Here is a 225,865-nt window from a genome sequence, read left to right as displayed (position 1 = left end):
CCAGACGCGACATGCCCAAGATAAAGCATAAATATGATTTTACAACTTATTTAGCCTGGACGGCGGCGCCCCCGGCGATCAGCGCCGCGATGCGATCCGCATCGAAACCTGCCTCAGCCAGGATTTCCTCGGTATGCTGGCCAAGAGCGGGGGGCGGGGTTTTCACTCTCGGATTGCCGTCGGACATCAGGAAGGGCGCCACGGGCACGCGATACTCGCCCGGGCGGCCCAGCGGTTGAGGCAGGGATTGCAGCACGCCGCGATGGTCCAGTTGCGGATCGGCCAGGGCTTCGTCCATCGAACGCACCTTGCCCGCGGGGACGCCGTGCTCGCGCAGAAACGCTTCCCAATCGGAGGCTGTGCGGGTCAACATCATGTCGCGCAGCACGGCGGCCTCGGCGGCATGGGCTTCGATGCGGTCGGCATGGGCCGTCTTGACCATGTCGGGGCGGTCAAGCGCCAGCCAAAGACGTTTCTGCTGGCGCATGTTCGCGGCCCCCAGCATCAGCAATCCATCGGCGGTGTCATAGGCGCCCACGCCTGCGACGTTGAAGCGGTTGCCTTCGGGGTGAGGCGATTTTCCCGCCGCTGTCAGCGCGGTGATATGGGTGCTCATCAGCATCAGCGTGGCATCGAACATGGCAAGATCGATATGCTGACCGCGTCCCGTGCGTTCGCGGTGATAGAGTGCAGCGGTGATGGCAAAGGCGGTCATGTAGCCGGTGGCGTAATCGACCACGGGCGCGCCGGTCTTCAGCGGCCCCGTCTCCCCGGTTCCGGTCAAGGCCATCAGTCCGGCGACAGCCTGAAAGACGAAATCATAGCCGGTTTCCGGCCCGCGCGGCCCGGTCTGTCCGAAGGCCGAGACGGAGCAATAAACGAGGCGCGGATTGATCCGCGCGATCTCCTCATAGCCGAGGCCAAGGGAGGCCAGCGCCCCGGGACGATAATTCTCGATGAAGACATCGGCATCCTTCAGCAGCGCCTTGAGCGCCTCCTGACCGCCATCCGTCTTCAGGTCCAGCGCGGCGGATCGCTTGTTGGCGCCCTGGGCCAGATAGGTCGTGCCCATTTCGGCCGCGCTCAATTCCCTGTCAGGGCCTTGCAGGCGAACCTGATCGGGGTCGCCTGGCCGGTCGATCTTGATGACGTCGGCTCCCATGACGGCCATCTGATAGGCCGCGAAGGGGCCGGCCAGCACATGGGTGGCGTCGATCACGCGCAGTTTCTCGAACGGGCTCATCCGGTTTCCTCCTGTTTGCGGACACAGCTTGCTTCACTGATTAGAACTATACAACTAGTTTAATGTAATTTAGGGTCCGCTGCGATGAAACAGCGGTGGTGAGCAGAGGAGGATCGCATGCTGATAGATCAGCAGGACAAGTCGCGGATCGACGCGGAGATACGGATGATGGATGGCGTCGCCGTTCTGACAATCCGCAATCCGCCGGTCAATGCGGGGTCTCACGCCGTGCGCAAGGGCCTGGCGGACGGTCTTGCCGCAGCGGTGCGAAACGGCGCAAGCGGCGCGGTGATCGTTGGCGACGGGCGCTGCTTCATGGCCGGCTCAGACCTGAAGGAATTCGGCAAGAAGCTGGAATGGCCTGAACTGCCCGACGTGATCCGGCTGGTCGAGGATGCGCCCTTTCCCGTCGTGGCGGCCATGCATGGCGTCGCCCTGGGCGGGGGGCTGGAACTGGCCCTGGGCTGTGATTACCGGCTCGCCGCGCCCGGCACGATGGTGGGGCTGCCCGAGGTCAGCCTCGGTTTCGTGCCCGGGGCGGGCGGCACGCAGCGCTTGCCGCGTCTGACGGGACTGGTGCACGGGATAGACCTGATCTGCGCCGCCCGCCGCATCCCGGCGGATCAGGCCGCGACCATCGGTCTGGTTGACCGCGTGGTTGAGGGGGATCTTCTGGCGGGCGCGCTGGCTTTTCTGGCCGGGGCCGCCCGGCCCAAGCGCCTCACGATGGCGCTGACGCCTCCGGCGGACGATCCGGTCGCTATTGACGCGGCGGCGGACAAGGCCCTGCATCGCGGCAAGGGCCGCCCCAACGTGGCTGAGGCGATCCGGCTGATACGCCGCGCCGCCGAGGGTGACGGCGCCGATGCCCTGGCGGACGAGCGCGCGGTCTTCCAGCGTCTGCGGGTGGGCGAGGATGCGACCGCACTGCGCCATCTGTTCTTTTCGGAGCGCCGCGCGGCGGCTGTGGACGGGCTGGACATGGGGCTTGCGCGCGCGGTCGGTTCGGTCGGCGTGATCGGCGGCGGCACGATGGGGCAGGGGATTGTTCGCTGCTTCCTCGCGGCCGGGCTGCCGGTCACGCTGGTCGAGCGCGATCGGGATGCTCTGGCCAGGGCGATGTCCGGGGTCCGGGGCAGCCTCGATGCGGCGCTCGAAAAGGGCCGGTTGACGCCTGATGAGGCCGCGCGCCGCAAGGCCGCCGTTACCGGCGCAACAGGTTACGATGCGCTGTCGGGTTGCGATCTCGCCATCGAGGCGGTGTTCGAGGACATGCAGGTCAAGCGTGATGTTCTTGGACGGCTTGAGCGCGTGCTGGCCCCTGACGCGATCCTTGCCACCAACACCTCCTATCTGGACATCGACGCGATGGCAGAGGGGCTGGCGCATCGGGGCCGCGTGGTCGGGTTGCACTTCTTCAGCCCGGCCGATGTGATGCCCCTGCTCGAGGTGGTGCGCACAGATATGACCGACAACGCCACGCTTGCGACCGCGCTGAAGCTGGCGCGAAAGCTCGGCAAGCAGCCGGTGGTCGCGCGCGTGGCGGAAGGTTTCATCGGCAATCGTATTTACGCAGCCTATCGCCGCCGGGCGGAACTGCTGGTGCTGGACGGCGCGAACCCTGAGCAAGTGGATCGGGCCGCCACCGCGTTCGGCTTCGCCATGGGGCCGTTTGCCGTAGCCGATATGTCGGGCCTTGATATTGCCTGGGCCATGCGCAAGCGGCAGGCGCCGACGCGCGATCCGCGGGCGCGCTATGTCACGATCCCGGATACGTTGTGCGAGATCGGGCGTCTGGGCCGAAAGACCGGCGGCGGCTGGTATGATTACCCTCAAGGCAAGCCCGTCCCCTCAGAACAGGTCGCGGCCGTGATCGCAAAAGCGCGGCAGGCGGCGGGCGTGGTGCCTGTCGGGATCGATGACGACGCCATCCAGCGCCAGCTTCTGGCCGCCATCGTCAACGAGGCCGCGCTGCTGCTGGAGCAGGGCGTGGCGCAGCGTCCCTCGGATGTGGATGTGACGCTTTGCAACGGCTATGGTTTTCCGCGCTGGCGGGGCGGACCGCTCTGGTGGGCGGCCCACCAGGACCGCGCCGCGATCCGTGACGATCAGGCGCGGCTGGCCGACGCCATCGGTTACGGCTTCGTCGCCGGCCCCGTCGATCGGATGCTGGACAGCATCGTAAGCGAACACAAAGGCTGACGACATGCAGCATGTTTTCATATGTGATGATATCCGCATGCCTTTCGGCGGCGATACAGACAGGGAGGCCGTTCTATGATGAAATTGCACTGGTCGCCGCGCTCGCCCTTCGTGCGCAAGGTGATGATCGTTCTCAACGAAACCGGACAGCTGGATCAGGTCACGCAGGTCCGCTCGGTGGTCGCCATGCATATGCCGCCGAATGCCGCGGTGATGGCCGACAACCCGTTGGGCAAGATCCCGACGCTGGTGATCGAAGACGGCACGGCGCTGTTCGACAGCCGCGTGATCTGCGAGTATCTGGACCATCGGGCGGGCGGCGGCCTGCTGGGGGAAAAACGTTTCGAGCAGTTGCGCTGGCAGGCTCTGGGCGATGGTCTGATCGACCTGCTGCTGCTGTGGCGGACCGAACTGACCCGCCCGGGCGGCCCGTGGGATGCGGTGACCCAAGGCTGGCTGTCCAAGGCCCGCGCCGTCATGGCCACGCTGGAGGCGGAAGCTCCCGCGCTGGCGTCGGCGCCCTTCGGTCTCGGCCATGTCGCGATCGTCTGCGCTCTGGGGCAGATGGATTTCCGCTGGAGCGATTCGAACTGGCGCGATCATTTCCCGCGGCTTGCCGCGCTGGAGGCGGATTGGGCCGCGCGCCCCTCGGTCTCGAGCACGGCGATTGTGGATGATGCGCCGGATGGGGGCGACGTGACTGCCGGGCATCTGCGCTTCGAGGGCTGAGGACCAAAGCTTGTATCAAAAGCCTAGCTTAGCCCTTTATGGTTCTGCGGCGGGCAGCTAAGGTGGTTTGCGCAAAAGGATAAGGTGCATGACATGACATCGGTGATGAACGCGACGGCAAGGGCGCTGCAGAAGAGCAACGTATCGCGCTATATCCAACTGGCCGGTCTGTTCCGTCAGCGGATCGAAACGGGCGAATGGGACATCGGCGCCAAGATCCCGACCGTGAAGGAACTCGCCGAACAATGTGGCGTTGCGACCATGACCATAAGGCAGGCGCTGGATATCATCGAGGGCGAGGGCCTGATCGAGCGTTATCGCGCCAAGGGCACCTTCGTCGTCGAGCGCCCTAACCGCGATCTGTGGTGTGAGGTCAAGACCGACTGGTCAGGCCTGCTGATCGCGCGCGACAATGCCACGATCGACATTCTGGGTGACGAGCGCGGCGTCAAGCTGCCACGGCGTGAAAGCGAAATCGGTAGGCCGGCGCCGTCTTACCGGCATCTGAAACGTCGCCACAGCCGCGCGGGTGCGCCATTCATGATCGGCGATGTCTATGTCGATGAACGCATCGTGCCGCTGATCCCGGATGAGGCCTATTCCCGCATCACCGCGATGCGGATCGCCCACGACCTTCCGGGCCACACGATCGAGGACGCCGTCCAGATCGTCACCATCGGCTCCGCCGATCTGGAGACGGCGACCGAACTGAATGTCTCGATCGGCGATCCGGTGGCCAGAGTTCAACGCATCACCGTCGACCAGCACGGGGACATCGTCCTGCTGGCCAACGGCATCTATCGCGGCGATATGATGAAGATCGAGGTCAAGCTGCGCTGATCAGCCCTTGAATGCCGGCGGGCGCTTTTCGCGGAAGGCGGCCATCGCCTCGGCCGTGTCGTCCGAGGTCGACAGAGCCTTTGTCTGGGACTGCTCGAACCGGTAGGCATCGTAGATCGACATGCCCTCGGTCACCTGAAACGATCGTTTCGCCGCGCGCACGGCAGAGGGGCTCGCCTTGGCGATATCGGCGGCGATGCTGATCGCGGTCGGCATCAGATCCTCGGGCGCGGTGCATGCCGAGGCGACGTTCATGCGCAACAGTTCGGGCCCATGGATGCGCCGTGCCGTCATGATCAGCAGTCGCGCGTCGCTCTCGCCGAAATGACGGCGCACATGGGCAACCCCGCCGGCAAGGCCGACATTGACCTCGGTCATCTGCAGGAAGCCCTTTTCCGAGGTCACGATGATATCGCAGCAGAGCGCGGTCACGCAGCCCGCGCCGATGGCCGCGCCGTTCACGGCGGCGATGATCGGCTTGGGGCATTCCAGCAGGCAGTCGAAGCTGGCCCGGACGCGGCGGTTGTGGGCGGTGTAGTGGCCCGGCTCCTGGGTCGGACGCTCGGTGAGGTCGGCGCCGGCGGAAAATGCCTTGCCTTCGCCTGTGAGGATGATGACGCGCACATCGGACCGGTCGCCGAGGCTGTCCACCACCTCGGCCAGTTCCTCGCGAAAGCGGTTGTTCTGCGCATTCACGGGCGGGCGGGCGATGGTGATGGTGGCGATGTGGTCCGCCACCGTCAGCGTCAGGGTTTCGTGGCTCATGGCGTAACCTTTCCGTCCGGGCCCATAACAGGGCGCATCATGGTGAAGGACCGGGGCGGGACCGTGTATTCCATATATCCCATCCGGCCCAACGGCTGCAGCAGCTCGACATCGACAATCCCGTCATCCTGCAGGACGCTTTCGTCGATATGGATGCCGACCACCTCGCCGATGATGACGCGGTTCGTGCATTCGGCGCCGGTCGAGGGCTTCAGCGTCAAAATCTGCGAAACGATACATTCCACGGCCACGGGCGATTCCGCCACGCGCGGGCAGGGGATGTTCTCGCAAGGCACGGCGCTCAGCCCGGCTTCGGCGAATTCGTCCACGCCCTCGGGCCAGGTCGCGGAGCTGAGGTTCATCGCCTCGCGCAGGGCATAGGTCGCGATATTGACGCAGAAATAGCCCGTCGCCTCGGCATTGGCGTAGCTGTGCTTGGGGCTGTCGGAGGAGAACATCACGAAGGGCGGCTTGCCCGAGATCGCGTTGAAGCAGCTATAGGGTGCGAGGTTGGCCACGCCCGATGCCGACAGGGTCGAGATCCAGCCGATGGGTCGGGGCACGATCAGGGCCAGCCACGGATTGTGCGGCAGGCCATGATGCTGATGGCGGGGATCGTAGAACATCAGGCCTCCTTCGCCGGAGGCATGGTGAAGAGCTGGTCGCGCGGTCCGAGCAGGGTCGCGGCCACGCCGACGGGCAGGGGGACGCGGTGGGCGTTGAGCGTCATCGCGACCATCGAGTAATAGCCGATCACCGCCGTCAGTTCGACCGCGCCCAACTCGCCCCAGCGGGCAAGGATGGCGTCGTAGCCTGCATCCTCGACATTGCCGGTCTGCAGCATCTGGCGGGCGAATTCATAGACCTCGCGCGCCGGGGCATCCGGGCCGAAATCGGGGGCGCGGCCGTCATAGATCGCCTGGATATAGGCCTTGGGCAGGCCCGCGCGTTCGGCGTCGCCGGCGTGAATAACCCATTCCAGATCGCTGTTCCAGCGCCGCGCCGTCACGAGGATCGCCAGTTCGTTGAGATGCATGGGAAGCGACGTCTCGAACCGGAGCACCTGTCCCAGACGTTGCCAGCGGTCGGCCAGCGCCGGGTTGTGCAGCGCCGCGCGCAACGGACCGACCAGTACGCCACGGGGGCCGGACACGATCTGCTCATAGACCGCGCGCTGTTCGGCTGTCATCGTGTCGGGCGTGGGGAAGCTGATGCGGCCTTCATTGGGCTGGGGGTACGTCGTTCGGTTATTCATGCTGTTGTCTCCAGTCCGAGCGCGCGCAGAACTTCGTCCGTATGTTCGCCAAGGAGCGGCGGGGCCTTTTCGAACGACAGAGGCGCGTTACGGAAATTCAAGGGGCTGACGACCTGCTTCAGGTCTCCGCTCAACGGGTGCGGGATTTCGTGCAACATCTTGCGGTGCCGGACCTGCGGCTCGTCGAAGACGCGATCCACGGTGTTGATCGGCCCTGAGGGTACGCCGGCCCTGGCGAAGGTCGCGACCCAGTGATCGACGCCGCCCCTGGCCAGCGCTTCGATCAGGATTTCTTCCAGCGCGGGCAGATTTTCGACCCGGGCGGGGTTGGTGGCGAAATCGGGATTGTCGGCCAGTTCCGGCAGTCCGATCACCTCGGCGAACTTGCGGAACTGCCCGTCATTGCCGACGGCAAGCACGATATGGCCGTCCGCCACAGGGTAGACGTTCTGCGGCTGGATGTTGGGGTGCCGGTTGCCGCGCCTGACGGGCGGAACGCCCGAGACAAGGTAGTTCATCGCCTGATTGGCGAGCATGGCGACCGAGACGTCCAGCATCGCAAGATCGATATGGTCGCCCTTGCCGGTTTTCTCGCGATTGGCCAGCGCCGCCAGCACCCCGATGCTGGCATACATGCCGGTCATGATGTCGACGATGGGAACCCCCACTTTCTGCGGGCCGCCTCCCGGCACGTCGTCGGGCGCGCCGGTCACGCTCATCAGCCCGCCCATGGCCTGGATCATGAAGTCATAGGCCGCGTCGTCCTTCATCGGCCCCGAAAGGCCGAAGCCGGTGATCGAGCAGTAGATGAGGCGCGGGTTCACCTGCCGCAGATCCTCGTATCCAAGCCCCATCCGCTCCAGCGTGCCGGCCTTGAAATTCTCCAGCACGATATCGGATCTGGCGGCCAGCGCACGCACGGCGGCGCGACCCTCATCCGATTTCAGATCCAGCGCGACCGAGCGCTTGCCGCGATTGACCGACAGGTAATAGCCCGATTCCTTCGTCGGCTTTCCGTCCTTGTCCTTCAGGAACGGAGGCCCCCAGCGACGGGTATCGTCGCCTTCGCCCGCGCGCTCGACCTTGATGACGTCGGCCCCCAGATCGGCGAGGGTCTGGCCGCACCACGGCCCGGCCATGATGCGGCTGAGGTCGAGGACGCGGATATGTGACAATGGTCCTGGCATCAGGTTTGCTCCTTGGTCGTCGGGAAGTTCTGGTCGAGAAAGGCCAGCAGGGCGTCGTTGAACGCCTTTGGGCTCTGGAAATTGGGCAGATGGCCCGCGCCGGGAATGATCGCGGTACGCGCGCCGGCAAGGCCGCCGAACTGTTTCGCCACCGCGTCGGGCATGGCGCCATCATCGGCGCCGGCGATGCCCAGCACCGGACAGGCGATCCCGGTGGTCTGATCGTAGTCCGAAAGCGCATATGTCGCGGCGGCAAAGCCCTTCACGCTGGTTCCCGCGATCATCGCGCGCAGGCGGATGCTGAGCGCGCTGTCCTCGGGCTCGCCGGGCAGCCAGCGCGGAGCGGTGGCGGCGGCGATCGCCTCCATGCCGTCGCGAAGGGCGGTTTCGCGCCGCTCGGACCAGAACGCCGCGCGTCCGGGCGCGCTGCGCATCACGCCATCCACGGCGACGAAGGCTGCGAACCGGTCAGGTGCGACGGCAAGGGCTGCGAGCGCCGTGGGGCAGCCCATCGACAAGCACACCACGGCGCAGCGGTCCACGCCCGCCGCGTCCATGACCGCCAGCAGATCGGCGCCATATCGGGCGAAGTCCATGGGGCCTTCGCTCGCGTTTGATGCGCCATGTCCGCGCTGGTCATAGCGCAGCACGCGATAGCGATCCGCCAGCGCGTCGGTCTGCGCGTCCCAGACCGACAGATCGGTCAGGACCGAGTTCACGAAGACGACGGAGGGCGCGCCTTCGGGGCCGTCAACGCGGGCATGCAGCGTGATGCCGTCGGGCAGGGGAACGGACAGGGTGGTCATGCGGCAACCTCTTTCTTGCGGGTGATGAGGCCATGGCCCATGACCAGCGCCAGCGCGCCAAATCCGATCAGGTCGGACATGCGCTCGGGCACCAGCAGGCACAGCCCGCCGATCAGCAGGACCACCGCCTCCCACCCCCTGGCGGAACGATTGAGGATATAGATCCAGCGTTCCGACGCGGCGGAGAGCATCAGGATCGAGACGATGGCCGTGCCGACCGCCATCGCGACATGCAGCGCATCGCCTTGGAGGATCAGGCTCGGGTTCAGCACGAACAGGAAGGGCAGCACGAACAGGAGCGCTCCCAGTCGCATTGCCGTCAAACCGGTCTGCATCGCCGGCGCCTTGGCGATCGACGCGGCAGCCACGGCGGCCATCGCCACGGGGGGCGTGATGTAGGACAGCATCGCCCAATAGAGGATGAAGAGATGAGCGGCCATCTGGCTGAAGCCCGCCTCCGTCAGTGCCGGCGCCAGAACGACAGCCAGGAAGATATAACACGCCGAGACCGTCATCCCCATTCCAAGGATGAAGCTGGTGATCGCGCCGAAGACCAGCAGCAGATAGGGGTTGCCGCCCGCATATTGCAGCAGCTCGCGGCTGAAGGCATTGCCGACGCCGGTGATCGCCAGCGATCCGACGACCATGCCGACGCCCGCCAGCACGCCGACCAGCATCCCGATGGTTGTTCCGACCTCGAGGATCATGGTGACGATCGGCTTGCCCATGCCGCTTTTGCGGGCGCGCCACAGCGCGGTCAGGACCAGAAGGACAGTGATGTAGAAAGGAGCCTTCGCCTCTGCATTCGTGGCCAGCAGCATCCAGACCAGCGCGACGAGCGAAACGAGGTAGATCCAGCCCGAACGCAGCACCAGCCAGAGCTTCGGCAACTGATCGCGCGGCAGGCCCTTCAGCCCGTTGCGTGCGGCATAGCAATCCGTCTGGATCAGCAGCACCAGATAGAACAGTAGGGCGGGCACGGTTGCCGCGACCATGATATCGGCATAGGGCACGTTCATGAAGGACGCCATGACGAAGGCGACCGAGCCCATCACCGGCGGCATCAGCGCTCCGCCCGTCGAGGCGCAGGATTCCACCGCTCCCGCATAGGTCGCCGGATAGCCGCATTTCTTCATGGTCGGGATGGTCATTGAGCCGGTCGAGATCACGTTGGATATGACGCTGCCGGACAGTGAGCCGAAAAAGCCCGAGGACAGGATCGCGACCTTCGCCGGCCCGCCGCGCGCGTGACCCATGAGCGCGCTCGCGAGGTCCATGAAAAAGGCGCCGCCGCCCGAAACGGTGAGCGCCACGCCGAACAGGATGAAGCCGATCAGCAGGTCGGCGATGACGCGGAGCGGAATGCCGATAATGCTTTCGACGCCCAGCGAATGGCTGAGCATGGTTTCGCTGAAATTCATCTGCGCGCCCCACAGAAAGCCCGGCATGTATCCGGTATAGAGGGGAAATGTCGCGAAGATCGCGCAGATGATGAACAGCGGCAGGCCCGCGCAGCGGCGCACCGCTTCCAGCGCCAGAAGCACAAGACAGGTGGCCATCACGATCACATAGGTCGGGGCCTCGAATTCCCAGCCCTGATAGAGGATGGCGTCGGTCCGGGTCGAGAAGAAGATGCAAATGCCGAAGGCGGCGGCCGCCAGGACCCAGTCGTACCAGCGTACGCGGGTTGCATCGGCCTGCCGCGCCGGCGTGCCGAGAAACGCCACCGGCATGAACAGGCCCAGCACGATATAGTAATAGGCCGTGCTGATCGGACGCCAGCCCAGAACCTGCAGGTTGAAGATCTGGTTGACGATGATGACGATGCCCACGCTGGACAGCGCCATCACCGCGAACCACGCAGCGCCCGAGAGGCGCTGGGCCTCCTGCTGCCAGAACCTGGCCGCGCCGGGAGCGTTCGGTATGATCTGAGAAGACATGGGTCTTATCCTGTCGGCAGGGGCGATGCGAGATGAGGGCGCGGCGCAAATGGCCGCGCCCGTAAAGGATTACTGGGCGTTCCGGGTGCGATACTGTTCCCAGAATGCGACCCAGTCGGCGGGGGCGACGCCCTGATCCTTGGCGGCTGCGGTCGCGGCCGCCCACATCTCCTTGGTCTCTTCGATCTCGGCGATACGCTGGTCGTTCCAGGCCTGGTCGGCATCCGTCCAGAGGCCACGCTCGCGCAGGTATTTGACCGCGCCGGGGTGGAAGGGGGCGCCCGCCGGGGTGCGGCCGGATTTCTCGAGATTCCAGTTGGGCATCACGGCATTGGTGTTCTGATAGTCCGGGAAAACCTGATCCAGCGCCTTCAGCAGGTTGTAGACCTCATCCTCGTCCGTGCTCGCCAGGGTGGTCAATTGCGGATAGCTGTAGCCCAGCAGTTCGGCCGGGTTTTCCTCGGAAATGCCTGCGCCCGTCGTCATGGTGATCGGCTGGAAGAGGCTCGCCCGTTTGGTTACGCGATCCCAGCCCTCGGCGTTGTCCGCGGACATGTCCAGCCAGTGGAACCCGCGACCGCCTTCGGCCTCGCGCAGGGCGGCAACGGTGGTGGTGACGGGAACGACATCGACCTCTCCGGCGACGAAGGCCGACATCATGGCGCCGTAACCGGGATACATCACCTTGTTCACATCGTCCGGCGTCAGGCCCGCGAAGGCCAGCGCGGCTTCGGTGTTCATGGTGGTCGAGGGGCTGGCCTCGACGAAGCCGACATTGGCGCCCTTCAGGTCGTCCATCGTTTCGACATCGGTGTCGTTGCCGGCGACAAGGCCGACGGCGGCGGGACGGCCCATCAGTACCCGCAGGTCCTGCGGACCCCAGTCGGCGGCAGCGAATTCATAGGTCGCATCCGAAGCGAACAGGATTTCGTTGCCCATGAAGCCGAAATTGGCGCGTCCGCGCACCAGCGGCAGCAATCGCCCGATGGCGGTTCCCGAGGGCGTCAGGCGCACGGCGATGTCGAATTTCTTGTCCAGCGCGTCGGCCATGGCCGAGGCTTCGACATAGCCGGTCGAGCCGAGATCGTAGGATGTCCAGATCATCGAACGCGGCAGCGTTACGTCGTCCTGGGCAAAGGCCGCCGAAGCGGTCAGCATGGCAACGGCCACAACCGTGCCCTTCATGAGGTTAGAATGAAACAAAAGAAATCCTCCCTTGGTATCCGCTTTGCGGAAAAATAACCGCGGCCTCCACGCCCCGATAATCGCCACCATGGCTCGCATGATCTTAAAAGTCAATTCTATGATTTAATGATATTTCATCGACCTCAATTCGGCAGACCCAGCACGGCTTTCGACAGCACGTTGCGCATGATTTCGGTCGAACCTCCGAAGATCGTGATCGGTCGCGCGGACAGATAGGTTGCCGCGGCATGCAGCCGCCGGTCGCCTTCCGGCGGGTGCGACAGGCCTGCCTCGGGGCCTGCGACCTCCATGATCAGTTCGGATATGCGCTGATACAGTTCGGACTGAAATATCTTCAGCATGGCGACGTCCGCGCCGATCTCCTGTCCCTCTTTCAGGCGGTCCAGATAGGTCTGGAACAGGTCGCCCAGATCGCGCATATCGCATTCGAGCGCGACGTAGCGGTCGCGGAATACCGGATCGTCCCATATGCCGTTGCGCCGCGCCAGATGCGCGAGCCGCGCCAGCGCGCTTGCCGACAGGCGGGGCGCGCCGATGAAGACGCGCTCATGTCCGAGAAGGGCCTTTGCGGCGGTCCATCCTTCGTTGACGCCGCCGACGATGTGATCCAGCGGCACGCGGACATCGTCGAAGAACACTTCGCAGAACTCGGCCTCTCCGGCGAGGTTCTCGATATTGCGGGTGGTGACGCCGGGCGCGTCCATCGGCGCCAGAAGGAAGCTGATCCCGGCCTGTTTCTTCACGGTCTTGTCGGTGCGGGCGAGGATGAAGATCCAGTTCGCATCCATGCCGAGCGTGGTCCAGGTCTTCTGTCCGTTGATGACCCATTCCTCGCCGTCGCGCGCCGCCTCGCAACGCACGGCGGCAAGATCCGAACCCGCGCCGGGTTCGGAATAGCCCTGCGCCCAGATGTCCTGTCCTGACAGGATGCGCGGCAGGTAATGCGCCTTCTGCGTCTCGGTTCCGTATTTCAGCAGGAGCGGGCCCAGCATGACCGGGCCGATATCGTGGACGCGGGCCGCGCCGTAGCGCTCGAGTTCCTCGACCATGATCAGGTGCTTGCCCGCGGCGAGGCCCATGCCGCCATGTTCAACAGGCCATGTCGGGCACAGGAAGCCGCGCCGTGACAGGGCCATGTACCACGGTTTCACCGCATCCCAGTGCAGGCGTTCCAGCGGAAAGCGGGGAATGTCGGGATATTCGGTCTCGACGAAATCGCGGATCATGGCGCGGAAATCGCCGTCTGACATGGCGTTGTAATCGGTGCTCATACGGCGTCCTCCAGAGTGCGGGCCAGTCGGGCGCGCACCGCCATCGGCGCGCCGAAAAGATTGGCGTCGGTCATTGCCCGGCGGACGAACAATCCGATATCGGCCTCGTCGGTGATTCCCATCGCGCCGTGCATCTGCACGGCCTCACGCGCGACCAGCATCGCGGTCTCGGCCGCGCGCAGCTTGCAGCGGTCGGTATCGCGGGCCCGGGCGGCGGCATCCGCGCCGGTGTCGAAGCGCGCGGCTGTCGCCATGATGGCGGCGCGCAACAGTTCGATCCGGATCTTGATCTCGGTCGCGCGATGCTGCAGGGCCTGGAAGCTGCCGATGGGGCGCCCGAACTGTTCGCGCACCTTCAGATAGTCAAGCGTAATGCGGAAAGCCCGGTCCGACAGGCCGAGCAGATAGGCCGAATGGGCCAGCACCATGTCCTGAACGACGGATGCCGCCTGCGGACAGGGGAGCAGATCGGCAGTGACGTTATGCAGATGCAGCGTCGCGATCCGGCCGCCATCCAGCGTATCGGCCTCTGCGATCGTAACGCCCGGCGCATCGCGCGGCACGACAGCGACGCCGGCCTCGGTCAGGATTGCGAAGAGATCCGCATCGCCCGGCACGGCGATTTTTGTGCCGTTCAGCCGTCCGCCCACCGCGCCGCCTTCGAACTGCAGCGAGGCCGCGTCGTCCTGCCACGCCGTCACCATCACCAGCGCGCCGCTTGCGGCCTCTTCGGGGAAGGCCTCGCCCAGAAGCGCTGCCGCCATGATAGTCGATCCGATGGGTTCGGGCGCGAGCCCGCCGCCCAGCGCCTGCATCAACGCGCAGGTCTCGCGCATTCCCAGCGCGAGGCCGCCGGCTTCTTCCGGCACGCGCATGAGGAACAGGCCCAGTTCGCCCGCCTGCGCGACCATGGCGCGGTCGATGCCCTTGCCGCGCGCGGCGCGGATACGGCCCAGATCGCCGTCGGCAGGCACGATGGCGCGGGCGCTGTCCACGATCATGCGGGCGTTTTCCATCCAGTCTTCCATTGTCAAACTCCCCTTACGCAATCGCGCCCATGTCGCGCAGTTCGGCGATGCGCTCCCCGGTCAATCCGATCTCTAGCAGCACTTCGTCGGTGTGTTCGGCCAGCAGCGGCGGATGCCGGGCGGCGTCTCCCTGACTGCCTGAAAAACGCACCGGGTTGGCGATGTAGCTGATGCGGCCCGCCCTTGGATGGTCGAGTTGCTGCACCAGTCCGCGCGCCTTGACCTGCGGCATCTGCAGCGTGTCCTCGAAGCTGTTGAGCGGGCCCGCCGGGATGCCGATCGTCTCCAGCTCGGCATAGGCGGTATCGGCGTCCCGGGTGGCCAGCTTTTCCGCGATCAGCGGGATCAGCGTGTCCGCGTTCTGCACCCGGGCAAGGTTGGTGGCGTAGCGTTCGTCGTCGGCCACGCCCGCAAGCCCCAGATAATCCGCGAAGCGACGGAACTGCGGATCGTTGCCGATGGCGATCATGATCGGGCGGTCGGCGCAATCGAACGCCTGCCACGGGCAGGTGATCTGCGAGGCGGTACCGTTCCTGCGCGGCAGTTTCCCCGAGGACAGGTAATTCATCGCCATATGTGAAGCCGCGTGGATCTGCGTGTCCAGAAGCGCAATATCGATGAACTGCCCCTGGCCCGACACCGCATCGCGATGGTTCAGCGCCGCAAGGATCGCGGCCACCGCATATTGCCCGGCCGTGATGTCCGAGATCGAATAGCCGACCAGCGCCGGTTCGTCCTCAGACGAGCCGGTCACCGACAAAAGCCCGCTCATAGCCTGAAAGATCGGATCATAGCCCGGCAGATGCGCCATCGGTCCTGTCTGCCCGAAGCCGGTGATCGAGCAATAGACGAGGCGAGGGTTCAGCGTGGCAACAGCCTCATAGTCCAGCCCCATCCGGGCCAGCGTGCCGGTCTTGAAGTTCTCGATCAGCACATCGGCGTTCTCGATCAGCTTTCGGGCGATCTGCCGCCCCTCGGACGATTTCAGGTCCAGGGCGACCGAGCGTTTCCCCCGGTTCATCGCGAGAAAGCTCGAGGTTTCGCCCGTTGGCTCGCCGTCGGCGTTCAGGTGGCTCACGCCCATGCGGCGCACGTCGTCGCCGCCCTTGACATGCTCGACCTTGATCACGTCGGCCCCGAAATCGGCCAGCATCTGCGCGGCCCAGGGTCCGGCGAAGACGCGGCTCAGGTCGAGCACCTTGATATGGTCCAGACATCCGGCCATGCTGTATCCTCCCTTGTCAATCGGAGGGGAAAATGCCAGCGGCTCGCCCATAGCGCAACAGAAAAATCGTAAATATGATTTTTCAATCTTTATAGGGGTTAAAAGTCACGGAGGTTCGCGCGATCATCGTCGAAACACCCAGCGTCAGGCTGCCGCAGGGCGGCGGGGAAGGGGGGTATCGGCTGGTTCGAAGTAACCCGGGGCTCATCCTTCGCGGAACTGACGCCGCGGTGAATTCCGGGCGGCTTGCCAATTGATATGCCACGGGCGATAAAATCCGCGACTGTAACCGGGACACTGAATCCATCTGGAGTAAAACATGAAAATCGCGGTTGCCGGTATCGGCTATGTCGGGCTCTCGAATGCGGTGCTTCTGGCGCAGAACAATGATGTGGTCGCCATCGATATCGACCCGGAGCGGGTTGAGGCTCTGAATGCCGGCAGGAGCCCGATCGTCGATGACGAGATCGAGCGCTATCTGGCGGGGAAGACCCTGCGGCTTCGCGCAACCACCGAGGCGGCCCCCGCCTATCGCGAAGCCGATTTCGTGATTGTCGCCACGCCGACCAATTACGATCCCGAGACAAATGATTTCGACACGTCCTCTGTGACCAGGGTTATCGGCGATGTGATCGCCTCCGGCAGCGCGGCCACGATCATCATCAAGTCGACCGTTCCCGTGGGCTTTACCGAACGCACGTGCTGTGCCTTTCAAAGCGACCGCATCATCTTTTCACCGGAATTCCTGCGTGAGGGGCGGGCGCTTTACGACAACCTCAACCCCTCTCGCATCGTTGTCGGCGAGCGTTCCGCCCGGGCCGAGACCTTTGTCGGCCTGCTCGTCGAGGGGGCCCTCAAGAAGGATGTGCCGGTTCTCTACACCGGCGCCTCGGAGGCCGAGGCGATCAAGCTTTTCGCCAACACATACCTTGCCATGCGCGTCGCCTATTTCAACGAACTTGACAGCTATGCCGTCACCCACGGGATGGATTCACGGCAGATGATCGAGGGCATCGGCCTCGATCCGCGTATCGGCGACTATTACAACAATCCCTCCTTCGGTTATGGCGGATATTGCCTTCCGAAGGATACAAGGCAGCTTCTGGCAAATTATTCGGAGGTGCCGCAAAACCTGATTCGCGCGATCGTCGACGCCAACACCACCCGCAAGGACTTCATCGCCGAGCGCATTATCGCGCTGAAGCCCAAGTCTGTCGGCATCTACCGGCTGGTGATGAAGGCGGGATCGGACAATTTCCGGCAGTCTTCTGTTCAGGGCATCATGAAGCGGATCAAGGCCAAGGGCATTCCGGTGACCGTCTACGAACCGGCGCTGAAGGACGAGGCTTTTTTCAACTCGCCGGTGCTCCGGGATCTGGACGCTTTCAAGAGGGAGGCCGACCTGATCGTTGCGAACAGAATGACCGACGAGATTCGCGATGTCGCCGAAAAGGTCTTCACCCGCGACCTTTTCGGCGCCGACTGAGCGGCTGGAGGATAGCCAATCCTGACGGGCGTCGCCGGTTTGTCGCGGGGCGCCCGTCATGTTTTTCGGATTCCGTTCGCCCGGTTATCCAATCATCGGCACTGATTTTCTGCTGTTGCCCCGCCGATTTCGGCCGAGTGGTGGTCCGCTCATTTCCTGCTTTTTGCGTTTTCTGATTTTCCGCCGGAAGCATGTTGACGCGTTTATTACTAACTGGTAGGTAACGAGCAAGTTCAGGGAGGAATTCTATGGCTGATACCAATCGTATCGGGATCATCATGCACGGCGTCACCGGCCGCATGGGAATGAACCAGCATCTTATCCGTTCGGTACTCGCGATCCGCGACCAGGGTGGCTTGCGCTTGAGTGACGGCTCGCGCGTAATGCCGGATCCGATCATCGTCGGCCGCAATGCTGCCAGGATCGAGGAACTGGCGAAGCGTCATGGCGTCGAGCGCGTGACCACCGATCTCGATGCGGCCCTTGCCGATCCCTACAACATCATCTTCTTCGACGCCGCCTCCACCAAGCTGCGCCCGACGCTGCTGAAAAAGGCGATCGACGCCGGCAAGCATGTCTATTCCGAAAAGCCGGTTTCCGAGGGCCTTGAAGAAGCCGTCGAGATCGCCCGCTATGCCAGGGCCAAGGGCGTCAAGAACGGCATCGTTCACGACAAGCTCGACCTGCCCGGCCTCGTCAAGCTGAAGCGGCTGCGCGATAACGGCTTCTTCGGCAAGATCCTGTCGGTGAAGGGCGAGTTCGGCTACTGGGTGTTCACCGGCGAGGATCAGCCGGCCCAGCGCCCGAGCTGGAACTACCGCGCCGAGGATGGCGGCGGCATGGTCTCCGATATGCTCTGCCACTGGCGCTACGTGCTCGACAATGTCGTTGCCCCGGTGAAATCGGTCTCCTGCACCACCGCCACCCACATTCCGACCCGCATCGATGAGAACGGCAAGGAATACAACGCCACGGCCGACGACGCGGCTTATGCGACCTTCCTGCTGGAAGGCGATATCGTCGCCCATATCAATTCGAGCTGGTGCACCCGCGTTCGTCGCGACGATCTCGTGACCTTCCAGATCGACGGCACCCATGGTTCGGCGGTCGCCGGCCTGCACAAATGCGTGAGCCAGCACCGCGCCAACACGCCGAAGCCGGTGTGGAACCCGGACGAGCCGCAGAAGATGGACTTCTTCGACGATTGGCAGGAAGTGCCGGACAACGCCGTCTTCGACAACGGCTTCAAGGTGCAGTGGGAACAGTTCCTGCGTCACGTGCTGGAGGATGGCCCCTGGGCCTACACGCTGACGGAGGGCGCCAAGGGCGTGCAACTTGCCGAAGCCGGGTACAAGAGCGCGCGCGAGCGCCGCTGGGTCGACCTGGAGGATCTGGGCATATGAGCACCGTTACACTGCCGAAAGCTTCCGGCGGCATTGAAAGCTTCGCCTTTTCCGGCACAAGCGTGTCGCCCGACAAGGGCGACTGGAACCGCAAGGTGTTTGCGGCCGCCCACGTCGTGGTCGACCCCTTCGCCGACAACAATCCATGGTCCGATTGCGCGGTCGATTGGGGCAGGACGCTCGCCTTCCGCCATCATCTCTGGTCGCTGGGTTTCGGCGTGGCGGAAGCCATGGATACCGCCCAGCGTGGCATGGGCATGGATTGGCCGACCTCGCTCGAACTGATCCAGCGCTCGGTGAGGGAGGCGAAGGCTGGCGGCCACTCGATCGCCTGCGGCGCCGGAACCGATCATCTCGATCCGGCCGACGCGAAGACCATCGACGATGTTATCGCGGCCTATGAAATGCAGTGCGAGGCGGTGGAGGCGACAGGTGGTCAGGTGATCCTGATGGCGTCGCGCGCGCTCTGCAAGGTTGCCAAGAACGCCGATGACTATGCCCGCGTCTATGGCCGCATTCTTTCCGGCCTGCAGCAACCGGCCGTGTTGCACTGGCTCGGCGAGATGTTCGACCCGGCGCTTGAGGGCTATTGGGCGAGCGCCGATCATATGGTGGCGATGGATACCTGCCTGAAGGTGATCGAGGCCAATGCCGCCAAGGTCGACGGCATCAAGATCTCGCTGCTTTCGGCGGAAAAGGAAATCGCCATGCGCCGCCGTCTGCCGGCCGGCGTGAAGATGTATACCGGCGACGACTTCAACTATCCGGAACTGATCGCCGGCGACGATCAGGGCTACAGCCACGCCCTGCTTGGCATTTTCGATCCGATCGCGCCCGTCGCCGCCACCGGGCTTGCGGCCCTTGCGAAGGGCGACATGCAGCGCTGGGGTGCGGTCATGGAGCCGACCGTGCCGCTGTCGCGCCACATCTTCAAGGCGCCGACCCGCTACTACAAGACCGGCGTCGTGTTCCTTGCCTATCTGATGGGCCATCAGGACCATTTCACCATGCTCGGCGGACAGGAGAGCGCCCGCTCGGCGCAGCATCTGGCCGAGATCGTGCGCCTTGCCGATGCGGCGGGGCTGATTTCCGACACCGAGATGGCCGCCGCCCGCACCGCGCGGGTGATGGCGACCCACGGCATCGAGGTCTGACGGCATGGCGGTGATCACACCCGAGCGGCTCTCGCTCAACACCGCGACCACGCGGGCACAGTGGAAGCTCGATCAGGCGATCGAAGGCTGCGCGCGTCACGGCTTTGGCGGCTTGTCGCCATGGCGCGACCAGTTGCAAGCGCTGGGCGCGGAAAAGGCAGCCCGCCAGATTCGCGACGCCGGGCTTGCCGTCTCCGGCCTCTGCCGCGGCGGCTGGTATACGGCGGACGGCGCGTTGACCGATGCCGTTCTGGACGACAACCGCCGCGCCGTCGACGAGGCCGCGACCATCGGCGCTGCATGCCTCGTCATGGTGGTCGGCGGCCTGGCGAAGGGAAGCCGCGATATCGATGGCGCCCGCGCCATGATCGAGGAAGGTCTTGCAAAGACGCTCGAATATGCGCGCACCGTGAACGTCAAGATCGCCATCGAGCCGCTGCATCCGATGTATGCGGCCGACCGCGCGGCGGTGAACACGCTTTCGCAGGCGCTCGACATTTGCGACCGGCTTGGCGACGGCATCGGCGTTGCCGCCGACGTCTACCACATCTGGTGGGACCCGGAGGTGAAGGCACAGATCTCGCGCGCCGGCAAAGACCGGCTGATGGCCTTTCACCTCTGCGACTGGCTGGTGCCGACCACCGACATGCTCAACGATCGCGGCATGATGGGCGATGGCGTCATCGACATTGCCGGCCTTCGCGCTGCGGTGGAAGCAGAGGGCTTCAACGGCCTCAATGAAGTTGAGATTTTCTCGGCGGAAAACTGGTGGAAACGCGATCCCGACATGGTGATGGAGACTATCATCGAGCGGGCCGCCGGTTGTTGCTGAGTTGAATGACCTGTTTGCGCAGGCAGGTGGCCGTCAGGCCAAGGGGAGGGCAAGAGGAGCGCTCCATTGGCGGATCGGCTGGAGACTGCGCAGCCCGGGATACTTGACACGACGTCAGGTGCCCGTAACCTACTGTTCAGTAGCCAAGGGAGGAGACTATCATGTCCATGCTTTCGAAACTGGCTGTTTCCGCAGCCGCAATCGCCCTTTTCGCCGCGGGTTCCGCCTCGGCGCAAACCTGGCAACCCGACCGGCCCATCAACATCATCGTTCCGTGGTCGGCGGGCGGTTCCACCGATCAGGTGACCCGCGTCGTCGCTCCCATCCTGGCCGAGGCGCTCGGTACCGAAGTGGTCGTCGTCAACCAGCCGGGCGCGTCCGGCTCGATCGGCACCAAGGCGGCGATGGATGCCCCGCATGACGGCTATACCTGGACGGCGAACGCGATCGCCAACAACGCCACCTATGCCGTTTCCGGCCTGCTGGAAGTGTCCAACATCGACGACTACCGGATCTACCTGCATGTCGCCAACGCGCCGCTGATCTCGGTCAACGCCGATGCGCCCTACAAGGATTTCGGCGAGTTGCTGGAAGCCATGAAGACCGGCGATGTCACCGTCGGCACGGCCGGCGTCACCTCGTCCGGCGGCACCGCCCTTGCCACGCTCAACGATGCCGCCGGCGGCAACATGACGGCACGCATGGTCGCCTATGACGGCGGCAACCCGGCCGTGATCGCCGCGGCTTCCGGCGAGGTCGACATGACCACCCAGCTTGCCGTGGAACAGACGGAAATGATCAAGGCCGGCCGGCTGCGTCCGCTCGCCGTGCTGTCCGACACGCCGCTCGAAATCGAGGGCATCGACCCGATCCCGCCGATCACCGAATGGCTCGATATCGACGTAGCACCCGATTATTTCGGCGTCTTCATCCCGAAGGGCGCGCCGCAGGAAGTCTATGACACGGTCGACCAGATCTGGGCCGACAAGGTCATGAATTCGGAAGAGCTGAAGCACTATGCCAACCAGCGCGGCGCAAGCTTCGCGCCGAGCTATGGCGACGAGGCCCGCGCCCGCGCCATTCCGGTGGCGACCAACGAAGCCTGCGCCATGAAGGCGCGCGGCGAGGCGGTGAAGGATCCGTCGGAAGTCGGCCTGACCTGCCCGGAATAAGGCTGGCTGACGCGGTTGCCCCGGAAAGGAGCACACGCCCCCTTCAAAGGGCGGTGGTATATGGCCGTGCGGCTTGCTCCCAGTATTCTCTCCCGCCTGCGGGAGAGATGCCCCGACAGGGGCAGTGAGGGTGATGCAGCTTGTCCGATTGCGAGGGCGTTCGAGGGGTTAGACTCCCCCCTCACTGTCGCTGTCGCGACATCTCTCCCCTCCGGGGCGAGAAGATTGGGGGGTATGCGGCACGGTAATACCCTTTCCGAAGGGAAGGTCGATGACGGAACGACGTTTTGAAAACGCCAGAACTCGATGTGCTGCGATGCCGCTCCGGCCAATCCGGGGTCGCGATACAAAACACCAAACCGATTCGGCGGCTTTGTCGCCGTTTCATCCACTATCCCCGGAGGCTTCATGCTGAAAATCCGCTCCGTCGACATTGCCGTATCGACCATCCTGCTTGCGATCGGGATTGCACAGTTGATCGGCGGCTACACCATGGACAGGCTGGAAGTCCGGCACATCCCGCCGGCAAGCTTTCCCGGCCTGCTGCCGATCGTGCTCGGCATCGCCATGACCATCGTCGCCGGCCTTCAGCTTGTCGGCATCCTGCGCAGCCGGGATGGCGATGACGAGCGCCGGGCCAGCGGCATGGTGACGCGCGAGGAACTGCTGCGGCTTTCCGGACTGATCGGCCTTTGCGGGCTTTATGCGATCGTGCTGGTCGGGCGCGTTCATTTCTGGGTGGCGAGCAGCCTTTTCGTCGCCGCCTTCATGTTGATTTTCGAGCTTTCGCCCGGCATGCCGCGCCGCGCCATGATCGTCACCATCGCCCGCGCGCTGGTGATTGCCGTGGTCTTCGGCGGTGCGGTGTCGTTCCTCTTTGAAGATCTGTTTCTGGTGCGCCTGCCATGACCCTCGTATTCGACGCGCTGGCCAGCGCCTTTGCCGAACTGACGACGCCGATGATGATCTTCAACGTCGCCTGGGCGACGCTGCTTGGCATCTTTGTCGGTGCGCTGCCGGGCCTGACGGCGACGATGGGTGTAGCGCTGCTGACGACGCTGACCTATTCGCTCGACCGCAACACCGCCATCATGGTGCTGATCTGCATGTATGTCGGCGCGATCTATGGCGGTTCGCGCAGCGCCATTCTGCTCAATATTCCCGGAACGCCGGCAAGCGCGGCCACCGCGCTTGACGGCTTTCCGCTGGTGCGCAAGGGCAAGGGCAGCCTTGCCATGGCGATCGCTACGCTCGGCTCGATGCTCGGCACGCTGGTCGGCATCGCCATGCTGGTGCTGATCGCCCCGCCGCTGGCCGAGGCCGCCTTCGGTTTCGGCTCCTATGAATTCTTCTGGCTGGCGCTGTTCGGCATCGTCATTTCCGGCCAGCTGACCCATTCCGGCGAACCGCTGAAGGGCTACATGGCCGGGCTGATCGGGCTTTCGGTGGCGATGATCGGCTCGGAAGGCATTCATTCCTATGTCCGCTTCAATTTCGGCATCCAGCAGATGAATGGCGGCATCGAGCTGATCCCGGCCATGGTCGGCGCCTTCGGGTTCGCCGAAGTGCTGTTCGCGATGACGCTGCCGGCGGCCGAACTGGCGAAGAGCAAGTCCGTTCCCGCTCCTTTGAAGGAGCTTTTTTCGAGCGTCTGGCGCTATAAGCGCACCGTGCTCGAATCCGGCATCATCGGCACGCTGGTCGGCATTATTCCGGGCGTCGGCGAGGATATCGGCGCCTGGGGCTCCTATGCCGCCGCCAAGCGCCACTCGAAGGAACGCGCCGAGTTCGGCAAGGGTAGCCAGGAAGGGCTGATCGCGGCGGAGACCGGCAACTCGGCCGTCGTTCCCGGCTCGCTGATCCCGACGCTGACGCTCGGCATTCCCGGCTCGGCCTCGGCCGCCGTGCTGATTGCCGCGCTGTTCCTGCATGGTGTCCGCCCCGGTCCCATGATCATGTTTGACCAGCCGGAGATGATCTACCTGATCGCGGTGATGCTGATCTTCGCAACCATCGCCATGGGCCTGTTCGGCATGGCGTTGACCCCGCTTTTCGTCAAGGTCCTTCAGGTGCCGCGCACAATGCTGATGCCGATGGTGTTCACGCTCTGCGTCATCGGGCCTTATGCGCTTTCCCAGCGGATTTTCGATATCTGGGTGATGTTCGCCTTCGGCGTCGGCGGTTATGTCCTGCGCCGCCTCAACTATCCGATGGCGCCGCTGGTGCTCGGCATCATCCTCGGCAGCCTGCTCGACAAGAGCCTCCGGCGCGGTCTGATTCTTTCCAATGGCGATATCACCGCCTTCTTCACCCGGCCCGTTTCGGCAGGCTTCGCGGTGCTGATCGCGCTCACCATCCTGTTCTCGATTCCCGCCGTCCGCCGGTTTGCAAGCTTCAAACGCTGGCGCGGCGATGATAACGGGAAAGACGTGAATGCAGGATAAGGAGAAACGGGCGTGGCGAGGCGGACAGCGGTAAAGACAAGACGGACGACGCGCGACGCGGAGGCATCGCGCGCGGCCATCCTCCAGGCAGCCCTCGATGAATTCTCGTCGGTCGGCTATGACGGCGCCCGCGTCGACCGCATTGCCGAGCAGGCCGGCCTGTCGAAGCCGCTGCTCTACGATTATTTCGGCGACAAGGACGAGCTATACAAGGCGGCGCTGCGCGAAGCCTATGTGCAGATCCGCGCCGGCGAGGAAAAGCTGGCGCTTGAGGCGCTATCGCCCGAAGATGCCGTCGCCGCACTCGTGATGTTCACCATGACCCATTTTCGCACCCGGCCCTGGTTCATCACCATGCTGAATACCGAAAACCTGCGGCACGGATCGTCCGTCGGCAAGATCGGCGACCGGCGCGAAATCCAGTCCAAATTGCTGATCAAGCTTGAGGAAGTTCTCAAGCGCGGCTGGAAGGACGGCGTTTTCCTGAGGAAGGCCGAGCCGGTCGAGGTCTATCTGCTGATTGCCTCGCTTTGCTATTTTCCGGTTTCAAACCGGTTCACGCTGGCCGAGGTCTTCGGCTTTGACGCCAGCGAAGAGGGCCTCAACGCCCATGCCCGCCGCGCGACGGAGGCGGTCGTCGGCTGGCTGAAACAGAAAGACGCCTGCTGATGCCCCGACTTGTCTGCTGCAACGAACTGCTGAGCCGGCAGGGCCTCGATCTAAAGGCCCAGTGCCGGTTTGCGAAAGCCATCGGCTATGACGCGCTGGAGCTTGCGGTTGAAAGTTTCCCCGCCGACCCGCGCGACCTTTCAGCGGGCGAGGTCGAGGCGATGCGGCAGACGGCGGCCGATGAAGGCATCGGGATTGCCGGGCTGCACTGGCTGCTGTCATCGGCGCCGGATCTGTCGATCACCGACCCCGCCGCGACGAGGGCAACAACGGACTACCTGCTGAAACTCGTCGAAATCTGTGCCGGGCTGGGCGGGCATGTGCTCATCCATGGATCGCCTCACCAGCGCCGCCCGCTATCCGGCACCCCGGATGCGGCGACCTATGAACATGTGGCGAAACTTATCGCGCCCGTCGCCCGCGCCTGTCTCGATGCCGGCATGACCTATTGCATCGAGCCGCTGTCGCGCGACCAGACGCCGTTCATCAACACGCTGGAGGAAGCGAGCCGGCTTGTCGACATGGTCGGGTCTCCGGCCTTCAAGACCATGCTCGACTGTTCCTCGGCAGCCCTTGCCGAAGATGAAAGCGTGCCCGCGCTGATTGCAAAATGGATGCCGACCGGGCTGATTGCCCATGTGCATCTCAACGACAGCAATCGCGGCGCGCCGGGCACAGGAACCGATGATTTTTCGGCCATCATCGCGGCCATCATTCAAAGCGGATATAGCGGCGACCTTTCGGTCGAGCCGTTCACCACCTGCGTCAACGCGGAGGTCACGCTTGCGATCGCATCCGCCACCACGCGGGCCCATCTGCAGACTTATGGGAGGACAATGCGATGAGCGCCGCACGGATCTCGCTGAAGGCGATCTCGTTCGATGCCCGGCCGGTCAAATTCCGTCTGCCGTTTCATTTCGGCAACACCGTGGTGACGGAAACCGACCAGGGCTTCGTTTCGCTCACCCTGGAGGTCGATGGTCGCGTGGCTGAGGGGCATGCAGCCCAGCTTATGGTGCCGCGCTGGTTCGACAAACGCGAGAGCCGAACCAATGACGATACCGTCGCCGATCTGAAACGCTCGTTCGAACTGGCCTGCAAATCGGCGCAGGACATCGCGGCTGAAACCATCGCCGCCGCCACGACCCGCATGCGCCGTGAGGTCGAGGCCGCAATGCCGGAAGGCACGCCAAGGCTTGCCGCCCATTTCGGTCCGGCCCTTGTCGAAATGGCGTTGATCGACGCGCTCTGCCTTGCGCGCGGCGTCAATTTCCCCGAGGCCGCCAGAGCCGATCTTTTCGGCGTCGGCGCCCTCGGCGCGCGCGATATTTCCGCGGCCGCCATCACCGGGGCGCTTGCCGGCATCGCGCCGCTGACGGCCATCGCGCCGCGCCAGACCGTCGGCTTCGACGCCCCGATATTCCAGGCGGAGACGGGACGCGCCGATGACGGTCTGCCGGTCAGCCTGGAGGCGATCATCCGCGCGACCGGCATCCACGCCTTCAAGATCAAGCTCAAGGGCGACCCGCAAGCCGATATCGACCGGCTTTCGCGCATCGCCTCCCTTATCGACGGGATCGGCAGTTACCGCGTCACGCTCGATGCCAACGAGCAGTATCAGCCCGATCGTTTTGCCGCGTTTCTCGAGCGCCTTCAAGGCGATGCGGCGCTTTCGCGATTGCGGTCCTCGATCGCCTTCATCGAACAGCCTTTCGCCCGCGAGACCGCGCTGACGCTCGACATCACGGTCGAACTCTCCGCTTTCCCGCTGATCATCGATGAGAGCGACGACCATGACGATGCCTTCGCTACCGCCATCGCCCATGGCTGGTCGGGCGCCTCGATCAAGAGCTGCAAGGGCGTGCTGCGCGCGCTTCTGAACTATGCCCGGGTGGCTGACGGCCGTGCCCGCGGCGAGCGCCTGTTCATTTCGGCCGAAGACCTGACCTGCCAGCCCGGCCTTTGCTGGCAGCAGGATACGCTGGTTGCGGCAACGCTCGGCTGCCGCGATGTGGAACGCAACGGCCACCATTTCGGCGGCGGCCTGCAGGGCTATGATGAACCGGAAAAGGCGCGCCTCGTCGCCGCCCATCCCGATCTCTACCGCGAGAATGACGGCCGTATCGAACTGCGCATCGAGGATGGCGCGGTTTCGATAGGCTCGCTGTTCCAGCCGGGTTTCGGGCGGTAGCCGCATACATCGCGTCGCCCGGAGGTCGTCTCGCGGCTCTGCGTTTCTCCGCTTGTCAGGCAGTCCTCATATCCAAGCGCTATGCCATCCCTGCGGTGATCGGAGGCGCCCCACAGGATGCCGCGGGTGTGGTCGTATAGCATGCCGGCGGGGCCAATGACGGCCACCGTCAACAGTCTCGAAGCCCGTGCCTATTGTCCAGACTCTATCATCGCGCGGATTTTGATCGCTTTCTCGAAGTGATCCAGACCGTGGGTTTTGATCCACCACTCGGCCGCTTCCATAAGGAGCTCGGTGTCGTCGTTTCTGTTTGCAAAGAATGCGTAGAATGACAGGCCGACACCTTCGCCCTTTTTTTCGATCTTGTCGTTGCAAACTGAAATTGCCTTTGCCCGCAGGGTCGGTCTCATGGTGTGCCTTCTTTTCATAGCCATTCGGCTGCAGCGTAGATTGGCGGTTTTGAACGCCGATGGGGCAGACCTACAACGGCTTCGCTGTGAAGCAAATCCATCAATCGTCCGTTCGGTTGTGCGACACGAGGATGTTTTCTCCGTGGGAAAGGGAGGTGACTCAATTAGTGAAATAAATTTCATCAATGGTTTTTATTGCATTTCTGTTGACAGCGCCGCATGCCGGAGGTAATCGGGTTCCTGCAAGTTTTTTTGATGCGTGAAATAACTTGCGAATTTGTCCTTGTGCTGCAATTCTCGGCAGTGCTGGATCAGGCCTTGGAGGAGGCCGCTCACGACCTTGGAGGAGGAAATCCATGAGAAATCTTCTAATGAGCACTGCCTTTTCGGCAGTCGCGATCACGGCAGCCATTACATCGGCCGCACCGGCTTCGGCGCAAGATACGCTCGCCTGCGAACCCGGCGAGACCTATGTCATGAACGTCATGGTCTCCAGCCACGCCTATTGGGTTCCGGTCTATCAGGGCTTCAAGCAGGCGGCGGAGGCATTTGGCTGCGAAACGATCTTTTCGGGTACGCCGGACTACGACATCACCAAGCAGATCGCGTCCTTCGAACAGGACCTGGTGAAGTCGCCGGCGGGCATCCTGCTGCATCCCATGCAGTCCGATCCGTTCATCGAGCCCATCAATCGCGCCATCGCCGATGGCGTTTCCGTCGTTACCTTCGCGGCCGACTCGCCGAAGTCGAACCGGAGCGCCTACATCACGTCGGACAATCGCGCGGAGGCGAAATTTGCCGCCGAGGAAATCGTTTCCCAGCTTGGCGAGAACGGCAAATACGCCGTGCTCGAAAATCCGGGCCAGAGCAATCATGACCTGCGGGTAACTGCCCTGATCGACTATATGGGAGCAAATTATCCGGGCATGGAACTCGTCGGCCGTCAGGCGACCAATCAGGACAGCAATGCGGCCTACCGGGCGACGGCATCGATCCTGCAGGCCAATCCCGAGCTTGATGCGCTCTGGATCCCCGAGGCCGGTTCCGCCGAGGGCGCCGTGGCGGCCGTGCTTGAGGCCGATGCCGATGTGCTGATCATGCATGCCGACATCACGCCGACCACGCTTGAGCACATCAAGGCGGGCAACATCCACATGGCGCTCAACCCCAATCAGGGGATACAGGGCTTCACCGGCTTTCTGGCGACGTTCCTGGCGGCCCGTCCGGAAGCGATCGACCCTTTCAACGACTACAAGGTCTCCGGCGCCAACCCGATGCAGATCCCGTTCATCGACAACGGTTTCGCTGTCATCACGCAGGAAAACGCCGACTCCTTCGATCTCAACACCTACATGGAAGGCCGCGATCCCAGCTGATCGATCACGATGCGTCGTCCGGGCCGTTTCATCGGTCCGGACGGGTATGACACAGATGCGGGTTCGGCGAGATCATGGAACAAGACAGCATTCTCAGCATATCCGGGATTTCCAAATCCTTCGGCGCGGTCCGTGCGCTCAAGGGTATAGACTTTGAGCTGAGGCGGGGTGAAATCCACGCCATCGCGGGCGAGAACGGCGCTGGCAAGTCAACGCTGATGAATGTCATCGACGGCATTCTTCAACCTGACAGCGGCGAGATCCGGCTTGACGGGCGCAAGGTGGAAATTGCCTCGCCCGCCATGGCGCAGAAGCTCGGGATCGGCTTCGTGCACCAGGAAATTGCGCTCTGCCCTGACATTTCGGTTGCCGAAAACATCTTCATGGCGACGACGAACACCTCGAAATCGTTGCTGATGAATTATCGCGACCTGACGGCGCGCGCGCGAAAGGTCTTGTCGACCCTCAGCGATATCGAGCCGTCACGGCTCGTCCGCGACCTCTCGATCTCCGAGCAGCAACTCGTCGAGATCGCCAAGGCGCTGACGCTCGACTGCCGCGTCCTCATCCTTGACGAGCCGACGGCGGCGCTAACCGAAAAGGAAGCGCAGATCCTGTTTTCGATCATGCGCCGCCTGGTCGATAGCGGCATTTCGATCATCTACATCTCCCATCGCATGGTCGAGATTTTCAATGCATGCGACCGCGTCTCGGTTTTTCGCGACGGCGCGCACATCGTCACCCGCGCCATCGGTGATATCACGCCGCAAGGCGTGGTCGACGCCATGGTCGGCCGGGTCATCGATACGCTTTACCCGGAAAAGCGGCCTGAAGATCAAACGCCTGAAAACCTTATTCTCGAGGTGATCGATTTCAGCGAGGCCCGCCGCTTCCGCAATGTTTCCTTCAGCCTGAGGCGCGGCGAGATCCTCGGATTTGCCGGGTTGATCGGGGCAGGGCGCAGCGAGATCGCCAGGGGCATCTGCCGGCTTGAGGGCAGTGTTTCCGGAACGGTGATCCTGAACGGCAAGACGCTCGATATCGCCAGCTATCGCGAGAGCATCGACAACGGCATGGTCTATCTTTCCGAGGACCGCAAGGGCGACGGGCTGTTTCTCGACATGTCGATTGCCGCCAATATTTCGGCCCTTTCGGTCAGACAGGTCTCGTCCGGCGCCGGCTTCATCGATGATCGCCGCGAGGTCGAGCAGGCGGAACGGCTCTGCAGACAGCTGAACATCAAATGCGATCACGTCGGCCAGCGGGCCAGCGCGCTTTCAGGCGGCAACCAGCAAAAGGTTGCAATTGCCAAGATGCTGTCGGTTGGACCGCGGGTGATCTTTCTCGACGAGCCGACGCGCGGCGTCGATGTCGGGGCGAAATCCGAAATTCACCGCATCCTGCGCGATCTGGCGAATGACGGCGTCGGCATCCTGGTGATCTCCTCCGAACTGCCCGAACTGATCGGGCTTTGCGACCGCGTGCTTGTGGTGCGCGAAGGCGAGATCGCCGGCGAGGTCAGCGGGGCCGACATGACGGAGGAGAATATCATGTATCTGGCGTCTCTGGAGCAGGCAGAGAGGGCATGAGGGAAGAGAAATGAGTGTTGAAAACGTAATGAACGCCAACGAAAAGCGCGCGCAGCGCAGCCAGATGTCACGAATCCTCAGGCATATCCTGGGCATGCGCGAGACCGGGCTCATCGCCATCATTCTCGTCCTGTTCATCGTCATGTCGTTTGCCTCGCCGTATTTCCTGACCTGGGTCAACATTCGCGCCATGACCATGGCCTTTGCGGTCGAGGGCATCGTCGTCGTCGGCATGACGATCCTGCTGATTTCCGGCGGTATCGACCTCTCTGTCGGGTCGGTCACGGCGCTGGCGATGGTGATCGCGGGGCTTTTGTTTCTCGCCGGCGTCGATCCCTGGACGGCATCGGCGATATCGATCCTCGCCTGCACCGGCATTGGCGCCGTGATGGGCATATTCGTCACCAGGGTGGGGCTTCACCACTTCATCGTGTCGCTCGCGGTGATGGTGATCGCCCGCGGCGCATGCCTTCTGGGCACTGGCGGCCGGCCGATCGGGCTTTACACCCTGCCGCCGGAATTCAAGTTCATCGGTCAGGGCACGATCGGCGTCGTTCCCGTGGTCATCGTGATCTTTCTGGTCATCGTGATCGCGTTCGATTTCATGCTTCGCCGCACCACCATGTTCCGCAAGGTGTTTTATACCGGCAGCAACGAGAAGGCCGCCGCCTATTCCGGCATCCGCACCAAGAGGGTTGTTTTCCTGACCACCACATTGTGTTCCGCCTTGTGCGGCGTTGCCGGCGTCATCTACATGGCGCGTTTCGGCTCGGCCCAGCCGACATTCGGCATCGGCATGGAACTGAACGTCATCGCCGCCGCCGTCATCGGCGGGGCGAGCCTTTCGGGCGGCTCGGGGACGATCTTCGGGGCGATCCTCGGCGCGGTGCTGCTGTCGGTGGTGTCGTCGTCGCTGGCTTTGCTGGATGTCTCGGTCTACTGGCAGGACATTATCAGGGGCTCCATCCTGCTGTCCGCGGTGTCCATCGATCACTATTTCAACAAGCGGCGCGGCTGAACCGCAATTGCATTCAATCACGGGTACGAACATGGCTGGAAAAAAAGACGATTTTGACGTGATCCGGCAGATCCACACGGTTCTGGTCCTGCATTTCCTGGAAGGCAGGAAGCAGTCGGAGATCGCCGAGATGCTCAACCTGTCGACATCGAAGGTGAACCGGCTGATCAGCCAGGGACGTCTCACCGGCATGGTGAAGATCGCCATCGAGAGCCCCTATCAGGGCCTGGTCGACCTCGAGAAGGCGCTGGTTTCGGCGACGGGTCTGGGCTCTGCGGTTGTTGCGCCGGCGATTGTCGGCAATCCCGATACGACGCTGCAGCAGGTCGGCCGCGCTGCCGCCAGCCACCTGCTGGAGACCATTCGCGACGGCGACGTGATCGCGGTGACCGGCGGCAAGGCCGTCAGCGCCGTTGCCGAGAACCTGTCGCCCGACCGCCGTTTCGACGTCACCGTGGTGCCGCTGACCGGCGGCGTTCAGGGCAAATACTACACCGACGTCAACCATCTGGCGACGCAGATCGCCGAGCGGCTCGGCGGGCGCGCGATGCTGTTGCATGCGCCGCTTTTCGCCGAAAGCCGCGCCCAGCGCGACATGCTGATGGAAATGGGATCGATCAAGGAAGTCTTCGACCTCGCCCGCCGGGCAAGCGTCGCGATCGTCGGCGTCGGATCGATCACCACGCCGGGCTCGAGCTACTATGATTTCCATCCGGCGCCCAATCCGGACAGGGAACAGATCATTCGCAGCGGCGTCGTGGCCGAGTTCCTTGCCCATCTCGTCAAGCGCGGGGGGACGCTTGCCGACTATCCGCTGCACGAACGGCTGGTCGCGCTCGCTCCGGACGAGCTTTCACGCTGCCCGCATGTCATCGGCGTCGCTTCGGGCGCGGAGAAGATCGAACCCATTCAGGCCGTGCTGAACGGTCGCCGGCTCAATTCGCTCATCGTCGATGAGCAGACCGCTTCGGTGGTTCTCAACACTCTGGAAAGGTCACAACATGTCGCATGAAACGCTGGTTCGCCCGATTGGCAATTCGGGCATATCCGCATCGGCTGTCGGACTTGGAACCTGGGCCATCGGCGGCTGGATGTGGGGCGGCACCGACGAGGCGCAATCGGTGGCGGCGATCCGCGCCTCGCTGGACGAGGGCATATCGCTGATCGACACGGCCCCCGCCTATGGCCAGGGCCTGTCGGAGGAAATCGTCGGCAAGGCGATTGCCGGGCGTCGCGACGAGGTCGTGCTCGCCACCAAATGCGGTCTGGTCTGGCATACGGACAAGGGGCGCCACTTCTTCGATGTCGACGGCAAGCCGGTCCACCGCTATCTCGGCAGGGACAGCATTGTCTACGAGGTCGAGCAGAGCCTGAAGCGGCTCGGAACCGATCATATCGACCTCTACATCACCCATTGGCAGGACCCGACGACGCCGATCGAGGAAACGGTCGCGGCCCTCGAACAGCTCAGGAAGGACGGCAAGATCCGGGCCATCGGCGCGAGCAATGTCTCGGCGGTCGAACTCGATGCCTATCTGGCGACCGGCAAGCTTGATGCCATTCAGGAAGAATATTCCATGGTGGCGCGCGGCATCGAGACGACGCTGCTGCCGAAGACCCGCGAAAACAACATCGCAACGCTCAGCTATTCATCGCTGGCGCTTGGTCTGCTTACCGGAAAGATGGGGCCGGAGCGCCGCTTTTCCGGCGACGACCAGCGCAAGGACAATCCGCGCTTTTCGAAGGCAAACCGCGAGAAAGTGGCCCGGCTGATGGCGGATATCGCCCCGATTGCCGATGCCCACGACGCAACGCTTGCGCAGATCGTGATTGCCTGGACGCTTCGCCAGCCCGGCATCACCTTTGCTCTCTGCGGTGCGCGCAATGCGGAGCAGGCGCGGGAAAACGCAAGGGCCGGGCGTATTCAACTCGGCGAAAGCGAGGTTTCGCTGATCACCGCAGCCGCTGAAACGCATCTGGCAAAACTGGACGCCTGAGGCGTTCGAAACCAACCTCCTGTTCGACAACGGACACCGCACACGCTGACGGTGAGCAGACCCGCTATGACTGATGAAAGAGAAAAACGCATCGAGGAGGTCCGGCGCATCGGTCGCTTCGATGCGATCATTGTCGGTGGCGGCATCAACGGCATCGGTGTTTTCCGGGAGCTTGCGCTTCAGGGGCTGAAGGTGCTGCTGGTCGAACGCGGCGATTTCTGTTCGGGCTGTTCGGCCGCCCCTTCGCGAATGATCCATGGCGGGCTGCGATACCTCGAAAACGGCGAATTCTCGCTGGTCCGGGAATCGCTTCTCGAACGCGACGCCCTGCTTGCCAACGCCCCCCACATGGTGCGCCCGCTGGCGACGACGATACCGATCACCTCCGTCTTTTCCGGTCTGATGAACGCCGCGGCCGGGTTTTTCGCGGGCAGGGGCAAGCCGGCGCGGCGCGGCGCGCTGCCGGTGAAACTCGGCCTTTCGCTCTATGACTGGGTGACCCGGAAAAACAGGGTTCTGCCGACGCACAGGTTTCGAAATGCCGCCGAAACGTTCAGAATCTGGCCGGAACTCACGCGCGAGTTGCGTTACAGCGCGAGCTACCACGATGCCTGGATCAGCTATCCCGAACGCCTCGGCATCGAACTGATCCTTGATGCCCGAAACCCCGCCGCCATCGCGCTCAATTACGCCGAAATCGCGCCAACCGGCGACACATTCACGATCACCGATACCTTGACGCAGTCGACGGCCGAGATTTCCGCCCGCCTCGTCATCAACGCCACGGGGGCATGGCTCGATGAAACGGCGCGCCTGCTTTCAAGCGGTTCCGAAAGCCGCGAAAGGCTGGTCTCCGGCACCAAGGGATCACACCTGATCATCGATAGTCCGCCGCTGTTCAAGGCGCTCGGCGGCCATATGATGTTCTTCGAAAACACCGACGGACGCGTCTGCATCGTCTTTCCCTATCTCGGCAAGGTGCTGGCGGGCTCCACCGACATCCGGATCGAAAAGCCGGAGCGTGTGCGCTGCGAGGATGCGGAGCGGGACTATATTATCGGCGCGCTCAAACTGCTGTTTCCCAGGATCGCGATTACGCCTGACGATGTGGTTTTCAGCTATTCCGGTATCCGTCCGCTGCCGGAGAGCGACCAGGCGTTTACCGGCCGCATTTCGCGGGGACATTCGACGGTCAGGCTCGAAGGCGCGCCTCCTCAATTGTGCATGGTCGGCGGCAAGTGGACGACGTTTCGCGCCTTCGCCGAACAGACGGCGGACATGGCGCTTGAAGAACTCGGCGTAACACGCTCTCGCGAAACCCGTTTCCTTGCGATTGGCGGCGGCGCCGGCATGCCCGCCGAGCCCGAAACGCTGGAGGCGGAACTCGTTGAACGGTTCGGGATCGACCGGTCGCGCGCCCGCCATCTCGTTGATCTTTACGGCACGCGGTCGCGCGCCGTCATGAAATTCTGCAGCGCCCGCGCCGACGACATCGCGCTTGATGACACAACCATGATCACGGAAGCGGAGATCGCTTTTCTGATCCGGCATGAATTCGCGGCGCGGCTTTCCGATCTCGTGCTGCGGCGCACGCCGCTCGCCATCACCGGCGTGCTGAACGACGATCATATCGAAAAAATCACCGCGCGCGCGGCAGCGGAACTGGGATGGAGCGACCAGCGCCGCGGCGGCGAGGTGCGGGACCTTCTCGATGAACTTGAAGCCTATTACGGTGTGACCCGCACGATGCTGGAGCGCCGGACCCAACGAAGGAGGAACCAATGAAGATAAGCACCAAGGCCCGGATGAACCGGATGTTCAACAATGGTGGCTGCCTGGATGTCGCCATCGATCATGGCGTCTGCAACGAGCCGTCATTTCTGGTCGGTCTCGAAGATATGGAAAGGGTGGTCGATACGCTGGTGGCAGCACGGCCCGACGCCATCCAGATGGCCTATGGACCCTCGGACCTGTTGCAGAGCCGGCCGGAACGCCAAAAGCCCGCGCTCGTGATGCGCATCGACATGGGCAACCCCTATAACGACAAACGGCATGACGTGATGTGGTCGATGCTGCAGAATGCCGACGAGCCGATCATCGGCGCGCTGGAGATGGATGCCGCCTGCGTCGTCGTCAACCTGTTCATGCTGCCGGACGAGCCGGAGCTTTTCCGCCAGTGCGTCGGCAATATCAGCAAGGTCCGCGCTGCCTGCCACAGCTACGGCATGCCGCTGATGATCGAACCGCTGGTCATGCTCCCCAACGATGTTCGCGGCGGCTATCAGGTGGATGGCGATGCCGACAAGATCGTCACCCTGGTGCGGCTGGCAAGCGAGATGGGCGCCGATATCATCAAGGCCGATCCGACGGATGACCCCGAGGACTTCCACCGGGTGGTGGAAGCCGCGCGCGTGCCGGTTCTGGTGCGCGGCGGCGGCAGGGAGAATCTCAGGAATGTGCTGGCGAAATCCGCGGCGTTGATGGGACAGGGCGCGAAGGGGATGGTTTATGGCCGCAACATCTACCAGCATGATAATCCGAAGGCGGTCGTCAACGCGCTGATGGGCATTATTCACCACGGTGCTGGCGGCGACGAGGCCTGGGACGTCTACAATCGCGGGTGAAAGCATGACCTATCTTCTGGGACTCGACGCCGGCAACACGGTCATCAAGGCCGTTCTGTTCGACGCAAACGGCCGCCAATGCGCGATGCACGCGCTTGACGGCCGCTCTGAAACGCCTCGGCCCGGCTATGTCGAGCGCAATCTCGATGAATTGTGGTCGAACGCCGGGGAAGCGATCCGGATATGTATCGGGAAGGCCGGCATCGACCCGTCCAAAATTGCGGGCATCGGCTGTGCCGGACACGGAAACGGGCTTTACATGACCGACCGCGACGGCGCGCCGCTGCTTGGCATCCAGTCGCTGGACAACCGCGCGGCCGGGCATGCCCGCATCATGGCCGAGCGCGACGGCGACAGGTTCTACGCACTTTGCCGCCAGATGCCGTGGCCATCCCAGACGCCGTCGCTGATGGGCTGGATCAAGGCCAACGTCCCGGATATCTACGCGCGCGCCGGGACCGCGATGCTCTGCAAGGATTTCATCACCTTCCGGCTGACCGGCGAACGCGTCAGCGATATCTCGGACATGTCCGGCTGCGGCCTGCTGCGTTTGCCGGAGGGGGATTACGACGACGAATTGCTGGGCCTTTATGGCCTCGAAGACGCCCGCCGGATGTTGCCGCGTCTTTGCGATCCGAGCGAGGTTGTCGGCGGCGTATGCGATGAGGCTGCAAGAGCCACCGGCCTCGTTCCCGGAACGCCCGTCATCGCCGGCTATTTCGATGTCATCGCCAGCGCCATGGGCTCCGGCGTGGTGCGGGCGGGCGAGGCGTCGATCATTGCCGGCACATGGTCGATCAATCAGGTTTTCTCGCACGAGCCTGTGAACGATCCGGACGTCTTCATGGTCTCCGCCTTCGGCCCCGGCCGTTTCGTCAACATCGAAAGCAGCGCCACCTCCGCGGCCAATCTGGAATGGTATGTGCGCGAATTCGTCGAGCGCGGCGCTGCTCACGGTGCCCCCTTCGAGCACTGCAACGAGGCTGTCGGCGCGGTTCGTCCCGCTGCCGACGATCCGATCTTCCACCCTTTTCTCTATGGTTCGCGCACGGCAATGCACGCCCGCGCCGGTCTTTACGGCGTTGCGGGATGGCATACCGAAGGCCATGTCCTCAGATCGTTGTTCGAAGGCGTGATGTTTGAACACCGCCGCCATGTGAACGTGCTTGCCAATGCGGGCCTTGCCATCGAAAGCGCCGTCCTTTCCGGCGGCGGTTCCCGCAGCGATCACTGGCCGCAAATCTTTGCCGATGGGCTTGGCATACCGGTCACGACCGCCGAGGCCCGTGAAACCGGGGCGCTGGGCGCTGCGATCGGAGCGGGGGTCGCGACGGGACTGTTTGGCAGCTACGAGACCGCGATTGCCGCCATGACGCGTCCCCGCGGCCGTTTCGAGCCGGACCCGGCCATGCGCGGCCATTATGATCGCCGCTACGCGATCTACCAGCGGCTGAACGAGGCGATGGGCGAGATCTGGTCGGCGTTCGGCAAAAGCGCCTGAAGGATGAGGGCAATGGAACAGACTGAGCGCCTTGAAGGCGACTACGACTATATCATCATCGGCGGCGGCACGGCCGGTTGCGTTCTCGCCAACAGGCTGAGCGAGGATCCGGCGACGCGCGTTCTTCTGCTGGAAGCAGGCGGCAGCGACAATTATCACTGGGTGCACGTCCCCGTCGGCTATCTCTATTGCATCGGTAATCCGCGCACCGACTGGATGATGCAGACGGCGCGGGAGCCCGGCCTCAACGGCCGCTCGCTCTCCTATCCGCGCGGCAAGCTGCTTGGCGGCTGCACCTCCATCAACGGCATGATCTACATGCGCGGACAGGCCGCGGATTATGACGGGTGGCGGCAGATGGGCAATGCCGGCTGGGCCTGGGACGATGTGTTGCCGTATTTTCTGAAATCCGAGGATCATTACGGAGGCGACAGCGAATGGCATCGCGGCGGCGGCGAATGGAAGGTCTCGCGCCAGCGGCTGACCTGGCCGATTCTGGCGGCGGTCCAGCGCGGCGCGGCGGAGTTCGGCATCATGCCGCGACCGGATTTCAACGATGGCGACAATGAGGGCACCGGTTTCTTCGAGGTGAACCAGAAAAAGGGCGTGCGCTGGAACGCGGCCAAGGCGTTTCTCCGTCCTGCCCGCAAGCGCGCCAATCTGCGGGTCATCACCCATGCCCTTGCCGAGCGTCTGGTGCTGGAGGGAAAGCGGGTGAGGGGCCTCGTCTTCAGTCATGCCGGCCGGCGGATGGAAGCGCGTGCGCGAAGCGAAGTCCTGCTTGCCGCCGGCGCGATCAATTCGCCGAAACTGCTGGAGCTTTCCGGCATTGGCCGACCCGAGATCATCGCCGCGCTCGGTCTGCCGATTTCTCATGAAAACAATAGCGTGGGCGAAAACCTTCAGGATCATCTTCAGATCCGAACGGTCTACCGGGTGGAGGGGGCGAAGACGCTGAACGCGGCGGTCAACTCCGTCTCGGGCAGGGTGAAGATGGGGCTTGAATATGCGCTGTTCCGCTCAGGCCCGCTTTCCATGGCGCCCAGCCAGTTCGGCATGTTCACGAAATCCGATCCCGCGCTTGCGACGCCGGATCTGGAATATCATGTGCAGCCGCTTTCCACGGACAAGCTCGGCGATCCGCTGCACGGTTTTCCGGCGATCACGGTATCTGTGTGTCATCTGCGCCCGCAAAGCCGCGGCGCCAGCCATGCGATATCGCCGGAGCCGACCGAACAGCCGGAGATCCGCCTGAACTACCTCTCGGCCGAAGCCGATCGAAGCGTCGCGCTGCGCGCCGTGCGTCAGGCCCGCAAGATCATGACGGCGAAGGCGCTTGCGCCCTTCCGGCCGCGCGAAATCCTGCCCGGTCCGGCCGTCGCGTCGGATGAGGAGCTGCAAGAGGCTGTCGGCAATATCGCCACAACCATCTTCCATCCCGTGGGAACATGCCGGATGGGAACGGATGACGAGGCGGTGGTCACGCCCGACCTGCGTTTTCGCGGGCTCGACGGTCTCCGCATCATTGACGCCTCGATCATGCCGACAATCGTTTCCGGCAACACCGCCTCGCCTGTGGTGATGATCGCGGAAAAGGCTGCCGACATGATCAGACGCGGCGACTGATTGCGCAAAGCCTTGTCCGAAAAGCCGACCGAACGATAGCTGGTTGCGGACAGCGGTCGCCGCGCGCCTTCCTGCCGGCTGCGCGCCTGATACTAATCCTTTTTGCAATAGGCGTCGTGGAGCGCATTGATCACGGTCAATACCTCCGGCCGGGTGATGGCGTAGAATACCGTCGTGCCCTCCCGACGCGCCTCGACAAGGCCGCTGGCTCTCAGGCGCATGAGTTGCTGCGACATCGGCACCTGCTCAATGCCGAGTTCCCGGCGCAGTTCGGCAACCGACTTCTCGCCGTCCACCAGAGCGCAAAGCACCAGCAGGCGCTGTGGATGGGAGAGGTTGCTCATCAGTTCGGCGGCCGACTTCGCGGCGGGGATCATATCTGTGACATTCATGTTCTTGAATTTAATATTTTTGAATGTTATATGCAAGCAATCAATTTAGACCCTTGAGCGATCGCGGTTGATCGCGCACCGGATTGTGACAACAGAAGGAATGTTCAAATGACGCTCGATCGTGCTGTAATGATGTTCGCGGGGTTCATGGTTCTTCTCTCGCTGGCGCTGGGATTTTATGTTTCGCCTTGGTGGTTCCTGTTGAATGCCTTCGTCGGGCTTAACCTGATCCAGGCATCGCTCACCGGTTTCTGCCCAGCAGCAATTGTGCTCCGAAAGCTCGGAGTCAAGTCGGGCTGCGCGTTCGAATAATCGAAGTCGCCGCCCTTATCGCACATTCATCCCGGGCGCAGCGCTCATGCGTTGTCGCCTGAAGGAGCCTTGGTCCCATGCTTCAAGCCGTTTTCAGATTTACAGCAGCCCTTGTCCTGGCGACGCCGCTTGTCGCCTCGACAGCTGCGGCCGCCGAGTTTCCTGTCGAACCCGTGACGGTGACCGAGATGAAAGCGGTTTTCGGCCGGGTTGAAAGCCGGATCGTGGTGCCGGCGCGCGCCAGGATCGGCGGCGTCGTGGAGGATGTCCGGGTCAGCGAGGGCGACAATGTCGCCAAGGGCGATACCATCGCGGTGATCGTCGACGACAAGCTCGCCCTCGAACTGAAGGCTGCCGACGCCCGGCTTGAAGCGCTGAATTCTCAACTTTCGAACGCGCGCACCGAACTCGACCGCGCCGAGCAGTTGCGCACCTCCGGGTCCGGCACCCAGGCCCGCCTCGACCAGGCCAGAACCCAGTTCGATGTCGTCACCAATCAGGTCGCCGCCGCCGTTGCCGAAAAGGCCGTGGTCGAGCAGCGCGCGAAGGAGGGTGAGGTTCTTGCGCCGGCAACGGGCCGGGTGCTGACCGTGCCGGTAACACTGGGCTCGGTCGTCATGGCGGGCGAGAACGTCGCCCGCATCGCGCCGGGGCCGTATTATCTGCGCCTGTCGCTGCCGGAGCGGCATGCCGCCGAGATCGTCGAAGGCGCCGAGGTGCTTGTTGGCGAGCGCGGCCTTGTCCGCGGCGCAGGCGAGCTTCCGGCCGTCAGTTCCGGACGAATCAGCAAGGTCTATCCGGAAATCGCCGATGGACGCGTGATCGCCGATGTCGAGGTCGACAGTGTCGGCGATTATTTCGTGAACGAGCGCACGCTGGTATCGATCCCGGTCGGCAAGCGGGCAGCGCTCGTCGTGCCGCCTGAAGCAGTCAGCACGTTGCACGGCGTCGACTATGTGCGTATCGCGACCGCCGACGGCGGGATGGATGTCGCGGTTATCCTTGGCGAGATCATCCGCGACAATGACGAACAGCGGATCGAGGTTCTGTCCGGCCTGCGCGCCGGGGATCGGGTCGTGCTGCCATGAAGCTCGGAATTGCAGGCAATCTCACCCGCACCTTCATCGTCTCGCCGCTCACGCCGCTCCTGCTGCTGGCCGCGATTGCGCTTGGCCTGATTGCGCTCGTCTCGCTGCCGCGCGAGGAAGAGCCGCAGATTTCGGTGCCGATGGTCGACATTCATGTCAATGCCAATGGCCTGAGGGCCGAGGACGCCGTCAAGCTCGTCACCGAGCCGCTGGAAACCATCGTCAAGAGCATTGACGGCGTCGAGCACGTCTATTCGCAGACGGATGACGACGGCGTGCTCGTCACCGCCCGTTTCGAGGTCGGCACCAATTCCGATACCGCCATATTGCGGGTCCATGAGAAGATCCGCGCCAATATGGACCGCATCCCGGTGGGCGTCCCGGAGCCGCTGATCGTCGGTCGCGGCATCGATGACGTGGCCGCGGTTGTCGTCACCCTGAGGCCGACGGAGGAGGCCGCGGGGCGCTGGACGGCAAACGACCTGACCCGGCTTGCCCGCGAACTTCAGGTGGAAGTCTCGAAGCTGCCCGATATTGGGCTCACCTATATCGTCGGCGAACAGCCCGAACAGTTCCGCGTCGAACCGGATCCCGAGCGGCTTTCGCTGTTCGGCATCACATTGCAGCAACTCGCCGCCAAGGTCGAAGGGGCCAACCGTTCGTTCCGCGTCGGCACCATCCGCGAGGACGGTAGCCAGCTTCCCGTCATCGCCGGCCAGACGCTTCAGTCATTGCCCGAGATCGGCAATCTTCTGCTGACCGCGCGCGACGGCCGTCCGGTCTATGTCCGCGACGTTGCCGACGTGGTTCTGGCGACCGCGCCCGCCGAAAGCCGCGTCACCGACATCCGCCGCACGGATGCCGGGCTGGACCGCGCCGCCGCCGTCTCATTGGCGATCGCCAAGCGTCCCGGCACCAATGCGGTGGTGATCGCCGAGGAGATCGTGCACAGGCTGGAGCAGGTGCGCGGCCAGATTTTCCCCTCCGACGTGGAAATGACGGTCACGCGCAACTATGGCGAGACCGCCAATGAGAAAGCCAACGAGCTGCTGTTCCATCTGGCGCTTGCGACCGTCTCGATCGTCGTTCTGGTGGGCATCGCCATTGGCTGGCGCGAGGCTCTGGTGGTTGCCGTCGTCATTCCGACGACCATCCTTCTGACTTTCTTCGCCTCATGGATCATGGGCTACACGATCAACCGCGTCTCGTTGTTCGCCCTGATCTTCTCGATCGGCATCCTGGTCGACGACGCCATCGTCGTGATCGAGAACATTGCCCGCCACTGGGCGATGCAGGATGACCGCTCGCGCGTTCAGTCGGCGATAGACGCCGTTGCCGAGGTCGGCAACCCCACCATCGTCGCCACGCTGACGGTGATCGCCGCGCTGCTGCCGATGATGTTCGTCTCGGGCATGATGGGCCCCTATATGAGCCCGATCCCCGCCAATGCCTCGGCGGCCATGCTGTTCTCGTTCTTCGTCGCCGTCATCCTGACGCCGTGGCTGATGATCAGGATCGGCGGCAAGGCGGCCGGCCATGCCCACGGGCACGGCGGTTCCGCGGCGGCCCACGGGGCTGCGGGCGGCGGACGGCTCGGACGGCTCTATGTCGCGGTCGCGCGGCCCGTCCTGAAAAGCCGCGCGCGCGCATGGACCTTCATCATCGTCGTGGCTGTCGCGACCTTCGCCTCGCTCGGGCTGTTCTACACCAAGCACGTCACGGTCAAGCTGCTGCCGTTCGACAACAAGTCCGATCTCCAGGTCGTGCTCGACCTGCCGAAAGGATCGTCGGTGGAGGATACCGACCGGGCGCTGCAATCGGTTGTCGACAGGCTTGCCGGGGTTCCGGAAATCCTCTCCTTCCAGACCTATGCCGGCACGGCCGCGCCGTTCGATTTCAACGGGCTGGTGCGTCACTATTACCTCAGGGCCAACCCCGAACAGGGGCAGGTCGCCGTCAACCTCTCGCCGAAGGGCGATCGCGACCGGGCAAGCCACGCCATCGCGCTCGACATGCGCGAACGGCTCGATGGTCTCGATCTGCCGCAGGACGCCGTGGTGAAGGTGGTGGAGCCGCCGCCCGGTCCGCCGGTCATGGGCACGCTGCTTGCCGAGATCTATGGTCCCGACCCTGAAACGCGGCGCGCCGTCGCGGGCAAGGTGCGGGAGGCTTTCGAGAGCGTGCCGTTCGTCGTCGATCTTGACGACAGCTACCACAACCGACCTGAACGGATGCGTATCGCCATCAATCAGGACAATCTCGAATATTACCGGGTCGAACAATCGGATGTCTTCGACGCGCTCAGCTATCTCTATGGCGGGACAACCGTCGGCTATTCGCATCGCGGCGGCGGGCGTCAGCCGATCCCGATCCGGCTTGCGCTGCCGAAGGAACACAACACGATCGATGAACGCGCGCTCTCAACTCCGGTTCCGGCCAATGCGCTGCCGGGCGGGCGCGACGTGGTCGAACTCGGCGATGTCGTCACCGTTACGCAGGAGCCGGCGTCCTATCCGATCTTCCGGCATAATGGCCGCGCCGCCGAAATGGTGATGGCGGAGCTTGCCGGCGCCTACGAAGCGCCGATCTACGGCATGCTGGCCGTTCAGGACGCGATCGACGCGATGGACTGGGGCGACCTGCCCAAGCCGGCGATCGTCCTCCATGGCCAGCCCGACGACGAAACCACTCCGACGCTGCTGTGGGACGGCGAATGGGAGGTGACGTGGGTTACGTTCCGCGACATGGGGGCCGCCTTCATGGTGGCGCTTATCGGTATCTATATCCTTGTCGTCGCCCAGTTCGGCTCGTTCAAGCTGCCGCTCGTCATCCTGACGCCGATCCCGCTGACCTTCATCGGCATTCTCGGCGGACACTGGCTGTTCGGCGCGCCGTTTACCGCGACCTCGATGATCGGCTTCATCGCCCTCGCCGGCATCATCGTGCGCAATTCGATCCTGCTGGTCGATTTCATACGCCATGCGCGACGGCCCGGCCGGCCGCTCATCGACGTGCTTCTCGAAGCCGGCGCGATCCGTTTCAAGCCGATCCTGCTGACCGCGCTTGCCGCCATGATCGGCGCCGCCGTGATCCTCACCGACCCGATCTTCCAGGGGCTGGCGATCTCGCTGCTGTTCGGGCTCGCCTCGTCCACGGCGCTGACCGTGCTGATCATTCCCGCGATCTATGTCGTGTTGCGGGGAGACAGGCAGGACCCCGGCCCGGATGCTGCCGTGACGGGACCCGACGAGACGGACCCCGACGAGGCGGGCAATGCCGGTTCCGCATCGGCGTAGGGGATGGCCGGACCGGCGAGGGTTACTTCGTCGGTCCGGAAGTTTGCCCGAAGAGCTCGACGAGACGGGCTCTGATCGTATCCATCGGGATTTCCGGCGCGTCCCGGGCGGGGATCATGCTGGCGGTGAACCCGTCCGCCTCGAAGCGTCCGATCAGTGCGGCATCCCTGCTGACGACATGCACCGGCACGGCGCGCGAGGCATCGGGACCGGTGATGATCGGCGCCGGCTGGTGGTCGCCGAGGACGATGAAAACGGCGTCGTCTCCAAAGCGGGTGATGTAGTCGCCGAGCGTCTGCAGCGAATAATCGATCGTGCGGATATAATGATCGCGGATATCGTCGCGGTTCGACCATACCGTTTGCGGCGTCTCGCCGCTTTCCGCCTGGCTGTTGAACACCGTGCCGTCGCCGACATCGTTCCAGCTGATCAGCCTTGGCACCGGCGTCCATGGCGCATGGCTCGAAATCAGCGCGATTTCGGCCATCAGCGGCGTGCCCGATGCGCGGGCAGGCTGGCGCGCCAGCCGTTCGAATGCCGACAATGTGTATTGGTCAGGCATCGTGATCCAGTTGAAGGGCTTTCCCCGATAGCCCAGATCGCTTGCCGCAAACACCTGATCGTAACCGAAATACGAGGCCTCCGGCCAGTCCATGGTGATCGCCGGCATGACGGCGGCCGTACGCCATCCAGCCTGCCGGAACAGCCGGTTCAGGCTCTGCCGGTTGCTGATCATCAGCCTGTCGTAGCGGGCCTGGCTGTCGGTCCACAGACCGGATAGAAACGTGCCGTGGGCAAGCCAGCTCAACCCGCCCATGGTGGGGGAGACGAGCCAGCCGGATGCTGCGGCAAAACCGGCACCGGCGAGCGCGCTTTCGACATTTTCGAGCCTTGGCACCGTCACCGGACTGTAAAGCGGATCCTCGACGGCGCTGCGCCCGTAGGATTCCACGAAGACGAGAATGACGTCGCGCCCCCTGATCCCGGCAAACAGATCGTCGCCGGAACCGGCGTCATCTCGCGCCACGAGGTCACGTTCGAACTGCCGCATATCCGTGATCGAGCGCTCTATCAGCGCAAGCCGGTTGCCGAGATAGGGAAGGGCTTTCATCTCGGCCCGCATCGGGGTTTCGGCGAAGTGGAGCGCTACTCCGATCCCGAGCAAAGCGAGCGTTGCGATCACCGTTCCACGCTTTTGCGTGGTGGTGAGCTTTATCAGCCGCAGTTCGGCGCGGAAATACAGCACGAGAACGCCGGCAAAACCCGCGACGACCATGCCGAGGGCAAGGCCCGCCTGCCATGGTCCGAGGGTTCCGGAGAAAACATTCCAGCCGTCGGCCAACATCTTCATGTCGAGATAGGGGTTGAAGCGCCGCTGGAACGCGGATTGCACGCCGATATCGGCGATCTTCAGGAACAGCAGGGTGAAGACGGCAAGGGCAAACAGAACCGACAGCACGGCCGCCATCCGTCGCGGCAGCACCAGCAGCGCCAGCGCCATGAGAGGGATTTCCAGCGGGAACCGCAGGAAGGCCGCGCTCGAAAACGCTCCCGGATGATCCGGCAGCGTCAGGGCGGCAAAGCTGACGGCGATGAAAAACACGAAGGCAAGCCACAGCGCGCGCGATGATGTGGTTCGCCCCTTGTCAGGCCTGTCGCTTCTTGTCATCAAAACATCACCGGGCACCATGCGTTTAAACGGAAGATGACGCGTACAGGTTCGGGCCGCAATTCACGAGGGCCAAAGCGTGCATAAATTTGCCGTCATTCCGATTGCCGCATGTCTCGCGCTGCTTGCGGGACTGATCGTCGTCACCGGCCCGGAGCGTCTGGCCGCGACCTTCAGCGATGTGCCGCCGGTGCTCGTGGTCATGGGGCTTGCGCTTGTGCAGGTGCAGATCATTGCGTCCGCCTGGCGCTGGCGTTTCACCGCCAAGCGGCTTGGACAGGGTATCGGTCTCGGTCTTGCCATTCGGGAATATTACATCGGCAGCGCGCTCAATCTGGTCCTGCCGGGCGGCATGGCGGGAGATGCCCTGCGCGCCTATCGCAGCCGAATGGAAGGAACGGGCGGCTGGAAACGTCCGGCAGCGGCGGTGTTTCTGGAACGATTGTCGGGTCAACTCGCCTTTTTCGGATTGTGCTTTATCGGCCTCCTGGCCTGGCCGGTCTTTCTGAGCGAACGGCTGCCCGGTCAGGCGGATGTTCTGATCTGGGGGGCAAGCGCCGTGCTGCTGGTCTGCATTGCCGGCGCCATAGCGATCCGGACCGCGTGGCTGCCGCAGCGCCTGCGGGGGCTTGGCCCGGATATCGCCGCCGTATTCTGGAGAGACCGGGCATGGCTGGTGCAGGGCGGCCTCAGCGTGTTCATCGTATCCGGCTATATCGCGGTCTTTCTGATCGCTTCCAGCGCGGTCGGCGCGCCCTTGCCGGCGATCGCCGCCTTCACCGCCATTCCGCTCTGTCTGATGACGATGCTGATACCCGCCGGTATCGGCGGCTGGGGCACGCGGGAGGCCGCCGCCGCCGCGCTGTGGCCGCTCTTCGGCTACACCAGCGCCGAGGGCGTGGCGGCAAGCCTGCTTTACGGTTTGCTGTCGCTGGCGGGAGCCGCCGTACCCGGGGGCGTTTCGGTCGCCATATCGCTCGTCAGAGGCCGGATCGCGAAATCCTGAAACCGCAATGCCCGGAGGCCGAACCGGAAAGGGCGAGGGCCTTGCGCGTTTCGGCGTCATTGCCGCCCCTTGCGCAGCAGAAAGATGATGTCGACCGCAAACGAATAGCTCAGCAGGCCCAGCGCGATCAGCGCCGCGACGGTCGAGACCGGGGGGATGACGGCCGGCACGAGAATGACGCAGAGCGTTGCGACCTGAACCACGCAGATCAGCTTCCTGCGAAATGACGGCGGCAGGGGCAGGCAAAGCGCGGGCACGAAAAATTGCGCGCCGACGAAGATATAGCGCATCAATCCGATCGCCAGAACCCACCATCCGGCCTTGCCCAGCATCAGCGCCGCCTCCGACAGAACCAGAATGAGAAGCGCATCGATTTCCATGTCGAACCGCGCGCCAAGCGCCGATTCCCGACCGAGGTTGCGGGCGAGATAGCCATCGAAACCGTCGAGCGCGAGCGCGGTCAGCACCAGCGCGATCAGGATCCAGACCGCCGATTGTCCGCTGGCCATGTCGGCGGCAAAGAATACCGCCGCGGTGACGAGACTGACGATCGCCGTTCGGATCGCGGTGATGGCGTTGGCCGCGCCGAACGAGTTGTGAGGATGATGGGGCAGGGCGCGCACGACGACCGTAAAAATCATGAGCAGCAGGAAGCCGGCGAACGCCACCGCCCATCGCCCGAGCGTCAGATGCGGGCCGACAAGCTGATAGAAAACGAGCGCGGCGGCAAAAACGACGCCCAGAATGACAAGCGCGCTGGTCTTGAGGCTTGGCGGCAATGCTGGGCTTGGCTTGTGATCCATGGGGGCCTCTGGTCTATTTCGCTGTCACCAGGGTTTCCGGATCGATTATGTGATCGGCCCTCAGTGCTTTCGTGCGGAGATAGTTCAGGTTCTCCTCCGTGATCTTGCCGTGCGTCGGCACGCGCCCCGCCACCGTAATGCCCGCGGCGTTGATCGCGGCGATCTTTGTCGGGTTGTTGGTGTGCAGAACGACGCTTGAGATGCCGAGCAGGCGCAATATCGCGACCGCCGCCTCATAGCGGCGATGGTCGGGCTCAAGCCCCAGTTCGGCATCGGCGTCGATGGTATCGAGGCCCTGATGCTGATAGCCATAGGCTCGCATCTTCGAACCGATGCCGGTGCCGCGTCCCTCCTGATCGAGATAGATCAGCACGCCGCCTCCAGCCGCCCTGAGATTGGCAAGGCCATTGCGAAGCTGATCCCCGCAATCGCATTTCAGCGAGCCGCAAAGGTCGCCGGTCAGGCAGGAGGAATGGATGCGGACGGAAACCGGCCGGCTGAGATCCGGCTCGCCGACGATGATCGCGATCTGGTCCTTTTGCGCAAGCCCGCCGCGAAACACCGCGAATTGCGCGTCGCCGAGTTCTTTCAGGGGGACCCGTGTACGCACGACTTCCGCGAATTCCTGCCGCGCGCTTGCGCTTCCTGCAAGATGGCCGCAATCAAGCCTTTGACAGGCGGCGAAGCGTTCCTCGATGCCGTCGATTTCGGCGCAGACCATGGCAGGCAGCAGCAGTGACATGCGCGCCAATTCCGCGGCCGCTTCCATCGCCGGATCGGCCTCGCGCCATTGCGCCGGCGCCCGAGCATCCAGCGCGTAGGAAAGCCGGGACGCGGCATCGAACGACAGGCCGGCGGCGGGCGCCGCGATACCGATGCCGGACGATATGCCCATACAATGCGCCCGGCGCGCGGTCAGGAAAAGCGCATGGCGATCATCACACGCCACCGCGAACGCATCATATGTGGCAGGAGAGGCACAATCGAGCGCCAGAACGGCGAGCTTTTGTGCGTCATGCCGCAGGATGACCGGTCGCCCGAAGCGCAATTCGGCGACGGCCCGTTCGACTTCCATTGCCGGTGTGCAAACTCGAAAACTGAACCTATCCATCTGTTCCTGCGTTGATCTGATATGTTGCACGCGTATGATGAGACCACCGGCTGAAAACTATACAACTCGCCGAAGTCCTTGTAACCGAATACGTAATTAGAGCGTAAGCGGATCAGTTCCAGTTGCAAGCAGCAACCGGGCCTTAACAAAAAAGTGTTCGCCGAGGGGAGTATCGAAATTGAACGGATCTTTTGGCGGCAGCGAGAGAGCGTCCGGCACGGCGCGGGCGCTCTGGTTTCCGGCGGCGCGGACATGCGCTCTGCACGACGAAAAGCTCGGCCCGGTCGAACCGGGCTCGGTGCTCGTTCGAACGCTTTTCAGCGGCATCAGTCGGGGCACCGAGTCGCTGGTTTTCAACGGGCTGGTGCCGGAAGGCGAGCGGGAGCGCATGCGCGGTCCCCACATGGCGGGCGATTTCCCTTTTCCGGTGAAATACGGCTATGCGCTGGTGGGCCGCGTGGAGAACGGACCCGAACATCTGGCCGGCCGAACCGTGTTCTGTCTGCATCCGCATCAAGACGCGACCATCGTGGCCGAAGACATGGTCACGCCGCTGCCGGAAAATGTGCCGCCGGAGCGCGCCATCCTGGCCGCCAATATGGAGACGGCGCTCAACATTGTCTGGGATGCGCAGATCATGCCCGGCGACCGGGTGGCGGTTTTCGGCGCCGGCGTTGTCGGCGCGCTCACCGCTTTCATCGCCACGGCGATCATCGGCACGGATGTCGTTCTGGTCGACCGCAATCCGGCAAGACGGGCGCTTGCCGGAAAACTCGGCATCGGCTTTGCCGAAAGCGGCGCGCTCGACGGCGATTTCGATTTGCTGATCAACGCGTCAGCATCCGGCGAAGCTCTGACGGAGGCGCTGGACCATGCCGGGTTCGAGGCCCGCATTGTCGAGGCGAGCTGGTACGGCGACAAGCCGCTGACCCTGCCGCTCGGCGGGCCGTTCCATTCGCAGAGGCTTTCGCTCGTCAGTTCCCAGGTCGGCGCGCTGCCGCCGGCACGGCGTGCGCGCTGGACGTTCGCGCGCCGCCTTGCCAAAGCGCTGGAGCTGCTTGGTGACGACCGACTCGAGGCGCTGATATCCGGCGAGACCGCGTTTGAGGAGCTCGCCGCCGCCTATCCCGCAATCCTTGATGATCCAGCGACGCTCTGCCATCGTATCCGGTATTAAAGAGAGAAAAGCCATGTTTGCCGTTGAAGTCCGCGATCACATCATGATCGCCCACAGCCTTCCCCGACCCGTTTTCGGCCCTGCGCAGGGCATGCACGGCGCCACCTTCGTGATCGATGCCGCCTTCTTCACCGACGATGTCGACGATGATGGCCTCGCCGTCGATATCGGCGCTGCGACCGAAACCCTCGGCGCGGTGCTGAAGCCGCTCAACTACCAGAACCTGGACGAGGTCGCAGCCTTCAGCGGCAGGATCACGACGACCGAGGTGATCGCGAAATATATCTTCGACCGGCTCGCTGACGCCGTCGGGGAGAAAAAGCTCGGGCCGGGCAGCCAGCGGATTGTCAGGATCCGCGTGACCCTTCATGAATCCCATGCGGCCCGCGGCTGGTATGAGGGCGCGCTTTGACTGGCAGGCTGTTCTTTGCCTATCCCGGCGACCTTGCTCTTAGAACCGGCGGCTACGGCTATGACCGGAAGGTGATTGCCGGGCTGGAAGCGCTTGGATGGGACGTGGAACTGGTGGCGCTCGGCGACGGTTTTCCCGAGCCGGAACCGGCGGTGAAGCAGCGGGCGGCGCGCCTGCTCTCGGCGCTGCCGGACGGAGCGCTGGCGATGATCGACGGGCTTGCCTTCGGCGTCCTGGACGACTGGGCCGCCCGCGAGGCCGCGCGGCTGACCCTTGTCGCGCTCGTCCACCATCCGCTGGCGCTTGAAACCGGGCTCGATGCCAGCCAGCAGGCCGCTTTTCACGAAAGCGAGCGCAAGGCGCTTTCCTTCGCCCGCCATATCGTGGTGACGTCAGCGGAGACGGGAAGGGAGCTTGTCAGCCGGTTCGTCGTACCGGATGGGAAGATCACCGTGGCGCTGCCCGGCACGGAGCCTGCGCCCGTTTCGGCCTGCGATGGCGATCCGCCGCATATCGTTTCCATCGGTTCGCTGATCCCGCGCAAGGCGCATCATGTGCTGGTCGACGCCCTGAAGCGGATCGAACGCCTCGCCTGGAAGGCCACCATTGTCGGCAGCCGTGAGATGCACCCGCAAACCGCGGAAGCGCTCGAACGGCAGATCGCGACGCTCGGTCTCGGCGGCAGAATTCTGCTCGCAGGCGACTGTGACGATACAAGCGCGCTGCTTGCGAAAGCCGACATCTTCGCGCTTGCCAGCCGTTACGAAGGCTATGGCATGGTGTTCGCCGAAGCGCTTTCGCAGGGTGTGCCCGTGATTGCCTGCCATGCGGGCGCCATTGCCGACGTGGTGCCGACGGAGGCCGGCATTCTCGTCCCCGTCGATGACAGCGCGGCCTTTGCAGACGCGCTCGCAAGGTTGATATCCGACAAGGCGCTTCACATGAACATGGCGGCCGCGGCCAGACGCGCGGGTGAAAAACTGCCGGGCTGGGACGTCACCGCGCGCACCATCTCGTGCTCTCTGGAAGCCCTGTCATGAGCGGCTTCGACACCGACTGGCTGTCGCTGCGCGAACCGGCGGACAAGGCCGCCCGCGCGCCGGCGCTGGTCGAGTTGCTTACGCGCTATCTGCAAACCCCTGGCGCTCCGACCATTCTCGACATCGGTTGCGGCACGGGCTCGACGTGGCGTGCTCTCGAACGTCACGTCCCCGAGGACACGAACTGGCTGCTTCTCGACCACGATCCGCTACTGCTCGAAGAAGCGGAGCGCAGCATCGGCGGCGATCGCGGCGTGGCTTTCCGCCAGTTCAACCTCAACGATCTTGAGGATCTGCCGCTGGAGGGCGTTTCCGTGGTGACGGCCTCTGCGCTTTTCGATCTCGTTTCGGAAGATTTCTGTGCGGCGTTCTGCGACAGAATAGCCTCGCAGGGCTGCGGCTTTTATGCCGCCCTGAATTATGACGGCGTCATACGCTGGTCGCACCGCCACCCGCTCGATGACGACATGGTCGATGCCTTCAACCGCCACCAGCAGACCGACAAGGGCTTCGGGAGCGCGCTCGGCCCCGGGGCCGGTGACTGTCTCGAAAGGCTTCTGGAAACGGCAGGGTATCGGGTCCGCAGGATGCCGAGCCCCTGGCGGATGGACGGCAACGCCGCAGCCCTGCAACAGGCTTTCCTGTCGGGCTTCCGCCAGCCTTTGCGGGAAATGTCGAAGCATTCAATGGCCGAGATCGAGGCCTGGCTTTCCTTCCGCCTGTCCGCCATAGCCGCGCCGGAAAGCCTCTGCGAGGTCGGTCACACCGACATCATCGCCCTGCCGGCCTGAGAAGGCAATCGAACAGGATATCGCTGCCGAGGCTGTAGATCCGCGCGTCCGGCCGGAGCGCGCCGGAGAGGCGCTCGACCGGGGGCAGGCTGATGCCGCTGGGGCCCGAGCCGATGATGATCGGTGAAACGGCGACATGAAGCCGGTCGATCGCTCCGGCATCGATGAAGCGGGCAATCGTTCGCGCGCCGCCCTCGACAAGAACGCGGCAAAGTCCGAGCCCCGAAAGCGCCGCCAGCATCTCGCCCGGCCCGAGGCCGTTTCCGGTTGGGGCAAGGCGAATGACTTCAGCATTCGGCAGCAGGTTCCGGCGGGCCTCGGCGCTCTGGAAAACGATCACCTGAGCGCCGCCGTCATGGAACAGGCTTTCGGAACCGGAAAGCCGCGCATGGCAATCGATGACCACGCGCACCGGGTCGGGCCCGTCGACGAGGCGCACGGAAAGGCGCGGGTTATCGCAGCTTACCGTGTTTTCGCCAACAATGACGGCGTCGACCAGGGCGCGACATCGATGCAGATGCGCCAATCCGTCCGCCCCGGAAATATCGCGCGCGTCGCCCGATGGCGTCGCCACCCTTCCGTCGAGCGATTGGCCGACCTGAGCCAGGACGAACTGGCCGGCAGCGCCGGCAATCGGTCCGTAAAGCTCACCGGCGGCGCCTTGCGGCGGCGCGGCATCGGCAATGCCCCGCCGCAGGCCAAGGAGTTGCCTCCATAACTCATCGCTCATGCTGATCGCGTGTACTGTCACGGTAATTCCGCCAGGCCCTTCGGGGCGCAATGTCGCTTCAGGCCGGGATAACCCCTGAAAGGGCGACATCCCGCATGGTCGCATGATGCATCAACACCGCAGCGATTTGTAAGGGGTCAAAAGTGAAATTACCTCCCTATGCCTCCCAGCGTTTGCCGCCGCCCAGCACATAACGCGAAAAGGCCAGAGCCTCGCGGGCGTTCCGATCCATCACCACCGCGCCCTTGTAGTCGATCTCGCTGAGGGCGGCTCCGATCTCGTGCCAGGGAAGGCGGCCTTTTCCCGGCACCCGCCGGTTGTTCTCGCCGGAGCGAACCGCCGCGCTGATCATGGGGGTCCTGAAGAACGGCCTCAACCTTCTGGCCGTCCAGAGCGACTACCGGCAGATGGCCATCGGCAGCGTTCTGATCATTGCCGTGTTCATCGACCAGCGGCAGCATCGTGGGGCTCGAACGATCCGCCAATGTCAGTTCGCAAACAGCGCCCTGATGCCGCGCATCGGCTGCACGCCTTCGCGCATGGCCAACTGGCGCAGCGGCGGCACGGCGGAGAGCACGTAGAGCCCGGCCGAGCGCGCAAGCTGCGCCGGCAGGAAATCGGCCAGCAGCGATCGGTTCAGGAGGTCCACGCTTGCCGTGCGGCTCCAGACGTCGGATTTGCGCAGGAAATCGTAGCGCTCGCCGGTGCGCGATGAGATATCGGAGCCGTCGATACCGTCCAGCATGCGGGCAAGCCGCATGATATCGCGTAGGCTGAGGTTCAGACCCTGCGCGCCGATCGGCGGAAAGGCATGCGCGGCCTCGCCGACCAGCGCCATCCGGCCCTTGCCGAAACGATTGGCGACGAGCGAGGACAATGGCCATTTCTGCACGGGGCCGTCGATTTTCACCGCGCCCAGCAAAGATTGCATCCGCTCCTCGATCGCCGCGGCGATTTCCTCCGGCGTTTTTGCGACCATGGCTTCCGCCTCGCCAGAAGTCATGACCCAGACGAGGCTGGAGTGATTGGCATCGGGCAGCGGCACTTGCGTAAAGGGACCGCCACGGGTGTGGAATTCGGTCGAGATATCGCCATGCGGCAGGCTGTGTTCGAAATTCAGGACGACGGCGGATTGTTTGTAGGTCCACTGGCGGGTGCCGATGCCGGCGCTCTCGCGCACCTTGGATTTGCGGCCATCGGCGCCGACGACAAGCTCGGATTCAAAGCTTTCGCCCGAGGCGAGCGTGATCGTGACCGCGTCCTTGCCGATGTCGATATCGCTCGCGGTCTCCCGGAACCGGGTGATGTTGGCTTCGCTTTCAACGGCTTCAGAAAGCTTGGCCACCAGCACGCTGTTGGGGATATTGTAGCCGAAGGCTTCGAGATCGATCTCGGCGGAGCGGAAGCTTACGGTTGGCGCGCGCAGCAGGCGGCCGGTGCCATCGATGATCCGCATAGTTTTCAACGGGGCCGCTTCCGCCTTGATGTCCTGCCAGAGGCCAAGTCGGCCGATAAAGGAGATGGAGTGGTCCATGAGCGCGGTGGTGCGGTGGTCGCCGCCGCTCTGGACCGGCGCCACCAACGCCACCCTGCGGCCGGCCCGCGCCAGTGCCAGCGCCGTGATCATGCCGGCAGGTCCGCCGCCGATCACCGAAATTTCGTGCTCCGCCATAGTCGCGCCTCGTCATTTGTTCCGATACCGATATAATGCGGCAAGCCCGTTTCTGCCGCGAAAAATTCTGGAAAGCCAAGATTTTTTTCGCGGATCGCATCCATCTGGTGCATTCTGGGGCGAAATTCGGTAGGCATGCCGGAATCGTCCGGCAGCAAATGACCGGCAACGCATGATGCAGCGAACGGATAGCGAATGGGATTGTTCAGTCAGCGAAAAGTGCCATATGCGGAAATCCGGGCGTTCTCCGTCCACATACTGACTGCGTCCGGCTCGTTCCTGGCGTTTCTCGGTGTCGTGGCCGCCGCCGAGGGACGATTCGTCTCGATGTTCTGGTGGCTCGGTCTGGCGCTGCTGGTCGACGGCATCGACGGACCGATCGCGCGGCGTCTGAGGGTCAGTGAGGTGCTGCCGAGCTGGTCCGGCGTGATGCTCGACAACATCATCGACTATGTCACCTACGTCCTGCTTCCGGCGTTCGCGCTTTACCAGTCGCACATGATCGGCGAGCCGCTGTCCTTCGTCGCCGCCGCGCTGATCGTGGTCTCCAGCGCGATCTATTATGCCGACAGCGGCATGAAGACCGCCGAGAACTTCTTTTCGGGCTTTCCGGTGGTCTGGAACATGGTGGTGTTCTCCTTTTTCGTGATCCAGCCCTCCTCGCTGGTGGCGATGGCGATCGTTCTTGTCTCGGTTGGGCTTACCTTCGCGCCGATCCAGTTCCTGCATCCCGTCCGCGTCAAGCGCCTCAGGCCGCTCAACCTGACGGTCTTCGGGATCTGGTGCGCGACCGGGTTTTACGCGCTGATCGCCTCCTTCGATGCGCCGAAAGTGATCGAAGGACTGTTCCTTGCCAGCGGCATCTATCTCTATGTCATCGGCGCGGTGTTGCAGTTCCTTCCCAAGCTGGGCGCGAGAGCCGCGGAAACGCGCGCCGAATTCTGATCGAATAATCTGTTTGTAGAACCGGCAAAACCGTTGCGCATCCACAAGGGTTTGTGCTTCATTTGTACGCAGGACAGGGGAAGTCCCAATTTTTAGTCAATCCATGGCGGGCAGGGCGCGCAGGCGTCCGGGTGCAGTGCCGGCGGCCGGAGGGCGGTTTGGACGAAATAGAGCAACCGGCGGGTCACCCGCTGCTGGCGGTTTCCGGTCTGACGAAGTATTTCGGCACGTTCGCCGCTTGCAACGGCATCGACCTCGAAATCGCCAAGGGTGAAATCCATGCGCTGCTGGGTGAAAACGGCGCGGGCAAATCCACACTGGTGAAAATGCTGTTCGGCGTGCTGGAACCATCGGCGGGCCAGATCGTCTGGCAGGGCGAGCCGGTGCGCATCGAAGCGCCGGCGCATGCCCGCAAGCTCGGCATCGGCATGGTTTTCCAGCATTTCTCGCTGTTCGAGGCGCTGACGGTGGCGGAAAACATCGCGCTGTCGCTCGATCCCGGCATTTCGCTTGCGCAGATTTCCGAGGAATCGCGCCGGCTTTCGGTGGAATACGGCCTGCCGCTCGATCCGCGCGCCCATGTCGCCGATCTGTCCGTCGGCGAGCGCCAGCGCATCGAGATCGTGCGGGCGCTGCTGCAGAACCCCAGCCTTATCATTCTGGACGAGCCGACCTCGGTGCTGACGCCGCAGGAGGCCGACCGGCTGTTCGAGACGCTGAACAAGCTCAGAGCCGAAGGCCGCTCGGTGCTCTACATCTCCCACCGGCTGGAAGAGGTGCAGAGGATCTGCGACAAGGCCACCGTGCTGCGCCACGGCAAGGTTACCGGCGCTTGCAAGCCGAGCGAGGAAACCGCGGCATCGCTGGCGCGCATGATGGTTGGCGGCGATGTTTCCGAAATAAAACGGCCCGAGGCGATGACCACGGGCAGGGTGCTGCTTGAAGCCAAGGGGCTGAACGCGCCGTCCCGCACGCCATTCGCCACCGCGCTGAAGGATATCTATCTCGCGGTCAAGGCCGGCGAGGTGCTGGCGATCGCGGGCGTTGCCGGCAACGGCCAGTCCGAATTGTTCGATGCGCTGTCGGGCGAATACCCGGTGACCGACGGCCAGAGCGTTCTGATCGACGGCAAGCCGGTCGGCTCGAAGGGCATCAATTTCCGCCGGGCGCTGGGCGCCGCCTTCGTGCCGGAGGAGCGCCACGGCCATGCCGCCGTCACCAGCATGCCGCTTTCCGAAAACCTCGTGCTCGCCCGCAATGAGGCGGAGGCCGGCACGTTTCTGGCGGGCGGTCCGCTGAAAATGATCCGCCGCGCCGTGGCGCGCGCCCGCACCGGCGACATTTCAAAGTTCATGGATGTCCGCAAGAGCGGCGAGGACCCGGTAGCCGGCTCGCTTTCGGGCGGCAATCTGCAGAAATTCATTGTCGGCCGCGAGCTGGACCGCAAGCCCAAGGTCATCATCGTGAACCAGCCGACCTGGGGCGTGGATGCGGGTGCCGCCGCCCATATCCGCCAGGCCCTGGTCGATCTCGCCCGCGCGGGCTCGGCGGTTCTGGTGATCTCGCAGGATCTCGACGAGATCTTCGAGATCGCAACCCGGATCGCCGTGATTTCCGAGGGCAGGCTTTCCGACAGCTATCCGTCCGAAACCATGACGCTGGAGCGGATCGGCCTGCTCATGGGCGGGGTTCACGGCGAGGAGACCGCAGATGCGCATTGAGCTTGAAAAGCGACCGGGCATGTCGCGGCTGTTTTCGCTGCTCTCGCCGGTCATCGCCTTCGCGCTTACCGTGGTCTTCGGCGCGATCCTGTTTCTGGCGCTCGGCAAGGACCCGCTGGAGGCGCTCTACCAGTTCTTCATCTGGCCGCTGTTCGATGTCTGGTCGCTGCATGAGCTGATGATCAAGGCGGCGCCCCTGATCATGATCGCGGTCGGCCTGTCGGTCTGCTACCGCTCCAACATCTGGAATATCGGCGCCGAGGGCCAGTTCACAATGGGCGCGATCGTCGGCTCGATCGTGCCGGTCTATTTCTATCAGTGGTCATCGCCGCTGCTGTTGCCGGTCATGCTGCTGATGGGCATTGTCGGCGGCGCGCTCTATGCCGGTATTCCAGCCCTTTTGAAGACCTATTTCAACACCAATGAAATCCTGACCTCGCTGATGCTGGTCTATGTCGCCCAGCTTTTCCTGGACTGGCTGGTGCGCGGATCGTGGCGCAATCCCGAAGGCTACAACTTTCCGCAGACCCGCGACTTTGTCGACGCGGCGATGCTGCCGGAAATGGTGTCTTCCGGCCGCGCCCATTACGGCTTTGCGCTGGCCATTCTGGCAGCGCTTGCAGTGTGGTTCATGATGCGTTTCACGCTCAAGGGTTTCGAGGTCAACGTGATCGGTCAATCGCAGCGGGCAGGCCGGTTTGCGGGCTTTTCCTCCCGGCGCATGGTGTGGTTCTGTTTCCTGCTGTCTGGCGGGCTTGCAGGCCTTGCGGGCATCAGCGAGGTTTCCGGCGCGCTCGGCTATCTGCAGCCGCAGATATCGCCGGGCTACGGGTTCACCGCGATCATTGTCGCCTTTCTGGGCAGGCTCAATCCGCTGGGCGCCATCGTTTCGGGCCTCGTCCTGGCGCTGACCTATATCGGCGGCGAGGGCGTGCAGTTCACGCTCGGCGTCTCCGACAAGGTCACGCGCGTGTTTCAGGGCATGCTGCTGTTCTTCGTGCTCTCCTGCGACACGTTGATCCTTTACAAGGTGCGGGTGATTTTCACCGGAAAACCGGCTGAAGCGCCGCCCGGGCAGCCTGTTGAGGAGAAAGCGTCATGATTGTCGAGGCCATTCTGCTCACCATCATCACCGCATCGACGCCGCTGGTCCTGGCGGCGATCGGCGAACTCGTCTGCGAGCGATCCGGCGTGCTCAATCTCGGCGTCGAGGGCATGATGGTGATGGGCGCGGTCGGCGCCTTCACCGCGGCGCATGTCACCGGCTCGCCCTATATCGGCATGGTGGCGGGGCTGGTCACCGGCGCGGTGTTCTCGCTGCTCTTCGGCTTCCTGACGCTGACGCTGGTGGCCAATCAGGTGGCGACAGGCCTCGCGCTGACGATCCTGGGGCAGGGGCTTTCAGCGATGATCGGCGAGGGTCTGGTCGGCAAGCCCGGCGTCAAGATGCCTTCGCTCGATATTCCGGTTCTGTCCGACATTCCCGTCATCGGACCGCTGCTTTTCGATCAGGATATTTTCTTTTATCTCTCGATCGCGATCGTTGCCGGAACCGCGTGGTTCCTGTTCAAAACCCGGCGGGGACTGGTGTTGCGCTCGGTCGGCGACAACCATGCCTCCGCCCATGCGCTCGGCATCAATGTCATCGGCATCCGCTATCTCGCGGTCATGTTCGGCGGCGCCTGCGCCGGGCTTGCCGGCGCGCAGCTTTCGCTGGTCTATACCCCGCAATGGTCGGAAAACATGGCGGCCGGACGCGGCTGGATCGCGCTCGCGCTTGTCGTGTTCGCCTCGTGGCGGCCGTGGGGCGTACTGGTCGGCGGCTACCTGTTCGGCGCGGTCACGATCGGCCAGTTGCATGCCCAGGCTTTCGGCATCGCCGTCCCGTCGCAATTCCTGTCGGCGCTGCCCTATGTGGTCACCGTGCTGGTCCTCGTCATCATTTCCCGGAACCGGAGGATGACGCTTATCAATACCCCTGCCGCGCTTGGGAAACCCTTTGTCCCGGATCGCTAGGCGGATTAGACTGAACCCTTCAAACCAAAAGAGGTGAACGATGAAAACGTTGAAACTCGCACTGGCCGCCTCGGCGGCGATGATCGCCGGCCTTTCGGCAACCGGCGCCAGCGCCCAGGAAGACGTCAAGGCCTGCTTCGTCTATGTCGGCTCCGCGACCGATGGCGGCTGGACCCAGGCCCATGACTTGGCGCGTCAGGAACTCGAAAAGACCCTCGACGTCGAGACCGCCTATATCGAAAACGTGCCGGAAGGCCCGGATGCCGAACGCGCCATCGAGCGCATGGCGCGGTCGGGCTGCACCATCGTGTTCACCACCTCCTTCGGCTTCATGGAGCCGACGCTGAAGGTTGCCGCGAAATATCCGGATGTGAAGTTCGAGCATGCCACCGGCTTCAAGACCGCCGACAACGTTGCCACCTATAATTCGCGCTTCTATGAAGGCCGTTATATTTCGGGCGTGATCGCCGGTTCGATATCCGAATCCGGCATTGGCGGCTATATCGGCTCGTTCCCGATCCCGGAAGTCGTCATGGGCATTGATGCCTTCACGCTCGGCGCGCAATCGGTCAACCCCGAGTTCAAGACCAAGATCGTCTGGGCCAATACCTGGTTCGATCCGGGCCGCGAGGCAGACGCCGCCAAGGCGCTGATCGACCAGGGCGTCGACGTTCTGGCCCAGCATACCGACACGACAGCGCCGATGCAGATCGCGGCCGAGCGCGGCATCAAGGCATTTGGCCAGGCCTCCGACATGATCGAGGCCGGCCCGGAAACCCAGCTTACCGCCATCATCGACACCTGGGCGCCTTATTACATCAAGCGCGTCAAGGCGGTCGAGGACGGAACCTGGGAGCCGGTGCAGAGCTGGGACGGTCTGGCCGACGGCATCCTGACGATGGCGCCCTATACCAACATGCCGGACGACGTTAAGAAACTCGCCGAAGAGACTGAAGCCAAAATCATATCCGGCGAGCTGAAACCCTTCACCGGCCCCGTCACCCTGCAGGACGGGACGCCGTGGCTCGCCGAAGGCGAAGAGGCCGATGACGGCACTTTGCTTGGCCTCAACGTTCTGGTCGAGGGCGTCGAAGGCTCGCTGCCCAAGTCGGAATAATGGTGCGACCGCTGAAGCGGTTGGTCACAGGGCCTGGCGTTTCGTCGCCGGGCCCGGTTTGTTGACAAGGCCCTTCCCAAGCTCATCCGTCATGCCGGGCTTGACCCGGCATCCAGGGCCGCTTGCGGTGAATTTCAGAAAAGGGCCTTTGCGCGCAAAGACTCGGCACTTGCTGGACCCCGGCTCAAGGCCGGGGTGACGGCCGAGAGGGAGGCATCGCCGCGATTGCGCAAGAAGTTTGTCATCTGTCTGGGCCTTTTCGTCGTCGTTCTCAAGGCCCGCTGCGCCTCCAACCTTCTTGCCGCATTCTCATGCGCAAATCGCGATGTCCGCGCTTCCAAATCGCCCGGATGCACCTTAGCCTGCCCGGGTGGAGACGTTTGATTTGCGCGGTGCTCCCTCCCAACCCGCTGGCATGATGTTCAGGTACCCGATGCAGACTTTCAATTCCCTTATCCCTGAGGACTGGCCGGTGGAGGGGTGCGCCTTTCCGGTTCGTGCGGTCGACATCCGGGTGGAAGACGGCGACAAGGCCGGAATTTCGCGTTTCGACAGGCAGGTGCGCGAAAACTGGGAGCGCGAGATCGCGGCCAATCCGCATCTGTTCAACGGCCGGTTGATCACCCTGAACGATGTGCGCCTTGAAGAAGGCCGCGTGATCGCTACCGGCCAGATCGTTCCTTATGCCTATCATCTCTGGTGGCGGCGGCAGGCGCCGCGTCCGCCGACATTCCATTCCTTCGCCATGCCGGTGATCGTCTCGGCCGATGGCGCGATCATCGCGATCCGGATGAGCCGGATCACGGCCAATGCCGGCAAGGTCTATTGCGCCTCGGGTTCGCTGGAGATCGCCGACATCGTCGACGGTCGCGTCGATATCGATGCCAATATGGCGCGCGAGGCAGACGAGGAAACCGGAATCCGGCTCGGCGAGCTTGAAGCCGAGCCGCGCTGCTACTGTGCGCATTTCCGCCAGGCTGTCATGTTCTATCGTTTTTTCCGCGCCGCGCTTGACGCCGATCATCTTATCGCCAATGTGCAGGAACACATGCGTCATGACGACGAGCAGGAGATCGACGCGGTGCTGGCGATCACGCGCGAAAACCGGGGCGAATTCGACTATGCCTATTCGATGCCGCCGGTGCTCGATCTATTTTTCGCGGACGGCTGAGGAGGTGACGACACGATGCTGAACTATGTGATTTACGATGTGTTCACGGCGGAGCGCTACAAGGGCAATCCGCTTGCCGTCGTGTTCGGCGCAGACGCCCTGCGCGACGATGAGATGCAGACGATCGCAATCGAGTTCAACCTGTCGGAAACGATCTTCCTCAGCGCGCCGGAGCATGTTTCCCACTCGGCCGCGGTGCGCATTTTCACGCCCGACGGAGAATTGCCGTTTGCCGGCCACCCGACGGTGGGGGCTTCGATCGCGCTCGCCGAGCGCCAGCATGGCGACGATGCCGAAGTCGACATGGTCACGGTTCTGGCGGAAAAGATCGGACCCGTGCGCTGCGCGGTGAAGCTCAAGCCCGGCATGGCGAGTTTCGCGGAGTTCGACCTGCCGAAGCTCTCGCGCCGGTCCGATGAAGTGATCGCGCGCGAAAAGCTCGCCGATGCGCTCGGCATCTCGCCCGCCGAGATCGGGTTCGAAAATCACGTGCCGACGATCTGGTCGGCCGGGGTTCCCTTTGCCATGATCCCGCTGCGCAACCTCGCGGTGGCAGAGAAGATCGAGTTCGATCCGCGCCTGTGGCTTTCATTTGCGCCGCTCGTCGACGGCCTGCCGGTGTGGGCCTATCCCTATACCAGGGGCGGGGTGCGCCACGACGCGCAATTCCATGTCCGCATGTTCGCCGCCGAAACGATCGAGGAAGATCCCGCGACCGGCTCCGCCGCCGCCGCTTTTTCGGGCGCGATCCAGTATTTCGATGCCCCGGGCGAGGGCAGCCACACCTTCGTCATCGAACAGGGCGTCGAGATGGGCCGACCGTCCTATATCAGGCTCAATCTGGAGACCGGGGCGGCTGGCGAGATCACCGCGGCGCGCATCGGCGGACAGGCCGTCCGCGTCGCCAGCGGGACGTTGCTTTAGACCGTTCGGAGCCGCCCGAACGGCCGTTTTCGGCGATAAGTCCTTGGCCGTTCGGGAAAAACCGAAAATTTCCTTTCCGGCGCTGGACAAGCCCCCGAATCCCCGTTATATGCGCCGTCAACGACATAAGATGTCGTTCTCGTGGGTGATTAGCTCAGTTGGTAGAGCAGCTGACTCTTAATCAGCGGGTCGTAGGTTCGAGACCTACATCACCCACCATTTTATCTCTCTGAAATTCACCAATGCTGAACCATCTGCGGTGACATATTGCATTCGCCCCTACCTGATTCTCGGTACAGCCAACCTCCAATAGATTGATCACCGCGTTTTTGTGAAGGCCGTGAAAGACGATCCGCTCTTCTCGGAAACGGGAGAATTCTTTACGGCGCATGAGTTTCTGCCACTCGGTGCGGAAGCCATCGGCCGATCGGAAGGGAAGGCCCCTTGCGCCGACGTGAAGCTGAACCGCGTCAGCGGGCATTTGTTCAATCCGTTTGCGATATTCACTGTGGAGTGGAATCCAGACTGTTCGCTTTGTCTTTTGCGCTTTCACCTCTATCGTCGCTTCGCCATCCAGTGAGCGCTTCATTCTCAACACATCACCTTGACGCTGTCCGGTGAAAAAGGCGGAAACTGCGATCATTTGCAGATGCGGAGGCGCATGCATGAACAGGGTTTCAAACGCCCAGTCGGGCCACGGTGTCCAAGGTTCGCCGCCGGGTATTTTCTCGGTATGACTAACCGGGTTGATCGTGCAAAATCCACGCGGGATTCCCCAGGCCATTAACCGGGACAGATAGGCGCGGAATTGGTTTGCGGCTGCAGGTGTCTCCGACATCGAATCGATAGCTTCCTGCGCATCAACGGTGGTCAGGTCTGCGGGCATGTCGTTGCCCCATATCTTGACTATCAGTTTGCCATATGCGGAATAGCCGCGGCGTGTGGATTTGGACAACGAACGCCATACCGCATTTGCTTCGCTTTCGAATGTTTCCACAAGAGCGCGAAAATCACGGATACCCTGACGATTTTGTCGCATGAGAGCATCGAACGCTTTCTCAGCCTCAGCCCCAAAAATTCTGCTCCTTGCAGTGTGGCAGGCGTTTCCCGCCAAGCAGAAAGCCTCTGTCATCACGGGAAAGCTGATCGCATATCGCGATGTGGAAGTTAAATTCGTTTGTGAGAGGGTCAGGCAGCCTGATGGAAGGCCAAGCATTCTCTGTATTTCGGTCGCGCGTATAAAACGTGTATGTTGTTTTGCCGCCGTCCTTTCGCGACTTGGTTACCCTATGTACGTGTTTCGGCAGGGCGACCATGCCGCTTTTGCCCGATCTTTTCACGGAATTTTCCTCCTAGTCCTTTGGGTTGTTCGCGCTGGCCGATACTCATCGCGCGATCTAGATCATCGCGGTACCAGAATTTGCGGCGTGTAGTATTTACGACTCTTGGCTCCGGATAGGCGCTGCCGATCCGTTTCAAAAACTCTTCTATGCTGCGTTCTCCGCAATAGGCAGCGGCCATGTCGGCAAGCATTCGCGGTGGCCAAGAGTCTGGGGGATTTCTTGCCGTTCGCATCAGCTTTGGTGCCTCCACATCTCATAGTCCTTCACCATTTTCCGCCATCGCGCTGCGGCGGCGGGATCTGTGTTCAATTGGCTGCGGCTTGTGATCGCCAGCACGGACCGCACGCGCGTCGCGGCCGTCTTGTCTGTCACCGGATGCGGCAGGGTCGTGCCTTTCGATCAGAAACCGCATGAAGGCCGGTTCTGCGCACTTCATGGCGCATTCGGCGGCATAGTCCTTTGCTGGTTTGCCGCCCTTGGCTTCAAGCGCCTGCCTCAGCCGTTCGATCTCGCGGCGCCGCTCGGCATCTCGTCTGGCGGCGGCATCCAGCATGCCGATCAGGTCGGCGGGGATTTCGATATGCCTTCGGATCAGTTCGCGGTTGTCGGCAGGGCAGGTGACCGGAAGCGAGCAGATGATTTCCGGTTCGCCCGGGCCCGTGACCTCAAGATGCATGCCGGCGGTATCGGCCAGAATGTCAGCCAGCGGGACAGCTCTGGAAACGAGCGCCCGATAGCCGTCCAGCCGCTCGCGTGCAGGCGGACGATTAGCCATGGCTGGATACTTCATTCAGAAACCGTGCCGGAATGTGCTCGAACTCTGCCGGTTCATCGCCTGGTCTTGCCTCCCGCATCGGCATCCAGAAGCCGATGAACTCCGGATGACCCGCCACGGTCATCACATTCGGCCCGGTCTTTCGCAGCCAGTGCTTTGTGGTGAGTGTCTGCTGGGGGCTCATGACATCGAGGAAGCCGGCGAACAGGGCCGTATCTGCGGGTTGAAGCGGACCTCGTCGACCCCGAACGAACCTGCCATCCAGTTTGCGATCAACCGCCTCCAGTCGTGGGGAATACCGCGGCTGATGCGGTAATCGTGGCCAGGCATCAGGCGTCTGCAGTCGGATGCAGTTTGCTGGAACAGCACGGGCAGAAAGTCCTCCCCCTCTCCGGCATCGGCATGCCAGTTGGGCGGCGCCATCTTCGGGAAGATCATCATTCCGGCCTCGTGGAACAGGGCTTCTCCGGCCTGTGTCCATTCCGGCAGGTTGAAGGCATGTTCCCAGCCGCAGGAGAACATCCTGACCGGATCCCGCTGCCGGCAGAGGTCGAAGGCCTCGTCGGGAAGGTCGAGCGTCACGGCTTCAGATGCACTTCCGTCCGGATCGTGGATCATGGCCATGGCGTGGCCGCTGAACACGCTGATGAATACGCCGCCTTCCGGCGCCGGTTCGACACCGATATGACCGAGGGGAAAGCGTGCCGGATCCTGCGAGCGGGCATAGTCGATCACGGCCTTCGTCGGCCACAGCCATTTTGCGTTGAAGGTGCATGCGAGCGGATCTGACAGAGGCTCCGCCTCTTGGCTGGTTGCGCTCATTCCATCGACTGCCTCTGGCTTCATCGTACTGGCTCCCGAAGTTGATTTAGGGGAAAGCGAGAAACGCGGGCGGACGCCCATGCTTCGCTGAGGCTGCAGATGCTCAGTTTCCGAGGATGGAGAGGGCGAGAAGGGCGGTGATGCCTATGCCGGCACAAAGGCCCACGATGAATCCGAGCCAAGAGGCTATGCCCAGACCTGTGCCTGTCGCAGGCAACGGGTTACGCGCGAAAAATTGGTGCCTCGACAATTTCTTTGAAGCTGTTTCTTCGGCGTTCGATCTGTTTGTGACCGGTATGCTGAATTTCTCTCCCCCAGATCCGCAGTTGCCAGACCGGCATCGCGGATACCTTGCCGGCTTTGTTCCGGTCACGCCATGCCCCCGTGCAATGTTCTGCGCGCGGCATGGCCTTTCCCTTTTTCCCTTCGCACGCTCCGGTCGGCTGTCTTGCCGGTCCGTTGCAGCGCGCGGCGTGTGACCGGCTTTCTCCTCCTGGCCGGTCCGCGCGGGGTGCGCCGGAGCGGGTGTGGGTGCCTGCTCCGGCGCTGGTCCCTTTCAACTGCTGCGGCCCCCGGCCCATGCTGCTGCCCCTTCCGGCTTCGCCCGCCCTAGGGGCCTTATCCGACTGACCTGACCCTAAACCGCGATCCACCGTCCCGCCATGGGAAACGACGCCGGGTATTCCCCGGCGCGCATGGCCTTTTGTTGTTTTCGAAAGGGAGAGACATGGCCGAAGAGCCCTCCATCGATCCGTTCATTCTCGCCGTCCGCTGCGCCCAGCGCGACCTGATCAAAAGGGCAGGGGGGATCGAGCGCGTTGCGCTGATTACCAACCGCTCGACCAGCTCGGTCGGCCGCTGGAACGGCAAGCACGATACCGACATCATGCCGATCCCGGTGGCGCGGATCCTGGAAGAGGATACCGACGCGCCGCTGGTGACCGAGGCCATGGCTGCGGCTTCTGGCCGGCGGCTGAGCGAACCGGATGAGCGCAGCAGGACGGCGCTGTCGCTAATCCAGTGCATGGCCGGCGATCAGGCAAGTGAAAGCGAACTGATAAGCACGATCCTCGAAGCGCTGGCAGACGGGCATGTGACGCCTGCGGAAGCGCATCAATGCCTGCAGAAACTCTCCGACAAGGAATTGAGCGAGGACCGCCTGAAACGCTGCCTGATCGGCGCGATTGCCGGCGGCGGTCTTTCGGTGCCCGGCGGGAGGAACGGACGATGAAAGGCGCATTTCCCTTTGCCGAAGCGCCATCGCACCGGGTGATGCCCGGCGAGATCCGGCCCCGGCCATGGCAGCCGGAAGAAACCAGACGTCCAACCGAAGAGGATGCATCACCGGCAATCCCGATGCGCGAGCTTACCGAGGAAGAGCTGGACGCCCTCTGCATGGAAGCGATCGAGGCTGCGACCGACTGGCGGCGGCTGGAGTCGTTTGCGACCGGCGGCGTGAAACCGGTGCGGACCTGAGGATCCTTCCGCTCCGGTGTCCCGCCGGGGCGGTGGTGACATCACCGGGCTGACGGCGGAGTTCGATGCCCATGTCTGGCCGCTCTACCCGCAGAAGGTGGCCCGCAAGACGGCGCTGAAGGCATGGGCGTCGGCAAGGCAGCGGGCGGACCTCGACACGATCATGGCCGGGCTGAGGCGCTACGTCGCCAAGCGTGACGACCGGCCATGGTGCAATCTCTCGACATGGCTCAACCAGGACCGCTGGACCGACAGGCCGGCCGCGTCCTCACCATCGCAGGCCAGATCGCCGCCACGGCCTTCAGGCACATCTCGCTCCGAACAGATCCGGGAACACAACAGGCGGGTGCAGGAAACCCTCGACAAGCGCATGAGGCACGACAATGGCAACAGTGACGACATTGGTAACCGGGAGACAGACATCATCGACATCGGCAGATCGGACTGGACGGCGCATGGCAGCCCACGAAGCGGCCCTTGAACCGGCAGGCGAGCATCGCTCGGATCTGATGCTGTCCTCGCTGATGCAGTGCGGCTTCACGGTGCCCGACAGCATCGACCCGGAGATGGCCGCGGAGCTTTATGCCAGCGTGCTGCGCGACAAGCCGGTCGCGGCCATGCGTCGGGTGTTCACAAACCTCAGGCTTGGCCGCTATGAGCGCTTCCGCTCGTTCCTGCCGAAGCCGGCCGAGCTCTCCGCCCTGATCGATGATGCCGCCCGCCATGACCGGGAGATGCTGCGGATCGAACGCGAACGGCTGAAGGGCATCGAAGAGCGCCGGCGGCTTTCGAGACCCATCTCGCCGGAAGAACGGCAGCGCCGCCGGGAGAAGGTCGCAGCCGCCAGGGCATTGATGGCGCAAGCCGCCGCAAAGCGGGCAATGCCAACCACGGGAGAGCGCGATGACCACTGAGAGCGAAGACCGCAGGACGGTGCGAAAGTCCTTCCTGAAGTTCTACCGGCAATGGTCGACCTTCGGCGATGACAGCGACGAACGGGCCTTTGCCGAATGGCAGGCGATGACCACGGAAGACCGGGAGAAGGCCTCCACCCTGCTGCCGGCCTTCCTCACCCTTGCTGCGCTGAAGGGCAGGGCGGTGAAGTTTGCCGCCAGCACCTATCTGAGGGACAAGCGCTGGCAGGATGTGCCGGACGGCATGGAAGCCCCGGCAACCGGCCCGGCCATTGCCGCGACCTTCGGCAAGGCGTGGATGGCAGAACGCTTCATCCGGCTTGGCGAGCCTGCCATGAAGCTGCCGCCGCTGACGCGGTTCCAGGAGCATGAGATTGCCGCAGGCCGGCAGGACCGCAGCTCACTCCAGCACGAGCGGATGCAGAAGATGGGCTGGCCGTCGGTGAACGCCATGCACGAGCAGGCGCTGCACCATCCGGGCAGGGGGGTGCGGGTGACGGCGGAGACGGTGCTTGCCGGTGCGGACTTCGAACAGGTGCGTGTCGGTAGCGATCTGTGGCTCGCCTGGCAGGCCGAACATGACGCCCGGTGCTTTCCGTGGCTTCCGGATCCCGGGCGGGCGCAATGGATCTACTTCCCGCCGGGCGGAACGCCGGCAGCGGCACTGACGGGTTTCTTCGGGAAAATACAGCGGATCCGGCAGGGCGAGGCGGCAGCACGATGATGGTGGCAATGATGACGACTGGGATGACGGCAGACGCAGGGGCAGCGGCAAGGGACAGGCTCGAAGCGGAACTGGGCGAACGCAGTCTGCGCAGGATGCACCGCGACGACACGATCCGGCGCATCCGGCAGGACGAAGATGGCGCGCTTGCCGCCAACACCGCAAGCGAGACGGCATGCTGGTATGTGGCAGCGGTTCATCCGGGTCACGAGCAGGCAACCGAGGCAGCGCTGAAGGCGATCGGAGCCGAGGCTCTGGTGCCGATGCGCCAGGGCAAGCGGCGCAGACGTCGCGGCAGGCTGCTGCCGCCGCAGGACGAGGTGCTGATGACCGGCTATGTCCTCGTCCGCTTCGTCAGCACGGCGAAGGCACTGAGGGGGCTGCTGCGGCAGGAACATGTGACGGCGATCCTCGGCGGCTGGGAGACGCCCTATGCCATCCCGGCCGATGCCGTCGCAGCGCTGATGCGCAAAGCCGACAACGGCGCCTTCGACTATGACCGGCAGAGCGATGTCCGGGTCGCTGCCGGAGACCGGGTAAAGATCGAAGACGGGATCTTCGCCGGGCAGGTCGGAACCGTGACAACCCCCAACACCACGGGCAGGGGCGATGTCGTCATCGAGGTCGATCTGTTCGGGCGCATGACGCCGATGGTCGTGCCGCTTGCCGTAGTCACCAAACTATAAGCCGAAAGGCAGAAACCCGTCACGGCGGGCAGGGTGCAGAAGGGCGGGTTGCTTCGGCGAGCCGCCCTTTCCGTAAAGGGCTATAGACCTTCCGCATAAAAACGGCGGGTCCTCTGATGTTCGTTTGTCAAGTTTCTTGCACACTGGTCCGTTTGGCGAGGTAGCAGCCCCGCCGTGTTGGAAGTTTATGTGACGCGTATTGCAGGGGGCAGTGCAGATAAGACGACGGTAGATCACACTCTGATACGCGGGTTGGTTACCGCAGGACCGATGATCCGTCTTGGGCTCGCCTGCTGTCTTCCTGCGGACGTCGGCCAACTCTGCGAGAGTGGCCGGTCACTAAGGACCCTCGAGGGTTCCCTGGATTGCTCTGCCCCTAGTAATACGCGTCAATGATGGTAAACTGAACTTTCCCCTTTCTCTGCTCTCAATCCCATCGTCAAGCGGCGGGCGGCGCCGGATGCACATAGCGTGCGATGGCCCAGATAAAGGCAGCCATCTCTCTGGCTATTGCTGTGGTTACAACAGTCTGCACTTTTCCGCGTGAACTCAGGCGCCGGTATCTGGCACACAGTCTGATCTGTGCTTTCCAAGCGATGTCTCTGACAGGTTTGGGAAGTGCCTCCAGTCTGCCTGAGTGTTCTGATCCGACAGCCGCATGGCATCGGTAGGCCCATGCACCTTCAATCAAGACGCGTCGGGCCTCTTTTGAACCTGCCTTGGTGATTCCGCCCCTTCTGGTGCTGCCTCCACTGGAATACTCTGATGGCACGAGACCGAGATAGCTCATGAACTGCCGCGGCGTATTGAAGCGGTTTATATCGCCGGTCTCTGCGACGATGGTGACGGCTGAGATGAGCCTCACGCCACGCATGGCCTGGATCGCTTGCACGACTGGCCCCAATGACCACTCTGGGATTAACATCTTTATCTGTGTTTCGAGCCGGGAAAGCCTCTTGTCGGCATCATCGACAGCGTCGACGTATTCCTGCAGGACAATCTGATGTGCAGGATGTTCAAATCGGAGCTTCGAAAGCCATAGCCGATGTTTCTTCGTCCAGTTGTCTCCCGATCTGTAGATGCGGCCATGCCGCAAAAGGAAACCGGCAAGCTGTTGTCGGGCCCGGCGCCGGTTCTCCATCGCCGACGTGCGGGCACGCACCAGGTCACGTATCGCCTCATGACTTTCATCGGGAACCCAGACTGCGGTCAGCTCATCGGCGCGATGCAGGCGTGCCAGCAGGACGGCATCTCTGCGGTCTGTCTTAACCCGGTCTCCAGGGCGCGCCGGTGTCAGAGATGGCGCAACGACGATTGAAGGACATAGCCGCAGGGACCGGCCTCGTAGCAGAAGCGGAGTATGGCTTCATGCTTCCCGAGCTTGGCGACCAGACGTCGAACGGCTTCGTGTGAGTTCTTAATCTCTCCGAGATAACGCACTTCACCGCCACGTATGCCTTCCGCCACAGCGACAGCGATTGTCTCTTTGTGGACGTCAAGCCCGACAAATAATGTATCCTCTCCCATGGTCCGTCTCCTCGTGTATGGGGCTCTTCTCCGTCGATGCGGGGCAATCCCCGACATAACACGACGGGGGCGGGCTGCCCCCCGAAACGAACATTGGGTCCTTCCTGGCACCCTTGGCCATGCGGGCATTTGGCACCGCGCGGGTTGCCCAGTCCGAGACTAAATTCAAAGCCTAAAGTCGGGGCTAAAGTTTAGGGTAAAGTGAAAGGGGAATGCCTCACCATATTGCAGCAATGCATGGGGCTTGCTGGCCACACGCTCCGAGCTTTCTGACCGGCAGTAAAGGGGCTGTAACCTGTCAGGCAGCTTGTGGGAACGAAGCTGGTGAAGCAGACATTCGGCTTCAAAGTGGGCGATGCCATTTCTGTAGACCATTGCCGGCCTTCGTGTCATCTGTAGCGAAGGTCCGAAAAGAGCCCGGTTTGCTCAATGCTGCAGACAGAACGAAAGACCGTGACTCTTATTTGGCGCATTGTCGGAGACAACAGTTCATTTATAGTTCAGCGACCGTCTGCCGTGCCTGAGGACAAGTGTGCGGACCGCTATGGCGGTCCGCACATGAGAGCGGATTATTCCACCGCCTCGGCGGCCTGCGCGATTACCTCGGCCACCTCATCTGGGCTCGTCATCGGCAGCATGTGGCCGTTCTTGATCTCAATGACTGTCGAACCGGCGCGCTCTGCCATACGGCGCTGCAACTCGGGCGAGATCAGCAGGTCCTCGGCGGCGACTGTCATCCAGCTCGGTTTGTCATCCCACGCCACAGAAACAACCTTATGCGCAAGATTGTCTGCGTTGGCCCATGCCTGGGACCGTGCTACAAAGAGGGCCTCTTCTTCTGAAAGACCGTTGCCGGCCAAGGATACGAATGCGTCGTCATTGACCAGGAAAAAACCATCATCGGTGACTGTGAGCTTGTCGGGGGTGAAATCGCTTGCCACTGAGGCCAGCAGGTCGCCGCCGCTTTCCCCAATAGCAGGCTGGAACGCTGTGACGTAGACGAGGCCCTTGACGTCCGGGTCGATGCCAGCTTCGGTGATGACCACGCCGCCATACGAATGACCGACGAGCAGCACTGGGCCGTCTTGAATGTTTAGGCTTCGCTGGACTGCCGCGACGTCGTCCTCGACGGACGTCATCGGCAGTTGAGTGATCGTGACGTGGAAGTCCCGGGCGATCAGTCGGTCGTAGACCTCTCGCCAGGTGCTGCCATCAACGTTTCCGCCATGAACCAGAACGATGTTTTGAACGTCAGCCGTGGCCACGCCCGGCAGCGCCATCATAGCGCCGAGTGCCATGCTTCCGGACAGGAAAAAAGTTTGGATATTGATCATTGGCAATGCCTCTGTCGATTGTTGCAATCTGTGTCAGGAGCAAGATAGCCATGGCGGTGATTGATCACTATGTTGATTGCAGTGATAGAACTTATCAGTGAGGATAATGAATGGATCGTCGCGATCTCCCCGACCTGCAACTGTTCCAGGTCGTGGCCGAGGAGGGTAGCTTTACCCTTGCGGCGCGGCGGTTGGGACGGGCTCAGTCCGGGATCAGCCAGGCGATCGCCGCGCTGGAGCAGCGCATCGGGGTACCCTTGCTGGCGCGGACAACGCGCAACGTGCGCCCGACCGAGGCCGGGCAGCGTCTTCTGAAGTCATTGAGCCCGGCTTTGCGGATGATCGAGGAGGGGCTGACCGAGCTCAGGGAGGCGCGCGGCGGCGTGGTCGGCACTCTGCGGCTGACGTCCATCGAATACCCGGCAAGGGCGATCATGATCCCTGCGCTTACAGGTTTTATGGAACAATATCCAAACGTGACCGTGGATTTGCGCATCAGCGACCGGTTGACCGACATCGTCGAAGCCGGATTCGATGCCGGCATCCGGATGGGCGCGCATCTGGAACAGGACATGTCGGCCGTGCCCCTTGGTCCCGACTTGTGCGCGGTTGTCATCGGTTCTCCGGACTACTTCGCCCGACGCAGCCTGCCCAAGCGCCTGGATGATCTCGCCGACCATGCCTGCCTGAACTATCGAAATGCGAGCCATGGCGACCTGTTCCGATGGTCGTTCAGGCAGGGTGAACGCCGGGTCGAGTTGGCGGTCAACGGCCCGCTGATCACCGACGATGCCCATACTCTTATCGAGGCCACGCTGGCGGGACAGGGGCTGAGCTACCTGTTCGAGCCGTTCGTCTCGGAGCATCTGGCGGCGGGCCGACTACGGACCTGCCTTGAAGAGTTCTGCCCCCTCTGGTCTGGGTATCACCTCTATTACCCCGGCAGGCGCCAGAAATCGGCCGCCCTCACAGCGCTGGTCGATTACCTCCAGTCCAGAAGGCGGCGAAGCGTCTGAGAGTTTTGATGACCCATGATTTGGCCAAGACCGAAAGCCGGCCTTTGTATTTAGGTATCGTAGCGCTTCGTGACGCCCCTAGGCTTGAAGCAGCTATCATTGGGAGCGCGGACTTTCAGGACGACTTGCCCGGAAGGTGAAACTCGCCATTGGTCCAGACGGACCTTTGCATCATGGCATTGACAATTCGAGTTGGGGCATCAGCCGAGACGTCGCGCCGTCGGTGGGCCACGCCCGATAATGATGAGCACTACGTCTACGCTACAGCGTTCTAACACCGCACAAGGCGACGATCCGGAGCAAACCTTGCTTCGCGCTTTGTCACGTCATGCGCCAGCGGGGCGGCCCATGCACAGCGATGATCCGGCAGCGCCGACAAGCAGGGCGATACCTGCCCAGGGTAGTCCGCCTGCTCCCGCGGTTTCGAGAATGACACCGCCCATGACGGCTCCGCCAAGAATGGCGATGTTCCATGCCGTGACGATCATTGCCTGCGCCACGTCGGCCGCAGGACCGGCAGCACGCGCTGACGCGGTCTGAAAGAGCGTCGCCGACCCGCCGAATGCCAGTCCCCAGATAAGTGCGGCCCCATAGATTGCCAACGGCGCTCCGGCCGTCACCGCAAGTATCAAGACCGCCACAAGAAACAGGCCGATGCCGGCAAAGGTCAATGGCCGCAGCCATTTGTCGATCAACACGCCCGTCAGGCCAATACTGACAAGTGCGGAACCCCCGAAAACCAGAAGGACACTGTCGATCTGGCCCGTCATGCTATGGCCGGCCAGAAGTGGTGCGATGTAGGTGTAGAGGAAGTTATGGGCCATGACGAAGCAGAGCGTCACCGCCAGCACCGGGCGTACGCCCGGAACCACAAAGACCTGGGCCAGGGAAGGGCGTTGTGTTTCAGGCTCGCCGGCGAAATCCGGCACCTTGGCGATGATCCAGCCCACGAGCAGCAACGCGATCACACTGAGTAATCCGAAGGTCAGTCGCCAACCGGCGAGGTTACCGATAAATGTGCCGGCCGGGATGCCGATGGAGAGCGCCAACGGCGTCCCCGCCATCGCAATGGCCATGGCCCGGCCAGCGAGGCCGGGCGGTGCCATGCGAACCGCATAGCCGGCCAGCAACGCCCACAGCAGGCCGGCCGACACACCGCCGACGAAACGCGCTGCCATTGCGACGATGTAACTCGTCGTCAGGGCCGTAATCAGATTGGCGATAGCGAAACCGATGATGGCGCCGAGCAGGAGCGGTCGCCTGCGCCAGCTTCGCGTTGCTGCCGTCAGCGGGATCGCGGCAAGCAGCGACCCCAGCGCATAGATACTGATCCATTGTCCCGCCATGGCCTCGCTCACCCCCAGCGAGCCCCCGATCTGCGGGAGCAGACCGGCCGGGAGCGCCTCCGTCAGGATGGTGACGAAACCGGCAACCGCCAGTGCTGATAGCCCCGCTACCGGCAGCCGTTCGACCTGCGTCGTCACGCTGAGGCCTTCGGCAGCACCAGGTCGCCAACGGTGTAGGTGTGAAACTCGCTCGACGAGACGGTGTCGAGCTTGCGGAACTTTTCGAGGAAGACCGGATCGGAAAAGAAAATTTCGACATCGCCGGGGTCTGAGATCGCCTCGATATTCACGACCGTCAGCCCATCCGTGCTCTTGGCAAGGTTGCTCCACAGAAAGCCCGGCCTCCGCTCGGCGACATAGTGGACGACATCCTGGATCAACCTGAAAGCCTCATCCTGCTGGCCAGGGTGAACGTGGATCACATTGACGATGAAAGTCGTCGGGGTGGGCTGGATCGTGAAGGCGGGAATCATGTTCGTCTCCTTGGGTTTTGGAAGGCCAAGGGATAGCGGACGGGTCGTTATGGAAAAATGGGCCGTCGTTCCGATGACTACGGAATAACATTCCTATAAAGATCAAGACATGGACAAACTCACCGCGTTCGACGCCTTCGTGCAATCGGCTGAAACCGGCAGCTTCGTAGCGGCTGGCCGCAAGCTCGGCCTTTCAGCCTCCGCGGTGGGAAAGGCGGTGGCGCGGCTTGAACAACGGCTGGACGCGCGCCTGTTCCATCGCAACACGCGCAACATGACGCTCACCGAAGAAGGGCGGCTGTTCCTCGAACGCTGCCGCCGCATCTTCGAGGAGGTGGAGGCAGCGGAAGCCGAGCTTGCCCGAGCCAATCGGACGCCAAGAGGGCGGCTGCGGGTCAGTCTGCCGCTGGTCGGCATGCTGCTGACGCCGGTGATGGCCAAGTTCATGCGCGCCTGGCCAGAGGTGCAACTCGACCTGGATTTCAGCGATCGGCTGGTGGACGTGGTGGAGGAAGGGTTCGATGCCGTCATTCGCACCGGGCAACCATCGGACAGCCGGTTGATGAGCCGCAATGTCGGCCGGTTCAAACTGAAGATCGTCGCCTCACCCGACTATCTGGCGCGATGCGGAGTGCCGGAATCCCCCGATGATCTGGCGCAGCACCAGTGTCTTCACCAACGCTCTCCCAGCACCGGCAAGATCCGACCCTGGCCGTTTGCTCGCGGGGAACGGCAGGCGAAGATTGTCCTGCCCGAACGGATGAGCGCGACGGCGGTCGATCCTCTGATCGAGTTGGCGGTCGAAGGGCTGGGCATTGCCTGTCTGCCGCCCTTTGCGATCCGTGACGAGATCGCTGACGGCTGTCTTGTGTCGATTTTGGGCGAGTGGGTGGAAGAGACAGATCAGTTCAACGTGCTTTGGCCGGCCAGCCGTCAGATCACGCCCAAATTGAGGGCGTTCGTCGACTTCATGGCCGAGCATCTGCAGCCGCAATAGGCATCGCGTATCGCGCCGACTCGTCCCGTTTCCGCTGTCATGGTGGCGGGCGAAGCGGCGGCGGCTTGAAGCGCGGTGCGGAAATCGGCGGCGTTTGCGTAGCTATCGCGCAGGGCATCGCGTCATAGCGTGCAATCGGCGGGGTTGGCGGGCCGAGAACGACGAAACAGAGAACTACGTCTACGCCATAGCCCTCTAAATTGCTTGCCCGACAAGGGTGGCAGATCACTTGCTTATGCTCATCCGGCGGGTCGTCGCTTGCCGTTGCTAGACCAGAACGGCGTTCACGGGGCGGCGGGGCGAGAAAGGCAGCGTCGGGCCGTAGCCGAAGCGCATGACGATATCGGGCCGCATTCCGCGTTCCCCGATCAACGCCGCCAATTCAGGCCGCAGCCGCGCGACCTCGACAGGCTGGTTGACGAAGGCGTGTTTGAGGCCGGAAGCGGTCGCGGCAAGCGCGAAACGCTGGCAGGCGCGACCGACCGCAATCCAGTGCGCCTTGTCCTCGCGCTCCGCCAGAAAGATCGCGATACCCGCCGAGGAGTCGATCTGACGCGCATATTTGTCGCTTTCGGCGCCAGCCTCAAAGAACGTGTCAAAGGCGATGTCACCGAGAAATTCCGGGAGCACGGGATTGCCGCTTGCGGCCGAGAACAGGCCGTCACCGGACGCCATGGCGCTGCGCGGATTGAACCGCAGCCATCGTTTCAGCTCGGCCATGAAGGCCGCATCAGCCATCTGCGCATCGTTGCCGGCAACGACCAGGTCCCGCACCTGATTGATCCGCGTACGGTCGGACAGCAAGACGAGACGCACTCCCGGCGTTTCGCTGGACCGTCGGAGCGCCTCGATATCCGCAGCAGGCACCGAGCGCCCGTCATATTCCGCTCGGGTGGATTGCCGCATGGGAATGGCGGCAAGCAGCGGGTGAGGACGGGCTTCAGCCCTGGAGAAGGAATAGCGGATGCGCTCGCCTCCAGCATCCGTTTCCAACTGCCCGGGCCGCCCGGTCGTGGCGGCGGCGATCAGCAGGTTCTCGGCCGCGCACCCGAGACTGACGAAGAGGTGATGATCATCAGGATCGACGACCGGTGTTGCGCGGGAGAGGTCGGGCAGAATGTCGATCGTGCTTTCCTCGACGCGAAACCGCCAAGGCTGGGTATTGTGGCCGTTGGCGGCAAGTGTTGCGTATCGGATGATGTCGGCGATGCCGGGGTCGGCGGGCACCGGGGCGCGAAGGCCGCCTGTATAGGCATCGAAGCCGCCCATCGACCCCACGGCCAATCGCCATCCGGCGGCGCCGCCACCAGCCAGCACGAGCGCACCGCCTGCGCCTATGAGTATGTCTCGCCTTCTCATGCCGGCTCCCTTCACCGCCATTGTACACGGGTGGCGCGACATTCGGTTGACCTCGGTCAAAAGGCCGATGCGCGGGGTACGCTGCCCTCGACGCCCTCATCGGCCTACCCCCAGATGACGATACAAGCTCAGGAATATGCCCTTCAATGGCGTGAGCGGAGCGGCCGCTTGATAGCCAGCAACTCAGTCACATCCCGCAGATCATCAGCGGTCGATACGCCGATCTTCAACCATTTCCCATCGCGGTATGTCGGGGTCGAATCGTAGAGATCGGCTAGCTGCGGCCTCAGGCTTTCGCGCCGCGCTTCGAGTTTATCTCTTTCAGCGCGGCCCATAACGACCACGACAGAGAACAGCCTGTATTCCGGCAGGAAAGTGCAGAAGGCACGCGATTTCTTGTATCGCAGAGACCACCCATGCTTCTTTCCGCCATAAATCCATTCAGGAATGAAGGTTCCGGGGTATGAACTCTCGATCCATTCCTGAAGGGCCTTCCAATGCGCAAAGGCGTCCAGCCCGGTCCAATCGCGAACGGACTCGTCACTCGGTGGAGCGGACTTGTCCGTAAGACGATCTCCGATCTGGGGCGACTGTTCCATGCTTCGTCCTTCTGGCACCGAAGTTCATCCTAAATGATGTGTTCTGGATCGCCGATCCGTTGTTGGGCTTGAAGCAATTTCTCAATCAGCCAGCCGTAGCGCGAAAGTCGGGTTCCGGGAAGCCGGAAAACCCAAAGAACGACGCTGAACGTGCATCAGTGCTACAGCTCGCGTTATCGTGCCCACAATGACGTGGAAGTGCGGCCGGGCCGAGTGAGGGCGACCCGGCCGCGCAACCGGCTCGGCCGGGCTGATGTGTGATCTGGCCGGGTTCGGCGGCGCTGTCCGGCAGCGATGAACGCGGCCATGTTCGCGGTCCCGGCAGGGGGAGAGCGCGGGATCTCGCTTTGTAGAGCCGTTTTGCCATTCCACCGTGAAATTGCTCGCGTTTCATCTGCCGGATGGAAACCATGTATTCGTCGCGGCATCCGAGCGGGGCGCGACCATTGAGATTTCAGGCTGCCATTTGTGTGGAATTGCCAATGTGCGGGCGTCAGGCGTCTCGCAGCCCCTGAAATCCCCGCCACCGTATTTTGGGTGCGACGCTACGTTAGTTCAACGAATCTCTCCAGCCGCCCAGCCGTGAGCCACTCGATAGAACCTTAGAATTCAATCACCACTGAAGGCGCATTGCGTCGTGCCTCGCCATGATACACAGCTTCGATATTGTTTCCATCGGGGTCGAGCACGAAAGCGGCGTAATATCCGGGGTGATAGGTCCGCTCTCCTGGTGCCCCATTATCTCGCCCGCCATGGGCCAGCGCTGCGCGATAGAAAGCGTCCACTGTCGCGCGATCCCCGGCTTGAAAGGCTAGATGATGGCGTCCTGTCAGTGCACCTAGTGCCGCCGGGCTTTCTGCCGAGGACACGATGAGTTCATCAGCCCAGAAATATCCGTCGGTCGTGCCGACGATGGGAATCTCCAACACGGCTAACACCGCCGTATAGAAGTCCTGGCTAGCCTCGAGATCGTGGACGACGAGCTGGATGTGGTCGATGAGCCGGCCGCGATACAGTTGGGTGGCTTCCATGTTGGTTCTCCTCGCAAAATGAGCTTGTGAATTTTTTCCTGAGCGGCGATGCGAATGATAACAGGCAAGCTCCTGCAACGCGCAACACTCAACCCCGCACCTGTCCAAGATCGCCGTAGTTGCAAGCCTCCGGCAAACCCGGGGCGATTCACCAATCGCCGAATCCTGTCAAAACAGTCCCAGGTGCTGCGCCTGACAATCTGCCAGAGCTTTGACGGATAGTTTCGTCCGGATTCAGGCATGAGCTAATGACGAAATGTCGGGCTGTAGCGTGGAATCGGCGGGGCTGGCGGGCCGAGAACGATAGAGATGATCACTACGTTTACGCTCTAGTCCTCTCTGCACGATAATTTTATGAAGAAACCAAGCTATCTTGAAGGTAACCCATGGCAGCCGAGGATGCTTAGCTGTGGATTGTGTCGCGGGTTTCCGGCGATTCTTGCGACGTATTGAAACCGTCAAGGAGGCTTAGGGCTGTTGTGCCAATGCCTTTAGCATCAACTCCACCAACCTTCCGGCCTTGTGCCCGCCCGCTCCACTAACGATTGGGCTATAGGACAGGGCCACGATGATGGCGACGACTTCCTCGGGCGCGCATGGCAGCCGTTGATCGGGAAAGAACGGCCGCATGGCTTCACCGACGCTGTGCCAACTCTGGCGGAAAAGCTGTCTATAGCGTTCGTCCAGAGTGCCGTTTCGCTGTGCCTGCTGCATCGCCTCGAACATCAGTATAGCTAGGCTTTGGGTCTGGCTACGTTCTTCCGCCCATCCCGATACAATCCCGATCATTTCCGAGGGGGACGAAGCGGCTTCGATCCGCTCAATCAGCATCGGCGTGATCTTGTCAGCTTCAGAAGCGACAATCTCAAGGAATATGTCCTCCTTAGACGCGAAGTGCGCATAGAAGGCCCCCCGGCTAAACCCCGCGTTCTCTGAAATCCCTTCTATCGTCGCGCCGGAATATCCTTCCTGCAAAAACGTATTCAGGGCGGAAATGACCAGCTTTTCGCGCGTGAGCGCCATGCTCTGGGTTCTGGTCAGACGGGCTGCTCGCGACTCGTTCGGCTTCATCGGGCGACATTAGCATTGCCGAATCCAGATACATAGTGTATTTGGATTCGAATTGTATTCATGGTGTCGTGGACACCGGCTTGAGAGCATCCATGCAACACCCTCGACCTCGCCCCCTCTCTCCGCATTTGACCGTCTGGCGCTGGCAGATATGGGCCATTGCCTCGATCACGCATCGCATCACCGGAATCGGCCTGTACGTTGTCGGGATGCTTATGTTCACTTGGTTTCTGGTGTCACTGTCGCTGGGACCGGAACCATATGCGATCTTCTGTTCTTTCGCCGGGAGCTGGTTTGGCCAGCTCATCCTAATCGGTCTGACATGGGCCATGTTCCAACATATGGCGTCAGGTATCCGGCACCTTTTCATGGATACTGGAAAGGGCTTTGGTTCTGTCGTATCACGACATTCAGCCGCCGCTACATTTATCTTTTCGATCACTCTTACCGTGACGTTCTGGATTTACATCTGGATTCGGTAGCTTGAATACTCAGCATCCCCAATCCGCGATTTCCGTCGCAAATCTCCTAATATTGCGACACAGAAGTCAGAGGGGACGGGGCGAAAAGGCCAACCGAAGCCGATCAACATTGTCGCGAATACCCTACTGCATCCTTTCCCGTTCGCATCATTGACAGCCTTTTGCAGAGTATTGGACATGCAGATCATTGAAACCGAACACTTGATCCTCAGGCCCTTCCGGGAGGGCGACGCAGCGGACCTCTTCGCTTATCTGCGCGCACCCACGGCCCGCTGCTTCCTCTCGCTCAAGCTCGCGGACCTGGCTGAGGCTGAGATCGAGGTCAGGAAACGCGCCCTCGACGAGGGCTGCGTGGCAATATGCCTGAAACAGACCGGCCAGGTCATCGGCGATCTGTTCGGCGGCGGCGGCGGCGGAGAAGATGAAGACGAGACGGCCTCGGTCGGCTGGAACCTCAATCCGCAATTCGGTGGTCAGGGATATGCGTTCGAAGCCGCAAGGGCCCTGCTCGACCATCTTTTCCGGGCAAAGGGCTTTCGCCGAATTTATGCCTATGTCGAAGACCACAACAAGCCCTCGCAGCGCCTCTGCGAAAAGCTTGGCATGCGCCGGGAAGGCGTGTTCATCGAGTTCGTATCGTTCATCAATGACGATGCGGGCAATCCGATCTACGAAAACACCATGCAATACGCCATCCTGCGCCGCGAGTGGATGTCCGGTGCTACAGCAATTGGTCAACCGCTTGGCATGACCGGCGTCGCAGGCGTCGAGACGTCGCCCAGGTGAGCCTGTGGCCAGGCACGCATTCCGTCACAACAAGGCTCATCGGAAAGCCGGCCGTCACCCGGCTGTACCGCGTCCCGAGCATCAGTTCCCGCCCGCCGCTTAGGATTTTGACCTGATCTTCGGCAGGAAAATAGCGCGACCAGTTCTCTGCATTGACGAGAAGCTTCCAGACCACTTCGGGCGGAGCTTTCACGTCGATGTCATTGAGCGCATAGATGGCCGAGATTTTCGGGTCGTACCGCTCGGGCCAGATTACATGGTCATACATTGTTCACGACGCCTTCTTGAACAGATCCTTGAAGATCAGCCGGCCCCAGCTGTTTCCGTGCGCCTGAACGAGCAGTCCGCCGTCGGACAGCCCGCCAAGCTTGATGGGCGCAAAGCCAAGATTTTCCGCGAGCGTCCCGATTTCCGACGCCGCGTCGTCGTCGTCGCTCGCCAGGAACACCACTCGCCGGCCACCATGCACCGCCGGATCCTGTTCGAGGACGCGCGCAACCAGATGGTTGAAGCCCTTGACCACCGTTGCGCCCGTGAAGGCCCGCGCGACGACCCTTGCCGAGGGCTGTCCGCCCAGATCCTCATCAGGCACGCCGTAGGCATTGGTCACGTCGACGATGATCTTCCCCTTCCAGGAGGGGAGCGCCTTCGCGACATCCGGATGCTGCTCGAAACGGACAGCCAGGAAGATGACGTCCGCCTTTGCCGCTTCCGCGAGCGTCCTGGCCGTGACTTCGGGTCCGATCGCGGCCGCGTCGGATGCGAAGCTTTTCGGGTCGCGCGTGGTCGCCACGGAAACGTTGATGCCGCTCCGGGCAAATGCCTTGGCGAGAGTCTGGCCAATCTCGCCGAAGCCGATAATTGCGTAGCTCATAATACTTCTCCGTTCTGGCGCTAAAGTTGGGGTCAGACCTGCGCCCAGCCACCATCGACTGCGAGATCTAGAGCGTAATCCGCTCACACTGTAGTGATTTGATAGCCGGCTTGGGCGAAGTAGTTGATTGCGTTTTGGGGGGGAACCCTTGTCGATGGCGGCTGCGATTGCGTCCTGGAGGGTGTCGTGGTTTCGCGCGGCAGTCTTTTTGAGGTGAGCCTTGATCTGCGAGAACGCCATTTCGATGGGATTGAAATCGGGGGAATAGGCCGGCAGATAGATCAGGGTTGCGCCGGCGCCTTCGATTTTCTCGCGCACGGCCGCCACCTTGTGCGCGGGAAGGTTGTCCATGATCACCAGATCGCCTGACCGCACCTGCTTCAGCAGCACCTGGGCGACATAGGCGGTCAATATATATCGCCATCCATCGCTCCGTCGAGGACCATCGATGCCGGAACTGGTGAGCGCGGCGACCAAGGTCGTGGTCTTCCAGTGGCCGTGGGGAATGGCGGCACGACACCGCTCGCCGCGCCTGGAACGGCCCCTCGCGCGCGCCATCTTGGTGTTGGTGGCGCATTCGTCGATGAAGAGCGCCGCTTGATCTCGAGATCGCCTTGCCTGCCGGACCAGGCTTGGCGAGCCGCCTTCACATCGTCGCGTTCCTGTTCGGCGGCATGGGCGGTCTTTTTTTGAGCGTCATGTCGTGACGGTCCAGAAGCCGCCAGATCGTGGCGCTGAATCCGGAGCCGTGCCACGCAGTTCGCGCAGTCCGTAGCCAATGGTGCTGCGCGCGATCCCGGTTGCCGCACTCACCGCAGCGACGCCGCCCCAGCCCGCAGCCAGCGCTTCCGCCGCCGCAAAGCGCCGGCGACCGAACTCGTCCAGCACTGGGCTGACTGCCTCATACCGGAGCTTGATGGTGGAAATATCGATCATTGCCCCTGTCTACAAACCAAGCCGTGATTTGGGAGTCCCCAAAATGCCAAATCTCGATTCAGAAATTTATCGACACTGCCTAAGAACGCAAAGCAGATCAATTGCTTTCGGCATTGCAACCGAAATAGCCACGTCACGCAGGCGGCCAAGATCGGCCAACAATTTATGACAGCTCCCGGGGAAACATGAGTTCAATGGCCGAAATGGAGGCGCTTAGCGGTCATCTGTGGGACGAGGGATCCCGGTCGGGCTGTATTTCGAAGCTGACCAGCGGCCTTTTCGTTGCGGGTAAGGCAGACGAGCCGGTTATCAATTCACTGTTTGTTCTTGGGTAAAATCGTGTAATGTGCATAACCTTATGGAAACTCTTCTCATTTGAAATCAAATCGTTGTTATGAGAAGCATCTTCTCTTAATCAGCGGGTCGTAGGTTCGAGACCTACATCACCCACCATTTTATCTCTCTGAAATTCATCAATGCTGAACCATTTGCGGTGACATGTTGCAGATTCCCCGCCTGGTTCTCGGTTTAGCCAACCTCCAATAGATTGATGACCGCGTTCTTGCGAAGGCCGTGAAAAGAGAATTCCTCACGGCGCATGAGCTTCTGCCGTTCAGTTCGAAAACCATCGACCGATCGGAAGGGAAGGCCCCTTGCGCCATGACAAGATGAAAGCGGATGATCTGCAACAGACCGCTGTTGCGCCATTCGTAGAAATTGCGCTGAACCGTCGAATAGGGCGGCGGGTCCCTCGGCAAGTGAACCCGCTCAACTTTTTTCGAGTTGGGCTCTCAGTGAGCCGGCTCGAACTGAAAAGGTTCGGCAGGCGTAAAATCTGCTGAAACCTCGCCCGATTGCAGCTCGACCATGTCTACACCCAAATTCAGCATCCGCACCCCGGCTTCGGGAGAGAAATCCAGATTATTCAGATCGACCCAGAACAGGTTCGGAGAAATCGCTGATTCAACGTAGAACAGCTTATCCTTATGATCTGCCACGACCCTCCAGCGCGTGGTAGACAGGTTCGGCGCCTCTGGCGTGGTAATGCCATAAGGGACAGAAGCGTTGCGGATCACACTCATGGCAGCTGCCGCCGCGATACGCGGGTCATCCGATTGGACCACCATGTCGATATAGGTGTCGGCACGGGCAAAACGATCAGGAGAACGGGTTGAGCCGGGCAGCACCTCACGCGGGTTGACGTCCTGCCAGTAATCGACCACCGCCAACTGCTGGTCGTATGGCGGATCATTCGTCATGGTGCGGTATTCAGGACCATGGTGGATGACCAGTTTACCTTCCAGCCATTCCAGAATGGCGCTGTCGCCGTTGGCGTCCGAGAGCGAAAGGTGCACTTTCGCCAAGCGTCCGGGCTGATCGGGAACGTCGGCAGTCACCACATCGAAGGGGTTGTTTTCCATATCAGCCACGGCTTCAGCAACACTGCCGTAATTGTCCAGAAAATACTGCGCCCAGATCGCCAGCGACATTTCGGGGGTAGTGCCGTCATTTTCAGGATATTCGGACGCTACCAGCCACAGCATATTGGCCACCAGGCCGGCCTCATTCATTCCATCCACGGTGGAGATATCATAACCGGAAACAATCATGCTTCCGTATTTTGATGTCCAGGTCAGTGAATTCTCGCCCGCTTCACCATTTCGGGACATGCCGCGCGGGAACACCCACAGATTGGATAGCATTGGCAGGCTCCAGTCCATGGAGCGCGCCGTCAAGATACGATTATCGGGGCCATGATAGACAACACGCGTACAGGCGTCGGCGATTGGCGCCGCGGCCACTGAAAGCGCGGCGGCCAGGGTCAGGCTGCGCCAAAGCGATCTGTTTGCTTTCAAAATCATCCCTCCAATTTTGTACCGCGGCCACCCCCAACAAGATTGGATGGGGGCGACCTGTTAGCACAACGTGGACGGTTGCAGGCGGGTTGGTCAAGGTTAAGTGATGACAAACGCATTTCAACCCACCATGTTATTCCAGCGGGCCACGATCCACGGGGCGAGCGTATGGCGTGCCGCCAGGCAGCGGCGGAATGCGTTCATGGCGCGCACGCCGGGTGGTTTGTTCGCTTCTCAGATCGTCGTAACCTGGGAAGCTGGGAAGCTGGGAAATGAATATCGGCATTTGCTCCCATGTCGGACAGCAGAACGGAAGATCATGATCGAGTTCATCGGCGTTTCCCCGTCCATCGTGGCACTGGTGCTTCTTGGGCTTCTGTTCGTTGCCTTCACCATCGAGAAATATCCACCGGATATCACGGCGGTTATCGGTGCGGCGGTGTTCATTGTCCTGGGCCTGGTGCCCACGGATGATGTGATGGCGGTTTTTTCCAGCTCCGCCCCGATCACGATCGGAGCGATGTTCGTGGTTTCCGGTGCACTGCTGCGCACAGGGGTACTGGACGCGCTTGCTGGCTTCATCGTGGAGAAGGCCAAATCTCGCCCGATCCTTGCGATCGCGATCTTCATCATCATCGCGGCATCGGCATCCGCTTTCATGAACAGTACGCCGGTTGTTCTCGTGCTGATTCCGGTTGTGGTGCGCCTTGCCGCGAGCCTGAGCATGGCGCCCACCCGATTGCTGATACCGCTTTCCTATACGGCAATTCTCGGCGGAACCTGCACATTGATCGGCACCTCTACCAATCTTCTGGTGGCCGGGGTCGCGCAGCAGAACGGTCTCGAGCCGTTTTCCATTTTCGAGATCGCGCCGGTCGGCATCATTTCGGCGGTCGTGGGCGGCGTCTCGGTTTTCGTGCTCGGCAAATTCCTGCTGCCGCACCGCGGTTCCGACCAGAATGTCGACAATGAAGAGACCCCCTTTCTGTCCGAGATCACCATTCTGTCCGATTATGCCGGAATCGGCAAAGCGCTCTCCGACGTCAGCGATTTTCAGCGCTCCGGTATCCGCGTCACAGGCATCAGGCGCGGAACCAGTATCGAAAGAAGCGGATTGCCCGAACACGTCATCCAGCAGGGGGATGCGGTGATCCTCATTGCCCCGACCTCCGAGCTCCTGACCTTCGAGGAGCAGGCGGGGCTGCAGGTCGGCTTGCGGCGATCGGTCGTTCTGGACCCTGATGCCGAACTGCGCGTGGCCGAGGTCATCGTATCGCCGTCGCGCAGAAGCTCCGGCGCCAGGATCGCGGATCTGGCGCTTGGAAGGCGCGTCGGCATGCGCGTCCTCGGCGCCTACCGCGCCAGTCATGTGGCAGGGCCGGACTTGCCCAATGTTCAGTTGCGCCCGGCCGACAAGCTGCTTCTCGAAGGCACCACCGAAGGGTTCAGCGATCTGTCGAGGGTCGGCGATGTCGTGTCCGTCACCGAACCTGGCGGCCGCGCCTTTCGGCGACGCCAGGCGCCGATCGCTGTCCTGACCCTGGTGGGCATCGTCACGCTTGCCGCTTTCAACGTCATGCCCATCGGTATTCTGGCGCTTCTGGGGGTTGCGGTTATTCTCGCGCTTCGCTGCATCGACAGCGACGAGGCATGGCAGACCATCGACGGATCCATTCTGGTCCTGATCTTCGCGATGCTGATTGTCGGCTCCGGCCTGGAGAACAGCGGCGCGGTCGAACTGGTCGTCAACATGCTGAAGCCATGGCTGGAAAACCTTTCGCCCGTTCTCATGCTGCTCGCCGTCTATTTCGTTGGGTCCATCCTGACGGAAACCGTCACCAACAACGCCGTTGCGGTGGTCTATACGCCCATCGTCATAACGCTCGCCAACCAACTCGGTCTTGATCCTCGCCCCTTTGTCGTCGCGGTGATGTTTTCCGCCAGCGCAAGTTTCGCGACGCCGATCGGCTACCAGACCAACACGCTCGTCTATGGGGCCGGAAACTATCGGTTCAGCGATTTCCTCAAGATGGGCATTCCGATGAACATCATCGTCGGCTTCACGTCCGTTTTCGCCATAGGTCTCTTTTTCCCGATGTGATTGCGGGGCAGGGCATCGCGCGCCCGAACCTGTTGAAGGGGTCTGGCGCGGTGAGCCGCCGCGAGGGAACGCGGCCGCTCATATTCACGCGCAGTCCAGCAAGGCACGCGCGTCTCAGACGATCTGCGGGCGCATGTCGGCACTGTCGATGTCGGCGACGACGACCGGCTTCTTCATGGCGTCGCGGCGGAAGGGTTCACCGAGTTCCTGGTTGATCAGCGCCTCGATGAGGGTGGTCTTGCCCTTCGTCATCTGGTCTTCCACCGCCTGCGCCAGCATTTGCGTCAGTTCGTCCATGGTGCGCGCCTGCACGCCCTGAAGGCCGCAGGCCCGCGCGATGCCGGCATAGGAGACCTCGAGGTCGAGCTCGGTGCCGACGAAGTTGTCGTCATACCAGAGCGTCGAGTTACGCTTTTCAGCACCCCACTGATAGTTGCGGAACACCACCATCGTGACCGGCGGCCATTCCTTGCGGCCGATCGCGGTCAGCTCGGTCACCGCGATGCCGAATGCGCCGTCGCCGGCAAAGCCCACCACGGGCGTATCCGGGCAGCCGATCTTGGCGCCGATGATCGATGGCAGGCCGTAGCCGCACGGGCCGAACAGGCCGGGGGCGAGATATTTGCGGCCCTTCTCGAACGATGGATAGGCATTGCCGATAGCGCAGTTATTGCCGATATCCGACGAGATGATCGCATCGCGGGGAAGGGCGGCCTGGATGGCGCGCCAGGCCATGCGCGGGCTCATCCAGTCCGGCTTGGCGGCGCGGGCGCGCTCGTTCCAGGTCGTGCCCGGATCGTCGTCCTCATGGTCCATGCTGGAAAGCTGCTGGGCCCAGCGGCTCTTGGTCTCGGCGATCAGCGCCTTGCGTTCGGCGCGGTTCGCCTGACCGGCCGAGGGCTCAAGTGCCGCGGCAATCGCGCGCGCCACCTTGCCGGCATCGCCGACGATGCCGACGCTGACCTTCTTGGTGAGCCCGATCCGCGCCGGATTGATGTCGACCTGAATGATCCTGGCGTTTTTCGGCCAGTAGTCGAAGCCGTAGCCGGGAAGCGTCGAGAACGGGTTGAGGCGCGTGCCGAGGCACAGCACCACGTCGGCCTTGTTGACGAGTTCCATGGCGGCCCTGGAGCCGTTATAGCCGAGCGGGCCGGCAAAGAGCGGATGCGAGCCGGGAAAGGCGTCGTTGTGCTGGTAGCCGACGCAGACCGGGGCGTCGAGCTGTTCGGCAAGCGCGATCGTGTCGCCGATGGCGCCCGAAAGCACCACGCCGGCGCCGTTGAGAATGACGGGGAATTCGGCCTTGCTCAGAAGGGCAGCGGCCTGCGCCAGCGCTTCCTCGCCGCCGCCGGGCCGCTCGAAGGTCACCATCTCGGGCATCTCGACGTCGATGACCTGGGTGAAGAAGTCGCGCGGCATGTTGATCTGCGCCGGGCCGCTCATGCGCTTGGCGTTGAGGATCACGCGGTTGAGCACTTCGGGAATGCGGGACGGGTCGCGCACCTCCTCCTGATAGGCCACCATGTCCTCGAACAGGGCCATCTGCTCGACTTCCTGAAAGCCGCCCTGACCGATGGTCCTGTTGGCGGCCTGCGGGGTTACCAGCAGAAGCGGCGTGTGATTCCAGTAGGCGGTTTTGACGGCGGTGACGAAATTGGTGATGCCGGGGCCGTTCTGCGCGATCATCATGCTCATCTTGCCGGTGGCGCGGGTATAACCGTCGGCCATCATGCCGCCCGATCCCTCATGCGCGCAATCCCAGAAGGTGATGCCTGCCTTCGGAAACAGGTCCGAAATCGGCATGAAGGCAGAGCCGATGATGCCGAACGCATGTTCGATGCCGTGCATCTGCAGTGTTTTCACGAAGGCTTCTTCAGTCGTCATTTTCATAGCTGGTCTCCTTCAGGGCGAAACCATCCACAACCGGTTTCGCGTCTCCTTCGACCGGGAAGATGTCACCGATAAATCCGTATATCAATACAAAATTGCGCTTAGCAGAATTAAATGCATTGAGTTTGCGAGATGGCAACCACGGGAGGAAACAGGTGAGGGCCAATGAAGGTTATATGAAACGTAATCAGGAAACAGTTGTAAGTAATTGATAATAAATATATTTTTCATTCATTGAATGTCGCTTCCAACGCGCGGCGCGACGGATCAACAAGCTCCCGGCAGATATGAGGTCGTGCGCGGTACGCAGCAGCGCTATCGTCATGACCGGGGTTTCAAGCAAGATCGGCTTTGGGCGACCGTCACTTTTCCCAGCGTTTCTTCCTGCGGGGCGAAAGCGGCTTCAGCGGATGAAGCGCGTAGGAGGTTGGCCTTCCCAGCGCCATGGCGACAACCCGATAGGCGCGCCGGTAATTGAAGAGGCCGCCGACGAAAAAGAGAATGCTGCCGACGAGATATTGCCAGGCCAGAAAGCCATCCAGCAGGGTTTCGTCGCGCTCGCTGGCGAGCGACCAGAGATAGGGGATCGAGGCAACCGCAAAAAGCGTGGAGCCGACCACGAATGTCAGGGCAGTGAGGTTCATCATCTGCAGGGTAACGAGATCGTCGGCCTGGACGATCTGGATGACATTGATCACGGCGCCGGCCACGAACATTATGCTGCCGATGATGAAGCACCAGGCGCCTGCCGTGAAAAGCCCGACGGACGACAGGAAGAAAATGCTGCCGACGACGAACAGAACGGTTCCCAGGACATAGGTCCAGGCCGCCCAGAACTCCAGCCTGTCCCACACGGTCGCCGGGTCCGTGCGCTGTCTGGCGTATGTGAACACCTCGAGCAGATCGTGCCCGGTCACGGCGAGGTAGATCAGGGAGCCGAAAAAGAAAATCCACGCCCCAAGATCGGCATAGGCCGAAAGTGCCGGAAAGAAGCAGATGCTTCCGAAGATGAAGATCAGCCCGCCAGCCTGATAGGCCATCGCGTTGATGGTCTCCCAGCGGAAGTTCTTTCTGTCCGCGGGCGTCTCGGCAATCACATCGTGAAGACGCGGTCGATTGACGAACATATGCGGCATGCGGCACCCCATTTCCGGAAACAATGCGCACGGCGAAAGAATCGATTAAATCGTCGATTGGTGAAAATCTGGTGAGAGCGCAGGGGTTCGAACCCTGGACCTACTGATTAAAAGTCAGTTGCTCTACCGGCTGAGCTACGCTCTCCCGAGCCGGGTAACCGGCTGAAAGTGGGCGGAACATAGAAAGGGTCTCTCACAAGGTCAACCCGGTATTTCACCGCGAAAGCGATAATGCTGCGGTTTTCGGCGCGCGTAAAGGTGATTGGATTTGAACGGCCATCCGGTTTAAGACCGCCGGATGCGTTCCGGGGTCATTTGCGTGGCCCCGGAAATGGGGTAAGGGCTTCGCCTGCGCCCGGAATGCAAGGTGTTGGAGCAGGTTTCTTGTCGATCGGCGATATTTCCTTTCTGAGCGCGCTTCTGGCGGGCGCGCTGTCATTTCTCTCGCCCTGTGTGCTGCCGCTGGTGCCGCCTTATCTCTGCTATATGGCGGGAATTTCGGTCGACCAGCTCAAGGGCGGCGGCGAGGCGAAACCGCCGAGCCAATGGGCGGTGCTGCTGCCGGCCTTGTTCTTCACGCTTGGCTTCGCGACGATTTTCGTGGCGCTCGGGGCCGGGGCATCCACCATCGGCCAATTGCTGCGCCAGCACATGGACATCCTCAGCAAGGTCGGCGGCGTGGTCATCATCCTGATGGGGCTGCATTTCCTGGGCGTGCTCAGGATCCCGATCCTCTCGCGCGAGGCGCGGTTTCACGGCGGCGGCAAACCGGCAAGCGTCACCGGGGCCTATATCATGGGGCTCGCCTTCGCCTTCGGCTGGACGCCCTGCATCGGGCCGGTGCTGGGGGCAATTCTCGCCGTGGCCGCCACCAAGGCCACGGTCGCAAACGGCGCGGTGCTGCTGGCGGTCTATTCGCTCGGCCTTGCCGTGCCGTTCTGGATCGCGGCGTTCTTCTCCGGGGCCTTCATGCGCTTTCTGGCGCGGTTTCGGAAACATCTGGGTGCTGTCGAGAAAATCATGGGCGTGCTGCTGATTCTCACCGGCGTCGCCTTTCTTTTCGGCTTCATTGCCGATATGGCGATCTGGTTTCAGCAGACCTTTCCGGTTCTCTCGCGGATCGGTTAGCATTTCGCTGTCAGGTGGAATCACCTGACCGCGAAAATGCGGCAAAAGGAACGGTTAGAGCGGGTCCGGGCAAAGCGGACGCCGCCGCGCTGCCCGCGACGGAGCGATCGGAGCCATGGCCGATATTCTAGCGCTGCTTTTCCCGTTCTTCGGGCTGATCGCGATCGGTTTCGGCGCGGCGAAGATCTTTCGCCATCCAGAAGAAGGCACCGCCTGGCTCAATATCTTCATCATCTACGCGGCGTTGCCGGCGCTGTTCTTCAAGCTGGTGTCGCGCACCCCGTTCGAGCAGCTGACGCGGCTCGATTTCGTCTCCATCGATCTAGCTGCGACCTATACCGTGTTCGGGCTGCTTTTTGCCGTCGGCTACCTCTGGAAGCGCAACGGCGTCCGGGAAACCACGATCCAGGCCTTCGCCGGTAGCTATGGCAATATCGGCTACATGGGACCGGGGCTTGCGCTTCTGGCGCTGGGAGAGGAAGCTGCCGTTCCGGTGGCGCTGATCATCTGCTTCGAAAACGCGCTGCATTTCATCGTCGCGCCGACGGTGATGGCGACTGCCGGCGGCGGGGCAGGGCGTTCGCTGATCCGCCATATCGTCATGCGCGCATTGCTTCACCCGTTTGTGGTGGCGACGGCGCTGGGCTTCGCGGTCGCCGCAACCGGATTTGCCGTGCCCCAGGCCGTCAACCGGCTGGTGGATTATCTTGCCCAGGCGGCAGCACCTTGCGCGCTGTTTGCCATGGGCGTCACGCTGGCGCTCAGGCCGGTCAGGCGCGTGCCGGCGGAAATCGGCTATATCGTGCCGGCAAAGCTGATCCTGCACCCGCTTCTGGTTTATCTGTTCATGATGGCGCATGGCGGGTTCGACCCGCTCTGGGTCAAGGCGGCGGTGCTGCTGGCGGCACTTCCCACGGCGACGAACGTCTTCGTCATCGCCCGCCAATATGGCATCTGGTATGAGCGCGCCTCGGCGGCGATCCTGATTTCAACGGTCTGCTCGGTGGCGACGCTTGGGGTAGTCTTGGCGTTGATCAACGCCAATGCCATTCCGTTTTAGAGTTTGTCAGGGAAAAGTGGAATCCGGTTTTCCCGAAAAGACAAACGAAAACAAATAAATCTAGAGTCTGTCTGGTTCGATTTGAACCTGACAGACTCTAGGGCGGAGCGCCTCGCGCCAGGTGCGGCATCCCGCCGCCCTGTGGCATCATTGTCCGCGATTGCGCCTGTCAAGCGATGGGCGCGATGCGTAGTATTCCCGTTTCCTGCGGTACATTTCGGTGTCGGCGCGCCGAACAGCGGATTCGATGGTCTCGTCGCGCTCACAGTTCGCAACCCCCACAGAGATGCTGATCGGCGCGTCGGCGTAAAACTGGTTGTTGATGTTCAAAAGCTTGCCGATCTGCTCCACCGTTGCCTTGACGTCTTCTTCGCCTGCTCCCGGCATGATCACGGCAAACTCGTCGCCGCCGATACGGGCGGCGCAATGGGGCGCGCTGACGGCCTCGCTCAGCACCTCGCCGAGCCTGCGCAAAAGGCCGTCTCCGGCGTCATGGCCAAGCGCGTCATTGGCCTCCTTCAGGCCATTGAGGTCGATGATCAGTATGCCGATCGGACGAAACTTCTTGCGCTCGAGCCGATTGATCTCCTCGGTATAGTAGGAGCGGTTGTAGAGCTTGGTCAGCACATCGTGGCGGCCGAGATATTCGAGATAGGCCTCCGCCTTCTTGCGCGCGGTGATGTCGGTCAGCGAAATCAGCACAAGCGACCAGTCGTGCTCGCGACCCGGCAGCACCGAGAAATGCAGCAGCACGTAACGCTCGGAGCCGTCGAGCGCATAGTTCATCACCTCATGGGTGTGAAACAGACGGCCTTCCCAAAGATCGATCAACTGCTCGCGAAAATGCTCGTCGACGTCGTCGCGAAAGATCGCATGCTGGTTCTGCAACAGGGTCTGCCGGTCGGCGGCGCGGAACATGTCGAGCGTGGCCTGATTGACATCGATCACCTTGATCTCGTTCAGGCACTGACGCACGAATTCGGGATGGACGTCCATGAAAACCCGAAGGTCGACAATGTGGCGGGAACGCAGGTCTTCCAGAAGACTGCGGATACGCGAGAAATCCTCGACCCAGAGCGATACCGGCGAATGCTCGAACAAGCCTTGCGCATAAAGCGTCTGCTGGCGTTCGCGGCGATGGGCGGCCTCGCGGACGGAGACGTCCTCCGTGGTCAGCAGTATCCTGTCCAACGCCTCCTCGTGGCCGGGCAGTATCCGGCCGCGAAGCTGGATGTCGAGCCGCTGGCCGGAAAGCGTGTAATTGACCGTGTTGCTTGAAAAGGCGTGCTTGCCTTCAAAAAGCTGGATGAGCTCATTGATATGGCTTTCCAGCATGTCGTCGCGAAACACCTGATCGATGTTGGCGACGAGATGCTCCATGTCCTGGGCTTCGAACAGGTCGAGCGTCTTGCGGTTCACCTGCAGCACCCGGATCGCCTGGGAACAGGCGGTCACGCGCGAACGGTCGGCGCGCAGGAATCCCTCGATATCCGTTACGCCGGCCGAACGCCAGCGGTCAAAGAGGCTTTTGACACCACTGAAATCCTCGACCCACATCGCTATGGGCGCGAGTTCAAACATCTGTTCAAAAGAGCTGTGTTCCAACTTAATGCTCATCATTATGTATCTCATCACCGCGGAGGCAGGCGATGGATACGCGACCCCCGATGCAGTAACATGAAAGCGCAACCATCGGTTCACTCATATGCCGATTTCGTCGAACGCGAACTTATATAGATTTGTACCGGCCAAGAACTATAGGGATATCTGCCAGAATTTGCCGCCTGCAATCGTTCGGTTTCCGCATCGTTCCCGGCCCGCCAGTGGTTGGGTCGGTTCGGTATCTCCTCGGACACGCGGAGCGGCGACAAATGCCGTTTCGACACCAGATGTATGTGACTTGCGGAGAAACCTCAACCCTCGCCGTTGTGCTGCCTGCTTCCCGTTCTGCGAATGGGCTTCGGATCGCCTAAGCAGCGGGAACATTCTCGCATTCGTCCGGGGTGCGGATACGACCGCTGGATTTTGGGCTTGATTTTTATTGCCGAGGCGCAAAAATTGCGTAAGAAGGGCAGGCGTCGGCGCAAGACCGCCGGCGCGGACAATCAAAGCGGAGCAAAAAGCGATGTCGGCGAAGATTTACCGCCCCGCCAGATCGGCGATGCAACAGGGCAATGCCAAGACCCATCAATGGGTGCTCGAATTCGATCAGCAGGCGCCGCGCACGATTGATCCGCTGTTCGGCTATACCTCGTCCTCCGATACGCTGCAGCAGGTCAAGCTGCGCTTCGAGAGCCAGCAGGACGCCGAGGACTATGCCCGCCGCAAGGGCATCGCCTACCGTGTGCTGCCGCCGAAGGAAAAGACGGTGAAGGTGGTATCCTACTCCGAAAACTTCAGCCCCAATCGCAGCCAGCCCTGGACCCACTAATCCGCACTCATCAATGCGACGACGCGGGGCGAGAGCGTCGCCGCTTGTGTTTCACACGCACCTCAGGCATTGATGCGGCCTGTTTCCGGCCCCTTAGCTCAGCTGGATAGAGCACCGGCCTTCTAAGCCGACGGTCGCAGGTTCGAATCCTGCAGGGGTCGCCAATCTTTTCAATGGTTTAGTTCTATTATTTCCTAGGCAATTCAGCCGGTTTACAGGCTGGTTTACAGTTTCCGTTTCTCTTGTGTTCTTTTCTTAACCTGTTGGCACGTCGCTGGGGCCGGGAACGGGGCGACGCGGGCGATTGCTCAACCTCCGTCGATCAGCGTAAATACCAACCGGACTCGGGTCGCGGTTGGATGAAAATCAATGGCAGGTCAACTTCGCTCAGATATCACGCAACGCCCTAACGAGCGAATTTATTACGGAACTAATTTTTCCTTGGTCATCAGTGGACTTCAGGAATCTCTCCGCATTCCGAAGATGTGCGAATTCATCTGGCCGTCCGCCGGCGCCAATATTTTTCACTTCAAGGTAACCCGAATGTTGCAGTATATCGCGTGTTATCTCCCAGTCGGCCCTTTCTACCAACCTCCTCCCTCTTTTGTCATCTTTCGAAAGTCTTACCCAGTGACTCCTCAACATCATTCGCGCAAGAATTCCAAGGGTATCGGGAGTGTCAATTTCTCTCGATGGCTGTGATCTGTAGTCATCTTGCCCAAGTATCTCTTCAATCTTAGCAAGATCGCGATAAAATGTTTCATCCCCGTCGGTGGCCTGAAGAATCAATGTGTGCACTTTGGGGAGAGATGTCCCAAACCTTGTGATCGTGGACACGATCATCTCTCCAACCTCACACTCCTCAAAATCGCATGAATGAAGGTCTGCATGAGATATGTCCAATCGATTTATGTACACTCGACGCAGGCGTAAAGCCGGAGTTTCTACCATTAAGGCGTCTAAAATCGATCCACCAGAAAGTACAAATGGCTTGTCGACGTGCAAGTCAGAAGCGCAAATAAGACCAATCGCCGCCAAGTTCGAAAAAGATGTTGACGCTGACGCATGATCTTCTAAGAGTGTTGAGACTTTTTGAACCAGATCACAAGAAAAATCTTTTGTTTCAAGTGATAAAAGAGCTCTAAATACTGATAGGTCAGATGCGGACAGCTGAGTTCTTCTAATTCCCAGAGGCGTTAAAACGCTCTCGCCAATTTCATACATCAGGTGTCGTGAATAGAAGAAAGCCTTGACTTTTTCGTGAGGGAACGTCCGGTTGTCACGGTCGCCGGTACCAAGCGCCGGCTCTAAGAGTGTTAGTGTCTTTGCCCTCGCCGTGAGAGCCCGACGAAAATCGTCTTTTCCTGGAGCGTGTTCCTCGCAAGCAAGTTCGACGGCCACTTCCAGCAAAGCGGCATCCACGTGGTCAATTTCGTAATCGACCATTGTTCTCGCGGCCTCTGTGAGGATCGAATAGACAATTTTTCTTCCTGTCTCGATCGTCACATCCGACGGAATTCCAAGCTTGTCGATTTCTCGGTTCACGATATTGTCACAAAGGGAGATAATCGGCTCATCGCCGCTATTTAGGAAGTCCTCTGGCTTGGTTTTTGAAATTTGAGAGACAAAGAAGGGGCGGCGAAGCCAGTAGAAGGCCCGGAGTCTCTCTTGTAGCTCGCTTACGTAAGCCTGCCATTCAGGGTTTACCGTGGAAATCCAGTTGGCTGCATCAGCCGCCTCTGGAAAATCCAGCTTTAGAGAGTGCAAACCGGATCCTGCAAGTTTGACCGAAGGGCCGATAAGGTTTCGCAGTGTCTCCAAACCAATGAACGAATCTCGGCCTGACAAAATTATCAGACTGTCGCCACCAACATCGCTAATGAGCTCGCGAAGTGCGGACCAAGAATTATCGTATCCGCGGCTATCAGATAGCTCATCAAAGCCATCAATCGCCAACGCAATGAGATTTTGCCTCATGAGAGCAGGCAGCTCAACTCGATTGAAATTAGCTCGCAAGGCAGCAAGAGAACCGTCGATACGATCATCGATAGCTGAAAGGATTTTCCCAGCGCTTGTTACCGGAATTACGAGGGGTTCCATTCCAAATCGCTGCGACACCTTGGTCGCCCGACTAAGCGCAAGGCGTTCGATGAAGTGAGTCTTGCCAGCGCCAGCAGGGGCCTCTAATCCAACCACGCCACCTGAAACCAGCTCTGAAAGGAACTGGTTGACCTCTTCAAATGTTCGCGCTCGGCTTGTTCCGCGATCTATGCTGAACGGCACCTCCATCCAATTGGTTGCAGACGACGAGTAAGCGTGCTTGATTGCCTTGGCCAGATATCCAAGGTCTGAAAAGTCTCTGTTGGCCAATAGAGACCTGAAGCTACCGGCTACTACGGATCCCCGTTCAAGGCTGTAGATCTTTCCATCGTTCTCGCGGCGCAGCGCAATTCTGCGTCCGCGCCGCTCAAACTCAGCAGTCCAGTTTCCATTTTCATCGTGCCTAAAACTTGAGGGTGAGAAAGGATCGGCGAAAAGTTTGAGATCGGACAACTCCTGCTCAACCGAAGTCATGCGCGGAGCTCCTCTGGTCCAAGGATTAGGTCAGAGAGTTGGGATGCGTGCGAATGGTTTTTCTGAATCGTGTTCATTAGGGTTATGTCTCCACCGAGCGATTCGCCGGCAATAAGTCCAGGAAAAATGTCATCGTCGTTACTGACAATGATGATTTTGAGATTTTCCTTTAAGGTCGCCAAGGTAATCGCATCAGCGACGATTGATGTATCCACTTGCTTCTCAATTGTTCGTTCACACCGAAAGCCGTCGTGTGCGACTCGTTTTACATGCTTGCAAAGTTGGCATCCGCACTCTGATCGTGAAGTGAACGGGAAATGAACTCTGGAAGTTCTTTCTTTGCGGCGCCCGACTTCGTCTGCCAAAAGGCTATCGCCACGATAAAGACCAATTGAACTGGGCAGGAATAACGCTGTTTTCAGAGTGGTGCCCATTCTACGACGTTTAGCATATCCATCGAACAGTTTATTGTAATCTTTTAGAACCGGCGTAGGAGTTCCTCCGCGCATCCATCCGGCATACAGTCTGAAGATGATCTCCCAACGCTCGGGTTGAGCGACTTCCATGATAAGCCGTTTTTCAACCAGAAACTCGACCTTTCGGAGAGCAACCTCACTGCTGGAACCAGGGGAACCCCGATAAAATTCTGATCTGACCTGCCCCCACCAGTCTACAAGGACAAAGCATCTTCGTGCGGTTTTGCTCATAGTTTTTACCTCATAGATGCGATGCGCGGTCTGCTGACAACCGTTTCGTGCGCGAATACAATGCCTACGATCCAAAGCCATTTATCTGGAAAGCGGACCCAGACGACATCATCGCCGTACGAAACCGAGGGTTCCAAACGTTGGAGTCAAACCACTAGGCCGTCTCCTTTGTTCGATTAGAGATAGGCCCTAACCAACCAAAATTCACGCGGCTTCATTCGACCTTCTTCATCTTCTTCGGACATCAGAAGTATATCTCCCTTAATTTCATCACGTCCGAAAATCGTTTCCGGGTTAAGTTGCTTCTCTAGGTGCATTGGGATCCTGTCATCGAATAGATCTGGGCAGTGGCCCGCCCAACCCTTTCTTTTTCGGTCTTTGTCCATTGCATGAAGGATAATCCTTACGTCATGGAAAAACTGATTTTCGGTTTCAGGGGTGTCTTGCGCTGGTTCTTCGTATGGTAGCCCGGCAGCTGTCTGAGCATCCCGCACAGCACTTGGACTAATCAGTATCTCTCCACTTCTGTTTTTTATTGATGCTTCTGTCTGGCCCCGCGTCGGGGCGAATATTTTCTGAGAGGCCGACACCAATACTCTGTGGCTTTTGCCGGTAAACAAAACCTCTACTGCTGCAATGACCCGATTGAGACTAAGGCCAAGTACGCCGGCGGCGCGCCTCGCGAGATCGTCCTGTGCCGATTTGATATTCTCTTTTGATCGCTCGGGAAAAAGTGCATCGAAAACCTTGGAAATCCCATAAATCGCGATAAGCATGATAAGCACTGTAACCAGTGTATCATATTGTTCTGGGATTTCTGCCCCTGTCAAAGCTTCTAGTAGGGAAGGCACCTCACCCTCCAATTCGTCTTGGTAGGTCAGCACTAAAGATACAGCGAAAAGCTCCTTTAAGGGGCTTTGTTGGCTTAGGTAAACGACTGACACTTTCCGTGTATCGACACTCAGCCCAGGTATCAGGTCCGCCATCAACTTCGCCGCGGATTTGGTCAATCTGGCATGGGCTTCTAAGGACTTTACGAGGTCATCTATTGCAACGGCGTCGGTGACGTCATATTCGATACCATGATTAAGTCTCGCTTCCATCTACTTCCCCCGGCCCAACTTCAGAGGCATAGGAGCACAGCGTGTGATTTTTGTGGAGTCCTTTGTAATCTGTTGGTTTTGGGCGTTAGGAAGTCCGTCTCACGGGCTAATGCCCTTTCTTTCCATGCGCAAAATCACCGCGTCGCTAGCCTGTTGGTCGTCCGCCAGATAGTGCTTTTCGAGGACTGAGCGGACCTCTGAGATCGTGTGGCCGGAGATGCTGGCGATTTGTTCTATGGTGGAGCCTTCGCGGCGGCGGGCAGTGATGAAGGTGCCTCGCAGGTCGTGGAAGGTGACGTCTTTGATGCCGAGGCGGATCATTTCTTTTCGCCATGAGGTTTGGAAGCCGTCTTGTGTCCAGGGGCGGCCACGGCTGTTTGTCAGGATGTTTGCGGACCGTACCTTTCGGTCTTCGGCGGCTTGCTTGAGCTGGTCGATCAGGGTTTTCAGGTCCTTGTGCAGGCGGACCTTTACGCGTTTGCCGGTTTTTCCCTGTCTCAGTGACAGGTGGGTGCCGTCGTATTGTGGCCATTTGAGCGCGAGGATGTCGCCCTGGCGCTGACCGGTGTAGACGGCGACCTCCATTGCGGCGACGATGTGTGGTTTTCCCTGTTTGCGAACCTTGTCGACCATCTCGTCGGTCCAGACGAATTCACGCCTCGATCCGCGATAGAGCCGGTCTATGCCGGCGCAGGGGTTCTTTTCGATGTATTCGTGCTTGATCGCATACGAAAAAACCTTGGAGAGGGAGAACAGGAGCTTGTCCGCCTTCCGAGGGTTTTTCGCAAAAGATCTATGCCAGTCCCTGATATCGCGTTTCATGCCGCGCTGCTGGGTGAGGCGCGCGGGCAGGCGGGGCCAACGCTCCCTGATGAGACGGAACGCATAGAGGTGGTCGCGTTGGGTTGAAGCAGACAGCGTCAGAAAGTCGGGGTTCGGCTTCGTTTCCGAGCCGGTGAACAGGTCGATCAGGCTTTCGAGTGTCAGGACGCCTTCCGTTGAAGCTGCCAGCTCGTGCTGGCGGTATTCGGCGATGAAGGCGTCTTTGTCTGTTTTGGGGTCTGCGCTGATGCGTGGTCCGCCGCGCCATGCGTAGTGGTAGTAAACGATCTTTCCGCTGGCCAGTTTCTTCCTGACCTTGTGCACGCCCTTAAGCTCTGTCACGACGCGCATCCTTCTCCCTCCAGGCGAAATAGTCATCAAGACTATTCAGGTTTTCCGGCTGAGACCGGTCGACAAGGTCGTTTTCTGAATTATTCCCGCTATCTGCGTTGATTACAACTGTGCCGTCGGGGCGCACGCTGATGGTTCGAACGTCCACGCCGGCGGCTCTGACGGCCATGATCGCGCGCTTAACGGCATCCTGAGTGAATGGAATGGTTCGGCGTGCCATGGTTACCTTTTCCTCCATGCGTCAAAATCTACCACCATGGCGCGCCAGCGCGCGGCGGCTTCGCTGCTTGTGTTCAGGTCGGTTCGGCTTGAAATGGCCAGGACCGAGCGCACGCGCGCGGCGACGCGTTCATCTGTCAGCGGGCGTGCGAGGGCGTGTCGGACTTCAATGAATGCCTTGAAGGCGGGTTCGCTGCATTTCATCGCGCATTGGGCGGCGTAGTTCTTTGTCGGTCTGCCGCCTCGTGCCTCCAGCTCCAGCTGCAAGCGTTCGATTTCGGTCCGGCGCCTTCGGTCGAGTTTGGCCGCTGCGTCAATCATGCGGATCAGGTCGGCCGGTATCTCGACATGCTTGAGCAGCAGTTCGCGATTTGAGGCAGGGCATGTGGCGGGCACGAGCGCCAAAACTTCGGGCTCGCCCGGGTCCATGCTGACGGCCTCGAGGTGAAGGCCTTCGATGTCAGACGAAATCTGGAGAACTGGGGCGGAGCCCGCGACGAGTTCGCGAATACGAGCGAGGCGGTCCCCGGCGGGAGTTCGCTCGGGCATCATTGGTTTCGAGACCGATGACGTGAAAGCGTGGCCTGTGTTCGCTTGAGGCCTCGGTGCATCGCGATTCCGCCGATCAAGGAAAAGGCTGTGATCGCTGCGCAGGCTCCGCAAAAGAAGCCGATCATATGGTCGATAGTCATGCATTTCCCCCGATACATCCGCATTGAAAGATATGCTTTCATATCATTATCAGAAAATGAAAGCAATGCTGTCAAATTGACGTACCGGCTGCCGAGCGCTGAAGGCTTTCTGCGCAAGGCTGTTTCGGTAGTGGAGGCGACTTAATCTAGCGTCGGGCGATCACGCCGCAAATTCGGCCGAGGATCTTCAGGCGGTCCAGCTCGACAGTGAAATCCTGTAGGTTCTCATTGTCGGAGATAATTATGACCTCTGTGGGAGCGCTAAAGGGGACGCGTTGCAGCCTTTTTATCTGAGGCTCCGATTCACCATCAGATATCGCGTAAACAGTGTCTGACGTCATGGTGTTTTGGGAAAGGTCTACGAGAACGCGGTCCCCAGGCTGATAGGTCGGCGACATTGAGTCGCCCACCACTTCCATGACGATCGTTTTTGCGGGCGAGGCCTTGGCTTCATTTCTCAGGTATTCAATCGGTAGTATCCACTCTGCCTTGACCGCGTGGCCGGAAATCACATTCTTTCCGACCGGCAAGTTTATTATCTCGCCCACTTGGCCCTGACCGGCGCCGAGTTTGCCATCGATCTCCGGAATAGCGCCCTCTTGCGAGCCTTGCCAGTGTTCGCGGGTATAGCCTGCTTCGGAATATTCATTTTCTGGGCTGTCGGGATCGAACGAGGCAATTGCCAGCCCCTTCGGTTTTCCTCGATTGTAGGCGAGCCAGTCGAGGTTAACCTTGGCGACCTTACATATCCGGCTGAGGTTCTCGATACCGACCTCTTTTCCGGTTTCCCAGTTGCCGACCGCACCACGGGTGACTGCTGGCCCGTGTTGGCTCAACAGCTTTGCAAACTGCTCCTGCGAACCGATCTTTAGGATTTCAGATCGGACGTGTCGGATGCGTTCGCCGCGAGCTTTATCGATTTTTCGCTTGGTCATCATTCCTGAATTATGACCGATGAAAGCTGATCTTTCACTGAAAGATATGCTTGCTTACATATGCAAGTTATGCTTACAATTTGGTATGGAGAACATTTGTAAGCTGGCAAAACAGAAAGCAGGGGGCCCGGTCGCCCTAGCAAAGGCACTTGGGGGCGTTTCACCTCAGGCCGTTTCTCAGTGGAAGCGCGTGCCTGCAGGTCGTGTACTCGATATTGAGCGCATCGTCGGCGTATCGCGCTACCACCTGCGACCAGACATATATGGCGCTCCGCCGTTGGACCTGGAGGGCGAATGTTAGACCTCCGAACTCAGTGTTCGTTTCACGCGGCGCATCCAGATTTGAATACGATCGTCCGTCCAGACATCAATTCCGATCTGGTTTCTTTCCTCGACTTCACCGGTATAGCATCACGGTCGGTAGTCCGCCGTGAATGCTTCCCCCGAATTAATTCTCACAATGAGGTGCTGTGATGCAGCGTTTGCTGGCGCAGAAGGCTGTCGATGGCCTGCGCGAGGCTTCCCGCCGTTCGGTTGTGCAGGGCGGCGGGCCGGAGCGGTTTCAGTATGTCACGCGGGCGACGCAGGGGCAGCTTTCCAAGTGCTGGACCCATGACCCCAGCCGGAAAACCCAGCACGTGATGGCGATCGACGTAGCCGTCGAGGCCGACATGGAAGCGGGCGCGCCTGTCATCGTCGGCGAGATGGCACGGCTGCAGGGCTACCGGCTTGTTCGCGACGACCAGCCAGACAGCGCCGGCAGGCTCGGCATTGCCGATATCGGCGTGTTTCAGGACGCTTTTCACGCGCTGTCACAATCCATGATCCAGGCCGTTGCCGATGGCAAGGTTGATCCGCGTGAAGCGGCCGAAATCCTCGAAAAATACGCGAGTTTCATGCGGGTTGCCCACACCGTGGAGAGCAAGGCCCACGGATGCGAAGGCGAGGTCTGAGATGACCATCGAAACGCAAAGCCCGCGAGACACCAGCCGCTGCAGGATTACTGACAGCTGCGGCTTTACCTTTTGCCTGACGTGCTTCGGCAACGACTTCGATGATCGCCCGTTTGCCTGCGATCCCGATCACCAAAATCAAGGAAAGGAGAGCCAGGAGATGGCGACGAAAACCATTGCGAAAAAGACGACTGTGTCGGCATCAAAAGCGGAGCCGCCGCCCCAGATGCAGCGCGAGGACCGGCGCATCGTCGCCGACAAGATTGCCGATGTTTACGATGACAGCGGCTATATCGCGCCATGGACGGATGATCTTGTGGCGCGGGATCTGGGCGTGCCTTGCGCATGGGTCGCGGAAGTACGCGATTTCATGTTTGGTCCGGCCAATGAAAACCCGAATCTCGCTGAAAATCGCCGCAGGTTTTCGGAATGGTCTGCCGATTATGAGAAATTTCGCGCCGAGCTTGTCGCTCATACCACTCAGGGCAAGCGCCTGCGGAACACGTCGCTCGATCTGCAAGTCCGCGCCGACGAAATTCGCGCGCAGCAAAACCGGATTATCCGGGAGGGCAAGCTGTGAGCGGGGCGAGGGTTACCAGAATTCGTTGCCCGCATTGTGCAGGGCAGGGGTATTTCGCCAGCGGCCGCCGCCGGTGCCCGGTGTGCTGCGGCAATGAGCGGATCTCGGCAGCGGACGCCCGAGCCTATGCCATCACGCAACGGCGGATGTCCGATGCCAATGGTGCCGGCGAACTGTCCTGGCCGCAGAAGCGGAAATGCGCGGCGATTGCCGAGGGGATCTTCGAGCTTCTGCAGGAGCTTCCGCCCTGGCGGGCGCACCGGAGGGCCACGGGATGACCGAATTACGTGTCCTTGTCGGCTGCGAAACTTCCGGCGTGGTGCGTCGTGCCTTTGCCGCGCGCGGGCATGATGTCTGGTCGTGCGATCTTCTGCCGGCCGAAGATGGCAGTAACCGGCATATTGTCTGCGATGTTCGAGATATTCTCGATGACGGCTGGGATTTGATGGCCGTGATGCACCCGCCATGTACGCGGCTTTGCAACAGCGGTGTGCGCTGGCTTTCAGGTCCGCCGAAGAATGCACCGAACGAGGCTTCCCTTGAGGAAAAACAGGCGTGGCCGGTTCTTTCCGTATCCGAGCGCAGGGCCATCATGTGGCGGCTGCTGGATGAAGGCGCTGCCTTGTTTTCCGCCTGCTGGAATGCGCCGATCGACCGGGTGGCAATCGAAAACCCGGTGATGCACCGGCATGCCAAAGAGCGGATCGTCAACTACCAGAAGCCGGCCCAGACTGTGCAGCCGTGGTGGTTTGGCAATCGCGCGTTCAAGGCGACCTCGTTTTACCTGCGTGGCCTGCCGCCCTTGACTGAAACTGACCGGCTGACTCCGCCGAAACCTGGCACGGATGAACATAAGAAATGGTCGATCGTGCATCGGGCCTCGCCGGGGCCTGACCGCTGGCGGCTTAGATCACGAACATATCCGGGCATTGCCAACGCAATGGCGGACCAATGGGGCGGGGCGGCTTTGGCAGCTTCTGCGGCCCTTGGAGATGTGCTGGAGGTGGCCTCATGAGCAAGGATCATGACATGTCGGACGGTCAGCGTTTACACAAGGTCATCAATATCGACATCGAGGGCAGCGGCGAGAGCCTTTATGGCCGATATGGAGCCATCTGCCTTGCCGTTTTCGATATCCGACAGATAGGGCTGGGAAATGCCAGCCTTTTCTGCCAGCGCCTTCATGGTCAGGCCCCGGTATTTGCGCCACACGCGCAGGCGGCTTTGGGTTTCATCGGAAAGCGCGACAATCAGTTCGTGTGGGTAGGTTTCTTCTCCGGCGTCCACGCCGGCCATGACCGCGCGGGCGTGCAGGCTGTCGAGCATATCATCGTAATCGGCTTCGCGCAGAAGCACGTAATTATTGCCTTCAATGGTGATTTTCTGGACTTCGCCCATGGCGTGTCACTCCTTGTAAATGCCGCCGCGCGGACCTGCATCGATGATCATGACAACCAAACCCTGATCATCAAGAATGATGCGGTCGGAACCGACGCGGATGCGAAAATAGGGGCTGCCCTGCAGCTTCTTCAAATCGACAGTTTCACCAGACGCGAAAGCCTCGATCTTGGCAATGATTGCATTGCGGCGCTTTGGTTGCATGCGCTGAATGCTCTTCATCGCGACCTTGGTGTAACGGATCGTCTTCATGCGCTCAATATAGCTATATGCGATATTTTGCGCAAGATCGAGAACGTATTTAGCTATATTTTTAGGCTTGGTGCCATGGAGGTTTTGCCATGAGCGAGATGCCGTATGTGCGGTTTTATATGTCTGACTGGCTTTCTGCCACGCGCGGCATGAAGGCGGCGGAAATGGGCGTTTATTTCACGCTGCTGGCGCTGATGTATGAACGCGGCGAGCCGCTGAGCGAGAACCATGAGCGGCTGGCGCGGCAGTGCGGCTGCACGAAAAAGGTGTTTTCCCAATACCTCGATGTGTTCTTCGATGACGGAAAAATCATCCGGTCTGAGGGCGGTCTCTGGAACCGCCGCGTGGAAAAAGAATTTCAATTTCGCGAAAAAAGTTCGGAGCAAGCAAAAGGGGCTGCGAAAAATCGCTGGGAAAAATCCAATAAAAACAATGGCGGTTCGATGCGACCGCATAGCGACCGCAATGCGGACGCAATGCGTAAGCCAGAAGCCAGAGTTAAGAAAGAAAGTGTTCCTAAAGGAACACCAAAGAAATCGGCCAGATCGGTTCTCTGCGATGTGCTGTCGCCGGAGGTTGCCGATGCCGTCATCGAACACCGCAAAGCGCTGCGCAAGAACCTGACTGTCCGGGCAGCCGAACTGCTGGCACGGCGGTTTGCGCTGATGCCGGATCCGGATGCTGCGGCGGAAACCATGATCGGTCGCGGTTGGCAGGGATTCGAGCCGGGCTGGATGCAGGAGCGGCAGCAGGGCGCCCGGGCATCGCCCGCCAAGCCCTCACGTGGCGACGAAATCAGGGATCACAATCAGCGCGTTCGGGACAGTTTGCGCAAACGGATGGGACAGGACGATGGCAGCGAAGATGGTAAAATTGTCGACATCAGCCGGGGAGATTGGAAGGTTGCGCAAGGCTCTTGAGCCTGCAAACGAACGGCAATCCGATATCATGCTCGATGCGCTGATGGACCGTGGATTTGCTATTCCCGACAGCGTCAACGCCGAGAAGGCCGGGCAGTTTTATGCCGAGGCGATGAGGGGCAAGCCCATCGGTGCACTTCGCCGGGTGTTTGAGAACCTGCGGCTCGGGCGATACCCGAAATTCCAGTCGTTCCTGCCCAAACCTGCGGAGCTTTCGGCGCTTGTCGATGCGGCTGCGAAGCATGACCGGGAGCTGCTGCGGATCGAACACGAACATGCGGAAGCGGCGAAAGAGCGGGAAGAGGAACGGACCCGGCGCGAGATCGGCCCGGAGGAGCGCGAGCGCCGTCGCCGGAAGGCCGCCGCCGTGCGGGCGATGCTGGGCACGGCCGCGAAGGCACGAACCCTGAGTGGAGGCTTCGATGACTGAGACCGAGAGCCGCAAGGCTGTGCGCCGTGCCTTCCTGAAATTCTACCGACAATGGCCTACCTTTGGCGATGACAGTGACGAACGGGCGCTTGCCGAATGGCAGGCGCTGAAGCCGGAGGAGCGACAAGCGGCCGACGCCAAGCTGCCGGCTTTTCTGGCGTTCGAAGCCATGAACGGACGGACGGTGAAATTTGCGGCAAGCACCTATCTGCGCGAGAGACGCTGGACGGCGGTTCCGGAAGGCGTGGAAGGTTCATCCGGCCCGGTGATTGCCGCGACCTTCGGCAAGGCGTGGATGGCGGAACGCTTTTTCCGGTTGGGCGAGCCGTGCGCGCGGTTGCCTGCGTTGACGCGGTTTCAGGAACTGGAAGTTGCGGAAGGGCGGGCAGACCACAAGGCGCTGTGGCGCGAGCGGATGAGCAAGATGGGCTGGCCAGCCGTGAACGCCATGAACGACCAGGCAGTTCGCTATCCAGGCAAGGGCACGCGGGTTTCTGGTGAGATCGCGCTGCTTGGGGCTGACTTCGAGGCGGTACGGGTTGGCGGCGATCTGTGGGTTGCCTGGGAGGCGGAGCACAGCGCGCGCGGTTGGCCTTGGCTGCCGGAGATGGGGCGGGTGGAATGGGTCTACTTTCCGCCTGTTGGGGCTGGAGCGCCGGGCGAAGCGCTGACGGCATTCTTCGACAAACTGGACAGGACGAAACAGCTGGAGGCGGCTCAATGACAGAGTATCGGAAGATCGGAGCTTCGGTTGATCTGGCCTATGGCCTGAAATTCGAGGACCGGTTGCGACTGATCCGTCTTTCCGGGCGATCGGCGCTGGCGGAAAAGGCTGCGGAAGATGCGCCGTGGTATGTGCTGCAGGTGATGACCGGGCGGGAGCAGGTTGTTTGTGAAGCGCTGACGGAGTGCGGGGCCGAGGCGCTTTCGCCGACGCGGAAGGGGCCGAAGCGCCGCCGTCGGCACAAGGTTTTGCCGCCGCAGGATATCCCGTTGATGGCCGGCTATGTGCTGGTGCGATTTGCCTGGTCGGAGACGGCGGTCAGTGCATTGCTGGGGTTCGAGCATGTGCGCGGAGTGCTGGGCGGTTGGCTCAGCCCGTTTGCACTGGAAAACGAGAGGGTTGTGCGGATCATGCAGAAGTCCGGTGATGGCCGGTTCGACTGGGAGCGAGTCTCGAAGATCACGGTTGTCGCTGGCGAGCGGGTGCGCATCGGTGAGGGGATGTTTGCGGGGCTTGAGGCTGACGTCGTGACGCCCAACAGCAAGGGGAAGGGCGATGTTGTGGTCGAGGTTGATATGTTCGGGCAGAAAACGCCTGTGAATTTTCCTCTTGCAATTCTCGAAAAGTTATGAATTTTATAGAGCCATTGGTTGATTCGGTTCTCAGTGACCTTCGCTCTCGCGCCCGGACCCCGCCCTCACGATAGCCGATCGGCAGATGCGATTGAGGGCCAGTGCGTGAGCTATGCCTTCTCCCCGATCTGAAGTAATTGCTGCACAGGCAGCTACAGAGGCCGTACCGCGCTTCTCGCCATCGTCGCAATCAGGTCTGTTCGGGTGACTATCCCGGTGATGCGGTCACCATCAAGCACGGGCACAGCATCGACTTCCCCGTCCGCCATCATCGGAAGCAGGGCTGCAATTGGGGTATCGGGCGAGGCCCGTGGTCCGGTGGTGGACATGATATCGCGGGCCGGAATGGTATCCTCGCTATCCCGGCTGAATATCCGGCGGAAGGCCATCAGGAAACTGCTTTGCGACTGCAGGTCGGCTTGCCGGGCGCGGTTGATCAGGTGGATCTGAAAAATCACTCCGAGATATTCGTCATTCTTGCCGACCACGGGAAGGGACGTGAACTTGTGACGTCTGAACAGGTCTGCGATTTGCCTCAACCCCGTCTCGGGCCTGACTGTTATCAGGTCTCTCGACATGACATCCGCCGATTTCAGTGGCACCATGGCGTGGGTGGAAGCCTGAAGTTCGGCGGCTCCTATCAAACGCGCCAAATCTTCGACGCCGAGGTTAAATGACTGTCGGTATCGCTCAAGAATCTGTGTCAGTTCTGCTTCGGACAGTCCCAACCGTTCAGATGGATTGCGATCCCCGGTGAGGTGTTTGCTTTGCTCATTGAACTGCCGAAAGGGATAGTGTCGTCCGGTAAGACGGGCATATATGGCTGCTGCGCACACCAACGCAATGGTGCCGAGAGCAACCGGCGCCAACGCAAACCAGAAACCGAGTTGCTCGACGACATCTGAATTCATGACGGCAGTCATTGCCACTGCCCCTGCGGGCGGATGCACTGCGCGGCACAACATCATAACGATGACGGATAGGCCAACGGCCAGAGCCACGCCCAGGGCCAAATCAGGGACCAGCATGCCGACGATCACGCCGATCACGGCTGCGAGCGTATTGCCCATGACTGCAGACCATGGCTGGGCCAGTGGACTGTTCGGAACGGCGAACAGCAGAACGGAAGTCGCGCCGAATGGAGCGACCAGGTACAGTCCCGTTGTCAAATCAATCGCAGGTGACAGCAGGAACAAGCCCACCAGTGCGAGACCGATGAACGCCCCGATCCCGGCGCGGCAAGCTTCCTGTGAGGAGGAGGGCGCGACGACGGGACCAAAAGAACGGATGAAATGCAAGTAGGCTGCTCCTGATTCCCGCAATCGTGAAATGCTGGTTGTTGAGCCCCGCTCGACGGATGAGGCCGGGGAAGACATAGAACTCGGATTAGCAGATAGGTGCTGTTCGGCAAGCTATGCGTTTTGCGGGCTTTCGAGGAAAATTAGAAATTACAACTACCGGGCGGAAACGCCGGTCATTTTTTGGTTGAAAGGCGGGTCGTGGAAACGGTTCGCCTTTTGCGTTTCAGGGCAGAGAGGCTTTTCCGCCCATGATCTCCGCTCATATCGATATCGACCTGGCCCGTTTCGAGGCGAAACTGACCTTGGTCCAGCGGCGTGATCTCCCAAAGGCGGAGGTTCTGGCGCTGAACTGGCTGGCCTATGACGGCATGCGGGCGGTGCGGGCGAGGATGAAGGTCGTGTTCGACCGGCCGACGGCGCGGGCCATTCGCGGGATCGTCTATGACAAGGCGAGCGAGGCCGGCCGGGTTTCGGCTGTCGTGGTTGGTGGATCGGGGCGCAAGGGCGGACTGCCGGCTGTGGCCTATCTCGGCCCGGAAATTCATGGCGGGATGCGCCGGCACAAGTCGTTCGAGGAGCAGCTTATCGGCCGGGGGATGATGGCCCGCAATCAGGTGGCCGTGCCGGCGAACCGGACGCCGCTCGACCGATACGGCAACATGACGCAAGGTTTTCTCAATCGCGTGATGCGGGATCTCACGATCGATTATCGTGGGGCTGGCGCCTCGCGGGTTTCGACTGGTTCCAAGCGGCGCAAGCGCAAAGCCAAGCCCAACCAGTTCTTCGTTCCGCAGGGCAGGGACGATCTGTTTCCCGGTGTCTGGTATTCCGGACGTGGTGACCGGGAGTTCTATCCGGTGATCCTGTTTGTGAAGGCGACATCCTATTCGGAGCGTCTGAAGCTCAACGAGATCGTTTCCGAGCTGGTGCGCCAGAAGAAGGACCGGACATTTGCACGGGCGTTCCGCAAGACGTTTGCAAAAAGCTGACGGAGGCGTCAGCGCCGGCTGCGGATCAATACGACCATGAAACGCCAGCTGACTTCAACGGCGCCAGCTTCGATGGCGATCAACCGGCGGGACAGCGGAATGTCGTAATGCTCTTTCGCCGTGTCTGGGTATTGGACCCAGCGGCGCTCCATGCCGAGATGATCGGCCATGGCGTGGAGTTCGTCGGTCGTATCGGCGAGCATGTGGCACATGACCATGCCCCGGAAGGGCCATTTCATATCATCGACGTAGACGGCCATGGCTTTGCTTTGCGTTGATCGTAAAGGCGAGCAGGTCGTCATATTCAAAACGCAGGGTTTATCAACGCGTTGCCCTGTCTGACCGGGGCTTCAGAAAACCGTGGGTCCTTCCTGGGGCCCTTGCCCACGCGGGTATTTGGCACCGCGCGGGTTGGCCAGTCTGAGCCCGAAACAGAAGCCTAAAGTCCAAGCCTAAACTAAAGACAGTGTGAGTTTAGCCACCATGGAAACCATGCCAGACAGCATGAGCAAAGCCGAGTTCGCAACGCTGATCTCGGTCTCGGCGGGCCGTGTCTCGCAATATCTGAGCGCGGGCCAGATCCATGGTCGGGCGATCGAGGGCGAGGGGCGGTTTGCCCGCATCCGCCCGGATGTCGCGATCGCTCAGCTCGGCCTCACCATCGATCCCTCCCAAGGGTTCGGCGCCAACGGAAAAGCCTCCGCAGCATCATGGAACAGACAGGCTGATTTCCCGCGCGCCGGACGGCGGACGGGCGCAGCGGCGGAATTGCCGTTGCGCCCGCTTCCCGTCGAAGAAGACGAGGAGGAAGACCTCGCCGAGCAGCTCGCCCGCGAGCGGCTGCAACAGCAGAAATACAAAACCGCCCAGATGGAGCGGCAGGAAAAGGCCGAGGCCGGGATCTACACCCGCACCGAGGATGTCCGCCGCGAGATCGGCCGAACCTCATCCGAGGCGTTCAAGGTGATGGAGCAGGGGCTTCCTGATCTTGCCGGTGCGCTTGCCGAAGCCTTCAACCTGCCGCAGCGCGATATCCAGAAGACGTTGACCCGCAAATGGCGGGACATCCGCGAGCAGGCCGCAGCGGCCTTCCGGGAACGCCGCGATGAGGAACCCGAGCTGATCGCAAGCCACGGCGACGACGATCCGCCGGGTGACGAAGAGGCCGATACCCCATGACGATGCTGTTCAATCCGGCGCGGCTGATGTTCGATGCGCTGGCGAATGCCTGCGAGCCGCCGCCGCCGGTCGACTATCTCGGCTGGGCAAAGAAGAACATCGTGTTCTCCGAGCGGATCTCGGCGTTTCCGGGACCCTACCGCGAAGACATGTTCCCGTTCTTCTCCGAGATCCTGCGGGCGCTTTCGCCGGACGATCCGTGCTCGATCGTCTCGCTTGCCAAATCCGCCCAGGTTGGCGGAACGGTGCTGGCGAACATCTTTCTGCTCGGCACGCTTGACCTCGACCCTTGCGATTTCCTCTATGTCCATCCGACCGAGGAAAACGCCTCGCGCTGGTCGAAGACCAAGCTGATGCCGCTCCTCAGGGAAACGGTCTCCGTCCGGGCGCTGTTTCCGGAAGCCGGCCGCGATGGCGGCAATTCGATCCTCTACAAGGAGCGAACTGACGGGCGCGGCGCGGTACAGGCCGCCGGCGCCAATTCGGCCGCCGGCCTGTCGATGATCTCGCCGCGCGCCCAGGTGCAGGATGACCTTGCGAAGTGGATCTATAACGAGGCCGGCGATCCGGAAAGTCAGGCCGACAGCCGGTCGAAGGCGTTCTTCAACCGCAAGGTCTTCAAGATATCGACGCCGCTGATTGCACCCGGCTGCCGGATCACGGCCAATTATCTGGCCGGTACGCAGGAACGCTATCATGTGCCGTGCCCGCACTGCCATGAGCTGCAGCCGCTCGAATGGGAGAACATGCGCGATCACATCGATGCGCAGCACCCGGAGCTCGCGCACTTCGTCTGTGTTCATTGCGGTTGCGAGATCCGGGAGCATCATCGCCAGTGGATGGTTGATCCGGCCAATGGCGCGAAGTGGGTTGCCAGATATCCGGAGCGGGCGCGCTATCACCGGTCGTTCCATATCTGGGTGCCGTATTCGCCGCTGGAAAGCTGGGAGGCGATCGCGCGGGCCTGGCTGAAGGTTCAGTCCGGCGGCGCTGACGACAAGGAAAAGGGCGCCGGCGCCGAACAGGTGTTTTTCAACGATACGCTCGGCCTTGCGTTTGAGGCCGACAACAAGGCGATCGCCTGGGAAGATCTGCGCGACCGTGCCGAGGAAACCGGCTTCCGGCGCGGGATCGTGCCCGCCGCCATGCTGGCGCTGACCATCGGCATCGACGTCCAGGGCGACCGAGTTGAATGGTTGCTGAGGGGCTGGGGCCGGAACAAGACAAGCGCGGTCATCGATTACGGTGTGATCGACGGCCGGGCCGGCAGTCATCTGCCGGACTATCGCGAGCATTCCGGGCATATCTCGGAACCGGAAGTGATGGCGGCGCTTGACCGGCTGATCGCCAAGCGCTGGCCGGACGAAAACGGACGCCTACGCGATGTCGACCGTGTTGCGATCGACGGCAATGCCTATACCGAGGATGTCTGGTTCTGGGCGCGGCGCCATCCGCGTTCGAAGGTGATCATGGTGCGCGGTGACAACCGCGATGCCGCACCGCTGCTCAGTCAGGTCCGCGAATACGACAAGCGCGGCAAGCCGAAGAAACAGAAATGGTCGACGCGGTTTTACAACTTCAACGCCTCGGTGATGAAGATGGGCATCTATCGGGATTTCCGGAAGGATGATCCCGAACAGCCGGGCTTCATCCGCTTTGCCATTGGCCTTGGCGATGTTTTCTACCAGCAGGCGACATCCGAGGTGCGGGTCAAGGAAAAGGACCGAAACGGGTATCCCCGTTGGGTGTGGAAGCTGCCCGAGGGCCAGCGCAACGAAGTGCTCGACATGCTCAACCAGTCGCGGGCGGCCGCTATCCGGCTCAACGTTCCCTACTGGTCGGATGACGAATGGGACGCGCGGGCCGAAGAACTCGCCCGGCAGGAACCGGAAGCGCAGGGCGATCTTGAAGACCTGATCGGCAATCTTGCTGTTGCGGTGAAGGCCGTCAGCGATGCCGGCAGAACGACCGCCGAACAGCCGTCGGCCGCAACGACTTCACCGGTCTCCGACAGGGTCGCAGCAGCCATGCGCCGGGCGGAACGGGCCGCACAGCGAACCCGGCTGGGCTAAGACAGGACAGACATCATGGTTTCGACTGACGAACGACTGACGCTGGAAACCCGGCTCGGCGAGGCGAAGCTTGCGCTTCACAGGCTGGAGATCGGGCAGAGCGCGGTGACGCTTTCCTATGACGGCGAGAGCGTCACCTACAGCGGCGCCGACCGGGGATCACTTCGGGCCTATATCCGCGATCTCGAAACGAAGCTCGGGCTTCGCCGGTCATCCCGTCCGCGCGGCCGGGGAGTGAGCTTCGGATGACAGTGGAAATCCTCGGACCAGACAGCAGGCCGCTTTCCGCCAATGTGCGCAACGCCGCCCGCCTGCAGGCTGCCCGCAACCGGCAAATGGCCGCGACAGTGTCGGGCGAGGCCGTGACGCGGGCAGCCTATCAGGGCGCATCCTACAATCACCCGAGCTTTGCCGGCTGGCATGCCGGCAATTACTCCGGCCAATCGGCGCTTTCAGCCTCACGTTCGACGCTGGTCGATCGCCTCAATGATGTGGCGCGCAATGACGGCTGGGGTGCGGCCGGCACATCGCGGCTTGTCGACAACATCATCGGCGCCGGCTGGAAGCTGGCTGCCCGGCCGAACCACACAACGCTCAACCTCACCTTCGACCAGGCCGAAGAGATCGCCACCAGAATTGAGGGGTTGTGGCGCGACTATACGCAGGATGTCGATATGTGGTGCGATGCCGAGCGCACCAAGAACATGGCCGGGATCCTCGGCCTTGCCGCTCGTAATCGCTTTGGACCGGAGGGCGAGGCCTTCGGCGTGATCGTCTGGCAGGAGGACGCGCCGCTGTTTTCGACGGCGGTGCATCTGATCGACCCAGCCCGGTGTTCCAATCCGAAGGGCAGGCTCGACAGCGAATATCTGCGCGATGGTGTCGCCATTGACGATTACGGCGCGCCGGTCGGCTATCACTTCCGCAAGAGCCATCCCGGCGATGTCTATGCCGGCAACACCAAACTCTGGTCATGGGAATATGTCAGCCGGTCGACCGAATGGGGCCGGCCGGTCGTGGTTCATGCCTTCGATCCGAAGCGACCGGGCATGACGCGGGGGGCTTCCGACTGGGCGCCGATCATGCGCTCCATCAAGCAATCCACGGATTACGAGGATTTTGAAAGTCAGGCCGCGATGCTGAATGCGATCATGGCTGCCTTCATCGAAACCCCGTTCGATCCGGAAGAGATGATGGCAGCGCTCGACGCCGATGGCGGCGAGGGAGCGCTGGGCAGGATCTATGGCGAGATGTCGGAAGCCCAGAAGGCCTATTATGGCGCCGCCCCGATCAACCTTCCCGGTGTCCGGATCAATACGTTGCTCCCTGGCGAGAAGGCGGAGCTGACCAAGCCAGAGCATCCAAACGCCAACTTCGAGGTGTTCGTCAATGCGGCATTGAGAAAGATCGCGTCTGCCGTCGGGCTCACCTATGAGCAGCTCACCATGGACTGGAGCCAGGTGAACTATTCGTCGGCGCGTGCGGCGCTTCTGGAGATCTGGCGCGGCTTCACCGCCAAGAAGAGCAGCTTTGCCGCCCAGTTCATGGCGCCGATCTATCGGGCATGGCTCGAAGAGATCTTTGACAGTGGCCTGATCGAACTGCCGGCGGGTGCCGTCTCCTTCGAGGAGAACCCGGCAGCATGGTGTCATGCCGACTGGATCGGGCCGGGTCGCGGCTGGATTGATCCGCTCAGGGAAGCGCAGGCGGCCGGCGAACGGCTCGACCGCAAGCTGACGACGCTCCAGCAGGAATCGGCAGAGCAGGGCAGGGACTGGAAGATGGATGCCGATCAGCTCGCCCGCGAGGCCCGCTACTATCGCAGTCTCGGCCTGAAACATCCGGCGGAAATGGAAAGCGACATGACCGGCCACAATGGCGGCCCGCCGCTCGATGAGGCCGATCAGGACACGGAGATCGAAGACAGCGTCAACGGCCGGAACAGTGCCCGCTCCGCGCGGCGCCATCCGCTGGGCATTCCCTCGGTCGGCAGGAAAGGCTGAACCCATGAACTATCCCGAAATCGCCAGCCGCATGTTCAACACACCGCTGATGCTGCAGCCGGCCAAGGCCGACACGATCGCCCGGGCATTTGCCCCGCGCGTCCTCGGCCTGCCGGAGGCGGATGCCGGCCAAATGGGCCTGATCGGCGACAAGCTTCGCGATGACACCGACATATGGGGCGAGAAGACCTATCGCGGTGTCCATCGTCCGATGGAAGGCATCGGCCTGATCGAGATCGAGGGCTCGCTGGTCAACAAGGGCCGATGGATCGGCAAATCCTGCGGCATGACCTCCTATGAGGGGATCGGCATTCAGGCCGATGACTGCCGGGAGGATGACAGCATCAAGGCTGCCGTCATCGAGGTCGACAGCTTTGGCGGCGAGGTCACCGGCGCTTTCGACTGCGCGGAGAAGATCTTCGAGCTGTCGCAGGTGAAACCCACCATTGCGGTTCTGACGGATCACGCCTGTTCGGCCGGCTATCTTCTGGCCGCAGCCGCCCGGCAGATCGTGCTGCCGTCCACCGGGCTTTGCGGCTCGATCGGCGTGGTCTCGGTTCATGTCGATGTCAGCGGCTGGCTGAAGAAGGAGGGGCTGAATGTCACTATCCTCAAGGCCGGCGAACACAAGGCCGATCTGAACCCATACGAGGCCATCCCCGAGGATGTGCTGGCACGCGAGCTTGCCGAGCTGGAAGAGCTGCGTGTCGAATTCGCCGAAACGGTCGCCCGGTACCGCGCCGGGCGGCTTTCGAAAGACCATGCGCTTGCCACCGAGGCGGGTGTCTATCGCGGCGCAAAGGCGGTCTCGGCAGGGCTTGCCGATGCCGTCGCCCGCCCCTCGCAGGTGCTTGCCGCCTTCGGGGCCGAACTGGGCCGTGCGGCCTGAACCATCAACGACAGAGGAAATCGATATGTCGAATGTCACGCGCGGCCTGTCCGCGAGCGTGCTCGCCGCCATGCGCGGCGGCAGGGCCGGAAACCGGATGGAAGACGATCCGGAGAAGGAAACCCCGCCGGAAGAGCTCGAAGAAGAAAACCGGGATCCGGATGCCGAGGGTGACGATCCCGAGCCCGAAGCGGAAGGCGAGGGCGCACCCGGCGACGATCCCGAGGGCGATGACGAAAAGCCGGTTTCGGCGAAGGCTTCCGCCCGTGCCGACGAACGCTCCCGGATCCAGGGGATCCTGACCCACCCGAAGGCCTCGGCCAATGCCGATCTCGCCAGCCATCTGGCGTTCAACACTGCCTATTCGGCGAAGGAAGCGAGCGCCATCCTGAATGCCTCGACGCCTTCGGCCTCGGCAGCTTCTGGCGGCAATCGCCTTGCCGACCGCATGGCGGGGAAGACCCCGAAGCTCGGCGCCGGCGGGGCACCGTCTGCCACCTCGGAACGCAAATCGCTGCTGGCTGCCGTCGGCGGTGCAATCAATGCGCGGCATGGCCGCCACAACACCGGAGACTGATCTCATGGAAACGGCAAGCTTTGCCCCCAATGACCTGATCGTCGGCGACGTTCAGGTCGTCACCCGTACCGTCACCATTGCCAGCGGTCAGGAGCTGAAGCGCGGCGCGGTGCTGGGCGAAATCACCGCGAGCAGCAAGCACACGCTGTCGCTCGCGGCGGCAGACAACGGTTCGGAAGATCCCGACTGCGTTCTCGCCTTCGATGTCGATGCATCGGGCGGCGATGTCGAAGCGCAGGCCTACTTCGCTGCTGCCGTCGATGGTTCGAAGCTTACCATCGGCGCCGGCCATGACGCGACAAACGTCGAGCAAGCCTTCCGCCGCAAAGGTGCGGCGTTGTTCGTGCGAACCCTCGACTGAACCTTTTCCGCAATACCGGAACATCACAGGAAATCAACGCTATGAGCGATCTTCTTCTCAATACGGCGGAACTGGTCACGGTTCTGCCGCCGCGCGACCGGCCGGAGGCCTTTCTGCGCAACCGCTACTTCGCCACCACGGTTCTCTCCGAGCAGGAAGAAATCGTCTTCGACCGGATCCTGCCGGATCGCGAGCTTGCCCCCTTCGTCCATCCGGATGTGCCGGGCAAGGATGCCGCCAATCGCGGCTTCCAGGCGACCAGCCTGAAGCCCGCCTATCTGAAGCCGCAGAACACGCTGCGCCCCTCCGGCAACCTGATCCGCATGCCGGGTGAGAATATCGGCGGTGCGGTCTCGCCCGAACAGCGCTATGCCTACAACATCGCCCAGATCATCGACGATCAGGACATGCGCATCACGCGCCGCGAGGAGCAGATGTGCTCTGAGATCCTGCGCACCGGGCAGGTCGTGGTCGAGGGTGAGAACTATCCGACCCAGACGGTCAACTATCACCGTGCGGCCGAACTGACCATCGCCCTGTCCGGGGCTGCCCGCTGGGGCGAGAGCGGCGTCGATCCTTACGACGATGTGGAGGACTGGATCGCGCTTCTCGCCAACACCGACGGCTTTACCGCCCGCGAGGTGACGCTGGGGCCGGGGGCGGCCACCATGCTGAAGCGGTCCGAGCGCTTCCAGAAGATGCTGGATAATCGCCGTCAGGCTTCCGGCTCGATGGAGTTCGGTCCGGTGTCGACGGGGGCCGAGGGTAAATATTCCGCCGTGCTCGGTCAGATCGGCGAGATCACCTTCATCCAGTATTCGCAGGGCTACACGGTCGGCGGCGTCAAGAGCAATTTCTGGCCGACCTTCGGTGTCGGCGTCCTCGATCCGCAGGGCTTCATGGGCCACTTCGGTTATGGCGCCATCCTGGACGACCAGGCGCTGGTGCCGATGGAGCGTTTCCCGGACATGTGGCGCGAAAAGAACCCATCGCGCACGATCATCCAGACGCAGGCCGCGCCGCTGCCGATCGCGCCGGAACCGAACGCCAGCCTGTTTGCGCTCGTTCGTTGATACCGGCGGGCGGGCAACAGGCCCGCCCGATTTAAAAGTCAAAACAGGAGCGATAACAATGGCAACGACGAAGAAGTTCAACACGACGGTGAGGATCGGCACCAAAACCTATGCGCCCGGCGAGGATGTGCCGCTGTCAAAAAACGGCCTCAGCGAGGCCGATGCCGACAACCTCGAACAGGTGTTCGGCAAATGGCGCAAACCCGCCGATGCCACGGCTGATAAGCGGGTGGCGGCGCTCACGGAAGAGCGTGACGCGCTCGCCGACCGGGTCGAGGCCCTGACGAAGGAACGCGATGTGCTGGTCGCCAAAACCGATGGTGGAAAGCCGGTGGCGGACCTGAAGGCGGGTATTGCCGCGCTCAAGGTCGAGCTGAAGGAGGTCACCGAGGATCGTGATCAGCTCGCCGAGGACAATGCCACCTTGGCCGACGAGCTGAAGAAACTCCAGGCGGTTGCCGAGGACGGCGACGACGAAGAGGGAAAGACATGAGGATCGAACGGCCGGCGATCTTTGCCGGAATGGGCGATGCCTTCGCCGGCACGTTCGGGAATGTCGACTGCCGCTTCACCATTGGCGGCGTCGAACGCTCCGACCCGGTTCGCGGCATTCTGCGGCAGAAGCGTGAGCTGGAGCTTGGCGACGCATTCGGCCGGCAGGATGTCGAAGCCGTCACCCATGTGCTCTCGGTCCCGGCGACGGGGCTGGATGATCTCGAAAGCGAACGGGACACAGTCATCATTGACCGCACGACCTACGGGATCCGGAACCTAACCGATGACGGGCGGGCGATGCTGAAGCTCTGGCTAAAAGGCGATATCTGATGGCCCATCTTCGCACCCGGATATTCGATGCGATCCTCGCACGCCTGTCCGCCATCCCGGAATTTTCCGGTGAGGGCAAGGTCAAGCGGGCGCGCACCAGTGCAATCCGGGAAAGCCTGCTGCCGGCGCTGACTGCGACATGGGCGGAGCATCAGGAAACTGCCGAGGTTCGTCCATGCGCCGGGCCGAATGGTGAAGTCGGTTATGACCGGCGCTTGCCGATCGATGTGATTGCCCACTTCCAGGCGGAAGAGCCGGATATCGAGTTCGATCGCATTGCCGTGCTGGTGGAATCAGCGCTCGGCGGCGCGATCAAACTCGACGGGCTGGTCGTAGAGTTGACGCTGTCGGAAACCCGCAGCTTTGTCGACAGGTCGACCGGTGTAGCGCTTGGGGTTGGGTCACTGACGTTTGTGGCTGACTATAAGACGGTGGCGACGGATCCAGAGTGCGAAGCCTCGTGATGCACGTCTGACAGATTCAAGAGGGTTGCTCCACGGTCTCTACGGTCAGGCGGCACGCGCGGCCGTCCCGCGTTTCCCAATCGATCGATTGTCCCTTTGAAAGGCCAATCAACGCAGCTCCGATAGGCGTGAGGATCGAAATCTTGCCGTCGGCAATATCAGCATTGCCCGGGTATACCAGAGTGACCCGCCGGTCCTCTCCAAGGTCCGTCGTGAAGCGCACAGAAGAACCCATGCGGACAGCATTTTTCGAAATATGCTCATCCTTAACGATACGGGCGCGTTCAAGCTCGATAAAGATTGTTTCCGCGACTTCGGAATTGCGATCAGCGGATTGCTCCGCCAGCAGCGACAGCCGCTTGTGATCTGTTTCGGTCAGAACAATCGCGGGCTTTCGCAGTTTCTTTTTCTTGGTAAGCACAGTTTTATCTCCTTGCCACAGTCGTCAGCACACAGGGCCGCAAGACTGGGCGATATCTCGGTTTTTGGGGATCTGATGTCGCTGGATTGGCGGCATTCTGCGCGCCAGATGGCAAGTGCCATTGCCCCGCGGCCGGGGCGCGACGCAACCAGGCCGGGGGTTATTTGCCTGCGATAAGGCAAACCCGTCGAGTGAGGAGATTGAGGCTCATGACTGTCATAAGAAGTGATGTGTCTCGGAAGCGCCTATGAGTCAAGCGACCTGACCTGCGGAATCGTGCGTCGAAATGACTGGTTGTGTATCGGGCTTGACGCTTGCAGACAAAGAAATTTGAAGGATATTAGCGGACAAATTACCTTGCTCAGTCCAGCGCTCCGTATCGCACGGTAATCCAGATAATATTCACTGCAAGCCAGATCAAACCTAGCCACATCAGTTTTCTGCTGTTTTCAGTTTTCATTGCGATCAAGGCGATCACTGTTCCGACTGCGAGGCGGACACCGTACCAAATGCCCAGTGCCGTGAAATAGTCCCGACCTTTGATAAGCGTGTCGATCAGATCGAATGCGAAGGAGGCCGCAAACAGGGCAAAAAAAGCATACCTACGTCGAATAAAGAAATCCTCTCGATCAGCATTCGTCTGAATGTGATCGGGATAGAGCAAGGTCGACATCAGGAAAAATAACGAGGCGTACGACAGGACAAATATGTAAATCCAGAAATTCCAGTGGCTGATGAGGCGAAGAGCGAATTCCCACCACCAGAAGTGAACGGCGCCGAAAAGAAGAACCAGTGACCAGACAACCTGGGCATGCATGCGGTCGGTTTTGTCCGGCTCCTGCAAGCGTCGGGACAGACCCGAAAGCACCCGTGTGATCGCTAGCCCCAAAATGAGGCTGACCAGTATCCGCAGATGTCCGTATGCATCCATGTCCGATCCTTCCATCACACTTCGGTATCTGTCGGCAGAAGAAGCATAGCCAGCTGAGACAGTGCCTGCCAAGGCCGCGCCGGTCCGAATGCTGTCCTGCATGCCTCGTTCATCCAACAAAGAGATTGAAACAGATGTCAGGCAGGTCGTTGCCCAGAGCAGGTCTCAGCGGTCCGGGTGGGCGTCTTCTATAGGTCACGACCGTCGGCGCGAGCAGACAACGTAGATCCCGCCGGTCATGAAATGTCGACTGAGCGGAATGGCAAACACGGAGCTATTGTCATGACAACTTTCACCAAAAAAGCGGGAGGTCTCGACCAGCCCTTCCAGTTCGGCGCGCCTGTCGTGCCGAACGACGATACCGATCTGCCGCAATATTCGACGCTCTATCTCGGTACAGAGGGCGACGTCTGTGGCATCACTATGGGCGGCACGGAAGTGACGCTGCGCAACCATCCTGTTGGCTATGTGCTGGGGGTTTACCGCCGCGTCAAAGCCACAGGCACGACCTCCGAAGACATTGTTGCGCTCTGGTGAGCGCGCCTCTCCCTGAAAGGAACCTGCCATGGCACTGGGCCGCGAACTGATCATCAAACGCAAGAACGACGCTACGGAAGCATTCGACATCGTCTGTGTCGTCGAACAGCGATCGCTCAACATCAACAACGAAGAGGTCGACACCACGAAGCCGGATTGTGACAACCCGGGCGGTGTTCTCCGGTATTCGTCGATCGGCGGCGTTCAGTCCGTCCGCTGGTCTGGCTCCGGCGCCTATGTCAGCTCGGCCACCCAGGCGCTTGTGCTTGAGGATATCCTTTCCCAGACGCTCGCGGAGTACCAGGTTTCGGTGCCTTCTGTTGGAATTTTCGAGGGTTTCATGAGGATACTTTCTGCGAATTTCCAGGGTGATAAAACCGGCGAGCTGACCTGCGATCTCTCCGGCGTCTTCGATGGGGACGTCGCCTTCGAGGCGGCCGCCTGATGACGGCGTTTGCCAACGAACTGCGCGGCGAAGCGGCAGTGACGATCGGCAAAGAAAACTTCGTCGTCGCGGTCACCTTCGCCGGTCTGATGCGCTTGTCACAGGCCATCAGCGCCCGGACCATGGACGAGGTCTATCAGCGCCTGCTCGGCTTCGAGCCCTTCGCGGTGTCCTGCGCGATCCGCTGCCTTGCCGTTGCCGATGACGACGAGGGCAGGGCAGAGATTGCCGCCCGGGTGCTGTCTGGAAAAAATATCTCGGCCGCCGATCAGTCAAGCTGGCGCACCGGCATCGAGAAGGCACTAACGGCCCATATCGAGGCCGGCAACAAATTGCGGGAAATCTCGTCGCCGCTGGAAGATGTGGAGGCCGCCGTTACCGGAAAAAAGCCTCAACCGGCGTTCTGATCGCCGACCACGTCCGGACGCTGTTCGAACTCGCCGTCGCTTCCGAGCGGCTCAACTGGTCGCCGGCCACCTTCTGGGCCGCGACTCCCTCCGAACTCTCCATGGCCATTGCCGGTGTTACGGGGAAGTCCGCACAGACCTCGCCTGTAAGCCATACCCGCATTCGCGAGATCGTCGCCGGCCATGGTTCGCAACAGTCCATCCGCAGGAAAGCAGAACCGAGATGAGCAGACCGGACATTCCCGTCACGATCGGGGCTGACGATCGCGAGTTCAAGGGCGCGATGACCCGGATCCGGATGCAGGCCCGCACGGCAGCCAATGACACGGCGAGTTCGTTCCTGTCGATCAAATCGAAGATTGGCGGAGCGGACTCGCTGTTCGGCATGCTCTCCGGCGGGCCGGGTGGCCTTGCCGCTTCACTTGGCATCGGTTCATTCGTGGCGGCAACGCAGCAGGCGGTCGACGCGGTGACCGATCTCGGCAAGGCAGCAAAGACCGCCGGCGTTGATTTCGAGGCCTTTCAGGAGCTGCGCTATGCGGCCGTGAAGAATAAGGTTGGGGTCGACGCGCTGACCGATGGCCTGAAAGAGATGCAGCTCCGCGCGGATGAATTCGTGAAGACGGGCGGAGGTTCTGCCGCAGAATCGTTCGAGCGTCTCGGCCTCTCTGCCCGGCAACTGACCCGGATGCTGGAAGATCCTGCAACGATGTTCGAAACCCTGATTGGCAAGATCAGGGAACTCGACCGTGCGGCGCAAATTCGAGTGCTTGACGAACTGTTCGGCGGTACCGCTGCCGAGCAGTTTTCGTCTCTGATGGATGACGCAGGGCAGAGCATCGCCGACGCCCGTCAGGAAGCCCGCGATATGGGCGCAGTCATGGATGAGGAGTTGCTGCGTAAGGCGGAGGATGTGAATGCAGAATGGGAAGCGATGTCGCTTGTCATCGGAACCCGGGTCAAATCCAGCCTGGTAGAAATCAGTGGGCTGGTCTCGGCGCTCGTATCGAACCTCGGTTCGTTTAGAAAATCGCTCGATGAGGTTCTTGAGAAGGCCGGCAATGCAGGCATCTGGACGGGCCTTGGAAACATGCTCGGCGTCGATATGGGTCAGAAGATGGTCTGGCGCGACGGGGAAGGGTGGGTGCCCGACGATAGCGGCGGTACGACCGAGCTTGACCCCATCGGTGTCGAGACGCGCCGAAGCGCTTCCGATGATTATGCAGACTACAATGCCGGCCGGGAAATCCTGGAAGAAAAGCTTGCGGCAAACCGCGCGGTGACTGCGGAGCTTCAGCGCCAGAATGGGATGACGTCCGAGCAGCTTGCCCTTGAAAAGGAAATGGCGGCAGTTCGCAAACTCTATGAAGATGCGGGCGGCGCGCCGACGGAAGAGATGATCCGGGCTGAGGCAGAGGCCCGCCTTGCAGCCAGAGCCTCGCGCGACGCCAGCCAGAAGGCAAGCCGGGCGGCGGCGCAGGATTCGGCCAAGGAACGCGAAGCGGTCGATGACCTTATTCAGGCTTTGCAGGACGAGCTGCAGATGCTCGCAATGGTGGCTGAAGAAAAGAAGGTGTTCGAGAACCTTCGCCGCGCTGGCGCTGCCGCAACTGAAAACGAACGGGAAGCGATCCGCGATCTGACCTATGCGATCGAGGATCAAAAGGACAAGCAGGAGCAGGCAGCCGAAACTGCCGATTTCTTCCGTGACAGCGCCCGGGACAGTTTTCTGTCGCTGATACCGGTGATCGAAACCGGCAATGATGCACTCGACAGGTTGATCAGCCGGTTGATGGAGGCCGCAGCGCAAGCCGCGCTGTTCGGCGATGGGCCACTCGGCGGATTGTTCGGTGGTGGCTTGCTCAGTGGGCTTTTCCCCGCCCATGCGACCGGAACGAATTTCACCCAGGGCGGCATGGCACTGGTCGGCGAGCGCGGCCCGGAACTGGTGAACCTGCCGCGCGGTGGTGAGGTGATACCACGACATCGCATCGGGACCGCACTTTCCGCAGGCGCCGCCAACGCCAGCGGTACGGTCAACAATATCAATCTCGGTGGCATCAACATCGCGGTGCCCGAGGGGACGAGCCCGAACGACGCTGCGGCCATCGCGCGGGAAGTGCGTTCGCAGATCGATAGTTTCTCGCGCCATGAGCTGCCGGGGCGGATGCGGCAGATCCAGCGCAATCCGAACAGGGTCGGTTGATGAAGACGCTTGCTCAGTTTTTTGACCATTTGCCGCTGTTGCCGATGCGCTGGGAAATTCAGCGAAACGACGAATTGTCCGGGATCGGCTCTGGCGTGGTGTTTCAGGCCGAGCTTGCCACGCCGCTATGGTCGGCGGCGATCGCACTGCAACCTGTTCGCCTGCCGGAAGCGAACGAGATTTCGGCGCTTGTGAACGGGCTTGCCGGCGCGCAGGAGCCGTTTCTTTTTCGCGACCCGTACATCTGCGGTCCGAAGCTCGATCCGCAGGGAGCGGGGTTAGGCGGGGTGGCGGTGACCGTGTCGGCCGCGAATGGTCGTTCGCTGTCTCTTGAGGGGATGCCTGCAGGATACCGCCTTTCGATCGGGGACAAGATCCAGATCATAGCCTCTGGCGGAACACATGCGTTTGTCGAAGTCTCCGAGAACGTCGTCGCGACGGCGGGCGGAACGACGGGATCGTTTCAGGTGTTCCCACGCCTTCCCGTATCTGTGTCTGCCGGGGCGTCGTGTTCGTTCGCACGGCCGGCATGTCCTTGCATCATTCTTCCTGGTTCGTTCCAATCGGGAACGCCATCCGGCAATATTGTCACCGGCATTGCCTTCCGCATCGTTCAGAAACGGGGCGTCCAATGAAAAGCGTTTCGACAAGTTTCATGGCGGCGCTTACCGGCGCGCGCGAGAACGGGCTTGTTGTCCGGTCTCTGGTTTATGTGACGGCGCGGGATCGGGCGAGCGGGGTGCCGGTGTCGCTCGGCTTCTGGACTGGCGGCGAGGATCTGGATATCGACGTGATCGACGGCGAGAGCGGCGCGATTGTGACGCGGATCTATCTGGGCGATGTCAATCTTGAGGTTCCGGAAATCCCTCGGGTTTCCGATATGACGATCCAGACTGTCGATATCACGTTGTCGCAGATCGCGCCCGGGGTGCAGCAGCTCGTGCGCGGCTGGGATGCGCGGCTTGCGGCTGTCGAGGTGCATCAGCTCCTGCTTGATCCTGCGACGGGGCAGGCGGCCGGGCCGGCGGAAATCACATTCCTCGGCATTGTCGACGGCGAACCGGTCGCAACGCCGGCGGCGGGCGAGGAGGGCGGGATCACGCTCAATGTGATCTCGGCCGCGATCGCGATGCTTGCGCGCACCAATCCGCTGAAATCTTCCTATGAGGGTCAGAAGCGGCGGCAGGATGATCAGTGGGGCCGATATTCCGGCGTTGTCGAGAACTGGGATATTCCATGGGGGCGCGACGCATGAGAGAGCTTCAGCGTATCGATGGATGGCGGGCGCGGTTTGATGCCGCCTGCGATGACATGCGCCGGACGCCGTTTTCGTGGGGCGATCATGATTGCCTTGTCGGGCTGGTCGGCAATCTGGCTGAAGCGCTGACGGGCGAGGATATCGTTTCGCCCTGGCGGCAGCGTTACGCCTCCGGCGTCGGCGCGCTGCGCGTACTGCGCAATGACGGCTTTGCCGATCTCGGCGGCCTCGTCGCAACGATCCTGCCGGAAATCCATATCTCCCGCGCCCGCCTCGGCGATGTTGCGGCCATTCCGTCAGATGACGGTTTCGGGTTCGCGCTCGGCGTCGTCAACGGCGAGCGCATCCTTGTCCTGCGGCCGTCCGGTTTCGGCACGGTCGATCTTCTGAGCGCAACGCGCGGCTTCCGCATCGGGTAACAATGACACGATTTCCGCTTTATACGCTGGCCGCGTTTCTCTGCGCGGCGACGGCGGCGCATGCCGCGCCACTGCTTGGCGCGATCGGGGCCGTCGCCGGCTGGATCGGTTCGCTCGGCGCCGTGGGGCAGGCTATTATTGGCATCGGTCTCAGCGTCGGCGCCAGCCTGCTGCAAAAGGCAATTACCGGCAAACAGCAGAAGGCCGACACCCGCGATCGCGGCGTCAACCTGTCGATCCGGATGGGCGACAATCAGCCGCTCACCTTCATCGCCGGCGATTACGCAACCGCTGGGCGGCGCAAATATGCGGGCACCTGGGGTGATATCGACGGAACGCCGAACGCCTACTTCGTCGACGTGATCGAACTGAGCAGCCTGCCGCAGTCCGGGCTCAACGGCGTTTGGGCGGATGACCAGAAACTGACGCTTCTGACCGGTGAGGCGCATGGCGAGCTCGGTTATCCGGTGGCCGAATATCGGCGCGGCGGCGCTGATTACATGTGGGTGAAATTCTACGACGGCTCGCAGACATCGGCCGACAGCTATCTTGTCTCGCGTTTCGGCAGCGATGCCGACCGGCCGTTTGCCAGTGCTATGATCGGTCGAGGCGTCACTTACGCAATCGTGACCTGCCGCTACGACCGCGACCTGTTTTCGAGCGCGCCGAACATGCTGTTCGAGCTGGGCTCAATCCCGCTCTACGATCCGCGCAAGGACAGTTCCGTCGGCGGCAGTGGCGCACACCGATGGGACAATCCGGCGACATGGGAACCGTCGAACAATCTGCCGGTGATTACCTACAATGTCATTCGCGGCATCTATTGCGGCAATCAGTGGATCTATGGCGGTCAGAACCTGAGCGCCTATCGGCTGCCCGCCGCCAACTGGATGGCGGCGATGAATGAGGCGGACGCTCTGGTCGATGACGGCGCCGGCCCGGTTCCTGCATTTCGGGGTGGTTATGAGTTTCGCGGTGACCAACGTCCGCTCGACGCGATCGAGGAACTGCGGCTTGCCTGCAATGCCCGGCTTGCCGAGGTCGGCGGCGTGTTCAAGATTTCGGTCGGCGCGCCGGGCAGCGCGGTCTATGCCTTTTCGGACGATGATGTCGTCATCACGAAGGGGCAGTCGTTTTCCCCGCATGGATCGCTTGACGATACCGTCAACGCGGTCGAGGCGACCTATCCGGAGCCGGCTGAGAAGTGGACGATGAAGGATGCGCCGGCGCGTTATGACAGCGCGCTGGAAGTGCTGGACGGCAACCGCCGCCTGCCGCAGGGCGTGAGCTTCGAAGCCTGCCCCCATGGCGGGCAGGTGCAGCGGCTGATGCTGGCGATGCTCAACGATGCGCGCCGGTTCCGCGCGCATCAGATATGCCTGCCGCCGGATGCATGGCCGCTGGAGCCGAATGACGTCGTGTCGTGGACAAGCGTGCGCAACGGCTATGACAACAAGAAATTCCTGATTGTCGCCGTCGCAGCGCCCATGAGCGCGAATGTCGTCGTGTCACTGAAGGAAATCGACCCGGCCGATTATGACTGGTCTGCGGCAGATGCTCTGCCGACGGCGGTTGGATGGGTCGGCAAGATCGGCGTTCCAACCCAGGTGATGACCGGTTGGACGGTTCAGCCTGCGACGCTTTACGACGCCTCCGGCGCGGCCTGGCGGCCGACCATCCGGGTTTCATGGGCTGGCGGGCTGGAGGATGTCGAGCGGGTTTGGGTGCAGGTGCGGCATGCGGCGTCCGGCGACGTTGTCTTCGACAGCGACAGCACGCGCTATGCCAGCCCCTATTATGCGCTGCTGCAGCCGGTGTTCCAGCCCAACACCGAATATGAGGTGCGCGGGCGCTATGTGCCGGCCTCGACCCGGCCGACGGAATGGTCCGCCTGGTTGTCGGTGACAACGCCGAATGTGCTCGCCGACCTCGATGTTACGCTTGAGACTGTGGGCGAGGATGTGCGTAGACGTTTCGAGGAGATGCAGGCTGATTTTGATTATCAGAATTTGCGGCTCGCAGACATCGTCACATCGATGTCGCTGCAAGGCTCCGTCGGCCTGCTTGACCGTCTGGAACTGAGGCAGCAGACCGGTAATGCGCTTGCCCAGATCACGGAAGAACGGCTGGTGCGCGCGACGGAAGACGAGGCGCTTGCGCAACAGATCACAATTTTCGGCGCGGAGCTGGATGATGCAACGGCGGCGATTGTCGAGGAAACGATTGCCCGCGCCACCGCCGATGAAGCGCTTGCAGAACAGACGACAGAGCTTTCCGCTCAGTTGAACGAGAATTTCGCGTCCGGACAGGTGAAGTTTGCAGCGGCGGCTGATCAGAGCGGCGTCAATGCGCGGTTTTCCGTGTTGCTGCGGGCGGGCACGGGCGGGATCTATCGCGAAAGCGGGTTCTACCTCGAAATCTACACGGAGGGCGGCGTGCAGCGATCGCGCTTTGCAGTCAATGCCGACCAGTTTGTGGTGCTCAATAACGGTCAGCGTCCATTCCTGTTCGAGGGCGGCGTTCTGAAGCTCAACGCCAGCCATATCGGCACGATCATTGCCGGCCTGCTGATGGGATCAAGCGGCAAGACCAGGCTCGATCTCAATAATGATTACCTCTCGGTGAGCGACTGATGGCAACGCGATTTCTGATGACGGCGGGCCGCATCCTGCTGACGAAGCCGGGATATGATGCCCATGACGGCGGGCTTTCCGACAGGAACAAGCTGTTTGATTCCAACTGGAATTTCTCCGGCGTGCTGATCGCGGCCGGGACCATGACGGACCCGGCGCCGGTCGGCGGAAACGATGGTCTGACGTCGACGTCAGCGCCGCTGGTCATCGCCTTTCCGTCGCCCGGCTATGTGCCGGCCGCCTATGTCACATTCGAGAACCAGGGCGCGAGCACGCCGTATGACGGCGCTGGTTTTGGAGAACTGCGGATAGAAACCAGCGCCGTGGAAGATGGTTCCAGGGTCTATCCGGACCGGATCGAGCTTGCCAGGCCGTCCATCTCCGGCGGCGGGTATCGCAGATATCCCGGCCTGATCCACTATCGCGTTTTCGGGGTCTGACCATGGTAAGACGCATCATCATTGGCCGACATCCGACCTTCGGCGTTTCCGGCGCATTCCTGAGCCGGCCCGGCGACGACGTCGTCAATCCGACCGGAGCGCTGCTTCTGGATTCCCGCTATCAGAATGTCGCCGTGCATGCCGAGGGGCGCTTTCGCATGGGGCGGACCACCGGCGACGGCTACTCGACATGGTGGGCGACGGTCAATTTTCCCGACCTCGGATATGCCCCGCTGTTCTACGGGTCGATGACCTACGCCAATCCGCACAACGCAAACAAGGTCCCCGTGGACTCCAACTATTACCCGACGAGCAGTTGCGCCAATGGGGACACGACCCTGGGCGAGGTGGATTTCTCCTTCGGCGTCTGGCTGGAGAACAACGCGACGATCAGGGCCAAGGCCTACGCTGACACCGGTCCGCGCAACGCGGATTTCGATTTCTATTACATCATCCTGAAGAGGGCGACATGACGAGGCGGGTGTTCATTGGCAATGACGGCGGCGCGTTTCGCTTTCGCGTTTCGATGCCGGGCCACGATGCCCTGACGGCGGCCGATCAGAACCTGACGATCAAGGAAGGCATGCTGCCGCTGACCCCGAAAGAGATGGTGACCGCGACGGTGCCCGCCCGATCTTCGGGCAGTCCGCCTTCCACGGTGACCGTCAACACGGCAAAAGACTACGCGCTTCCGCCGTTCATCGTGCTCAAGGCGTCTGACAACACCATTCCCGGCGAGAAGACCTTCTATGCGCGCTTCGAGCCTTATTACGACCGGATCAAATTCTACAACATGGTTGGCCGGTCCCTGACAATCACCGCATTCATTTTCGACGAGGTAATTTGATGACCGCCTACACCACCGGCACGATCACGCTCACCAACGGGTCGACGGCCGTGACCGGCGATGGCACGGGCTGGGCGACGGCGCTGATTGCCGGCGGCGTCATCTATCCGCAGGCCGCCGGCAACCCGCTGCCGATCGCGAGCGTCGACAGCAATACAGAGATTACCGCCGCGACCGAATGGACGGGCGCGACTGGCACCTATGCCTATGCTCTGCAGCGGCAGGATGACGCCAACCAAGTGATCGCCAATGCGGTGGCGCTTGCGGACTATATCCAGCGGCTCGACAATGAGACGCTCTCAGCCCTCGCCGGGCTGACGCCTGCGGCTGACAGACTGGCCTATTTCAGCGGTGCGGGCACTGCCGAATTGACCACACTGACGAGCTTCGCACGATCGCTGATCGATGACGCGAATGCGAGCACGGCGTTGACAACACTTGGCGTTTCGGCGTTCGCGAAAACATTGCTGGATGACGCCGACGCATCGGCTGCGCTCACAACACTTGGCGTTTCGGCATTCGCGAAAACATTGCTGGATGATGCCGATGCGTCTTCGGCGCGCAGTACATTAGGGGCACAGGCCGCGTTGGGTTATACACCGGTTAACGCCGCTGCCCCGGATGTTTCGGGCTCTCTCATTAGCACGGGCTGGTTCATATCAGGTGGCGCGTTTAATAATACCCGGTCTCTGATACTTCAACAAAGCGCGGCTGCCGGCGCTGTTCGTGCTGAAATGCAGGCGCTGGAAAGAGTAGGATTTTACTATACTTGGCTTTTCCGCCTTAGCGCTGGCGGTGCCTGGGTGGATATGGAGTTTCGTTCAGACGGATCCCTTACCGTCCCGGGATCGATCAACGGGGCTTCGAAGAACTTCCTGATCGACCATCCGCTCGACCCCTTCAATCGCGACCTGATCTTCTCCTCGACCGAAAGCCCGCATTACGGCGTCGAGGCCTGGGGCGTCGCACGGCTCGAGGGCGGTCGGGCCACGGTGGACATCGACGCCGCCAGCAATCTGACGACCGGCACCTGGGCGGCGCTGACGCAGAACACCATCGTTACGTCGCTGCAGAACCAGGATGGGTTCGCGCGGCTGCGGCCAGGACCCGTTGCCGGAGGGCAGTTCGAGATCATCGCTGAAGACGATGAGTGCGGCGATCTCGTTGCCTGGCGAGTGGTTGCCGATCGCAACGACCCGGTCGTCAAGACGCTCGGCAATGCCGACCCGGAAACCGGCCTGTTGATCCCAGAAGCAGACAAGGAGGATCTGGCATGAGCGATCCGGCAAAAATGGTGGTCGATGGCGCGCGCCTCGGCACGAAGGGCTTTCCGCGCCACTATCAGGCCTATGGCGTCGAACCGCCCATGAAATACGAGGAGAGCGGGACGGCCGTTCCGACCGTGCCGGCCGAGCCGACAAAGGAAGAGCTCGCCGCCTATGCCCGCGACCTGTCGTGGCGCGCCCGGATTGCTGGGACCGAGATCAACGGCGTTCGGGTCCGCTGCGATGACGGCGCGATCGCGCTGATCAATGGCATGGCGATGCTTGCCCAGCAGGATGCGGGGCGGACCTTCAATTTCGACGCCAGCGAGGGGATCGTGAGCCTGACGGCCGAAGACGCGATCGCGCTGGCGACGGCCGGCGGTGAATTCGTTCAGTCGACCTTCGATCGCCGGGCGGCGGTACTGGCTGCGATCGCGGACGGGTCGGTTGCGAGCGTCGACGCTATCGACGCTGCGTTTATTGATCTTGTGGGAGTTCTGCCATGATCGGCTTTAGCGTTGGGTTGAGCCTGACGCCTGGGAGAGGTGGGGGAAGATGGTGGAATTCCGCTGCGTACCAAGCTGGGGACGCGGACACCGGACAGACGCTGGGGCCTGCGGCGATCCTCGATTTCTCGGGTCAACGCTACATGCTGTCAGATGCCGCCGCGCCTTTTGACAGCGTGGTGGATTTCACTCGCGCCGGCGCTGCCACCTATATCGATGCTGACGGACTGATCCAGTTGGCTGCGGCCGATCAGCCGCGCTTCGATTACACCCTTGGGCGGCGTCAATTGCTGCTGGAGGGGCCGGCGACGAATTTGCTGACCCACTCGAATGATTTTACCAATGCCGCATGGCTGAAGACCCGGGTCTCGGCTGTGAAGACAGAGGCCGGCCCATCCGGCGCACCCGATGATGCTTGCGCCATTGTCGCAGCCCCGGAGGCGGGAAGCCATTACATCTATCGGCCGGTCACATTTTCCGCCCAGCCCTATACCCTGACGCTGCGCGTGAAATACGCAGGCCATCGATGGTTCTATATCCGCCTTTACGACGGATCGAACCTTCCTCTGGCTTCCTTCGATCTTCTCAACGGCGTGGCCGGGAACACGTCCGGGGCGGTCGCCCGGACGATGACGGCAGACGGGAACGGTTTCTACAAGATCACCGTGACCGCGACGATGGCGGCCGGGACCGGCAATGTGCTCTTAGGCCTGAACGCGACGGACGCAGCCGGCATTGACGGCTGGACGCCGACCGGGGCGGAAAAAGTCATCGTCCACGGAACCCAGCTGGAGACGGGTTCCCATTCCACCTCCTATATTCCGACCGCAGGAACCACCGTCACCCGACCCGCCGACAGGGCGCAATTGACGGAGCCCGTTGCCGCACTGCTGCGGCGCGAGGAGGCGAGTGTGCTGGTGCAGGGCGAAGGCGCATATGGTGTCGGAGGTAGGTTACTGTCAGGCCCGGCATCAACGGATTTCCTCTTAGCCATAACTTCCGGTATCGTGGCAGGGAGGCCCAACGTTATCTTGCACACGCCGGTTGAGCAGCCAGTACCCAGCTTTGGCGCCGCGTTTGGGTGGTCCGAAGACGAAATGTCGGGGAGCTATCAGGGTGGGGTCGTGCAATCTAACCCCGAAACACAAGAGGCTGGCCTGTCGCAGGTCTACCTTGGCCGCAACGCCACTGGCAACTTCGCCAACGGATGGTATGACCAACTCGTGATCTGGCCGTACCGAATTACGGACGCCGATCTTCAGGCAAGGGCGGTGTCCTATGCATGATGCGTTCCTGAAATTCGCCGATCACGCCGAAGCGCTCGCTGCTTTCGAAGTGGCCGGTCTTGCTCTCGATCAGATCACCTATCACGACACCGGCCTGCCGACGGGCATGCTGATCGTCAAGGCGGTGGGTGCCGCCTGTGACGGCATGGTCTATGCGGCGACCGGCGAGGCGGAGACCGATGCCGAGGGCGCAGATTATCCGGTGATGGCGACCGTCCCCGGCTTCCACGTCAATATCCGGCTTGCGGATGGTGCGGGTCTTCCCGAGGCGCTGTTGGCTTACGTGGTTGCGCCGCAACCGGAAACGCCGGCGGAGCAGTTCGCCTAGCAGGCAGGTGGCCATGGCCTCACGGCCATGGCGCGGCGGGGTCACACTTGGCAGAGATACCCGCCGGGCAGCACAAAACAACCACCGCACCCAGCGCCCCCAATTAGGGACCGTGCGAGTGTGCATGTTTCTGCAGCTCATTGAAACAGCAAATCCTCGAAGGTTCGTCTTGATCGGGCCTGCGGTCGAGGGCTGCTGTTGGTCCACTTGGCGTTGACCTATCGCATCTCAGACCGTCTGGCGGTCACCATCAGAAGGAAAATCGACATGGAAATCACCACGGTCTCGCGCCGGGGGCGCGCTTTCGTGCGCCTTCATGAAGGCAATCCCCAGACCGCTTATCTCGATCCGACCGGCACGCCGACGATCGGAACCGGTTTCACGATGAAGTCCGCCTACTGCAGGCGTGAGTTCGCGAAGCTCGGGATCACGAAGCTCGTTCCCGGCAAGACAAAGATCACGACCGAACAGTCGGACGTGATCTTCGTGGCGGTGATCGACAGTGGCTATGGCAGGGAAGTCGTCGACAATTCACCTGCCGACCGTACCCAGTGCCAGATGGATGCTGCCACCAGCGCGGCCTTTAATCTCGGTGGCCGCGTGGTCAGCAAATGGCGGTTCGGCACGCTGTGGCGGGCAGGGCGACCGAAGGCGGCAGCCGACTACCTCGCCAGCCACTACAACACCTCGAAGGGCAAAAAGCTGCCGGGGCTGGTGCGGCGGCGCAAGGAAGAGGCTCTGCTGTTCGAAAAAGGCATCTATACCGGTGTCGACACGGCTGCCTCTGCCCCTGAAGGTGTGCCGCGCACTTCGAGCGATACCGCGCCGGCGAACGGCGATCCAGTCGTATCCGAGGTTCAGGCCATGCTGAAGAAACGCGGCTTCGATCCGGGCGAAATCGATGGCTGGTTCGGGCAGAAGACGAAAGCGGCCGTGAAGGCCTACCAGATGGCGCACCCGCATCTGAAAAACGACGGCATCATCGGCCCGGCGACGATCGCGCAGCTCAGGCGCGATATGGCGGCGTTGAAGGATGCCGCGGAGAAATCCGGAGCTTCGGCCGTGGCCTCCGGTGCTGTCGCCTGGGCATCAGGCCTGCCGGTCGGCTGGATTGTTGGCGGTGTTGCCATTGTTGCCATGGCGTGGTTCGCCTGGCGCTATAGCGATGTCATTGCGCGGCGCTTCAATAGCCTCACGGGCAGGGTGGTGGAGGTATGATTGCTTCACTTGTGGCCTTACTTGCGCGGCTTGGCGGGAGCGGCATTGTTGATCGGGCGATCACGCTGATCGAAAAGCGCGGCGAGCTCGCTAACGACCGGGAAAAGATCGCGGCCGATCTGTCGGCCGAGTACCTACGGCAGGTCGTCAACGAAACGCGGATCATGGCGGACTACAATACCGACAAGCTTTCATTCCCGTGGTTCTGGATTTTCGCTGCCGCGTTCCTCGGCCCGCTGGCGCTCTGGTGGTCTGCGGTCATTCTCGACAGCGTCTTCAATTTTCCATGGGATGTCGCAAATCTGCCGACGCCTGAAATGCGGGCCTGGGCAGGCAATATGATCCAGTGGATTTTCTACGTCGGGTCCGGCGCCGGAGCGCTCAGGGCTGTCATCAGGAGGTGATCGCGTGACGAACGAGCTGTATCAGTCGGTCGGCGAGATCAAGAGCGGGTTGGAAATTCTCCTCAAGGCCGAGGTCCGAAACGAGGAGAAACGCCGGCGACTCTATGAGAGGATTGAGGTTGTCGAGCGCCAAAACGAAAAACTGCTTGATCAGCAGGAAGTGATACGGAGTCGGCTGCAAAAGGCGGAAGTCATGGTCGACGAATACAAGAGGATCAAGCAGATGGGTCGCGGCTGGATGCTGGGCGCGGCCATGTTCGGCGGCGGCGTGACGCTGGCCGTCTCGGATTGGGTCACCGCAGCGATCAAGGCGATCGGCCGGTGACGGTAACCGCCTCGGGAAGCCGGGGGCGGGCCCGGGACGCCATATGGCAGGAAATTGAGAACTGAAATGGCTCTGGAGAACCGAAGATTTCAGGTAAGTGGTTGTCCGCAATTCAGCCGGGTATCCTTCCGACAACAGGCACCGGGATTATATAATGGCAAGAGGCAATAGCTCGCTTCCAGGAAAATGTCGCCCTCATTCGAGATGAGGGCGAAACGGTCCGAAGCAAGTTTTCTCAGAGCCAGAACGATCAAGCCTAAACGGCATCATCTGTGTCGGGAAGAACAAGATAAATCAAAACGGCAATGATCGTGATGAAAAAGCGAAAGGCACTTGGCACACCGTTCCATTGTTCGGACATCCACATGCCGAACCATTCGCCGCCAATCGACATGAAGCCTACCTGCCAGGTCAGAAAACCTATGGTCAGGCCAACTATCGCCCATTTCTTGCGGGCGTTAAACTCTTTCGCGGAGCCGCCACTGGCAGCGAGCAGCTTAAACCCGCCCACCCAGCAAAGGAGCGCGGTGAGCGTCTCCAGCGCAATAATGAAGATGTACCCCGCATGATGGAGCGCTTCGGATTCAATTGCGCGATACCTGATCGACGAGTCCGGAAAAACCGTGTCCATCAGGAAAACGTGGTGAACAAAAGCGAAATTGGATCCGTAATCCGTGATGTTGCCGAATGCCACGAGCGAAGCAAAAAAAGCAATGGCAAGCACCATAAAGGACTTTGACAGCCGGATAGTCATATTAACCTAACTCCTTGGTATTTCCTCTTTTAGTAACGACATGCTGAGCTAGCGCTGTCGTTCTCCCAACAACTCTTACGGCCGTTCACGCGCGAAGTCTCTCGCACATGCGGTCGAGGCACAAGTGTGCCTCACACTGTCTGCGTGACTGTTTTTGAACGCTTTGCTATGAAGCTGGATGAGCGGCCCACGAGGTGCATCAGCGTACCAGCGGCTGGGGGAACCCAAGATTCATGAGTTGAACATGTGAGAATGGAGTTTTCTGCATGGGGGAGAGCGATCGTCCGTTGTGGGCGAGAATAGTCAGGGGAAGACACTGGCGCTCAATGCACATGGGATGGTGGTTTCCCCATGTCCCGCTGGCACTTGCTATCGGTATCGGTGGTTTGCTGCAATTATTGCCGGTGTTCGGATCGCTTCAGAGCCTGATTTCCGTTCTGCCCGTTCCGGTGAGTGACCTCAGCGGCCTGTCTGTAGGTTTCAAGGTGCTCGCGATACGCGGCGTCTCGCAGGAATTGGTCGGTGGGCTATTGACGCTTTTGTCGATTGGGCTGCTCTGGCGATCGAGGCTGGCCTGGGTACTGACGCTTTTAATGACGGCAGCATCGCTCGCCCTGCAGCTCCTCTTGCACTCGGATCCCAACTCTGCATTGGTTGCCTATAGCGTGTTCCTGCTGATCTCGCTTTTGCTGACGCGGCAGAGTTTTCACCGGGCCAGCCTTACCATCGGAACACTGTTCGCTCTCGTGGGCATCCTGCTCACCGTGAGTTACGGCGTTCTCGGCAGCTACGTTCTCGGCAAGGGATTTTCACCAGCAATCGGCAATTTCGGCTCGGCGCTGTATTTCACCGTCGTCAGTATGTCCACGGTCGGCTACGGCGACATTACCCCGCACACGGACGACGCGCGACTTTTCACCATGTCGCTGATCGTTCTTGGACTGGTTGTGTTTGCCACTTCACTGACGACAATCGCCGGCCCGGTGATCAACAGGCGCATGATGAGCCTGCTGCAACCCAGGAAGAAGCATATGAAACGAACCGGTCATATTATCGTCGCTGGCCAGAATGCACTGGCCCGCAACGTGGTCAAATCGTTGGAAAAGCGCGGAACTCAGGTAACCGCAATATGGGGTGCGGCCCCACAGGCCGGCATCGAGCCGCCCGATGATCTAATCGTCGGCGATGCGACCAACAGCGAGGTGCTCGAAAGTGCCGGGGTGAGGCAGGCGCGAGCCGTGTTGGCGCTGCAAGACAGCGATTCCGACAATGCTTTTGTCTCGCTTGCAGCCAAGGACGTCAATCCGGACGTGCGAACCTTGCTGGCCGTCAATGATGCGCACAACATGGACCGGATGCGTCGGGTAAAGCCTGACGCGGTACTTGCACTGCCCGTCATCGGGGCAGAGCTGGTCGCGATGGCGCTGAGCGGCGAGGAAATCAAGACCGATCACCTGCTGGACCAGTTGCTGCGGCTTGGCTGACCGAAAGTGACCGCATGGCGCCGGCCAATTGGCTTTGACCAACGGCGCAGTCGTTGCGGTTATGGCTGCGCCGAGGATAAGAGGCGCTCAAGGCTCAAGATACTGCTGGACAGGCCGAACGCAGGGCGTCGGTCTGAAGAGCCACTCGTTCTCAACCGTTTCTCAAGGTCAGAAGAAACTCTGTTGACATATTAAAAAATGAGAACGAAACAAGAACGAAATTAACGGAGAGTCGAAATGTCAGAAAAACAGAAAATCATCATCATGCCCTTCAAGAAAGGGAGGAGGGGAAGTCTGACGCCCGGTGAAATGAGGGAGGCCAGCTCCGCTGCCTCCGCCGAACGAACCGTGGATGCAATGGCATCCCGCTTCGCCGGTGTCGCGGCTTTTGAGGTCACTGTGGACGATGAAAACGGGTACTTTTCCAGCCCGCGTTTGCTCCATAGCTGCGGCAGTATCATCGACCTTTCGAAGGATGATTGAAAATAGCAAAGTTCAGACCCCCGCACGTGATGACCTTGGTCTGAGTGGCGAGATCCGGCCTGAACTCTTCGTCACCTACTTCAATGTTGGTGACGGGGAGGCACCTTCGGATTCCGTGGCCACTCGGCATATTTGCCGCCGGCCAGGCGGATACGCGAATAGCGCTTGAGGGGATACTCAGGAGCGGTGGCCGGAAACAGCGGCGGCACAACGCCTCCGCGCATTTCAATGCAACCCCGATTTATCGAACCGATATCGAGGTCGCCGCAGTACTCATGGCGGCGTTTCAGGCCGGCGACTATGCGGGCTCGCCGGCCATGCCATTCTGGCGAAATAGGTTTACACAAGCTATGAATTCGTCAATGTTTTCATAGGTTCCGGTTTACAGGAAAACGCCGCATATACTCTGAATTATCTGGATTGCGCCATGGCCTTCTAAGCCGACGGTCGCAGGTTCGAATCCTGCAGGGGTCGCCATTACCTTTATATGAATGCCAATGAAGCATAAGAATGCACGAAATGGCCATTTCTCGTGCACACCCCACTAGTGTCCGGTTTAAATTTGTAGACAAGGCGCATGACATTGATTCTACTTGTTTTCAGACGTTTCGCGGCGTTCTGGACACGAGCAGGAGGTCAATGCCATGCAACATCAAAATAGCGTTTTCCATCAGATACAAAAGCATATTCCGTGGGGCGTGTTCGAACGTCTTGTGGATGAGCATAACGCGGATCATCGCGTGCGCCGGCTTTCCACCAAAGGCCAGTTTCTGGCGCTGCTATTCGGCCAGCTTTCAGGCGCTTCAAGCCTGCGCGAGATCGAAGCCGGCCTTTCCAGCCATGAAGCCCGGCTTTATCATGTCGGCGCCCGACCGGTGGCGCGAACAACCCTTGCCGATGCCAATGCCACAAGACCGGCGGCCCTTTATGCCGATCTGTTCGCCCATATGGCGACGACGGCCAGCCGGCGGACCCGCCGCCACATAGCCGATGCCGTGCGGATTCTCGATGCCACGCGCATTCAGCTTTCAGCCACGAAAAGCGGGTGGGCGGATATGGTCAACGACCATCGGGCCATCAAGCTGCATGTGAACTATGACCCGCATGAAAGTCTGCCTGTCGCCGCATCCCTCAGCGGTCAGAAGACCAATGACATCACGCCGGCAAAAGCGGCTCCGATAGAGCCGGGCATGACCTATGTCTTTGATCTGGCTTACTATGACTTCGCATGGTGGGCCAGGATCGATCAGGCCGGCGCACGTTTCGTCACCCGCCTGAAGACCAATACCATGATCGACGTCACCGCTGAACAGCCCCTGGCCTGCGGCTCACCGGATGGACAAAAAGCTCCTGAGGTACGCGAAGCGGCAAGCGGCCATCAACTGCCGCACTAATCTCGATTATCTCGAACGCTGGCAAAGGGCTGTGCAGCGAGAGCGCCCCGAAACGAAAAAAGCGATCCGCGAAGTATTCGAGGGCGTGCGGACCGTTCTCAAGCGCGAGAAGTCACCGCCACCAGTCGACCCGAAGGATGGCTGGTCGCCATGGTCAGCAAAGGATTTCATGCAGGCTTTCGAGCTTGAAACGGGAGACTACCATCAGGGCTATGAAGGGGAGTGGTTTGCAGAATCCCACCTCAAGCCGGTTGGCAAGGGGTTTTCGCTTAACAACATCACCTATTCCATCGGAGGCGAAGCGAGTTGCGCAAAACAGCTCAAGCTCAAACTCAACGTCAATGCGCCTGACAGTGATGATGAGGCGCGAGCGCTGTTTTCACAGGCAGCGCTCTATCTCCTGCTCAAGGCAAGCCAATCAGAGCCAACCAAGCGGATAGAGCGAAAGATTGAGGCCCTGGAAGACTTCGAGTTTGCGAGCGGCCCCCATACGATCTCGCTCAAGAAAGACGACTGGTCGCACGGCACGCGGCCCGAATATGACCTTGTCTTCAAGGTCGAAATGACGAGCTAGGTCGTGTGGACTCTTGGGCTTCCCAAGTCTGAGCAAATCAGAATCAAGACTGTCTTTTGCAGGCAGTGATGTGTGTATTACCGGTTGATCCTTCGGGACGAGCAGTGGGAGCGGATATCGCGGCACAGCATTGGTGATGATCGGACGCGTGGGTCGTCGGGTCGCGACAACAGGATGTTTGTGGAAGCCGTGCTGTGGATCGTGCGCACCGGCTCGCCCTGGCGTGACCTGCCGGAAGTGTTCGGCGAATGGAACAGTGTCTTCCGCCGCTTCAGCCGCTGGAGCAAAAAGGGCATCTGGTGGCGTATGTTCGCGGCGATGTCCGATGATCCGGACTTCGAATATCTGATTGTCGATTCCACCATCGTCCGCGCTCATCAGCATACCGCTGGTGCAAAAAAAGGGGCTGAAGATCAAGCCCTTGGCCGCTCTCGCGGGGGCCTGAGCACCAAAATCCACATGGCGGTGCGCGGTCTCGGTTGCCCGGTCCGCTTCACACTGACCGCAGGCCAAAAGGGCGATGCGCCACAAGCCGATGCCCTGATCGAGGGCCTGCCTGCCGATATCGTCATGGCCGACACCGCCTATGACAGCGATCGCCTACGCGATGCCATCGCGGACAAAGGCGCTGTGGCGGTGATTCCTAACAATCCCTCCCGTGCCCGGAAATACCCACTCGACAAGGACCTTTATGCCCAGCGCCACCTCATCGAATGCTGCTTCTCCAAGCTCAAGCATTTCCGCAGGGTCGCAACGCGCTTCGAGAAGACACCTCTATAGACCTTCACACGTTGCGCAACGAATGGCAGCTTTTACAGGTCGGTCCGCATTCCTTCGAACGACCTAAATGGGGGCTAGCGGAATTCCGAGCAACAGCTCTGCGGTAGCGGACGGGTGAATAACATCCAGATCGACCCGCTCCCCACTTAGAGTCTGTCAGGTTTATTCTGAACCATATCCTGCATGTCTGAGATAGTTGGAGCACTCCTGGGGGCTGAAGAGCTTGAGGAGTTCACCGATACGTCTCCATGTTGTCTCGACGGTTCGTTCGTCCGCCTTTCTGACGAGCGTCTTGAGCTTTGCGAACATCATCTCGATGGGATTGAGGTCCGGGCTTTAGGGCGGCAGGAAGAAGAGATGCGCACCGACATCGCGGACTGCATCGCGTGCCGGCTTTCCTTTGTGGCTTCCCAGATTGTCGAGGATGACGATGTCACCGGCCTTGAGTGTCGGGACCAGACATTGCTGGACCCATGCGGTAAAGGCGATGCCATTGATGGGACCATCGAGCACGAGGGGCGCCACGATGCTGTCGCGCCGTAAGCCGGCCAGGAAGGTCAGCGTCTTCCAATGACCATGAGGGACTTTTGCAATGAGAGGCTCGCCCCGCTGACACCAGCCGCGGGTGCGTGTCATGTTGGTCTTGACCCAGGTCTCGTCGATGAAGACAAGCCGATCCGGATCAAGCCGATGCTGATGGGTCTTCCAGCGCATCCGGAACCGGGCCACTTTCGGGCGGTCCTGTTCGCTTGCCAGCAGTGTTTTTTTGAAGGTCTTGCCCTCGCCGCGCAGGAACCGCCAGACGGTGTCATGAGACACGTTGATCCCTACTGCCTTCAGGTCAGCCGACAATGCGCGCACCGTCCAGTCGGACTTGACCTGCAGCCGCTGACGCACGGCGTCGGCCGCCGCGCCCCTCAGTGTCGGCTTGACATAGCCGCCAATCTTCGCCGGCTTCAGGCCTTTGCCTGAACGGTCGAGCTGTCCGATCCGTACCGCTGTTGCCGCCGATACGCCAAAGCGCTCCGCTGCGGCGCGAACCGTCATGCCATCAGTCAGCGCTGCCGCAATGCGTGTTCGCAAATCAAGTGAAAGAGGTCGCACCATCATTGCTGGCCTCCTCACCAGCAATGATCTTGAGAAATCGATCGCAAGGGAATCCCCAAACGATTCCGTTTAGGGCTGACAGACTCTAGTCAGCTGGTTGTCCTACCGGGGCCCGGGCGGGATGCCGGTTCCGCCCTCCGGTCAATTTCGCTGGGTGTCGTCATCAGCCAAGCTTTCCAAGGGGCGGAGATCCCGGCAAACTATCGCTACCCACAGCGCGCACATGATGATATTCGGCGACCAGCAAAGGTGGTGACCATGACGCCGAATACCGATTCCAACGCCACATCCCCGATTGCCGCGATACATCCGGCCCTTGCCTCCGCCCTCGCGGCGAAAGGCTATAGCGCGCTCACTCCGGTTCAAATGGCGATGACCAATGAAGATCACGGCGACGCCGATCTGCTGGTCTCGGCGCAGACGGGCTCGGGAAAGACGGTCGCCTTCGGCATCGCAATCGCGCCGACGCTGCTTGGAAGCGGCGAGCGTTTCGACGCGGCCGCCGCGCCGCTCGGTCTGGTCATCGCACCGACGCGCGAACTTGCCATTCAGGTCCAAAGGGAACTCGATTGGCTCTACGCGGCAGCCGAGGTCAGGATCGCGACCTGCGTGGGCGGCATGGACATGCGCAACGAACGCCGTGCGCTCGACCGTGGCGCCCATCTCGTCGTCGGCACGCCCGGACGCCTGCGCGATCACATCACGCGGGGAGCGCTGGACCTCGGCGCCGTTCGCGCGGTGGTTCTCGACGAAGCCGACGAGATGCTGGACCTCGGTTTTCGCGAAGACCTGGAATTCATCCTCGGCGCCGCGCCGCGGGAACGCCGCACGCTGCTGTTTTCGGCGACCGTGCGGCGCGGCATCGCGGAGCTCGCCAGGACCGTGCAGAACAACGCGGTGCGCATCGAGACGACCGGGTCCACCGAGCAGCATGCCGACATCGAATACCAGTTGATGCTGGTGCGGCGCGACGAGCGCGAACACGCCATCATCAATACGCTGCTCGATTCCGACAGCTCAAGCGCCCTGGTGTTCTGCCACACACGTGAGGCGGTTCGCCATCTCACGGCGCGGCTGGCAAATCGTGGCTTCGCGGTGGTGTCGCTTTCGGGTGAGATGGCGCAATCGGAGCGGTCGAATGCGCTGCAATCCATGCGCGACGGACGCTCGCGTGTCTGCGTGGCGACCGATGTCGCGGCGCGCGGCATCGACCTTCCGAACCTCGACCTCGTGGTCCATGCCGACGTGCCGAGCAACCCGGAGACCCTGCTGCATCGGTCCGGCCGGACCGGCCGCGCCGGTCGAAAGGGCGTCTGCGTGCTCATCGTTCCGGAAAACAGACGAGGTGCTGCTCAGCGCGTGCTTACATTGGCGAAGCTGACGGCGACCGTCCGCGCGGCGCCCGGCATTGCCGATATCGAGGCGCGCTACCGCCGGTGGATCATCGATGCCGCAGCTTCTGCCGCTAAGCCCGACGGAGCGGAGGCGGAATTCGTGGCCGAATTGCTGGACCGGGTGGGGCCTGAGCGCATCGCAGCGGCATTCCTTCGCCAGCAATTGGCCGCCCACCCCGTTCCCGAGGAACTCTTGCCGCTTCCCACTGAGGCGCTCGAGAACAAGACGTCCGCTCGCGATCGCCGGTCCGCAGACAAACACGCGTCGGTTCGCGAGCCGCGTGGCCCGGACATGCAGGACGGCGTATGGTTCACCATCTCGCTCGGGCGCAAGCAGCGCGCCGATCCGAAATTCCTGCTGCCGATGATCTGCAACGCCGGCGGCGTGACGAAACGCGATGTCGGCGCGATCAGGATCGATGACACCGAAACCCGTTTCGAAATCTCCGCCGACAAGGCCGCCGGTTATGCGCAACAGCTCAAGCAGCCCGGCAGCCTCGAGAGAGGCATCATCATCAAGCCGGTCGGTGAGACGCGCGAAAAGCCGAGACAAGCGAAACCGAAATTCAAGCAGGACGGCAAGCCGACCCGCAAACACCAGGCCCCTCCGGCCGATCGCGGCAAAACGTCGAAACACAAGAGCCGCAAACCGAAGCGCCCCGCCTGATCTTGGCGTTTCGGCCCTGCGCCGCCTGAATGACTGCCTGCGGGAGCCACTCGCCGCCGATCGTTGCAGACCGACTGAAAAGGGGCCGACAGCGGAATGGGAGGTTTTGGGGGAATAGGTTTGGCAAGCAGACATTCGCTGCCGTGCTGAGCTCTTCAGTCAGTTCAATGCCGATGGCCTCTGAAACATTGTCTAAAAACAAACGTGAGAATTTTACTTTGCGCGCGCGGAACATTAGTAATTGTGTACACACAACAAGGTCACAACCATCATGCTCCGCGGTCACCTTAGCCGATGTTGAACGAAACAATCGATTTCGAGCGAATTTATGCGCTCTGGGACGAGTTGGCTGATTTTGAGGTATCTCGCATGCCAGCGGCGCGCGTGCATCTGCTCTCGGCGGTTTGCAACATGATTGATGCGCGACAGGCCGACTGGATAGGCGCCGTGCGACTTGTCGACAACATGCATCGCGATCCGCTTTTCGGCTGGCGACCGCGCTGCCTGTCGGCGCTTTATCCAGACAACCAAACGGCGAGAATCATTCAGGAAGCATTCGCCCTGATGGAGCAGGGAACGCCCGATATCACCACAATTCGCAATGCCGAGCTTGCCGGAAAATTCCGGGTCTTCATGCTGCATCAACTGGCTACGCCCGAATGGTTTGAAAGCTATGCCTACAAAACCTTTTATCGCGGTATCGACCGACTCGATTCGATCTGGGTTGGCATTCCCATCAATGCTGATGCCGAAATTCAGGTTGGCTTTCACCGCGCGCTTTCCCAATCGCCGTTTTCCGAGCGCGACCGACAGGTTGTCAGCCATGCATTGCGCGGTATACGCTGGTTTTATCGTTTGCAGATGCTGTCGGAGGGAATTGGGGTCGCATCGGAGCCGCTGACCCCGATGGAAGGCAATGTACTGCAGGGTTTACTGCAAGGACTTTCTGAACGGAAAATAGCTGAAACGAACGGTCAAAGTCCGCATACTGTCCATGATCACGTCAAGCGGATTTACCGAAAATACAGTGTTTCCAGCCGTTCGGCACTGATGGCATTGTGGCTGGGCGAGATCCCCCCTGAACAGGGGATACCAAATTCGACGGAGCTGAACGATAAGCATTCACGGAACCGGATTTCACAAAGCTGAAGCACCTGGCCGACAAAGCAAGGTGCACTCAAAGAAGGTGCCTGAACGACTGATCGATCCGGGGGAACCATGCGTTACGAGATTTTGCCTGAGAAATCCTGTTTCAGCAGGATATTTGCCCTGCTGTCACCTCTCCTGGAGGCCTCTGAGACGGTGGCGGAGAAAGCTGCCGAGGCCGCGCGCAAAAGCGGTCTTCCCGCTCGACCGGATACCTCCTGGCGGGAATTTCTCGCAAGCGGTATACTTGCCGTCGGATCCCTCCTGGCAAGCACATTCAGTAATACCGCGTTGGCTCAAACAGTCGAGCGGATCGAGCAGACCGTTGCAGGTCAGACGACTATTCTCGAGCGGTTCACGCCGCCTCAACGTCAGGGCACGATCGATATTACCGTTCAGGATCAGCGTCAGCGCACGCCCGAAGACGAAGCCGCCAAAACGCGGTTCACCCTGAAATCATTGACGGTTGAGGGGGTGGTTACGCTTCAGGGCGCCACGCTTTCCGGCATCTGGCAGAGCAGGATCGGAGAAACCATCAGCCTTGCCGATCTCTATCAGATTGCCGCAGAGATTGAAGCCGCCTATCTGAGAGCGGGCTATTTGGCGATAGCAATCGTGCCTGTGCAGGATTTTTCATCCGGAAGGATCACGCTGCGCGTCTATGAAAGTTATGTCGAAACAGTAGAGATCACCAGCTCCATTCCTGGTATCCATGAGCGACTTTCCCCTTACATCAACCGGATCGCCGCCATGCGACCGATCCGCATCAAGGATGCAGAGCGCATTCTGCTGCTGATGAGTGACCTGGGCGGCCTTGATGTCGAAGGGGTTCTCATACGACCGGAAACACCGAAGGGCGGTGGGACTTTGCGGCTCAGTATCGGCTTCGACCGGTATTCTGCTGGAGCCGGTCTCGATAACCTTGGTACCGATGAGGTCGGGCCGCTGGAACTGTCCGGCACTGTGACCGCCAACGATATGCTTGGGCTGTTCGATACGGCCAGCCTGGTGGCTGTGACTGTTCCCAACGCGCCTCAGGAGATGATCTTCCTGCAGGCCTCTCAGGACATCCCGATCGGCTTTAACGGGCTTTCTGCCGGATACGACCTGTCATATGTGACCCAGAAACCGGGTGGAGATCTCAAAGACGACGATGTTCATATCGAATCTGTGATCGGCACGGCACGGCTCGACTATCCCTTCATCCGAACGATCGATCAGAGCCTTTATGGAAGGGTCGAGGTCAATCTGCGCAACGATCGCGTCGATGTCATGGGTGCGCGGGCCGTGCGCGAGCAGATACGCTGGGCGGCGATGTCACTGACCTACGATCGTCAAAGCGGGCCGACGGCGTTTTTGACCTCAGCGGAATTCGGACAGGGGCTGGGGCATGAAACCGCGCTGCCGGACGTGCCGGAGGATTATAGGTTTGCGCGCTTGAATTTTGATATTTCCCATGATCTTGGCGCCGACACGGCAATTCGTCTGCGCAGTGCGGGGCAGTATTCCGCAACGCCGCTGCCGGCAGCAGCACAGTTTTCGCTGGGCGGTGACCCCTATGGCTGGGCGTTCGATGGTAGCAGTCTCTCCGGTGCCAGCGGGGCGGCAGCCGCCCTTGAAATCAGCCATGACGTGGAAACCGACTGGTCGGCGCTTCCGGGGCTGACATTGACGACGTTTGCCGATTATGGCGTGGTCTGGAATGAAGAGGCGAGTGCCGACTATGCCCGTGATGCTCTTGGGTCCGTTGGCGTAGGCGTTAGTGGCATGTTCGTGGAAAAAGTGAACTTTCAGCTGATTGCAGCCGTGCCATGGTACAGCCCTGAAAATGGAGAGGACCAGGGGCTCAGAATTTTCTTCAGGCTGGGGCTGCCTCTGTGATGCGGCTTCGACCGCGACAATGCTTTATTGCAACAGGTTCCGGCTCAACCGGTTACCGAAATCGAGGATAGGGGTTTTCCATGTCGCCTTTCAGGCTTTCGCGTCGCCGTTTTCTGGCTTCCGCTTCACTGGCTTCGGCCTCGCTCGCGTTCCTGCCGGGCCCCGCATTTGCCGAAATGCTGCCACCCTCCCGCACGGCGGGCGTTCCGGTGCCGCCTGGGCAGATTGAAAACGCCGTAGCTGCCCTTGACGGCATTGTCGAAGACATAAAAGCCCGTAGCGGCGTGCCGGGTATTGCCGTTGCCGTGGTCCATGGTGACGAAAACGTCTATGCCAAAGGCTTTGGCACGCGCGGCGGCGACGGCGATCAGCCCGTCACACCCGATACAGTGTTCCAACTGGCCTCGCTCTCCAAATCCATTGGCGCGACTGCCGTTGCGAGACAGGTCAGCAGAAACGTGGTTTCCTGGGACAGCCGGATGCAGGATTTACTCCCCTGGTTTTCGCTCTCGGATCCGGCTGTCACCGAAAAGCTGACGATCGGTGACCTTTACAGCCATCGTTCCGGCCTGCCGGATCATGCGGGAGACGATCTCGAAGACCTCGGCTTCGACCGCCAGACGGTTCTCGAGCGGCTCAGACTGCAGCCGCTCTCACCATTCCGTACCAGCTATGCCTATACGAATTTTGGCCTGACGGCGGCAGCAGAAGCCGTCGCCGACGCTTCAGGCATGACGTGGAGCGATCTTGCCGAAGAGGCTGTGTTTCAGCCGCTCGGGATGAACGACACCAGCGCCCGTTTTACCGATTTCATGGCGCGGGAAAACCGCGCGATCCCACATGCCAGAACCGCAGATGGTTTCGCCGCGCTCTATCAGCGTCAGCCCGATGCCCAGTCACCGGCAGGCGGCATAAGTTCGTCGGTCAATGACATGGCGAGATGGATGACGATGGTGCTGGCCGGCGGCGGCGATCTCATCCGGCCGGAAGCCCTGCAGCCGGCGATCAGCCCGCAGAGCTTTTCAAGCAGGCCGCATAGCCCGGATGAGCGCGCGAGCTTTTATGGCTTTGGTTTTGGCGTCGGCACAGATCCCAGCGGACGGGTTATCCTCAGTCATTCCGGCGCTTTCCTCCTTGGCGCGGCAACCTATTTCGCGTTGATCCCGTCCCTTGATGTCGGCATTGTCGTGCTTTCGAACGCGGCCCCGGTCGGCGCGGTCGAGGCAATCGGCGCAAGCTTTACCGATATGGTGCAGACGGGCGAAGTCACCCGCGACTGGTTTTCAGGCTATGCGAGCCTGTTTGCCGGGTTCTATACCCCGCTTGGGGTGACGGCCGGAGAACCTTTCCCCCAGGCTGCCGCGGCTGCTCCTGCCGCCGGCTATTTTATCGGTCGCTACAGCCATCCGTACTTCGGAACCGTCGAGGTGCGCGAAGACGCCAATGGCGGTCTGGTCTTGCTGGCCGGCCCCGAGCAAGAGGCATTTCAACTGATGCCATGGGACGGCGCAATGATGGTATTCGACATGAACGCCGAAAATGCACCTGCCGGTTCACGCTCCTCAGCGACATTTTCGGGTGGCACGGAAAAAGCCGAAACACTGGAGGTTGAACTGTTTGTCGAGAACGGGCCAGCGCGTTTCAAAAGGATATAGCAATCCTCGTGCCTTCAGCCTGCCCTCAAGATATGCCTGGAATTGCAGTGATAGTAATCAAATACACGAGGAAATTCTGGCTTGCAGGCTATCGTGGCCTGTCACCGAGTTGGTGAAAGCTGCCAAAATCAATGACAGCTTTCCGGCGGAAATGATGTGATCCCGAGAGTTGGCAGTTGGGGCGCTTCGCCGACCTGCTGGATTCGACCCCGTACACGCTTCGCGGGAGGGTGCTCGCGGTGAGGTTTATGTGACTACCTGAGGTTCTAGGCAGGCTGCTGATGTTGGTTGACCATTGAATTTTCTTCAACAAGAGGAACGTTCATTGGTCAACTTTTCACACGATGCCCCGATCACACCGCTTCGCCAGCGCATGCAGGAAGACATGGTGATGCGGGGCCTGGGATCCCACACTCAGCAGGACTACATCCGTCACGTTCGGCGCTTCGCCGTGTTTCTCGGGCGCACGCCTGACACAGCAACGGTCGAGGATATTCGGCGCTACCAGCTGTATCAGCATGAGAACGGCGTGGGCCCGGCGACGATCAACAGTACCGTTTCGGCGTTGCGCTTTCTGTTCACGGTGACGCTGAAGCGGCGGGATCTGGCGCGGGCGCTGGTGATAACCCGCAAGGCAAGCGGCGCGGCGTGATGCTGCCTCATGGCTGGCTGTTTCCGGGTCGCAGCCGCACCGATCCGATCTCGTCGCGGCAACTGCATCGTGCGGTTCAGGAAGCCGCCGAGAGCGCAGGCATCCATAAGCGTGTCAGCCCGCATACCCTGCGGCACAGCTTTGCCACCCATCTTCTGGAAGATGGCACCGATATCCGCGTCATCCAGGTTCTGCTCGGACATAGCAAGCCGATCGATATCCGCCCGCCATGCCCATGCTGTGGCGGGTGCATGATCGTCATTGCGGTGTTCGAACGCTGGCGTTAGCCACGCGGGCCGCCGAACACGGCGGCAACAAACCGGAAAAGTGCGTCATGACCCGGCATGGCAGATCCATTCATGGGCCCCCTCAAGGCAGAGCAGGTCAATGGGAGGGCCTGCGCCAATTCGAATGGCGAGAGCTGTCAACCGGGCAAATACGCGCGCAATCACCAGAAAACGCCCCGCGATCGGACCTCAAAACATCAATTCCGGCGCGCTGAAACTGATAAACACCGTTGCGACCGCCGACCCGCCCGAAGCTCCAACACACAAAACCCCATAGCTCAGAAATTGCCGGCCGCGGGTTCCTGCATGAGAGGCTTTCGTACGCCTGTCCAGCCGTCCGGTTCGATGCCCCGGCTCTCGATGGCAGCGGTGATGTCCACCTCCAGCGTTTCGGAATGGCCAAAGATGCTTGCGGCGGCCGCCGCGATTGGAGAACGCTGGCGGCGGCGATCCTGATTTGTCCGAAAATAGGACACTCAATCGGGTTTCCAGTTGGTAGGATCGTCAATCCGTTCTAGTTGTCTTGTGGAGGAGCCAAGATCGGAGCACGCGGACTTCGCCGTTGAAGATCTCTGGCGGCCTGTCTTTTCGGGAGGAGAAGATGGAGCGCATGGTCAAAAAGAAGGAATGGGAGGACTTCATGGCCGTGGGGCGGGTGCCCTCGGGCATGCGTCATGACATTCTCGCAAGCTGGAAACGTTCGGTCCGTCACGCGGTCGCGGACCGCACGCGGGCGCCGATTGTCAATGAGGATGAGCTGGAAGGCCGGCGTATGCGGGCGCGGCGGCTGGGCTCGGCCGCGCGCAACGCGCTGAACCGGGCCGGCAGCCTGCTGATCGGAACCCGCGACATTCTCTTGCTCAGCGATGACGCGGGCGTGGTGATCGACGCCGTCGGCGACCCTCACACGCTTGCCCGCGCCCGGGAGAACCATCTGCACACCGGCGGGCGCTGGATCGAGGAGGCGATCGGCACCAATGCCATTGGTACGGCGCTGCATCTCGGCCTGCCGACGCTGATACAGGAGGCCGAGCATTTCTGCGAGGCGATCCAGCGCTGGAATTGCGCGGCGACGCCGATCACCGATCCGGCAACAGGCCGTATCCTTGGCGTGATCGATATTTCCTGGCCCGGCGAGATTCGGCAATCGAATGCGCTCGCGCTTTCATCCGCGCTGGCTCTGCAGATGGAAACTGAGCTGACCCTCATGCTCGATCACGAGAGGGGCGTTCTGCTGGAACATTCCCATGTCCGGCGTATGCATCACGGCCGCGGCCCGATGCTGATCCTGGATCGCAACGGCGCAAACGTGTTTGCGACCGACGATTTGGCGCATATGTCCGATGATATCGATCTCGGCGATTTACGAAGCCGTCTGCCGTCACTGATAAACCAGCCTGCCGGGCAGATCGGCGAGGCTCTGGCCGAGTGCCTGCCGGGCGCCGATGTCGAAGTCATCACCAACCGGGATGACCCGATCGGCGTTCTGATCGCGCTGCGGTCTTCGCGACTGCGCGCGGCTGCAGCCAGGCCGGCCGGCATGGAACTGAGCCAGATTGCGAGCGCCGGCGATACTTCGGCGGAACTTTGCGCGCAGGCCCGGCGGCTTGCCGAAACGGGTATCTCAATCCTGATTGAAGGCGAAACAGGGACCGGAAAGAGCTTTCTGGCCGAAGCCATTCATGCCGCGAGCGCGCTATCGAATGAGCCATTCGAAATGATCGACTGTGCCCGGCTGACGGAAGAGACGTTACGCGATTATGTCACCCCGGATCACCACCGCGCCAGAGTGGGAACACTGTGCCTCAACAGTCCCGGAGCGACACCTGCAACGCTGCAGAAACTGCTCCTCACCCTGGTGGAAAAGGTCGTGGCGCAGGGCGGGCGGATCATCGCGCTTTCGGCGCGAAGTCTCTATGACGAGATGCGCGAAAACAATTTCCGCAGCGACCTTTATTACCGCATCGCGGGCGCGCGGCTTCATATCACGCCGCTGCGCGAACGTCCCGCGGAAATCGCCCAGCTTCTGCGTCAGATCGTCCGCAGCCATGCCGCCGAAAACGGCAGGCGGGAGCTGCGTTTTTTGCCCGGCGCCATGGCCGTTTTGAAAAGTTATGCGTGGCCGGGCAATCTGCTGGAAATGCGCAACCTCGTCACGGCGCTCGACGCCCTGTCGCCCACCGGACTGATCGAGGAGCGTACATTGCCGCGCGAGTTCCGCGAACCGACGCGCCGAAACGGCAGGGAAACCCTGCGCGATGTCGAGCGGGCCGGCATTCTGGACGCGCTTGAAGCGGAGGACGGCAATCTTTCGCGTGTGGCCAAACGGCTCGGCATTGCCCGCTCCACGCTCTATCTCAAGCTTGACAGCTACGGGATAGCGACCCGGCGAAAAACCTGACCGAACGTCCGAAACCTGTCTGTCCGGGTGGCTGAAAACCGGACATTTGCGCACTTTCCGGCTGTGTATCCTCTCTCTTGCGGTCGTGTCCATTCGGGCGCGGCCATGAGAAAGGGAGGAGTTCTTCGTGACAATAATCGAGAAAAACAGGCGTTCCGTGCAGGTGCTTGGCATCGATGCGGGCGGAACGATGACCGATACGTTCTTCGTCGATGCCGACGGGGATTTCGTTGTCGGCAAGGCGCAGTCGACGCCCGACAATGAGGCGCGCGGCCTGCTCGAATCCAGCCGTGAGGGGTTGGAGCACTGGGGCCTGTCGCTTGAGGAGGCGCTTGGCTCGATCCAGACCGGGGTTTATTCCGGCACGGCGATGCTCAATCGCGTGGTGCAGCGCAAGGGCCTCAGGACCGGTCTGATCGTCAATGCGGGAATGGAGGATTTTCACCGCATGGGACGCGCCTGCCAGGCCTATCTGGGCATGGCTTACGAAGACCGCATCCATCTCAACACCCACTATTATGACGAGCCGCTGGTGCCGCGTCACCTGACGCGCGGGGTGATGGAACGGGTCGACATGTTCGGCACGGTGGTCATTCCGCTGCGTGAGGAAACCGCGCGCCAGGCGGCGAAGGATCTCATCGCGCAGGATGTCGAAGGCATCGTGATCTCGCTTCTGCACAGCTACAAGAATCCCGGGCATGAACGCCGGGTGCGCGACATCGTGGCTGAGGAGATTGAAAAGGCTGGCAAGAACATCCCGGTCTTCGCCTCGACCGATTATTATCCGGTGCGCAAGGAAACCCACCGCACCAATACCACGATCCTCGAGGCCTTCGCCGCCGAGCCGTCGCGCCAGACGCTCAGGAAGATCTCGACGGAATTCAAGGAAAATGGTTCGAAATTCGATTTCCGGGTGATGGCCACGCATGGCGGCACGATCTCGTGGAAGGCCAAGGAACTGGCGCGCACCATCGTCTCCGGCCCCATCGGCGGGGTGATCGGCGCTAAATATCTGGGTGAGGTTCTGGGCTACAAGAACATCGCCTGCTCCGATATCGGCGGAACATCCTTCGACGTCGCGCTGATCACCCAGGGTGAGCTGACCATTCAGAACGACCCCGACATGGCCCGCCTTGTGCTGTCGCTGCCGCTGGTCGGTCTGGATTCCGTCGGTGCGGGCGCCGGTTCCTTCATCCGCCTCGATCCCTATACGAAGGCGATCAAGCTGGGGCCGGATTCGGCGGGCTATCGTGTCGGCGTATGCTGGGCCGAAAGCGGGATCGACACGGTAACGATTTCCGATTGCCATGTCATTCTCGGTTATCTCAACCCCGACAACTTCCTCGGCGGCCAGGTCAAGCTCGACCGGCAGCGCGCCTATGACGCGATGAAGGAGCAGATCGCCGATCCGCTCGGTCTCAGCGTCGAAGAAGCGGCGGCCGGCGTCATCGAACTGCTGGACAGCGAGCTGCGCGATTACCTGCGCTCGATGATTTCGGGCAAGGGCTATTCGCCGTCCTCCTTCACCTGCTTCAGCTATGGCGGCGCGGGGCCGGTCCATACCTATGGCTATACCGAGGGGCTGGGCTTCGAGGATGTGATCGTTCCGGCCTGGGCGGCGGGCTTCTCGGCGTTCGGCTGCGCGGCGGCGGATTTCGAATATCGCTACGACAAGTCGCTCGACATCAACATCGAGGAGACAGCGTCGGACGATGCCAAGGAAATCGAGGCCAAAACCCTCAACGAGGCCTGGCACGAACTGGCCGAGCGGGTGCTCGAGGAATTCGAGTTGAACGGCTATTCGCGCGATCAGGTGCGCCTGCAACCCGGCTACCGGATGCAGTATCGCGGCCAGCTCAACGACCTGGAGATCGACAGCCCCATCGAAACGGCCAGGACCGCCATGGACTGGGACAAGCTGGTCGATGCCTTCAATGATACTTACGGGCGGGTATATGCCGCCTCCGCGCGGTCGCCGGAGCTCGGCTTTTCCGTGACCGGCGCGATCATGCGCGGCACCGTGCCCATTCCGAAACCCCGCATCCCGAAAGAAGAAGAGGGTAGCCCGACGCCGTCCGAAGAAGCGAAGATCGGGACCCGCAAATTCTACCGCAAGGGCAAATGGGTCGATGCGCAGCTCTACCGGATGGAAAGCCTGACACCCGGAAACCGGGTCACCGGACCTGCGATCATCGAATCCGACGCCACCACTTTTGTCGTGCCGGGCGGTTTTGAAACCTGGCTCGACGGTCACCGGCTGTTCCATCTGAAAGAAGTGTAACGGTCAAGGGAGGAGAAACATCATGAATGTACAAACCGATATCCGCGGCATCGTGCGTGGCGGCCAGACGCTGAAGCAGCACCGCGACGAGATCATGGAGAAGACCAAAAGGACGGGCCACTATGCCGGCCTGACGGAACGGACCCTGCACAAGGAAAGTCCGATCCTCTACAACAAGCTGTTCTCGCGCCTGCGGGCAGGCGTCGTGGATGCCCGCGAAACCGCAAAGAAGATCGCCGCAAGCCCGATCGTGGAGCAGGAAGGCGAGCTCTGCTTCACCCTCTACAATGCGGCGGGCGACGCTATCCTGACCTCGACGGGGATCATCATCCATGTCGGCACCATGGGTGCGGCGATCAAATACATGATCGAGAACGACTGGGAGGGCAATCCCGGCGTCAAGGACAAGGATATCTTCTGCAACAATGACTCCCTGATCGGGAACGTGCATCCCTGCGATATCCATACGATCGTTCCGATCTTCCACAAGGGCGAGTTGATCGGCTGGGTCGGCGGCGTGACCCACGTCATCGACACCGGCGCCGTGGGGCCGGGCTCGATGACCACGGGGCAGGTTCAGCGTTTCGGCGACGGGTATTCCATCACCTGCCGCAAGATCGGCGAGAACGACGAACTGAAGCGCGACTGGCTTCACGAGAGCCAGCGCGCGGTACGCACCACGCGCTACTGGATGCTCGATGAACGCACCCGGGTTGCCGGTTGCCACATGATCCGCAAGCTGGTCGAGGAGGTCATCGCCGAGGAGGGCATCGAATCCTACTGGAAATTCGCCTATGAGGCGGTCGAACATGGCCGGGTCGGCCTCCAGAACCGCATCAAGGCGATGACCATTCCGGGCACCTATCGTCAGGTCGGTTTCGTCGACGTTCCCTACAATCACGAAGATGTGCGCGTACCGTCAGACTTCGCCAAAGTCGACACCATCATGCACACGCCGTCGGAAATGACGATCCGGCCGAATGGCACATGGCGTCTCGATTTCGAGGGATCGAGCCGCTGGGGCTGGCACACTTACAATGCGCATTCCGTCAGCTTCACCTCCGGCATCTGGGTGATGATGACCCAGACGCTAATCCCGACCGAGATGATCAATGACGGGGCGGCCTACGGCACGGAATTCCGCCTGCCGAAGGGCACCTGGATGAACCCGAACGACCGGCGCGTGGCGTTTGCCTATAGCTGGCACTTCCTCGTCAGTTCGTGGACGGCGCTGTGGCGCGGCCTGTCGCGGTCCTATTTCGGGCGCGGCTATCTGGAAGAGGTCAATGCCGGTAACGCCAATACCTCGAACTGGCTGCAGGGCGGCGGTTTCAACCAGTATGACGAGATCCACGCCGTCAACTCGTTCGAATGCGCGGCCAACGGGGTCGGCGCCTCGGCGATCGCCGACGGGATCAGCCATGCCGCCGCCATCTGGAACCCGGAAGGCGACATGGGCGACATGGAGATCTGGGAACTGGCGGAACCGCTGGTCTATCTCGGTCGCCAGATCAAGGCGTCGTCGGGCGGCGCGGGCAAATATCGCGGCGGCTGCGGATTTGAATCGCTGCGCATGGTCTGGAACGCCAAGGACTGGACAATGTTCTTCATGGGCAACGGCCATATCAGCTCCGACTGGGGCCTGATGGGCGGTTATCCGGCGGCGTCCGGCTATCGCTTCGCAGCCCATGATACCGGGTTGAAGGAAAAGATCGCCAATGGCGAGCCGATCCCCTTCGGCGGCGATACCGACCCGGAAAACCCGACCTATGACGCGCTCGTCAATCCCGCCGGCATCAAGCGCGACAAGCAGGCGATCACCACCGAGGAGATGTTCAAGGATTACGACCTCTACCTCAATTACATGCGCGGAGGGCCGGGATTTGGCGATCCGCTGGACCGCGAGGCTCAGGCCGTGGCCACCGATGTGAACGGCGGCTATCTGCTCGAGCGTTTCGCCGAAACGGTCTATGGGGTCGTCCTGAAGAAGGGAGAGAACGGGCTGTTTACGGCCGATGAGGCGGGCTCCGATGCTCTTCGCGCGAAGATCCGCAAGGAACGTCTCGCCAACGCCCGGCCGACCCGCGAATGGATGGCGAAGGAGCGCAAGCGCATTCTCGCAAAGGATGCCGGCACCCATGTCCAGCAGATGTTCGCGGCAAGCTTCAAGCTCGGCCCGAAATGGGAGGAGGGGTTCCGCAAGTTCTGGAATCTGCCCGACGACTGGCAGTTGAAGGAGGCGGATCTCCCGATCCCGTCCTATGGCCGCGAGTATTCGATGGACCTTTCCGAACTGCCGGATGTGAAAACCGTGAAGTTCGTCGAGGAGTGATCCCACTGGGTGCCGCCCCCGCCTGTATTCGCGGCACCCCTTTTTATTCAGGAGAAAGACAATGGCTTACACCAAGGCAAAGATCAAAGACCTGGTCGATGGCAAGATCGACCGAGACACGCTCCAGACGATGCTCTCGACGCCCAAGGACGCTGACCGTTTCGTCAAATATATCGAAATCCTGCAGGAGCAGGTGCCATGGGATGACAGGATCATCCTGCCGCTCGGACCGAAGCTCTATATCGTGCAGCGCCCCTCGGACAAGAAATGGGTCGTCAAATCCCATGCCGGTCACGAGTTCTGCGACTGGCGTGACAACTGGAAACTCTTCGCCGTGATGCGGGTGCGCGAAACGGCGGCGGAGATGGAGGAGATCTATCCCCGGCTGATGGCGCCGTCATCCGACTGGCAGGTCATACGGGAATATTACTGCCCGAAATCCGGCGACCTGCTCGACGTTGAAGCCCCGACGCCGTGGTACCCGGTGATCCATGATTTCGAACCGGATATCGATGCCTTTTATACGCAATGGCTGGGGCTTGAGGTGCCGGAACGCGCCGCCTGACCAAAGGGCGTACCCTTAAAACAGACGCCGCGCACCCATTGCTGCGTGGCGTTTTGTCGCTTCCATTTCGAGAAATTGTCCGAGATTCGGACACATTCAGCCTGTTTTTGAGGAGTACACTTCCTTCGGAAGGTTGCTTTGCAACCATTTGAGAAGAAAAGGGAGGCATTCCGATGAAAGCGCTTGTCTATAACGGACCGGGCCAGAAAGACTGGGCCGAAAAGGAAAAACCCGGCATTCAGAAGTCCACCGACGTTATCGTCAGGATTACCAGGACGACCATTTGCGGCACCGATCTTCACATCCTCAAGGGCGATGTGCCGGCCGTGACGCCGGGCCGGACGCTCGGACACGAAGGCGTTGGCATTGTCGAGGAAGTTGGCGATGCCGTGGTCAACTTCAAGCCCGGCGATCCGGTGCTGATTTCCTGCGTGACCTCCTGTGGCAAATGCGCCAACTGCAAGCGCCAGCTCTACGCCCATTGCTCGGACGGCGGCTGGATTCTGGGGCATCTGATCGATGGCACCCAGGCCGAATATGTGCGCATTCCCCATGGCGACAATTCGCTCTACCCGATCCCTGAAGGCGCCGACGAGGAAGCGCTCGTCATGCTCTCCGACATCATGCCGACCGGGCTTGAGATCGGCGTCCAGTATGGCGGCGTGAAGCCGGGCGATACGATCGCGATTGTCGGTGCGGGTCCCGTGGGCATGTCGGTTCTGCTGACGGCGCAATTCTATTCCCCGGGACGGATCATCATGGTCGACATGGACCCCGCCCGTCTCGAACTTGCAAAGCAGTTCGGCGCGACCGATACCGTTCAGGTCGGGGCCGAGGATGCGGCCGAGAAGATCCTGGCGATGACCGATGGTCTCGGGGTCGACGTCGCGATCGAGGCGGTCGGCGTGCCCGCAACCTTCGATATCTGCCAGAAAATCGTCTCTGCGGGCGGCAATATCGCCAATGTCGGGGTCCATGGCAAACCGGTGGAGCTGCATATCGAAGAGCTGTGGATCAAGAACATCAATATCTCGATGGGTCTCGTGAGCACCAACACCACCCCGATGCTGCTCAAGACTCTGGGGGCCGGCAAGGTGGACCCGGGCAAGCTGGTGACCCACCGCTTCGCCCTCGACAACATCATCGATGCCTATGAGGTATTCGGCAATGCCGCGCGCGAAAAGGCGATGAAGGTCATCCTCAACGCCTGACCGTCGCGGGCGTGCCCGGACATCGCTGGCAGCAACCGGCCCATCGCCTCCCATATTTTCGGGAAGCGACGGGCCGGTTCATTTCATCGCGACGTGCCGGCAAATGCGGGCCTCAGGGACGTTCCACGCAGAGTGCAACGCCCATGCCGCCGCCGATGCACAGCGTGGCCAGTCCCTTGCCGGCGTTGCTGCGCTTCATCTCGTGAAGCAACGTCACCAGAACGCGCGCGCCTGATGCGCCAATCGGATGACCGAGGGCGATCGCGCCGCCATTGACGTTGACCTTGTCGGGGTCCCAGCCCAGTTCCGCATTGACGGCGCAGGCCTGGGCCGCAAACGCTTCATTGGCCTCCACCAGATCGAGATCGGCCGCCGACCACCCTGCCTTTTCAAGCGCCTTGCGCGAGGCGGAGACGGGCGCGATGCCCATGATCGCCGGATCGACCCCGGCCGTTGCCCAGGACGCGATCCGCGCCAGCGGCGCAAGGCCGCGTCTGGCGGCCTCGTCGGCATGCATGAGGACCAGCGCCGCAGCGCCGTCATTGAGACCCGAGGCGTTGCCAGCGGTTACGGTTCCATCCTTCTCGAACACCGGGCGAAGGGCGGCCAGACCTTCCTCGCTGGCATCGGGGCGGATCTGTTCGTCGCTGTCGATCACCGTTTCATTCTTGCGGGTGCGGATGGTGACGGGAACGACTTCCTCGGCAAAACGGCCGGCCTGTTGGGCGGCCGCGGCCTTGCGGTGGCTTGCCACGGCAAACGCATCCTGCGAAGCGCGGTCGATCCCGTATTTTCTGGCGACGTTTTCCGCGGTGATGCCCATATGCATGCCGCCGAACGCATCGGTCAGCCCGTCGGAAATCATGGTGTCGACCAGTGTCCCATTCCCCATTTTCACGCCGCCGCGCAGATGCGCGCAATGGGCGGAAAGCGACATGGATTCCTGGCCTCCGGCGACAATCACACGGGCGTCGCCGAGCGCGATCTGCTGCATGCCGAGGGCGACGGCGCGAAGGCCGGAACCGCAGACCTGATTGATGCCGAAAGCCGTCGCGGTGTCGGGAATGCCGGCTTTCATGGCCGCCTGCCGGGCCGGGTTCTGCCCGGCGCCCGCTGTGAGCACCTGACCGAGAATGACCTCGTCAACCTCGGCGGGGCTGACGCCGCAGCGCGACAGGGCTTCGCCGATCGCGATGCTGCCAAGCTCATGGGCGGGCATTGCGGCAAACGCTTTCATGAAGCCGCCGACGGCCGTGCGGGCTGCGGCCACGATGACGATATCATGCATGGTTTGCGCCCTCTTTTTCAAGCGCGACCGTAAAGCTTGCTTCCGTCTTGGCGGTGATTTCGTCGACGCTGACGCCATCGGCCAGTTCCGTCAGTACCATTTTCGACTCGCCTTGCCGGGTGAGGGTAAAGACGCCGAGATCGGTGATCACCATATCGGTAACGCGCTTGCCGGTCAGGGGCAGGGTGCACTCCTTCAGGAGCTTGGGCGTTCCCTTCGCTTCATGCTCCATGACCACGACGACACGCTTGACGCCGGCGACAAGGTCCATCGCGCCGCCCATGCCCTTGACCATCTTGCCGGGGATCATCCAGTTGGCGAGATCGCCATTTTCGGCAACCTGCATGGCGCCGAGAATCGACAGGTCGATATGGCCGCCCCGGATCATCGCGAAACTTTCGGAGCTGGAGAAAAAGCTGGTTTCCGGCAATGCCGTGATCGTCTGCTTGCCGGCATTGATCAGGTCGGCGTCCTCCTCGCCCTCAAACGGGAAGGGGCCCATGCCCAGCATGCCGTTTTCGCTTTGCAGCCTGATATCCATGTTCTCGGGAATGTAATTGGCCACAAGGGTTGGAATGCCGATCCCGAGATTGACATAAAAGCCGTCCTGCAATTCGCGCGCGGCGCGGGCCGCCATCTGTTCACGTGTCCAGGCCATTATGCATCCTCCCGCCGGGCTTCGCGCGTCGTGCGCTTTTCAATGTGCTTGACCGGGTTCGCTACATGGACGATGCGTGACACGAAGATGCCGGGCGTGTGAATGTTATCGGGATCGATTTCGCCGGGGGACACCAGATGCTCCACCTCGGCAAAGGTCATCCGCGCGGCCGTGGCCATGTCGGGATTGAAGTTGCGGGCGGTCTTGCGATACACAAGATTGCCCTCGGTATCGCCCTTGAAGGCATGAACCAGGCTGATATCGGCGACAAGCCCGGTTTCCATGACATACTCCTCGCCGTTGAAGCTGCGGACTTCCTTGCCCTCGGCAATCGCGGTTCCGACGCCGGTTTTGGTGTAGAATGCCGCAATGCCCGCGCCGCCGGCGCGGATGCGTTCGGCGAGCGTGCCTTGCGGGTTGAATTCGAGTTCAAGGTCGCCCGCGAGATACTGCTCGGCAAACAGCTTGTTTTCGCCGACATAGGACGAGATCATTTTGCTGATCTGCCGGGTTTCGAGAAGCCGTCCAAGACCGATGCCGTCAACCCCGGCATTGTTCGAAATCACGGTCAGATTGCGCGCCCCCGAAAGCTCCACGGCTTCGATCAGCGCTTCCGGAATGCCACAAAGGCCGAAGCCTCCCGACATGATCACCATATCGTCGCGCAACTGCCCGGCCATAGCCTCTGTCGCCGACGCGAATACTTTCCTCATTGTCTCCTCCATTTCTGTCCGCAGAAGGAGACGATAAATCTTGTCATATGCCCGGCGTTAGTCGTATTTATACTGCATGGATCGAACTTCAGCGCCCCCGTTGACCTTCACATTGCCGCAACTGCCGGTTCCTCTCGTCTTTGCCACGCATCGGGTCATCCGGGATTGCAACAGCGAGTTCGCGGCGGTCTTCGGTTATGAACGCGAGGCGCTGATCAACAAGAGCTTCGCCCGGCTCTATCCGGCGCTCGAGGATTTCGTTCGCACCGGGAAAATGTGGCGCGACCATCTTCCCGGCGGCGCGGTCTATTATGACGAGCGGATCATGGCCGACACCGAGGGCCACCGCTTCTGGTGCCGCGTCAGGGGGCGCTCCTTCGATGCCGCGGACCCCTTCGCCGCCGCGGTTTATTGCTTTGAACCGATGACCCGTCCGGCAAGCGCGGGCACAAAAACCCTGACCGGCCGTCAGCGCCAGATCCTGGCTCTGGTCGCCCAGGGCAAGACCAATGCCGCGATCGCGGAGGAACTCAACCTGTCGCGCAGAACCATAGAGGCGCACCGTTTGCGGCTTGCACGCGCGATTGGCGTGCGCAACAGCTCCGAGCTGATCGCCTGGTTTCTCAACAGCGAGGACAGCCGCCTGTAGGTCGATTTTCGGACTGGTTTTCTCAAAACCGGAAGCGCTTTCCGTCTGTCGGGAACGAACGGCTATTTCAGTGCCGGCCGGCATCGCGGGAGCTCGTTGTTGAAACGGTCGTTTGTGCCGGTTCGGCTCACAGATCCATCTCCAGCGCGGACTTGGCCGAGGAAGTTCTTGAATACACGCCGGGAAGCAATCGGCTGTCGCGGATACGCATTGCCGGTCGACCTTGTCGCAAACCACGGCTATTGTTCGATATCGCCCGGTAACCTCGGGATGTCGAATGACGATGCCCGAGCGCAGGGTTGCGCGCCTCGCCGACCAACGGCTTGCGGGTTATTTCGGACAATTTGATCGGGATCATTTCGCGCGTGCCGGCGGAGTTGATAGTTTCTGCCCACGTTTGGTTGCAAGACTCACACCTGTCGCGGCCGAGAAAGACGCGATTTCGCCGGCTGCGCGGGCCATTCTTCGCGCGGCCCCCGTCAAAACCGTCGGCGCGGGTTGTCCCGCTGCCGCAATGAGAGGCAAAGTTGATGAAACGACGCGAGTTTTTATCTCTGGGCGCGCTTGGCGCCGCTGCCACCACCTTTCCCATGGGCATGGGGCATGCTGAGACAAAACCGGTCGCCACCAAAGCCAATATTGTCATCGTCGGCGCCGGCGCGGCGGGCACCACCATGGCCAATCGGCTGAACCAGAGGCTGGAGGGCGCGCGCATCACGATCATCGATCCGCGCACGACGCATCTTTACCAGCCGGGACTCAGCCTGGTCGCGACCGGGCTCAAGCCCGCCGACTACATCACTTCAGATGAGGAGCGCTGGCTTCCAGAAGGCGTGAACTGGATAAGGGAGCCGGTTGCCGCCATTGATGCGGAAAGCAGGATTGTCGCGACCGAAAGCGGCGCCGCGATTTCCTATGACTGGCTGGTGCTCGCGCCGGGACTTGTTCTCGATTACGACGCGATCGACGGATTTTCGAGGGATCTGATCGGCAGCAATGGAGTAGGCGCCCTTTACGGCGGACCGGATGACGCTGCCAGAACCTGGCAGGCGGCGCGAAAATTCACCGAGGAGGGCGGCACCGGGATATTCACCCGTCCGGAGACGGAAATGAAATGTGCCGGGGCGCCGCTCAAGCACACATTCCTGATCGATGATATCGGCCGGCGGGCGGGCAATGCAGGCAGGATGAACATGATCTATGCGGCGCCGCAGGCGAGCCTGTTCGGCGTGCCGATCGTGGCCGAGAAGGTCAGAATGCTGTTTGAGGATCGCGGCGTCGAGACGATGATGCAGCGCAGGCTCGTCGCTATCGAGCCTGGCGCGAAGCGGGCGGTCTTCGCCGTGGATGGCGGGTTTGAAGAGCTGGATTATGACTATATCCATGTCATACCGCCGCAACGGGCACCGGACTTCATCCGCCGATCCGGTCTTTCCTGGGCCGAGCGCTGGCAGGACCAGGGCTGGGTGGAGGTCGACCCTGCAACCCTGCGCCATCTGCGCTACCCGGAGATCTTCGCGCTGGGAGACGTGGCCGGCGTTCCGAAGGGCAAGACCGCCGCCTCCGTCAAGTGGCAGGCGCCGGTGGTGGAGGACCATCTGGTTTCAGCGATCGCGGGCCTTGAAGCCACACAGTTCTACGACGGTTATACCTCGTGCCCGCTGATTACCCGCGTCGGGCGCGCCATGCTTGTCGAGTTCGACTACCACAACAATCTGACGCCGTCATTTCCCGGGATCATCGCTCCGCTCGAAGAACTCTGGACCAGCTGGCTGATGAAGGAGATCGCGCTCAAGGCGACTTACAACGCGATGCTGCGCGGCCGGGCCTGAGGAGGAATTGCAATGAAAGACCTGACCATCGGCACGATGATTGCCGTTTTCGAGGAGATTTTCGGTCGCTACGTGTTCTGGATCATGGTGGCGCTGATCGTGCTTGTCACCCTGGCCTATTTCTATGTCCTGATCCGGGATCGCGCCGTGAGCTGGAAAAAATTCCTGCTGGCGCAACTCTCCATGCCGGTTGGCGCGGTGGCAGCCGTGTGGCTGCTGATGGCGACGACGCATTCGCAGCTATCGGATATGGGCGGGCCTGTCGATGTGCTGGTGCTGCTGGGCGTGGCCCTTGCCGGGGCGATCGGCATGGCCATATGTGTCTATACGATCGGTTCACTGATCGCCGGGCCGCGGTCGCGATCCGGAGGGCAGGGACCGTCCTGAACCACCGCCTGAAAAGGATGACAGCGATGAAAAACACCAAATTGATTGAATATCTTCAGCGTGCGGTAAACATGGAAATGACGGCTGCGCATCAGTATCAGTTGCATGCGCACACGCTTGAGGATTGGGGCCTGACGAAAATGGCCGCGAAGATGCGCGAGGAGATGACGGAAGAACTCGGCCACTCCGACCTGTTCATCGAGCGACTGTTCTTCCTCAAGGCATCGCCCAAGCTTGCCTTCGACAAGGAGCCGAAAAAGGCGGACAACCTGCCGGATATGTTCAGATCCGACATTGCCGACGAGGAAGAGGCTATCGCCGTTTATACCAAGGCCGCGCAGCATGCCGCCGAGCTTGGCGATATCGGTACGCGCACCTTGTTTGAAAAGATCGTGCTTGACGAGGAGGGCCACAAGGCCTGGCTCGAACTTCAGCTCGATCTGATCGAGCGTCTCGGCGAGAAGTCCTACAGTGCCAAGCTGGTTTCGTTCGCAGACGATGAGGGAGACGAGGGGTAAGAATGCCTCTCGGCCGCCAAAGTCGATGAATCGACAGCGCCGCCGGAAAAGAGGCCGCCTGTGTTCTGAAGGCGAGCCTCTGTCTTTCCCGATACGTTGTGAGCGAACACCCCATCCAGCGCTGGAAGGCACCGCTGAAGTTGGCGTGTTCCTCGTATCCGAGAGAAAAGGCGATCTCGGAGATGGAGGCTTCCGTCTCTCGCGGCAGCGTGAGCGCGCGTCAAGTCTGCACGGAACCTCGCCAAACGCGACCATTCGCTCCCGGGAACAGTTCCGCATCTTGCCGGCCACATGACAGGGCGGTGAGAATATCGTAGCTGTCAAAGAGAGACCAATGCGCGAAGAGACGAAATCGCATGAACATCAAGCAGCTCGAAGTCTTCCGCGCGGTCCTCTCGACCGGATCGACGATGAGCGCGGCCAAGAGCACCGGCCTCAGCCAGTCGGGCGTGAGCCGTCTCATCCAGCAACTCGAGTCCGATCTCGACCTGACATTGTTTCAGCGCGTGAAGGGGCGGCTGGTGCCGACGCCCGAGGCGCGAACCCTGGAGACGGAAGCGAAGACCGTCCTGCTCAATCTGGCGCGTTTCAGCCAGCTCGCCGACGAAATCCGCACCGGCGCGTCCGAAACGGAGGTGGTCCGCATCGGGCTTCCGAGCAGCATGTGGGAGAATTTCGCGCCTGCCATGCTGAAGGACTACCGCGACGGCTTTCCGGGCGTCAGGGTCGAGACCTTCTTCGAGACGACCATGACCATTCAGCGGATGATCGACCAGCGGGTGATCGATTTCGGCTTTCTGCGCCATGAAGGCGAAATCAGTCCGGGCATCCGGCTCGAGATCGTCGCCGAGGGCCGGAGCGTTGCCGTCATGCATCACGATCACCGGCTGGCGGCACGCGATGTCATCCGGCCGGAGGACCTGCGCGGCGAACCGCTGATCATGCTCGGCAGGCTGCGCGCCCACCGCGTCATGCTCGACCGGCTGCTGCAGGCAGAGGCCGTGCGGGCGGACGTGCGCATCGAAACCCATTCGAACTCGTCCGCCTGCGCCTATGCCGCCCAGGGATTGGGGATTGCGCTGGCCAGCAGCTTCTACGCCAATCTCTACAAGCACCTGCCCGTGGTGCAGAGAAATTTCGAACCGCGCCTGACGCAGCGCTTCGGGATCGCGACCGCCGAGGGCGTGCCGCTGTCGCTTGCCGCCAAGGGCCTGATGGCGGCGCTGAAACGGCAGATCGAGCGCTCGCAGGTGTCCGGCTAGGTCACCTCCTTTCCTGCATCCTGTTCCTGACGACAATACAGCCGAGTTAGGCGTTACTGCATATTTCTATGAAATTTCTCATAGTATTGCGGGTTCTTTTTCGCTTTGTCATACTTTCGTCAAGAAGCAAACCTGCCGCCTTCAAAGACAGGTCTCAGAGGGGTTCTGATGCTGAGATTTTTCCTCCATCGCGTTGCGATGGCCATACCGACAGTCATCATCGTGTCGATCGCGGTGTTCGGCCTGATCCGGCTCATTCCCGGCGATCCGGCCGCATTGATGCTCGGCGACATGGCCGACGACAGGCAGATCGCCGAACTGCAGACGGAGCTCGGTCTCGACAAGCCGCTGCCGCAGCAATTCCTGATCTGGAGCGAGAACGCGCTCTCCGGCAATCTCGGCCGATCGATCGTCAATGACGAGCCGGTGCTGCCGCTGGTTGCCGCGCGCTTCGTGATCAGCGGCGAGATCGTGCTGATTGCGGTGGTGCTGGCCGCCATTCTGGCCGTGCCCGCCGGCATCATCGCCGCATGGAAACAGAATTCGGTCACCGACCTCGCGCTTGTGGGAAGCGCCACGCTCCTGCTGTCGATCCCGACCTTCTGGCTCGGCCTGCTGCTTCTCCTGCTGTTCGGGCTGAAGCTCGGCTGGCTGCCGGTGCTCGGCTATGTCTCGCTGCGCGACAATTTCACCGAGGGGCTGATCTACATCATCATGCCGGTCGCGACCCTGGTGATGCACGAGATGGGCGTATTGCTGCGCATGGCCCGCGCCTCGACGCTCGAAGTGCTGCGCCTGGATTACATCACCCATGCCCGCGCCAAGGGATTGTCCGAAATGGCCGTTCTCTGGCGTCATGCCTTCAAGAACGCTTTCGGCCCGACCTGGACGATGATCGGCCTGATCCTCGGCAACCTGCTCGGCGGCATCGCCGTCATTGAGACGGTGTTCTCGATCCCCGGCCTCGGCCGGCTGATGGTCGACAGCATATTCCAGCGGGATTACCCGGTCATTCAGGGGTGCCTGCTGTTCGTGGCGCTCTCCTATGTCGTCGTCAACCTGATCATCGACCTGTTCTATCCGCTGTTTGATCCCCGGGTGACGGCACAATGAGAAAACTTTCCTATAATGCCGCGATCGGCGGATTCCTGATCGCTCTGCTGCTGATCGTGGCGCTGCTCGGGGTGTTCTGGACACCTTACAACCCGCTGCAGCTCGATTTCGTCGCCCGTCTGAAGCCGCCGAGCGCCGCCCACTGGATGGGAACGGACGAGTTCGGCCGTGACGTCTTGAGCCGGATCATGGTCGGCGCCGGCGCCAGCGTCTGGATCGGCACGCTGACGGTTACCTTCACGGTCGTCGCCGGCACGCTGATCGGGCTGGTGAGCGGTTATGCCCGCGGGTGGACCGACGGGCTGATCATGGCCGTCAACAATGCGCTGCTCGCCTTTCCCGGCATTCTTCTGGCGCTTGGCCTGCTCGCCGTCTTCGGCGCCAATCAGTACGGCATCATCTTCGCGCTCGGCATTGCCTATACGCCGTCGATGGCGCGGCTGGTGCGCGGCGTGGTGATGACGCTGCGCGAATCCGAATTCATCGAAGCCTCGAAGCTGATGGGCAACAGCGAGTTCTACACCGTTCTGCGCCATATCCTGCCCAATTGCCTGGCGCCGATGTCGGTGCTGGCGACCACCATGTTCGGCTGGGCAATCCTTTCGGAAAGCGCGCTCTCCTTCCTCGGCCTCGGCGTGCCGCCGCCGGCGCCGACCTGGGGCAACATGCTGGCCGCCGGCCGGCCGTTCATCGAGCAGGCCGTGTGGCTCGGCGTCTTCCCCGGCCTCTGCATCGCGCTCACGTTGCTGGGCATCAATCTTCTGGGCGACGCGCTGCGCGACAGGCTCGACCCGCGCATGAGGGGGCTGAAATGACCAGGGATATCCTCCTCTCGGTACGCAAGCTGACGCTTTGCCGCGGCGACGGCGCGAAGCTGGTTGACGGCGTTTCCTTCGACGTCCGTCCCGGCGAAATCTTCGGCATCGTCGGCGAATCCGGATCCGGCAAGACGCTGGCGACGCGCGCGCTGATGGCGCTTCTGCCCGCCGGAATCACGCCCACAGGCGGCGAGACCGTGTTCGAGGGACGCGACACGCTGACCATGAGCCTGCGGGATCTCAGGGCGCTGCGCGGCGCGCGGATCGGCATGGTGTTCCAGGAGCCGATGACCTCGCTCAACCCGTCCATGCTCATCGGGCGGCAGCTGGAAGAAGGGCTGAAGCTCCATACCGCACTTTCGCCGGTCGAACGGCGCACGGCGATCGTCGCCATGCTGGAGCGTGTGGGCATTGCCGATCCACAAGCGGCGCTCTCGGCCTATCCGCATGAATTCTCCGGCGGAATGCGCCAGCGCATCATGCTGGCCTCGGTGATGCTCCTGAAGCCGGCGCTTCTCGTCGCAGACGAGCCGACGACGGCGCTCGACGCGGTTATCCAGCGCGACGTGATGGAGCTGATGGTCGAGCTAACGCGCGCCGAAGGCACGGCCGTTCTGCTCATCAGTCACGACCTGCCGATGGTGGCGCGCTATACCAGCCGCATCGCGGTGATGGAAAAGGGCGTCGTCGTCGAAACCGGCACCACCGAAGACATTCTGACCAGACCGCAGCATGCCTACACCCGCAAGCTGTTGTCCTCGCTGCCCGGCCGCGGCGGGACGCGGGCGTTTTCGCCCGAGGATACGCCGGTGCTCGCCGTCGAAAATGTGATCGTCGATTATCACAAGGCGGGCGGGCTGTTCCGCAAAAGCCAGGCCAAGCGCGCCCTTCACGGCGTCTCGGTGAAAATCCGCCCGGGCGAGGTGGTGGCGCTGGTCGGCGGCTCGGGCTCCGGCAAGACCACGCTCGGCCGCACCATTGCCGGGCTGATCCACCAGACCTCGGGCGACATCCGGTTCAACGGCAGCCCGCGCGAACAGGACTGGGCGAACTATCGGCGAAACTGCCAGATGGTGTTCCAGGACCCGTATTCCTCGCTCGATCCGCGCATAACCGTCGTGCAACTCGTGGAGGAGGCGCTGCGCACCATACCCGGCCTCACCTCCGCCGAGCGCCGGCGTCGCGCGCTGGCGACACTTGCCGAGGTCGGCCTGCCGGGGGAATTCGCCAACCGGCTGCCGCATGAGCTTTCGGGCGGCCAGCGCCAGCGCGTCGCCATCGCCCGCGCCGTGGTGCGCGAGCCGAAACTGCTGATCGCCGACGAGCCGGTCTCCGCGCTTGACGTGACAGTCAGGGCGCAGGTGCTCGCCCTCTTCGCCGACCTTCAGAAGAAGCACGGCTTTTCCTGCCTGTTCATCAGCCACGACCTCTCCGTCGTCGAGCAGATCGCCGACCGGGTGATCGTGATGCAGCATGGCGAGATCGTCGAGGAAGGCCCGCGCGACGACATCTTCGATCACCCGCAGCATGCCTATACGCGGCGGCTGCTCTCGGCCATTCCCGCGCTCGATTTCAACGAGACCGGCGGCGTGAAACTCAAATGGCGGCTGGAAGACTGACATGACGCAAACAACCGAAAAGACCGAAACGACCGCCGCCGAGCTTGCGAAGATCTGTGACGCGCAGGATTTCACCGTGCGCTTCAAGGTCCAGAACCTGCTCACCGGCGAAACCATCGAACGCGGTGCGCAGGAGGAAACCCCGTCCGCCTCGACCCGCAAGATCTCGATCATGATGGCGGCGCTGAAGGCGGTCGGGGAGGGGCGGCTGAGCTTCGACGAGAAGATCGTCTATGAGCCGCATCACGCCGAGCAGGTGGCAAGCGGCGTGCTGCGCCATATGACGCCGGGCATGGTCCTGTCGTTCCGCGATGCGATCGCCGGCATGATCACGCTTTCCGACAATGTCTGCACCCATATGGTGTTCGAGCGGCTCACCCTTGAGGAGGTCTCGGCCTATTGCGCGGCGATCGGCATGACGGGCACGCATCACCGCTTCCTGATCCCGCCGATCGCGCTGCCGCATGACCACCCGCTCGACGCGGTGACGGTGACGACGGCGGCCGACCAGGTGATGCTGCTCGATACCATTCTGGCCGCCCAGACGGATGCCGCGGCTGCGGCCCGGCTCGGCATTTCGCAGGAGCTCTCGGCGTTCGCGCTGAAGATGCTGAAATCGCAGGTCCTGCGCTACGGAATTCACTCGCGCCTTCCCTTCGATACGGTGATCGCCAGCAAGGGCGGTCGGGGCAAGCGCGGGCGAATGGATGCGGGCATCGTCTATCGCGACGGCGCGCCGCTTTTCATCCTCGCCGCCTACACGGACGGGGTACCGCTCACCATGCCGGACGGGCTTCCCGGCTATACGGTGTCGCTTGAGACGATCGGCCGGCTTGCCCGCGCCTGTTTCACCGGACTTTGAAGACCCGCAGAGAAAACCAACTGCAAAGAGGGACGAACATGAAGAAATTTCTCCTCGCCGGCGTCATGCTGGCGGCGCTCACCCAGACGGCGGCGGCGCGCGACATCGTCGTCGCGCTTTCCTCGGACCTGCGCTCCAACGATCCGGGCGTCAACCGTGACGGCAATACCGATGCGATCATGATGCACATCCTGGAAGGGCTCGTCGGCTACACCGAAAACGGCGCCGTCGAACCGCTTCTCGCCAAATCGGTCTCGATGTCGGAAGACGGGCTGACCTACACTTTCGCGCTGCGCGATGACGTCACCTTCCACAACGGCGACAAGATGACCGCCGACGATGTGGTCTGGACCATGAACCGCTACATGGACGCGGCCAACAAGTGGCGCTGCCTGCCGGATTTCGACGGCAGCCGGGTGGTCAAGCTGACGGGCGTCGAGAAGGTTGACGACGCCACGGTCACGATGACGATTGCCGAACCCTCGGCGGTCTTTCTCGGTCTGATGGCGCGGCCGGAATGCGGTTTCACCGGCATCATTTCGCCGAAATCGGTGGGCGATGACGGCAGCTTTGTCGAGCCGATCGGCACAGGTCCGTTCAAGTGGGACGCGTGGAAGAAGGGCGAATACGTCCATCTCACGAAGAACGACGCCTATGTCTCGCCGGAAAACGACGGCAAGCCGGACGGCACGGTCGGCGCCAAGGCGCCGCTCGTCGACGGCGTCAAGTTCATGGTCGTTCCGGATGCCTCCACGGTGAAGGCCGGCATCCAGTCCGGCGCACTCGATCTCGCCGAAATCTCGCCGGACCTGATGCCCGAGTTCGAGGATCGGGACGACAGCAAGCTGATCGTCGCCGTCAACAATGGCAAGAACCTGTTCTACATGCAGACCCGCGACCCGGTTCTGTCGAACCCCGGCGTTCGCCGCGCCATGGCCATGGCGCTCGATCTGCCGCAGCTCGTCGCCGCCGCTTCCAACGGAACCGGCACGGCCAATTGCTCGATGATCGCCACCAACTCGATCTATTACAGCGAGACCCAGCAGAAATGCCTGCCCTACGACATCGAGGCGGCGAAGAAGGAACTGAAGGATGCCGGCTATAACGGCGAGCCGATCAGCATCATCGCCAACCGTCGCGGCAACGTCCCGAGCTATCCGGCGGCGATCATCGCCCAGGCGATGATGCAGCAGGCCGGCCTCAACGTTGAGATCGAGGTGATCGACTACGCCACCCAGGTGGAGCGCCGCCGTTCGGGCAATTACCAGGTGATCTCGCAGTCGGTCTCGCCGCGCCTCGACCCGGCGCTGATGATGAGCTTCTACGTTGGCGACAAGGATGAAAACACGTCGCTGATGTGGGAAAACCCGAAGGCCGTCGAATTGCTCGACGCCGCCTATCGCGAGACCGATCAGGACAAGCGTCAGCAGATCTTCGACGAATTCCACACGCTGATGCTTGAGGATATGCCCGGCCTGTTCATGTACGACATGGTCGACATCTGGGCGGCGACCGAGAGCCTCCAGGGTGCGCCCGTCTGGCAGGGCAATGCCCGCGTCTGGGAAGTCTCGGTCGACTGACCCGATTACGCCGCGCCGTTTTTCCGGCGCGGCTTCCCCTTCGGACAAATGATCACGCGGCCCGTCGAAATGGGCCGCGCGACCTTTCATGACCTCGAAACCCGCTGCTTTGGCAGCAAACAGGACCTTCCCCATGACGCAGCAGGCGCTTGAACAACTCGCGGATGAAATCGAGGCATTGAAGCCCGAATTCATCGAACTCTCCGACCGGATATGGGACCTGGCAGAGCTGAAATTCGAGGAATTCGAGTCGGCCCGGCTCCAGGCGGCGCTACTAGAGAAATTCGGATTTCGGGTGACCCGCGGCGTTGTCGGCATCGAGACCGCCTTTGTCGGCGAATATGGCAGCGGCAAGCCGGTGATCGCGATCCTCGGCGAATTCGACGCTCTCGCCGGGATGAACCAGATCGCGGGCATTGCCGAGGAGAAAGCCGAAAATCCGGGCGCGAGCGGCCATGGCTGCGGGCACAACCTGCTTGGCGCCGGCTCGCTTCTGGCTGCCGTCGGTCTCGCCCGGCATCTCGAAAAATGCGGTTTGCAGGCGACCGTGCGCTACTATGGCTGCCCGGCAGAGGAGGGCGGCGGCGCCAAGACGATCATGGCCGAAGCCGGGGTCTTCGACGATGTCGACCTCGCGCTGACCTGGCACCCCGCGCCGTTCAACGGCGTGCGCTCCACCAACAATCTCGCCGTGATCGAATACGACATCCGCTTCAAGGGGATCGCGGCGCACGCCTCCAACGCCGCCCATCTCGGACGCTCCGCGCTCGACGCCCTGGAACTGACCAATATCGGCATCAATTTCCTACGCGAGCACATGCCGGCTGATTGCCGGATCCATTACGCCATCACCGAAACCGGCGGCGTCGCGGCCAATGTCGTCCAGGCGCGCGCGGCCGGCCGCTACATGATCCGGGCCCCGGAGATCGTCGGCGCCCGGGCGCTCGCAGAACGGGTGAAAAAGGTTGCGGAAGGGGCAGCCCTGATGACCGAAACCAGTGTCGAGCTGGAACTGGGCAAGGCGACCAACAGCCTTCTGCCCAACATCACGCTCGAAACGGCGATGCATGAGCAGATGACCGCGCTCGGCCCCGTGTCGTTTGACGAGGCTGATGAGGCGTTCGCGAGGGATATTCAGGCGACGTTTTCCCAGGAGGCGATCGACAGCAGTATCCGGCTCTATCAGATCAAGGGCGATGCGCTATCGAATACGCCGGTCGACGGATCAGAGCCGCTGCACCGGGGCCTTCGAGCCTTCGAGGGGCGCTCCCATTTCCGGGCCGGCTCCACGGATGTCGGCGACGTGAGCTGGGCTATCCCCACAGCGCAGTGCTGGACGCCGGCCTGGGCGATCGGCACCAATCCCCATACCTGGCAGGTCGTTGCCCAGGGCAAGAGCCCGGCCGCCCACAAGGCGTTGGTGCACGCCGCCAAGGCCATAGCCGCCACCGGCATCAAGGCGATCTCCGACCCGGACCTGATTGAACGCGCGCGCGCGGAATGGAACGAGAAAACCAGCAAGCGCTGAAGACCGTGATCTGGCCACAATGCTGCCCTTGTGCGGCGCGGCGTCCAATCCGACAGCGGAATATTTCAATGAAGCTCAGTGTCGAGCCCGACTGAGCTTCGTTTGCCCCGGCGCGCTTCCGGGCAAGCGCCATCGGGGCGCGGTGCTTGCGGATGCCGCCGTTGAGCTGACCATGCGAATAATCGGATTGAGATTTTAAGCCCGGAGCGACCTCGGGCTCGACTGCCTTTCGGCGGAGATGGCTGGCGCAATACCGCGTCCGCAAGAACATTCTCAGGGCCCGTGTACCAAAATCATGCAGATGGTAAAGTGGCTCCCCGGGTCGGATTCGAACCGACGACCTGTCGATTAACAGTCGAATGCTCTACCGCTGAGCTACCAGGGAACATTCACGCCGTGTGGGGCGCTGCGGTGTGAGCGGGTTAATACAAATGGTGAGGTGATTTGCCAAGCCCTTTTCGATAAAAAAAGCAAAGAAGTTTGCGTCGCTCGCGTAACCGGCCGGTGAACCGGATCGGGCGGTCAGGATATGCTATGCCGTGCGTCCACGCTGGCCGACCTATCACGTCCGTCGCGTTCCGACTGGTGCAGGTCTCGCCGCGACCTTTCGATCCGGCGGCGCTGGCGGTGGCTACGCAACTGCGTTGCGGCGTAGCTGCGCGGGGAGACCACCAATTCATCACGCTCGCCGATAATGTCGAAAACCCGTTCGGCGGCGACGGGCCGGTCCTCCGAGGTGTAGGTTGCCACGATGGTGATGCGGATGCTCTCGATGGTCTCGAACCGGTCGAAATCCGGCGGCGACATTCTTTCGATCAATGTCCGGAAGGTGCCGAGGTCGAGATGCTCGGCAGCGGCCAGCGGCCCCTGGAACAGTTTGGCGCGCGGATCCGATGCGTTGTCGTCCTCGAAGGTGAGGTTGCTCAGAGAATAGCTGAAATGTCGCCGGCCGGCTTCGTCGTTCACGCTGAAATCGAGCAACACGGCGTCGATGAAGATCGCCTTGGCGCTCATGTTGGCAACAAGGCAATGACCATTGAGCGTGGGGCTGCCGCCGCGGTTGATCAGGATCTTGGCCCGTCGCCCCTCGCGGAACCCGCTGAACAGCATCTGAAGGTAGATCACCCAGATCATCAGCGTGGCGATGCTTGCAACGGCGCTGATCGCGGCCGCGTTATCGTTGATCCAACCCCACATCGCGATCTCCCTGGCACAGCGCGAGCGGGCCGATCATGGAAACGGTCTAGCTCTCGTTGCCCGCCGGCGGTGCGTCCTTCGTGTCCTGCTTCTCATTGGGGAGAACGGCTGTATCCGGCTTGTGTTCCCCGTAGTTGTCGCGCGCCAGATAGAGGGTGGAGGAGGGGTAGGCGAAGCTGGAGCCATTGCGTTCGACGATGTCCCGGATCGCGAGCAGCAATTCCTCCTGCACCTCCAGGAAAACATTGATGTCAGACGACGAGATATTGGCGTAGATGTCGATCAGCACGGCCGATTCGCCATATTCCACCAAGCGGACACGTTGGGGCGCTTCCAGCACGCTGTCATGGGATGACAGCAGCGCGCGCATATCCTCCATCACCCGGTTCAGCGTGTCGGCGTCGGTCTGGTATCTGAGGCCGATCTTGTGACGGAACAGGAACACGTCGCGCCGGCTGTAATTGGTGATCTTGCGTTTCACCAGATCGGCGTTGGCGACGATGATGAGGGTGCGGTCAAGGGCGCGGATGCGGGTCGAGCGGATTCCGATTTCCTCCACCGTGCCGGCGGTATCGTCGAACTGGAAGAAATCGCCGACCCTCACGATCCGGTCGGCGTAGAGCAGCACGCCGCTGATGAAATTCTCAAGCGTCGGCTGGGCGGCGAGGGCGATCGCCAGACCGCCGACGCCGAGACCGGCGACGACGCCGTAGATCGGAATGCCGATCTGCGTGGCGCCATAGCCGAGCACGACAATCGCCACGATGAAGGACATCACCTGAAAGCCGGTGCGCAGCAGGCTGGCATCGAGCGTGGCATTGCTGAGCGCGGGGTTGCGGATGGTCCACATATAGAGGATCTGCAGAAGCTGGTATGTGAACCACGCCGAGACTGTCCATATGACGGCGCTCAAAGCGGCAGTGGTAATCTGCAGCAGGTCGCCGGTGATATTGATCTGCTCCTCGATGAGGAACCGGATGATGTTTGCCATCACGATGATCAGCAAGGGCGCGACAATGCGGCGCGTCTGCCGTCTGGCGGGATCCAGCGGGACCGCCCGCCGTGCATTCCAGCGGCTGTAGCTGATCAGGCCGGCCATGGATATGACGACGATCAGCCCCAGTCCCAACCATTGCCAATAGGCCTGGTTGCCAAACTGGTATCGCAGCCAGTAGGGGCCTTCCAGAATAAATTCATACCAGTGGGGCGCGACCAGGTTGCCGGGGGTGTATATGTAATACTGGTAGAGGTCCTCGCCGCTATCGGCGATCATCGGCAGGGCTTTGACCTCTTCATAATCATCGGCGATCTGGTTGATCGTGCCCTGGGCGAAAAGATATTCACCCTCGCGCGGGCCTTCCTTCTGGCGCGCGATCGTCAGGCTGGTGCCGGGAATGATCCATTTCGCGGGGAGCGTGCCTTCCTCGGAGTCCGACAGGACGAAGGCGCCTGCGGCAAGGCCGGGTATTTCGTCTACCGGCGGAAGGTAGATCCGGTCGAAAACCTCCTGAAGCTGCAGCACCGTTTCGATACTTGCGCGCTGCCGCGACGCGGCCGGTATCGCCGAAAGATCGAACGTCCGCGCCGCCTTTTCGAGAAGCGACTGCACCAGAACAAGCTGATCGCGCTGGGCGCGGGTCATGAAGAACGTGTCGCCATCGAAATAGCTGTCGCGCACCTCAAGCCAGAGTTCGCTGGCCGTCTGCATGATCACCAGGAAGCTTTCGAGCGTCGCCCGCGGGCTGCGGGTGTCGGGCGGTGAAATCGGGTTTGTCACCAGCCGCTCATAGCGCGCTTTCAGTCCGGCGTTTCCCTGGGCATCCTGGAATATCTCCTGGACCAGCTCGGACGAGGTTTTCTCCTCATCGAGCTCCTGCGCGAAGGCGGAATGGAGCTGAAGGATTGCGGTCAGCATGATGACGAAAACAACCCGGGCCGCGAAATATCCGGCAGATTTTGAAAAGGTCAGCATTCGTCCCCCCACGGTTGCGACACATTCATCGCTTTCATTCAACACTATCCGATTCGCACGGCGTTTTAAGCCTGAAGCGCTGCCTTTCGATGGGGTTGACGATATCAGGAGGCGAGGCCTGACCAGAAGCGCTCCGTTTTAACGCGCCCGCAGGCGAACGGCGCAACTTCGCGAAATAAAATGAAATCGTGCCGGGCAGCGCTATTGCAAATCAAATTAAATCATTCTAAATCCCCGCCAACCCTTCGATCGATAAATGTTTGGCCTCGTGGCGGAGTGGTTACGCAGAGGACTGCAAATCCTTGCACGCCGGTTCGATTCCGGCCGAGGCCTCCATCTTACCTTTTTCACTTATCCAAATATCTGAAGTTACCTGAGTTTCTGCGCGGGTGTGGCAGTCGGGAACGTATCGGCGGCGGGTGGTGTGGCAGTTTGTTCGCTTTCCACCCCGGTTGCTGGCAGGAATTTTGAGCCTATCGGCGGGAGCGCCATACAGATTGCCCAACTTGCGGGAAGGCGCATTCCGGTGCGCCTTCTTTCTTGCCGCTTTTTTGCATGAAACTATCTCCCGTCTTGCATGCGGGCGGCAGCGCATCTATGAAAACATCTTGTGCGTCAGGACGGCGCAGAAGGGCGAATGTTTGCGAGGTTGATGGCCATGATGAATTTCGAAACGGCGCGCAGGAAGATGGTGGAGAACCAGATCCGGCCGACCGATGTGACAGCCCATCCGGTGCTTGAGGCCTTTCTCGCCGTTCCGAGGGAAGCATTCCTGCCGCCGCAATCCAGGCCGCTCGCCTATATTGACGAGGACATCCTCGTGAAGCCCGCCAACGAGGCAGGCCCCGCCCGCTACATGATGGAGCCGTCGCCGCTTGCCAAGCTGGTCCAGCTTCTCGACGTTTCCAAGGAAGATGTGGTTCTCGTGGTCGGCGCGGGCGATGGCTATGCCGCCGCCATCCTTTCGCTGCTGGCTCAGTCGGTGGTCGGCATCGACAGCGACGACGAACTCGTCGAAAGCGCGAGCGCGAAATTCCTGGAACTCGGCTATGACAATGCGGTGGTGGTCGGCGGCGGTTTGCCCGAGGGTTATCCCTCCGAGGCGCCCTATGACGCGATCTTTCTCAACGGCGCGGTCGAAATGGTGCCGGACGCGCTGCTGAACCAGTTGCGCGATGGCGGCCGGCTCGTCTGTGTCGAGGGCATGGGCCACGCCGCACGGGCAGTCATCTATCATCGCGACGGCGATGTGTTTTCGTCTCTCTCGTCCTTCAATGCAGCCGTCAAGCCGCTTCCCGGTTTCGCGCGCGTGAAGGTCTTCGAATTCTAGTAATCCGGAAGTTCTGCGTTACGTGTCCCGAAAATCCTGTGTACAGCGCTGAAAATATGACGGTTTCGGTCTTCATAAGGCTGGAGCTGACGTATCGTTGTCGGCGATTCGACGCTTGGGACGACGTTAACGCGTGGGAAGGTTTGTAATGGCGCAGCCGAAATTGCAGCAAGAACCCTCGATGGAAGAAATTCTCGCTTCGATTCGCCGGATTATCGACAGCGGCGACGACGTCGGGCGTTCGCCGAGAGCGGCGGGCCCGCGTGACAACGCTGCCGCGCCCAGAGAGAACCGCTATGGCGACCATGAGCCGCAGCGCCAGCAGGAGCGCGATCACGACACGCGCGAGCCACCGGTAGCCGATCAGGATCCAGAGCCTATCGGCGACAATGATTTCATATCACGCCGCCCCGCCTTTACCTTCGATGATGATCGCGAGCAGCCGAGGCAGGCGGACGCCCGACAGGATTCGGGCCTTGCCGAGCAGGAGACCCCGGAAACGGGCCAGACGCCTCTGGCGCCTGAACCGCAGGCAAGACAGTCGGTATCACCCGGTCCGCATCCGCTCGAATTCGACCGTCAGGCGGTCTATCCGGGTACGATCGGCGAGGTCGCGCGTCAGGTCCGTGAGGCGACCGGCGGAGCGCATCAGGAAAGTGATGCGGGTGGCGAGGCCTCCGAGCCGACATCGCATCAGGACGGGCTGCTGTCGGCGGGGTCCGAGCAGCGGATCGGCAATGCGCTTCACGCGCTCTCCGACGCGCTTGATCGCGAGGGCGCGCGCAGGATCGAGGAAATCGTGGTCGAGGAACTGCGTCCGCTGCTCAGGGACTGGATCGAGGAACATATGCCGTCGATCGTCGAGGAGATGGTCGGCAAGGAAATCGAACGCATGCGCAACGCGAAGCGCTGAAAATCCGTTTGTTCATCGTGTGAAAGCCGCTCCTGCCGGGGCGGCTTTGTTGTTGACAGGCCTGAAGCCAAGCGCTTAACAACGACAGGCTGCGAAGGGCCGCGGTTCCGTGTCGGGAGCCGCGGCGGCCCGCCGCCGTTTAATCCGGATGCGCGCGACATGCGTTCCACCGGTTTTGTTATCAGTCAGGAATTGGCGAAGACATGCTTGAGAAGACTTACGACGCCAAGAGCGTTGAACCCAGGATTGCCAGCCGTTGGGAGCAGGCCGATGCCTTCCGCGCCGGGGCCAATGCAAAGCCGGGCAAGGAGAGCTTCTCGATCGTGATCCCGCCGCCGAACGTGACCGGCTCGCTGCATATGGGCCACGCGCTCAACAACACGCTGCAGGACATCATGATCCGCTTCGAGCGGATGCGCGGCAAGGACACGCTGTGGCAGCCGGGCATGGACCATGCCGGCATCGCCACCCAGATGGTGGTCGAGCGGCAACTGATGGAGCGCCAGCTTCCCGGCCGTCGCGAGATGGGCCGCGAGGCCTTCATCGACAAGGTCTGGCAGTGGAAGGAAGAATCCGGCGGCCAGATCCTCAACCAGCTCAAGCGCCTCGGCGCCTCCTGCGATTGGTCGCGCGAGCGCTTTACCATGGATGATGGGCTGTCGGAGGCCGTCCGCGAGGTGTTCGTCTCGCTCTACAAGCACGGCCTGATCTATCGCGGCAAGCGCCTCGTCAACTGGGACCCCGAATTCGAAACCGCGATTTCCGACCTCGAGGTCGAGAACCGCGAGACCGACGGCCACATGTGGCATTTCAAATATCCGCTGGCCGGCGGCGAGACCTATACCTATGTCGAGAAGGACGAAGACGGCAATGTCGTGCTTCAGGAAACGCGCGACTATATCTCGATTGCGACCACGCGTCCGGAAACCATGCTCGGCGACGGCGCCGTCGCGGTTCATCCGTCGGATGAGCGCTATGCGTCAATCGTCGGAAAATTCTGCGAAATTCCGGTTGGCCCTAAAGAACATCGCCGCCTGATCCCGATCATCACCGACGAATATCCGGACAAGGATTTCGGCTCCGGCGCGGTCAAGATCACCGGCGCGCATGATTTCAACGACTACCAGGTCGCCCGCCGCAACCACATTCCGCTCTACCGGCTGATGGACACCAAGGCATCGCTGCGTGACGACGGCGAGCCCTATGCCGTCTGCGCGAAGCAGGCGATGGAAATCGCGAAGTCCGGCGAACTGCCGGGCGAGGCCGAGGTCGACGACATCAACCTGGTGCCCGACGAATATCGCGGTCTCGACCGCTATGCCGCCCGCAAGCGCATCGTCGACGCGATCAATGCCGAGGGCCTTGCCGTTACCGTGACCGACGCCGAGGGCAATGCCATTCCCTTCGTCGAGAACAGGAAGATCATGCAGCCGTTCGGCGACCGCTCCGGCGTGGTCATCGAACCGATGCTGACCGACCAGTGGTTCGCCGACGCCAAGACGCTTGCCGAGCCGGCGATTGAATCGGTCCGCGAGGGCCGCACCAATTTCGTGCCGAAGAACTGGGAAAAGACCTATTTCGACTGGATGGAAAACATCGAGCCGTGGTGCATCTCGCGCCAGCTCTGGTGGGGCCACCAGATCCCGGCCTGGTACGGGCCGGATGGCCAGGTCTTCGTCGAAAAGACCGAGGAAGAGGCGCTCGACGCCGCGATCCAGCATTATATCGCCCATGAGGGGCCGTGGAAGGCCTGGGTCGAGGAACAGCTCGAAAACTACGAGCCCGGCAATATCCTGACCCGTGACGAGGACGTGCTCGACACCTGGTTCTCCTCCGCGCTCTGGCCGTTCTCCACGCTCGGCTGGCCGGACGAGACGGAAGAACTTGCCCGCTATTATCCAACCAGCGTGCTCGTCACCGGCTTCGACATCATCTTCTTCTGGGTCGCGCGGATGATGATGGCCGGGCTTCACTTCATGAAGGACGAGGACGGCAATCCGATCGAGCCGTTCCACACCGTCTATGTCCATGCGCTGGTGCGCGACAAGAACGGGCAGAAGATGTCGAAGTCGAAGGGCAACGTCATCGATCCGCTCAACCTGATCGAGGAATACGGCGCCGACGCGCTGCGGTTCACGCTGGCGATCATGGCGGCGCAGGGCAGGGACGTGAAGCTCGATGAGAGCCGAATTGCCGGCTACCGCAATTTCGGCACCAAGCTCTGGAATGCCACGCGCTTCGCCGAGATGAACGGCATGAAGCTCGACGGCAGTTTCCGTCCGTCTGGCGCAACCCAGACCATCAATCGCTGGATCCTGACCGAGCTTTCGAAGACCACCGAAGAGGTCACCGCCGCGATCGAGAACTTCCGCTTCAATGAGGCCGCGGACGCGCTTTATCGTTTCGTCTGGCACGAGCTCTGCGACTGGTATCTGGAGCTATTGAAGCCGGTGTTCATGGGTGAGGACGAGGCCGCGAAATCCGAAGCCCAGCATTGCGTAGCCTACGTTCTGGCCGAAACCTACAAGCTGCTGCACCCGTTCATGCCGTTCATGACCGAGGAGCTGTGGACCCATATCGGCGGCGAGGGGCTTTGCTGCCACGCCGACTGGCACGAGCCGGGCTTCCGTGACGATGAGGCGGCCGACGAGATCAACTGGCTGGTCGATCTGGTCTCCGGCATCCGCTCGGCCCGCGCGGAAATGAATGTGCCGCCCGCAGCCAAGGCGCCGCTGATTTTCGTCGGCGCCAATGCAAAGACCCGCGAGCGCACCGCCCGCCATTATCCGGCGCTGGAGCGGCTTGCCCGCATTGACTCGCTCGATTTCGAAAAGGTCGCCCCCAAGGGCTCGGCCCAGGTGATCGTCGGCGAGGCCACCGCCTGCATTCCGCTCGGCGCGCTGATTGATGTCGCCGCCGAGACCGCGCGTCTGACAAAGGCGATCGGCAAGGTCGACGCCGATATCGAGCGGAGCCAGAAAAAGCTCGGCAACGAGAAATTCATCGCCAATGCCGATCCGGAAGTGGTCGCGACCGAGCGTGAACGCTTCGAGGAACTGCAGCAGCAGCGCGAGCAGTTGACGATCGCGCTTTCGCGGGTGACCGAAGCGGAGTGATGGCCGTTCCGGTCTCGGTTGTCATCACATTCGCACCGAATGGCCACCGTCGACGGTCAGTGTCTGGCCGTTGAGGAACGAGCCGGCTTCGCTGGCGAGCAAAAGCGCTGCGCCGGCGATCTCCGGCGGGCGGCCCCAGCGCTGCAGGGGCACACGCATTCTGGTGAATTCCAGCATCTTTGCGTCTGTAGCGAGATGCGCGTTAGTTTCGGTGGCGAACATGCCGGGCGCGATGGCGTTGCTGGTAATGCCGAACGGGCCGTATTCAACGGCGAGCGCGCGCGTGAGCCCGGCCAGGCCCTGTTTGGCGACGGGGTAGAGACTGTCGCCGGGCAAGGCCAGCTCACCCAGAACGGATGTCAGGAAAATCAGTCGGCCGTAGCCGTTTTGCTTCATCGCTTTCGCGGCATCGCGAGACAATGAAACGGCCGCAAGCAGGTCCGTGTCGATGAAAGCCGCGATTTCGTCGTCCGTGAAGGCATCAAGGCTGCGCCGGTCTCGCGCGCCGACATTGTTGACAAGGATATCGAGCTTTCCGCGCCTTTGGAGAATGTCGTTCAGTGCTTTGCCGCGGGCGGCGCGATCGGCGATGTCGAAGGCAGCATATTCCGCGCTGCCTCCGGCTGACCGCAGGTGCGCGCAGGCCTCTTCCAGCCCTTCGGCATTCCTGCCGGTAATGACGACATCGGCCCCAGCTTCGCAATAGGCCCGCGCGATTTCGAAGCCCAATCCGCGCCGCCCCCCGGTAATCAACGCCACGCGGCCATCAAGCGAAAAACTGTCAAGAATTGCCATGGCAGGATCTCCGGTCGGGCGAGGCGCCTTCAACGGGCACCCTGCAAATTTTCTTTTTTCAAGAAGCCTATGGAGAAGCGCGGGCGCCGCCTCTTGCCTTGCCCGCGCCTTGCCTCGGCGCTGATGTCCAGCGATAGCAGGATCATGATGTCGCCCGCCACCCGATTCAGCCAATATCCGATACGAAGATAGTGACGGCGAAGCGCCGGGCCGGAGAGGATGAGCGCCAGATGCAAAATGAGCATGGACGGTGATTCCGGCCGATGATCGCAAGTCTGCGAAGGGAGGACAGGCCTTGTCAAGAAACAAGCATGGAGATATCGAACCCGGCCGAGGCGACGTGACTGCACAGTTTCCTCCATTCGCAGCCGCCGCAGGCGCTGCGAATGTCATCTTTTACGAATGCAGTGCGTAGCTGCGCGATTTCCGCTCCATCGAGCCTCAGCCGGGTGCCAGGCCCGACCGAGGCGCCGATCAGACGGCCGACATCTCGGGCAGCCCGCTGGTCGCGCTCGCCGACGCTTTCCCGGTGGCAATGCGGGTCTGCCTCTCCCAGCAGCGGCTTGCAGATATCATCCGCGCCTGAGACGATTTCGATCGGCTCGCCGCCCGCGATCCGCCCCACGATTGCCGTCATGTTGGCCGTGAAGGCGGGGCTGTAGCCCTTGCCCGCATAGGTCAGCATGCAGAGGAGATGGTGCGGGCGCAGCCTTATGGTCATCGGCGAGCAAGCCCCTTCAGTGCGGCGGTGGCGAGTGCCGATTTCAATACCGCGCCGACGAGGAAGGGCAGGACGCCTGCCGTGATCGCCGCGCCAATGCCGATCATGGCCGAGAGCCAGGCCGCGCCGAGCAGAAGGCAAAGCGCATTGCCGGCAAGCATGGCCAGAAAGGCAAGGACGACGCGATGGCCGTTCCACCCGCGTTCGGCCAGAAAGCCGGTGACCATGCCCGCGATCGGGAAAGCGAAGAGATAGCCGCCCGTGGGGCCGATGAAATGGGCAAGGCCGGCGGCGCCGCCTGACAGAACGGGCAGACCCAGAGCGCCCTCCATCAGCCAGGCAATGATGGTCAGACCGCCGAGCCGCCAGCCATAAAGCGCGCCAATCAGCGTTACCGCGAATGTCTGCATCGTCACCGGAACCGGCACCATCGGCACGGCGATATAGGAGGATAGCGCGAGGGCCAGGGTGCCAAGGACCACGGCCGCGGCTTTCCAGGCGAGGCTGCGGTTCTGCGGCGCAAGCGGGCTGAACGCCAGCAGGAGGGCGGGTGTGAGTGAACGCATGAGACGTGCCTTTCAAAATTATAGATAATTTGTAGAATCTATCTCTAAAGGAATCCACACAACGGCAGGCAAAGCAAGCCCCGGCCTCTTTTGACCGAAGACTATTGTGGAGAACGGGGAAAGATCGGGCGCGGGTTGAGGTCACGCGCCGTTGCCCGCACGCCAGATACCGGCGGGCGGCAACCCGGAATTTCAGCGGGTTGCGCGGCCGGTTTGCGACTTGGCGGGCTTCTGGCCGATCCATTGCACATGGCGGCCGAGAAGCAGGACCGCGGCATCGACATCGCCGCGGCTCAACGCCGAAAGAATGGCGCGATGATCGCGATCGGTCGGCGTTTCCCATTCCGCGCGCCAGCCCGAAAACAGGAAGCGGGCGCTTGCGGTGTGAAGATCGTCGATGCTGCGCATCAGGCGCGGCATGGCGCAGGGGGCGAGAATCAGCCGGTGAAAACGGCGGTTGGCCTCTTCCCATGCCTGGACATCGCGCGCCTGATCGCCGGCGCGGGTCGCATCCTCGGCCTCGTCCAGAATGGCGCGGGTGAGATGCGGGGCGGCATTGCGCAGCGCCAGCACTTCCAGTGCCGAACGCATCTCGGCGATCTCGCGCACCTCCTCCATGCTGAAGCCCGCGACCCTGACGCCCCGGCGCGGCTGGCTTTCCACCAGACCCTGCGCCTCAAGCCGCCGGAATGCCTCGCGCACCGGAACGTGGCTGGCGCCGAACTCCTCGGCGATATGGTCCTGCCTGAGCGGCGCGCCTGCCGCGATCTCGCCGGAGACGATCCGTTCGGCAAGGGCGCGGCTGATGCGGGCGGCGATGGATTCCGGTTTGGCCATGGAATTATAGATAATCCGAGTTGCGGCAGAGGTCGAGCGGAGAGCAGCAAAAAAGGCGGGGCCGCCGGGCTCCGCCTTTCATGAGTTCCAAATGAAGCGGGCAGCGCCCGCCTGCGCTTAGCGCTTGGAGAACTGGAACGAACGGCGGGCTTTCGCGCGGCCGTATTTCTTGCGTTCCACCACGCGGCTGTCGCGGGTCAGGAAGCCGCCCTTCTTCAGCACCGGACGCAGGCCCGGCTCGAAATAGGTCAGCGCCTTGGAAATGCCGTGGCGAACCGCGCCGGCCTGGCCGGAAAGGCCGCCGCCGGCAACCGTTGCGACGATGTCGAACTGGCCGTCACGGGCGGCAGCGACGATCGGCTGCTGAAGCACCATCTGCAGGACCGGACGACCGAAATATTCGGAAAAATCCTTGCCGTTGACGATGATCTTGCCGCTGCCGGCCTTCACCCATACGCGGGCGACGGCGTCTTTACGCTTGCCGGTGGCATAGGCGCGGCCAAGGTCGTCAACCTTGCGCACATAAACCGGTGCTGCCGGGGTGGTTTCAGCGGTCGCAACGTCGCCAAGCGTCTTCAGATCGGACAGATCGGCCATTATGCGCTCCTCACATTCTTCTTGTTGAGCTTGGCAACGTCGAGGGCTTCGGGCTGCTGGGCTTCATGGGGGTGGTTGGTGCCTGCATAGACGCGCAGGTTCTTCATCTGGCGGCGGCCGAGCGGGCCGCGCGGAACCATGCGCTCGACAGCCTTTTCGATGACGCGTTCCGGGAAACGGCCCTCGATGATCTGGCGCGCAGTGCGTTCCTTGATGCCGCCGGGATAGCCGGTGTGCCAGTAGTAGACCTTGTCGGTGTACTTCTTGCCGGTCATGGCGACCTTGTCGGCATTGATGACGATGACATTGTCGCCGTCGTCAACATGCGGGGTGTAGGTGGCTTTGTGCTTGCCGCGCAGGCGCATGGCGACGAGTGAAGCGAGACGGCCGAGGACGAGACCTTCGGCATCGATCACGATCCACTTCTTTTCCACCTCTGCGGGCTTCTGGGAGAAGGTAACCATTGTGTTGCTCTCGATTTTAATTCCAGCCCCGAAGGGTGGACGTTTCTTGTTGCTTTGCTTGGGAAAATGCCCAAGCCTGATCACATATTCGGCCTTGCCGGATATGCTGGCGGTTGTATAGAGGCGTCCGTGGCAATGGTCAAGCGGCTAAATTGGCGCGAAAGCCAAAATAATTGTTTTATATCAATCGCTTAAAAATACGGTATTTAGTTACCACATATCGTTCGGCGGATCGCGCCGCGATGATGGGGAAATTTCACAGTACAAGAGGCGCTTTGGCGATTGACTTTGCGCGTCAATTTGTGGAACATAAAGAGAACATAACTTGGGAGCGGTACAGATGAAGTTCGATCGCAGGATCAGCATGATCACGCTTGGCGTGGAGGACATCGCAGAGGCGACAGCGTTCTACGAGCGGCTGGGCTGGAGCAGATCATCGGCCTCGCAGGAGAGCGTGACCTTCTTCGCGCTCGACGGGATCGTGCTCGGCCTGTTCGGCAGAAAGGCGCTGGCGGAAGATGCCGGGATCGAGGGAGTGGAAGAAAACGCCTCGTCCTTTTCAGGTGTGGCGCTCGCCTACAATCTCGAATCTGAAGCCGAAGTCGACGCGGCGCTGGCTTTCGCCGAAAGCTGCGGGGCGCGCATCGTAAAGCCGGCCGAAAAGGTGTTCTGGGGCGGCTATAGCGGCTATTTCGCGGACCCGGACGGCCATTTGTGGGAAGTGGCGTTCAACCCGTTCTCGCCGCTGGATGAAAATGGGCATATGGTCCTGCCCGAATAGTAGCATTCGGTCAGCCATGCGTACGGATCACGGCGAGGAATTCCTCGCCGTAGCGCTCCAGCTTGGTCTGGCCGACGCCGGAGACCGCAAGCATTGCATCCGGCGTTGTCGGCCGCTCGGCGGCGAGCGCGATCAGGGTGGTGTCGGGGAAGATGACATAGGGCGGCACGCCATGTTCCTTGGCAAGCGCCGTGCGGGTTGCGCGCAAGGCCTCGAACAGGGCGCGGTTTTCCTCCGGAACGGCCGCCCGTTTCTCGCTGCCGCGCCTTGCCGATCCGGTCGTCTTGCCGCGCGTCGGACGGTCGGTGCGAAAGCGCACGGTCTTTTCCTTGCGAAATACCGCGCGGGCTTCGGGCATCAGCTTCAGCGCGCCATAGGCCTCATGGTCGACGGTGATCAGGTCGGCGGCCAGCAATTGCCGGTAGACCGACTGCCAGATCTTGACCGGCAGGTCGCTGCCCGCGCCGAAGACCGGCATTTGCGCATGGCCGAAGCGTTCGGTCCGTTCGGTCTCCTTGCCGGTCAGCACGTCGATCAGGTGGCCGGCGCCGAAACGCTCGCCGGTGCGGTATATCGCAGCCATCGCCTTGATCGCGGCTTCCGTGCCGTCCCAGGTTTCGACCGGCTTCAGGCAGGTATCGCAATTGCCGCAGCCGCCGGGATGGGCCTCGCCGAAATGGGCGAGGATCGCCTGTCTGCGGCAGCCCGACGTTTCGCAGATGCCGAGCAGGGCGTTGAGCTTGGCGCGCTCGACCCGCTTGATCTCTTCCACTGCATTGCCGCCATCGATCATGCGCCCGCGCTGCACCACATCGGCCATGCCGTACACCATCCAGGCATCCGACGGCAGGCCGTCGCGGCCCGCGCGCCCGGTCTCCTGATAATAGGCCTCAACCGAGCCCGGCAGGTCGAGATGGGCGACATAGCGGACATTCGGCTTGTCGATGCCCATGCCGAAGGCGACGGTCGCGACCAGGCAAAGCTCTTCCTCCTTCAGAAATGCGTCCTGATTGGCATCGCGGCGTTCGCGATCCATGCCGGCGTGATAGGCAAGGGCGCGAATGCCCTGGCCGTTCAGCCATTCGGCGGTGTCTTCCACCTTGGCGCGCGACAGGCAGTAGACGATTCCGCTGTCGCCCTTGTGACGGGCAAGGAAATCCAGCAATTGCCGGCGCGGCTGGTCGCGTTCGATGATTTCATAGGCGATGTTCGGCCGGTCGAAGGAGGTGGTGAACACCTCCGCCTCCTCCAGCGCCAGCCGCTCGATAATGTCCTCGCGGGTATGTGGATCGGCGGTTGCCGTCAGCGCCATGCGCGGCACGCCGGGAAAGATCTGCTTCAGCGCATCAAGCGAACGGTATTCCGGGCGGAAATCGTGACCCCATTGGGAGACGCAATGCGCCTCATCAATCGCGATCAGCGCGATCTCGACGCCTGCCATTATCTCGCGGAAACCGGCGGTCGCCATCCGTTCCGGGGTCACGTAGAGAAGATCGAGCGTTGCGTTGTCGAGCCCGCTGCGGATCGCGCCATATTCCTCGCGCGAAAGCGTTGAGTTGAGTGCTGCGGCGCGAACGCCGAGCTGCTTCAGCGCCTCCACCTGGTCGCGCATCAGCGCGATCAGCGGCGAGACCACCAGCGCCACGCCCGGGCGGCAGAGCGCCGGCACCTGATAGCAGAGCGATTTGCCCGCGCCCGTGGGAAACAGCACGACCGCATCGCCGCCCGCAACCACCTGCTCGACCACAGCCTGCTGCTTGCCCCGAAAGGCGGAATAGCCGTAGACGGATTTCAGGATGGCGAGCGGATCGGCGGTGGCGGCATTTGACATCAGCAAGCCATAACGCGGCGCGTCCCGAAGGCCAAGCACGCGTTGCACGGGAAAGCGTCTGCCCACTGCCTTTTTCTTGCATTCGGCTCCCGCCGGGGCGATAAGCCCAAACAACAGACAAAGGCAGGCAACCATGGCAGGCACGAACAGCGAGCGTCCGCTTATCGCGGAAGGCCCCGTGATCATTCTGGTCAATCCGCAACTGGGCGAGAATATCGGCATGGTGGCGCGCGCCATGGCCAATTTCGGCCTTGCCGAACTGCGCCTCGTCGAGCCGCGCGACGGCTGGCCGAGTGACAGCGCCCGCTCCGCCGCCTCCAAGGCCGATCATGTGATCGATGGCGTTCAGGTGTTCGACCGGCTCGAGGACGCGATCGCCGATCTCAACTTTGCCTATGCCACCACCGCCCGCAGCCGCGACGGCTTCAAGCCGGTGCGCGGTCCGACGGTTGCCGCCGATACGCTGCGCGCGCGCCACAGGGCAGGGGAGCGTTGCGGCATCCTGTTCGGGCGCGAGCGCTGGGGGCTCAAGAACGAGGAGGTGGCGCTCGCCGACGAGATCGTGACTTTCCCGGTCAATCCCGCCTTCGCCTCGCTCAATATCGCCCAGGCCGTGCTGCTGATGTCGTATGAATGGATGAAATCCGGCATGGCGGATGAGACCGAGACGCCGTTTCAGGCGATGGAACAGACGCCGGCAACCAAGGAAAACCTGTTCGGCCTGTTCGATCATCTCGAAGAGGCGCTGGAGGCGCGCGGCTATTTCCGCCCTGCCGACAAAAAGCCTAAAATGATAGACAATCTGCGGGCCGTATTCACTCGCAGGGCGATGAGCACGCAGGAGATCCATGTGGTGCGCGGGGTGATCTCCTCGCTCGATCGCTATACCCGCAAGAACCCGCGCGGCCAGGATGGCGGCGATGACCTATGACAGCGACGGCCCGGTTCTGATCTTCGATTCCGGCATTGGCGGACTGACGGTGCTGCGCGAGGCGCGGATGCTGATGCCGGAGCGCCGCTTCGTCTATATCGCCGATAACGCCGCCTTTCCTTATGGCGACTGGGAGGAGGGGGCGTTGCTCGACCACCTTCTGCGCCTGTTCGAAAGACTGCTTGAGGACATCCGCCCGGCCTGCGTGATCATCGCCTGCAACACCGCCTTCACGCTTGCGGGCGCGGCGCTGCGCGAGAAGTTTCCCGCGACCGTTTTCGTGGGCACCGTACCCGCCATCAAGCCGGCCGCCGAGCGCACCGTTTCCGGCCTCATCTCCGTGCTGGCCACGCCGGTGACGGTGAAGCGCGATTACACTAGGGCGCTGATCGAGAGTTTTGCCAGTCATTGCCATGCGCGCCTCGTCGGATCGCGATATCTGGCAACCCTTGCGGAGGATTATATCTGCGGCATCGCGGTGGCCGATTCGGCGCTCTGGGCCGAAATCGCCCCCTGTTTCGTCGAGGAGGAGGGCAGGCGCACCGATATCGTGGTGCTGGCCTGCACCCACTATCCGTTCCTTGCCAACCGCTTCCGCAAGCTCGCGCCCTGGCCGGTGGACTGGCTCAACCCGGCCGAGGCCATCGCCATGCAGGCAAAGCGCGTGCTGGGAAAGCCGGCCGCCAGCGCGGATGGCGGCCCCAATCATGATTTCGTGATCTTCACCGGCGAAAACCTGCGCCCGGAAACCGTGCGGCTGATGCAGGGTTTCGGCCTGAAGATCGCAGCGCGGCGATAGCGCGTTTTCGGCCCCGCCGATCTTTATCCGTCATTCCCCGACCTGAGCTGCCGCGATGTTTCTTCGCGCCGCGGGGATCCTCGATCGTTCCGAAATGAATGCCGCCAATTCGCGCCTTGGCCCGGCGCGCAAGTAATTCTGGGCATAAAGTAAGTTGCCTGACTTATAATAGTTAGTTACATAACTTAATGTATGAATCGGGCGCGGTATCGATTGCGCTCATCAGGCCGGCTTGGCAGGGCGACCAATATCATTCAGAACAGATGAAACCCCGCAGGTTGAGGTCGCAATTGAGCAAGCGAGATATTGGAAAACGCGAAAAGCTGGTGGAAGCCGCTGTCAACCTTGCCTACCGGCAGGGCTATACCCGCACCACGATCGCCGACATCGCCCGGGAATCCGGCGTGCCGCTCGGCAATGTCTATTATTATTTCAAGACCAGGGACGATATCGCGACCGCGATCCTCGACCATCGCAAGGGCCAGTTCGAAAGCCTCAAGACCGAGCTGGCCGGCCTGCCGTCACCCAAGGCCCGGCTGGTTGCGTTTGTGAACGCGACTGTCGGCAATGCCGGGGAGATCGCGCTGAAGGGCTGCCCGACGGGCTCGCTGAGCGCGGAACTTCTGAAGGCCGGCGACAAGGCTGCGGTGGAAGCCTTCCCGCTGCTTGCCGCGCCGATGGCATGGATGGCCGAACAATTTGCCGAAATGGGGCATGGCGAGGATGCCGAGGCGCTGGCGCTGCAACTCCAGTCATCGCTTCAGGGCGCATCGCTGCTGGCGCAAAATGCCCGCAACCCCGAGCTTCTGGCGCGCGAGGGGGCAAGGCTGAAGATGTGGATCAACGGGCTTTAGAGCATTTCGCAGTCAGGTGGAAACCCCTGACGTCCGCGAAAATGCGTCAAAACAAATAAATAGAGCATTTCCGGTGATCCCGTTTTCACCGGAAATGCTCTAACGCTCAACCCGCAGCCAGCCCGGGAATCGGCACGCCGAAGGTCTGGGCGAGCAGCACGCAGTTCAGTCCGAGCACGGCGATTGCGCCAAGGATGGCGAGCGCGCCGATGATGCGGCCGTTGGCATACTCGCCCATGATCCGGCGGTTGCGGGTGAAGATCACCAGCGAGATCATCGGCACCGGCAGCGCGATCGAGAGGATGATCTGGCTGACGACCAGCGCCTGGGTGGCGTTGACGCCAAGCGCCACGACGACAAACGCCGGCACCATGGTGATCAGCCGCCGCAGCCAGATCGGAATCCGGAAACCGACAAAGCCCTGCATGATCATCTGCCCGGCCATGGTGCCGACGACGGAGCTGGAAATGCCGGACGCAATCAGCGAGATGAGAAAAGCGGCCGCCGCCGCGCCGCCAAGCAGGGGCGTCAGCGTGTGGTATGCGGTCTCGATTTCGGCGACCTCGCTGTGGCCGTTGTGAAACGCGCCTGCGGCCATCATCACCATCGCCATATTGACCACGCCGGCGATCGCAAGGGCCGCCACCACCTCGATATTGGAAAACCGCAGAACGCGTCGGCGTTCGGCCTCGCTTTTGACGGCCACGCGATGCTGGGTGAGACCGGAATGGAGATAGACCGCATGCGGCATCACCGTCGCGCCGATAATGCCGACGGCGATCGCAAGGGCGGCGGCATCGGGAATGTCCGGACGAACCATGCCCGCCGCGGCTTCGCCCCAGGCCACGGGCGCAATGAAAAGCTCGATGATGTAGCAAAGCCCGATCACGCCGATCATGGCGCCGATGATCAGTTCCATCGGCCGGAACCCGCGCCGCTCGAACAGCAGAATGGCATAGGTGACGACCGCGGTGACGCCCATGCCCGCCATCAGCGGCATCCTGAACAGCAGTGCGAGCCCGATCGCGCCGCCGAGGAATTCGGCAAGATCGGTCGCCATCGCCGCGATCTCGCTGACGATCCAGAGCAGGATCACGACCGGTTTGGAAAACTCATCGCGGCAGACTTCCGCCAGGTTGCGTCCGGTCACGATGCCGAGCTTGGCCGACAGCGCCTGAAACAGCATGGCGACCAGATTGGCGAACAGAACCACCCACAGCAGCGTGTAGCCGTAGCCCGCGCCAGCCTGGATATTGGTGGCGTAATTGCCGGGATCGACATAGGCAATCGCGGCAATCACCGCGGGCCCGACAAACAGCAAAGCCGATTTCGGCCGCACCCGTCCGGAGGCGAGCGCTTCCTCGATGGCCGTATTGGTTCTGTCCGTCAGGGAACGACGTTTGGTGGTCAGGTCTGCCATGGGGAGGGCGCACCGCAGTTTCTGGAATTGTTCGAAATATAGCCTGGGCTACATTTTTGTCAATTGGCGTTATTCGAGGTCGTGACCAATGGCGGTTTGCCTTGCTGGTCGCCACCGGGTACAAGGGATAGACGATAATTTACCCTCGGCTACAGATTGGTTGGGACTTTTGGAGAGTGGCCGATGAGCGATGACAGCAGACCATCCGATTGTGATGCGGCCGACCGGTTTTCAAAAATGCGGTCCGAGCGCGCGAGCGCGCTTCTGGAAGACTATACCGAGCTGATCGCCGATCTGATGGCCGAGCATGGCGAGGCGCGGATTGCCGATATCGCCCGCTCGATGGGGGTTGCGCACCCGACGGCAACCAAGGCCGTCGCGCGGCTGAAGCGCGAGGGACTGGCGACATCGCGCCCCTATCGCGGCGTGTTCCTGACGCCAGCGGGCGAGGCCATGGCAGAGAAGGCGCGGCAGCGCCACCGGATCGTGCGCGAACTGCTGCTGGCTGTCGGCGTGCCGGCCGATGCCGCCGAACTCGACGCCGAGGGCATCGAGCACCATGTTTCTGAGGAGACTCTGAAGGCCTTCGCGGCCTTCCTGGGCGCGAAAGGCGCGGCCCACCAACGCTGACGCCGGTAGGGTTTCTAGTCCCAGAATGATCGGCCGGCTTCGTTGCGCGCCTCGGCTGGCGTGACGCCGACATCCTTCAGATGATCGTCTGAAAGTTCCAGCAGCGCCATGCGCTGGCGACGCCTCTGCGGCCAGCGGACGAAAACGGTGCGAATCAGAAGATCCGCGGCGCGGCGGATAACGCGGAAAGGCGTCGCGCTCCGTGCTGAGATGGAATCGGTCATAGGGTTTATCCTCACGGTTTCCGGGAGGTTCTATGCTGCTGCCGTAGCGATTGTTTCGGTCGCGGCCGAAACGATCGCCGCAGACGGCGCGTGCCCGCGGTGCTAGATTGGGCGCATGACAAACATGGTTTCCGCAAACACGCTTGCCTCGATCGCGGCCCTCATCGGCGATGTCGCGCGGGCGAACATGCTCTCCGCGCTTCTGGGCGGAAAGGCGCTGACGGCGGGTGAACTTGCCGCCGTCGCCGGCGTATCGCCGCAGACGGCGAGTGGCCATCTGGCCCGCCTTGTCGACGGCGCGCTGGTGACGGTCGAAAAGCAGGGCAGGCACCGCTATTTCCGTCTCGCTTCTGCCGAGGTGGCCGAGACGCTGGAACATCTGAGCCTGCTGTCGACGACGGGACCTGCCCGCCACCGCCCGACCGGGCCGAAGGACGAGGCGATGCGGGTTGCGCGCACCTGCTACGACCACATGGCTGGCGCCATCGCCGTCGGCATCACCGATTCGCTGGTGCAATCGGGATATCTGGAATTCGAAGGGGCCGCGGGGCTGGTGACCGAAACGGGCCGGACTTTCTTCTGCGAGTTCGGTGTGCCGCTCGCAGAGGCCGGGAAAAGCCGGCGCGCGCTATGCCGCACCTGCCTCGACTGGAGCGAGCGCCGCCACCATATCGGAGGCTGGCTGGGAGCGGCCATGCTCGCGCGCTGCTCAGAGCGCCACTGGCTTCGCCCGGCAAGGGAAGGCCGGGCGCTGACGCTGACGCGGGAAGGACAGGCGGGTTTTGCGGCCACATTCGCGATCGACCCGGCGGTGCTGCGCATTGTTGCGTGAGGCGGAAAGCTGTGGGTAACGCCCGCCGCCGCACGACCGCGCCCGCGCCGACCTGCTATAGCAGGGCCGGCGGATACCCGTCCTCGCAAACCTGCGGCATGTCCCCGGCAACTCCATCCGAAACGAAGGCGAAGGCGAAAGTGCAAGTCGACATCGATATGGGAACGACATCGACCGGTGACGTGGCCAGTCTCGATATCGAGGAATTGCTGGCGACCCGGCTTCTGGTGCAGGGCAATTCCGGCTCCGGCAAGTCGCATCTTCTGCGCCGCCTGCTCGAACAATCGGCCAAATGGGTGCAGCAGGTGGTGATCGATCCCGAGGGCGATTTCGTCACGCTTTCGGATTCTTTCGGCCATGTCGTGGTCGATGGCGAGCGCTCCGAAGGCGAACTGATCGGCATTGCCAACCGCATCCGCCAGCACCGCGTCTCCTGCGTTCTGACGCTGGAAGGCCTCGAGATCGAGGACCAGATGCGCACCGCCGCCACCTTCCTCAACGCGCTGTTCGATGCCGATCGGGATCACTGGTATCCGGTGCTGACCGTGGTCGACGAGGCCCAGATGTTCGCGCCGTCCGGCGGCGGAGAGGTAGCCGAGGAGGTGCGCCGGCAATCGCTGGGCGCCATGACCAATCTGATGTGCCGGGGCAGAAAGCGCGGGCTCGCCGGCGTGATCGCCACCCAGCGGCTCGCCAAGCTTGCCAAGAACGTCGCCGCCGAGGCCTCCAATTTCCTGATGGGGCGGACCTTTCTCGATATCGACATGGCGCGCGCGGCCGATCTTCTCGGCATGGACCGCCGCCAGGCCGAACAGTTCCGCGACCTGAAGCGCGGCAATTTCGTGGCGCTCGGGCCCGCGCTGTCGCGCCGCCCGCTCAAGGTGATCATCGGTCCGGTGGAAACCTCGGCGCGTTCCTCCAGCCCCAAGCTGATGCCGCTTCCCGACAAGCCGGAGGATGTCGACGATCTGATCTTCACGCCCGATCCCGAAGACCTCGCCCGGCAGGCGAGCGCGCCGCGCCGGGTAACGCCCCGCCCGCGCCCGACCATCGACATCATCGACCAGCTTGCCCAGTCCGCCGATAGCGCGCCGGAACCGCGCGGTCCGCGCATGGCGTCGATGAGCGATGAGGAGCGCGAAGACTGGATCGCGATGACGCTGGCCGAGATCGCGGAGGGAAAGGAATCCGCTTTCCGTTCGGATTCAGAGCTTTACCAGGATTTCCTGATGCGCGGTCGCATGAAGCGGATATCCGGTGCGCCGCTGTCCATGTCCGATTTCCGTCGCCGGCTCGCGGTCGCCCGTTCCGGCGTCGATGACGCGATGGCTGAAAGCGAGGCCTGGCAGATGGCGCTGTCGCTGACGCCGCATGTCACCGATGACCTGCAGGGCGTGTTCCTGATGCTGGCCAAGGCCGCACTTACCGGCGATCCGTGCCCCTCGGACGCGACGATCGCGCGCGCTTACGGCACCCATTCCGCCCGCCGCGCCCGCCGCTTCCTCGACTGGTTCGAGGAACAGGGCCTGATCGTGCTCCACACCGAGCCCGGCGGCAAACGCGTCGTCGCCTTCCCCGATCTCGACGCCAGGACCGAAGGCGGCGATCCAGACGCGCCGGCCGATGCCGGCGAGCGGCGGATGCTGCGGAATAATTAGGAGGCAGGGCGATTGCATATGGCTTCGCCGCACAGCCCGCAAACCTTCTCGCCCCGGAGGGGAGAGATGTCGCGACAGCGACAGTGAGGGTCGAGTCTATCCCCGCAAACGCCCTCGCAAGCGGAAACGCTGCTTCACCCTCACTGCCCCTTTCGGGGCATCTCTCCCGCAAGCGGGAGAGAGTATCGGGAGCAAGTCGCGAAGCCATATGCGATTGCCTCGCGGTTGGTCAGGCCGGAGAGGGGTGAGGCTATGGACCGCGCTAACCCGCGCTCAGATAGCGGATCGCCTCGTCGCGGCGGAACAGGTAGAGCAGGGTTCTAAGCGCCGCGCCGCGCTCGCTCTGCAGCTCCGGATCCTTGTTGACGATATAGCCGGCGTCCTTGCGGGCGATGGCGAGGATATCGCCGTGCGCTTCCAGACTTCCAAAGCGAAAGCCGGGTATGCCGGACTGGCGGGTGCCGAGAAGCTCGCCTTCGCCGCGCAGTTTCAGATCCTCCTCGGCGATGCGAAAGCCGTCATTGCTTTCGCGCAGCACCGAAAGCCGGGCGTGGCCCATTTCCGAAAGCGGCCCCTTGTAGAGCAGGATGCAGGAGGAAGCCTCGTCGCCGCGCCCGACCCGGCCGCGCAACTGGTGAAGCTGGGCAAGGCCGAAGCGCTCGGCATGTTCGATCACGATGATCGAGGCATCCGGCACGTCGACGCCCACTTCCACCACGGTGGTGGCAACCAGAAGGCGGGTTTCGCCCGACCGGAATGCCTCCATCGCCGCATCCTTGTCGGCGGACGACATGCGGCCATGAATGAGGCCGACCTTATCGGGACCGAGCGCCTTTGCCAGCGTTTCGTATCGCTCCTCGGCCGACATCAGGTCTACGGCCTCCGATTCCTCGACCAGCGGGCAGATCCAGTAGGATTTTTTTCCTTGGACCAGTGCATCGCGCAGCCGGCCGACAATATCGCCGATCCGCTCCAGCGGGATCGTCACGGTCTGGATCGGCTTTCGCCCGGCCGGTTTTTCGGTGAGGTTGGAGACATCCATGTCGCCGAAGGCGGCGAGCACCAGCGTGCGCGGGATCGGCGTTGCCGACATCACCAGAAGATGCGGGGCCATGCCCTTGGCTGTCAGCCGCAACCGCTGATGCACGCCGAAACGGTGCTGCTCGTCGACGATGGCGAGCCTGAGATCATGATAGGCGACATTGTCCTGAAACAATGCGTGGGTGCCGATGACGATCCCGGCCTCGCCGCTGGCGATCTGGGCCTCGATCTGCTTGCGGTCGCGCGCTTTGGTCTTGCCGGTCAGCAGGCTGACGGTTACGCCGGCCTTTGCGGCAAGCGCCGCGATGCCCTCGTAATGCTGGCGCGCCAGGATTTCGGTCGGTGCCATCAGCACCGCCTGGCCGCCATCCTCGACCACGGCCAGCATGGCGAGCAGGCCGACAATAGTCTTGCCGGAGCCGACATCGCCCTGCAGCATGCGCAGCATCCGGGTTTCCTGCGCCATGTCGCCCAGGATCGCAGCCACCGCCTGTTGCTGGCCGGACGTGAGCTCGAAGGGCAGGGCGGCGACCACTTTTTCCGAGAGCGCGCCACTTGGCCGCACCGGCCGGCCCCTGGCCTTGCGCATGCGGCTTCTGACCAGCGACAGCGAAAGCTGGCCGGCCAGAAATTCGTCATAGGCAAGCCTGCGGCGCGCCGGCGATTGCGGCTCGATATCGGTTTCGTCGCGGGGATTGTGCAGCGCGGAAAGCGCTTCTCCGGTTGCGGGAAAGCCCTGCCGCGCAACGATTTCGGGGTCGATCCATTCGGGAAAGGCCGGAACGCGCGCAAGTGCCGCCTCGATCGACCGGCGCAGGATTTTTGCCGAAAGGCCGGCCGTCATCGGATAGACCGGCTCCACCGTCGGCAGCGTATCGGCCTTGTCTGCCGGCACGATATAATCGGGATGCACCATGGTGGGGCGGCCGTTGAACCATTCGGCACGGCCGCTCACCACCACGGTTTCGCCCGCCGGCAGCGATTTTTCCAGCCAGTCGGCCTTGGCATGAAAGAAGGTCAGCGTCAGTTCGCCGGTCTCGTCATGGAGATAGACCCGATAGGGCGCGTTGGAGCGGGAGGGCGCGGGCTGGTGGCGGTCGACCCGGCCCTCCACCGTCACGATCGCGCCTTCGGGCAGGTGTGCGATGCCCGGCTTCAGCCGCCGGTCGATCACGGAAGTCGGCGCATGGAACACGAGATCGATGACGCGCGCCTCGTCCTCGCTGCCGGTCAGCCGCAGCAGCAGCTTGGCAAGTTTCGGCCCGATCCCCGGAAGCGAGGAGACGGGAGCGAACAGGGGATCGAGCAATGCGGGTCGCATATTTTTGAAATGTACCCACTGAGCGGCTTTGGCAAGGCTGACAAGCGCGAAACGAGCCGCTATAGAGGCCAATCAACAGAGAAGGTATCGAAATGACCGGTTTGAAGCGCACCAGCGCCGACCTTGACCCGCGGCGGCGGCGCATGCTGTTTCGCGCGTGGCACCGCGGCATTCGCGAGATGGACCTGATCCTCGGCCAATATGCCGAGGAAAATATCGCCGCCATGGACGACATGACGCTCGACCAGTTCGAGGCGATCATGGCCGAGGAAGACAACGACCTGATCACGTGGATCAATGGCGCGGCGCCCGTGCCTGAGCATATGCGCATGCCGCTGTTTGAACGCATCGCCGCCTACCGGCCGGATTTCGATCCGGTCGGCAAAACCGCCTGAAACGCAGCCGAGCCATGATTTCCGGATTCAACCCGAAGAAACTCGCAAGCCTCACCGGCGCCGTGACCATCGCCAATGCCGTGCCGGGCACGGAGCCGTTCGTGCTGGCGGAAATGGCGCGGGCCGGGCAATCGGTCGCCTATGTCCTGTCCGACGGCCAGCGGATCGCCGATTTCGAACAATTGCTCGCCTTCGTGGCCCCTGATATTCCGGTCCTCGCGCTGCCCGCATGGGATTGTCTGCCCTATGACCGGGTTTCGCCCGGCGCCGATACCGAGGCGCGCCGGCTTTCGGCGCTCGCCGGCCTCGTCGCCCATGCCAGGAAGCCGCATCCGGCGATCATCCTCGTCACCGTCAACGCAATGCTGCAGAAGCTGCCGCCGCGCGAAATCGTCGCCTCGCTGGGCTTTTCCGCCCGCGCCGGTCAGGTCATCGACATGGACCAGATCGTGCACCGTCTTGCCGATGCCGGCTTCGAGCGCGTTCCGACCGTCAGGGCCGTCGGCGAATATGCGGTCAGAGGCGGCATTCTCGACGTGTTCGTGCCGGGCGCGGAAAACGGCGTCCGCCTCGATTTCTTCGGCGATACGCTGGAAACGATCCGCGCCTTCGATGCGGCGAGCCAGCGCACCATCGGCACGGTCCGGTCGCTCGAACTCAACGCCATGAGCGAGGTGACGCTCGGCGATGACAATATCGCGCGGTTCCGCAAGAACTACCTTTCGATGTTCGGCGCGGCCACCCGCGACGACGCGCTCTATCAGGCCGTTTCGGAAGGCCGGCGCTATGCCGGCATGGAACACTGGCTGCCGCTGTTCTACGAGCGGCTTGAGACCATGTTCGACTATCTCGGCGGTTTCAGCGTGGTCGTTGATCACACCGCCCGGGAGGCGGCCGCCGAGCGCGCCACGCTGATCGAGGATTATTACCAGGCGCGACGCGCCAATATGGGCGAGGGGCGCGGCGGCGCGCCATACAAGCCCGTGCCGCCGGATACGCTCTACCTTGGCGACAAGGCGTTTTCGGCGGGGCTCGATGCCGTTGGCGCCGTCAGGCTGTCGCCCTTCAACGAGGCTTCGAGCGTCGGCAAGCCGGTGATCTCGCTTCAGGCCCATGCCGGCCCGCGCTGGGCGAGCGAGGCCAAGGCGCTCAACGACGAGACCCGCACCAATGTGTTCGAACAGGCGGTGCGCCACATCGCCGACAAGCGTTCGAAGGGCGGCAAGGTGCTGATCACCGGCTGGTCGGAGGGATCGCTCGACCGGCTGCTGCAGGTGCTGAAGGAACACGGGCTTGAGAAGATCAAGCCGGTTACGGCACTTGCCGATGTCGAAAAACTCGGCAAGGGCGAAGCGGCAAGCGCGGTGATGAGCCTGGAGGGCGGGTTCGAGAGCGGCGATCTGTTCATCATCGGCGAACAGGATATTCTCGGCGACCGCCTGATCCGCAAGTCCCGCCGCCGCCGCAAGGCCAGTGATTTCATCTCCGAGGTCTCCGGCCTCGATGCCGGCTCGCTGGTAGTCCATGCCGAGCACGGCATTGGCCGTTTCATCGGCCTCAGGACCATCGAGGCGGCCGGCGCGCCGCGCGATTGCCTGGAACTGCAATATGCCGACGACGCCAAGCTGTTCCTGCCGGTCGAGAATATCGAACTGCTCTCGCGTTACGGCTCGGATGCCGCCGAAGCGCCGCTTGATCGGCTGGGCGGCGGGGCCTGGCAGGCCAAGAAGGCGCGGCTGAAGAAACGCCTGCTCGACATGGCCGACGAGCTGATCGCGATTGCCGCCAAGCGTGCCACCCGCTCGGCCCCGGTGCTTGCGGCGGCCGAGGGGCTTTATGACGAGTTTGCAGCCCGTTTCCCCTATGAGGAGACGGAAGACCAGTTCAATGCCATCGAATCGGTGCGCGGCGATCTCGGCCTCGGCCGGCCGATGGACCGGCTGATCTGCGGCGATGTCGGCTTCGGCAAGACCGAGGTTGCGCTCCGGGCCGCCTTCCTTGCGGCGATGAACGGGGTTCAGGTCGCCGTCGTGGTGCCGACCACGCTTCTGGCGCGCCAGCATTACAAGACCTTCGCCGAGCGTTTTCGCGGCCTGCCGATCACGGTCGCGCAGGCCTCGCGGCTGGTTCCGGCCAAGGAGCTGGCGCAGACCAAGAAGGACCTATCGGACGGCAAGCTGGATGTCGTGATCGGCACCCACGCGCTGCTCGGGACCGCGATCAAATTCGCCAATCTCGGCCTGCTGATCATCGACGAGGAACAGCATTTCGGGGTCAAGCACAAGGAACGGCTGAAGGAGCTGAAAAGCGACGTCCACGTGCTGACGCTGTCGGCGACCCCGATCCCGCGCACATTGCAGCTCGCCATGACCGGCGTGCGCGAATTGTCGCTGATCACCACCCCGCCCGTCGACCGGATGGCGGTGCGCACCTTCATCTCGCCCTTCGATCCGCTGGTGATCCGCGAGACGCTGATGCGCGAGCATTTCCGCGGCGGCCAGAGTTTCTATGTCTGCCCGCGCCTTTCAGACCTGGAGGAGGTCCTGGCCTTCCTGCAGGCGGAAGTGCCTGAACTGAAGGTGGCGGTTGCCCACGGGCAGATGGCGGCGGGCCAGCTCGAAGACATCATGAACGCCTTCTACGACGGCAAGTACGACGTGCTGCTGTCGACCACGATCGTGGAATCCGGCCTCGACGTGCCGACCGCCAACACGCTGGTCGTCCACCGCGCCGACATGTTCGGCCTGGCCCAGCTCTACCAGCTGCGCGGGCGCGTCGGGCGCTCCAAGACGCGCGCCTTCGCGGTGTTCACGCTGCCGGTCAACAAGCGGCTGACCGATACCGCCGATCGCCGGTTGAAGGTGCTGCAATCGCTCGACACGCTTGGCGCCGGCTTCCAGCTTGCAAGCCACGATCTCGATATTCGCGGCGCCGGCAACCTGCTTGGCGAGGAGCAATCGGGGCACATCAAGGAGGTCGGCTTCGAACTCTACCAGCAGATGCTGGAAGAGGCGGTCGCCGAGGCCAAGGGCGACGAGGATGCCGGCGGCTCCGACTGGTCGCCGCAGATCGGGCTCGGCGCTTCGGTGATGATCCCGGAAAGCTATGTGCCGGATCTCAATTTGCGCATGGGGCTTTACCGCAGGCTTGGCGAACTGACCGACGCTACCGATATCGACGGTTTCGGCGCGGAGCTGATCGACCGGTTCGGGCCGATGCCGGAGGAGGTGCAGTCGCTGCTGAAAGTGGTGTTCATCAAGTCGCTGTGCCGCATCGCCAATGTCGAAAAACTCGATGCCGGGCCGAAGGGGATCGTCATTCAGTTGCGCAACCGCGAATTCCCGAACCCGGCGGGGCTGGTGCAGTTCATCGCCGAAAACAGCGTCTCGGCGAAGATCCGGCCCGATCACAGCATCTATTTCAACCGCGACCTGCCGACGCCAGACATGCGTCTCGGCCAGGCGGCGATCATCATGAACAAGCTGTCCAAGCTTGCCGCGGCCTGAAAACCCCTGCCGCCACGGTTTTGCCCGCCGAGGCGAAATCAGCGACCTCGTAGCGTGCGATCAAGCTCAATTGCCGTTCCGGCAGATGGGCCCGGAAGGGATCGCCGATCAGGATATTCGCGCCTGCTTCGGCGAGCGCCCTGAGGTTCGCGAGCGTTCGCCCGGCCGTTGTGGGATCGTAGAACACATCGCCGGCCAGCACGACCGTCGGTTCCGGGTTCGCGGCCGCGGAATTGCATTGGGCATCGGGGCTTGCTCCCAATACTCTCTCCCGCCTGCGGGAGAGATGCCCCGAAAGGGGCAGTGAGGGTGATGCAGCGTATTCATTCGTGAGAGCATTCGCGGAGATAGACTCCCCCCTCACTGTCGCTTTCGCGACATCTCTCCCCTCCGGGGCGAGAAGATTGGGCGGCTGTGCGGAAAGGCCATATGCGGTCGCCTTCAGGTTCTCTGAGAGCACAGAGCCGTTCCGGCCCAGCTCGATAAGGCGCGGTACAATCGCGACCCCATTGAGGTCGGCATTGATCGAAGAGGCCTCAAGCGCCAGCGGATCGATATCGCAGGCGAACACTTCTTTCGCACCGGCTTTCGCCGCCGCGATCGCGACCAGGCCGGAACCGGTTCCGTAATCGATCACGGTCCTGCCACGGACGAAATCCGGCTCCGCTTCTATATGATGCGCCAGCGCCAGCCCGCCGGCCCAGACATGCGCCCAATACGGGGACGACCCGCTCCCGAGTGCGGAAAGCAGCCGCCCCAGCCCGCTTTTCTCGTTTGCAAGGTGGAGCCTCAGCGAAGAAAGACCCGGAACCGGCGTTGCCGGCAGCCGGGTCTCGACGATGTCCCGAAACACGCTCAAGCGCGGTCAGGCCGCGGCAAGCTGCGTCAGCGCCTGCTGCATCACTTCGACGGGCTGCGCGCCGCTGACGGCATATTTGCCGTTGAACACGAAAAACGGCACGCCGGTGACGCCCATCTGCTGGGCATTGGCGATTTCACCGCGCACCATATCCCTGTCGGCATCGCTTGCCAGCAGCTTGGCCACCATTTCGCGGTCCATGCCGGCTTCGGCTGCGATATCGGCCAGCACCTTGTGATCGCCGATATTGCGGCCTTCCTCGAAATTGGCGCGGTAAAGCCGGTTGATCACCTCGTTCTGCATCGCGGTGCTCTCGGTATGCGCCCACATCAGCAGCCGGTGCGAGTCGAGCGTGTTGGGGCGCACCAGAATGCGGTCGAAATGGAAGATGATGCCGAGTTCGCGGCCGAGGGCTGCGATCTGCGCATGCATCTCGTCCCGCCGTTCGGCGCTGCCGAGCTTTTCCGCCAGCATCGCCTGATTGTCCACGCCTTCCGGCGGCACGGTCGGGTCAAGCTCGAACGGACGCCACTGGACGACGACATCCACATCCGCGGGCAGCGACTTGATCGCCTTGTCGAGACGCGCCTTGCCGAGATAGCACCACGGGCAGACGACATCGATGATGGCATCGACTGTGACGGTAGACATGCCGTTCCTTTCCTAAAATACGAGCCGCATTACTGTGCACTCGGACTGTTGGCAATATATGCATCCATTCCACGGGTCATGCTCGGGCTTGACCCGAGCATCCAGGCCACACGGAAAACGCTGCCTGGACCCTCGGGTCAAGCCCGAGGGTGACGCCTGCGAGGGGAAGGCACCGGCAACCGAAGCCTTACTGCGCGTTCTTATCCCACCATGTGGGGAGCTGATAGCCGTAGATAGGTGTCTCGGCGGGATGTTCAATCGTCTCCCAGCGCGCCACCCACTGGCCCTCCCGGTGATAGAGAGGCAGCATGTAGTGGCCATTGACCAGAAGCCTGTCGAGGCCGCGGACCGAATCGGTGAAATGACCGGTGGTGCGGGCTTCCAGCATGTCGTTGATCATGCGGTCGACATCGGCGCTGGCGACGCCGGCGAAATTGAACGTGCCCTCGACATCGCGCGAGCGGCTGTCCCAGCGCCAGATCTGCTCGGCACCCGGAGAAAGCGACGAGGAGAAGTAGAAGCCGGGCATTACAAGGACAATCACGTCGTAATCGAACGTGTTGAGCCGCTTCTGGTACTGGGCGTCGTCGACGGTGCGGATCGACAGGTCAACGCCGATCAGGGTGAGGCTATGCTGATAGGCAAGCGCCAGTTTTTCCTGGCCCTCATTGGTGGTCATGATCTCGAAGGCGAGCGGCTTGCCGTCCGGCCCCGTCATCTTGCCGTTGGTGATCTTGTAACCGGCCTCGCCAAGCAGCTTGACGGCGGCCCCCAACACCTTTCGGTCGCTACCGGACCCGTCGGTGACCGGCATGGCGTAGTCGCCGGCGAGGATTGCCGGATCGATCACGTCGATCGCATCGCCGAGCAGTTCCCGCTCCTCTGCGCTTGCCGGATTGCCATAGGCGCCGAGCGCCGAATTCTGCCAGTAGCTCTGTGTGCGCTGATAGGCATTGTTGTAGAGCGTCTTGTTGACCCATTCGAAATCGAACACGTCGGACAGCGCCTTGCGAACCCGCGCATCCTCGAATTTCGGACGGCGGGTGTTGAACACGAAGCCCTGCATGCCGGTCGGCGTTTCGGGGTGGAACACGTCCTTCACCACCCGGCCATCGGTCGCCGCGGGAAAATCATAGGCGCGGGCCCAATGGCTCGGGTCATCATCGAGATAGATATCGACCGCGCCCTTCTTGAAGGCCTCGAACAGGGTCGAATCCTGGAGGTAATAATCGACCGTGACCTTGTCGTAATTGGCAAAGCCCGCCATCGACGGCGTGTCCTTGCCCCAGTAATCGTCCCGGCGTTCGTAGACGATCCGCTGGCCGGGCTCGACCCTGGCGATGCTGTACGGCCCGGAGCCGACCGGCGTCGTCATGGTATCGGTGTCGAAGGTCTCCGGATCGATCGCATGTTCCGGAAGCACCGGCATCAGCGCGAAGATCAGCGGGGTTTCGCGGTTGGCGTCGGCATTGAAGGTGAACCGCACGCTGTTGTCGCCGACCTTTTCCATGGTCTCGACCAGGGCAAGGCGACGGTTATAGGGCGGGCGGCCCTTGTCCTTCATCAGGTTGAAGGTGAAGATCACATCGTCGGCCGTGACCGGCTCGCCGTCGGACCATTTCGCGTCGGGGCTGATGTTGAACTGGACATAGCTGCGGTCATCGTCCCATTCCACGCTCTCGGCAAGCAGGCCGTAAAGCGTGAACGGCTCGTCGCGCGAGCGCTGCATCAGCGGCTCGAACACGAGATTGCCCAGCACCTCGTCCCAGAGCCCGCGGGCGGAAGAGCGCATGCCCTTCAACACGAAGGGGTTCAGCGCGTCGAACGAGCCGACCACGCCATAGGTGATCTCGCCGCCCTTCTTGACATCGGGATTGACGTAGCTGAAATGCTGGTAACCGGCAGGCAGCGCAGGCTCGCCATGCATGGCGATGCCGTGCAGCGGTTCGGCCACGGCCGCCCCTGAAAGGGCAGCGGAAATGAAGAGGGTAGCAAGGAAGCGCATCGATTCGCCCTGTCGTGTCCATTCGTTGCAGAATGGTATCATGGCGGCTGACAAACCTGAAATAGGCCGCAAAATCACGCCGGGGCGCAAATTTTGGGCGCGAAGGGGGTAGATTGGCGTCCAATGTGGCGATATCAGAGGAAACACTGGCGGTTGAGGCCCGAAACAGGGACGCTTTGCCGCATTTCGGTAACAATAGCGATGCAGGGTCCCCGGACCTTTCGCAGATGAACCAGGAGAGATTTTGATGCTTTCACGCGCCAGTATTATCAAGCGTGTCGCGGTTTGCGCCTTCACGATTGCGGGCCTTTCGGCCGCCGGCGCTTCGGCTCAGGAACAGCAGCAGCAGCCCCCGGCTGACGCTGCCCCCACGCAGGGCTGGTTCAAGACCTGCAACGACAACGGCAATGGCGGCGTCTGCATCGTCCAGAACTATGCCCGCGCCGAAAACGGCCAGGTGCTGACCGCCGTGGGCCTGATCCGTCCGCAGGGCAGCAACGGCCAGGCGATGGTTCAGGTGACCGTGCCGACCTTCCGGCTGATCCCGGCCGGCGTGCAGATGCAGATCGATACGTCCGCCCCGCAGAAGCTCGATTACGCCATCTGCACCAATGAACAGTGCATTGCCCAGGCGCCGCTCAGCGATACGCTCGTTGCCGCCATGAAGCGCGGCGGCAAGGTGACTTTCACCTCGGTGAACATGCGCCAGCAGCCGAACCCGGTCGACCTGACGCTCTCCGGTTTCACCGCCGCCTATGACGGCGACCCGATCAGCCAGCCCGAACTGGTCGAGAGCCAGCGGAACCTGGATGAATCGATCAAGAAAATGGCTGTCGACCGCCGCAAGAAGATCGAGGAAGCCCAGCAGAACGCAACGACAGGCAACTGATCGTCTTCCGAAATTCGACATAAAAAAGCCCGGCTGACAGTCTCAGCCGGGCTTTTTTGCATTTATGTCCGTTCAGTGCGTACTGGCAAAGCGCGGGGCCAGCTTGCCGCTGTCGGTTTCGGCGAAAATCTGACCGACCTGCGGGTTGCGCAGCGGTTCGCCGCTCATATCCCGCTCGAGATTGGCTTCGGAGACATAGGCGACATAGCCCTTGTCGTCGTTTTCCGCCACGAGATGATAAAACGGCTGATCCTTCTCCGGCCGGATTTCGGGCGGGATGGAATTATACCATTCCTCGGAGCGGGAGAACTCCGCGTCGACATCGAATACCACGCCCCGAAAGGGAAGCGCGCTGTGGCGGACGATATCGCCGATATTGTATTTCGCTTCGCGTATTTTCATGAGCATTTCCTTTCGTGTTCTATATGGAAATGCGTTTTGGCAGCTGCAAGGGGTGGATCGTCCCGCTTGCGCCGACATCACGGATACAAAAAAAAGCCGGCCGCCCGAAGGCAGCCGGCTCATTGTTACATCCGTCTGAAATCAGACCGAGTAGTACATGTCGAATTCGACCGGATGGGGGGTCATTTCGAAACGCATGACTTCTTCCATCTTCAGTTCGATATAGGCATCGATCTGATCGTCGTCGAAGACGCCGCCGGCGGTCAGGAACTCGCGATCCTTGTCGAGGCTTTCCAGCGCTTCGCGCAGCGAGCCGCAGACGGTCGGGATTTCCTTCAGTTCTTCCGGCGGCAGGTCGTACAGGTCCTTGTCCATGGCTTCGCCAGGATGGATCTTGTTCTTGATGCCGTCGAGGCCGGCCATCATCAGCGCGGCGAAGGCGAGGTAGGGGTTCGCGCCCGGATCGGGGAAGCGGACTTCAACGCGCTTCGACTTCGGCGACGAGCCGAACGGGATACGGCAGGAGGCCGAACGGTTGCGCGCCGAATAGGCGAGCAGAACCGGCGCTTCGTAGCCGGGCACCAGACGCTTGTAGGAATTGGTCAGCGGGTTGGTGAAGGCGTTGATGGCCTTGGCATGCTTGATGATGCCGCCGATATAGAACAGGCAGGATTCGGACAGGCCGGCATAGCCGTCGCCGGCAAAGGTCGGCTTGCCGTCCTTCCAGATCGACTGGTGAACATGCATGCCGGAACCATTGTCGCCGAAGACCGGCTTCGGCATGAAGGTAGCCGTCTTGCCATAGGCATGGGCAACCTGGTGAACGCCATACTTGTAGATCTGGGTCTTGTCGGCCATCCGGGTCAGCGTATCGAACACCATGCAGAGTTCGTGCTGGGCGGACGCCACCTCGTGGTGGTGCTTTTCAACGGTGATGCCCATCTCGGCCAGAACCGTAAGCATTTCCGAACGCATATCCTGGATGCTGTCGACCGGCGGAACCGGGAAATAGCCGCCCTTCATGCGCGGACGGTGGCCCATATTGCCGACTTCGTATTCGGTGTCCTGGTTCGTCGGCAGTTCCGAGCTGTCGAGCTTGAAGCCGGTGTTGTAGGGATCGGCGGAGAAACGGACATCGTCGAACACGAAGAATTCCGGTTCGGGACCGAAATAGGTGGTGTCACCGATACCGGTCGACTTCAGGTAGGCTTCCGCCTTCTTGGCCGTGGTGCGCGGGTCGCGGTTATAGGCTTCGCCCGTCAGCGGCTCGAGAATGTCGCAGAAAACGACCAGGGTCGACTGGGCAAAGAAGGGGTCCATATGGGCGGTCGCCGTATCGGGCATCAGCACCATGTCGGACTCGTTGATGGCCTTCCAGCCGGCGATCGACGAACCGTCGAACATGATGCCGTCGGCGAACATGTCTTCATCGACAGCAGAAATGTCCATCGTCACGTGCTGCAGCTTGCCCTTGGGGTCGGTAAAGCGCAGATCCACGAACTTGACGTCGTTGTCTTTGATTTGTTTCATAATTTCAGAAGCTGTCGTCATTTAACGTTTTCCTTGCATAAGAAGATGACGATAGGAATGCCCCGTCTTTGCCTTGAAAGAGGAGGGATGGATCAGATGGCGTCAACGCCGGTTTCGCCGGTGCGGATGCGCACGACGCCCTCGACATTGGAAACGAAGATCTTTCCGTCGCCGATACGCCCCGTTTGAGCGGCGTTGCGGATGGCTTCGATGACCGCGTCCACATTTTCGTCTGCCAGAACGACCTCGACTTTGACCTTGGGAAGAAAGTCGACGACATATTCAGCGCCCCGGTATAGTTCCGTGTGACCCTTCTGGCGCCCGAAGCCCTTGGCTTCCGTGACAGTGATACCCTGCAAGCCAACGTCCTGAAGGGCTTCCTTCACTTCGTCGAGCTTGAAAGGCTTGATGATCGCTTCGATCTTTTTCATGAGAAAATTGCTCTCCGCTTCTCCCGTTGAAGCAGGCGTCAGCCCGCTCTGAACTTCTAATGCACATTGCATGCCAAGTTCGATTATTCTTTCTGCAAATCCACCGAAATGAAATTGCGGCGTGGCGACTGCCGCAGCATTCCGCTTGTGGCACCGAAATCAGGTTCGCCAAAAGGCGCCTTCAGGTCAATAGCGCGGCATTTCAAGGGCCGTGCCGAGCCTGCCGCATGAAATTTGAGCAGCAACCTGTGTTCAATTAATAGGCAAATGCGTATCAACTAGCCAGCACAAAGTCGCCTCTTGCATCATCGCCTGGTTTCCCGCTCTATTCCCAGCGAGATGAAGGAGTGCCGATCTTGCTGCTGACACCTGAGGAAATGGGGCGCGCCGATGCGCTTGCCGCGGCGAGCGGTATCGACAGCTACGCATTGATGGTCAGCGCGGGGCGGGCGGTTGCCGCTTGCCTGCTGCGGCATTACCCGGCGGCGCGGCGGGCGGTGGTGCTGTGCGGGCCGGGCAATAATGGCGGCGATGGCTATGTCGCGGCCAGGGCGCTCACGGAGACAGGCATGCCGGTGGCGCTGTTTCACCTCGGCGACCCCGCGCGGCTTTCCGGCGATGCCCGGCGGGCGCGACAGGATTGCGGCATGGAAAGCCATGCCCTCGATTTCTATCGACCCGAACGGGGCGATATCATCGTTGACGCGCTTTTCGGCGCGGGCCTCGCGCGGCCGCTGTCGCCCGACATTCAGGCATTGATCGCGCGGACGGATGACATCCCGGTCGTCGCCGTCGACCTGCCGTCGGGCATCAGCGGCCTGACCGGCCAGGTGCTGGGCGCAGCCTTCCGGGCCGCCCACACCGTGACGTTCATGGCGGCCAAGCCCGGCCATTACCTGCTGCCGGGCCGGGACAATTGCGGCCGGCTGGAGATCTTCGATATCGGCATCCCGCGCCGCATTCTGGATGAGGCGTGTGGCGCCCATCAGCTCAACACGCCGGTACTATGGAGCGACAAACTGCCGCGAACGGATACGGGCTCGCATAAATTCAAGCGCGGCCATCTCGGCGTGTTTTCCGGCGGCGCCTCGGCTTCCGGCGCGGCCCGGCTTGCCGCGATTGCGGGTTTGAAGGCGGGCGCCGGTCTGGTCACGATCGCGGCGCCGCCGGAGGCCGTGCTGGTCAACGCGACGCATCTGACGGCGATCATGCTGAAGCGCATCGATGATGTTGCGGCGCTGACGGACTGGATCGCGGACAGACGGCTGTCGGCCTTCGTGCTCGGACCGGGTTTTGGCGTCGGGACGAAAGCGCGGGAATTCGCGGAGGCGCTCATCGGACGCCCGCTGGTGCTCGACGCCGACGGCCTGACTGCATTCGCCGAGGAGCCCCAGGCATTGTTCGCGCGACTGGCCGCCGCGCCGGGACACTGCGTCCTGACCCCGCATGCCGGCGAGTTCGCGCGGCTTTTTCCCGACCTTGCGGAGGATCGTGCCCTGGGCAAGCCCGAAAAGGCGTTGCGCGCGGCACGGCGCGCCAGTGCGGTGGTGCTCTACAAGGGCGCCGATACCGTGATCGCGTCTCCGGACGGCAGGATCGCGGTCAACGCCAACGCCCCGCCATGGCTTGCCACCGCCGGTTCGGGCGATGTGCTGGCCGGTATCATCGGCGGACTGCTGGCGCAGGGCGTGCCCGCCTTCGAGGCCGCCGCGGCCGGAGCCTGGCTTCACGGCGAAGCCGGGAACCGGGCAGGCGAGGGGCTGACGGCCGAGGATTTGCCCGCGCATCTGCCATCCATTGCCGACATGGCTGGCGGCGAAGTCTGACGTTCAGGCGCTGCCGACGAGCCCGTGGCAGGACGCGACGGCCAGTGCTAGAGCATCGGGCGATTGGTCGGCATCGCCCGATGCTCCAGATTCTTTATTTTGACGCGTCGGGTTAACGAAAAACCGGCGCCCACTTTTGCGCCCGACGCTCTAACGGTCGACCATGGTTTGCAGCTTCTGCGCTCCGGCCGGCGCGCGGACCTTGCCGCCGGTGATGAAGAAGGCATAGACGTCGCGCGGCATCGACTTCGGCGTGTCGCCAGCAATATGCGGCAGGTCGCCGGGCGCGCCGCCCTCGGACCAGAACTTCAGCTTTTCGGCCCACTCCTTCAGCGCCGCATCGGGATAGCAATGCGGATTGTCGTCTTCGCCCCTTTGCAGGCGGGCATACACGAAATCGCCGGTGACATCGGCGATCATCGGATATTCGGGATGATCGGCGCAGACGATCGTCGCGCCGTATTTGCGGGCGAGCGCGACGAAATCCGGATCGAGAAAGGACGGATGGCGGACCTCGATCGCGTGTTTCAGGCCAAGGCCGTCCCGCTTTTCGGGCAGAAGCTTCAGAAAATCCTCGAAGTCATCCGCTTCGAATTTCTTGGTCGGCATGAACTGCCACAGGATCGGCCCGAGCCTGTCGCCGAGTTCGGTGATGCCCTGGCCGAGAAACTTGTCGATCGAGCCCTCGGCCTCGGCGAGCTTCTTGCGGTTGGTGCAGAACCGGCTGGCCTTCAGCGAAAAGATGAAACCCTCCGGCACGCTCGCCGCCCATTTGGCGAAGGTCGCGGGCTTCTGTGACGAATAATAGGTGCCGTTGACCTCGATCACCTTCAGCTTCTCGCCGGCATATTCAAGCTGCCGGGTTTTCGGCAGTTTTTCAGGGTAGAAGCTGTCGTTCCACGGATCGAAGGTCCAGCCGCCGATGCCGATGCGAATTGCGCCTGCCGCCATGTTTCTCTCCTATTCCGCCGCTTCCGTCTTCTTCGGCGGTCGCCGTTCCAGAAGCTCCCGAAGATAATGCCCGGTGTAGGACGCCGTCTCCCTGACGATATCTTCCGGGGTCCCCACGGCAACGATCCGGCCGCCGCCATCGCCGCCCTCCGGACCGATGTCGATCACCCAGTCGGCGGTCTTGATGACTTCCAGGTTGTGCTCGATCACCACCACCGAATTGCCCTGCTCGACAAGTTGATGCAGCACTTCGAGCAATTTGGCGACGTCGTGAAAGTGCAGACCGGTGGTCGGCTCGTCGAGGATGTAGAGCGTCTTGCCGGTGGAGCGGCGCGACAGTTCCTTGGCGAGCTTCACCCGCTGGGCCTCGCCGCCCGAGAGCGTGTTGGCCTGCTGGCCGACCTTGATATAGCCGAGACCGACATCGGCCAGCGTCTGCAATTTGTCGCGCACCGAAGGCACGGCGGAGAAGAATTCGACGCCTTCCTCCACCGTCAGCTCCAGAATGTCGGCGATCGACTTGCCCTTGAACTTCACCTCCAGCGTTTCGCGATTGTAGCGCTGACCATGGCAGACGTCGCAGGTGACGTAGACATCGGGCAGGAAGTGCATCTCGATCTTGATCAGCCCGTCGCCGTGGCAGGCCTCGCAGCGCCCGCCCTTGACGTTGAACGAGAACCGGCCCGGCTGATAACCGCGGGCCTTGGCCTCGGGAAGGGCCGAGAACCATTCCCGGATCGGGGTGAAAGCGCCGATATAGGTCGCCGGATTGGAGCGCGGCGTGCGCCCGATCGGCGACTGATCGATATCGATGACCTTGTCGACGAATTCCAGTCCCTCGATCCGATCATGGGGGGCCGGATTTTCGCGCGCGCCCATGATCCGCCGCGCGGCCGCCTTGTAAAGCGTCTCGATCAGGAAAGTGGACTTGCCGCCGCCGGAAACGCCGGAGACGGCCGTGAACAGGCCGAGCGGGATCGAGGCGGTGATATCCTTGAGATTATTGCCGCGCGCGCCGACGACCTTGAGCGCCTTGCCCTTCTTCTGCTGCCGGCGTTCGGCGGGGACGGCGACGGCGCGGGCGCCGCTCAGATACTGGCCGGTCAGCGATTTCGGGTTGGCCATGATCGCCGCCGGCGTGCCTTCGGCCACCACCTCGCCGCCGTGAATGCCGGCGGCAGGGCCGATATCGAGCACGTAATCGGCCGTCAGGATCGCGTCCTCGTCATGCTCGACAACGATCACGGTATTGCCGATATCACGCAGGTGCTTCAGCGTGTCGAGCAGCCTTGTATTGTCGCGCTGATGCAGCCCGATCGAGGGTTCATCGAGCACGTAAAGCACCCCGGTCAGGCCCGAGCCGATCTGCGAGGCCAGCCGGATGCGCTGGCTCTCGCCGCCGGAAAGCGTGCCGGAATTGCGCGACAGCGTCAGATATTCCAGCCCGACATCGTTCAGGAACCGCAGCCGCTCGCGGATTTCCTTGAGGATGCGCGCCGCGATATCGTTCTGCTTTTGCGAAAAATGCTTCGGCAGGTCCTCGAACCAGTCGCGCGCCGCCCGGATCGAAAGCTGGGTGACCTCGCCGATATGGCGGCCATCGATCTTGACGGCCAGCGCTTCGGGCTTCAGCCGGAAACCGTTGCAGGCCGGGCAGGGGGCCGCCGACATGTAGCGCTCCATCTCCTCGCGCGCCCAGGCGGAATCGGTCTCCTTCCAGCGCCGTTCGAGGTTCGGAATGATGCCTTCGAAGCTCTTGGTGGTCTTGTAGCTGCGCGCGCCGTCGGCATACTGGAACTCGATCTTCTCGTCGGTTCCGTTGAGGATCGCGCTCGTGGCCTGTTCCGGCAGCCTGTCCCAGCGATCCGTCAGCTTGAAGCCGAAATGCCGGCCCAGCGCCTCCAGCGTCTGCTTGTAATAGGGCGAGGAGGATTTCGCCCAGGGCGCGACCGCGCCATCGGAGAGCTTCTTGGTGCGGTCGGGAACGACCAGCCCCTCATCGATCTTCTGCTGAAAGCCGAGCCCGTCGCAGGTCGGGCAGGCGCCGACCGGGTTGTTGAAGGAAAACAGGCGCGGCTCGATTTCCGGAATGGTGAAGCCCGAAACAGGACACGCAAATTTCTCCGAAAAAACAACGCGTTCGTGGGTTTCATTGAGAGATTTATTCTTGGCGCCGCTGGCAGCCGTTTCCTGCTCGGGCAGGGGCTTGTCGGCAAATTCGGCGACCGCCAGTCCGTCGGCGATCTCCAGGCAGGTCTCCAGGCTGTCGGCAAGCCGGGTCGCCAGATCGTCGCGTACGGCGACACGATCGACCACCACATCGATATCGTGCTTGTATTTCTTGTCGAGCTTGGGCGCCTCGGCGATTTCATAGAATTCGCCGTCGATCTTGACGCGCTGAAACCCCTTCTTCATCAGCTCCGCCAGTTCCTTGCGAAACTCGCCCTTGCGGCCGGTGACCAGCGGCGCGAGAATATAAAGCCGCGTGCGTTCCGGCAGCGCCAGAATCCGGTCGACCATCTGGGTCACGGTCTGGCTTTCGATCGGAAGACCGGTCGCGGGCGAATAGGGAACGCCGGTGCGGGCGAACAGAAGACGCATATAGTCGTAGATCTCGGTCACCGTGCCGACGGTGGAACGCGGGTTCTTCGACGTGGTCTTCTGCTCGATCGAGATCGCCGGGGAAAGGCCCTCGATCCGGTCGACATCCGGCTTTTCCATCATCTCGAGGAACTGGCGCGCATAGGCCGACAGGCTTTCGACATAGCGGCGCTGCCCCTCCGCATAGATCGTGTCGAACGCCAGCGAGGATTTTCCGGAGCCCGAAAGCCCGGTCATCACGATCAGGCTGTTGCGCGGCAGATCCACGTCAATGCCTTTCAGGTTATGCTGGCGCGCGCCGCGGATGGAGATGTTCTTCAGTTCGCTCATGGGATCAGGCTTCTCGAGAAGGGGGGAATTGCTTCCTATGTAGTTCGCACAGCGGCTCTGTCGAGGTGCGGGCAAAACAGACGGCTGAAAATGTCCTTGGTTGAATCGCTTGACTCGATCATAGCAGAGCGGTAGAACAAATAAAGAACATTTTTAATTGTGGATTGTCCCGTATCGGTTGATCGCTTTGCGAGAGATCGTCTATGCTGCCGAAAATTCTCAAAAGCGCCGCAACGCGGTTATACAGGTGGTAGTCATGGCAGGTAGTGTAAACAAGGTCATCCTCGTCGGCAATCTCGGAGCGGACCCGGAAATCCGGCGTACACAGGATGGCAGACCGATCGCAAACCTGCGGGTGGCCACATCGGAAAGCTGGCGCGACCGCAATTCCGGCGAGCGCAAGGAGCGCACGGAATGGCATCGCGTGGTGATCTTCAGCGAGGGATTGTGCAAGATTGCGGAGCAATATCTGCGCAAGGGCTCCAAGGTCTATATCGAAGGCCAGATCCAGACCCGCAAATGGACCGATCAGGGTGGCCAGGAACGGTATTCGACCGAGATCGTGCTGCAGGGTTTCAACGCCACGCTGACGATGCTCGACGGCCGCGGTGAAGGCGGCGGCGGCCAGGGCGCCGGCAGCCAGGGCGGTGGAGACCAGGGCGGCGGCTATGACGACTATGATTCGCGGCCGGCATCCGGTGGCGGCGGTGGCGCCCGCAGCGGCGGCGGCTTCTCGCAGGACCTCGACGACGACATTCCGTTCTGATTGACCGGGGCGCCGTCCCTTCCATCCTCTGTGGAATTATGAAGACTGGCGGCTTGGGGAATAGCGGCCGACCTCGGGCGTGCTTCAGGTTCGCTTGACGAATGATGAAGGCGGCGCGGGTGGTCGGCGTCAGTAAATGGCGGGGCTCAAGCAGGCAATGCCGTTTTCACGCCGTCGATCACGAACTGCACCGCCAGCGCGGTCAGCATCATGCCGAGAATGCGGGTGAGGATGTTCCGGCCGGTCTCGCCGAGAACCTTGTCGATCAACCCCGCCATCAGCATCGCGACGAACACGACCAGGCAGGCGATGGCAATCATCAGCACCAGCGCCAGCTTGTCGAGCGCGGTTTCCATGCTGGAGCCAAGCAGGATCGTGGCCGAGATCGTTCCGGGACCGGCGATCAGCGGCATCGCCAGCGGAAAGGCGGCGAGATTGGCGATCTTGTCCTTGGTGATCGCGGTTTCGGTGGTCTTTTCCTTGCGTTCCTGACGTTTTTCAAAGATCATTTCGACGCCGATCCAGAACAGCAGGATGCCGCCGGCAATGCGAAACGCGCTCATCGAAATGCCGAGTGCGTTCAATATGTCGTCGCCGAAAAGCGCGAAGGCGAGCAGCAGGCCGAACGTAATCAGCGTTCCGCGCACGGCGACGCTGCGCCGCTGAGCCTGGGTCATGCCCACCGTCAGCGCCAGGAAGATCGGCACCATGCCGGGCGGGTCCATGGTCACCATCAAGGTGGTGAAGCCGTTTATCAGCGTCGCCAGTTCATTCATTACCCGTTCCCGCCTGTTTTCCGTCTCCAGAGCATCGGGCGATGAGTTGGCATCGCCCGATGCTCTAGGTCCTTGATTTTGACGCGTCGGGTTAACGAAAAACCGGTAACCACTTTTTCGCCCGACGCTCAAAAGGGCATGGCGCCGCATTAAACCGGAAGCGGCATCCGCAGCGCTCTTGCCAGCTTGCCACAGGATCACCACCTGACACGAATAAAAATTCTGAATTCGGCCTCTGTCCACTGTCAGGATGGTTGCGCAATTGGCGTCAGCCATTGGATTCGGCTATAAAAAACCAGATGATTCTAGCTTGAGATCGTGATTCACATTGACTGATCAAACGACACCATCGGGCGGAGGTCTTCCGCCAGGCATCGAGCCCATCTCCATCATGGAGGAAATGCAGCGGTCCTATCTCGATTACGCCATGAGCGTGATCGTCAGCCGGGCGCTGCCGGATGTGCGTGACGGCCTGAAGCCGGTGCACAGGCGTATTCTTTACGGCATGTCCGAGATGGGCGTCGACTGGAACAAGAAATACGTCAAATGCGCGCGCGTCACCGGCGATGTCATGGGTAAGTACCATCCCCACGGCAATTCCGCGATCTATGATGCGCTGGCGCGTATGGTGCAGCACTGGTCGCTGCGCCTGCCGCTGATCGACGGGCAGGGCAATTTCGGCTCCGTCGACGGCGACCCGCCGGCGGCCGAGCGTTATACCGAATGCCGCCTGCAGAAGGTGGCGCATACGCTGCTCGACGATCTCGACAAGGACACCGTCGATTTCCGCGAGAACTATGACGGCACGATGTCGGAACCGGTGGTGCTGCCGGCCAAATTCCCGAACCTGCTTGTCAATGGCGCCGGCGGCATCGCTGTCGGCATGGCGACAAATATTCCGACCCACAATCTTGGCGAGGTGATCGACGGCTGTATCGCGATCATGGACAATCCGGCGATCGAACTGCCGGAGTTGATGCAGATCATCCCCGGTCCGGACTTTCCGACCGGCGCCCAGATACTCGGTCGCGCCGGCATCAAGTCCGCCTATGAGACCGGGCGCGGCTCGGTCATCATGCGCGGCAGGGCCACGATCGAACCGATGCGCGGCGATCGCGAGCAGATCATCATCACCGAAATTCCCTATCAGGTGAACAAGGCGACGATGATCGAGAAGATGGCCGAACTGGTGCGCGACAAGCGCATCGAGGGCATTTCGGACCTGCGCGACGAAAGCGACCGCGAAGGCTATCGCGTTGTTGTCGAATTGAAGCGCGACGCCAATGCCGATGTCATCCTCAACCAGCTCTATCGTTACACCCCGCTGCAGACCTCGTTCGGCTGCAACATGGTGGCGCTCAACGGCGGCAAGCCGGAGCTGATGACGCTCCTCGATATCCTGAAGGCCTTCGTCGCGTTCCGCGAGAGCGTCGTCAGCCGGCGGACGAAATATCTGCTGCGGAAAGTTCGCGATCGCGCCCATGTGCTGGTTGGTCTGGCGATTGCCGTCGCCAATATCGATGAGATCATCGCGCTGATCCGCCGCGCGCCCGATCCGCAGACGGCCCGCGAGCAGTTGATGGAGCGTCACTGGCCCGCTCAGGATGTCGAGGCGCTTATTCTTCTCATCGAAGATCCGCGTCACAAGATACATGAGGACGGCACCTACCAGCTTTCAGAAGAGCAGGCCCGCGCCATCCTCGAATTGCGGCTGTCGCGCCTGACCGCGCTCGGCCGTGATGAAATCGGCGACGAGCTGAACAAGATCGGCGATGAAATAAAGTCTTACCTCGAAATCCTGTCATCCCGTCTGAGGATCCAGGAAATCATCAAGGAAGAACTGATCGCCGTGCGCGATGAGTTCGGCACGCCGCGCCGCTCCGAAATCCTAGAGGGCGGTCCGGACATGGACGACGAGGACCTGATCGCCCGCGAGGACATGGTCGTGACCGTGTCGCGCAACGGCTACATCAAGCGGGTGCCGCTGACGACCTACCGCGCCCAGCGTCGCGGCGGCAAGGGCCGTTCGGGCATGGCGATCCGCGATGAGGACTTCGTCACCCGGCTGTTCGTGGCCAACACCCATACGCCGGTGCTGTTCTTCTCCTCGCGCGGTATCGTCTACAAGGAAAAGGTCTGGCGTCTGCCGATCGGCACGCCGCAATCGCGCGGCAAGGCGCTGATCAACATGCTGCCGCTGCAGCAGGGCGAGGCGATCACCTCCATTCTGGCGTTGCCGGAGGACGAGGACAGCTGGGCCGAGCTCGACGTGATGTTCGCCACCACGCGCGGAACCGTGCGCCGCAACAAGCTGTCGGACTTCGTGCAGGTCAACCGCAACGGCAAGATCGCGATGAAGCTCGACGACGAGAACGATCGCATCCTGTCGGTCTGGACCTGTACGCCGGATGACGACGTGCTGCTGACGACCGCGATGGGCCAGGCGATTCGGTTCCCGGTTCCCGCGATCCGCGTGTTTGCCGGCCGCAACTCGATCGGGGTGCGCGGCATCGGGCTTGCGGAAGGCGACGAGGTGATCTCGATGACCATCGTCAGCCATGTCGACGCCGAGCCGTGGGAACGCGCCGCCTATCTGAAGCGCGCCGCCCTTGAACGCCGCACCGAGACCGGGGAGGGCGAGGATATCGCGCTCGTCGGCGAGGAGGTGACGGAAGAAGGCGTGCTCAGTGACGATCGCTTCGAGGAGCTGAAATTCCGCGAACAGTTCATCCTGACGGTCACGGAAAAGGGTTTCGGCAAACGCTCGTCATCCTATGACTTCCGCATCTCCGGCCGTGGCGGCAAGGGCATCCGCGCCACAGACACCTCGAAGACGGACGAGATCGGCCGCCTGATCGCAGCCTTCCCGGTTCTCGATGGCGACCAGATCATGCTGGTCACCAATGCCGGCCAGTTGATCCGGGTGCCGGTCTACGACATCCGCATCGCCAGCCGCACCGCCAAGGGCGTCACGGTGTTCAAGACCGGCGCCGAGGAAAAGGTGGTCTCGGTCGAGGTTATCAGCGAGCCGGATGACGATGAGGTTATCGAAGAGGCGGTCGAGGCAGGCGTCGACGTGGAGGCTGGCGTCGAAGGCGCGGCTGAGGCGACGGAAAGCCCGGACGAGGGATCCGACGAGGCTTGATCCGCAGCCGACGGCAACGATGATTGGAGCCGGGCCTTTGGTCCGGCTCCTTCCGTTTGACGGATCGGTTTGGCGCTTGAACCGGCTTGCGGGGCGGCACGTTCCATGACAAAAGGCCGTGACCGGAAACGGGGCGCAGGATATGGCGAAGGCATTTTACACAGGCTCATTCGACCCGATGACCAACGGGCATGTCGACGTGGTGCTGCAGGCGCTGAACGTCGCGGAGAAACTCGTCATCGGCATCGGCGTGAATGCCGGCAAGACGCCGCTGTTCACCTTCGAGGAACGCGCAGGCTTTCTGAAGCGTGGGGTGGCGGAAAACATGCCGGAACGGGCAGGGGATGTCGAGGTGATCGATTTCAGCGGCCTTGCCGTCGATGCGGCGCGGAACGCGGGCGCAAGCCTGATCATCCGCGGGCTCAGGGATGGCACCGACTTCGACTACGAGATGCAGATGGCCGGCATGAATGGTGAGATGGCCCCGGATATCCAGACCGTGTTTCTGCCGGCAAAACCGGCGTCTCGTCCGATATCGGCCACATTGGTGCGGCAGGTCGCGGCCATGGGCGGCGATGTGGCGCGCTTCGTGCCGGATTATGTGGCGGCGGCGCTGAGGGCAAAATTTTCGCGTTAGCCCGGTGAGGAAACCACTTTCAAGGAGAACGACATGCGCAAGAAGATTGCGGGACTGGCAGCGGCAACGCTGATTTCGACATTTGCCGGCATTGCCAATGCTCAGGGCAGCGGCGACACACTGACCTTCAACACCACCGAAGGCCCGTTCACCATCGAGCTTTTCGATGAACTTGCGCCGCAGAACGTGGCGCGCGTGAAGGAGCTGGCTGCGGAAGGCGCCTATAACAACGTGGTGTTCCACCGCGTGATCGACGGCTTCATGGCGCAGACCGGCGACGTGCAGTTTGGCGACACCCAGGACGGTTTGGACCTGAACCGCGCCGGCATGGGCGGTTCCGCAATGCCTGACCTGCCAGCCGAATTTTCCGACACCCCGTTCAAGCGCGGCGTCGTCGGCATGGCGCGGTCGCAGGACCCGAATTCGGCCAATTCGCAGTTCTTCATCATGTTCGAGGATGGTCCGTTTCTGAACGGCCAATATACCGTGATCGGCGAGGTGATCGAAGGCATGGACAATGTCGACAAGATCAAGAAGGGCGATCAGGCCGACAACGGCAAGGTCAGCGATCCGGACCGGATCCTCGACGTTACCGTCGGAAAGTAATTTTTGAACCCGCCCTGCCGGATTGGCAGGGCGGGCAAACCGCCACAGGAGAGAATGATGGCCGAAATCAAGGACCCGGAAAACACCTTCATCATGGAAACGACCAAGGGCAAGGTCGTGATCGAAGCGTTTCCGAATGTCGCCCCCAAGCATGTCGAGCGCGTCCGCGAATTGGTGCGCGAGGGCGCCTATGACGGCGTCGTCTTTCACCGCGTGATCGCCGATTTCATGGCCCAGGGCGGCGATGTCGAGCATGGCAGGAAGACCTCGGACAAGTTCAACCCGGGCCGTGCGGGCACCGGCGCCTCCGACAAGCCCGACCTTCCGGCCGAGTTCTCCGCCACCCGCCATGTGCGCGGCACCTGCTCGATGGCGCGTTCGCAGAACCCGAACTCCGCCAACTCGCAGTTCTTCATCTGCTTCACCGACGCCCCCTGGCTCGACAAGCAGTATTCGGTCTGGGGCCAGGTGATCGAAGGCATGGACGCCGTCGACAAGTTCGAAAAGGGCGAGCCCGTCCGCAATCCCGACCATATCATCTCGATGAAGGTCGCTGCGGACGTTTGAGGCGAGGAAGGCTTCTCCTCAACCAATCTCCCCTCAACGGGCAGGGCAATCGCATATGGCTTCGCCGCACCGCCCGCAAACCTTCTCGCCCCGGAGGGGAGAGATGTCGCGACAGCGACAGTGAGGGGCGAGACCATCCCCGCGAACGCCCTCACGGGACTGACATGCTGCTTCACCCTCACTCCCCCTTCGGGGGCATCTCTCCCGCAAGCGGGAGAGAGTATTGGGAGCAAGCCGCAAGGCCATATGCAATTGCCCTGCCCTCAAGGGGGATTGGTTGGGGAAAAACTGCAAAGCAACAGACCCGCCCGGCCAAGGCCGGCGGGTTTTCAAATTTGAAAAATGTCATGATACAATGCGCGTAGACCTCTTCGACTTTGACCTGCCGGATGAAAACATCGCCTTGCGGCCCGCAAACCCGCGCGACAGCGCGCGGCTGCTGGTGGTGCGGCCGGGCGAGGGGCTTGCGGATCATGTCGTCTCCGATCTGCCGTCCTTCCTGCGTCCCGGCGATGCGCTGGTGTTCAACGACACGAAAGTCATCCCGGCGCAATTCGAAGGCGTTCGTCTCCGTGAAGGCGGTGAGGAGGTGCCGGTTTCGGCGACGCTGCATCTCAGGAAGGCCGATAATGTCTGGCACGCCTTTGCCCGGCCGGGAAAACGCATCAAGCCCGGCGATGTGCTGCGGTTCGTCTCCGCCGAAGGTGCAACGACGCTTTCGGCGACCGTCACGGAAAAGCGGGATGCGGGCGAGGTCGCGCTTACCTTCGATGCACGCGGGGCAGCGCTTGACGAGGCGATGATGCGCGTCGGCCATGTCCCGCTGCCGCCCTATATCGCTTCCAAGCGGGCCGAGGACGGCAAGGATCGCGACGATTACCAGACCATCTATGCCCGGGAGAGCGGCGCGGTCGCGGCCCCGACGGCGGGGCTGCATTTCACCCCGCGCCTGATGAAGGCGCTGGAAGCCGCTGGCATCGAACGGCATTTCGTCACGCTCCATGTCGGCGCCGGCACTTTTCTGCCTGTGAAGGCCGACGATACCGACGACCATGTGATGCATTTCGAGCGCGGCATCGTCTCGCCCGAAACCGCCGCGGCGCTGAACGCGGTCAAGGCGCGGGGCGGGCGGATCGTTTCCGTCGGCACCACGTCGCTGCGGCTTCTGGAAAGCGCTGCCGGTGAAAACGGGCAGATCGCGCCGTGGGAGGGCGAGACCGGCATCTTCATAACGCCCGGCTATCGTTTTCGCGTCGTCGATATGCTGATGACCAATTTCCACCTGCCGAAATCGACGCTGTTCATGCTGGTCTCGGCCTTTTCCGGGCTTGAGACGATGCGCGCGGCCTATGCCCATGCGATCGAAACCGGCTACCGGTTTTATTCCTACGGCGATTCCAGCCTGCTGTTCAGGAAAGACATATGAGCGAAGACTTCCGGTTCACCCTGAAGGCCACCGACGGCAATGCCCGGCTTGGCGCGATCACCATGCCGCGCGGCGAAATCCGCACGCCTGCCTTCATGCCGGTCGGAACCGCCGGCACGGTGAAGGCGATGTATCTTGACCAGGTGCGCGATCTCGGCGCCGACATCATCCTCGGCAACACCTATCACCTGATGCTGCGGCCGGGCGCGGAACGCGTGGCAAGGCTTGGCGGGCTGCATTCGCTGATCCGCTGGCCGCACCCGATCCTGACCGATTCCGGCGGGTTTCAGGTGATGTCGCTAGCCGCCCTCCGGGAAATCGACGAAAACAAGGGCGTGACCTTCAAGTCGCATATCGACGGCAGCGTCCATCACATGAGCCCGGAACGCTCGATCGAGATCCAGGGGCTTCTGGGCTCCGATATCCAGATGCAGCTCGATGAATGCGTGCGGCTTCCGGCCGACCGCGCGGCAATCGAGAGCTCGACCGAGATGTCGCTGCGCTGGGCCGAGCGCTGCCGCGTCGCCTTCGGCGATCAGCCCGGTAAGGCGATGTTCGGCATCGTGCAGGGCGGCGATATTGCGGATCTGCGCATCCGCTCCGCCCGCGGCCTTGCCGACCTCGGCCTCAAGGGCTACGCCGTCGGCGGCCTCGCCGTCGGCGAGCCGCAGGCCGTGATGCTGGAAATTCTGGAGATCACGCTGCCGGAACTGCCGAGCGAAAAGCCGCGCTATCTGATGGGCGTTGGCACGCCGGACGATATCCTGAAATCGGTCGCGCGCGGCATCGACATGTTCGATTGCGTGATGCCGACAAGGGCAGGGCGCCACGGCCTCGCCTTCACAAGGCGCGGCAAGGTCAATCTGCGCAATGCCCGCCATGCCGAAGACCTGCGCCCGCTGGACGAGGAAAGCGACTGCCCGGCCGCACGGGATTATTCCCGGGCCTATCTGCATCATCTGGTGCGCGCCAATGAATCGCTCGCCGGCATGCTCTTGACCTGGAACAATCTGCATTATTATCAACAGCTTATGAAGGGTATCCGCGCGGCCATTACGGAAGGACGCTTTGCCGATTTCATGGCCGAGACACAGGAAGACTGGGCGCGGGGCGATCTGCCGGCTATTTGAACGGCGGCAGGTCCCATCGCCGGTAAAGCTCGTTCAGCGCCTTTGCCGTATGGCATTCGACAATCGGCAAATCGGAATGGTGAAGGATCTCAGAGTATTTGGTCGCGCTGTTGCGGGTCCTGAACAGAATCCATTCAATCATTTCCCATTTGATACTGTCTTGCGCTCCTTCCAGATGCCCGGCGCGACCCGAGCGATTGAGCGATGTCCGCGCGAGATAGCGCCAAAGCCGCAGCCAGCGACTGGACGTGATGAGTACCGCGCCCGTCGCGCGGGCGAGGCGTTGTGGCATCAGCCGGCTGTAATTGCCTTCCATCACCCAGCGCTCGCCCAGAATGGCGGCATCGTGCATCCTGGCGAATTCCGCTTCGGGGCGAACCTGCCAATCGGTGTTCGGCAAATGCTGGAACTGGTCCAGATGGATGGCCGGGATATTCAGCTTTGTGGACAATGCGACGGCCAAAGTAGACTTGCCCGCATTGGACGGGCCCAGGACGACAATACGCTTACCCAGAGATTCCAGACTCTGCATGAGAAACACCGCCGACGTTTTCGTAGCTTGGCTGATCGCCGCCGGCTCCTCGCCATAGTCGTCGCCGGCAAACGCGTTATTCGCGGAGGGAGCACATTCAGGAAGCGAATTTCCCATTCACATCAAGGTCACATAATGTAGATTATGGAACTTTTAGAGGTATCCGGCGGCAAAATGCAATTGTCGCCGGATATCAGGTAAACACTTCACAAGAACTATGATTAGCGCAGCTCTGTCAGGCGTTTGTAGGCCGCTGTGAAACCTCTCAGTGAAGCTGTGATGCTGAACTTCTCGTTGCCGTCGATCGGCTGGGCGATAATATTCAACGCAGTGCCATTCTTCAGCTGCTCGGCCATCGCAGCGTCGAATACCACAGGCGCAAGGCAACCCTGCGGCAGACATGTCGAAAAGCCGAAGGTCTTTCCCTCGGTGGCGGCGTCGATCGTCAGCGTCACGCCCTGGGCCAGAGCCAGGCCGAACGGCATGATCACCACGCCCTGGATTTTGTCGTCCGCCGTCAGTGACAGCTCGACCGTCATCACCCGCTGACCGCTGTCCTTGGCCACCTGGTTGTGGATCATGGCGCAACGGTCGACGCCTTCGTTGGAAATGCAGGTGACCCGCCAGTCCTGATAGGTTTCGTTGATCGAGCTTGCGCCTTCCGGCAAGGCCGAGAATGCCGGACTTGCCTGTGCGGCAAGAAGAAACGCCGAAACGATGCCGGCTGCGATGTGACGAGGTTTCACCAAAAATCTCCCAAATCCGTCTGGTTTTCGAGCGAAGCTACCACGATTCGCGAAGCGCCAACACCAGCAAGGCGGCCGCGCGACATGCATGTTTTCAGGTGTCCGGCAAAGATTTGCGGCGCCAGGATATCGGCGATGTCGCCGTGTCCGGTTTAATCCGCCGCAATGCTTGCAAGGCCGCCGGTTCCTCGCCATAGTCGCCGGCAAATCATAAGGCGCATACACAGGAGAATTCCCGATGTCCTCGCACGAAAGGCGCGACGAACAGGAAGGCCACGCCCGGCCGCCCGTTCCCGATATCATGGCCATTCTCGGTGAGAACAAGCCGCGCCGGCGCTTTCCCTGGGGTTGGCTCGCAGTCGTGGTCATCCTGGTTGTCGCGGGGTATGGCGGCTATCGTTTCTATGAAACCGGCGCTGTGCAATTCACCGCCGCTATACCCGGCTACACCACGGCCGAGGTTATCCGCGGGCCGATGAACATTGCTGTGCGGGCCACGGGCGCGATCGAGCCGACCGACCGGGTCGAGATTTCAAGCGAGCTTTCCGGCACGGTGAAGGACGTGCTGGTCGATTTCAACAGCGAGGTCAAGGCCGGCGATGTGCTGCTCGAACTCGAAACCGACGAACTCGCCGCCGATATCCTGAGCGCCAAGGCCAAGCTTGCCGCCGCCAATGCCGACGTCGCGTCGAGCGCCTCGAATCTCGAATCCGCCAAGGCGACGATGGACCGCACCGAAACCCTGGCAAAGCGCAATGTGGCGCCGCGTCAGGATTTCGAGGACGCGCAGTTTGCCT

General features: G+C 61.7%; 217 protein-coding genes, 5 tRNA genes and 8 pseudogenes (1 of these 230 only partly in view). 144 read left to right on the top strand and 86 right to left on the bottom strand.

The window, feature by feature from the left end:
- Positions 1–46 precede the first annotated feature (46 nt).
- On the bottom strand, positions 47–1,243 hold the full coding sequence (locus HQ843_RS19245) for a CaiB/BaiF CoA transferase family protein (protein ID WP_180901657.1): 1,197 nt from the start codon (positions 1,241–1,243) through the stop codon (positions 47–49).
- Between the two features lie 117 nt (positions 1,244–1,360).
- Here HQ843_RS19245 and HQ843_RS19240 point away from each other — a divergent pair, with 117 nt between their 5' ends.
- The 3 genes from HQ843_RS19240 to HQ843_RS19230 all read left to right on the top strand — a co-directional run bounded on the left by HQ843_RS19240 (position 1,361) and on the right by HQ843_RS19230 (position 5,014).
- Positions 1,361–3,445, top strand: a complete 2,085-nt coding sequence (locus tag HQ843_RS19240; protein ID WP_180901658.1) for a 3-hydroxyacyl-CoA dehydrogenase NAD-binding domain-containing protein — start codon at positions 1,361–1,363, stop codon at positions 3,443–3,445.
- 75 nt (positions 3,446–3,520) lie between these two features.
- Positions 3,521–4,174, top strand: coding sequence for a glutathione S-transferase (locus HQ843_RS19235; protein WP_210275317.1), 654 nt, complete (start codon positions 3,521–3,523; stop codon positions 4,172–4,174).
- Positions 4,175–4,267: 93 nt separating this feature from the next.
- Positions 4,268–5,014 (top strand): GntR family transcriptional regulator, encoded by a 747-nt coding sequence (locus HQ843_RS19230; RefSeq protein ID WP_180901659.1) that lies wholly within the window; start codon positions 4,268–4,270, stop codon positions 5,012–5,014.
- Here HQ843_RS19230 and HQ843_RS19225 read toward each other — a convergent pair whose 3' ends face one another.
- The 10 genes from HQ843_RS19225 to HQ843_RS19180 form a co-directional block, all read right to left on the bottom strand.
- Positions 5,015–5,779 (bottom strand): enoyl-CoA hydratase/isomerase family protein, encoded by a 765-nt coding sequence (locus HQ843_RS19225; protein WP_180901660.1) that lies wholly within the window; start codon positions 5,777–5,779, stop codon positions 5,015–5,017.
- Positions 5,776–6,405 (bottom strand): flavin reductase family protein, encoded by a 630-nt coding sequence (locus tag HQ843_RS19220; RefSeq protein ID WP_180901661.1) that lies wholly within the window; start codon positions 6,403–6,405, stop codon positions 5,776–5,778. The genes HQ843_RS19225 and HQ843_RS19220 overlap by 4 nt, the downstream gene beginning before the upstream one ends.
- Positions 6,405–7,034 carry a carboxymuconolactone decarboxylase family protein gene (locus HQ843_RS19215; RefSeq protein WP_180901662.1) on the bottom strand — a complete coding sequence of 210 codons (630 nt, stop codon included), beginning with the start codon at positions 7,032–7,034 and terminating at the stop codon, positions 6,405–6,407. The genes HQ843_RS19220 and HQ843_RS19215 overlap by 1 nt, the downstream gene beginning before the upstream one ends.
- Positions 7,031–8,221: a CaiB/BaiF CoA transferase family protein gene (locus HQ843_RS19210; RefSeq protein WP_180901663.1), complete on the bottom strand. Its 1,191-nt coding sequence runs from the start codon at positions 8,219–8,221 to the stop codon at positions 7,031–7,033. The genes HQ843_RS19215 and HQ843_RS19210 overlap by 4 nt, the downstream gene beginning before the upstream one ends.
- On the bottom strand, positions 8,221–9,027 hold the full coding sequence (locus tag HQ843_RS19205) for an alpha/beta fold hydrolase (protein WP_180901664.1): 807 nt from the start codon (positions 9,025–9,027) through the stop codon (positions 8,221–8,223). Before HQ843_RS19205 ends, HQ843_RS19210 begins: the two co-directional genes overlap by 1 nt.
- Entirely contained in the window at positions 9,024–10,967 is a 1,944-nt protein-coding gene (locus tag HQ843_RS19200) for a TRAP transporter permease (protein ID WP_180901665.1), read from the bottom strand. The genes HQ843_RS19205 and HQ843_RS19200 overlap by 4 nt, the downstream gene beginning before the upstream one ends.
- A gap of 69 nt (positions 10,968–11,036) precedes the next feature.
- Complete coding sequence (locus HQ843_RS19195; RefSeq protein WP_246710162.1) at positions 11,037–12,170, bottom strand: TAXI family TRAP transporter solute-binding subunit; 1,134 nt, start codon at positions 12,168–12,170, stop codon at positions 11,037–11,039.
- Positions 12,171–12,295: 125 nt separating this feature from the next.
- Positions 12,296–13,444, bottom strand: a complete 1,149-nt coding sequence (locus HQ843_RS19190) for an acyl-CoA dehydrogenase family protein (RefSeq protein WP_180901666.1) — start codon at positions 13,442–13,444, stop codon at positions 12,296–12,298.
- Positions 13,441–14,472, bottom strand: a complete 1,032-nt coding sequence (locus HQ843_RS19185) for an acyl-CoA dehydrogenase family protein (RefSeq protein ID WP_246710161.1) — start codon at positions 14,470–14,472, stop codon at positions 13,441–13,443. The genes HQ843_RS19190 and HQ843_RS19185 overlap by 4 nt, the downstream gene beginning before the upstream one ends.
- A gap of 13 nt (positions 14,473–14,485) precedes the next feature.
- Positions 14,486–15,697 (bottom strand): CaiB/BaiF CoA transferase family protein, encoded by a 1,212-nt coding sequence (locus tag HQ843_RS19180; protein WP_180901667.1) that lies wholly within the window; start codon positions 15,695–15,697, stop codon positions 14,486–14,488.
- A 319-nt stretch (positions 15,698–16,016) separates the two neighbouring features.
- Here HQ843_RS19180 and HQ843_RS19175 point away from each other — a divergent pair, with 319 nt between their 5' ends.
- The 10 genes from HQ843_RS19175 to HQ843_RS19130 all read left to right on the top strand — a co-directional run bounded on the left by HQ843_RS19175 (position 16,017) and on the right by HQ843_RS19130 (position 27,048).
- Positions 16,017–17,183: a nucleotide sugar dehydrogenase gene (locus tag HQ843_RS19175; protein ID WP_180901668.1), complete on the top strand. Its 1,167-nt coding sequence runs from the start codon at positions 16,017–16,019 to the stop codon at positions 17,181–17,183.
- Between the two features lie 248 nt (positions 17,184–17,431).
- On the top strand, positions 17,432–18,586 hold the full coding sequence (locus HQ843_RS19170) for a Gfo/Idh/MocA family protein (RefSeq protein ID WP_180901669.1): 1,155 nt from the start codon (positions 17,432–17,434) through the stop codon (positions 18,584–18,586).
- Positions 18,583–19,740: a dihydrodipicolinate synthase family protein gene (locus HQ843_RS19165; RefSeq protein WP_180901670.1), complete on the top strand. Its 1,158-nt coding sequence runs from the start codon at positions 18,583–18,585 to the stop codon at positions 19,738–19,740. Before HQ843_RS19170 ends, HQ843_RS19165 begins: the two co-directional genes overlap by 4 nt.
- A 13-nt stretch (positions 19,741–19,753) precedes the next feature.
- Positions 19,754–20,572, top strand: a complete 819-nt coding sequence (locus HQ843_RS19160) for a sugar phosphate isomerase/epimerase family protein (RefSeq protein ID WP_180902124.1) — start codon at positions 19,754–19,756, stop codon at positions 20,570–20,572.
- A 161-nt stretch (positions 20,573–20,733) separates the two neighbouring features.
- Positions 20,734–21,744, top strand: coding sequence for a Bug family tripartite tricarboxylate transporter substrate binding protein (locus tag HQ843_RS19155; protein WP_180901671.1), 1,011 nt, complete (start codon positions 20,734–20,736; stop codon positions 21,742–21,744).
- Between the two features lie 408 nt (positions 21,745–22,152).
- A complete protein-coding gene (locus HQ843_RS19150; protein WP_180901672.1) occupies positions 22,153–22,653 on the top strand; it encodes a tripartite tricarboxylate transporter TctB family protein in 501 nt (166 codons plus the stop codon).
- Complete coding sequence (locus HQ843_RS19145) at positions 22,650–24,188, top strand: tripartite tricarboxylate transporter permease (RefSeq protein WP_180901673.1); 1,539 nt, start codon at positions 22,650–22,652, stop codon at positions 24,186–24,188. The genes HQ843_RS19150 and HQ843_RS19145 overlap by 4 nt, the downstream gene beginning before the upstream one ends.
- Before the next feature lie 12 nt (positions 24,189–24,200).
- Positions 24,201–24,857, top strand: a complete 657-nt coding sequence (locus HQ843_RS19140) for a TetR family transcriptional regulator (protein WP_180901674.1) — start codon at positions 24,201–24,203, stop codon at positions 24,855–24,857.
- Positions 24,857–25,702, top strand: coding sequence for a sugar phosphate isomerase/epimerase family protein (locus tag HQ843_RS19135; RefSeq protein WP_180901675.1), 846 nt, complete (start codon positions 24,857–24,859; stop codon positions 25,700–25,702). Before HQ843_RS19140 ends, HQ843_RS19135 begins: the two co-directional genes overlap by 1 nt.
- Positions 25,699–27,048 (top strand): enolase-like domain-containing protein, encoded by a 1,350-nt coding sequence (locus HQ843_RS19130; protein WP_180901676.1) that lies wholly within the window; start codon positions 25,699–25,701, stop codon positions 27,046–27,048. Before HQ843_RS19135 ends, HQ843_RS19130 begins: the two co-directional genes overlap by 4 nt.
- A gap of 191 nt (positions 27,049–27,239) precedes the next feature.
- Here the strand turns inward: HQ843_RS19130 and HQ843_RS19125 are convergent, their stop codons facing one another.
- A complete protein-coding gene (locus HQ843_RS19125; RefSeq protein WP_180901677.1) occupies positions 27,240–27,458 on the bottom strand; it encodes a DUF6500 family protein in 219 nt (72 codons plus the stop codon).
- A 160-nt stretch (positions 27,459–27,618) separates the two neighbouring features.
- Positions 27,619–27,816: a hypothetical protein gene (locus HQ843_RS19120; protein WP_180901678.1), complete on the bottom strand. Its 198-nt coding sequence runs from the start codon at positions 27,814–27,816 to the stop codon at positions 27,619–27,621.
- On the opposite strand from HQ843_RS19120, the gene HQ843_RS19115 reads away from it, so the two are divergent.
- The 9 genes from HQ843_RS19115 (at position 27,815) to HQ843_RS19075 (ending at position 39,189) form a co-directional block, all read left to right on the top strand.
- Positions 27,815–28,834: a substrate-binding domain-containing protein gene (locus HQ843_RS19115; protein ID WP_180901679.1), complete on the top strand. Its 1,020-nt coding sequence runs from the start codon at positions 27,815–27,817 to the stop codon at positions 28,832–28,834. The two genes, HQ843_RS19120 and HQ843_RS19115, sit on opposite strands and share 2 nt — an antisense overlap.
- Before the next feature lie 74 nt (positions 28,835–28,908).
- Positions 28,909–30,423 carry a sugar ABC transporter ATP-binding protein gene (locus HQ843_RS19110; protein ID WP_180901680.1) on the top strand — a complete coding sequence of 505 codons (1,515 nt, stop codon included), beginning with the start codon at positions 28,909–28,911 and terminating at the stop codon, positions 30,421–30,423.
- 64 nt (positions 30,424–30,487) lie between these two features.
- Positions 30,488–31,441, top strand: a complete 954-nt coding sequence (locus tag HQ843_RS19105) for an ABC transporter permease (RefSeq protein WP_180902125.1) — start codon at positions 30,488–30,490, stop codon at positions 31,439–31,441.
- Between the two features lie 31 nt (positions 31,442–31,472).
- Positions 31,473–32,453 carry a sugar-binding transcriptional regulator gene (locus HQ843_RS19100; RefSeq protein WP_180901681.1) on the top strand — a complete coding sequence of 327 codons (981 nt, stop codon included), beginning with the start codon at positions 31,473–31,475 and terminating at the stop codon, positions 32,451–32,453.
- Positions 32,443–33,438 (top strand): aldo/keto reductase, encoded by a 996-nt coding sequence (locus HQ843_RS19095; RefSeq protein ID WP_180901682.1) that lies wholly within the window; start codon positions 32,443–32,445, stop codon positions 33,436–33,438. The genes HQ843_RS19100 and HQ843_RS19095 overlap by 11 nt, the downstream gene beginning before the upstream one ends.
- 66 nt (positions 33,439–33,504) lie before the next feature.
- The gene (locus HQ843_RS19090; protein ID WP_180901683.1) at positions 33,505–35,223 is read left to right on the top strand and encodes a glycerol-3-phosphate dehydrogenase/oxidase; all 1,719 of its coding nucleotides are present in this window, start codon (positions 33,505–33,507) and stop codon (positions 35,221–35,223) included.
- Positions 35,220–36,062: a class I fructose-bisphosphate aldolase gene (locus tag HQ843_RS19085; protein WP_180901684.1), complete on the top strand. Its 843-nt coding sequence runs from the start codon at positions 35,220–35,222 to the stop codon at positions 36,060–36,062. The genes HQ843_RS19090 and HQ843_RS19085 overlap by 4 nt, the downstream gene beginning before the upstream one ends.
- 4 nt (positions 36,063–36,066) lie before the next feature.
- Entirely contained in the window at positions 36,067–37,563 is a 1,497-nt protein-coding gene (locus HQ843_RS19080; RefSeq protein WP_180901685.1) for an FGGY-family carbohydrate kinase, read from the top strand.
- Between the two features lie 12 nt (positions 37,564–37,575).
- Positions 37,576–39,189, top strand: a complete 1,614-nt coding sequence (locus HQ843_RS19075; RefSeq protein WP_180901686.1) for a GMC family oxidoreductase — start codon at positions 37,576–37,578, stop codon at positions 39,187–39,189.
- Positions 39,190–39,281: 92 nt separating this feature from the next.
- On the opposite strand, the gene HQ843_RS19070 is transcribed toward HQ843_RS19075, so the two are convergent.
- Positions 39,282–39,581 carry an ArsR/SmtB family transcription factor gene (locus tag HQ843_RS19070; RefSeq protein WP_180901687.1) on the bottom strand — a complete coding sequence of 100 codons (300 nt, stop codon included), beginning with the start codon at positions 39,579–39,581 and terminating at the stop codon, positions 39,282–39,284.
- Between the two features lie 108 nt (positions 39,582–39,689).
- Between HQ843_RS19070 and HQ843_RS19065 the strand changes: the two genes are divergently transcribed.
- From HQ843_RS19065 to HQ843_RS19055, 3 genes are all read left to right on the top strand, one after another.
- Positions 39,690–39,893 carry a YgaP family membrane protein gene (locus HQ843_RS19065; protein ID WP_180901688.1) on the top strand — a complete coding sequence of 68 codons (204 nt, stop codon included), beginning with the start codon at positions 39,690–39,692 and terminating at the stop codon, positions 39,891–39,893.
- Between the two features lie 77 nt (positions 39,894–39,970).
- Positions 39,971–40,981, top strand: a complete 1,011-nt coding sequence (locus tag HQ843_RS19060; RefSeq protein ID WP_180901689.1) for an efflux RND transporter periplasmic adaptor subunit — start codon at positions 39,971–39,973, stop codon at positions 40,979–40,981.
- Complete coding sequence (locus HQ843_RS19055) at positions 40,978–44,277, top strand: efflux RND transporter permease subunit (protein ID WP_246710160.1); 3,300 nt, start codon at positions 40,978–40,980, stop codon at positions 44,275–44,277. The genes HQ843_RS19060 and HQ843_RS19055 overlap by 4 nt, the downstream gene beginning before the upstream one ends.
- Before the next feature lie 22 nt (positions 44,278–44,299).
- Here HQ843_RS19055 and HQ843_RS19050 read toward each other — a convergent pair whose 3' ends face one another.
- Positions 44,300–45,946: a sulfatase-like hydrolase/transferase gene (locus HQ843_RS19050; RefSeq protein WP_246710159.1), complete on the bottom strand. Its 1,647-nt coding sequence runs from the start codon at positions 45,944–45,946 to the stop codon at positions 44,300–44,302.
- Positions 45,947–46,025: 79 nt separating this feature from the next.
- On the opposite strand from HQ843_RS19050, the gene HQ843_RS19045 reads away from it, so the two are divergent.
- Complete coding sequence (locus HQ843_RS19045; protein ID WP_246710158.1) at positions 46,026–46,952, top strand: lysylphosphatidylglycerol synthase transmembrane domain-containing protein; 927 nt, start codon at positions 46,026–46,028, stop codon at positions 46,950–46,952.
- A 56-nt stretch (positions 46,953–47,008) separates the two neighbouring features.
- Here HQ843_RS19045 and HQ843_RS19040 read toward each other — a convergent pair whose 3' ends face one another.
- On the bottom strand, positions 47,009–47,755 hold the full coding sequence (locus HQ843_RS19040; RefSeq protein ID WP_180901691.1) for a CDP-alcohol phosphatidyltransferase family protein: 747 nt from the start codon (positions 47,753–47,755) through the stop codon (positions 47,009–47,011).
- Between the two features lie 13 nt (positions 47,756–47,768).
- A complete protein-coding gene (gene ribA, locus HQ843_RS19035; RefSeq protein WP_180901692.1) occupies positions 47,769–48,830 on the bottom strand; it encodes a GTP cyclohydrolase II RibA in 1,062 nt (353 codons plus the stop codon).
- 214 nt (positions 48,831–49,044) lie between these two features.
- Between ribA and HQ843_RS19030 the strand changes: the two genes are divergently transcribed.
- From HQ843_RS19030 to HQ843_RS19015, 4 genes are read left to right on the top strand one after another with little or no spacing between them, the layout of a single operon-like run.
- Positions 49,045–50,043 (top strand): zinc-dependent alcohol dehydrogenase, encoded by a 999-nt coding sequence (locus HQ843_RS19030; protein ID WP_180901693.1) that lies wholly within the window; start codon positions 49,045–49,047, stop codon positions 50,041–50,043.
- Between the two features lie 13 nt (positions 50,044–50,056).
- Positions 50,057–50,455, top strand: a complete 399-nt coding sequence (locus HQ843_RS19025) for a 6-pyruvoyl trahydropterin synthase family protein (protein ID WP_180901694.1) — start codon at positions 50,057–50,059, stop codon at positions 50,453–50,455.
- Positions 50,452–51,495 (top strand): glycosyltransferase family 4 protein, encoded by a 1,044-nt coding sequence (locus HQ843_RS19020; protein ID WP_180901695.1) that lies wholly within the window; start codon positions 50,452–50,454, stop codon positions 51,493–51,495. Before HQ843_RS19025 ends, HQ843_RS19020 begins: the two co-directional genes overlap by 4 nt.
- On the top strand, positions 51,492–52,286 hold the full coding sequence (locus HQ843_RS19015) for a methyltransferase domain-containing protein (protein ID WP_180901696.1): 795 nt from the start codon (positions 51,492–51,494) through the stop codon (positions 52,284–52,286). The genes HQ843_RS19020 and HQ843_RS19015 overlap by 4 nt, the downstream gene beginning before the upstream one ends.
- Here the strand turns inward: HQ843_RS19015 and HQ843_RS19010 are convergent.
- The 3 genes from HQ843_RS19010 to HQ843_RS19000 form a co-directional block, all read right to left on the bottom strand.
- Complete coding sequence (locus HQ843_RS19010) at positions 52,267–53,016, bottom strand: RibD family protein (RefSeq protein WP_180901697.1); 750 nt, start codon at positions 53,014–53,016, stop codon at positions 52,267–52,269. The genes HQ843_RS19015 and HQ843_RS19010 overlap by 20 nt on opposite strands.
- Before the next feature lie 157 nt (positions 53,017–53,173).
- Entirely contained in the window at positions 53,174–53,368 is a 195-nt protein-coding gene (locus tag HQ843_RS19005; RefSeq protein WP_210275379.1) for a hypothetical protein, read from the bottom strand.
- Positions 53,369–53,503: 135 nt separating this feature from the next.
- The gene (locus HQ843_RS19000; protein ID WP_180901698.1) at positions 53,504–54,688 is read right to left on the bottom strand and encodes a UbiH/UbiF family hydroxylase; all 1,185 of its coding nucleotides are present in this window, start codon (positions 54,686–54,688) and stop codon (positions 53,504–53,506) included.
- Positions 54,689–54,883: 195 nt separating this feature from the next.
- Here HQ843_RS19000 and pcsA point away from each other — a divergent pair, with 195 nt between their 5' ends.
- The 9 genes from pcsA (at position 54,884) to HQ843_RS18955 (ending at position 63,162) form a co-directional block, all read left to right on the top strand.
- The gene (gene pcsA, locus HQ843_RS18995) at positions 54,884–55,633 is read left to right on the top strand and encodes a phosphatidylcholine synthase (RefSeq protein WP_180901699.1); all 750 of its coding nucleotides are present in this window, start codon (positions 54,884–54,886) and stop codon (positions 55,631–55,633) included.
- A gap of 158 nt (positions 55,634–55,791) precedes the next feature.
- Positions 55,792–57,354: an ABC transporter ATP-binding protein gene (locus HQ843_RS18990; protein ID WP_180901700.1), complete on the top strand. Its 1,563-nt coding sequence runs from the start codon at positions 55,792–55,794 to the stop codon at positions 57,352–57,354.
- Complete coding sequence (locus HQ843_RS18985) at positions 57,344–58,456, top strand: ABC transporter permease (protein ID WP_180901701.1); 1,113 nt, start codon at positions 57,344–57,346, stop codon at positions 58,454–58,456. Before HQ843_RS18990 ends, HQ843_RS18985 begins: the two co-directional genes overlap by 11 nt.
- Positions 58,453–59,370 (top strand): ABC transporter permease, encoded by a 918-nt coding sequence (locus HQ843_RS18980; protein WP_180901702.1) that lies wholly within the window; start codon positions 58,453–58,455, stop codon positions 59,368–59,370. Before HQ843_RS18985 ends, HQ843_RS18980 begins: the two co-directional genes overlap by 4 nt.
- A 40-nt stretch (positions 59,371–59,410) precedes the next feature.
- A complete protein-coding gene (locus HQ843_RS18975; RefSeq protein WP_180901703.1) occupies positions 59,411–60,487 on the top strand; it encodes a BMP family ABC transporter substrate-binding protein in 1,077 nt (358 codons plus the stop codon).
- Between the two features lie 433 nt (positions 60,488–60,920).
- The gene (locus tag HQ843_RS18970) at positions 60,921–61,658 is read left to right on the top strand and encodes an NUDIX hydrolase (RefSeq protein ID WP_180901704.1); all 738 of its coding nucleotides are present in this window, start codon (positions 60,921–60,923) and stop codon (positions 61,656–61,658) included.
- Between the two features lie 15 nt (positions 61,659–61,673).
- Positions 61,674–62,582: a PhzF family phenazine biosynthesis protein gene (locus HQ843_RS18965; RefSeq protein ID WP_180901705.1), complete on the top strand. Its 909-nt coding sequence runs from the start codon at positions 61,674–61,676 to the stop codon at positions 62,580–62,582.
- A gap of 143 nt (positions 62,583–62,725) precedes the next feature.
- Positions 62,726–62,801 (top strand) — tRNA-Lys (locus HQ843_RS18960).
- 121 nt (positions 62,802–62,922) lie between these two features.
- Complete coding sequence (locus HQ843_RS18955; RefSeq protein WP_180901706.1) at positions 62,923–63,162, top strand: hypothetical protein; 240 nt, start codon at positions 62,923–62,925, stop codon at positions 63,160–63,162.
- Positions 63,163–63,869: 707 nt separating this feature from the next.
- Here the strand turns inward: HQ843_RS18955 and HQ843_RS18950 are convergent.
- The 5 genes from HQ843_RS18950 to HQ843_RS18930 form a co-directional block, all read right to left on the bottom strand.
- Positions 63,870–64,115 carry a hypothetical protein gene (locus HQ843_RS18950; protein WP_180901707.1) on the bottom strand — a complete coding sequence of 82 codons (246 nt, stop codon included), beginning with the start codon at positions 64,113–64,115 and terminating at the stop codon, positions 63,870–63,872.
- Positions 64,116–64,178: 63 nt separating this feature from the next.
- The gene (locus HQ843_RS18945) at positions 64,179–64,700 is read right to left on the bottom strand and encodes a hypothetical protein (RefSeq protein ID WP_180901708.1); all 522 of its coding nucleotides are present in this window, start codon (positions 64,698–64,700) and stop codon (positions 64,179–64,181) included.
- Positions 64,693–64,884: a hypothetical protein gene (locus HQ843_RS18940; RefSeq protein WP_180901709.1), complete on the bottom strand. Its 192-nt coding sequence runs from the start codon at positions 64,882–64,884 to the stop codon at positions 64,693–64,695. Before HQ843_RS18940 ends, HQ843_RS18945 begins: the two co-directional genes overlap by 8 nt.
- Positions 64,881–65,546: a hypothetical protein gene (locus HQ843_RS18935; protein WP_180901710.1), complete on the bottom strand. Its 666-nt coding sequence runs from the start codon at positions 65,544–65,546 to the stop codon at positions 64,881–64,883. Before HQ843_RS18935 ends, HQ843_RS18940 begins: the two co-directional genes overlap by 4 nt.
- A gap of 197 nt (positions 65,547–65,743) precedes the next feature.
- Positions 65,744–65,929 (bottom strand): hypothetical protein, encoded by a 186-nt coding sequence (locus HQ843_RS18930; RefSeq protein ID WP_180897430.1) that lies wholly within the window; start codon positions 65,927–65,929, stop codon positions 65,744–65,746.
- A 320-nt stretch (positions 65,930–66,249) separates the two neighbouring features.
- On the opposite strand from HQ843_RS18930, the gene HQ843_RS18925 reads away from it, so the two are divergent.
- Genes HQ843_RS18925 through nusG (HQ843_RS18900) form a run of 6 tightly spaced genes read left to right on the top strand, consistent with a single transcriptional unit; the run spans position 66,250 to position 69,322 of the window.
- Positions 66,250–66,753, top strand: coding sequence for a hypothetical protein (locus HQ843_RS18925; protein ID WP_180897429.1), 504 nt, complete (start codon positions 66,250–66,252; stop codon positions 66,751–66,753).
- Entirely contained in the window at positions 66,750–66,998 is a 249-nt protein-coding gene (locus HQ843_RS18920; RefSeq protein WP_180901711.1) for a hypothetical protein, read from the top strand. Before HQ843_RS18925 ends, HQ843_RS18920 begins: the two co-directional genes overlap by 4 nt.
- A gap of 16 nt (positions 66,999–67,014) precedes the next feature.
- Positions 67,015–67,479 (top strand): hypothetical protein, encoded by a 465-nt coding sequence (locus HQ843_RS18915; RefSeq protein ID WP_180901712.1) that lies wholly within the window; start codon positions 67,015–67,017, stop codon positions 67,477–67,479.
- The gene (locus HQ843_RS18910) at positions 67,454–67,912 is read left to right on the top strand and encodes a hypothetical protein (protein ID WP_180897425.1); all 459 of its coding nucleotides are present in this window, start codon (positions 67,454–67,456) and stop codon (positions 67,910–67,912) included. Before HQ843_RS18915 ends, HQ843_RS18910 begins: the two co-directional genes overlap by 26 nt.
- Positions 67,902–68,636, top strand: coding sequence for a hypothetical protein (locus HQ843_RS18905; protein WP_180897424.1), 735 nt, complete (start codon positions 67,902–67,904; stop codon positions 68,634–68,636). Before HQ843_RS18910 ends, HQ843_RS18905 begins: the two co-directional genes overlap by 11 nt.
- 8 nt (positions 68,637–68,644) lie before the next feature.
- A complete protein-coding gene (gene nusG, locus HQ843_RS18900; protein WP_180901442.1) occupies positions 68,645–69,322 on the top strand; it encodes a transcription termination/antitermination protein NusG in 678 nt (225 codons plus the stop codon).
- Positions 69,323–69,761: 439 nt separating this feature from the next.
- On the opposite strand, the pseudogene HQ843_RS18895 reads toward nusG (HQ843_RS18900), so the two are convergent.
- Together HQ843_RS18895 and HQ843_RS18890 are read right to left on the bottom strand one after the other, a co-directional pair.
- Positions 69,762–70,849, bottom strand: a pseudogene (locus tag HQ843_RS18895) (IS110 family RNA-guided transposase).
- 569 nt (positions 70,850–71,418) lie between these two features.
- Entirely contained in the window at positions 71,419–72,183 is a 765-nt protein-coding gene (locus tag HQ843_RS18890) for an alpha/beta fold hydrolase (protein WP_246710157.1), read from the bottom strand.
- Positions 72,184–72,293: 110 nt separating this feature from the next.
- On the opposite strand from HQ843_RS18890, the gene HQ843_RS18885 reads away from it, so the two are divergent.
- Positions 72,294–73,199: a LysR family transcriptional regulator gene (locus HQ843_RS18885; RefSeq protein ID WP_180901713.1), complete on the top strand. Its 906-nt coding sequence runs from the start codon at positions 72,294–72,296 to the stop codon at positions 73,197–73,199.
- 326 nt (positions 73,200–73,525) lie between these two features.
- Here HQ843_RS18885 and HQ843_RS18880 read toward each other — a convergent pair whose 3' ends face one another.
- Positions 73,526–74,683, bottom strand: a complete 1,158-nt coding sequence (locus tag HQ843_RS18880) for an MFS transporter (protein WP_180901714.1) — start codon at positions 74,681–74,683, stop codon at positions 73,526–73,528.
- A complete protein-coding gene (locus HQ843_RS18875) occupies positions 74,680–75,018 on the bottom strand; it encodes an antibiotic biosynthesis monooxygenase (protein ID WP_180901715.1) in 339 nt (112 codons plus the stop codon). Before HQ843_RS18875 ends, HQ843_RS18880 begins: the two co-directional genes overlap by 4 nt.
- 109 nt (positions 75,019–75,127) lie before the next feature.
- On the opposite strand from HQ843_RS18875, the gene HQ843_RS18870 reads away from it, so the two are divergent.
- Entirely contained in the window at positions 75,128–76,015 is an 888-nt protein-coding gene (locus HQ843_RS18870) for a LysR family transcriptional regulator (protein ID WP_180901716.1), read from the top strand.
- A gap of 267 nt (positions 76,016–76,282) precedes the next feature.
- On the opposite strand, the gene HQ843_RS18865 is transcribed toward HQ843_RS18870, so the two are convergent.
- From HQ843_RS18865 to HQ843_RS18850, 4 genes are all read right to left on the bottom strand, one after another.
- Complete coding sequence (locus tag HQ843_RS18865; protein ID WP_180901717.1) at positions 76,283–77,374, bottom strand: Acg family FMN-binding oxidoreductase; 1,092 nt, start codon at positions 77,372–77,374, stop codon at positions 76,283–76,285.
- A gap of 143 nt (positions 77,375–77,517) precedes the next feature.
- On the bottom strand, positions 77,518–77,973 hold the full coding sequence (locus tag HQ843_RS18860) for a DUF3788 domain-containing protein (protein ID WP_180901718.1): 456 nt from the start codon (positions 77,971–77,973) through the stop codon (positions 77,518–77,520).
- A 602-nt stretch (positions 77,974–78,575) separates the two neighbouring features.
- On the bottom strand, positions 78,576–79,004 hold the full coding sequence (locus tag HQ843_RS18855) for a VOC family protein (RefSeq protein ID WP_180901719.1): 429 nt from the start codon (positions 79,002–79,004) through the stop codon (positions 78,576–78,578).
- A gap of 468 nt (positions 79,005–79,472) precedes the next feature.
- A complete protein-coding gene (locus HQ843_RS18850) occupies positions 79,473–80,027 on the bottom strand; it encodes a TetR/AcrR family transcriptional regulator (protein WP_180901720.1) in 555 nt (184 codons plus the stop codon).
- A gap of 140 nt (positions 80,028–80,167) precedes the next feature.
- Here HQ843_RS18850 and sdhC point away from each other — a divergent pair, with 140 nt between their 5' ends.
- Positions 80,168–80,557: a succinate dehydrogenase, cytochrome b556 subunit gene (gene sdhC / locus HQ843_RS30085; protein ID WP_180901721.1), complete on the top strand. Its 390-nt coding sequence runs from the start codon at positions 80,168–80,170 to the stop codon at positions 80,555–80,557.
- A 177-nt stretch (positions 80,558–80,734) separates the two neighbouring features.
- On the top strand, positions 80,735–81,343 hold the full coding sequence (locus HQ843_RS18840) for a GNAT family N-acetyltransferase (RefSeq protein ID WP_180901722.1): 609 nt from the start codon (positions 80,735–80,737) through the stop codon (positions 81,341–81,343).
- Here HQ843_RS18840 and HQ843_RS18835 read toward each other — a convergent pair.
- From HQ843_RS18835 to HQ843_RS18815, 6 genes and pseudogenes are all read right to left on the bottom strand, one after another.
- On the bottom strand, positions 81,279–81,611 hold the full coding sequence (locus HQ843_RS18835; RefSeq protein ID WP_180901723.1) for an SRPBCC family protein: 333 nt from the start codon (positions 81,609–81,611) through the stop codon (positions 81,279–81,281). The genes HQ843_RS18840 and HQ843_RS18835 overlap by 65 nt on opposite strands.
- Before the next feature lie 3 nt (positions 81,612–81,614).
- Positions 81,615–82,217 carry an NADPH-dependent F420 reductase gene (locus tag HQ843_RS18830; protein ID WP_180902127.1) on the bottom strand — a complete coding sequence of 201 codons (603 nt, stop codon included), beginning with the start codon at positions 82,215–82,217 and terminating at the stop codon, positions 81,615–81,617.
- A 210-nt stretch (positions 82,218–82,427) separates the two neighbouring features.
- Positions 82,428–82,775: pseudogene (locus HQ843_RS29525) on the bottom strand (transposase); the annotation flags it as partial.
- 159 nt (positions 82,776–82,934) lie between these two features.
- A pseudogene (locus HQ843_RS18820) lies at positions 82,935–83,153 on the bottom strand (ISAzo13 family transposase); the annotation flags it as partial.
- A gap of 659 nt (positions 83,154–83,812) precedes the next feature.
- Positions 83,813–83,911 (bottom strand): annotated as a pseudogene (locus HQ843_RS29520) (IS5/IS1182 family transposase); the annotation flags it as partial.
- A gap of 33 nt (positions 83,912–83,944) precedes the next feature.
- Positions 83,945–85,015, bottom strand: coding sequence for a linear amide C-N hydrolase (locus HQ843_RS18815; RefSeq protein WP_180901724.1), 1,071 nt, complete (start codon positions 85,013–85,015; stop codon positions 83,945–83,947).
- Positions 85,016–85,328: 313 nt separating this feature from the next.
- Here HQ843_RS18815 and HQ843_RS18810 point away from each other — a divergent pair, with 313 nt between their 5' ends.
- Complete coding sequence (locus tag HQ843_RS18810) at positions 85,329–87,110, top strand: SLC13 family permease (protein WP_180901725.1); 1,782 nt, start codon at positions 85,329–85,331, stop codon at positions 87,108–87,110.
- Between the two features lie 114 nt (positions 87,111–87,224).
- Here the strand turns inward: HQ843_RS18810 and xsc are convergent, their stop codons facing one another.
- The 3 genes from xsc to HQ843_RS18795 all read right to left on the bottom strand — a co-directional run bounded on the left by xsc (position 87,225) and on the right by HQ843_RS18795 (position 90,281).
- Positions 87,225–89,000: a sulfoacetaldehyde acetyltransferase gene (gene xsc, locus HQ843_RS18805; protein WP_180901726.1), complete on the bottom strand. Its 1,776-nt coding sequence runs from the start codon at positions 88,998–89,000 to the stop codon at positions 87,225–87,227.
- A gap of 362 nt (positions 89,001–89,362) precedes the next feature.
- The gene (locus HQ843_RS18800; RefSeq protein ID WP_180901727.1) at positions 89,363–90,136 is read right to left on the bottom strand and encodes a YrhK family protein; all 774 of its coding nucleotides are present in this window, start codon (positions 90,134–90,136) and stop codon (positions 89,363–89,365) included.
- Positions 90,137–90,205: 69 nt separating this feature from the next.
- Positions 90,206–90,281, bottom strand: a tRNA-Lys gene (locus tag HQ843_RS18795).
- 239 nt (positions 90,282–90,520) lie between these two features.
- Here HQ843_RS18795 and HQ843_RS18790 point away from each other — a divergent pair.
- Positions 90,521–91,264 carry a cytochrome c biogenesis CcdA family protein gene (locus HQ843_RS18790; RefSeq protein WP_180901728.1) on the top strand — a complete coding sequence of 248 codons (744 nt, stop codon included), beginning with the start codon at positions 90,521–90,523 and terminating at the stop codon, positions 91,262–91,264.
- A gap of 115 nt (positions 91,265–91,379) precedes the next feature.
- Positions 91,380–92,324 (top strand): AEC family transporter, encoded by a 945-nt coding sequence (locus HQ843_RS18785; protein ID WP_180901729.1) that lies wholly within the window; start codon positions 91,380–91,382, stop codon positions 92,322–92,324.
- Between the two features lie 147 nt (positions 92,325–92,471).
- On the opposite strand, the gene HQ843_RS18780 is transcribed toward HQ843_RS18785, so the two are convergent.
- On the bottom strand, positions 92,472–93,944 hold the full coding sequence (locus HQ843_RS18780; protein WP_246710156.1) for a sensor domain-containing diguanylate cyclase: 1,473 nt from the start codon (positions 93,942–93,944) through the stop codon (positions 92,472–92,474).
- Positions 93,945–94,449: 505 nt separating this feature from the next.
- On the opposite strand from HQ843_RS18780, the gene HQ843_RS18775 reads away from it, so the two are divergent.
- Positions 94,450–94,755, top strand: coding sequence for an ETC complex I subunit (locus HQ843_RS18775; protein ID WP_180901730.1), 306 nt, complete (start codon positions 94,450–94,452; stop codon positions 94,753–94,755).
- 87 nt (positions 94,756–94,842) lie between these two features.
- A tRNA-Arg gene (locus HQ843_RS18770) sits at positions 94,843–94,919 on the top strand.
- Positions 94,920–95,142: 223 nt separating this feature from the next.
- Here the strand turns inward: HQ843_RS18770 and HQ843_RS18765 are convergent.
- Entirely contained in the window at positions 95,143–97,329 is a 2,187-nt protein-coding gene (locus HQ843_RS18765; protein ID WP_180901731.1) for a hypothetical protein, read from the bottom strand.
- A complete protein-coding gene (locus HQ843_RS18760; RefSeq protein WP_180901732.1) occupies positions 97,326–98,036 on the bottom strand; it encodes a PIN domain-containing protein in 711 nt (236 codons plus the stop codon). The genes HQ843_RS18765 and HQ843_RS18760 overlap by 4 nt, the downstream gene beginning before the upstream one ends.
- A gap of 35 nt (positions 98,037–98,071) precedes the next feature.
- Here HQ843_RS18760 and HQ843_RS29515 point away from each other — a divergent pair.
- A pseudogene (locus tag HQ843_RS29515) lies at positions 98,072–98,194 on the top strand (IS630 family transposase); the annotation flags it as partial.
- 18 nt (positions 98,195–98,212) lie between these two features.
- Here HQ843_RS29515 and HQ843_RS18755 read toward each other — a convergent pair.
- From HQ843_RS18755 to HQ843_RS18735, 5 genes are all read right to left on the bottom strand, one after another.
- On the bottom strand, positions 98,213–99,139 hold the full coding sequence (locus tag HQ843_RS18755) for a hypothetical protein (protein WP_180901733.1): 927 nt from the start codon (positions 99,137–99,139) through the stop codon (positions 98,213–98,215).
- 99 nt (positions 99,140–99,238) lie between these two features.
- On the bottom strand, positions 99,239–100,312 hold the full coding sequence (locus HQ843_RS18750; protein WP_180901734.1) for a tyrosine-type recombinase/integrase: 1,074 nt from the start codon (positions 100,310–100,312) through the stop codon (positions 99,239–99,241).
- Positions 100,290–100,532, bottom strand: a complete 243-nt coding sequence (locus HQ843_RS18745) for a hypothetical protein (protein WP_180901735.1) — start codon at positions 100,530–100,532, stop codon at positions 100,290–100,292. Before HQ843_RS18745 ends, HQ843_RS18750 begins: the two co-directional genes overlap by 23 nt.
- 2 nt (positions 100,533–100,534) lie before the next feature.
- Positions 100,535–101,080, bottom strand: a complete 546-nt coding sequence (locus tag HQ843_RS18740; protein ID WP_180901736.1) for a hypothetical protein — start codon at positions 101,078–101,080, stop codon at positions 100,535–100,537.
- A gap of 289 nt (positions 101,081–101,369) precedes the next feature.
- Positions 101,370–102,161 (bottom strand): XRE family transcriptional regulator, encoded by a 792-nt coding sequence (locus HQ843_RS18735; protein WP_246710155.1) that lies wholly within the window; start codon positions 102,159–102,161, stop codon positions 101,370–101,372.
- Between the two features lie 16 nt (positions 102,162–102,177).
- Between HQ843_RS18735 and HQ843_RS18730 the strand changes: the two genes are divergently transcribed.
- From HQ843_RS18730 to nusG (HQ843_RS18685), 9 genes are all read left to right on the top strand, one after another.
- Positions 102,178–102,459 (top strand): transcriptional regulator, encoded by a 282-nt coding sequence (locus HQ843_RS18730; RefSeq protein ID WP_371824603.1) that lies wholly within the window; start codon positions 102,178–102,180, stop codon positions 102,457–102,459.
- A gap of 172 nt (positions 102,460–102,631) precedes the next feature.
- The gene (locus HQ843_RS18725) at positions 102,632–103,111 is read left to right on the top strand and encodes a hypothetical protein (RefSeq protein ID WP_180901738.1); all 480 of its coding nucleotides are present in this window, start codon (positions 102,632–102,634) and stop codon (positions 103,109–103,111) included.
- Position 103,112: 1 nt separating this feature from the next.
- The gene (locus HQ843_RS18720; RefSeq protein WP_180901739.1) at positions 103,113–103,691 is read left to right on the top strand and encodes a hypothetical protein; all 579 of its coding nucleotides are present in this window, start codon (positions 103,113–103,115) and stop codon (positions 103,689–103,691) included.
- 274 nt (positions 103,692–103,965) lie between these two features.
- Positions 103,966–104,706: a hypothetical protein gene (locus HQ843_RS18715; RefSeq protein WP_180902130.1), complete on the top strand. Its 741-nt coding sequence runs from the start codon at positions 103,966–103,968 to the stop codon at positions 104,704–104,706.
- Entirely contained in the window at positions 104,703–105,434 is a 732-nt protein-coding gene (locus HQ843_RS30210) for a hypothetical protein (RefSeq protein ID WP_457769305.1), read from the top strand. The genes HQ843_RS18715 and HQ843_RS30210 overlap by 4 nt, the downstream gene beginning before the upstream one ends.
- Complete coding sequence (locus HQ843_RS18700; RefSeq protein ID WP_180901742.1) at positions 105,431–106,261, top strand: YdaU family protein; 831 nt, start codon at positions 105,431–105,433, stop codon at positions 106,259–106,261. The genes HQ843_RS30210 and HQ843_RS18700 overlap by 4 nt, the downstream gene beginning before the upstream one ends.
- Positions 106,262–106,289: 28 nt before the next feature.
- Complete coding sequence (locus HQ843_RS18695; protein WP_180901743.1) at positions 106,290–106,691, top strand: hypothetical protein; 402 nt, start codon at positions 106,290–106,292, stop codon at positions 106,689–106,691.
- Positions 106,684–107,415, top strand: a complete 732-nt coding sequence (locus HQ843_RS18690; protein WP_180901744.1) for a hypothetical protein — start codon at positions 106,684–106,686, stop codon at positions 107,413–107,415. The genes HQ843_RS18695 and HQ843_RS18690 overlap by 8 nt, the downstream gene beginning before the upstream one ends.
- The gene (gene nusG / locus HQ843_RS18685) at positions 107,412–108,047 is read left to right on the top strand and encodes a transcription termination/antitermination protein NusG (protein ID WP_180901745.1); all 636 of its coding nucleotides are present in this window, start codon (positions 107,412–107,414) and stop codon (positions 108,045–108,047) included. The genes HQ843_RS18690 and nusG (HQ843_RS18685) overlap by 4 nt, the downstream gene beginning before the upstream one ends.
- A gap of 152 nt (positions 108,048–108,199) precedes the next feature.
- Here nusG (HQ843_RS18685) and HQ843_RS18680 read toward each other — a convergent pair whose 3' ends face one another.
- Complete coding sequence (locus HQ843_RS18680; protein WP_246710154.1) at positions 108,200–109,345, bottom strand: HPP family protein; 1,146 nt, start codon at positions 109,343–109,345, stop codon at positions 108,200–108,202.
- 251 nt (positions 109,346–109,596) lie between these two features.
- Between HQ843_RS18680 and HQ843_RS18675 the strand changes: the two genes are divergently transcribed.
- Positions 109,597–110,337, top strand: a complete 741-nt coding sequence (locus HQ843_RS18675) for a hypothetical protein (RefSeq protein WP_180901747.1) — start codon at positions 109,597–109,599, stop codon at positions 110,335–110,337.
- An 8-nt stretch (positions 110,338–110,345) separates the two neighbouring features.
- On the opposite strand, the gene HQ843_RS18670 is transcribed toward HQ843_RS18675, so the two are convergent.
- A complete protein-coding gene (locus HQ843_RS18670) occupies positions 110,346–110,597 on the bottom strand; it encodes a DUF4031 domain-containing protein (protein ID WP_180901748.1) in 252 nt (83 codons plus the stop codon).
- A gap of 244 nt (positions 110,598–110,841) precedes the next feature.
- On the opposite strand from HQ843_RS18670, the gene HQ843_RS18665 reads away from it, so the two are divergent.
- Genes HQ843_RS18665 through HQ843_RS18615 form a run of 11 tightly spaced genes read left to right on the top strand, consistent with a single transcriptional unit; the run spans position 110,842 to position 119,780 of the window.
- Positions 110,842–111,516, top strand: coding sequence for a hypothetical protein (locus HQ843_RS18665; RefSeq protein WP_180901749.1), 675 nt, complete (start codon positions 110,842–110,844; stop codon positions 111,514–111,516).
- Positions 111,513–113,588 carry a phage terminase large subunit family protein gene (locus HQ843_RS18660; RefSeq protein WP_180901750.1) on the top strand — a complete coding sequence of 692 codons (2,076 nt, stop codon included), beginning with the start codon at positions 111,513–111,515 and terminating at the stop codon, positions 113,586–113,588. Before HQ843_RS18665 ends, HQ843_RS18660 begins: the two co-directional genes overlap by 4 nt.
- Positions 113,589–113,603: 15 nt before the next feature.
- A complete protein-coding gene (gpW, locus tag HQ843_RS18655; protein WP_180901751.1) occupies positions 113,604–113,837 on the top strand; it encodes a gpW family head-tail joining protein in 234 nt (77 codons plus the stop codon).
- Entirely contained in the window at positions 113,834–115,591 is a 1,758-nt protein-coding gene (locus tag HQ843_RS18650; protein WP_180901752.1) for a phage portal protein, read from the top strand. Before gpW ends, HQ843_RS18650 begins: the two co-directional genes overlap by 4 nt.
- Before the next feature lie 4 nt (positions 115,592–115,595).
- On the top strand, positions 115,596–116,480 hold the full coding sequence (locus HQ843_RS18645; RefSeq protein ID WP_246710153.1) for a S49 family peptidase: 885 nt from the start codon (positions 115,596–115,598) through the stop codon (positions 116,478–116,480).
- A 25-nt stretch (positions 116,481–116,505) separates the two neighbouring features.
- On the top strand, positions 116,506–117,057 hold the full coding sequence (locus tag HQ843_RS18640; RefSeq protein ID WP_180901753.1) for a hypothetical protein: 552 nt from the start codon (positions 116,506–116,508) through the stop codon (positions 117,055–117,057).
- Between the two features lie 4 nt (positions 117,058–117,061).
- Positions 117,062–117,418 carry a head decoration protein gene (locus HQ843_RS18635; protein ID WP_180901754.1) on the top strand — a complete coding sequence of 119 codons (357 nt, stop codon included), beginning with the start codon at positions 117,062–117,064 and terminating at the stop codon, positions 117,416–117,418.
- Between the two features lie 41 nt (positions 117,419–117,459).
- Positions 117,460–118,491, top strand: coding sequence for a major capsid protein (locus HQ843_RS18630; RefSeq protein ID WP_180901755.1), 1,032 nt, complete (start codon positions 117,460–117,462; stop codon positions 118,489–118,491).
- Between the two features lie 58 nt (positions 118,492–118,549).
- Complete coding sequence (locus tag HQ843_RS18625; RefSeq protein ID WP_180901756.1) at positions 118,550–118,984, top strand: hypothetical protein; 435 nt, start codon at positions 118,550–118,552, stop codon at positions 118,982–118,984.
- The gene (locus tag HQ843_RS18620; protein ID WP_180901757.1) at positions 118,981–119,316 is read left to right on the top strand and encodes a head-tail joining protein; all 336 of its coding nucleotides are present in this window, start codon (positions 118,981–118,983) and stop codon (positions 119,314–119,316) included. Before HQ843_RS18625 ends, HQ843_RS18620 begins: the two co-directional genes overlap by 4 nt.
- On the top strand, positions 119,316–119,780 hold the full coding sequence (locus HQ843_RS18615) for a hypothetical protein (protein ID WP_180901758.1): 465 nt from the start codon (positions 119,316–119,318) through the stop codon (positions 119,778–119,780). Before HQ843_RS18620 ends, HQ843_RS18615 begins: the two co-directional genes overlap by 1 nt.
- Before the next feature lie 16 nt (positions 119,781–119,796).
- On the opposite strand, the gene rnk is transcribed toward HQ843_RS18615, so the two are convergent.
- Both rnk and HQ843_RS18605 read right to left on the bottom strand, forming a co-directional pair.
- Positions 119,797–120,201: a nucleoside diphosphate kinase regulator gene (gene rnk, locus HQ843_RS18610; protein ID WP_180901759.1), complete on the bottom strand. Its 405-nt coding sequence runs from the start codon at positions 120,199–120,201 to the stop codon at positions 119,797–119,799.
- 361 nt (positions 120,202–120,562) lie between these two features.
- Positions 120,563–121,234: a hypothetical protein gene (locus HQ843_RS18605; protein ID WP_246710152.1), complete on the bottom strand. Its 672-nt coding sequence runs from the start codon at positions 121,232–121,234 to the stop codon at positions 120,563–120,565.
- A gap of 180 nt (positions 121,235–121,414) precedes the next feature.
- Here HQ843_RS18605 and HQ843_RS18600 point away from each other — a divergent pair, with 180 nt between their 5' ends.
- The 19 genes from HQ843_RS18600 (at position 121,415) to HQ843_RS18515 (ending at position 135,656) form a co-directional block, all read left to right on the top strand.
- Positions 121,415–121,669, top strand: a complete 255-nt coding sequence (locus HQ843_RS18600; protein WP_180901760.1) for a spike base protein, RCAP_Rcc01079 family — start codon at positions 121,415–121,417, stop codon at positions 121,667–121,669.
- Between the two features lie 28 nt (positions 121,670–121,697).
- The gene (locus HQ843_RS18595; protein WP_180901761.1) at positions 121,698–122,114 is read left to right on the top strand and encodes a phage tail tube protein; all 417 of its coding nucleotides are present in this window, start codon (positions 121,698–121,700) and stop codon (positions 122,112–122,114) included.
- Positions 122,114–122,521: a hypothetical protein gene (locus HQ843_RS29505; RefSeq protein ID WP_246710151.1), complete on the top strand. Its 408-nt coding sequence runs from the start codon at positions 122,114–122,116 to the stop codon at positions 122,519–122,521. Before HQ843_RS18595 ends, HQ843_RS29505 begins: the two co-directional genes overlap by 1 nt.
- A complete protein-coding gene (locus HQ843_RS30080; protein ID WP_371824623.1) occupies positions 122,446–122,748 on the top strand; it encodes a phage tail assembly chaperone in 303 nt (100 codons plus the stop codon). The genes HQ843_RS29505 and HQ843_RS30080 overlap by 76 nt, the downstream gene beginning before the upstream one ends.
- Positions 122,745–124,727, top strand: a complete 1,983-nt coding sequence (locus HQ843_RS18585; protein WP_180901762.1) for a phage tail tape measure protein — start codon at positions 122,745–122,747, stop codon at positions 124,725–124,727. The genes HQ843_RS30080 and HQ843_RS18585 overlap by 4 nt, the downstream gene beginning before the upstream one ends.
- Positions 124,727–125,362: a hypothetical protein gene (locus HQ843_RS18580; RefSeq protein ID WP_180901763.1), complete on the top strand. Its 636-nt coding sequence runs from the start codon at positions 124,727–124,729 to the stop codon at positions 125,360–125,362. The genes HQ843_RS18585 and HQ843_RS18580 overlap by 1 nt, the downstream gene beginning before the upstream one ends.
- Positions 125,359–125,982: a hypothetical protein gene (locus HQ843_RS18575; protein ID WP_180901764.1), complete on the top strand. Its 624-nt coding sequence runs from the start codon at positions 125,359–125,361 to the stop codon at positions 125,980–125,982. The genes HQ843_RS18580 and HQ843_RS18575 overlap by 4 nt, the downstream gene beginning before the upstream one ends.
- Positions 125,979–126,404 (top strand): DUF6950 family protein, encoded by a 426-nt coding sequence (locus tag HQ843_RS18570; RefSeq protein ID WP_180901765.1) that lies wholly within the window; start codon positions 125,979–125,981, stop codon positions 126,402–126,404. Before HQ843_RS18575 ends, HQ843_RS18570 begins: the two co-directional genes overlap by 4 nt.
- 2 nt (positions 126,405–126,406) lie before the next feature.
- Positions 126,407–129,037: a phage tail protein gene (locus tag HQ843_RS18565; protein WP_180903276.1), complete on the top strand. Its 2,631-nt coding sequence runs from the start codon at positions 126,407–126,409 to the stop codon at positions 129,035–129,037.
- The gene (locus HQ843_RS18560) at positions 129,037–129,477 is read left to right on the top strand and encodes a hypothetical protein (RefSeq protein WP_180901768.1); all 441 of its coding nucleotides are present in this window, start codon (positions 129,037–129,039) and stop codon (positions 129,475–129,477) included. The genes HQ843_RS18565 and HQ843_RS18560 overlap by 1 nt, the downstream gene beginning before the upstream one ends.
- Positions 129,478–129,479: 2 nt before the next feature.
- Positions 129,480–129,950 (top strand): hypothetical protein, encoded by a 471-nt coding sequence (locus tag HQ843_RS18555; protein WP_180901769.1) that lies wholly within the window; start codon positions 129,480–129,482, stop codon positions 129,948–129,950.
- Positions 129,947–130,324: a hypothetical protein gene (locus tag HQ843_RS18550; protein WP_180901770.1), complete on the top strand. Its 378-nt coding sequence runs from the start codon at positions 129,947–129,949 to the stop codon at positions 130,322–130,324. Before HQ843_RS18555 ends, HQ843_RS18550 begins: the two co-directional genes overlap by 4 nt.
- Complete coding sequence (locus HQ843_RS18545; RefSeq protein ID WP_180901771.1) at positions 130,324–131,601, top strand: hypothetical protein; 1,278 nt, start codon at positions 130,324–130,326, stop codon at positions 131,599–131,601. Before HQ843_RS18550 ends, HQ843_RS18545 begins: the two co-directional genes overlap by 1 nt.
- Positions 131,598–132,095, top strand: coding sequence for a DUF4376 domain-containing protein (locus HQ843_RS18540; protein WP_180901772.1), 498 nt, complete (start codon positions 131,598–131,600; stop codon positions 132,093–132,095). Before HQ843_RS18545 ends, HQ843_RS18540 begins: the two co-directional genes overlap by 4 nt.
- Positions 132,092–133,381, top strand: coding sequence for a phage head spike fiber domain-containing protein (locus HQ843_RS18535; RefSeq protein WP_180901773.1), 1,290 nt, complete (start codon positions 132,092–132,094; stop codon positions 133,379–133,381). Before HQ843_RS18540 ends, HQ843_RS18535 begins: the two co-directional genes overlap by 4 nt.
- Positions 133,374–133,709: a hypothetical protein gene (locus HQ843_RS18530; protein ID WP_180901774.1), complete on the top strand. Its 336-nt coding sequence runs from the start codon at positions 133,374–133,376 to the stop codon at positions 133,707–133,709. Before HQ843_RS18535 ends, HQ843_RS18530 begins: the two co-directional genes overlap by 8 nt.
- Positions 133,710–133,976: 267 nt before the next feature.
- Positions 133,977–134,927 (top strand): glycoside hydrolase family protein, encoded by a 951-nt coding sequence (locus tag HQ843_RS18525; protein WP_180901775.1) that lies wholly within the window; start codon positions 133,977–133,979, stop codon positions 134,925–134,927.
- Positions 134,924–135,331 (top strand): hypothetical protein, encoded by a 408-nt coding sequence (locus tag HQ843_RS18520; RefSeq protein WP_210275322.1) that lies wholly within the window; start codon positions 134,924–134,926, stop codon positions 135,329–135,331. Before HQ843_RS18525 ends, HQ843_RS18520 begins: the two co-directional genes overlap by 4 nt.
- A 4-nt stretch (positions 135,332–135,335) precedes the next feature.
- Entirely contained in the window at positions 135,336–135,656 is a 321-nt protein-coding gene (locus HQ843_RS18515; protein WP_180901776.1) for a hypothetical protein, read from the top strand.
- A 256-nt stretch (positions 135,657–135,912) separates the two neighbouring features.
- Here HQ843_RS18515 and HQ843_RS18510 read toward each other — a convergent pair whose 3' ends face one another.
- On the bottom strand, positions 135,913–136,410 hold the full coding sequence (locus HQ843_RS18510) for a DUF2165 family protein (protein ID WP_180901777.1): 498 nt from the start codon (positions 136,408–136,410) through the stop codon (positions 135,913–135,915).
- Between the two features lie 326 nt (positions 136,411–136,736).
- Between HQ843_RS18510 and HQ843_RS18505 the strand changes: the two genes are divergently transcribed.
- The 5 genes from HQ843_RS18505 to HQ843_RS18485 all read left to right on the top strand — a co-directional run bounded on the left by HQ843_RS18505 (position 136,737) and on the right by HQ843_RS18485 (position 141,125).
- Positions 136,737–137,894, top strand: a complete 1,158-nt coding sequence (locus HQ843_RS18505; RefSeq protein WP_246710150.1) for an ion channel — start codon at positions 136,737–136,739, stop codon at positions 137,892–137,894.
- A 237-nt stretch (positions 137,895–138,131) separates the two neighbouring features.
- Positions 138,132–138,377, top strand: a complete 246-nt coding sequence (locus HQ843_RS18500) for a hypothetical protein (RefSeq protein WP_180901778.1) — start codon at positions 138,132–138,134, stop codon at positions 138,375–138,377.
- 644 nt (positions 138,378–139,021) lie between these two features.
- On the top strand, positions 139,022–139,771 hold the full coding sequence (locus HQ843_RS18495; RefSeq protein ID WP_180901779.1) for an IS4 family transposase: 750 nt from the start codon (positions 139,022–139,024) through the stop codon (positions 139,769–139,771).
- On the top strand, positions 139,713–140,345 hold the full coding sequence (locus HQ843_RS18490) for a hypothetical protein (RefSeq protein WP_180901780.1): 633 nt from the start codon (positions 139,713–139,715) through the stop codon (positions 140,343–140,345). The genes HQ843_RS18495 and HQ843_RS18490 overlap by 59 nt, the downstream gene beginning before the upstream one ends.
- A gap of 72 nt (positions 140,346–140,417) precedes the next feature.
- Positions 140,418–141,125, top strand: a complete 708-nt coding sequence (locus tag HQ843_RS18485; RefSeq protein WP_180901781.1) for an IS5 family transposase — start codon at positions 140,418–140,420, stop codon at positions 141,123–141,125.
- 162 nt (positions 141,126–141,287) lie between these two features.
- Here HQ843_RS18485 and HQ843_RS18480 read toward each other — a convergent pair.
- Positions 141,288–142,232, bottom strand: a pseudogene (locus tag HQ843_RS18480) (IS630 family transposase).
- Between the two features lie 258 nt (positions 142,233–142,490).
- Here HQ843_RS18480 and HQ843_RS18475 point away from each other — a divergent pair.
- The 5 genes and pseudogenes from HQ843_RS18475 to HQ843_RS30205 form a co-directional block, all read left to right on the top strand.
- Positions 142,491–144,293 carry a DEAD/DEAH box helicase gene (locus HQ843_RS18475; protein WP_180901782.1) on the top strand — a complete coding sequence of 601 codons (1,803 nt, stop codon included), beginning with the start codon at positions 142,491–142,493 and terminating at the stop codon, positions 144,291–144,293.
- A 294-nt stretch (positions 144,294–144,587) separates the two neighbouring features.
- Positions 144,588–145,442 (top strand): response regulator transcription factor, encoded by an 855-nt coding sequence (locus tag HQ843_RS18470; protein WP_180901783.1) that lies wholly within the window; start codon positions 144,588–144,590, stop codon positions 145,440–145,442.
- A gap of 69 nt (positions 145,443–145,511) precedes the next feature.
- Complete coding sequence (locus tag HQ843_RS18465) at positions 145,512–147,320, top strand: ShlB/FhaC/HecB family hemolysin secretion/activation protein (protein WP_180901784.1); 1,809 nt, start codon at positions 145,512–145,514, stop codon at positions 147,318–147,320.
- Between the two features lie 80 nt (positions 147,321–147,400).
- Positions 147,401–148,975, top strand: coding sequence for a serine hydrolase domain-containing protein (locus tag HQ843_RS18460; protein ID WP_180901785.1), 1,575 nt, complete (start codon positions 147,401–147,403; stop codon positions 148,973–148,975).
- A gap of 373 nt (positions 148,976–149,348) precedes the next feature.
- Positions 149,349–149,836 (top strand): annotated as a pseudogene (locus HQ843_RS30205) (tyrosine-type recombinase/integrase); the annotation flags it as partial.
- Positions 149,837–150,192: 356 nt separating this feature from the next.
- Here HQ843_RS30205 and HQ843_RS18450 read toward each other — a convergent pair.
- Positions 150,193–150,390, bottom strand: coding sequence for a hypothetical protein (locus tag HQ843_RS18450; protein ID WP_180901786.1), 198 nt, complete (start codon positions 150,388–150,390; stop codon positions 150,193–150,195).
- A 134-nt stretch (positions 150,391–150,524) separates the two neighbouring features.
- On the opposite strand from HQ843_RS18450, the gene HQ843_RS18445 reads away from it, so the two are divergent.
- The 5 genes from HQ843_RS18445 to HQ843_RS18425 all read left to right on the top strand — a co-directional run bounded on the left by HQ843_RS18445 (position 150,525) and on the right by HQ843_RS18425 (position 158,704).
- Positions 150,525–152,315 carry a sigma-54-dependent Fis family transcriptional regulator gene (locus HQ843_RS18445; protein WP_246710148.1) on the top strand — a complete coding sequence of 597 codons (1,791 nt, stop codon included), beginning with the start codon at positions 150,525–150,527 and terminating at the stop codon, positions 152,313–152,315.
- A gap of 127 nt (positions 152,316–152,442) precedes the next feature.
- The gene (locus tag HQ843_RS18440; protein ID WP_210275323.1) at positions 152,443–154,596 is read left to right on the top strand and encodes a hydantoinase/oxoprolinase family protein; all 2,154 of its coding nucleotides are present in this window, start codon (positions 152,443–152,445) and stop codon (positions 154,594–154,596) included.
- Positions 154,597–154,618: 22 nt separating this feature from the next.
- A complete protein-coding gene (locus tag HQ843_RS18435; protein WP_180901788.1) occupies positions 154,619–156,928 on the top strand; it encodes a hydantoinase B/oxoprolinase family protein in 2,310 nt (769 codons plus the stop codon).
- A gap of 61 nt (positions 156,929–156,989) precedes the next feature.
- Entirely contained in the window at positions 156,990–157,493 is a 504-nt protein-coding gene (locus HQ843_RS18430) for an acetone carboxylase subunit gamma (RefSeq protein ID WP_180901789.1), read from the top strand.
- A gap of 173 nt (positions 157,494–157,666) precedes the next feature.
- Entirely contained in the window at positions 157,667–158,704 is a 1,038-nt protein-coding gene (locus tag HQ843_RS18425; protein WP_180903274.1) for a zinc-dependent alcohol dehydrogenase family protein, read from the top strand.
- 112 nt (positions 158,705–158,816) lie between these two features.
- On the opposite strand, the gene HQ843_RS18420 is transcribed toward HQ843_RS18425, so the two are convergent.
- The 3 genes from HQ843_RS18420 to HQ843_RS18410 are packed head-to-tail and all read right to left on the bottom strand — an operon-like array spanning position 158,817 to position 161,363.
- Positions 158,817–159,992, bottom strand: coding sequence for an acetyl-CoA C-acetyltransferase (locus HQ843_RS18420; protein WP_180901790.1), 1,176 nt, complete (start codon positions 159,990–159,992; stop codon positions 158,817–158,819).
- Positions 159,985–160,650: a 3-oxoacid CoA-transferase subunit B gene (locus HQ843_RS18415; RefSeq protein ID WP_180901791.1), complete on the bottom strand. Its 666-nt coding sequence runs from the start codon at positions 160,648–160,650 to the stop codon at positions 159,985–159,987. Before HQ843_RS18415 ends, HQ843_RS18420 begins: the two co-directional genes overlap by 8 nt.
- On the bottom strand, positions 160,650–161,363 hold the full coding sequence (locus HQ843_RS18410; RefSeq protein WP_180901792.1) for a CoA transferase subunit A: 714 nt from the start codon (positions 161,361–161,363) through the stop codon (positions 160,650–160,652). Before HQ843_RS18410 ends, HQ843_RS18415 begins: the two co-directional genes overlap by 1 nt.
- 100 nt (positions 161,364–161,463) lie before the next feature.
- Between HQ843_RS18410 and HQ843_RS18405 the strand changes: the two genes are divergently transcribed.
- The 4 genes from HQ843_RS18405 to HQ843_RS18390 all read left to right on the top strand — a co-directional run bounded on the left by HQ843_RS18405 (position 161,464) and on the right by HQ843_RS18390 (position 164,749).
- Entirely contained in the window at positions 161,464–162,012 is a 549-nt protein-coding gene (locus HQ843_RS18405; protein WP_246710147.1) for a helix-turn-helix transcriptional regulator, read from the top strand.
- A gap of 530 nt (positions 162,013–162,542) precedes the next feature.
- Positions 162,543–163,844, top strand: coding sequence for an NAD(P)/FAD-dependent oxidoreductase (locus HQ843_RS18400; RefSeq protein WP_180901794.1), 1,302 nt, complete (start codon positions 162,543–162,545; stop codon positions 163,842–163,844).
- A gap of 12 nt (positions 163,845–163,856) precedes the next feature.
- On the top strand, positions 163,857–164,231 hold the full coding sequence (locus tag HQ843_RS18395) for a DUF5368 domain-containing protein (protein WP_180901795.1): 375 nt from the start codon (positions 163,857–163,859) through the stop codon (positions 164,229–164,231).
- Between the two features lie 26 nt (positions 164,232–164,257).
- Positions 164,258–164,749: a bacterioferritin gene (locus HQ843_RS18390; RefSeq protein ID WP_180901796.1), complete on the top strand. Its 492-nt coding sequence runs from the start codon at positions 164,258–164,260 to the stop codon at positions 164,747–164,749.
- A 94-nt stretch (positions 164,750–164,843) separates the two neighbouring features.
- Here HQ843_RS18390 and HQ843_RS29850 read toward each other — a convergent pair.
- A pseudogene (locus HQ843_RS29850) lies at positions 164,844–164,957 on the bottom strand (helix-turn-helix domain-containing protein); the annotation flags it as partial.
- Positions 164,958–165,105: 148 nt separating this feature from the next.
- Here HQ843_RS29850 and HQ843_RS18380 point away from each other — a divergent pair.
- The 7 genes from HQ843_RS18380 to HQ843_RS18350 all read left to right on the top strand — a co-directional run bounded on the left by HQ843_RS18380 (position 165,106) and on the right by HQ843_RS18350 (position 173,531).
- A complete protein-coding gene (locus tag HQ843_RS18380; RefSeq protein ID WP_180901797.1) occupies positions 165,106–166,011 on the top strand; it encodes a LysR family transcriptional regulator in 906 nt (301 codons plus the stop codon).
- Between the two features lie 168 nt (positions 166,012–166,179).
- Positions 166,180–167,124 (top strand): ABC transporter permease, encoded by a 945-nt coding sequence (locus tag HQ843_RS18375; protein ID WP_180901798.1) that lies wholly within the window; start codon positions 166,180–166,182, stop codon positions 167,122–167,124.
- On the top strand, positions 167,121–167,939 hold the full coding sequence (locus tag HQ843_RS18370) for an ABC transporter permease (RefSeq protein WP_180901799.1): 819 nt from the start codon (positions 167,121–167,123) through the stop codon (positions 167,937–167,939). Before HQ843_RS18375 ends, HQ843_RS18370 begins: the two co-directional genes overlap by 4 nt.
- Positions 167,936–169,561 carry an ABC transporter ATP-binding protein gene (locus HQ843_RS18365; RefSeq protein ID WP_180901800.1) on the top strand — a complete coding sequence of 542 codons (1,626 nt, stop codon included), beginning with the start codon at positions 167,936–167,938 and terminating at the stop codon, positions 169,559–169,561. Before HQ843_RS18370 ends, HQ843_RS18365 begins: the two co-directional genes overlap by 4 nt.
- Position 169,562: 1 nt before the next feature.
- Entirely contained in the window at positions 169,563–170,423 is an 861-nt protein-coding gene (locus tag HQ843_RS18360; RefSeq protein ID WP_180901801.1) for a serine hydrolase, read from the top strand.
- A gap of 38 nt (positions 170,424–170,461) precedes the next feature.
- On the top strand, positions 170,462–172,003 hold the full coding sequence (locus HQ843_RS18355) for an ABC transporter substrate-binding protein (protein ID WP_180901802.1): 1,542 nt from the start codon (positions 170,462–170,464) through the stop codon (positions 172,001–172,003).
- A gap of 133 nt (positions 172,004–172,136) precedes the next feature.
- Positions 172,137–173,531 (top strand): M20 family metallopeptidase, encoded by a 1,395-nt coding sequence (locus HQ843_RS18350; protein WP_180901803.1) that lies wholly within the window; start codon positions 172,137–172,139, stop codon positions 173,529–173,531.
- 310 nt (positions 173,532–173,841) lie between these two features.
- Here HQ843_RS18350 and HQ843_RS18345 read toward each other — a convergent pair.
- From HQ843_RS18345 to HQ843_RS18335, 3 genes are all read right to left on the bottom strand, one after another.
- A tRNA-Asn gene (locus tag HQ843_RS18345) sits at positions 173,842–173,916 on the bottom strand.
- Positions 173,917–174,053: 137 nt separating this feature from the next.
- Complete coding sequence (locus HQ843_RS18340) at positions 174,054–174,728, bottom strand: hypothetical protein (protein ID WP_180901804.1); 675 nt, start codon at positions 174,726–174,728, stop codon at positions 174,054–174,056.
- 46 nt (positions 174,729–174,774) lie between these two features.
- Positions 174,775–176,700, bottom strand: coding sequence for a mechanosensitive ion channel family protein (locus tag HQ843_RS18335; RefSeq protein WP_180901805.1), 1,926 nt, complete (start codon positions 176,698–176,700; stop codon positions 174,775–174,777).
- Positions 176,701–176,962: 262 nt separating this feature from the next.
- Between HQ843_RS18335 and HQ843_RS18330 the strand changes: the two genes are divergently transcribed.
- From HQ843_RS18330 to HQ843_RS18315, 4 genes are all read left to right on the top strand, one after another.
- Positions 176,963–177,036, top strand: a tRNA-Cys gene (locus tag HQ843_RS18330).
- 325 nt (positions 177,037–177,361) lie between these two features.
- Positions 177,362–178,030 carry a protein-L-isoaspartate O-methyltransferase family protein gene (locus HQ843_RS18325; RefSeq protein WP_371822163.1) on the top strand — a complete coding sequence of 223 codons (669 nt, stop codon included), beginning with the start codon at positions 177,362–177,364 and terminating at the stop codon, positions 178,028–178,030.
- A gap of 202 nt (positions 178,031–178,232) precedes the next feature.
- Positions 178,233–178,943 carry a PopZ family protein gene (locus HQ843_RS18320; RefSeq protein ID WP_246710437.1) on the top strand — a complete coding sequence of 237 codons (711 nt, stop codon included), beginning with the start codon at positions 178,233–178,235 and terminating at the stop codon, positions 178,941–178,943.
- 203 nt (positions 178,944–179,146) lie between these two features.
- Positions 179,147–182,059 (top strand): valine--tRNA ligase, encoded by a 2,913-nt coding sequence (locus tag HQ843_RS18315; protein ID WP_180901808.1) that lies wholly within the window; start codon positions 179,147–179,149, stop codon positions 182,057–182,059.
- 24 nt (positions 182,060–182,083) lie between these two features.
- Here the strand turns inward: HQ843_RS18315 and HQ843_RS18310 are convergent, their stop codons facing one another.
- From HQ843_RS18310 to rplM, 7 genes are all read right to left on the bottom strand, one after another.
- Positions 182,084–182,854, bottom strand: coding sequence for an SDR family oxidoreductase (locus tag HQ843_RS18310; RefSeq protein WP_180901809.1), 771 nt, complete (start codon positions 182,852–182,854; stop codon positions 182,084–182,086).
- Between the two features lie 29 nt (positions 182,855–182,883).
- Positions 182,884–183,099, bottom strand: a complete 216-nt coding sequence (locus HQ843_RS18305) for a hypothetical protein (protein ID WP_180901810.1) — start codon at positions 183,097–183,099, stop codon at positions 182,884–182,886.
- Positions 183,100–183,152: 53 nt separating this feature from the next.
- Positions 183,153–183,575 carry a DUF1284 domain-containing protein gene (locus HQ843_RS18300; protein WP_180901811.1) on the bottom strand — a complete coding sequence of 141 codons (423 nt, stop codon included), beginning with the start codon at positions 183,573–183,575 and terminating at the stop codon, positions 183,153–183,155.
- Positions 183,572–184,141 (bottom strand): biotin transporter BioY, encoded by a 570-nt coding sequence (locus HQ843_RS18295; protein ID WP_180901812.1) that lies wholly within the window; start codon positions 184,139–184,141, stop codon positions 183,572–183,574. The genes HQ843_RS18300 and HQ843_RS18295 overlap by 4 nt, the downstream gene beginning before the upstream one ends.
- A gap of 192 nt (positions 184,142–184,333) precedes the next feature.
- A complete protein-coding gene (locus HQ843_RS18290) occupies positions 184,334–184,978 on the bottom strand; it encodes a GntR family transcriptional regulator (protein WP_180901813.1) in 645 nt (214 codons plus the stop codon).
- 117 nt (positions 184,979–185,095) lie between these two features.
- Positions 185,096–185,575: a 30S ribosomal protein S9 gene (gene rpsI / locus HQ843_RS18285; RefSeq protein ID WP_180901814.1), complete on the bottom strand. Its 480-nt coding sequence runs from the start codon at positions 185,573–185,575 to the stop codon at positions 185,096–185,098.
- Positions 185,575–186,039, bottom strand: a complete 465-nt coding sequence (rplM, locus tag HQ843_RS18280) for a 50S ribosomal protein L13 (protein WP_180901815.1) — start codon at positions 186,037–186,039, stop codon at positions 185,575–185,577. Before rplM ends, rpsI begins: the two co-directional genes overlap by 1 nt.
- A 340-nt stretch (positions 186,040–186,379) precedes the next feature.
- On the opposite strand from rplM, the gene HQ843_RS18275 reads away from it, so the two are divergent.
- Positions 186,380–186,820 (top strand): VOC family protein, encoded by a 441-nt coding sequence (locus HQ843_RS18275; RefSeq protein ID WP_180901816.1) that lies wholly within the window; start codon positions 186,380–186,382, stop codon positions 186,818–186,820.
- Between the two features lie 10 nt (positions 186,821–186,830).
- Here the strand turns inward: HQ843_RS18275 and recQ are convergent, their stop codons facing one another.
- Complete coding sequence (gene recQ / locus HQ843_RS18270; RefSeq protein ID WP_180902137.1) at positions 186,831–188,651, bottom strand: DNA helicase RecQ; 1,821 nt, start codon at positions 188,649–188,651, stop codon at positions 186,831–186,833.
- 133 nt (positions 188,652–188,784) lie between these two features.
- Between recQ and HQ843_RS18265 the strand changes: the two genes are divergently transcribed.
- The 3 genes from HQ843_RS18265 (at position 188,785) to HQ843_RS18255 (ending at position 191,235) form a co-directional block, all read left to right on the top strand.
- Positions 188,785–189,582 (top strand): RNA methyltransferase, encoded by a 798-nt coding sequence (locus tag HQ843_RS18265; protein ID WP_180901817.1) that lies wholly within the window; start codon positions 188,785–188,787, stop codon positions 189,580–189,582.
- Positions 189,563–190,381, top strand: coding sequence for a glutamate racemase (murI, locus tag HQ843_RS18260; RefSeq protein WP_180901818.1), 819 nt, complete (start codon positions 189,563–189,565; stop codon positions 190,379–190,381). Before HQ843_RS18265 ends, murI begins: the two co-directional genes overlap by 20 nt.
- 290 nt (positions 190,382–190,671) lie before the next feature.
- Entirely contained in the window at positions 190,672–191,235 is a 564-nt protein-coding gene (locus HQ843_RS18255) for a TetR/AcrR family transcriptional regulator (RefSeq protein ID WP_180901819.1), read from the top strand.
- Positions 191,236–191,341: 106 nt separating this feature from the next.
- Here the strand turns inward: HQ843_RS18255 and HQ843_RS18250 are convergent, their stop codons facing one another.
- A complete protein-coding gene (locus HQ843_RS18250) occupies positions 191,342–192,655 on the bottom strand; it encodes an Nramp family divalent metal transporter (protein ID WP_180901820.1) in 1,314 nt (437 codons plus the stop codon).
- A gap of 183 nt (positions 192,656–192,838) precedes the next feature.
- Here HQ843_RS18250 and mntR point away from each other — a divergent pair, with 183 nt between their 5' ends.
- On the top strand, positions 192,839–193,285 hold the full coding sequence (gene mntR, locus HQ843_RS18245) for a manganese-binding transcriptional regulator MntR (protein WP_180901821.1): 447 nt from the start codon (positions 192,839–192,841) through the stop codon (positions 193,283–193,285).
- Positions 193,286–193,299: 14 nt separating this feature from the next.
- Here the strand turns inward: mntR and HQ843_RS18240 are convergent, their stop codons facing one another.
- Positions 193,300–193,509, bottom strand: coding sequence for a DUF1127 domain-containing protein (locus HQ843_RS18240; protein WP_210275324.1), 210 nt, complete (start codon positions 193,507–193,509; stop codon positions 193,300–193,302).
- A gap of 124 nt (positions 193,510–193,633) precedes the next feature.
- On the opposite strand from HQ843_RS18240, the gene HQ843_RS18235 reads away from it, so the two are divergent.
- Both HQ843_RS18235 and HQ843_RS18230 read left to right on the top strand, forming a co-directional pair.
- The gene (locus HQ843_RS18235; RefSeq protein ID WP_457769310.1) at positions 193,634–194,341 is read left to right on the top strand and encodes an ArsR/SmtB family transcription factor; all 708 of its coding nucleotides are present in this window, start codon (positions 193,634–193,636) and stop codon (positions 194,339–194,341) included.
- Between the two features lie 140 nt (positions 194,342–194,481).
- Positions 194,482–195,999, top strand: a complete 1,518-nt coding sequence (locus tag HQ843_RS18230; protein WP_180901823.1) for an ATP-binding protein — start codon at positions 194,482–194,484, stop codon at positions 195,997–195,999.
- Positions 196,000–196,261: 262 nt separating this feature from the next.
- Here the strand turns inward: HQ843_RS18230 and recG are convergent, their stop codons facing one another.
- The gene (gene recG / locus HQ843_RS18225) at positions 196,262–198,361 is read right to left on the bottom strand and encodes an ATP-dependent DNA helicase RecG (RefSeq protein ID WP_180903272.1); all 2,100 of its coding nucleotides are present in this window, start codon (positions 198,359–198,361) and stop codon (positions 196,262–196,264) included.
- 92 nt (positions 198,362–198,453) lie between these two features.
- Here recG and HQ843_RS18220 point away from each other — a divergent pair, with 92 nt between their 5' ends.
- Positions 198,454–198,756: an FAD assembly factor SdhE gene (locus HQ843_RS18220; protein WP_180901824.1), complete on the top strand. Its 303-nt coding sequence runs from the start codon at positions 198,454–198,456 to the stop codon at positions 198,754–198,756.
- A gap of 14 nt (positions 198,757–198,770) precedes the next feature.
- Positions 198,771–202,262: a transcription-repair coupling factor gene (gene mfd, locus HQ843_RS18215; protein ID WP_180901825.1), complete on the top strand. Its 3,492-nt coding sequence runs from the start codon at positions 198,771–198,773 to the stop codon at positions 202,260–202,262.
- On the opposite strand, the gene HQ843_RS18210 is transcribed toward mfd, so the two are convergent.
- The 3 genes from HQ843_RS18210 to HQ843_RS18200 all read right to left on the bottom strand — a co-directional run bounded on the left by HQ843_RS18210 (position 202,228) and on the right by HQ843_RS18200 (position 205,777).
- A complete protein-coding gene (locus tag HQ843_RS18210) occupies positions 202,228–203,115 on the bottom strand; it encodes a class I SAM-dependent methyltransferase (protein WP_246710436.1) in 888 nt (295 codons plus the stop codon). The genes mfd and HQ843_RS18210 overlap by 35 nt on opposite strands.
- A 12-nt stretch (positions 203,116–203,127) precedes the next feature.
- Entirely contained in the window at positions 203,128–203,772 is a 645-nt protein-coding gene (locus HQ843_RS18205; RefSeq protein WP_180901827.1) for a DsbA family oxidoreductase, read from the bottom strand.
- Positions 203,773–203,959: 187 nt separating this feature from the next.
- Positions 203,960–205,777 carry an extracellular solute-binding protein gene (locus HQ843_RS18200; protein WP_180901828.1) on the bottom strand — a complete coding sequence of 606 codons (1,818 nt, stop codon included), beginning with the start codon at positions 205,775–205,777 and terminating at the stop codon, positions 203,960–203,962.
- A 247-nt stretch (positions 205,778–206,024) separates the two neighbouring features.
- Here HQ843_RS18200 and HQ843_RS18195 point away from each other — a divergent pair, with 247 nt between their 5' ends.
- On the top strand, positions 206,025–206,666 hold the full coding sequence (locus HQ843_RS18195; RefSeq protein ID WP_180901829.1) for an invasion associated locus B family protein: 642 nt from the start codon (positions 206,025–206,027) through the stop codon (positions 206,664–206,666).
- Between the two features lie 72 nt (positions 206,667–206,738).
- Here HQ843_RS18195 and hspQ read toward each other — a convergent pair whose 3' ends face one another.
- The 3 genes from hspQ to HQ843_RS18180 all read right to left on the bottom strand — a co-directional run bounded on the left by hspQ (position 206,739) and on the right by HQ843_RS18180 (position 209,029).
- Positions 206,739–207,068 carry a heat shock protein HspQ gene (gene hspQ / locus HQ843_RS18190; RefSeq protein ID WP_180901830.1) on the bottom strand — a complete coding sequence of 110 codons (330 nt, stop codon included), beginning with the start codon at positions 207,066–207,068 and terminating at the stop codon, positions 206,739–206,741.
- 141 nt (positions 207,069–207,209) lie between these two features.
- On the bottom strand, positions 207,210–208,619 hold the full coding sequence (gene glnA / locus HQ843_RS18185) for a type I glutamate--ammonia ligase (protein ID WP_180901831.1): 1,410 nt from the start codon (positions 208,617–208,619) through the stop codon (positions 207,210–207,212).
- 71 nt (positions 208,620–208,690) lie between these two features.
- Entirely contained in the window at positions 208,691–209,029 is a 339-nt protein-coding gene (locus HQ843_RS18180) for a P-II family nitrogen regulator (RefSeq protein WP_018063299.1), read from the bottom strand.
- Positions 209,030–209,376: 347 nt separating this feature from the next.
- On the opposite strand from HQ843_RS18180, the gene HQ843_RS18175 reads away from it, so the two are divergent.
- Positions 209,377–210,855, top strand: a complete 1,479-nt coding sequence (locus HQ843_RS18175) for an NAD(P)H-hydrate dehydratase (RefSeq protein ID WP_256432918.1) — start codon at positions 209,377–209,379, stop codon at positions 210,853–210,855.
- Between the two features lie 150 nt (positions 210,856–211,005).
- Here the strand turns inward: HQ843_RS18175 and HQ843_RS18170 are convergent, their stop codons facing one another.
- Both HQ843_RS18170 and uvrA read right to left on the bottom strand, forming a co-directional pair.
- Positions 211,006–211,806 (bottom strand): DUF72 domain-containing protein, encoded by an 801-nt coding sequence (locus HQ843_RS18170; RefSeq protein ID WP_180901832.1) that lies wholly within the window; start codon positions 211,804–211,806, stop codon positions 211,006–211,008.
- 9 nt (positions 211,807–211,815) lie between these two features.
- Positions 211,816–214,737: an excinuclease ABC subunit UvrA gene (gene uvrA, locus HQ843_RS18165; RefSeq protein ID WP_180901833.1), complete on the bottom strand. Its 2,922-nt coding sequence runs from the start codon at positions 214,735–214,737 to the stop codon at positions 211,816–211,818.
- A gap of 256 nt (positions 214,738–214,993) precedes the next feature.
- Between uvrA and HQ843_RS18160 the strand changes: the two genes are divergently transcribed.
- On the top strand, positions 214,994–215,503 hold the full coding sequence (locus HQ843_RS18160) for a single-stranded DNA-binding protein (protein WP_180901834.1): 510 nt from the start codon (positions 214,994–214,996) through the stop codon (positions 215,501–215,503).
- Positions 215,504–215,649: 146 nt separating this feature from the next.
- Here HQ843_RS18160 and HQ843_RS18155 read toward each other — a convergent pair whose 3' ends face one another.
- Positions 215,650–216,279, bottom strand: coding sequence for a MarC family protein (locus HQ843_RS18155; RefSeq protein ID WP_180901835.1), 630 nt, complete (start codon positions 216,277–216,279; stop codon positions 215,650–215,652).
- 328 nt (positions 216,280–216,607) lie between these two features.
- Between HQ843_RS18155 and gyrA the strand changes: the two genes are divergently transcribed.
- From gyrA to tgt, 6 genes are all read left to right on the top strand, one after another.
- The gene (gene gyrA, locus HQ843_RS18150; RefSeq protein WP_180901836.1) at positions 216,608–219,424 is read left to right on the top strand and encodes a DNA gyrase subunit A; all 2,817 of its coding nucleotides are present in this window, start codon (positions 216,608–216,610) and stop codon (positions 219,422–219,424) included.
- A gap of 142 nt (positions 219,425–219,566) precedes the next feature.
- Positions 219,567–220,061, top strand: coding sequence for a pantetheine-phosphate adenylyltransferase (coaD, locus tag HQ843_RS18145; protein WP_180901837.1), 495 nt, complete (start codon positions 219,567–219,569; stop codon positions 220,059–220,061).
- A 33-nt stretch (positions 220,062–220,094) separates the two neighbouring features.
- A complete protein-coding gene (locus tag HQ843_RS18140; RefSeq protein ID WP_180901838.1) occupies positions 220,095–220,667 on the top strand; it encodes a peptidylprolyl isomerase in 573 nt (190 codons plus the stop codon).
- Positions 220,668–220,724: 57 nt separating this feature from the next.
- Positions 220,725–221,234: a peptidylprolyl isomerase gene (locus HQ843_RS18135; protein ID WP_180901839.1), complete on the top strand. Its 510-nt coding sequence runs from the start codon at positions 220,725–220,727 to the stop codon at positions 221,232–221,234.
- Positions 221,235–221,589: 355 nt separating this feature from the next.
- A complete protein-coding gene (queA, locus tag HQ843_RS18130) occupies positions 221,590–222,660 on the top strand; it encodes a tRNA preQ1(34) S-adenosylmethionine ribosyltransferase-isomerase QueA (RefSeq protein ID WP_180901840.1) in 1,071 nt (356 codons plus the stop codon).
- On the top strand, positions 222,657–223,790 hold the full coding sequence (gene tgt / locus HQ843_RS18125; RefSeq protein ID WP_180901841.1) for a tRNA guanosine(34) transglycosylase Tgt: 1,134 nt from the start codon (positions 222,657–222,659) through the stop codon (positions 223,788–223,790). Before queA ends, tgt begins: the two co-directional genes overlap by 4 nt.
- Here tgt and HQ843_RS18120 read toward each other — a convergent pair.
- Together HQ843_RS18120 and HQ843_RS18115 are read right to left on the bottom strand one after the other, a co-directional pair.
- Positions 223,783–224,439: a P-loop NTPase family protein gene (locus tag HQ843_RS18120; RefSeq protein WP_246710146.1), complete on the bottom strand. Its 657-nt coding sequence runs from the start codon at positions 224,437–224,439 to the stop codon at positions 223,783–223,785. The two genes, tgt and HQ843_RS18120, sit on opposite strands and share 8 nt — an antisense overlap.
- 104 nt (positions 224,440–224,543) lie before the next feature.
- Positions 224,544–225,068 carry an invasion associated locus B family protein gene (locus tag HQ843_RS18115; RefSeq protein WP_180901842.1) on the bottom strand — a complete coding sequence of 175 codons (525 nt, stop codon included), beginning with the start codon at positions 225,066–225,068 and terminating at the stop codon, positions 224,544–224,546.
- Positions 225,069–225,306: 238 nt separating this feature from the next.
- On the opposite strand from HQ843_RS18115, the gene HQ843_RS18110 reads away from it, so the two are divergent.
- Positions 225,307–225,865 carry the start of an efflux RND transporter periplasmic adaptor subunit gene (locus HQ843_RS18110; RefSeq protein WP_180901843.1) on the top strand. 692 nt of this gene lie beyond the right edge of the window, so the window shows 559 of its 1,251 coding nt (coding positions 1–559); it begins with the start codon at positions 225,307–225,309; the stop codon falls past the right edge of the window.

Source organism: Martelella sp. NC20, assembly GCF_013459645.1.
Classification (GTDB): Bacteria; Pseudomonadota; Alphaproteobacteria; order Rhizobiales; family Rhizobiaceae; genus Martelella.
Note: the sequence above shows the minus strand (reverse complement) of the source record. Positions and strands in the feature narration are given on the sequence as shown.

Coding starts and splice junctions, on each gene's coding strand:
- HQ843_RS18460 (WP_180901785.1), top strand. CDS start 147,401: ATGTCGCCTTTCAGGCTTTCGCGTCGCCGTTTTCTGGCTTCCGCTTCA.
- HQ843_RS18420 (WP_180901790.1), bottom strand. CDS start 159,992: ATGCATGATATCGTCATCGTGGCCGCAGCCCGCACGGCCGTCGGCGGC.
- HQ843_RS18765 (WP_180901731.1), bottom strand. CDS start 97,329: ATGACTTCGGTTGAGCAGGAGTTGTCCGATCTCAAACTTTTCGCCGAT.
- HQ843_RS18160 (WP_180901834.1), top strand. CDS start 214,994: ATGGCAGGTAGTGTAAACAAGGTCATCCTCGTCGGCAATCTCGGAGCG.
- HQ843_RS19215 (WP_180901662.1), bottom strand. CDS start 7,034: ATGAATAACCGAACGACGTACCCCCAGCCCAATGAAGGCCGCATCAGC.
- pcsA (WP_180901699.1), top strand. CDS start 54,884: ATGGGATTGTTCAGTCAGCGAAAAGTGCCATATGCGGAAATCCGGGCG.
- HQ843_RS19070 (WP_180901687.1), bottom strand. CDS start 39,581: ATGAATGTCACAGATATGATCCCCGCCGCGAAGTCGGCCGCCGAACTG.
- HQ843_RS19150 (WP_180901672.1), top strand. CDS start 22,153: ATGCTGAAAATCCGCTCCGTCGACATTGCCGTATCGACCATCCTGCTT.
- HQ843_RS18700 (WP_180901742.1), top strand. CDS start 105,431: ATGAGCGAGATGCCGTATGTGCGGTTTTATATGTCTGACTGGCTTTCT.
- HQ843_RS18370 (WP_180901799.1), top strand. CDS start 167,121: ATGAGAAAACTTTCCTATAATGCCGCGATCGGCGGATTCCTGATCGCT.
- HQ843_RS18170 (WP_180901832.1), bottom strand. CDS start 211,806: ATGGCGGCAGGCGCAATTCGCATCGGCATCGGCGGCTGGACCTTCGAT.
- HQ843_RS18945 (WP_180901708.1), bottom strand. CDS start 64,700: ATGGCTAATCGTCCGCCTGCACGCGAGCGGCTGGACGGCTATCGGGCG.
- HQ843_RS18530 (WP_180901774.1), top strand. CDS start 133,374: ATGCATGATGCGTTCCTGAAATTCGCCGATCACGCCGAAGCGCTCGCT.
- HQ843_RS18390 (WP_180901796.1), top strand. CDS start 164,258: ATGAAAAACACCAAATTGATTGAATATCTTCAGCGTGCGGTAAACATG.
- HQ843_RS18910 (WP_180897425.1), top strand. CDS start 67,454: ATGGCAGCCCACGAAGCGGCCCTTGAACCGGCAGGCGAGCATCGCTCG.
- HQ843_RS18325 (WP_371822163.1), top strand. CDS start 177,362: ATGAATTTCGAAACGGCGCGCAGGAAGATGGTGGAGAACCAGATCCGG.
- nusG (WP_180901442.1), top strand. CDS start 68,645: ATGATGACGACTGGGATGACGGCAGACGCAGGGGCAGCGGCAAGGGAC.
- HQ843_RS18475 (WP_180901782.1), top strand. CDS start 142,491: ATGACGCCGAATACCGATTCCAACGCCACATCCCCGATTGCCGCGATA.
- mntR (WP_180901821.1), top strand. CDS start 192,839: ATGAGCGATGACAGCAGACCATCCGATTGTGATGCGGCCGACCGGTTT.
- HQ843_RS18815 (WP_180901724.1), bottom strand. CDS start 85,015: ATGATTTTGAAAGCAAACAGATCGCTTTGGCGCAGCCTGACCCTGGCC.
- HQ843_RS18640 (WP_180901753.1), top strand. CDS start 116,506: ATGTCGAATGTCACGCGCGGCCTGTCCGCGAGCGTGCTCGCCGCCATG.
- HQ843_RS19240 (WP_180901658.1), top strand. CDS start 1,361: ATGCTGATAGATCAGCAGGACAAGTCGCGGATCGACGCGGAGATACGG.
- HQ843_RS18635 (WP_180901754.1), top strand. CDS start 117,062: ATGGAAACGGCAAGCTTTGCCCCCAATGACCTGATCGTCGGCGACGTT.
- HQ843_RS18295 (WP_180901812.1), bottom strand. CDS start 184,141: ATGCGTTCACTCACACCCGCCCTCCTGCTGGCGTTCAGCCCGCTTGCG.
- HQ843_RS19050 (WP_246710159.1), bottom strand. CDS start 45,946: ATGACAAGAAGCGACAGGCCTGACAAGGGGCGAACCACATCATCGCGC.
- HQ843_RS19235 (WP_210275317.1), top strand. CDS start 3,521: ATGATGAAATTGCACTGGTCGCCGCGCTCGCCCTTCGTGCGCAAGGTG.
- HQ843_RS18135 (WP_180901839.1), top strand. CDS start 220,725: ATGGCCGAAATCAAGGACCCGGAAAACACCTTCATCATGGAAACGACC.
- HQ843_RS18735 (WP_246710155.1), bottom strand. CDS start 102,161: ATGATGACCAAGCGAAAAATCGATAAAGCTCGCGGCGAACGCATCCGA.
- HQ843_RS18425 (WP_180903274.1), top strand. CDS start 157,667: ATGAAAGCGCTTGTCTATAACGGACCGGGCCAGAAAGACTGGGCCGAA.
- HQ843_RS18220 (WP_180901824.1), top strand. CDS start 198,454: ATGACCGGTTTGAAGCGCACCAGCGCCGACCTTGACCCGCGGCGGCGG.
- HQ843_RS18240 (WP_210275324.1), bottom strand. CDS start 193,509: ATGACCGATTCCATCTCAGCACGGAGCGCGACGCCTTTCCGCGTTATC.
- xsc (WP_180901726.1), bottom strand. CDS start 89,000: ATGAAAATGACGACTGAAGAAGCCTTCGTGAAAACACTGCAGATGCAC.
- HQ843_RS18335 (WP_180901805.1), bottom strand. CDS start 176,700: ATGCTGACCTTTTCAAAATCTGCCGGATATTTCGCGGCCCGGGTTGTT.
- HQ843_RS18860 (WP_180901718.1), bottom strand. CDS start 77,973: ATGGAACAGTCGCCCCAGATCGGAGATCGTCTTACGGACAAGTCCGCT.
- HQ843_RS18560 (WP_180901768.1), top strand. CDS start 129,037: ATGGCAACGCGATTTCTGATGACGGCGGGCCGCATCCTGCTGACGAAG.
- HQ843_RS18250 (WP_180901820.1), bottom strand. CDS start 192,655: ATGGCAGACCTGACCACCAAACGTCGTTCCCTGACGGACAGAACCAAT.
- glnA (WP_180901831.1), bottom strand. CDS start 208,619: ATGACGACAGCTTCTGAAATTATGAAACAAATCAAAGACAACGACGTC.
- HQ843_RS18535 (WP_180901773.1), top strand. CDS start 132,092: ATGATCGGCTTTAGCGTTGGGTTGAGCCTGACGCCTGGGAGAGGTGGG.
- HQ843_RS18505 (WP_246710150.1), top strand. CDS start 136,737: ATGCACATGGGATGGTGGTTTCCCCATGTCCCGCTGGCACTTGCTATC.
- HQ843_RS18290 (WP_180901813.1), bottom strand. CDS start 184,978: ATGGCCAAACCGGAATCCATCGCCGCCCGCATCAGCCGCGCCCTTGCC.
- HQ843_RS18615 (WP_180901758.1), top strand. CDS start 119,316: ATGGCCCATCTTCGCACCCGGATATTCGATGCGATCCTCGCACGCCTG.
- HQ843_RS18600 (WP_180901760.1), top strand. CDS start 121,415: ATGACAACTTTCACCAAAAAAGCGGGAGGTCTCGACCAGCCCTTCCAG.
- HQ843_RS19110 (WP_180901680.1), top strand. CDS start 28,909: ATGGAACAAGACAGCATTCTCAGCATATCCGGGATTTCCAAATCCTTC.
- HQ843_RS19080 (WP_180901685.1), top strand. CDS start 36,067: ATGACCTATCTTCTGGGACTCGACGCCGGCAACACGGTCATCAAGGCC.
- HQ843_RS18365 (WP_180901800.1), top strand. CDS start 167,936: ATGACCAGGGATATCCTCCTCTCGGTACGCAAGCTGACGCTTTGCCGC.
- HQ843_RS18180 (WP_018063299.1), bottom strand. CDS start 209,029: ATGAAAAAGATCGAAGCGATCATCAAGCCTTTCAAGCTCGACGAAGTG.
- tgt (WP_180901841.1), top strand. CDS start 222,657: ATGAGCGAAGACTTCCGGTTCACCCTGAAGGCCACCGACGGCAATGCC.
- HQ843_RS18800 (WP_180901727.1), bottom strand. CDS start 90,136: ATGCCGCATATGTTCGTCAATCGACCGCGTCTTCACGATGTGATTGCC.
- HQ843_RS18465 (WP_180901784.1), top strand. CDS start 145,512: ATGCGTTACGAGATTTTGCCTGAGAAATCCTGTTTCAGCAGGATATTT.
- HQ843_RS19245 (WP_180901657.1), bottom strand. CDS start 1,243: ATGAGCCCGTTCGAGAAACTGCGCGTGATCGACGCCACCCATGTGCTG.
- HQ843_RS18555 (WP_180901769.1), top strand. CDS start 129,480: ATGGTAAGACGCATCATCATTGGCCGACATCCGACCTTCGGCGTTTCC.
- HQ843_RS18675 (WP_180901747.1), top strand. CDS start 109,597: ATGATCTCCGCTCATATCGATATCGACCTGGCCCGTTTCGAGGCGAAA.
- HQ843_RS18970 (WP_180901704.1), top strand. CDS start 60,921: ATGCAGACTTTCAATTCCCTTATCCCTGAGGACTGGCCGGTGGAGGGG.
- HQ843_RS18510 (WP_180901777.1), bottom strand. CDS start 136,410: ATGACTATCCGGCTGTCAAAGTCCTTTATGGTGCTTGCCATTGCTTTT.
- HQ843_RS18975 (WP_180901703.1), top strand. CDS start 59,411: ATGAAAACGTTGAAACTCGCACTGGCCGCCTCGGCGGCGATGATCGCC.
- HQ843_RS18375 (WP_180901798.1), top strand. CDS start 166,180: ATGCTGAGATTTTTCCTCCATCGCGTTGCGATGGCCATACCGACAGTC.
- HQ843_RS18740 (WP_180901736.1), bottom strand. CDS start 101,080: ATGCCCGAGCGAACTCCCGCCGGGGACCGCCTCGCTCGTATTCGCGAA.
- HQ843_RS18920 (WP_180901711.1), top strand. CDS start 66,750: ATGAAAGGCGCATTTCCCTTTGCCGAAGCGCCATCGCACCGGGTGATG.
- HQ843_RS19005 (WP_210275379.1), bottom strand. CDS start 53,368: ATGATCAGCGCGGCGGTTCGCTCCGGCGAGAACAACCGGCGGGTGCCG.
- recG (WP_180903272.1), bottom strand. CDS start 198,361: ATGCGACCCGCATTGCTCGATCCCCTGTTCGCTCCCGTCTCCTCGCTT.
- HQ843_RS18395 (WP_180901795.1), top strand. CDS start 163,857: ATGAAAGACCTGACCATCGGCACGATGATTGCCGTTTTCGAGGAGATT.
- HQ843_RS19210 (WP_180901663.1), bottom strand. CDS start 8,221: ATGCCAGGACCATTGTCACATATCCGCGTCCTCGACCTCAGCCGCATC.
- HQ843_RS19040 (WP_180901691.1), bottom strand. CDS start 47,755: ATGGATCACAAGCCAAGCCCAGCATTGCCGCCAAGCCTCAAGACCAGC.
- gpW (WP_180901751.1), top strand. CDS start 113,604: ATGGTTTCGACTGACGAACGACTGACGCTGGAAACCCGGCTCGGCGAG.
- rpsI (WP_180901814.1), bottom strand. CDS start 185,575: ATGGCCGATCTGTCCGATCTGAAGACGCTTGGCGACGTTGCGACCGCT.
- HQ843_RS18540 (WP_180901772.1), top strand. CDS start 131,598: ATGAGCGATCCGGCAAAAATGGTGGTCGATGGCGCGCGCCTCGGCACG.
- HQ843_RS29505 (WP_246710151.1), top strand. CDS start 122,114: ATGACGGCGTTTGCCAACGAACTGCGCGGCGAAGCGGCAGTGACGATC.
- HQ843_RS19085 (WP_180901684.1), top strand. CDS start 35,220: ATGAAGATAAGCACCAAGGCCCGGATGAACCGGATGTTCAACAATGGT.
- HQ843_RS18360 (WP_180901801.1), top strand. CDS start 169,563: ATGACGCAAACAACCGAAAAGACCGAAACGACCGCCGCCGAGCTTGCG.
- HQ843_RS18980 (WP_180901702.1), top strand. CDS start 58,453: ATGATTGTCGAGGCCATTCTGCTCACCATCATCACCGCATCGACGCCG.
- HQ843_RS18905 (WP_180897424.1), top strand. CDS start 67,902: ATGACCACTGAGAGCGAAGACCGCAGGACGGTGCGAAAGTCCTTCCTG.
- HQ843_RS18780 (WP_246710156.1), bottom strand. CDS start 93,944: ATGATGAGCATTAAGTTGGAACACAGCTCTTTTGAACAGATGTTTGAA.
- HQ843_RS19060 (WP_180901689.1), top strand. CDS start 39,971: ATGCTTCAAGCCGTTTTCAGATTTACAGCAGCCCTTGTCCTGGCGACG.
- HQ843_RS19125 (WP_180901677.1), bottom strand. CDS start 27,458: ATGAGACCGACCCTGCGGGCAAAGGCAATTTCAGTTTGCAACGACAAG.
- HQ843_RS18715 (WP_180902130.1), top strand. CDS start 103,966: ATGACCGAATTACGTGTCCTTGTCGGCTGCGAAACTTCCGGCGTGGTG.
- HQ843_RS18965 (WP_180901705.1), top strand. CDS start 61,674: ATGCTGAACTATGTGATTTACGATGTGTTCACGGCGGAGCGCTACAAG.
- HQ843_RS18940 (WP_180901709.1), bottom strand. CDS start 64,884: ATGAGCCCCCAGCAGACACTCACCACAAAGCACTGGCTGCGAAAGACC.
- HQ843_RS18415 (WP_180901791.1), bottom strand. CDS start 160,650: ATGGCCTGGACACGTGAACAGATGGCGGCCCGCGCCGCGCGCGAATTG.
- HQ843_RS18650 (WP_180901752.1), top strand. CDS start 113,834: ATGACAGTGGAAATCCTCGGACCAGACAGCAGGCCGCTTTCCGCCAAT.
- HQ843_RS18140 (WP_180901838.1), top strand. CDS start 220,095: ATGCGCAAGAAGATTGCGGGACTGGCAGCGGCAACGCTGATTTCGACA.
- HQ843_RS18545 (WP_180901771.1), top strand. CDS start 130,324: ATGACCGCCTACACCACCGGCACGATCACGCTCACCAACGGGTCGACG.
- HQ843_RS19205 (WP_180901664.1), bottom strand. CDS start 9,027: ATGACCACCCTGTCCGTTCCCCTGCCCGACGGCATCACGCTGCATGCC.
- HQ843_RS18925 (WP_180897429.1), top strand. CDS start 66,250: ATGGCCGAAGAGCCCTCCATCGATCCGTTCATTCTCGCCGTCCGCTGC.
- HQ843_RS18315 (WP_180901808.1), top strand. CDS start 179,147: ATGCTTGAGAAGACTTACGACGCCAAGAGCGTTGAACCCAGGATTGCC.
- coaD (WP_180901837.1), top strand. CDS start 219,567: ATGGCGAAGGCATTTTACACAGGCTCATTCGACCCGATGACCAACGGG.
- HQ843_RS18235 (WP_457769310.1), top strand. CDS start 193,634: ATGGTTTCCGCAAACACGCTTGCCTCGATCGCGGCCCTCATCGGCGAT.
- HQ843_RS30210 (WP_457769305.1), top strand. CDS start 104,703: ATGAGCAAGGATCATGACATGTCGGACGGTCAGCGTTTACACAAGGTC.
- HQ843_RS18200 (WP_180901828.1), bottom strand. CDS start 205,777: ATGCGCTTCCTTGCTACCCTCTTCATTTCCGCTGCCCTTTCAGGGGCG.
- HQ843_RS19015 (WP_180901696.1), top strand. CDS start 51,492: ATGAGCGGCTTCGACACCGACTGGCTGTCGCTGCGCGAACCGGCGGAC.
- HQ843_RS18300 (WP_180901811.1), bottom strand. CDS start 183,575: ATGACCATAAGGCTGCGCCCGCACCATCTCCTCTGCATGCTGACCTAT.
- HQ843_RS19135 (WP_180901675.1), top strand. CDS start 24,857: ATGCCCCGACTTGTCTGCTGCAACGAACTGCTGAGCCGGCAGGGCCTC.
- HQ843_RS18585 (WP_180901762.1), top strand. CDS start 122,745: ATGAGCAGACCGGACATTCCCGTCACGATCGGGGCTGACGATCGCGAG.
- HQ843_RS19010 (WP_180901697.1), bottom strand. CDS start 53,016: ATGAGCGATGAGTTATGGAGGCAACTCCTTGGCCTGCGGCGGGGCATT.
- HQ843_RS19000 (WP_180901698.1), bottom strand. CDS start 54,688: ATGGCGGAGCACGAAATTTCGGTGATCGGCGGCGGACCTGCCGGCATG.
- HQ843_RS18785 (WP_180901729.1), top strand. CDS start 91,380: ATGGCCGATATTCTAGCGCTGCTTTTCCCGTTCTTCGGGCTGATCGCG.
- HQ843_RS18855 (WP_180901719.1), bottom strand. CDS start 79,004: ATGGAAGCCACCCAACTGTATCGCGGCCGGCTCATCGACCACATCCAG.
- HQ843_RS18580 (WP_180901763.1), top strand. CDS start 124,727: ATGAAGACGCTTGCTCAGTTTTTTGACCATTTGCCGCTGTTGCCGATG.
- HQ843_RS18305 (WP_180901810.1), bottom strand. CDS start 183,099: ATGCTCATTTTGCATCTGGCGCTCATCCTCTCCGGCCCGGCGCTTCGC.
- HQ843_RS18605 (WP_246710152.1), bottom strand. CDS start 121,234: ATGCAGGACAGCATTCGGACCGGCGCGGCCTTGGCAGGCACTGTCTCA.
- HQ843_RS18720 (WP_180901739.1), top strand. CDS start 103,113: ATGACCATCGAAACGCAAAGCCCGCGAGACACCAGCCGCTGCAGGATT.
- HQ843_RS18355 (WP_180901802.1), top strand. CDS start 170,462: ATGAAGAAATTTCTCCTCGCCGGCGTCATGCTGGCGGCGCTCACCCAG.
- HQ843_RS19120 (WP_180901678.1), bottom strand. CDS start 27,816: ATGGATTTCCTCCTCCAAGGTCGTGAGCGGCCTCCTCCAAGGCCTGAT.
- HQ843_RS18840 (WP_180901722.1), top strand. CDS start 80,735: ATGCAGATCATTGAAACCGAACACTTGATCCTCAGGCCCTTCCGGGAG.
- HQ843_RS18570 (WP_180901765.1), top strand. CDS start 125,979: ATGAGAGAGCTTCAGCGTATCGATGGATGGCGGGCGCGGTTTGATGCC.
- hspQ (WP_180901830.1), bottom strand. CDS start 207,068: ATGAAAATACGCGAAGCGAAATACAATATCGGCGATATCGTCCGCCAC.
- HQ843_RS18520 (WP_210275322.1), top strand. CDS start 134,924: ATGATTGCTTCACTTGTGGCCTTACTTGCGCGGCTTGGCGGGAGCGGC.
- HQ843_RS18575 (WP_180901764.1), top strand. CDS start 125,359: ATGAAAAGCGTTTCGACAAGTTTCATGGCGGCGCTTACCGGCGCGCGC.
- HQ843_RS18695 (WP_180901743.1), top strand. CDS start 106,290: ATGCTCGATGCGCTGATGGACCGTGGATTTGCTATTCCCGACAGCGTC.
- HQ843_RS19100 (WP_180901681.1), top strand. CDS start 31,473: ATGGCTGGAAAAAAAGACGATTTTGACGTGATCCGGCAGATCCACACG.
- HQ843_RS19165 (WP_180901670.1), top strand. CDS start 18,583: ATGAGCACCGTTACACTGCCGAAAGCTTCCGGCGGCATTGAAAGCTTC.
- HQ843_RS18875 (WP_180901715.1), bottom strand. CDS start 75,018: ATGATTCCCGCCTTCACGATCCAGCCCACCCCGACGACTTTCATCGTC.
- HQ843_RS18630 (WP_180901755.1), top strand. CDS start 117,460: ATGAGCGATCTTCTTCTCAATACGGCGGAACTGGTCACGGTTCTGCCG.
- ribA (WP_180901692.1), bottom strand. CDS start 48,830: ATGGAAGTCGAACGGGCCGTCGCCGAATTGCGCTTCGGGCGACCGGTC.
- HQ843_RS18870 (WP_180901716.1), top strand. CDS start 75,128: ATGGACAAACTCACCGCGTTCGACGCCTTCGTGCAATCGGCTGAAACC.
- HQ843_RS19175 (WP_180901668.1), top strand. CDS start 16,017: ATGAAAATCGCGGTTGCCGGTATCGGCTATGTCGGGCTCTCGAATGCG.
- HQ843_RS18665 (WP_180901749.1), top strand. CDS start 110,842: ATGAGCAAAGCCGAGTTCGCAACGCTGATCTCGGTCTCGGCGGGCCGT.
- HQ843_RS18620 (WP_180901757.1), top strand. CDS start 118,981: ATGAGGATCGAACGGCCGGCGATCTTTGCCGGAATGGGCGATGCCTTC.
- HQ843_RS18310 (WP_180901809.1), bottom strand. CDS start 182,854: ATGGCAATTCTTGACAGTTTTTCGCTTGATGGCCGCGTGGCGTTGATT.
- HQ843_RS19130 (WP_180901676.1), top strand. CDS start 25,699: ATGAGCGCCGCACGGATCTCGCTGAAGGCGATCTCGTTCGATGCCCGG.
- HQ843_RS19170 (WP_180901669.1), top strand. CDS start 17,432: ATGGCTGATACCAATCGTATCGGGATCATCATGCACGGCGTCACCGGC.
- HQ843_RS18525 (WP_180901775.1), top strand. CDS start 133,977: ATGGAAATCACCACGGTCTCGCGCCGGGGGCGCGCTTTCGTGCGCCTT.
- HQ843_RS19115 (WP_180901679.1), top strand. CDS start 27,815: ATGAGAAATCTTCTAATGAGCACTGCCTTTTCGGCAGTCGCGATCACG.
- HQ843_RS18430 (WP_180901789.1), top strand. CDS start 156,990: ATGGCTTACACCAAGGCAAAGATCAAAGACCTGGTCGATGGCAAGATC.
- HQ843_RS18565 (WP_180903276.1), top strand. CDS start 126,407: ATGACACGATTTCCGCTTTATACGCTGGCCGCGTTTCTCTGCGCGGCG.
- HQ843_RS18350 (WP_180901803.1), top strand. CDS start 172,137: ATGACGCAGCAGGCGCTTGAACAACTCGCGGATGAAATCGAGGCATTG.
- HQ843_RS19230 (WP_180901659.1), top strand. CDS start 4,268: ATGACATCGGTGATGAACGCGACGGCAAGGGCGCTGCAGAAGAGCAAC.
- HQ843_RS18810 (WP_180901725.1), top strand. CDS start 85,329: ATGATCGAGTTCATCGGCGTTTCCCCGTCCATCGTGGCACTGGTGCTT.
- HQ843_RS18865 (WP_180901717.1), bottom strand. CDS start 77,374: ATGAGAAGGCGAGACATACTCATAGGCGCAGGCGGTGCGCTCGTGCTG.
- HQ843_RS18550 (WP_180901770.1), top strand. CDS start 129,947: ATGACGAGGCGGGTGTTCATTGGCAATGACGGCGGCGCGTTTCGCTTT.
- HQ843_RS19065 (WP_180901688.1), top strand. CDS start 39,690: ATGACGCTCGATCGTGCTGTAATGATGTTCGCGGGGTTCATGGTTCTT.
- HQ843_RS18120 (WP_246710146.1), bottom strand. CDS start 224,439: ATGGGAAATTCGCTTCCTGAATGTGCTCCCTCCGCGAATAACGCGTTT.
- HQ843_RS18885 (WP_180901713.1), top strand. CDS start 72,294: ATGGATCGTCGCGATCTCCCCGACCTGCAACTGTTCCAGGTCGTGGCC.
- HQ843_RS18500 (WP_180901778.1), top strand. CDS start 138,132: ATGTCAGAAAAACAGAAAATCATCATCATGCCCTTCAAGAAAGGGAGG.
- rplM (WP_180901815.1), bottom strand. CDS start 186,039: ATGGTTACCTTCTCCCAGAAGCCCGCAGAGGTGGAAAAGAAGTGGATC.
- HQ843_RS19220 (WP_180901661.1), bottom strand. CDS start 6,405: ATGTTCTACGATCCCCGCCATCAGCATCATGGCCTGCCGCACAATCCG.
- HQ843_RS18850 (WP_180901720.1), bottom strand. CDS start 80,027: ATGGCGCTCACGCGCGAAAAGCTGGTCATTTCCGCCCTGAATACGTTT.
- HQ843_RS19025 (WP_180901694.1), top strand. CDS start 50,057: ATGTTTGCCGTTGAAGTCCGCGATCACATCATGATCGCCCACAGCCTT.
- HQ843_RS19095 (WP_180901682.1), top strand. CDS start 32,443: ATGTCGCATGAAACGCTGGTTCGCCCGATTGGCAATTCGGGCATATCC.
- HQ843_RS19055 (WP_246710160.1), top strand. CDS start 40,978: ATGAAGCTCGGAATTGCAGGCAATCTCACCCGCACCTTCATCGTCTCG.
- HQ843_RS18490 (WP_180901780.1), top strand. CDS start 139,713: ATGGACAAAAAGCTCCTGAGGTACGCGAAGCGGCAAGCGGCCATCAAC.
- recQ (WP_180902137.1), bottom strand. CDS start 188,651: ATGTCAAATGCCGCCACCGCCGATCCGCTCGCCATCCTGAAATCCGTC.
- HQ843_RS18755 (WP_180901733.1), bottom strand. CDS start 99,139: ATGGAAGCGAGACTTAATCATGGTATCGAATATGACGTCACCGACGCC.
- HQ843_RS18435 (WP_180901788.1), top strand. CDS start 154,619: ATGAATGTACAAACCGATATCCGCGGCATCGTGCGTGGCGGCCAGACG.
- HQ843_RS18195 (WP_180901829.1), top strand. CDS start 206,025: ATGCTTTCACGCGCCAGTATTATCAAGCGTGTCGCGGTTTGCGCCTTC.
- HQ843_RS18890 (WP_246710157.1), bottom strand. CDS start 72,183: ATGATCAATATCCAAACTTTTTTCCTGTCCGGAAGCATGGCACTCGGC.
- HQ843_RS18950 (WP_180901707.1), bottom strand. CDS start 64,115: ATGCTTGCCGACATGGCCGCTGCCTATTGCGGAGAACGCAGCATAGAA.
- HQ843_RS19185 (WP_246710161.1), bottom strand. CDS start 14,472: ATGGAAGACTGGATGGAAAACGCCCGCATGATCGTGGACAGCGCCCGC.
- HQ843_RS19180 (WP_180901667.1), bottom strand. CDS start 15,697: ATGGCCGGATGTCTGGACCATATCAAGGTGCTCGACCTGAGCCGCGTC.
- HQ843_RS18645 (WP_246710153.1), top strand. CDS start 115,596: ATGAACTATCCCGAAATCGCCAGCCGCATGTTCAACACACCGCTGATG.
- HQ843_RS18745 (WP_180901735.1), bottom strand. CDS start 100,532: ATGGCACGCCGAACCATTCCATTCACTCAGGATGCCGTTAAGCGCGCG.
- HQ843_RS18410 (WP_180901792.1), bottom strand. CDS start 161,363: ATGAGGAAAGTATTCGCGTCGGCGACAGAGGCTATGGCCGGGCAGTTG.
- queA (WP_180901840.1), top strand. CDS start 221,590: ATGCGCGTAGACCTCTTCGACTTTGACCTGCCGGATGAAAACATCGCC.
- HQ843_RS18470 (WP_180901783.1), top strand. CDS start 144,588: ATGTTGAACGAAACAATCGATTTCGAGCGAATTTATGCGCTCTGGGAC.
- nusG (WP_180901745.1), top strand. CDS start 107,412: ATGACAGAGTATCGGAAGATCGGAGCTTCGGTTGATCTGGCCTATGGC.
- HQ843_RS19155 (WP_180901671.1), top strand. CDS start 20,734: ATGTCCATGCTTTCGAAACTGGCTGTTTCCGCAGCCGCAATCGCCCTT.
- HQ843_RS18625 (WP_180901756.1), top strand. CDS start 118,550: ATGGCAACGACGAAGAAGTTCAACACGACGGTGAGGATCGGCACCAAA.
- HQ843_RS18830 (WP_180902127.1), bottom strand. CDS start 82,217: ATGAGCTACGCAATTATCGGCTTCGGCGAGATTGGCCAGACTCTCGCC.
- HQ843_RS18775 (WP_180901730.1), top strand. CDS start 94,450: ATGTCGGCGAAGATTTACCGCCCCGCCAGATCGGCGATGCAACAGGGC.
- mfd (WP_180901825.1), top strand. CDS start 198,771: ATGATTTCCGGATTCAACCCGAAGAAACTCGCAAGCCTCACCGGCGCC.
- HQ843_RS18750 (WP_180901734.1), bottom strand. CDS start 100,312: ATGCGCGTCGTGACAGAGCTTAAGGGCGTGCACAAGGTCAGGAAGAAA.
- HQ843_RS19075 (WP_180901686.1), top strand. CDS start 37,576: ATGGAACAGACTGAGCGCCTTGAAGGCGACTACGACTATATCATCATC.
- HQ843_RS18400 (WP_180901794.1), top strand. CDS start 162,543: ATGAAACGACGCGAGTTTTTATCTCTGGGCGCGCTTGGCGCCGCTGCC.
- HQ843_RS18725 (WP_180901738.1), top strand. CDS start 102,632: ATGCAGCGTTTGCTGGCGCAGAAGGCTGTCGATGGCCTGCGCGAGGCT.
- HQ843_RS18275 (WP_180901816.1), top strand. CDS start 186,380: ATGAAGTTCGATCGCAGGATCAGCATGATCACGCTTGGCGTGGAGGAC.
- HQ843_RS18935 (WP_180901710.1), bottom strand. CDS start 65,546: ATGAAGCCAGAGGCAGTCGATGGAATGAGCGCAACCAGCCAAGAGGCG.
- HQ843_RS18340 (WP_180901804.1), bottom strand. CDS start 174,728: ATGTGGGGTTGGATCAACGATAACGCGGCCGCGATCAGCGCCGTTGCA.
- HQ843_RS19190 (WP_180901666.1), bottom strand. CDS start 13,444: ATGAGCACCGATTACAACGCCATGTCAGACGGCGATTTCCGCGCCATG.
- HQ843_RS19225 (WP_180901660.1), bottom strand. CDS start 5,779: ATGAGCCACGAAACCCTGACGCTGACGGTGGCGGACCACATCGCCACC.
- HQ843_RS18595 (WP_180901761.1), top strand. CDS start 121,698: ATGGCACTGGGCCGCGAACTGATCATCAAACGCAAGAACGACGCTACG.
- HQ843_RS18155 (WP_180901835.1), bottom strand. CDS start 216,279: ATGAATGAACTGGCGACGCTGATAAACGGCTTCACCACCTTGATGGTG.
- HQ843_RS18380 (WP_180901797.1), top strand. CDS start 165,106: ATGAACATCAAGCAGCTCGAAGTCTTCCGCGCGGTCCTCTCGACCGGA.
- HQ843_RS18985 (WP_180901701.1), top strand. CDS start 57,344: ATGCGCATTGAGCTTGAAAAGCGACCGGGCATGTCGCGGCTGTTTTCG.
- HQ843_RS18670 (WP_180901748.1), bottom strand. CDS start 110,597: ATGGCCGTCTACGTCGATGATATGAAATGGCCCTTCCGGGGCATGGTC.
- HQ843_RS18930 (WP_180897430.1), bottom strand. CDS start 65,929: ATGCCGCGCGCAGAACATTGCACGGGGGCATGGCGTGACCGGAACAAA.
- murI (WP_180901818.1), top strand. CDS start 189,563: ATGGCGGCGATGACCTATGACAGCGACGGCCCGGTTCTGATCTTCGAT.
- HQ843_RS18495 (WP_180901779.1), top strand. CDS start 139,022: ATGCAACATCAAAATAGCGTTTTCCATCAGATACAAAAGCATATTCCG.
- HQ843_RS19200 (WP_180901665.1), bottom strand. CDS start 10,967: ATGTCTTCTCAGATCATACCGAACGCTCCCGGCGCGGCCAGGTTCTGG.
- HQ843_RS18835 (WP_180901723.1), bottom strand. CDS start 81,611: ATGTATGACCATGTAATCTGGCCCGAGCGGTACGACCCGAAAATCTCG.
- HQ843_RS18760 (WP_180901732.1), bottom strand. CDS start 98,036: ATGAGCAAAACCGCACGAAGATGCTTTGTCCTTGTAGACTGGTGGGGG.
- HQ843_RS18730 (WP_371824603.1), top strand. CDS start 102,178: ATGAAAGCTGATCTTTCACTGAAAGATATGCTTGCTTACATATGCAAG.
- HQ843_RS19145 (WP_180901673.1), top strand. CDS start 22,650: ATGACCCTCGTATTCGACGCGCTGGCCAGCGCCTTTGCCGAACTGACG.
- HQ843_RS19105 (WP_180902125.1), top strand. CDS start 30,488: ATGTCACGAATCCTCAGGCATATCCTGGGCATGCGCGAGACCGGGCTC.
- uvrA (WP_180901833.1), bottom strand. CDS start 214,737: ATGAGCGAACTGAAGAACATCTCCATCCGCGGCGCGCGCCAGCATAAC.
- HQ843_RS18445 (WP_246710148.1), top strand. CDS start 150,525: ATGGTCAAAAAGAAGGAATGGGAGGACTTCATGGCCGTGGGGCGGGTG.
- sdhC (WP_180901721.1), top strand. CDS start 80,168: ATGCAACACCCTCGACCTCGCCCCCTCTCTCCGCATTTGACCGTCTGG.
- HQ843_RS18265 (WP_180901817.1), top strand. CDS start 188,785: ATGGCAGGCACGAACAGCGAGCGTCCGCTTATCGCGGAAGGCCCCGTG.
- HQ843_RS18205 (WP_180901827.1), bottom strand. CDS start 203,772: ATGTCTACCGTCACAGTCGATGCCATCATCGATGTCGTCTGCCCGTGG.
- HQ843_RS18690 (WP_180901744.1), top strand. CDS start 106,684: ATGACTGAGACCGAGAGCCGCAAGGCTGTGCGCCGTGCCTTCCTGAAA.
- HQ843_RS19090 (WP_180901683.1), top strand. CDS start 33,505: ATGACTGATGAAAGAGAAAAACGCATCGAGGAGGTCCGGCGCATCGGT.
- HQ843_RS18660 (WP_180901750.1), top strand. CDS start 111,513: ATGACGATGCTGTTCAATCCGGCGCGGCTGATGTTCGATGCGCTGGCG.